The organism is Amycolatopsis sp. NPDC034160 (assembly GCF_055575355.1).
Window position 1 is genome coordinate 57,672 of sequence record NZ_JBVISU010000004.1, and the last position, 225,659, is coordinate 283,330.

Annotated in this window: 212 protein-coding genes and 6 pseudogenes (1 of these 218 only partly in view); 130 read left to right on the forward strand and 88 right to left on the reverse strand. The window is 68.7% G+C overall.

Translation table 11 applies throughout. The features are described from left to right. On the reverse strand, nt 1–1,436 hold the beginning of the coding sequence (locus ACZ54P_RS11885; protein WP_465461511.1) for an ATP-binding protein. Its footprint begins 1,687 nt before the window's first position; only the first 1,436 of its 3,123 coding nucleotides appear in the window; its start codon is at nt 1,434–1,436; its stop codon lies off the left edge, out of view. A gap of 210 nt (nt 1,437–1,646) precedes the next feature. Here ACZ54P_RS11885 and ACZ54P_RS11890 point away from each other — a divergent pair. Continuing rightward, nucleotides 1,647–2,911, forward strand: a pseudogene (locus ACZ54P_RS11890) (cytochrome P450). A gap of 4 nt (nt 2,912–2,915) precedes the next feature. Here the strand turns inward: ACZ54P_RS11890 and ACZ54P_RS11895 are convergent. From ACZ54P_RS11895 to ACZ54P_RS11915, 5 genes are all read right to left on the reverse strand, one after another. Further along, nucleotides 2,916–3,542, reverse strand: a complete 627-nt coding sequence (locus ACZ54P_RS11895; RefSeq protein ID WP_465461512.1) for an alpha-ketoglutarate-dependent dioxygenase AlkB — start codon at nt 3,540–3,542, stop codon at nt 2,916–2,918. A 273-nt stretch (nt 3,543–3,815) separates the two neighbouring features. Beyond that, nucleotides 3,816–4,580, reverse strand: a complete 765-nt coding sequence (locus ACZ54P_RS11900; RefSeq protein WP_465461513.1) for an ESX secretion-associated protein EspG — start codon at nt 4,578–4,580, stop codon at nt 3,816–3,818. After that, nucleotides 4,577–5,887, reverse strand: coding sequence for a hypothetical protein (locus ACZ54P_RS11905; protein ID WP_465461514.1), 1,311 nt, complete (start codon nt 5,885–5,887; stop codon nt 4,577–4,579). Before ACZ54P_RS11905 ends, ACZ54P_RS11900 begins: the two co-directional genes overlap by 4 nt. A 2-nt stretch (nt 5,888–5,889) precedes the next feature. After that, entirely contained in the window at nt 5,890–6,540 is a 651-nt protein-coding gene (locus ACZ54P_RS11910) for a DUF3558 domain-containing protein (RefSeq protein WP_465461515.1), read from the reverse strand. After that, the gene (locus ACZ54P_RS11915) at nt 6,537–6,983 is read right to left on the reverse strand and encodes a hypothetical protein (RefSeq protein ID WP_465461516.1); all 447 of its coding nucleotides are present in this window, start codon (nt 6,981–6,983) and stop codon (nt 6,537–6,539) included. The genes ACZ54P_RS11910 and ACZ54P_RS11915 overlap by 4 nt, the downstream gene beginning before the upstream one ends. Nucleotides 6,984–7,317: 334 nt before the next feature. Here ACZ54P_RS11915 and ACZ54P_RS11920 point away from each other — a divergent pair, with 334 nt between their 5' ends. Then, complete coding sequence (locus ACZ54P_RS11920) at nt 7,318–7,923, forward strand: hypothetical protein (protein ID WP_465461517.1); 606 nt, start codon at nt 7,318–7,320, stop codon at nt 7,921–7,923. A gap of 6 nt (nt 7,924–7,929) precedes the next feature. Here the strand turns inward: ACZ54P_RS11920 and ACZ54P_RS11925 are convergent, their stop codons facing one another. After that, entirely contained in the window at nt 7,930–8,865 is a 936-nt protein-coding gene (locus ACZ54P_RS11925) for a pseudouridine synthase (protein WP_465461518.1), read from the reverse strand. A 192-nt stretch (nt 8,866–9,057) separates the two neighbouring features. Next, nucleotides 9,058–9,456, reverse strand: coding sequence for a DUF5313 domain-containing protein (locus ACZ54P_RS11930; protein ID WP_465461519.1), 399 nt, complete (start codon nt 9,454–9,456; stop codon nt 9,058–9,060). Between the two features lie 114 nt (nt 9,457–9,570). Between ACZ54P_RS11930 and ACZ54P_RS11935 the strand changes: the two genes are divergently transcribed. Further along, complete coding sequence (locus tag ACZ54P_RS11935; protein ID WP_465461784.1) at nt 9,571–10,014, forward strand: MarR family winged helix-turn-helix transcriptional regulator; 444 nt, start codon at nt 9,571–9,573, stop codon at nt 10,012–10,014. A gap of 100 nt (nt 10,015–10,114) precedes the next feature. Further along, nucleotides 10,115–10,546 carry a DUF6292 family protein gene (locus ACZ54P_RS11940; protein WP_465461520.1) on the forward strand — a complete coding sequence of 144 codons (432 nt, stop codon included), beginning with the start codon at nt 10,115–10,117 and terminating at the stop codon, nt 10,544–10,546. Nucleotides 10,547–10,550: 4 nt separating this feature from the next. On the opposite strand, the gene ACZ54P_RS11945 is transcribed toward ACZ54P_RS11940, so the two are convergent. Further along, nucleotides 10,551–11,297, reverse strand: coding sequence for a thioesterase II family protein (locus ACZ54P_RS11945; RefSeq protein ID WP_465461521.1), 747 nt, complete (start codon nt 11,295–11,297; stop codon nt 10,551–10,553). A gap of 161 nt (nt 11,298–11,458) precedes the next feature. Between ACZ54P_RS11945 and ACZ54P_RS11950 the strand changes: the two genes are divergently transcribed. Next, a complete protein-coding gene (locus tag ACZ54P_RS11950) occupies nt 11,459–12,349 on the forward strand; it encodes a TIGR03854 family LLM class F420-dependent oxidoreductase (protein ID WP_465461522.1) in 891 nt (296 codons plus the stop codon). Here the strand turns inward: ACZ54P_RS11950 and ACZ54P_RS11955 are convergent, their stop codons facing one another. After that, nucleotides 12,350–13,870, reverse strand: coding sequence for an MDR family MFS transporter (locus tag ACZ54P_RS11955; protein WP_465461523.1), 1,521 nt, complete (start codon nt 13,868–13,870; stop codon nt 12,350–12,352). Nucleotides 13,871–13,981: 111 nt separating this feature from the next. Between ACZ54P_RS11955 and ACZ54P_RS11960 the strand changes: the two genes are divergently transcribed. The 3 genes from ACZ54P_RS11960 to ligD are packed head-to-tail and all read left to right on the forward strand — an operon-like array spanning nt 13,982 to nt 17,258. Next, nucleotides 13,982–15,133, forward strand: coding sequence for a DUF1015 family protein (locus ACZ54P_RS11960; protein WP_465461785.1), 1,152 nt, complete (start codon nt 13,982–13,984; stop codon nt 15,131–15,133). 50 nt (nt 15,134–15,183) lie between these two features. Next, complete coding sequence (locus ACZ54P_RS11965; RefSeq protein ID WP_465461524.1) at nt 15,184–16,263, forward strand: ATP-dependent DNA ligase; 1,080 nt, start codon at nt 15,184–15,186, stop codon at nt 16,261–16,263. Continuing rightward, a complete protein-coding gene (ligD, locus tag ACZ54P_RS11970; RefSeq protein WP_465461525.1) occupies nt 16,260–17,258 on the forward strand; it encodes a non-homologous end-joining DNA ligase in 999 nt (332 codons plus the stop codon). Before ACZ54P_RS11965 ends, ligD begins: the two co-directional genes overlap by 4 nt. Before the next feature lie 53 nt (nt 17,259–17,311). On the opposite strand, the gene ACZ54P_RS11975 is transcribed toward ligD, so the two are convergent. Together ACZ54P_RS11975 and ACZ54P_RS11980 are read right to left on the reverse strand one after the other, a co-directional pair. Then, complete coding sequence (locus ACZ54P_RS11975) at nt 17,312–17,578, reverse strand: hypothetical protein (protein ID WP_465461526.1); 267 nt, start codon at nt 17,576–17,578, stop codon at nt 17,312–17,314. Between the two features lie 112 nt (nt 17,579–17,690). Further along, on the reverse strand, nt 17,691–18,707 hold the full coding sequence (locus tag ACZ54P_RS11980; protein WP_465461527.1) for a CobW family GTP-binding protein: 1,017 nt from the start codon (nt 18,705–18,707) through the stop codon (nt 17,691–17,693). Between the two features lie 390 nt (nt 18,708–19,097). Between ACZ54P_RS11980 and ACZ54P_RS11985 the strand changes: the two genes are divergently transcribed. The 5 genes and pseudogenes from ACZ54P_RS11985 to ACZ54P_RS12005 all read left to right on the forward strand — a co-directional run bounded on the left by ACZ54P_RS11985 (nt 19,098) and on the right by ACZ54P_RS12005 (nt 23,179). Next, complete coding sequence (locus ACZ54P_RS11985; RefSeq protein WP_465461528.1) at nt 19,098–20,306, forward strand: nitric oxide synthase oxygenase; 1,209 nt, start codon at nt 19,098–19,100, stop codon at nt 20,304–20,306. A gap of 92 nt (nt 20,307–20,398) precedes the next feature. Beyond that, complete coding sequence (locus tag ACZ54P_RS11990) at nt 20,399–20,905, forward strand: flavodoxin domain-containing protein (protein WP_465461529.1); 507 nt, start codon at nt 20,399–20,401, stop codon at nt 20,903–20,905. 38 nt (nt 20,906–20,943) lie between these two features. Continuing rightward, nucleotides 20,944–21,212 (forward strand): annotated as a pseudogene (locus ACZ54P_RS11995) (DUF1905 domain-containing protein). After that, complete coding sequence (locus tag ACZ54P_RS12000; protein ID WP_465461530.1) at nt 21,213–21,680, forward strand: hypothetical protein; 468 nt, start codon at nt 21,213–21,215, stop codon at nt 21,678–21,680. An 89-nt stretch (nt 21,681–21,769) separates the two neighbouring features. Continuing rightward, entirely contained in the window at nt 21,770–23,179 is a 1,410-nt protein-coding gene (locus ACZ54P_RS12005) for a DHA2 family efflux MFS transporter permease subunit (protein ID WP_465461531.1), read from the forward strand. A gap of 56 nt (nt 23,180–23,235) precedes the next feature. Here ACZ54P_RS12005 and ACZ54P_RS12010 read toward each other — a convergent pair whose 3' ends face one another. Then, nucleotides 23,236–24,741, reverse strand: coding sequence for a sialidase family protein (locus tag ACZ54P_RS12010; RefSeq protein ID WP_465461532.1), 1,506 nt, complete (start codon nt 24,739–24,741; stop codon nt 23,236–23,238). Nucleotides 24,742–24,918: 177 nt separating this feature from the next. Here ACZ54P_RS12010 and ACZ54P_RS12015 point away from each other — a divergent pair, with 177 nt between their 5' ends. Beyond that, entirely contained in the window at nt 24,919–25,530 is a 612-nt protein-coding gene (locus ACZ54P_RS12015) for a hypothetical protein (protein WP_465461533.1), read from the forward strand. A gap of 11 nt (nt 25,531–25,541) precedes the next feature. Here ACZ54P_RS12015 and ACZ54P_RS12020 read toward each other — a convergent pair whose 3' ends face one another. Together ACZ54P_RS12020 and ACZ54P_RS12025 are read right to left on the reverse strand one after the other, a co-directional pair. Then, nucleotides 25,542–26,240: a Crp/Fnr family transcriptional regulator gene (locus ACZ54P_RS12020; RefSeq protein ID WP_465461534.1), complete on the reverse strand. Its 699-nt coding sequence runs from the start codon at nt 26,238–26,240 to the stop codon at nt 25,542–25,544. 50 nt (nt 26,241–26,290) lie between these two features. After that, on the reverse strand, nt 26,291–27,715 hold the full coding sequence (locus tag ACZ54P_RS12025; RefSeq protein WP_465461535.1) for an aminotransferase-like domain-containing protein: 1,425 nt from the start codon (nt 27,713–27,715) through the stop codon (nt 26,291–26,293). Here ACZ54P_RS12025 and ACZ54P_RS12030 point away from each other — a divergent pair. Together ACZ54P_RS12030 and ACZ54P_RS12035 are read left to right on the forward strand one after the other, a co-directional pair. Next, nucleotides 27,714–28,610, forward strand: coding sequence for a DMT family transporter (locus ACZ54P_RS12030; RefSeq protein ID WP_465461536.1), 897 nt, complete (start codon nt 27,714–27,716; stop codon nt 28,608–28,610). The genes ACZ54P_RS12025 and ACZ54P_RS12030 overlap by 2 nt on opposite strands. A 62-nt stretch (nt 28,611–28,672) precedes the next feature. Beyond that, nucleotides 28,673–29,848, forward strand: a complete 1,176-nt coding sequence (locus ACZ54P_RS12035; protein WP_465461537.1) for an MFS transporter — start codon at nt 28,673–28,675, stop codon at nt 29,846–29,848. On the opposite strand, the gene ACZ54P_RS12040 is transcribed toward ACZ54P_RS12035, so the two are convergent. Continuing rightward, nucleotides 29,826–30,818 (reverse strand): YeiH family protein, encoded by a 993-nt coding sequence (locus ACZ54P_RS12040; protein ID WP_465461538.1) that lies wholly within the window; start codon nt 30,816–30,818, stop codon nt 29,826–29,828. The genes ACZ54P_RS12035 and ACZ54P_RS12040 overlap by 23 nt on opposite strands. A gap of 71 nt (nt 30,819–30,889) precedes the next feature. Between ACZ54P_RS12040 and ACZ54P_RS12045 the strand changes: the two genes are divergently transcribed. From ACZ54P_RS12045 to ACZ54P_RS12055, 3 genes are all read left to right on the forward strand, one after another. Beyond that, complete coding sequence (locus tag ACZ54P_RS12045) at nt 30,890–31,798, forward strand: LysR family transcriptional regulator (protein ID WP_465461539.1); 909 nt, start codon at nt 30,890–30,892, stop codon at nt 31,796–31,798. 106 nt (nt 31,799–31,904) lie between these two features. Beyond that, nucleotides 31,905–33,674: an aa3-type cytochrome oxidase subunit I gene (gene ctaD / locus ACZ54P_RS12050; protein WP_465461540.1), complete on the forward strand. Its 1,770-nt coding sequence runs from the start codon at nt 31,905–31,907 to the stop codon at nt 33,672–33,674. Between the two features lie 10 nt (nt 33,675–33,684). Next, the gene (locus ACZ54P_RS12055) at nt 33,685–34,236 is read left to right on the forward strand and encodes a bifunctional nuclease family protein (protein WP_465461541.1); all 552 of its coding nucleotides are present in this window, start codon (nt 33,685–33,687) and stop codon (nt 34,234–34,236) included. 79 nt (nt 34,237–34,315) lie between these two features. Here the strand turns inward: ACZ54P_RS12055 and ACZ54P_RS12060 are convergent, their stop codons facing one another. From ACZ54P_RS12060 to ACZ54P_RS12075, 4 genes are all read right to left on the reverse strand, one after another. Further along, entirely contained in the window at nt 34,316–39,844 is a 5,529-nt protein-coding gene (locus ACZ54P_RS12060) for an ATP-binding protein (protein WP_465461542.1), read from the reverse strand. Between the two features lie 832 nt (nt 39,845–40,676). Then, nucleotides 40,677–41,876 carry an HNH endonuclease signature motif containing protein gene (locus tag ACZ54P_RS12065; RefSeq protein ID WP_465461786.1) on the reverse strand — a complete coding sequence of 400 codons (1,200 nt, stop codon included), beginning with the start codon at nt 41,874–41,876 and terminating at the stop codon, nt 40,677–40,679. A 354-nt stretch (nt 41,877–42,230) separates the two neighbouring features. After that, nucleotides 42,231–43,460 (reverse strand): GGDEF domain-containing protein, encoded by a 1,230-nt coding sequence (locus tag ACZ54P_RS12070; protein ID WP_465461787.1) that lies wholly within the window; start codon nt 43,458–43,460, stop codon nt 42,231–42,233. Between the two features lie 422 nt (nt 43,461–43,882). After that, nucleotides 43,883–45,133: an MFS transporter gene (locus tag ACZ54P_RS12075; RefSeq protein WP_465461543.1), complete on the reverse strand. Its 1,251-nt coding sequence runs from the start codon at nt 45,131–45,133 to the stop codon at nt 43,883–43,885. Between the two features lie 139 nt (nt 45,134–45,272). On the opposite strand from ACZ54P_RS12075, the gene ACZ54P_RS12080 reads away from it, so the two are divergent. Further along, nucleotides 45,273–45,560, forward strand: coding sequence for a hypothetical protein (locus ACZ54P_RS12080; protein WP_465461544.1), 288 nt, complete (start codon nt 45,273–45,275; stop codon nt 45,558–45,560). Nucleotides 45,561–45,572: 12 nt separating this feature from the next. On the opposite strand, the gene ACZ54P_RS12085 is transcribed toward ACZ54P_RS12080, so the two are convergent. Further along, entirely contained in the window at nt 45,573–46,511 is a 939-nt protein-coding gene (locus ACZ54P_RS12085; RefSeq protein WP_465461545.1) for a GlxA family transcriptional regulator, read from the reverse strand. 92 nt (nt 46,512–46,603) lie between these two features. On the opposite strand from ACZ54P_RS12085, the gene ACZ54P_RS12090 reads away from it, so the two are divergent. The 3 genes from ACZ54P_RS12090 to rnhA are packed head-to-tail and all read left to right on the forward strand — an operon-like array spanning nt 46,604 to nt 48,773. Then, a complete protein-coding gene (locus tag ACZ54P_RS12090; protein ID WP_465461546.1) occupies nt 46,604–47,020 on the forward strand; it encodes a DUF6010 family protein in 417 nt (138 codons plus the stop codon). A 57-nt stretch (nt 47,021–47,077) separates the two neighbouring features. After that, nucleotides 47,078–48,268, forward strand: coding sequence for a DNA polymerase IV (dinB, locus tag ACZ54P_RS12095; protein WP_465461547.1), 1,191 nt, complete (start codon nt 47,078–47,080; stop codon nt 48,266–48,268). Nucleotides 48,269–48,290: 22 nt separating this feature from the next. Then, nucleotides 48,291–48,773 (forward strand): ribonuclease HI, encoded by a 483-nt coding sequence (rnhA, locus tag ACZ54P_RS12100; protein WP_465461548.1) that lies wholly within the window; start codon nt 48,291–48,293, stop codon nt 48,771–48,773. 9 nt (nt 48,774–48,782) lie between these two features. On the opposite strand, the gene ACZ54P_RS12105 is transcribed toward rnhA, so the two are convergent. The 4 genes from ACZ54P_RS12105 to ACZ54P_RS12120 all read right to left on the reverse strand — a co-directional run bounded on the left by ACZ54P_RS12105 (nt 48,783) and on the right by ACZ54P_RS12120 (nt 52,258). Further along, a complete protein-coding gene (locus tag ACZ54P_RS12105) occupies nt 48,783–49,457 on the reverse strand; it encodes a VldE C-terminal domain-containing protein (protein ID WP_465461549.1) in 675 nt (224 codons plus the stop codon). Nucleotides 49,458–49,653: 196 nt separating this feature from the next. Next, a complete protein-coding gene (locus ACZ54P_RS12110) occupies nt 49,654–50,151 on the reverse strand; it encodes a GerMN domain-containing protein (protein ID WP_465461550.1) in 498 nt (165 codons plus the stop codon). After that, complete coding sequence (locus tag ACZ54P_RS12115; RefSeq protein ID WP_465461551.1) at nt 50,148–51,572, reverse strand: ATP-binding protein; 1,425 nt, start codon at nt 51,570–51,572, stop codon at nt 50,148–50,150. The genes ACZ54P_RS12110 and ACZ54P_RS12115 overlap by 4 nt, the downstream gene beginning before the upstream one ends. Further along, complete coding sequence (locus tag ACZ54P_RS12120) at nt 51,569–52,258, reverse strand: response regulator (protein ID WP_465461552.1); 690 nt, start codon at nt 52,256–52,258, stop codon at nt 51,569–51,571. The genes ACZ54P_RS12115 and ACZ54P_RS12120 overlap by 4 nt, the downstream gene beginning before the upstream one ends. Before the next feature lie 110 nt (nt 52,259–52,368). On the opposite strand from ACZ54P_RS12120, the gene ACZ54P_RS12125 reads away from it, so the two are divergent. Continuing rightward, a complete protein-coding gene (locus ACZ54P_RS12125; RefSeq protein ID WP_465461553.1) occupies nt 52,369–53,316 on the forward strand; it encodes a phosphatase PAP2 family protein in 948 nt (315 codons plus the stop codon). 39 nt (nt 53,317–53,355) lie between these two features. Here the strand turns inward: ACZ54P_RS12125 and ACZ54P_RS12130 are convergent, their stop codons facing one another. Then, nucleotides 53,356–54,894: a GGDEF domain-containing protein gene (locus ACZ54P_RS12130; protein WP_465461554.1), complete on the reverse strand. Its 1,539-nt coding sequence runs from the start codon at nt 54,892–54,894 to the stop codon at nt 53,356–53,358. Between the two features lie 140 nt (nt 54,895–55,034). On the opposite strand from ACZ54P_RS12130, the gene ACZ54P_RS12135 reads away from it, so the two are divergent. After that, complete coding sequence (locus tag ACZ54P_RS12135; RefSeq protein WP_465461555.1) at nt 55,035–56,258, forward strand: cytochrome P450; 1,224 nt, start codon at nt 55,035–55,037, stop codon at nt 56,256–56,258. Between the two features lie 323 nt (nt 56,259–56,581). Here ACZ54P_RS12135 and ACZ54P_RS12140 read toward each other — a convergent pair whose 3' ends face one another. Beyond that, nucleotides 56,582–58,876, reverse strand: a complete 2,295-nt coding sequence (locus ACZ54P_RS12140) for a tetratricopeptide repeat protein (RefSeq protein ID WP_465461556.1) — start codon at nt 58,874–58,876, stop codon at nt 56,582–56,584. A gap of 531 nt (nt 58,877–59,407) precedes the next feature. On the opposite strand from ACZ54P_RS12140, the gene ACZ54P_RS12145 reads away from it, so the two are divergent. Continuing rightward, entirely contained in the window at nt 59,408–60,271 is an 864-nt protein-coding gene (locus tag ACZ54P_RS12145; protein WP_465461788.1) for a DMT family transporter, read from the forward strand. Here the strand turns inward: ACZ54P_RS12145 and ACZ54P_RS12150 are convergent. After that, on the reverse strand, nt 60,196–60,675 hold the full coding sequence (locus ACZ54P_RS12150; RefSeq protein ID WP_465461557.1) for a GNAT family N-acetyltransferase: 480 nt from the start codon (nt 60,673–60,675) through the stop codon (nt 60,196–60,198). The two genes, ACZ54P_RS12145 and ACZ54P_RS12150, sit on opposite strands and share 76 nt — an antisense overlap. A 161-nt stretch (nt 60,676–60,836) precedes the next feature. On the opposite strand from ACZ54P_RS12150, the gene ACZ54P_RS12155 reads away from it, so the two are divergent. Then, nucleotides 60,837–61,037 carry a hypothetical protein gene (locus ACZ54P_RS12155; RefSeq protein WP_465461558.1) on the forward strand — a complete coding sequence of 67 codons (201 nt, stop codon included), beginning with the start codon at nt 60,837–60,839 and terminating at the stop codon, nt 61,035–61,037. Nucleotides 61,038–61,222: 185 nt separating this feature from the next. Here ACZ54P_RS12155 and ACZ54P_RS12160 read toward each other — a convergent pair whose 3' ends face one another. Further along, on the reverse strand, nt 61,223–61,582 hold the full coding sequence (locus ACZ54P_RS12160; RefSeq protein WP_465461559.1) for a VOC family protein: 360 nt from the start codon (nt 61,580–61,582) through the stop codon (nt 61,223–61,225). Nucleotides 61,583–61,673: 91 nt separating this feature from the next. Between ACZ54P_RS12160 and ACZ54P_RS12165 the strand changes: the two genes are divergently transcribed. The 4 genes from ACZ54P_RS12165 to fgd all read left to right on the forward strand — a co-directional run bounded on the left by ACZ54P_RS12165 (nt 61,674) and on the right by fgd (nt 65,052). After that, nucleotides 61,674–62,867, forward strand: a complete 1,194-nt coding sequence (locus ACZ54P_RS12165; RefSeq protein ID WP_465461560.1) for a zinc-dependent alcohol dehydrogenase — start codon at nt 61,674–61,676, stop codon at nt 62,865–62,867. Nucleotides 62,868–62,928: 61 nt separating this feature from the next. Beyond that, entirely contained in the window at nt 62,929–63,345 is a 417-nt protein-coding gene (locus tag ACZ54P_RS12170; protein WP_465461561.1) for a CBS domain-containing protein, read from the forward strand. 65 nt (nt 63,346–63,410) lie between these two features. Next, nucleotides 63,411–63,938, forward strand: coding sequence for a hypothetical protein (locus tag ACZ54P_RS12175; protein ID WP_465461562.1), 528 nt, complete (start codon nt 63,411–63,413; stop codon nt 63,936–63,938). A 109-nt stretch (nt 63,939–64,047) separates the two neighbouring features. Further along, nucleotides 64,048–65,052 carry a glucose-6-phosphate dehydrogenase (coenzyme-F420) gene (gene fgd / locus ACZ54P_RS12180; protein WP_465461563.1) on the forward strand — a complete coding sequence of 335 codons (1,005 nt, stop codon included), beginning with the start codon at nt 64,048–64,050 and terminating at the stop codon, nt 65,050–65,052. A 49-nt stretch (nt 65,053–65,101) separates the two neighbouring features. On the opposite strand, the gene ACZ54P_RS12185 is transcribed toward fgd, so the two are convergent. Next, the gene (locus ACZ54P_RS12185) at nt 65,102–65,515 is read right to left on the reverse strand and encodes an SsgA family sporulation/cell division regulator (RefSeq protein WP_465461564.1); all 414 of its coding nucleotides are present in this window, start codon (nt 65,513–65,515) and stop codon (nt 65,102–65,104) included. Between the two features lie 369 nt (nt 65,516–65,884). Between ACZ54P_RS12185 and ACZ54P_RS12190 the strand changes: the two genes are divergently transcribed. The 6 genes from ACZ54P_RS12190 (at nt 65,885) to kstD (ending at nt 71,044) form a co-directional block, all read left to right on the forward strand. After that, complete coding sequence (locus ACZ54P_RS12190; protein WP_465461565.1) at nt 65,885–66,052, forward strand: hypothetical protein; 168 nt, start codon at nt 65,885–65,887, stop codon at nt 66,050–66,052. A gap of 10 nt (nt 66,053–66,062) precedes the next feature. Next, on the forward strand, nt 66,063–66,986 hold the full coding sequence (locus ACZ54P_RS12195; RefSeq protein ID WP_465461789.1) for a tetratricopeptide repeat protein: 924 nt from the start codon (nt 66,063–66,065) through the stop codon (nt 66,984–66,986). A 59-nt stretch (nt 66,987–67,045) separates the two neighbouring features. Then, nucleotides 67,046–67,552 carry a winged helix-turn-helix transcriptional regulator gene (locus ACZ54P_RS12200; RefSeq protein ID WP_465461566.1) on the forward strand — a complete coding sequence of 169 codons (507 nt, stop codon included), beginning with the start codon at nt 67,046–67,048 and terminating at the stop codon, nt 67,550–67,552. 55 nt (nt 67,553–67,607) lie between these two features. Then, nucleotides 67,608–68,126 carry an SRPBCC family protein gene (locus tag ACZ54P_RS12205; protein ID WP_465461567.1) on the forward strand — a complete coding sequence of 173 codons (519 nt, stop codon included), beginning with the start codon at nt 67,608–67,610 and terminating at the stop codon, nt 68,124–68,126. Further along, nucleotides 68,126–69,163: an LLM class flavin-dependent oxidoreductase gene (locus ACZ54P_RS12210; RefSeq protein ID WP_465461790.1), complete on the forward strand. Its 1,038-nt coding sequence runs from the start codon at nt 68,126–68,128 to the stop codon at nt 69,161–69,163. The genes ACZ54P_RS12205 and ACZ54P_RS12210 overlap by 1 nt, the downstream gene beginning before the upstream one ends. 144 nt (nt 69,164–69,307) lie before the next feature. Then, entirely contained in the window at nt 69,308–71,044 is a 1,737-nt protein-coding gene (gene kstD / locus ACZ54P_RS12215; RefSeq protein WP_465461568.1) for a 3-oxosteroid 1-dehydrogenase, read from the forward strand. A 19-nt stretch (nt 71,045–71,063) separates the two neighbouring features. Here the strand turns inward: kstD and ACZ54P_RS12220 are convergent, their stop codons facing one another. Continuing rightward, the gene (locus ACZ54P_RS12220) at nt 71,064–72,359 is read right to left on the reverse strand and encodes a pentapeptide repeat-containing protein (RefSeq protein ID WP_465461569.1); all 1,296 of its coding nucleotides are present in this window, start codon (nt 72,357–72,359) and stop codon (nt 71,064–71,066) included. Between the two features lie 219 nt (nt 72,360–72,578). On the opposite strand from ACZ54P_RS12220, the gene ACZ54P_RS12225 reads away from it, so the two are divergent. From ACZ54P_RS12225 to ACZ54P_RS12255, 7 genes are all read left to right on the forward strand, one after another. Beyond that, the gene (locus ACZ54P_RS12225; protein ID WP_465461570.1) at nt 72,579–73,142 is read left to right on the forward strand and encodes a TetR/AcrR family transcriptional regulator; all 564 of its coding nucleotides are present in this window, start codon (nt 72,579–72,581) and stop codon (nt 73,140–73,142) included. 74 nt (nt 73,143–73,216) lie between these two features. Then, on the forward strand, nt 73,217–73,534 hold the full coding sequence (locus tag ACZ54P_RS12230; protein WP_061981128.1) for a YbaB/EbfC family nucleoid-associated protein: 318 nt from the start codon (nt 73,217–73,219) through the stop codon (nt 73,532–73,534). After that, entirely contained in the window at nt 73,531–73,830 is a 300-nt protein-coding gene (locus ACZ54P_RS12235) for a hypothetical protein (protein WP_061980837.1), read from the forward strand. Before ACZ54P_RS12230 ends, ACZ54P_RS12235 begins: the two co-directional genes overlap by 4 nt. A 13-nt stretch (nt 73,831–73,843) precedes the next feature. Then, entirely contained in the window at nt 73,844–74,197 is a 354-nt protein-coding gene (locus ACZ54P_RS12240; RefSeq protein ID WP_465461571.1) for a hypothetical protein, read from the forward strand. Nucleotides 74,198–74,236: 39 nt separating this feature from the next. Further along, entirely contained in the window at nt 74,237–74,914 is a 678-nt protein-coding gene (locus ACZ54P_RS12245) for a hypothetical protein (protein ID WP_465461572.1), read from the forward strand. Continuing rightward, nucleotides 74,911–75,090 carry a hypothetical protein gene (locus ACZ54P_RS12250; protein ID WP_465461573.1) on the forward strand — a complete coding sequence of 60 codons (180 nt, stop codon included), beginning with the start codon at nt 74,911–74,913 and terminating at the stop codon, nt 75,088–75,090. Before ACZ54P_RS12245 ends, ACZ54P_RS12250 begins: the two co-directional genes overlap by 4 nt. Nucleotides 75,091–75,158: 68 nt before the next feature. Then, nucleotides 75,159–76,142 carry a sigma-70 family RNA polymerase sigma factor gene (locus ACZ54P_RS12255; protein ID WP_465461574.1) on the forward strand — a complete coding sequence of 328 codons (984 nt, stop codon included), beginning with the start codon at nt 75,159–75,161 and terminating at the stop codon, nt 76,140–76,142. A 256-nt stretch (nt 76,143–76,398) separates the two neighbouring features. Here ACZ54P_RS12255 and ACZ54P_RS12260 read toward each other — a convergent pair whose 3' ends face one another. After that, nucleotides 76,399–77,961: an amidase gene (locus tag ACZ54P_RS12260; RefSeq protein WP_465461791.1), complete on the reverse strand. Its 1,563-nt coding sequence runs from the start codon at nt 77,959–77,961 to the stop codon at nt 76,399–76,401. Between the two features lie 499 nt (nt 77,962–78,460). Here ACZ54P_RS12260 and ACZ54P_RS12265 point away from each other — a divergent pair, with 499 nt between their 5' ends. Beyond that, nucleotides 78,461–79,861 (forward strand): serine/threonine-protein kinase, encoded by a 1,401-nt coding sequence (locus tag ACZ54P_RS12265; RefSeq protein WP_465461575.1) that lies wholly within the window; start codon nt 78,461–78,463, stop codon nt 79,859–79,861. On the opposite strand, the gene ACZ54P_RS12270 is transcribed toward ACZ54P_RS12265, so the two are convergent. Further along, nucleotides 79,842–80,699 (reverse strand): LLM class F420-dependent oxidoreductase, encoded by an 858-nt coding sequence (locus ACZ54P_RS12270; protein WP_465461576.1) that lies wholly within the window; start codon nt 80,697–80,699, stop codon nt 79,842–79,844. The two genes, ACZ54P_RS12265 and ACZ54P_RS12270, sit on opposite strands and share 20 nt — an antisense overlap. Before the next feature lie 26 nt (nt 80,700–80,725). Beyond that, the gene (locus ACZ54P_RS12275; protein WP_465461577.1) at nt 80,726–81,916 is read right to left on the reverse strand and encodes a cytochrome P450 family protein; all 1,191 of its coding nucleotides are present in this window, start codon (nt 81,914–81,916) and stop codon (nt 80,726–80,728) included. A gap of 97 nt (nt 81,917–82,013) precedes the next feature. On the opposite strand from ACZ54P_RS12275, the gene ACZ54P_RS12280 reads away from it, so the two are divergent. After that, the gene (locus ACZ54P_RS12280) at nt 82,014–83,099 is read left to right on the forward strand and encodes a TetR/AcrR family transcriptional regulator (protein WP_465461578.1); all 1,086 of its coding nucleotides are present in this window, start codon (nt 82,014–82,016) and stop codon (nt 83,097–83,099) included. Here the strand turns inward: ACZ54P_RS12280 and ACZ54P_RS12285 are convergent. Beyond that, on the reverse strand, nt 83,096–83,620 hold the full coding sequence (locus ACZ54P_RS12285) for a GNAT family N-acetyltransferase (RefSeq protein ID WP_465461579.1): 525 nt from the start codon (nt 83,618–83,620) through the stop codon (nt 83,096–83,098). The genes ACZ54P_RS12280 and ACZ54P_RS12285 overlap by 4 nt on opposite strands. Nucleotides 83,621–83,704: 84 nt before the next feature. Here ACZ54P_RS12285 and ACZ54P_RS12290 point away from each other — a divergent pair, with 84 nt between their 5' ends. The 3 genes from ACZ54P_RS12290 to ACZ54P_RS12300 all read left to right on the forward strand — a co-directional run bounded on the left by ACZ54P_RS12290 (nt 83,705) and on the right by ACZ54P_RS12300 (nt 85,866). After that, nucleotides 83,705–84,073 (forward strand): winged helix-turn-helix transcriptional regulator, encoded by a 369-nt coding sequence (locus ACZ54P_RS12290; protein ID WP_465461580.1) that lies wholly within the window; start codon nt 83,705–83,707, stop codon nt 84,071–84,073. Nucleotides 84,074–84,459: 386 nt separating this feature from the next. Further along, nucleotides 84,460–85,056 (forward strand): TetR/AcrR family transcriptional regulator, encoded by a 597-nt coding sequence (locus ACZ54P_RS12295; RefSeq protein ID WP_465461581.1) that lies wholly within the window; start codon nt 84,460–84,462, stop codon nt 85,054–85,056. Between the two features lie 48 nt (nt 85,057–85,104). Continuing rightward, nucleotides 85,105–85,866, forward strand: coding sequence for a glucose 1-dehydrogenase (locus ACZ54P_RS12300; RefSeq protein WP_465461582.1), 762 nt, complete (start codon nt 85,105–85,107; stop codon nt 85,864–85,866). 5 nt (nt 85,867–85,871) lie between these two features. Here the strand turns inward: ACZ54P_RS12300 and ACZ54P_RS12305 are convergent. The 6 genes and pseudogenes from ACZ54P_RS12305 to ACZ54P_RS12330 form a co-directional block, all read right to left on the reverse strand. Continuing rightward, a pseudogene (locus tag ACZ54P_RS12305) lies at nt 85,872–87,661 on the reverse strand (thiamine pyrophosphate-requiring protein). A gap of 29 nt (nt 87,662–87,690) precedes the next feature. Then, on the reverse strand, nt 87,691–88,194 hold the full coding sequence (locus ACZ54P_RS12310) for a hypothetical protein (RefSeq protein ID WP_465461583.1): 504 nt from the start codon (nt 88,192–88,194) through the stop codon (nt 87,691–87,693). Between the two features lie 12 nt (nt 88,195–88,206). Next, nucleotides 88,207–89,502, reverse strand: a complete 1,296-nt coding sequence (locus ACZ54P_RS12315; protein WP_465461584.1) for an NAD(P)/FAD-dependent oxidoreductase — start codon at nt 89,500–89,502, stop codon at nt 88,207–88,209. Between the two features lie 15 nt (nt 89,503–89,517). Then, nucleotides 89,518–89,784 carry a DUF4235 domain-containing protein gene (locus tag ACZ54P_RS12320; RefSeq protein ID WP_465461585.1) on the reverse strand — a complete coding sequence of 89 codons (267 nt, stop codon included), beginning with the start codon at nt 89,782–89,784 and terminating at the stop codon, nt 89,518–89,520. Further along, complete coding sequence (locus ACZ54P_RS12325; protein WP_465461586.1) at nt 89,781–90,086, reverse strand: DUF3618 domain-containing protein; 306 nt, start codon at nt 90,084–90,086, stop codon at nt 89,781–89,783. Before ACZ54P_RS12325 ends, ACZ54P_RS12320 begins: the two co-directional genes overlap by 4 nt. Next, complete coding sequence (locus ACZ54P_RS12330; protein ID WP_465461587.1) at nt 90,083–90,496, reverse strand: phage holin family protein; 414 nt, start codon at nt 90,494–90,496, stop codon at nt 90,083–90,085. The genes ACZ54P_RS12325 and ACZ54P_RS12330 overlap by 4 nt, the downstream gene beginning before the upstream one ends. 137 nt (nt 90,497–90,633) lie before the next feature. On the opposite strand from ACZ54P_RS12330, the gene ACZ54P_RS12335 reads away from it, so the two are divergent. The 3 genes and pseudogenes from ACZ54P_RS12335 (at nt 90,634) to ACZ54P_RS12345 (ending at nt 92,032) form a co-directional block, all read left to right on the forward strand. Continuing rightward, the gene (locus ACZ54P_RS12335; RefSeq protein ID WP_465461588.1) at nt 90,634–91,095 is read left to right on the forward strand and encodes an SRPBCC family protein; all 462 of its coding nucleotides are present in this window, start codon (nt 90,634–90,636) and stop codon (nt 91,093–91,095) included. 98 nt (nt 91,096–91,193) lie between these two features. Next, nucleotides 91,194–91,658: a hypothetical protein gene (locus ACZ54P_RS12340; RefSeq protein ID WP_465461589.1), complete on the forward strand. Its 465-nt coding sequence runs from the start codon at nt 91,194–91,196 to the stop codon at nt 91,656–91,658. Nucleotides 91,659–91,688: 30 nt separating this feature from the next. Then, nucleotides 91,689–92,032 (forward strand): annotated as a pseudogene (locus ACZ54P_RS12345) (DUF3140 domain-containing protein). Between the two features lie 137 nt (nt 92,033–92,169). Here ACZ54P_RS12345 and ACZ54P_RS12350 read toward each other — a convergent pair. The 3 genes from ACZ54P_RS12350 to ACZ54P_RS12360 form a co-directional block, all read right to left on the reverse strand. Beyond that, on the reverse strand, nt 92,170–92,958 hold the full coding sequence (locus ACZ54P_RS12350) for a SigB/SigF/SigG family RNA polymerase sigma factor (protein WP_465461590.1): 789 nt from the start codon (nt 92,956–92,958) through the stop codon (nt 92,170–92,172). Beyond that, on the reverse strand, nt 92,955–93,407 hold the full coding sequence (locus ACZ54P_RS12355) for an ATP-binding protein (RefSeq protein ID WP_465461591.1): 453 nt from the start codon (nt 93,405–93,407) through the stop codon (nt 92,955–92,957). The genes ACZ54P_RS12350 and ACZ54P_RS12355 overlap by 4 nt, the downstream gene beginning before the upstream one ends. Before the next feature lie 64 nt (nt 93,408–93,471). Beyond that, nucleotides 93,472–93,804, reverse strand: coding sequence for a plasmid stabilization protein (locus tag ACZ54P_RS12360; RefSeq protein ID WP_465461592.1), 333 nt, complete (start codon nt 93,802–93,804; stop codon nt 93,472–93,474). 112 nt (nt 93,805–93,916) lie between these two features. Here ACZ54P_RS12360 and ACZ54P_RS12365 point away from each other — a divergent pair, with 112 nt between their 5' ends. Then, a complete protein-coding gene (locus tag ACZ54P_RS12365) occupies nt 93,917–94,879 on the forward strand; it encodes a TIGR03557 family F420-dependent LLM class oxidoreductase (protein WP_465461593.1) in 963 nt (320 codons plus the stop codon). Between the two features lie 80 nt (nt 94,880–94,959). Beyond that, entirely contained in the window at nt 94,960–95,154 is a 195-nt protein-coding gene (locus ACZ54P_RS12370) for a hypothetical protein (RefSeq protein ID WP_465461594.1), read from the forward strand. A gap of 12 nt (nt 95,155–95,166) precedes the next feature. Here ACZ54P_RS12370 and ACZ54P_RS12375 read toward each other — a convergent pair whose 3' ends face one another. Continuing rightward, nucleotides 95,167–95,784: a UdgX family uracil-DNA binding protein gene (locus ACZ54P_RS12375; protein ID WP_465461595.1), complete on the reverse strand. Its 618-nt coding sequence runs from the start codon at nt 95,782–95,784 to the stop codon at nt 95,167–95,169. A gap of 70 nt (nt 95,785–95,854) precedes the next feature. Here ACZ54P_RS12375 and ACZ54P_RS12380 point away from each other — a divergent pair, with 70 nt between their 5' ends. Next, nucleotides 95,855–97,168 (forward strand): cytochrome P450, encoded by a 1,314-nt coding sequence (locus ACZ54P_RS12380; RefSeq protein WP_465461596.1) that lies wholly within the window; start codon nt 95,855–95,857, stop codon nt 97,166–97,168. 4 nt (nt 97,169–97,172) lie between these two features. On the opposite strand, the gene ACZ54P_RS12385 is transcribed toward ACZ54P_RS12380, so the two are convergent. Both ACZ54P_RS12385 and ACZ54P_RS12390 read right to left on the reverse strand, forming a co-directional pair. Then, nucleotides 97,173–97,385 (reverse strand): helix-turn-helix domain-containing protein, encoded by a 213-nt coding sequence (locus ACZ54P_RS12385; RefSeq protein ID WP_184903453.1) that lies wholly within the window; start codon nt 97,383–97,385, stop codon nt 97,173–97,175. After that, nucleotides 97,385–97,864 carry a DUF2975 domain-containing protein gene (locus ACZ54P_RS12390; RefSeq protein WP_465461597.1) on the reverse strand — a complete coding sequence of 160 codons (480 nt, stop codon included), beginning with the start codon at nt 97,862–97,864 and terminating at the stop codon, nt 97,385–97,387. The genes ACZ54P_RS12385 and ACZ54P_RS12390 overlap by 1 nt, the downstream gene beginning before the upstream one ends. 815 nt (nt 97,865–98,679) lie before the next feature. Here ACZ54P_RS12390 and ACZ54P_RS12395 point away from each other — a divergent pair. The 14 genes from ACZ54P_RS12395 to ACZ54P_RS12460 all read left to right on the forward strand — a co-directional run bounded on the left by ACZ54P_RS12395 (nt 98,680) and on the right by ACZ54P_RS12460 (nt 113,082). Beyond that, a complete protein-coding gene (locus tag ACZ54P_RS12395) occupies nt 98,680–99,087 on the forward strand; it encodes a VOC family protein (protein ID WP_465461598.1) in 408 nt (135 codons plus the stop codon). 144 nt (nt 99,088–99,231) lie between these two features. After that, nucleotides 99,232–99,600 (forward strand): hypothetical protein, encoded by a 369-nt coding sequence (locus ACZ54P_RS12400; protein ID WP_465461599.1) that lies wholly within the window; start codon nt 99,232–99,234, stop codon nt 99,598–99,600. A gap of 185 nt (nt 99,601–99,785) precedes the next feature. After that, nucleotides 99,786–101,042: an ATP-grasp domain-containing protein gene (locus ACZ54P_RS12405; RefSeq protein WP_465461600.1), complete on the forward strand. Its 1,257-nt coding sequence runs from the start codon at nt 99,786–99,788 to the stop codon at nt 101,040–101,042. A gap of 58 nt (nt 101,043–101,100) precedes the next feature. Further along, nucleotides 101,101–102,414 (forward strand): lysine N(6)-hydroxylase/L-ornithine N(5)-oxygenase family protein, encoded by a 1,314-nt coding sequence (locus ACZ54P_RS12410; protein WP_465461601.1) that lies wholly within the window; start codon nt 101,101–101,103, stop codon nt 102,412–102,414. Between the two features lie 23 nt (nt 102,415–102,437). Then, nucleotides 102,438–102,803, forward strand: a complete 366-nt coding sequence (locus ACZ54P_RS12415) for a cupin domain-containing protein (protein ID WP_465461602.1) — start codon at nt 102,438–102,440, stop codon at nt 102,801–102,803. Between the two features lies 1 nt (nt 102,804). Then, nucleotides 102,805–104,424, forward strand: a complete 1,620-nt coding sequence (locus tag ACZ54P_RS12420) for a class I tRNA ligase family protein (RefSeq protein ID WP_465461603.1) — start codon at nt 102,805–102,807, stop codon at nt 104,422–104,424. A gap of 6 nt (nt 104,425–104,430) precedes the next feature. Continuing rightward, a complete protein-coding gene (locus ACZ54P_RS12425; protein ID WP_465461604.1) occupies nt 104,431–105,690 on the forward strand; it encodes an MFS transporter in 1,260 nt (419 codons plus the stop codon). 30 nt (nt 105,691–105,720) lie between these two features. Beyond that, nucleotides 105,721–107,472 (forward strand): ABC transporter substrate-binding protein, encoded by a 1,752-nt coding sequence (locus ACZ54P_RS12430; RefSeq protein WP_465461605.1) that lies wholly within the window; start codon nt 105,721–105,723, stop codon nt 107,470–107,472. After that, nucleotides 107,469–108,749: an ATP-grasp domain-containing protein gene (locus ACZ54P_RS12435; RefSeq protein ID WP_465461606.1), complete on the forward strand. Its 1,281-nt coding sequence runs from the start codon at nt 107,469–107,471 to the stop codon at nt 108,747–108,749. The genes ACZ54P_RS12430 and ACZ54P_RS12435 overlap by 4 nt, the downstream gene beginning before the upstream one ends. Further along, entirely contained in the window at nt 108,746–109,210 is a 465-nt protein-coding gene (locus ACZ54P_RS12440) for a cobalamin B12-binding domain-containing protein (protein ID WP_465461607.1), read from the forward strand. The genes ACZ54P_RS12435 and ACZ54P_RS12440 overlap by 4 nt, the downstream gene beginning before the upstream one ends. Beyond that, entirely contained in the window at nt 109,207–110,514 is a 1,308-nt protein-coding gene (locus tag ACZ54P_RS12445) for a methylaspartate mutase (RefSeq protein ID WP_465461608.1), read from the forward strand. Before ACZ54P_RS12440 ends, ACZ54P_RS12445 begins: the two co-directional genes overlap by 4 nt. After that, a complete protein-coding gene (locus ACZ54P_RS12450; protein WP_465461609.1) occupies nt 110,511–111,506 on the forward strand; it encodes an asparagine synthetase A in 996 nt (331 codons plus the stop codon). Before ACZ54P_RS12445 ends, ACZ54P_RS12450 begins: the two co-directional genes overlap by 4 nt. Further along, nucleotides 111,503–112,756 (forward strand): glutamate synthase-related protein, encoded by a 1,254-nt coding sequence (locus tag ACZ54P_RS12455; RefSeq protein WP_465461610.1) that lies wholly within the window; start codon nt 111,503–111,505, stop codon nt 112,754–112,756. The genes ACZ54P_RS12450 and ACZ54P_RS12455 overlap by 4 nt, the downstream gene beginning before the upstream one ends. Beyond that, nucleotides 112,753–113,082: an avidin-fold protein gene (locus ACZ54P_RS12460; protein WP_465461611.1), complete on the forward strand. Its 330-nt coding sequence runs from the start codon at nt 112,753–112,755 to the stop codon at nt 113,080–113,082. Before ACZ54P_RS12455 ends, ACZ54P_RS12460 begins: the two co-directional genes overlap by 4 nt. Before the next feature lie 258 nt (nt 113,083–113,340). On the opposite strand, the gene ACZ54P_RS12465 is transcribed toward ACZ54P_RS12460, so the two are convergent. Next, nucleotides 113,341–113,691: an MmcQ/YjbR family DNA-binding protein gene (locus tag ACZ54P_RS12465; RefSeq protein ID WP_465461612.1), complete on the reverse strand. Its 351-nt coding sequence runs from the start codon at nt 113,689–113,691 to the stop codon at nt 113,341–113,343. Then, a complete protein-coding gene (locus ACZ54P_RS12470; protein WP_465461613.1) occupies nt 113,678–114,382 on the reverse strand; it encodes a hypothetical protein in 705 nt (234 codons plus the stop codon). Before ACZ54P_RS12470 ends, ACZ54P_RS12465 begins: the two co-directional genes overlap by 14 nt. 187 nt (nt 114,383–114,569) lie before the next feature. On the opposite strand from ACZ54P_RS12470, the gene ACZ54P_RS12475 reads away from it, so the two are divergent. The 8 genes from ACZ54P_RS12475 to ACZ54P_RS12510 all read left to right on the forward strand — a co-directional run bounded on the left by ACZ54P_RS12475 (nt 114,570) and on the right by ACZ54P_RS12510 (nt 124,909). Beyond that, a complete protein-coding gene (locus ACZ54P_RS12475) occupies nt 114,570–116,036 on the forward strand; it encodes an NB-ARC domain-containing protein (RefSeq protein ID WP_465461614.1) in 1,467 nt (488 codons plus the stop codon). A gap of 87 nt (nt 116,037–116,123) precedes the next feature. Beyond that, nucleotides 116,124–117,692, forward strand: a complete 1,569-nt coding sequence (locus ACZ54P_RS12480) for a carbamoyltransferase C-terminal domain-containing protein (RefSeq protein ID WP_465461615.1) — start codon at nt 116,124–116,126, stop codon at nt 117,690–117,692. Between the two features lie 102 nt (nt 117,693–117,794). Then, entirely contained in the window at nt 117,795–118,952 is a 1,158-nt protein-coding gene (locus ACZ54P_RS12485) for an NAD(P)/FAD-dependent oxidoreductase (RefSeq protein ID WP_465461616.1), read from the forward strand. Beyond that, nucleotides 118,949–120,202, forward strand: coding sequence for an ATP-grasp domain-containing protein (locus ACZ54P_RS12490; RefSeq protein WP_465461617.1), 1,254 nt, complete (start codon nt 118,949–118,951; stop codon nt 120,200–120,202). Before ACZ54P_RS12485 ends, ACZ54P_RS12490 begins: the two co-directional genes overlap by 4 nt. Nucleotides 120,203–120,228: 26 nt before the next feature. Further along, entirely contained in the window at nt 120,229–121,041 is an 813-nt protein-coding gene (gene ddaH / locus ACZ54P_RS12495) for a dimethylargininase (RefSeq protein WP_465461618.1), read from the forward strand. Between the two features lie 9 nt (nt 121,042–121,050). Continuing rightward, the gene (locus ACZ54P_RS12500; RefSeq protein ID WP_465461619.1) at nt 121,051–122,472 is read left to right on the forward strand and encodes a cation:proton antiporter domain-containing protein; all 1,422 of its coding nucleotides are present in this window, start codon (nt 121,051–121,053) and stop codon (nt 122,470–122,472) included. A gap of 6 nt (nt 122,473–122,478) precedes the next feature. Beyond that, a complete protein-coding gene (locus ACZ54P_RS12505) occupies nt 122,479–123,492 on the forward strand; it encodes a TauD/TfdA family dioxygenase (RefSeq protein WP_465461620.1) in 1,014 nt (337 codons plus the stop codon). A gap of 562 nt (nt 123,493–124,054) precedes the next feature. Further along, nucleotides 124,055–124,909 (forward strand): SDR family oxidoreductase, encoded by an 855-nt coding sequence (locus ACZ54P_RS12510; protein WP_465461621.1) that lies wholly within the window; start codon nt 124,055–124,057, stop codon nt 124,907–124,909. On the opposite strand, the gene ACZ54P_RS12515 is transcribed toward ACZ54P_RS12510, so the two are convergent. After that, on the reverse strand, nt 124,872–125,915 hold the full coding sequence (locus ACZ54P_RS12515; RefSeq protein WP_465461622.1) for a glycosyltransferase family 9 protein: 1,044 nt from the start codon (nt 125,913–125,915) through the stop codon (nt 124,872–124,874). The genes ACZ54P_RS12510 and ACZ54P_RS12515 overlap by 38 nt on opposite strands. Further along, a complete protein-coding gene (locus ACZ54P_RS12520) occupies nt 125,912–127,441 on the reverse strand; it encodes an HAD-IIIA family hydrolase (RefSeq protein ID WP_465461623.1) in 1,530 nt (509 codons plus the stop codon). Before ACZ54P_RS12520 ends, ACZ54P_RS12515 begins: the two co-directional genes overlap by 4 nt. Before the next feature lie 62 nt (nt 127,442–127,503). Between ACZ54P_RS12520 and ACZ54P_RS12525 the strand changes: the two genes are divergently transcribed. The 6 genes from ACZ54P_RS12525 to ACZ54P_RS12550 are packed head-to-tail and all read left to right on the forward strand — an operon-like array spanning nt 127,504 to nt 133,218. Next, nucleotides 127,504–128,868 carry an aldehyde dehydrogenase family protein gene (locus ACZ54P_RS12525; RefSeq protein WP_465461624.1) on the forward strand — a complete coding sequence of 455 codons (1,365 nt, stop codon included), beginning with the start codon at nt 127,504–127,506 and terminating at the stop codon, nt 128,866–128,868. Continuing rightward, complete coding sequence (locus ACZ54P_RS12530) at nt 128,868–129,923, forward strand: FUSC family protein (protein ID WP_465461625.1); 1,056 nt, start codon at nt 128,868–128,870, stop codon at nt 129,921–129,923. Before ACZ54P_RS12525 ends, ACZ54P_RS12530 begins: the two co-directional genes overlap by 1 nt. A gap of 28 nt (nt 129,924–129,951) precedes the next feature. Then, nucleotides 129,952–131,007, forward strand: a complete 1,056-nt coding sequence (locus tag ACZ54P_RS12535; protein ID WP_465461626.1) for an NAD-dependent epimerase/dehydratase family protein — start codon at nt 129,952–129,954, stop codon at nt 131,005–131,007. Then, complete coding sequence (locus ACZ54P_RS12540) at nt 131,004–131,813, forward strand: nucleotidyltransferase family protein (protein ID WP_465461627.1); 810 nt, start codon at nt 131,004–131,006, stop codon at nt 131,811–131,813. Before ACZ54P_RS12535 ends, ACZ54P_RS12540 begins: the two co-directional genes overlap by 4 nt. Continuing rightward, entirely contained in the window at nt 131,810–132,547 is a 738-nt protein-coding gene (locus ACZ54P_RS12545; RefSeq protein WP_465461628.1) for a metallophosphoesterase family protein, read from the forward strand. Before ACZ54P_RS12540 ends, ACZ54P_RS12545 begins: the two co-directional genes overlap by 4 nt. Further along, nucleotides 132,544–133,218 (forward strand): phosphate signaling complex PhoU family protein, encoded by a 675-nt coding sequence (locus tag ACZ54P_RS12550; protein WP_465461629.1) that lies wholly within the window; start codon nt 132,544–132,546, stop codon nt 133,216–133,218. Before ACZ54P_RS12545 ends, ACZ54P_RS12550 begins: the two co-directional genes overlap by 4 nt. A gap of 277 nt (nt 133,219–133,495) precedes the next feature. On the opposite strand, the gene ACZ54P_RS12555 is transcribed toward ACZ54P_RS12550, so the two are convergent. The 10 genes from ACZ54P_RS12555 to ACZ54P_RS12600 form a co-directional block, all read right to left on the reverse strand. Then, on the reverse strand, nt 133,496–134,170 hold the full coding sequence (locus tag ACZ54P_RS12555) for a DUF6766 family protein (RefSeq protein ID WP_465461630.1): 675 nt from the start codon (nt 134,168–134,170) through the stop codon (nt 133,496–133,498). A gap of 98 nt (nt 134,171–134,268) precedes the next feature. Continuing rightward, nucleotides 134,269–134,649: a hypothetical protein gene (locus ACZ54P_RS12560; protein WP_465461631.1), complete on the reverse strand. Its 381-nt coding sequence runs from the start codon at nt 134,647–134,649 to the stop codon at nt 134,269–134,271. Nucleotides 134,650–134,695: 46 nt separating this feature from the next. Next, a complete protein-coding gene (locus tag ACZ54P_RS12565; RefSeq protein ID WP_465461632.1) occupies nt 134,696–135,307 on the reverse strand; it encodes a flavodoxin family protein in 612 nt (203 codons plus the stop codon). Then, nucleotides 135,304–136,614 (reverse strand): UDP-glucose dehydrogenase family protein, encoded by a 1,311-nt coding sequence (locus tag ACZ54P_RS12570; protein WP_465461633.1) that lies wholly within the window; start codon nt 136,612–136,614, stop codon nt 135,304–135,306. The genes ACZ54P_RS12565 and ACZ54P_RS12570 overlap by 4 nt, the downstream gene beginning before the upstream one ends. Further along, nucleotides 136,607–137,554: a glycosyltransferase family 9 protein gene (locus ACZ54P_RS12575; RefSeq protein ID WP_465461634.1), complete on the reverse strand. Its 948-nt coding sequence runs from the start codon at nt 137,552–137,554 to the stop codon at nt 136,607–136,609. Before ACZ54P_RS12575 ends, ACZ54P_RS12570 begins: the two co-directional genes overlap by 8 nt. Next, complete coding sequence (locus tag ACZ54P_RS12580; RefSeq protein ID WP_465461635.1) at nt 137,545–138,231, reverse strand: SDR family oxidoreductase; 687 nt, start codon at nt 138,229–138,231, stop codon at nt 137,545–137,547. The genes ACZ54P_RS12575 and ACZ54P_RS12580 overlap by 10 nt, the downstream gene beginning before the upstream one ends. Next, entirely contained in the window at nt 138,231–139,589 is a 1,359-nt protein-coding gene (locus ACZ54P_RS12585; protein WP_465461636.1) for a PfkB family carbohydrate kinase, read from the reverse strand. Before ACZ54P_RS12585 ends, ACZ54P_RS12580 begins: the two co-directional genes overlap by 1 nt. Further along, nucleotides 139,586–140,149: a D-sedoheptulose-7-phosphate isomerase gene (locus tag ACZ54P_RS12590; protein WP_465461637.1), complete on the reverse strand. Its 564-nt coding sequence runs from the start codon at nt 140,147–140,149 to the stop codon at nt 139,586–139,588. The genes ACZ54P_RS12585 and ACZ54P_RS12590 overlap by 4 nt, the downstream gene beginning before the upstream one ends. Before the next feature lie 28 nt (nt 140,150–140,177). After that, entirely contained in the window at nt 140,178–141,800 is a 1,623-nt protein-coding gene (locus ACZ54P_RS12595) for a carbamoyltransferase family protein (RefSeq protein ID WP_465461638.1), read from the reverse strand. Between the two features lie 112 nt (nt 141,801–141,912). Then, the gene (locus ACZ54P_RS12600; protein ID WP_465461639.1) at nt 141,913–142,875 is read right to left on the reverse strand and encodes an NAD-dependent epimerase/dehydratase family protein; all 963 of its coding nucleotides are present in this window, start codon (nt 142,873–142,875) and stop codon (nt 141,913–141,915) included. A 72-nt stretch (nt 142,876–142,947) separates the two neighbouring features. Between ACZ54P_RS12600 and ACZ54P_RS12605 the strand changes: the two genes are divergently transcribed. From ACZ54P_RS12605 to ACZ54P_RS12615, 3 genes are read left to right on the forward strand one after another with little or no spacing between them, the layout of a single operon-like run. Further along, nucleotides 142,948–143,835, forward strand: coding sequence for a polysaccharide pyruvyl transferase family protein (locus ACZ54P_RS12605; protein ID WP_465461640.1), 888 nt, complete (start codon nt 142,948–142,950; stop codon nt 143,833–143,835). Further along, complete coding sequence (locus ACZ54P_RS12610; RefSeq protein WP_465461641.1) at nt 143,832–144,704, forward strand: glycosyltransferase family 2 protein; 873 nt, start codon at nt 143,832–143,834, stop codon at nt 144,702–144,704. The genes ACZ54P_RS12605 and ACZ54P_RS12610 overlap by 4 nt, the downstream gene beginning before the upstream one ends. After that, a complete protein-coding gene (locus tag ACZ54P_RS12615; RefSeq protein ID WP_465461642.1) occupies nt 144,688–145,599 on the forward strand; it encodes a glycosyltransferase family 2 protein in 912 nt (303 codons plus the stop codon). Before ACZ54P_RS12610 ends, ACZ54P_RS12615 begins: the two co-directional genes overlap by 17 nt. Before the next feature lie 449 nt (nt 145,600–146,048). Here ACZ54P_RS12615 and ACZ54P_RS12620 read toward each other — a convergent pair whose 3' ends face one another. The 4 genes from ACZ54P_RS12620 to ACZ54P_RS12635 form a co-directional block, all read right to left on the reverse strand. Then, complete coding sequence (locus ACZ54P_RS12620; RefSeq protein ID WP_465461643.1) at nt 146,049–147,275, reverse strand: glycosyltransferase; 1,227 nt, start codon at nt 147,273–147,275, stop codon at nt 146,049–146,051. A 28-nt stretch (nt 147,276–147,303) separates the two neighbouring features. Next, nucleotides 147,304–148,269 (reverse strand): glycosyltransferase, encoded by a 966-nt coding sequence (locus ACZ54P_RS12625; RefSeq protein ID WP_465461644.1) that lies wholly within the window; start codon nt 148,267–148,269, stop codon nt 147,304–147,306. A 28-nt stretch (nt 148,270–148,297) separates the two neighbouring features. Then, nucleotides 148,298–148,729, reverse strand: coding sequence for a DUF4383 domain-containing protein (locus ACZ54P_RS12630; RefSeq protein ID WP_465461645.1), 432 nt, complete (start codon nt 148,727–148,729; stop codon nt 148,298–148,300). Nucleotides 148,730–148,839: 110 nt separating this feature from the next. Then, a complete protein-coding gene (locus tag ACZ54P_RS12635) occupies nt 148,840–148,977 on the reverse strand; it encodes a hypothetical protein (RefSeq protein ID WP_465461646.1) in 138 nt (45 codons plus the stop codon). A gap of 156 nt (nt 148,978–149,133) precedes the next feature. On the opposite strand from ACZ54P_RS12635, the gene ACZ54P_RS12640 reads away from it, so the two are divergent. Together ACZ54P_RS12640 and ACZ54P_RS12645 are read left to right on the forward strand one after the other, a co-directional pair. Further along, on the forward strand, nt 149,134–149,823 hold the full coding sequence (locus ACZ54P_RS12640; protein ID WP_465461647.1) for a methyltransferase: 690 nt from the start codon (nt 149,134–149,136) through the stop codon (nt 149,821–149,823). After that, nucleotides 149,807–150,022 carry a CDGSH iron-sulfur domain-containing protein gene (locus ACZ54P_RS12645; protein WP_465461648.1) on the forward strand — a complete coding sequence of 72 codons (216 nt, stop codon included), beginning with the start codon at nt 149,807–149,809 and terminating at the stop codon, nt 150,020–150,022. The genes ACZ54P_RS12640 and ACZ54P_RS12645 overlap by 17 nt, the downstream gene beginning before the upstream one ends. Here the strand turns inward: ACZ54P_RS12645 and ACZ54P_RS12650 are convergent. Genes ACZ54P_RS12650 through ACZ54P_RS12660 form a run of 3 tightly spaced genes read right to left on the reverse strand, consistent with a single transcriptional unit; the run spans nt 149,990 to nt 153,633 of the window. Further along, nucleotides 149,990–151,000 carry an iron-containing redox enzyme family protein gene (locus ACZ54P_RS12650; protein ID WP_465461649.1) on the reverse strand — a complete coding sequence of 337 codons (1,011 nt, stop codon included), beginning with the start codon at nt 150,998–151,000 and terminating at the stop codon, nt 149,990–149,992. The genes ACZ54P_RS12645 and ACZ54P_RS12650 overlap by 33 nt on opposite strands. An 18-nt stretch (nt 151,001–151,018) precedes the next feature. Then, the gene (locus ACZ54P_RS12655) at nt 151,019–152,119 is read right to left on the reverse strand and encodes a carboxylate-amine ligase (protein ID WP_465461650.1); all 1,101 of its coding nucleotides are present in this window, start codon (nt 152,117–152,119) and stop codon (nt 151,019–151,021) included. Further along, entirely contained in the window at nt 152,119–153,633 is a 1,515-nt protein-coding gene (locus ACZ54P_RS12660) for an FAD-dependent oxidoreductase (protein ID WP_465461651.1), read from the reverse strand. Before ACZ54P_RS12660 ends, ACZ54P_RS12655 begins: the two co-directional genes overlap by 1 nt. A gap of 83 nt (nt 153,634–153,716) precedes the next feature. Between ACZ54P_RS12660 and ACZ54P_RS12665 the strand changes: the two genes are divergently transcribed. The 4 genes from ACZ54P_RS12665 to ACZ54P_RS12680 all read left to right on the forward strand — a co-directional run bounded on the left by ACZ54P_RS12665 (nt 153,717) and on the right by ACZ54P_RS12680 (nt 158,550). Further along, nucleotides 153,717–155,015: an ATP-grasp domain-containing protein gene (locus ACZ54P_RS12665; RefSeq protein ID WP_465461652.1), complete on the forward strand. Its 1,299-nt coding sequence runs from the start codon at nt 153,717–153,719 to the stop codon at nt 155,013–155,015. 3 nt (nt 155,016–155,018) lie between these two features. Beyond that, nucleotides 155,019–157,043 (forward strand): CocE/NonD family hydrolase, encoded by a 2,025-nt coding sequence (locus ACZ54P_RS12670; RefSeq protein ID WP_465461653.1) that lies wholly within the window; start codon nt 155,019–155,021, stop codon nt 157,041–157,043. After that, entirely contained in the window at nt 157,030–157,938 is a 909-nt protein-coding gene (locus ACZ54P_RS12675; RefSeq protein WP_465461654.1) for an alpha/beta hydrolase fold domain-containing protein, read from the forward strand. The genes ACZ54P_RS12670 and ACZ54P_RS12675 overlap by 14 nt, the downstream gene beginning before the upstream one ends. A 165-nt stretch (nt 157,939–158,103) precedes the next feature. Continuing rightward, the gene (locus ACZ54P_RS12680; protein ID WP_465461655.1) at nt 158,104–158,550 is read left to right on the forward strand and encodes a DUF6098 family protein; all 447 of its coding nucleotides are present in this window, start codon (nt 158,104–158,106) and stop codon (nt 158,548–158,550) included. Nucleotides 158,551–158,560: 10 nt separating this feature from the next. Here the strand turns inward: ACZ54P_RS12680 and ACZ54P_RS12685 are convergent, their stop codons facing one another. Then, nucleotides 158,561–159,643 carry a carboxylate-amine ligase gene (locus ACZ54P_RS12685; protein ID WP_465461656.1) on the reverse strand — a complete coding sequence of 361 codons (1,083 nt, stop codon included), beginning with the start codon at nt 159,641–159,643 and terminating at the stop codon, nt 158,561–158,563. A gap of 71 nt (nt 159,644–159,714) precedes the next feature. On the opposite strand from ACZ54P_RS12685, the gene ACZ54P_RS12690 reads away from it, so the two are divergent. Further along, nucleotides 159,715–160,074 (forward strand): hypothetical protein, encoded by a 360-nt coding sequence (locus tag ACZ54P_RS12690; protein WP_465461657.1) that lies wholly within the window; start codon nt 159,715–159,717, stop codon nt 160,072–160,074. Nucleotides 160,075–160,134: 60 nt separating this feature from the next. On the opposite strand, the gene ACZ54P_RS12695 is transcribed toward ACZ54P_RS12690, so the two are convergent. Beyond that, nucleotides 160,135–161,061, reverse strand: coding sequence for a universal stress protein (locus ACZ54P_RS12695; RefSeq protein WP_465461658.1), 927 nt, complete (start codon nt 161,059–161,061; stop codon nt 160,135–160,137). A 146-nt stretch (nt 161,062–161,207) separates the two neighbouring features. On the opposite strand from ACZ54P_RS12695, the gene ACZ54P_RS12700 reads away from it, so the two are divergent. Then, a complete protein-coding gene (locus ACZ54P_RS12700) occupies nt 161,208–161,555 on the forward strand; it encodes an STAS domain-containing protein (protein ID WP_465461659.1) in 348 nt (115 codons plus the stop codon). Nucleotides 161,556–161,963: 408 nt separating this feature from the next. Here the strand turns inward: ACZ54P_RS12700 and ACZ54P_RS12705 are convergent, their stop codons facing one another. From ACZ54P_RS12705 to ACZ54P_RS12715, 3 genes are all read right to left on the reverse strand, one after another. Next, nucleotides 161,964–162,311 (reverse strand): STAS domain-containing protein, encoded by a 348-nt coding sequence (locus ACZ54P_RS12705; RefSeq protein WP_465461660.1) that lies wholly within the window; start codon nt 162,309–162,311, stop codon nt 161,964–161,966. A 249-nt stretch (nt 162,312–162,560) separates the two neighbouring features. Then, complete coding sequence (locus ACZ54P_RS12710) at nt 162,561–164,879, reverse strand: ATP-binding protein (RefSeq protein WP_465461661.1); 2,319 nt, start codon at nt 164,877–164,879, stop codon at nt 162,561–162,563. A 67-nt stretch (nt 164,880–164,946) separates the two neighbouring features. Further along, nucleotides 164,947–165,105 carry a hypothetical protein gene (locus tag ACZ54P_RS12715; protein WP_465461662.1) on the reverse strand — a complete coding sequence of 53 codons (159 nt, stop codon included), beginning with the start codon at nt 165,103–165,105 and terminating at the stop codon, nt 164,947–164,949. 263 nt (nt 165,106–165,368) lie between these two features. Here ACZ54P_RS12715 and ACZ54P_RS12720 point away from each other — a divergent pair, with 263 nt between their 5' ends. Continuing rightward, the gene (locus ACZ54P_RS12720) at nt 165,369–166,358 is read left to right on the forward strand and encodes a hypothetical protein (RefSeq protein WP_465461663.1); all 990 of its coding nucleotides are present in this window, start codon (nt 165,369–165,371) and stop codon (nt 166,356–166,358) included. 19 nt (nt 166,359–166,377) lie between these two features. On the opposite strand, the gene ACZ54P_RS12725 is transcribed toward ACZ54P_RS12720, so the two are convergent. Both ACZ54P_RS12725 and ACZ54P_RS12730 read right to left on the reverse strand, forming a co-directional pair. After that, nucleotides 166,378–167,976 carry a protein kinase domain-containing protein gene (locus ACZ54P_RS12725; protein ID WP_465461664.1) on the reverse strand — a complete coding sequence of 533 codons (1,599 nt, stop codon included), beginning with the start codon at nt 167,974–167,976 and terminating at the stop codon, nt 166,378–166,380. Next, nucleotides 167,973–170,789: a tetratricopeptide repeat protein gene (locus ACZ54P_RS12730; protein WP_465461665.1), complete on the reverse strand. Its 2,817-nt coding sequence runs from the start codon at nt 170,787–170,789 to the stop codon at nt 167,973–167,975. Before ACZ54P_RS12730 ends, ACZ54P_RS12725 begins: the two co-directional genes overlap by 4 nt. Nucleotides 170,790–170,806: 17 nt before the next feature. On the opposite strand from ACZ54P_RS12730, the gene ACZ54P_RS12735 reads away from it, so the two are divergent. Together ACZ54P_RS12735 and shbA are read left to right on the forward strand one after the other, a co-directional pair. Then, the gene (locus ACZ54P_RS12735) at nt 170,807–171,481 is read left to right on the forward strand and encodes a hypothetical protein (RefSeq protein WP_465461666.1); all 675 of its coding nucleotides are present in this window, start codon (nt 170,807–170,809) and stop codon (nt 171,479–171,481) included. Continuing rightward, nucleotides 171,478–172,137, forward strand: a complete 660-nt coding sequence (shbA, locus tag ACZ54P_RS12740; RefSeq protein ID WP_465461792.1) for an RNA polymerase sigma factor ShbA — start codon at nt 171,478–171,480, stop codon at nt 172,135–172,137. Before ACZ54P_RS12735 ends, shbA begins: the two co-directional genes overlap by 4 nt. 22 nt (nt 172,138–172,159) lie before the next feature. On the opposite strand, the gene ACZ54P_RS12745 is transcribed toward shbA, so the two are convergent. Then, on the reverse strand, nt 172,160–173,095 hold the full coding sequence (locus tag ACZ54P_RS12745; protein ID WP_465461667.1) for an SEFIR domain-containing protein: 936 nt from the start codon (nt 173,093–173,095) through the stop codon (nt 172,160–172,162). Between the two features lie 236 nt (nt 173,096–173,331). Between ACZ54P_RS12745 and ACZ54P_RS12750 the strand changes: the two genes are divergently transcribed. The 5 genes from ACZ54P_RS12750 to ACZ54P_RS12770 are packed head-to-tail and all read left to right on the forward strand — an operon-like array spanning nt 173,332 to nt 182,776. Next, on the forward strand, nt 173,332–173,925 hold the full coding sequence (locus tag ACZ54P_RS12750) for a TIR domain-containing protein (RefSeq protein WP_465461668.1): 594 nt from the start codon (nt 173,332–173,334) through the stop codon (nt 173,923–173,925). 3 nt (nt 173,926–173,928) lie between these two features. Beyond that, nucleotides 173,929–175,560 carry a tyrosine-protein kinase family protein gene (locus ACZ54P_RS12755; RefSeq protein WP_465461669.1) on the forward strand — a complete coding sequence of 544 codons (1,632 nt, stop codon included), beginning with the start codon at nt 173,929–173,931 and terminating at the stop codon, nt 175,558–175,560. A 15-nt stretch (nt 175,561–175,575) separates the two neighbouring features. Continuing rightward, nucleotides 175,576–176,214: a hypothetical protein gene (locus ACZ54P_RS12760; protein ID WP_465461670.1), complete on the forward strand. Its 639-nt coding sequence runs from the start codon at nt 175,576–175,578 to the stop codon at nt 176,212–176,214. Then, nucleotides 176,214–179,306 carry an ATP-binding protein gene (locus ACZ54P_RS12765; RefSeq protein ID WP_465461671.1) on the forward strand — a complete coding sequence of 1,031 codons (3,093 nt, stop codon included), beginning with the start codon at nt 176,214–176,216 and terminating at the stop codon, nt 179,304–179,306. Before ACZ54P_RS12760 ends, ACZ54P_RS12765 begins: the two co-directional genes overlap by 1 nt. 56 nt (nt 179,307–179,362) lie before the next feature. Then, nucleotides 179,363–182,776: a hypothetical protein gene (locus ACZ54P_RS12770; RefSeq protein WP_465461672.1), complete on the forward strand. Its 3,414-nt coding sequence runs from the start codon at nt 179,363–179,365 to the stop codon at nt 182,774–182,776. Between the two features lie 99 nt (nt 182,777–182,875). On the opposite strand, the gene ACZ54P_RS12775 is transcribed toward ACZ54P_RS12770, so the two are convergent. Together ACZ54P_RS12775 and ACZ54P_RS12780 are read right to left on the reverse strand one after the other, a co-directional pair. After that, nucleotides 182,876–183,070 (reverse strand): ANTAR domain-containing protein, encoded by a 195-nt coding sequence (locus tag ACZ54P_RS12775; protein WP_465461673.1) that lies wholly within the window; start codon nt 183,068–183,070, stop codon nt 182,876–182,878. A 103-nt stretch (nt 183,071–183,173) separates the two neighbouring features. Then, a complete protein-coding gene (locus ACZ54P_RS12780) occupies nt 183,174–183,776 on the reverse strand; it encodes a helix-turn-helix domain-containing protein (protein ID WP_465461674.1) in 603 nt (200 codons plus the stop codon). Nucleotides 183,777–184,016: 240 nt separating this feature from the next. Here ACZ54P_RS12780 and ACZ54P_RS12785 point away from each other — a divergent pair, with 240 nt between their 5' ends. From ACZ54P_RS12785 to ACZ54P_RS12815, 7 genes and pseudogenes are all read left to right on the forward strand, one after another. Continuing rightward, on the forward strand, nt 184,017–184,448 hold the full coding sequence (locus ACZ54P_RS12785) for a VOC family protein (protein WP_465461675.1): 432 nt from the start codon (nt 184,017–184,019) through the stop codon (nt 184,446–184,448). A gap of 75 nt (nt 184,449–184,523) precedes the next feature. Continuing rightward, complete coding sequence (locus tag ACZ54P_RS12790; protein ID WP_465461676.1) at nt 184,524–185,075, forward strand: cysteine hydrolase family protein; 552 nt, start codon at nt 184,524–184,526, stop codon at nt 185,073–185,075. 505 nt (nt 185,076–185,580) lie between these two features. After that, a pseudogene (locus ACZ54P_RS12795) lies at nt 185,581–185,784 on the forward strand (metal-sensitive transcriptional regulator); the annotation flags it as partial. Nucleotides 185,785–185,831: 47 nt separating this feature from the next. Then, nucleotides 185,832–186,038 (forward strand): heavy-metal-associated domain-containing protein, encoded by a 207-nt coding sequence (locus tag ACZ54P_RS12800; RefSeq protein ID WP_465461677.1) that lies wholly within the window; start codon nt 185,832–185,834, stop codon nt 186,036–186,038. A gap of 54 nt (nt 186,039–186,092) precedes the next feature. Then, complete coding sequence (locus ACZ54P_RS12805; RefSeq protein WP_465461678.1) at nt 186,093–187,064, forward strand: hypothetical protein; 972 nt, start codon at nt 186,093–186,095, stop codon at nt 187,062–187,064. 30 nt (nt 187,065–187,094) lie between these two features. Continuing rightward, on the forward strand, nt 187,095–189,350 hold the full coding sequence (locus tag ACZ54P_RS12810; protein ID WP_465461679.1) for a heavy metal translocating P-type ATPase: 2,256 nt from the start codon (nt 187,095–187,097) through the stop codon (nt 189,348–189,350). Nucleotides 189,351–189,682: 332 nt separating this feature from the next. After that, nucleotides 189,683–191,119: an MFS transporter gene (locus tag ACZ54P_RS12815; RefSeq protein WP_465461680.1), complete on the forward strand. Its 1,437-nt coding sequence runs from the start codon at nt 189,683–189,685 to the stop codon at nt 191,117–191,119. A 93-nt stretch (nt 191,120–191,212) separates the two neighbouring features. Here ACZ54P_RS12815 and aztA read toward each other — a convergent pair whose 3' ends face one another. Beyond that, the gene (gene aztA, locus ACZ54P_RS12820) at nt 191,213–191,923 is read right to left on the reverse strand and encodes a zinc ABC transporter ATP-binding protein AztA (protein ID WP_465461681.1); all 711 of its coding nucleotides are present in this window, start codon (nt 191,921–191,923) and stop codon (nt 191,213–191,215) included. A gap of 47 nt (nt 191,924–191,970) precedes the next feature. Between aztA and aztB the strand changes: the two genes are divergently transcribed. Genes aztB through aztD form a run of 4 tightly spaced genes read left to right on the forward strand, consistent with a single transcriptional unit; the run spans nt 191,971 to nt 196,134 of the window. Beyond that, nucleotides 191,971–192,822 (forward strand): zinc ABC transporter permease AztB, encoded by an 852-nt coding sequence (gene aztB / locus ACZ54P_RS12825; protein ID WP_465461682.1) that lies wholly within the window; start codon nt 191,971–191,973, stop codon nt 192,820–192,822. Further along, nucleotides 192,819–194,030 carry a PQQ-binding-like beta-propeller repeat protein gene (locus ACZ54P_RS12830; protein WP_465461683.1) on the forward strand — a complete coding sequence of 404 codons (1,212 nt, stop codon included), beginning with the start codon at nt 192,819–192,821 and terminating at the stop codon, nt 194,028–194,030. Before aztB ends, ACZ54P_RS12830 begins: the two co-directional genes overlap by 4 nt. Then, a complete protein-coding gene (gene aztC / locus ACZ54P_RS12835) occupies nt 194,027–194,926 on the forward strand; it encodes a zinc ABC transporter substrate-binding protein AztC (protein WP_465461684.1) in 900 nt (299 codons plus the stop codon). The genes ACZ54P_RS12830 and aztC overlap by 4 nt, the downstream gene beginning before the upstream one ends. Nucleotides 194,927–194,958: 32 nt before the next feature. Next, nucleotides 194,959–196,134, forward strand: coding sequence for a zinc metallochaperone AztD (gene aztD / locus ACZ54P_RS12840; protein ID WP_465461685.1), 1,176 nt, complete (start codon nt 194,959–194,961; stop codon nt 196,132–196,134). 223 nt (nt 196,135–196,357) lie between these two features. Here aztD and ACZ54P_RS12845 read toward each other — a convergent pair whose 3' ends face one another. From ACZ54P_RS12845 to ACZ54P_RS12855, 3 genes are read right to left on the reverse strand one after another with little or no spacing between them, the layout of a single operon-like run. Next, nucleotides 196,358–197,518, reverse strand: a complete 1,161-nt coding sequence (locus ACZ54P_RS12845; protein ID WP_465461686.1) for a cytochrome P450 — start codon at nt 197,516–197,518, stop codon at nt 196,358–196,360. Continuing rightward, entirely contained in the window at nt 197,515–198,045 is a 531-nt protein-coding gene (locus tag ACZ54P_RS12850) for a MarR family winged helix-turn-helix transcriptional regulator (protein WP_465461687.1), read from the reverse strand. The genes ACZ54P_RS12845 and ACZ54P_RS12850 overlap by 4 nt, the downstream gene beginning before the upstream one ends. A 44-nt stretch (nt 198,046–198,089) precedes the next feature. Beyond that, nucleotides 198,090–199,010, reverse strand: a complete 921-nt coding sequence (locus ACZ54P_RS12855) for a phosphotransferase (RefSeq protein WP_465461793.1) — start codon at nt 199,008–199,010, stop codon at nt 198,090–198,092. 350 nt (nt 199,011–199,360) lie between these two features. Between ACZ54P_RS12855 and ACZ54P_RS12860 the strand changes: the two genes are divergently transcribed. The 5 genes from ACZ54P_RS12860 to ACZ54P_RS12880 all read left to right on the forward strand — a co-directional run bounded on the left by ACZ54P_RS12860 (nt 199,361) and on the right by ACZ54P_RS12880 (nt 205,495). Next, nucleotides 199,361–199,570 carry a non-reducing end alpha-L-arabinofuranosidase family hydrolase gene (locus tag ACZ54P_RS12860; RefSeq protein ID WP_465461688.1) on the forward strand — a complete coding sequence of 70 codons (210 nt, stop codon included), beginning with the start codon at nt 199,361–199,363 and terminating at the stop codon, nt 199,568–199,570. A gap of 93 nt (nt 199,571–199,663) precedes the next feature. After that, nucleotides 199,664–200,374 (forward strand): SGNH/GDSL hydrolase family protein, encoded by a 711-nt coding sequence (locus ACZ54P_RS12865; protein WP_465461689.1) that lies wholly within the window; start codon nt 199,664–199,666, stop codon nt 200,372–200,374. A gap of 440 nt (nt 200,375–200,814) precedes the next feature. Then, nucleotides 200,815–201,990 carry an L-rhamnose isomerase gene (gene rhaI / locus ACZ54P_RS12870; RefSeq protein ID WP_465461690.1) on the forward strand — a complete coding sequence of 392 codons (1,176 nt, stop codon included), beginning with the start codon at nt 200,815–200,817 and terminating at the stop codon, nt 201,988–201,990. After that, the gene (locus ACZ54P_RS12875) at nt 201,987–204,017 is read left to right on the forward strand and encodes a bifunctional aldolase/short-chain dehydrogenase (RefSeq protein ID WP_465461691.1); all 2,031 of its coding nucleotides are present in this window, start codon (nt 201,987–201,989) and stop codon (nt 204,015–204,017) included. Before rhaI ends, ACZ54P_RS12875 begins: the two co-directional genes overlap by 4 nt. A gap of 23 nt (nt 204,018–204,040) precedes the next feature. Continuing rightward, a complete protein-coding gene (locus ACZ54P_RS12880) occupies nt 204,041–205,495 on the forward strand; it encodes a rhamnulokinase (protein WP_465461794.1) in 1,455 nt (484 codons plus the stop codon). A gap of 40 nt (nt 205,496–205,535) precedes the next feature. On the opposite strand, the gene ACZ54P_RS12885 is transcribed toward ACZ54P_RS12880, so the two are convergent. After that, entirely contained in the window at nt 205,536–208,412 is a 2,877-nt protein-coding gene (locus tag ACZ54P_RS12885; protein ID WP_465461692.1) for a glycoside hydrolase family 9 protein, read from the reverse strand. A gap of 134 nt (nt 208,413–208,546) precedes the next feature. Between ACZ54P_RS12885 and ACZ54P_RS12890 the strand changes: the two genes are divergently transcribed. From ACZ54P_RS12890 to ACZ54P_RS12900, 3 genes and pseudogenes are all read left to right on the forward strand, one after another. Beyond that, entirely contained in the window at nt 208,547–209,266 is a 720-nt protein-coding gene (locus tag ACZ54P_RS12890) for a GntR family transcriptional regulator (RefSeq protein ID WP_465461693.1), read from the forward strand. A 113-nt stretch (nt 209,267–209,379) separates the two neighbouring features. Further along, entirely contained in the window at nt 209,380–210,276 is an 897-nt protein-coding gene (locus tag ACZ54P_RS12895) for a PfkB family carbohydrate kinase (RefSeq protein ID WP_465461694.1), read from the forward strand. A gap of 130 nt (nt 210,277–210,406) precedes the next feature. Beyond that, nucleotides 210,407–210,622 (forward strand): annotated as a pseudogene (locus ACZ54P_RS12900) (HNH endonuclease); the annotation flags it as partial. Nucleotides 210,623–210,818: 196 nt separating this feature from the next. Here ACZ54P_RS12900 and ACZ54P_RS12905 read toward each other — a convergent pair. Next, nucleotides 210,819–211,328: a MarR family winged helix-turn-helix transcriptional regulator gene (locus ACZ54P_RS12905; protein WP_465461695.1), complete on the reverse strand. Its 510-nt coding sequence runs from the start codon at nt 211,326–211,328 to the stop codon at nt 210,819–210,821. Nucleotides 211,329–211,485: 157 nt separating this feature from the next. Here ACZ54P_RS12905 and ACZ54P_RS12910 point away from each other — a divergent pair, with 157 nt between their 5' ends. Genes ACZ54P_RS12910 through ACZ54P_RS12950 form a run of 9 tightly spaced genes read left to right on the forward strand, consistent with a single transcriptional unit; the run spans nt 211,486 to nt 221,972 of the window. Next, nucleotides 211,486–212,532: a 2,5-dihydroxypyridine 5,6-dioxygenase NicX family protein gene (locus tag ACZ54P_RS12910; RefSeq protein ID WP_465461696.1), complete on the forward strand. Its 1,047-nt coding sequence runs from the start codon at nt 211,486–211,488 to the stop codon at nt 212,530–212,532. Then, entirely contained in the window at nt 212,529–213,326 is a 798-nt protein-coding gene (locus ACZ54P_RS12915; protein ID WP_465461697.1) for a maleate cis-trans isomerase family protein, read from the forward strand. Before ACZ54P_RS12910 ends, ACZ54P_RS12915 begins: the two co-directional genes overlap by 4 nt. Beyond that, nucleotides 213,304–214,575, forward strand: a complete 1,272-nt coding sequence (locus ACZ54P_RS12920; protein WP_465461698.1) for an FAD-dependent monooxygenase — start codon at nt 213,304–213,306, stop codon at nt 214,573–214,575. The genes ACZ54P_RS12915 and ACZ54P_RS12920 overlap by 23 nt, the downstream gene beginning before the upstream one ends. Before the next feature lie 32 nt (nt 214,576–214,607). After that, entirely contained in the window at nt 214,608–215,990 is a 1,383-nt protein-coding gene (locus ACZ54P_RS12925; protein ID WP_465461699.1) for an MFS transporter, read from the forward strand. Beyond that, complete coding sequence (locus tag ACZ54P_RS12930) at nt 215,987–216,883, forward strand: FAD binding domain-containing protein (RefSeq protein WP_465461700.1); 897 nt, start codon at nt 215,987–215,989, stop codon at nt 216,881–216,883. Before ACZ54P_RS12925 ends, ACZ54P_RS12930 begins: the two co-directional genes overlap by 4 nt. Beyond that, nucleotides 216,880–219,291, forward strand: a complete 2,412-nt coding sequence (locus tag ACZ54P_RS12935) for a xanthine dehydrogenase family protein molybdopterin-binding subunit (RefSeq protein ID WP_465461701.1) — start codon at nt 216,880–216,882, stop codon at nt 219,289–219,291. Before ACZ54P_RS12930 ends, ACZ54P_RS12935 begins: the two co-directional genes overlap by 4 nt. Further along, nucleotides 219,288–219,803: a (2Fe-2S)-binding protein gene (locus ACZ54P_RS12940; RefSeq protein ID WP_465461702.1), complete on the forward strand. Its 516-nt coding sequence runs from the start codon at nt 219,288–219,290 to the stop codon at nt 219,801–219,803. The genes ACZ54P_RS12935 and ACZ54P_RS12940 overlap by 4 nt, the downstream gene beginning before the upstream one ends. Continuing rightward, the gene (locus ACZ54P_RS12945; RefSeq protein ID WP_465461703.1) at nt 219,800–220,462 is read left to right on the forward strand and encodes an SRPBCC family protein; all 663 of its coding nucleotides are present in this window, start codon (nt 219,800–219,802) and stop codon (nt 220,460–220,462) included. The genes ACZ54P_RS12940 and ACZ54P_RS12945 overlap by 4 nt, the downstream gene beginning before the upstream one ends. Continuing rightward, complete coding sequence (locus tag ACZ54P_RS12950) at nt 220,449–221,972, forward strand: isochorismatase family protein (protein WP_465461704.1); 1,524 nt, start codon at nt 220,449–220,451, stop codon at nt 221,970–221,972. The genes ACZ54P_RS12945 and ACZ54P_RS12950 overlap by 14 nt, the downstream gene beginning before the upstream one ends. A gap of 171 nt (nt 221,973–222,143) precedes the next feature. Here the strand turns inward: ACZ54P_RS12950 and ACZ54P_RS12955 are convergent, their stop codons facing one another. The 4 genes from ACZ54P_RS12955 to ACZ54P_RS12970 all read right to left on the reverse strand — a co-directional run bounded on the left by ACZ54P_RS12955 (nt 222,144) and on the right by ACZ54P_RS12970 (nt 225,334). Continuing rightward, complete coding sequence (locus tag ACZ54P_RS12955; RefSeq protein ID WP_465461705.1) at nt 222,144–223,400, reverse strand: acetyl-CoA hydrolase/transferase family protein; 1,257 nt, start codon at nt 223,398–223,400, stop codon at nt 222,144–222,146. A 59-nt stretch (nt 223,401–223,459) separates the two neighbouring features. Next, nucleotides 223,460–224,389, reverse strand: coding sequence for a DUF3048 domain-containing protein (locus tag ACZ54P_RS12960; RefSeq protein ID WP_465461795.1), 930 nt, complete (start codon nt 224,387–224,389; stop codon nt 223,460–223,462). Beyond that, nucleotides 224,286–224,810, reverse strand: coding sequence for a J domain-containing protein (locus ACZ54P_RS12965; protein ID WP_465461706.1), 525 nt, complete (start codon nt 224,808–224,810; stop codon nt 224,286–224,288). The genes ACZ54P_RS12960 and ACZ54P_RS12965 overlap by 104 nt, the downstream gene beginning before the upstream one ends. Nucleotides 224,811–224,902: 92 nt before the next feature. Then, on the reverse strand, nt 224,903–225,334 hold the full coding sequence (locus ACZ54P_RS12970) for an Hsp20/alpha crystallin family protein (protein ID WP_465461707.1): 432 nt from the start codon (nt 225,332–225,334) through the stop codon (nt 224,903–224,905). Nucleotides 225,335–225,659 lie beyond the last annotated feature (325 nt).

The following is a 225,659-nucleotide window of genomic DNA, read 5'->3' on the forward strand; positions in this document are numbered from 1 at the left end:
TCGATCCGGAGGCTTTTGTGATCGGCGCGGACCAAGGTCAGCGCCAGCCGGGCGAGGAGATCGTCGTCGTCGAGTTCGTGGACGAGCGCGGAGACCTCGTCCAGGACCTGTCTGCCTTCGTCCGTCTCGTGATGGCGGGTCAGATGCGCGCCCAGTTCGAGGGCGATGACCGCCCGCCGTCGCGAGTCCTCGGCGATCTCCATCGCCCGCCGGTAGTGCGTCGTGGTCTCCTCGACCGCCATCCGGCCGGTGGCGTCGATCGCGGCGGCCAGCAACAGGTCGATGGCCTCGCCCGGATCGAGTTCGTGTCCGGCGAGCAACGCGTGGCGGGCCATGTCCGCGGCGAAAAGCCTGTCCCGTGACGGCGTCTCGCGGGCCGCCGCGACGACCGCGGCGTGCTGTTTCCGGCGGTCCTGTTCGGACAAGGCCGCGTACAGCGTCTCGCGGACGAGGTCGTGGGCGAAGGCGAACCGGCCCTGCCCGTGCACCACGACCAGTCGTGCCGCGACGGCCTGGTCGAGCAGCCGGTCCACCTGGGGTACGGGTGCCGACGCCACCCCCGCGAGCAATCTGCGGTGGAATTCCCTGCCGAGTACGGACGCGGTGGTCAGCAGCTCGAGAACCGCTTGGGGGAGCAGGGAAAGCCGTCGCTGCAGGGCATCGGCCACGCCGGGCGCGATGGTTTCGGCGGAACCGCCGCTGTGCCAGAGCCGCGCCGTCTGCTCGACGAAGAACGGGTTGCCGCCGGTGCGGCGGTGGACCTCGGCGACCAGCACGTCGTCCGGTTCCGCGCCCGCCGTCCTGGCCATCAGCGCGCCGACCTCGTCGGGTTCGAGGCCGGTGAGAGTGACCGAAGTGGCCTTCGGGAGCAAGGGCAGCATGAGCGAGCGAAGCGGGTGATCGGTCGCTTCGACCTCCACGTCCCGGTACGTGCCGATCAGCAGCAACCGTTCGAACCAGGTGTGCTGGGCGGCGAACTCGAGCAAGCGCAGCGATGCCGCGTCGGCCCAGTGCAGATCGTCGAGCACCACCACGATCGGCTGTTCCTGCGACGCCGTCACCAGCACGCTCGTCACCGCGTCGTAGAGCCGGAATCCGTCCGTCGCGCCGTCGCCGCGGGCTTCGCCGAGTAGGACGTCCAGTTCGCTGTCGGCCATCGCGGCCCACCGGCCCGGCTCGACCGCGCGCCGCAGCCCGCGGATCACCTGCGTCCACGGCCAGTAGCCGGGTGCGCTGGCGGAGTCCCAGCAGGATCCGTTGAGGACCAGCGCGCCGAGCCGTTTCGCCTCTTCGGCCGCGCCGGTGACGAGTGTGGTCTTGCCGATCCCGGCCTCGCCGGTGACCAGGACCAGCCCCCCGTGGCTTTCGGCGGCACGGGAGATCTCCGCGCGGAGTACCCCCGCGGGATGGTCTCGTCCGATGAGCGCGGCTGACATGTCCGAATCCTCCCAGTAAGGTCCGACAGTTTCACGACGCGTCCCGGATGTCAGATGCGATCCCGGCCGGCCGTGACCCAGCGTGATCGACGTCTCCCACTCGCTGGGAACCCCGTGCGGCCCGCGCGCGACCTCCTGGACGTGACAAATCGACTGGGACGGCCTGTTGTGCCAGGTCAGGCGCTACGCGGCTGGAGTAGGGTGGGAAACATGGGGAGCATTCGCTCGCGCGTGCTGGCATGGATCGGCCGCCGCTACCTCGCGCGTCAGCAGAAAAACGGCTTCGACCTGTCGATCCTGCCGGACGACGCCCTGCTGCCGCTCAAACGCGACGGCCTGGACCCGGTCGCCGAGCTGGGCCGGATCCGCGCCGAAGCGCCGATCAGCAAGCTGGATCTGCCGTTCGGCATGAACGCGTGGCTGGTCACCGGCTACGACGAAGCCAAGGCCGTGCTCGGCAAGGTGACCGAGTTCAGCAGCGACTTCACGAACCTGGTCGGCAACGCCGGCGTCACCGAGGACCAGAACCCCGGTGGGCTCGGGTTCGCCGATCCACCGGTGCACACCAGGCTGCGGCGTCTGCTGACCCCGGAGTTCACCATGCGGCGGCTGTCGCGGCTCACCCCGCGCATCGACGAGATCGTCGCCGAGCAGCTCGACGCGATGGAGAAGGCGGACGGCCCGGTCGACCTGTGGGAAGCCTTCGCGCTGCCGATCCCGTCGCTGACGATCTGTGAACTTCTCGGTGTGCCGTACGAGGATCGCGACGACTTCCAGCGGCTGAGCACCGCGCGCTTCGACCTGTTCGGCGGCGCGGGCGCCTCGCTCGGAGCGATCGGCGAGTCATTGTCCTATCTGGACGAAATCGTCAAGAAACAGCGGGAGAACCCGGGCGACGGTCTGCTCGGCATGCTCATCAAGGAGCACGGCGACGAGATCGACGATCGCGAACTGGCGGGGCTCGCCGACGGCGTGCTCACCGGTGGGCTGGAGACGACGGCGAGCATGCTCGCGCTCGGCGCCCTCGTGCTGCTGAAGGACCGGTCGCTGTTCGAGACCGTCCGCGGTGACGACGAGGCCGTCCACAAGTTCGTCGAGGAACTGCTGCGGTACCTGACCGTCGTGCAGATGGCCTTCCCGCGGTTCGCCAAGGAGGACATGGAGGTCGCCGGCGTCCGGATCGCGAAGGGCGACATCGTGCTGGTTTCGCTCAGCGTCGCGAACCGTGACGGCGTCCTCGGTGACGACATGGAGCGGTTCGACGCGACCCGCGAGCCGACGTCACATCTCGCCTTCGGCTGGGGTATCCACCGCTGCATCGGCGCCGAACTCGCCAGGATGGAGCTGCGCACCGCTACCCCGCGCTGGTGCGCCGGTTCCCGGAGATGCGGCTGGCGATCGAACCGGACGCGCTGGAGTTCCGGAAGGTCTCGATCGTCTACGGCGTCGACGCGCTGCCCGTGCTCCTGAACTGAAACCTCAGGCGACACCGCGCGGGCGGAACTGGATGCTGATCCTGGGCCCGACCGGTTTGGCGGTCTTGGGGACGGCGTGCTCCCAGGTTCGCTGACAGCTTCCGCCCATGACGATCAGGTCGCCGTGGCCGAGGGCGTGCCGAATCGTCTCACCGCCGCCACGCGGGCGGAGAGCCAGCTGGCGGGCGGCGCCGACGGAGACGATCGCGACCATGGTGTCCTCGGTGCGGGAGCGGCCGGTGTCGTCGCCGTGCCAGGCGACGCTGTCGCGTCCGTCGCGATAGAAGCACAGACCCGAGGTGACGAACGGTTCGCCGAGTTCGTCCGCGTAATGCGCCGAGAGTGCTTCCCGCGCCTCGGTGAGGATGGGGTGGGGAAGCGGCATGCCTTCGCGGTAGTAGCTGAGCAGCCGGGGCACGGTGACGACACGGTCGTACATCTGCCGTCGTTCGGCGTGCCACGGCACGTCCTCGGCGAGCCGGGTGAACAGCTCGTCCGCTCCGGTGAGCCAGCCGGGGAGAACGTCGATCCAGGCGCCCCTGGTCAGCTCGGTGCGCCGGAGCGCGCCGAGCGAGCCGAGCCCGAGGGCGGCGCACTCGTCGAACAGCGAGGCCTGAAGCGCGGGTGTCATGGCAACCGAACCTACCCCGGCCGCCGCCGTTTGTCGAACGCGTGTTCGAGTGGATGAAAGACCTGCGCCGCCAGGCGGGGCTCGCCGGTGGTCGTCGTCGTGGCGGGCGCCGCCAACGATCGGCACGGTGACGAACCGCTGGTCGCCGGGCTGACGGCCGATGGCGCGGCTGTCGGTCTTCGAACCGCCGTACCGCGCCGAAGCCGAAGAAGTCCTCAAGGGATACCGGAACTCGGCGCGTTCTCCCGGGATTCTCGCTGAGGCACGGACGACCTAGCCACCGAGGCTGTTCATGGTGTCGTTGACGGCGATGACGCAGTTCCGGCCGGTCGCCGGCAGCATGACGATGTGCTCGTCCGCGGTGGCGTAGGTCAGCACCCGCCCTTGGCCGTCGGCGAGGTCTATCGCGGTGATCGGTGTGCTGCGGAATCGTCGCCCGACGGCGCGTCTGGCGGCGTAGATCTGATGGACCGCCGCTCGTTCCCGCGCCATCACGTCGCGCAGGTGGTCCCGGTCGGTCGTGTCGATCGGTTCGGCGAGTGGACCGCCGCGGTCGTGTTCTGGATCGTCGTAGAACGCTTTCGACACCGTGACCGGACGTAAGGCCGCACCGGGCACCTCCGGCAACGTCTCCCACAGCGCGGTGGCATGCCACTTGTCGTCGACGGGTTCTAGCGCGACCACGTCGTCGTCGATGATCGTGCGGAGCGCGTCCCCGCTTCGCGTGGCTATCAAGATCGAACAGCTGTGCCCGTCCGCGAAATCGCAGAACGCGTAGTATTCGCTGTCGGCGCCGGCGAGCACGGTCAACGTGTTGCGCCACAACACATTGAGCCTGCCGTTACGAGCCAGCCCCAGCTCCGACAGAGACGCCAACGTGCGCTCCTCCAACATCCGCCTCGCGTCGTCGCTGGTCCAGTAGTGCAGGTTCGTGCCGAAGGCGGGAGGCAGCGCGCCCGCGTCGACCATGTTCCACGCGGCCAGGAACATCATCTTGGGCAGGACGACGGGGTGATCGAGAACGGCCACAGTGCTCACAGGCCGATCGTCGGCGGCGCCGGAGGCAAACCGGTCGTCGGGTCCACCTGATCCCGGTCCTCGTCGCTGAACAAGCCGCTCTCGTCCTGAAGGTATTTCCGCTTGTGCTCGGTATCCTCTTCAGGTTTTCCACGCCCGACGGGCGGGGCCATGCCCGCGAGGCCACTCGCGGGACGGCTACCCGTGCCCCGCCCAGCTCCCGCACCACCACGCCCAGGTTCCTCCGCAAGGCCGTGTGCGCCGGTTTGGCGACCGCCACCCGCCACCCCGCCAAGGTTCCCGAACCCGCCGACCGAACCCGGACCGCCCGGACCGCCGACCGGGTTCACCCCGCCCGTGACCGGGCCACTGCCGCCGCTCGACCCGGGGGCACCAGGGATGGGAGCGCCGGGCAGCGGTAGGCCGGTACGCAGCTCGAGCGGGTGGTAGCCCGCCGCCGTAGTCCGGTCGTCGCCGGGGTGACCACCGGTGGCGGCAGGCACAGGCACCGGACCGGGGCCACTCGCCGGGTCGGAGCCGGTGTGCCCACCAGGACCACCCACCGGCCCCGGAGCCGGTGGGCCGTCCACCCTCGGCGTCACCGGATGACCGCCCGAGCGCGCCTGGTGGACCTCGCCGCTGTCACCGTGCGACCCGGATCCTCCCGCCGCACCCGAAGCGACCGCGGACGACTGCCCGAACCCCGGGGATATCTCCCCGTAGTCGGTTCTCAGGCCCGCGCCTTGACCATTCAAGTGGGCCGCATACCGGTCATAGATGTCCTTGTTCGCTTCCGCTCTCCTGTTGTAGCGCTCGATCGCTTGCTCGGTGTCGGTGTCCCACGGAGCGACCACGTCCAGCAAACTCTTGTCAGGCCGGTCACCCATCGGCTCCATGGCGTCTCTGGCCTGATTGAACCCGTTCGCGGCATCGGAAACGTTGTTGCCGTTGTGGTTGAACGACTCGCCTGCCGAATCGATCGCCTTGGTGAAGATCTTGGTGCGCTCTCGCGCGCCCTCCGACGCCTTACCCGTCCAGGCGGGTTCCAGATTGTTGAGCATCGCCGACAGCTTCGCGGCGACATTGCTGTGCGCGTTCGACGCGAGATAGGCGGTGTCGCCGCCCGTGGCCCAACTCGAGCTGTTCCCGTTCATCATCTCGAAAACGACTTCGGGGATCGATACCGGCTGTGTTCCGACGTTTCCTTGAAGCACGTTACCGGTCCATCCGATCGCTTCCCGAGCGGTCTTCACCACCGCGGTGCCGATCTTCTCCGCCTCGTTCACCAGAGCCCCGGCGGTGTTCCCCAATCGCTCGAACAGCGACATCGTCACACCCCCGCCCTGGTCTTCAACGTGGTCAGGACCGCGTCCGCTGCCTGAGCCGCGACGTCGCATGGCTCGACGTCGCCGATCTTGGCCCGTCCCAACGAAACGGATACGTCGACGGCGAGATCGTCGGCGATGCCGACCGTGACAGCGCAAAAGTCAGCGGGCGGTGTGCGGCCGGCTTGACCGGCATGACCGACGGCGGGAAACCCTTGGACACCGGAGAGTGGTTTCCAGACAGCGGCGTTGGGTTTAGTGTTCCGGTAGACACCGCTCAGGCCGGAATGGGTGCTGATGTCGTAGCCGACGCCGATTTGTGAGCCCCGCGTGCTGTTCGTCCATCCGCAATCGGGTCCGACACCGGGCGTTTGGCCGCCTTTGCTGTGCACGGGCGCGCCGAGAAGGGTGTCGATCTGTTCAGCGGTGAGCGCGTCCGAGCAGGGGTCGCCGGACAGAACGGTCGCGGGCAACGGGTTGGCCACCTTCGGTGCTCCCGCATACGGCAACCCGGAGAGTGTGCCGGAAGACGGAGGGGACGCGGAAGGAATTCGGGGTGCGGGGAGGTGCTCGTTTCCCGCCGTTTTCCCGGTGCACGCGGACGCGACGAGCGCCACCGCGACGAGCGCGCCCATGGACAGCGAACGGCTGCTCATCCGGCTGCCCCTTCCTTGCTCGGCTGGGGCGATTCCCCCGGCGGGTTCCCGGCCTCGGTCACGTCGGTGGCGGCGGTCGCGTCCTGGCCGGTGATCTTCTTGAACGCTTCTTCGATCTTGCCGATCAGTTCGTTCAGATAGGCGATTTCCCCGGTGATGTGGTCGACTCCCTGATCGAACGCGCCCGACCCGTTCACCAACCGGGCGTTGTAGGCGACGCTCGCGGGATCCTTCGCGGGCGGCTCCAACCTTCTGAGATTTTCGGCGCGTCGCTGCAGATTCTGCAGGTCTTCCAAGGCCGACCTGGCTTGACCGAGCATGTCGTTCGCCGCGGCCGGAGCCAGACTGTAGCCTCCTCCGCCGTCGAGGCCCGCCGATTCGTATTCGGTGGTCGTTTCGTAGCCGCGTCCAGTCTCTTTGATCGTGAAACCGACATCTGTCAACCACGGATTCAGTTGTCTGTCTGGTTGTGTCACGGCTGCTCGTGTCCCCTCGTGCCTACCCTCGACACCGATAACGGTAGCCGATCGATCACGACGAGTGGAAATTGTCGTCTGAACCGCCGGGTAACAAGCCGCTTCCGAACAAAACAAACAGAAAAGAGATTCATTCTTCCCTTTTTGGATGTACCTTCAAGCAATTGTCAATATTCAAGGCCGGGAACCGATCAGCGGGACATCGGCGCGCCGGCTTCTTGTCCGATGACGGTTCGTGCTCGTACAGTCGCACCCGGGTCCTGGTCTGGACCACCGCCGCCCTGAACACGCAGGAGGCAGGATGCGGAGACGACTTCGGACCGCCGTGGTGGTGGCAGGGGCCGTTCTCGGCCTGGTGGTGTCGGCGATGCCGGCGAGCGCCCAGGTCGGAACCGGGCCGTGGACGGCGGAGAACCCGTCGTTCAACGTCCAGGAACGCGGATGCGGCACCGTCGACGGGCTCAGCTTCGAACTGACCTGCTCCACCGGGAGCGGTGACCAGCGGGCGGAACGACGCTACGTGACCTACACGGGCGGGACCAGGCAGTTCGAGGGCTCGTTCCGGATCGCCGGCATGGCGGGCACCCGGATCAGCCTGAAGCAGACCTTCCGCGACGCGCCGACGGCCGGTCCGTACTTCATGCTCGCGGTCGAACGCGGCGGGCGGCTCTACGCCGTCCACGGCGGGGAGACCGTGGGCAGCGGCGCCACTGTCGGGACGTCGGTTCGGGTCAACACCGTGCATCAGGTCGGCAGCACGCACAAGGTGTACATCAACGGCTCGCTGAAGCAGACCGTGAGCAGCAGTGCCGGCAGCTACTACGACAAGTTCGGGGCCTACCGGACGGCGAGCGGCGCCGGACCGGTCAAGGTGACCTGGAGCGGGATCAAGTTCTGGCGGAAGTGAGCCGGGTCACGGACCTCGGCGCCAGGCGTCGAGGTCCGTCCACGCCTTGAGCGTCAGCCCGCTTTCGAAGCGGCGGCGTTCCCTGGTGACCGGATCGGTGAATTCCAGGACCTTCGCCAGCAGCTGCAAGGGCTCGGTGAAGTCGTCGAGCGGGGTTTCGGTCAGCTCGGGGTAGAAGTCGTCGCCGAGAATCGGCAATCCGAGGCCGCTCATGTGCAACCTGAGCTGATGTGTGCGGCCGGTCGCGGGAAGCAGCCGATAACGGCCGAGGCCGTCGCGATGCTCGATCAGTTCGACGCGGGTTTCGGCGTTGGGCGGCCCGTCGAGCTCCTGTGCGGCGATGACCCCGCGTTCCTTGACGATGCGGCTGCTGATCTCACGCGGCAGCGCGATGGCGGGATCGTAGCGTGCGATGGCCTCGTATTCCTTGTGCACCAAGCGGTCCCGGAACATAGTCTGGTACGCGCCGCGGAGTTCGGGAGTGATCACGAACAGGATGAGCCCGGCGGTGACCCGGTCGAGCCGATGCGCGGGGCTGAGCATCGGAAGGTCGAATCGCCGGCGGAGGCGGACCAGCGCGGTCTGCAGGATGTGCTGCCCGCGCGGGATCGTCGCGAGGAAATGCGGTTTGTCGGCGACCAGGATGTGCTCGTCGCGATACACGACGGACACCTCGAACGGGACCTCGACCTCGTCGGGCAGGTCGCGGTGGAACCAGATGAACGAGTCCGGCACGAACGGCGCGTCGACACCCAGCGGTCCGTCGAGCCCGACGATGCGCTCCTCGCGGAGCATCTCCTCGATCCGCTCGGGTGCGACCCGGGGGAGACGCTCGACAAGATGCTCCCGCAACGTCGACCACGGCCCCTCGGCCGGCATTTTGAGCCTCGCGGGATCGAGCCCGTGGCGGGGCGGGAGCGGCGGGCGGAGCTTGCGTCTCATCACCGCGCACTCTAGCCGTGGAGTGGCCCGTGATCCCGCGTTGCTCCACGGCACAGCCGACTGCGAACGGAGCCGAAGCAAGTCGAGTAGGGCAGGCCTGATTCTGGCGCCGGCTCGGCTTCAGGGCCCACAACCAGCTCAGAGCGTGGCTGGGCCTCGTGGGCGAGTCCGCTCCCGCCGGCTTTCACCACGTCAGGATTCGGCCTGGTCGCGGTAGCGGGCCAGATAGCGCTCGGTGATCTCCGCTTCGGCGATCGCGGTGGCCTCCGCGCGGGTCCGGCGGCCGGTGCCCGGCTCGAAGCCGTTCTTGGCGAGCCGATGTTCGATGCTCTCCTCCATGTAGGCCGTCGAGTAGAAGTACGCCACCAGCGCGGCCATCAGGACGATCGCCAGCCTCAGGGCGAGCGGTCCCGGCAGGAGCAGCCACACCGCGCACAGCGGCGCGATCATCACCGTGCTGCGGGCCACGTGCCGCCAGCGCCAGCTTCCGGTGGTCGCGTCGTGGAGGATCCAGTCGTGGTAGCGCTCGGGCAGTTTGCCGCCGAGTGAGTACCACAGCCAGCGGATCGGGTCCGGGCGCTTGCGGGGCATCAGGTGGCTCCTTCCATCGACAGCTGAGACAGTACACTAATGGTTAGTACACTAATCATTAGCGTTGCCGAGGTCACGGCTAGGATCGGTGGCATGAGTTTGGAAGGGCCGGAGATGAAGTCGATCGATCTGGGCGAGGACCCGCTGGCGCTGGAGCGTCAGGTGTGTTTCGCGCTGTCGGTCGCTTCGCGCAGCGTCATCGCCATCTACCGCCCGTTGTTGGAGCCGCACGGGCTCACCCATCCGCAGTATCTGGTCATGCTGGCGCTGTGGGAGCGGGGACCGCAGGCGGTGAAGGAGCTGTGCCTCGCTTTGCGCGCCGAACCCGCGACGCTGTCGCCCCTGCTCAAGCGGCTGGAGTCGATCGGTTACGTCACGCGCAGGCGCAGCGCCGAGGACGAGCGGCTGCTGACGGTCGAGCTGACGGAATCGGGTCGCGCGTTGCGGACGGAGGCGGAGAAAATCCCGTACCGCGTCGTGGAGAAACTCGGAATGGAGGTCTCCGAGCTGGAGGCGCTCCACAAGGCACTGACCCGGGTCATCGAAGCCACGGCTTGAGCGAACCGAAACCGGGGTGTGACGAAATGAGGGTGTGAAGCCGGGTGCGGGTGGGTATTTCCCGTCTCGCCAACTGGAGATGACAGGAAGATGAGGGCCCGTGACCACCTCGACCCCCGCCCCCACGGAAGCAGGTCTGGATCTGACGGCCAGGCTGAACGCGTATCTGGAGGACGTGGCTTCAGCCTTGGGGATACGGATGGATTCGTGCATGGCCGACCTCACCGGCCCGGTCACCGCCAGCATGCGGCTGAACTGGCGTCTCCCCGGCTTCCCCGAGCGTGACGTCGACCTGCTGTGGCACGAGGAGCACGGCTGGTCGGCGGCGGTCGCGACGCGGTCAGGGGACGATCACCACGTCGTCGTCGGCTATCTCGGTGGCCGGACGGTGGCGCCGCAGCCGCGGCGGGTGGCCCGCTTCGCCGAGACGCTGCGCACCGGCGACCACCAGGATTGCTGGCCCGGCCCGCCGATGCTGCGTACCGCCGGCGGACCGACCGCGCTGGCCAAGGAGTTGTCCGCTTGGGCCTGAGGTGTCAGGGACTGACGGTCAGCGTGCTGAGGATCCTGGCGACGACAGCGTCGAGATGGTCGTCGAGATAGAAATGACCGCCCTCGAAGACCTCCAGCTCGAACGGACCGGTGGTGTGCTCCCGCCAGTTCTCCACGTCGGGCGTGGTCAGGACCGGGTCAGCGTTCCCGGTGAGCGCCACGATCGGGCAGGTCACGTCGGGCCCGGGCCGGTAGCGATAAGTCTCGATGGCCTTGTAGTCGCCGCGCAGCGCGGGCAGGACGAGGTCGCGGAGGTCCGGGTCGGCGAGGACCATCGCGTTCGTGCCACCGAGCAGGTTGACCTCGGCGATGAACGTGGCGTCGTCGGCGAGGTGGTGCATTTTCTCCTTGTACACGTCCGGACCACGGCGGGCCGAGACGAACAGCGCCGCCGGGACGACGCCGCGGGTTTCGAGCCGCCGGGCGACCTCGAAGGCGACGCTGGCGCCCATGCTGTGCCCGAAGAGGGCAAAGGGCTGCGGAATCGCCGAAACGACGTCCACCAGCCGCTCGGCGAGGACGTGCAGATCGTCGATGACCGGCTCGCCGAGACGGTCCTGCCTGCCCGGGTATTGCACGGTGTGCACCTCGACGGTGGGCGAGAGCGCCGCGGACAGCGCCCGGTACCCGCTCGCCGACCCGCCCGCGTGCGGGAACACGACGAGCCGGGTCCCGGCCGCCGGTGCCGGGTGGAAGCGTCGTGTCCAGGCGCGCAAAGCCGGTACCGCCATGAGAATCCCCCAATCCGCGCGGGAACGGCCCGCACACCAACGGAATCTACGGGGAATTCGCGCGCCGAGTCCATGGTTGTGCGGAGGGCTCGTGAGTGATTTGGGTCGTTCTAACGACCTGAATCACTCACGAGCTCGAGAACTGGCGGAAGGGAGCGAGTGTGGCGGAGGACCCGAAGATCCGGCTCGGCGTCGGGCTGGGGACCGCGACGGCACCGGAGGAATTCGGTGCCGCGGTCGACCTGCTGGAGCGGACGGGCATCGATTCCCTTTGGCTGCCCGAGGCGGTGTACTCGCCGAGGATCGACCCGGTCGTCGGACTGACGCACGCGCTCGCCCGCACCTCGAAGCTGAAGGTCGGCACCGGCGTGATGGTGCTGCCCGGCCGCGATCCGGTGCTGGTCGCCAAACAGCTCGCCTCACTCGCCGCGCTCGCGCCGAAAAGGGTGCTCCCGGTCTTCGGTCTGAAGCCCGCGCGCGACGCGGAACTGCCGCTTTTCCCGGTGCCGCAGGGCAGGCGGGCGGCGGTGTTCGACGAATCGCTGCGGCTGATCAGGGCGTTGCTGGAACACGAGGAAGTGACCTTCGAGGGCGAGTTCTTCCGCGTCGAGGGTGCCGGGCTGGGCCTGCGGCCGGTCAAGCGGCTCGACCTCTGGCTCGGCGGGAAGGCGCCGGGCGCGCTGCGGCGAGTCGGCAGGCTCGCGGACGGTTGGCTGGCCAGCTTCATCACTCCGGAGGAAGCCCGTGCCGGCCGCGAGGCGATCCAGAAGGCCGCGGCCGAAGGGGGCCGGGAGGTCGAGGCCGACCACTTCGGGATCAGCCTCGTCGTCGCCGAGGACGGGATCCCGGACGCGCTCGCGGCCTCGGTCGCGGCACGCTCCGATGCCGACCCGTCCCGGCTGATCGCGGGCAGCTGGAGCGCCGCCCGCGCTCTGGTCGCCGAGTACATCGACGCCGGGCTCAGCAAGTTCGTGCTCTATCCGGCCGGTCCGGAACCGATCGAACGGTTCATCGAGAACTTCGTCGAGCACGCTCTCCCGATGCAGAACTAGCTAGTCGAACTTCAGCTCTTCGGTCCGCCGCGGCATCAGCAGCAGCGCGCCGACGCTGAGCACGGCGACCACCAGCATCGCCAGGAAGACGTGGTGCGTGGCGTCCGCGAGGGCGTCACGCACGAACGTCGTCGTCGGTGTCGGCTCGCTCTTGCCTTCCAGTACGACACTGGTCGCGTCGACCCCGGACGGCAGGCCGACGACCCCGGCGGGCGGGTTCGCGAAGCGGTTCGCCAGGGTGGCGTTCGCGATCGCGCCGAACATCGCCACGCCGACGGCGCTGCCCAGCGAGCGGCTGAACATGTTGGTCGCGGTGACGACGCCGCGGCGCTCCCAGCCGATGGTGGACTGCACGGCGATCAGCGTCGGGCTCGACGCCAGGCCCAGCCCGAGCCCGAGGACGAACGCGGCACCGGCCGCCAGCCAGATCGACGAACCGCTCGCCAGGAACACGGTGATCGCGGCGCCGGCGATGACGATCCCGCTGCCGATCAGCGCGGTGTCACGGAAACCGATCCGCATGTAGACCCGCCCGGCGAGCGACGCCGAGATCGGCCAGCCGACGGTCAGCGCCGCCAGCGCGAATCCGGCGACGAGCGCGCCGGTGCCGAGCACGCCTTGCGCGAAGGTCGGCAGGTACGACGTGAGCCCCATCAGCAGCATGCCGACGACGACGGCGATCAGGTTCCCGCCGATCAACGTCCGTTTGGTGAAGATCCACAGCGGCAGCACCGGTTCCTCCGCCTTGCGTTCCACGAGCACGAACGACACCAGCAGCACCACGGAGGCGGCGAAGATCGCCAGGCTCGGCGCAGACGCCCAGCCCCAGGCCACCCCGCCCTCCAGCAGGCCGAGGATGAGCAGCGAGCAGCCGAGCGTGAGCAGCGTGGCGCCCAGGTAGTCGATGCGGTGCGAGCGGCGTTCGACGCGCTCGCTGAAGTTCCGGAACAGCATCCACGCCGCCAGCGCCCCGAGCGGCAGGTTGATGAAGAAGATCCAGCGCCAGTCGAGGTACTCGGCGAACACCCCGCCCAGCGTCGGCCCGACCACCGACGAGACCGCCCAGACGCTGGCGAGATAGCCCTGCACCCGTGCGCGTTCCTCGACCGTGTACATGTCACCGACCATGGTCAGCGCGATCGGCTGGATCGCGCCCGCGCCGATGCCCTGCACCGCGCGGGCGGCGATCAGCACCGGCATGCTCCACGCCGCGCCGCAGAGCACCGAACCGAACAGGAAGGCCGCGATCCCGAAGAACATCACCGGTCGCCTGCCGAACAGGTCGGCGAACTTGCCGTACAGCGGCACGGTGACCGCCTGGGTCAGCAGGTAGATCGAGAACAGCCACGGGAACTGCGAGAAGCCGCCGAGATCGGCGACCACCGAGGGCACCGCCGTCGCGATGATGGTCGAGTCCAGCGCGATCAGGCCGGAACACAGCATCACGGCGATCAGGACGGGGCCGCGTTCGGAGCGGAAACCGACCCCTTTCTTCGCGGTGACCGGGGCCGGGGTGGTCATCTGTGGCGGTCTCCTCGCGTCCATGAAAGGCGTCAACTCCTTCGCATGGGTAAGCATTCCATGGAGACACCCGGTCATGGGACTGATTTCTTCCGTGAGCTTTCCCGCAAAATGGAGCAGATGAACACCTGGATCCGCCCGATCGCCCGTGGCTGGGTTGTCCGCGACACCGTCCCCGGGCCCGACGTCGACGAGTTCGCCGACCCGGACCGGGTGGTCGCCGCGCTCGCCGGGGCTCAGGGCGACAGCCTGCTGGCGGTCCAGCATCCGGCCAGGACCCCGGCCGCGTTGGCGGGCGGCCTCTCGATCGAAGAGGCACTGCCGCAGGCCAGGGCCACTTTCGAACGCATCCGGGAGCAGCACTATCGCCCCGTGTCGGCGGTCGTCGCGCCCTATCGCATCGACGGCCCGGACGGCGTCGCGCTGGGCGTGGTGTGCCTGGTCGACCCGGCCGCGGTCCGCGACGACGGGATGACGCGGGTCCGGCACACCGAGGACGTCTACCCGGACGTCGTCGCGGAGCGGGCCGCGATGCTCGCCGGGCTCGGCGTCGCGACCAGCGCCGCGATGCTGGTCCCCGCGACGGGCGGCCGCGAGCTGACCGCGCTGATCGAACGCAGCTGCCGAGGGCACGTACCCGCCTTGTCCACAGTGGACGGCGTGGGTCGGAAGCACGAACTGTGGCTCGCCGGTCCCGGCGACGGTCAAGACGAACTGCTGGCGGCCTTGGCGGAGATGGATCTCCTGGTCGCGGACGGCAACCACCGGGTCGCGGCCGCCGCGGCGTCGGGGCGTGGCGCGCTGCTGGCGCTGGTCACCGGGGGACCGGGACTGCGGATCGGGCCCATTCACCGGGTGCTCGCCGGCACCGGTCTCGACGCGGCCACACTGGTGCGGCGGTGGACGGAGGCGGGGTTCGACGTCCACCCCGGCTCGCCGGAACCGCCGTCCGAAGCCGGTGAGGTGACCGTGCTGGCGGGGGAGTCCGCGGTGCGGGTGGTGCTCGGAAAGGCGGGCGGCGACCACGCCGTGGTCGAGCAGGAGCTGCTCCGCGGAGCCCTCGGCGTCGATCCGGAGGGGCCGGGTGTGCGGCCGTTGCTGCCGGGCGCCGCGGTGCCCGAAGACGCGGACGCGGTGCTGCTGCTGGCCCCGGTCCCGTACGCGGAGGTGCTCGCCGTGCACGCGGCCGGGCTGAGGATGCCGAGGAAGGCCACCTATTTCACGCCGAAACCACGCAGCGGACTCCTGCTGGCGGGGCTTTGACCTCGTCCGTTCCGGGAGCTTTTGTCGGTGGCCCGGCTTAGGATCGCTTCGTGGAACTGCCCGTGATGCCACCCGTGAAGCCGATGCTGGCCAAGGCCGTGCACGAACTGCCGCGCACGCCGGGCCTGCTGTACGAGCCGAAGTGGGACGGCTTCCGTTGCGTGGTCTTCCGCGACGGTGACGAGGTCGTGCTGGGCTCGCGCAACGACAGGCCACTGACGAGGTACTTCCCCGAGCTGGTCGACCTGCTCAAGGACGCGCTGCCCGAGCGCTGCGTCGTCGACGGCGAGATCGTGCTCGTCACCGAGGGCGGGCTCGATTTCGAGGCGCTGCAATTGCGGCTGCATCCGGCGGCGTCCCGGGTGCACAAACTGGCCGCGGAGACGCCGACCAGTTTCGTGGTGTTCGACCTGCTCGCCCTCGGCGACCGGGATCTCACGCCGGAGCCGTTCGGGGAGCGGCGGAAGCTGCTCGAAAGCGTCGTCGACACGAAGTTCGCCCGTGTCCATCTCACGCCGCTGTCCGAGGACCCGGATGTCGCACAGGACTGGTTCACCCGCTTCGAGGGCGCGGGCTTCGACGGCGTAATGGCCAAGCCCGCCGACGCGCCGTACGAACAGGATAAGCGGGTGATGTGGAAGGTCAAGCACCAGCGGACCGCGGACTGCGTCGTCGCCGGGTTCCGGTGGCACAAGGACGGTGTCGGTGTCGGGTCGCTGCTGCTCGGCCTCTACAACGACGAAGGCGCCCTGCAGCACGTGGGGGTGGCCAGCAGCTTCACCGCCGCGAGGCGCCGCGAACTGGTGGACGAACTCGCGCCACTGCGGGAGAACGCGCTGGAGAACCACCCCTGGCGTGAGTGGGCCGAGGCCCACGAGGAGGCGGGTGGCCGGATGCCCGGCGCGAGCAGCCGATGGGCGCCGAAGAAGGACCTGAGCTGGGAGCCGCTCCGCATCGAATGGGTCGCCGAGGTCCGCTACGAGCACGTCGAGGGAACGCGGTTCCGTCACGGTGGCAGGCTCGTGCGCTTCCGTCCCGACCGCGACCCGGCCTCCTGCACCTACGCGCAGCTGGAAGAGGTCCCACCCGCCGAGCTGGCCACGATGTTCACCGAGCTGGGGGAAACATGAAGTCGGAACCGGTCACGCTGGATCTCGACGGCGTCGAATTCACGGTGTCCAAGCCGGGCAAGGTCTACTTCCCGGAGAACGGCGAGACCAAATTGGACCTCGTCGAGTACTACCGCGCGGTTTCCGGTCCGCTGCTGGCACAACTCGGCGGACGGCCGCTGCTGCTGGAGCGCTACCCCGACGGTGCGGGCGGCAAATCCTGGTTTCAGAAGCGGGTCCCGAAGAACGCGCCCGAGTGGCTGACCACGACGGTGGTGTCCACTCCGAACGGGACCACTTCGGACGCGCTCGTGGCGAAGGACCTCGCGCATGTCATCTGGGCGGTCAACCAGGGCTGCCTCGGCTTTCACGTCTGGCCGAACCGGGCCGACGCGCCGGACGTCAGCGACCAGTTGCGGATCGACCTCGACCCGTCGCCCGGGATCGGTTTTCCCGAGTTGCGCCGCGGTGCGGTCCTGACGAAGGCGCTGCTCGGGGAACTGGGCATCACCGCGCAGCTGAAGACGTCGGGGTCACGCGGCCTGCATCTCTACGTGCCGCTGGAACCGAAATGGGAGGGCTACGAGGTCCGTGCCGCCGCCGTCGCGCTCGCCCGCGAACTGGAGCGCCGTCACCCGGAGGAGATGACGGCGCAGTGGTGGAAGGAAGAACGCGGCTCGCGGGTGTTCGTCGACTTCAATCAGAACGCGCCGCACAAGACGGTGTTCGGCGCGTGGTGTGTGCGGCCGCGGGTCGGCGGGCAGGTGTCGACGCCGATCGGCTGGGATGAACTGGAGACCGTCGAGCCGGACAAGCTCACGCTGTCCACTGTGCCCGCTCGCTTCGCCGAACGCGGAGACCCTTGGGCGGAAACGAAACCGCAGTCGATCGAGCCGCTGCTGGAGATGTCCGAGAAGGACATGGAGAACGGGCTCATGGACGCGCCATGGCCGCCCGTGTACCCGAAGATGCCTAACGAGCCGCCTCGCGTCGCGCCGAGCCGGGCGAAGAAGTAACGCGTTTAGTCCTCTAAATGCGGTAGTAGCGCGTTTAGAGGACGATACGCGTTCTAGAGCGGCAGGTTGAAGGCGAGTTGCGTGTTCGCGGCGGGCTCGGCCTTGCGTGTGGTCCGGTGGCCGGGCAGGGTCGCGGCGCACCGCGGGCATGGAACGACGTCGGTGGTGGTGAGATCGACAGGGGTCCACCGGCGAGCTTCCTTGTCCCCGCAGGCGGAACGCCGATAACGCAGGTCTTCGGAGCGGGTCATCAGATGCGCGGCGGGAGAATTCTCCGGCAGCGCGCCGACCAGATACCAGCGTCCGGCGGTGTTCGTCATGGAACTGTCCTCCCGATACAGGTGGTCCAGCTCGAGATTCCTTCCGGGAATCAGTGTCAAGGAGACACGCGGCGATTCCCGGTATTTCGGCTTTCGGCGTGTCGAGCCGGATTCAGTCCTGGACGAAGCGCAGGACGCGGAGCATTCCCCGCTCGTCGACGACGCCGGGATCGTCCGCGACGCATTCCTCGAGACGCGCGGTGACGGCCTCGGTGTCGATCCCCGAGCCGATCAGTACCAGTTCACTCCGGCGCGGCGCGCCCGACGGCCACGCCGACCGTTCCACCTGGATGAACGAGCCCACCGTGTGCAGGCCGAAGCGGGACCGCGGGCCGTTCGGGCCGAAGTCGAGGAAGCCTTTGATCCGGTAGAGCCCACCGGGACGCTGTTCGAGGAAGTCCATCAGCCGTCGCGGTTCCAGCGGTCGCTCGGCGGTGAAGGCGACGCTGTCGTAGGCGGTGTGGAAGTGGTGTTCGTGGTCGTGCTCTTCCTCGCGGAGGTCGTCGAACGACAGCTGGCCCACCCGTTCGCGCGGCCTGGCGTCGAAGAAGAGGGTGGGGTCGATCCGGCCGTGCGAGGTCGCGATGACCGGGGTGCCGGGCGCGATCTCGTCGATCGTGCCGCGCAGCTTGGCCAAGGCGTCCTCGTCGGCCCGGTCGGTCTTGTTGAGCACGATCAGGTCGGCGAATCCGAGGTGTTCGTCGAGCTCCGGGTGGCGCGCCCTGGTCTGGTCGAATTCGGCCGCGTCGACGAGTTCGACCAGACCGCCGTAGGCGATGGCGGGGTTCTCGCTGGCGATCATCAGCCGGATGAGATCACGCGGTTCGGCCAGGCCGCTGGCTTCGATCACGATGACGTCGATGCCGGCCTCGGCCTCGGAAAGTTTGGCAAGCATGGCGTCGAGCCCGCTCGCGTCGACGGCGCAGCACAGGCAGCCGTTGCCGAACGACATCATCGTGTCGACCTGGCCGGAGACGGCCATCGCGTCCACCGCGATGCTGCCGAAGTCGTTGACCACGACGCCGATCCGCGCACCCTGACGGTTGGCCAGCAGGTGATTGAGCAGGGTGGTCTTCCCGGAACCGAGGAAGCCCGCGACCAGGATGACCGGGATCCGCCTGTCGACCACGAGCTTCCTTTCCGTCGGAGGTCCCCGCACTCTAGCGACGGCGAGCAGGGGGCAATACACCGGTCCGGGGAGAAAGCAGAAGAAGGAACGAGTAAAAGCACTCGAAGGAGTGACCGGCGCTATCGGTCGAAAGATCATAAAAGAGATCTTGGGAATGCGTGATCATTTCACCGGGCGTAATTCGGTGAATCTTCCGCGAAGTCGCACACAATTCCAAATATTGTCGTCGGCAAGCTTTCTGCCTGCGTAAACAGGCTCCGACATGGAGCTTCTGCCATTTGGTGGATAGTGTCGGTGTTTCTGTGGGGTATCGTCCTTCGTCTGGTCCCGGACCCGGCCACCTCGCCGATCAGGCGTGCCCCTCCGGGCATTTCCCGAAGTGCAGGAGGAATGGTGATCGTTCCCGCCGCCGGTGCCGGCGTCGAATTCGGAGAGTGGGAAGCCGAAGTGAAGACGGCGTCCATGCGGGTGACGGACATCCCCCGTTTGCCTCCGGAGACGGACTCGCGGGGACGCAGCGTGGACGTGGCCGAGGCAGAGGACTTCCTCCGGCTCTTCCACGCCGAAGGGGGCGCCGGGGAAGCACGGCTGCGCGAGCGGCTCGACCGGGTCCGCGCCGAGATCCACGAGACCGGCGCCTATCGCCACACCACGGCCGAAGTCGAGTTCGGCGCACGGGTGGCCTGGCGGAATTCCGCGCGCTGTATCGGCAGGCTGTACTGGCAGGGGTTGAAGGTGCGAGACCGTCGTGACGTCACCGGCGCGGCCGCCATCGCCGAGGAGTGCGTCACCCATTTGCGTGAAGCGACCCGGGGCGGCCGGATCCGCTCGACCGTCACGGTGTTCGCGCCGGACGGCCCGGCCGGGCCGGGGCCGAAGATCCACAACGACCAGCTCATCCGATACGCCGGCTACCGGCTCGGCGACGGCTCGGTACTGGGCGATCCGCGCTACGCCGACTTCACCGAGTCCGTCCAGGCGCACGGTTGGCGCCCGCCCGAGCGCAAGGGCTCGTTCGACGTGCTCCCGCTGCTCATCGAGGCCGAAGCGGGGGAGCGGCGCCTGTTCCGGCTGCCGTCCGAGGCGGTGCTGGAGGTCCCGCTGTCGCATCCCGACCATCGGTGGTTCGCCGGACTCGGGCTGCGCTGGCACGCGGTACCGGCGATCAGCAACATGCGCCTGGAGATCGGCGGGATCACCTATCCCGCGGCGCCGTTCAACGGCTGGTACCTCGCCACCGAGGTCGGCGCGCGCAACCTCGCCGACACCGACCGCTACGACCTGCTGCCGGTGATCGCGGATCTGATGGGCCTGTCGACGGCGTCGGAGCGCACCCTGTGGCGCGACCGCGCGCTGGTCGAACTGACGCTGGCCGTCCAGCACTCCTTCGACGCGGCGGGGGTGACCATCGCCGACCACCACACCGAGTCGCGGCGGTTCCTCACCCATATCGCCAAGGAAGAACGCGCGGGCCGCCGCTGCCAGGCGGAGTGGAGCTGGATCGTCCCGCCGTTGTCCGGCGGGCAGACCGCGGTGTTCCACCGCTACTACGACGAACCCGACCCGGCCTTGAGACCGGCTTTCCTGCCACCGGGATGAACGACGCCCCGACGGGTGAAGAGGTGAACCGAATGCGGCGTGTCGATGAGCCGGGCGGCGGTACGGGTTGCGGCCGCGCGGACAATGGGGACATGACCGCAGTACTCGTCGCCCACGCCGGGAAGTCGGGCGGGACAAGGGAGATCGCCGAGGTGATCGCCGCCGAACTGCGGGAGGCCGGTCTGACGGCCGATCTGCTGGACGCCGCCGAGGTCGAGGACGTCGAACCGTACGGCGCGGTGATCGTCGGCAGCGCGCTGTACCACCGGCGCTGGCGGCCGGAGGCGGTGCGCCTGCTCACCGAGCACGAGGAGGCGCTCCGGACCCGTCCGGTCTGGCTGTTCCACAGCGGGCCCTGCGGGCCGCTCGCCGCGGGTAAACGGGTCAGCCTGCCCGCCGGGGTCGCCTTGCTCGCCGCGCGGATCGACGCCGAGCGCACGGCCACCTTCGGGGGCAGGCTCACCCCGGCCACCGCGCGGGGCCTGTTCTGGAAGATCATGGCCGCGGGCCCCTGGGCGGGTGACTTCCGCGACTGGCCGTCGATCCGGACCTGGGCGCGCGACGTCGGCCGCCGCGTGCGTAGCCGGGTCGCATTTTGAAAGACGGTTTTGTCGGTGCCCTGACGTAGGGTGCCGCCATGGACAAACGGTTCACCGCGACGCTGCTCAAAAGCCCGGAGAAGGGCGGCTGGACGTATGTGGTCATGCCCGGCTCCGCCGAGTTCTTCGGCACCAAGGGCTGGTCAAGGTGCGCGGGACCATCGACGGACATCCGTTCCGGAGTTCGTTCATGGCGTTGGGCGACGGCACCCACAAACTCCCGGTGAAGGCCGACGTGCGCAAGGCGATCGGCAAGGAAGAGGGCGACACCGTGGACGTCGTCCTGCTCGAACGGCTGGAGGGCTGAGTGGCGGCGGAATGGAAACCGTCCCCGGTCATCAAGATCTACGAGGCACTCGGCGCGGTGGCCGACGGGCGGGTCGAGGTCGACGGTGACGCGGCGCGCGTCGCGTCGTCGGACAAGGCGAAGACGTACGACGTGCGCCACGATCCGGTCGCGGGTTCGATCACGGCCAACGACAACGGGTCGTACTGGCAGGGGTATCTCGGCTATCCGGGCATCGCGTTCCTGATGGAGCGCGGCGTGCTCACCTACGACCGCGACCTCGCCGCCGAACTGGCGGGCGTGCCGTGGAAGGAACTCGCCACCCGGTATCGCAACGACTGGGCGAAGGTCGAGAAGCACGTCCGCGCCGACCTGTCCGAGCGTGGTGTGGACCTGGACCGGTTCGACGCCGGACTGGCGGAAATCTCCGCTCAACTGGAGAAATTGGCGCTCACCAAGCTTTCCCCGCGGCTGCGTCCGCCGAAGTGACGCGGATGTTCTTCGCTTGACCTCGAGTTAGGTCGAGATCTTAGCGTGAGCCGGGTCAAGATCCCCGGGCACGTGAGGAGAACATTCCGATGGCTGTTTCGGCACAACGGCGGGCGGAGGTGGCCCCGCCGCCGGACAAGGTTCCGGCCGAGACCTGGCGGATGGCCTGGGTGATCGTGCTCGGCGCTTTCATGACCATGCTGGACACCACGGTCCTCGCGGTGGGCGCCGAGACGCTCACCCGTGAGTTCGGCGCCGGAATCGCTTCCGTGCAATGGGTTTTCACCGCCTACCTGGTGGCGCTCGCGGTCGCGCTGCCGCTGTGCGGCTGGCTCAGCCGCCGCTTCGGCGCCGGCCGGGTCTGGCTGGTTTCGCTGGCGGCGTTCACCGTGGCTTCGGTGCTGTGCGCCCTCGCCGGGAACATCGGCTGGCTGATCGGGTTGCGTGTGCTGCAGGGCCTCGCCGCCGGATTGCTCCTGCCCGCCGGGCAGACGGTGCTCGGCCAGGCCGTCGGACCCGCCCGGCTCGGCCGGGTCATGGGGACGCTGGGCATCGTGATGAGCGTCGGCCCGACGTTCGGCCCGCTCCTCGGCGGTGTCCTGTTGCGCGTGCTGTCGTGGGAATGGTTGTTCCTGATCAACATCCCGGTCGGAGTGGTCGCGCTGGTACTCGGACTGCGCCTGGTTCCCCGTGGCGAGAAAGGCGCGGCGACGCGTCCCGACTGGCTCGGCTTCCTCCTGGTGACCGCGGCGATCCCGGCGCTGCTGTACGGGCTCACCATGTGGGGCGAGGGCGGTCAAGAATTCGGCGCGAGGATCCTGGTGCCCCTCGTCGCGGGGGCCGTGTTCCTGGCGTTGTTCATCCGGCGCTCGTGGGGCCGCGAGAACCCGGTCATGGATCTGACCCTGTTCCGGAGCCGGGTCTACACCGCGGCCGCCGCCCTCTCCTTCTTCGCCGCCCCGGCGTTGTTCGGCGCGCTTTTCCTGCTGCCGCTGTATTTCCAGGTTCTCGGCGGAAACGGGGTCGTCGAGACGGGGCTGCTGCTGATGAGTCTCGGGGTCGGTACGGCGATCGCGCTGCCGCTCGCCGGGAGGCTCGCCGACCGGTACGGTGCCGGTCTCATCGCGGCATGGGGGAGTGTCGCGACGCTCGCCACCACGGTTCCGTTCGCCATCGGCGGCTTCCCCCCGGACGGTGTCGTCGTGCAGATCCTGTTGGTGGCCAGGGGTCTCGCCGTGGCCTTCCTGCTGATGCCCGCGACGACGGCAGGCTACGCGGCCGTCACCAAGGAGCAGATGCCCGACGCCGCCGCGCAGATCAACATCGTCACCCGCGTCGGCGGGGCGGCGGGGACGGCGCTGTTCGCCGTCGTACTGGCGAACCTGCTGCCGTCGGGGACGGAGATGGCGTTCCGGGCGGCGTTCTGGTGGCTCACCGCCGCCGCCGCGATCGCGGTGGTGCTGGGAGCAAGGCTCTGGTTGGTGTCGCGTCGCGCCTGACCTCGTGAGTGGTAATGACGGTTAGAACCGTCATTACCACTCACGAGACCGCGTGCTCAGCCGCAGTGTTCCGAGGGACTGTTGTACGTGACACCGCCCGCGGAACCGCCCCACCGGACGCATTTGTCCGCGGCGGACGCACGGACCGGACCGGCGAACCACGCGAACGAGCCGGAGTCGGTGATCCGGGACGCGCCTTGGACCTCGAGGTAGGCCGACGTCGCCGTCGCGTTGCCCGCGGCCGTGCTCTTCATCGTGCTGACACAGTTCTGCCCGTTGGAAGCGTTGTAGGACAGGTAAACCGTGCCTGCCGTCCCGAGTGGAGCCGAATCGATGACGCCGTATCCGCCACCGCACACCGGGGCGCCGAGCGTGGTCTCGGTGACGGTCGAGAAGCGGATGGTCTCGTTGGCGTTGCCCGCCGGGCCCGCTTCGTACAGCACGCCGACCGAACCCGAGGACAGCTGGACCATGTCGGAGTACGCGGCGTCGCCGCTCCACACCAGCGTTCCGGCGGAGTTGCCCTGCCAGTTGGCGCCTTCGTCGAACGACGATCGCACGACGAGTTCCTTACGACGGTCGCAGACCGACGGCGCGGCGAACAAGATCCGGTTGTACTTGCCCGCCTTGTCGGTCGCGGTCATCCGCGCGGTCGAGGCCTGCACGACCGGGGTGATCAGGTCCTCCTCGAAGGTGAATTTGGTGGAAAAGCTCGCTCCGCCGTCGGAACTGATGGCGTAGGCACGGTTCCTCGCGCCACCGCTGAGGCACTTGTCGCCGTTGTTGGCCTGGTTGCGCGCCGCGGCGTAGACCCGGCCGTCGAGCAGTTCGGTGACGCTGATCTCCTGCGGGTTCAGCGCGGCCGACGTCGCCGGGGTGTCGGTGGCGCCGCGCTTCCAGGTGACGCCCTGGTCGTCGCTGTAGACGAGCGCGCCGCTGTTCTTTCCGTCGATGGTGTAGCTCATCCCGGCGACGATCCGGCCGGCGTGCGCGCCGCGGGTCAGGACGATGCCGTGCGACGGGCCGGTCGCGAGCCATCCCGGCGCGGTGCTGAATCCGAGCTGGGTGGTGAGCACCTTGGGCGCGGTCCAGGTCTGGCCGTTGTCGTCGCTGAGCGAAACTCGCGGAATCCGGTTGCAATCGGGGTTCTTGACGCATTCCATCACCGAGAGCAGCACGATCCGTCCGGTGGAAGGAATCACGATCGGCGTGGGATTTCCCTTGGTGTCACCGAAACCTTCGATGACGACCTTCGGCGCGCTCCAGGTCTTCCCGTTGTCGGAGGAGCGTTTCACTACAAGGTCGATGTCACCGCTGTCATTGCAGAAGCTGGCGCCGCCGTTGCGGCCTTCGGCGAACGCGAGCAGATCACCGTTGTTGGCCTTGACAACGGCGGGGATTCTGAAGCAGTCGTAACCTTCTGTTTTCTCTTTGTACACCACCGTGTTTCCGACGGCGGCCGTCGCGGCGGGAGCGGCGAGTGAGGTGGCTGGGATGGCGCCGACCGCCGCGATGGCGACGAGGGCCGCGAACAGGCCCTGTGCGACGCGAGTGATCTTCACGGGAGTGCTCCGTCCTGGATTCGATTCCGGGTGACGGGACAGCAGAGTCCCTCCCTGTCGTACAAGGCGCGTACAACCCGGTTTCGCGTTCTGTGTCAGGTGACGCAGAACGACGGCGCTTTTCCTGCCAGAGTTCCTTCAGCCGGCCACGGCGTGACATCGGAAGGGGAGGGCCGAATGAAGGTGATCGATCCCGAGGGGCGTCAGTGGGAGAGCATTCGCCGTTTCGCGCCGTGGCGCCGGTGGGTACAGCCGTTCGCGCTGCTCAAGGGCGGCTACCGGCACTACCGGATCACAGCGGACTGGACGCTGTATCTCAAGGACTTGCCCAACGACCGCGAGGACAGTCGCGAGGGCGCCAAGGACGGTCCCGTGGACAAGGCGGCCATCGGTCTGATGGGCGTGGTGTTCCTCCTGCAAGCGCTCGTCGAGTTCCCGTTCTATCTGCTCCTCGGGCTGGTGCTGGTGCCGGTTCGGCTGCTGGAGATGCTGGCGCAGGTCGTCGCGGGGTCCGCCGCGCGGGCTGTCCGGTGGTTCCGGAAGGCACCGGAGCGGGTCGATGTCGCCGGCTGGAACAACGATCGGACCGGTCTTGTCTCGCTGACGATCCTCAAGGTCCACAGAGACCTCGCAGACCCGTTGGTCGCCGAACTGGGCGGCCTGTGCCGTGCCCGCGTCATGTTCGACCCCGGCGATCCGGGCGTGCGCGAGGTGCTCACTCGCTTCGGTGCGAGGGTGGAGCGGCATCGGACCCTGCTCCGCCGCCGGGCTCCCCGGATCGCCGTATGACGACCGGCGGCTCAGTGGTCGTCGGGCGTGAGCTGTCTGAGGTCGTGCAGGCTCCGGACGACCAGCCGCTGGCGGCCCGTGCTGAGCAGTCCGTCGGCGCGCAGGGTCCGCAGGGTCCGCGCGACCGCTTCCCGTGACGCGGATGCGAGACCGGCCAGGTCGCGCTGGCTGATCCGCAAAGCGATCAGGGTGCCGTCGGGGACGGCGACGCCGTAGCGCTCGGCGAGGTCGACCAGGATCGCGGCGATCCGCTCGGCGGCGGTGCTGTCGCCGAATTCGGTGCGGCGCGAATTGGCGTAACGCAGGCGGGAGGTGATGATCCGGAGCAGGACCACGGAGATACCGGCGTGCCGGCGGAGCACGGAGTTGAACGACCTCGCGGACAGCCACAGCCCGGTGACCGGTTCGACGGCGACCGCCGTCGCCGACCGCAGGCTGCCGTCCATCGACGCCATCTCGCCGATGATGTCGCCGGGGTCGCGGACGGCCAGCACGGCGTCGTAACCGCCGGTGGACACCGACGTGATCTTGACCCGCCCGGTCATCAGGATCAGCACCCAGTCCGACCGGTCACCCTCGCGGATGATCACCGTGCCGGCCGGGTACCGGCGCAGCTCGGCTTCGGCGCGCAGCGCCTTGCGCTCGACGTCGTCGAGCAGCTCCCAGAGCCTGCCGGGTGAATCGTGCGGCTCCGCCGCCGGCTGTGTCATGCCTTCTCGTCGCCTCCGTGGGCGATGGTACGAGCAGACCGCGCCGGGTGTTAAGCGGGGAGCTCTTGGTATGCCTGGGAAAGGCGTCGGATACCGTCCCGAACCTGTGCGCCGGTCGCGGCGCTGACGTAGCTCAGGCGCAGATAGGGCCCCGGTGCCTCGGCCGCGAAATAGAGCCTGCCGGGCGTGACCGCTACTCCGGCGCGGAAAGCAGCGCTGGTCAACGTCACTTCGTCGGCGGATCCGGGCAGCGGTTGCCACAGGTGATAGCCACCGGTCGGGACCGGGACGGTGTGCCACGAGGGCAGGAACTCCCGCAGAGCCGAGACGGCGACGTCGCGGCGTTCGCGCAACGCGGCGGCGAGTGTCCGCAGATGGCGCGTCCAGGCGGGAGAACTCACCAGTTCCAGCGCGGTTTCCTGCAAGGGCCGGGGTACGAAGAAGCTCTCGACGGCGTGGAGTCCCCGCAGTCGTTCCAGCGCCGGGCCGCGGGCGGCCAGCGCGCTGATCCGCAGGCTCGGTGACGCCGGTTTCGTGAGCGACCGGATGTGCACCACGACACCGTCGGGGTCATCGGCCACGAGCGGTGGCGGGGGAGCCGGACTGCCGGGATGCGCCATCAGCCGCGCGAAATCGTCCTCGACGACGAAAGCACCCGCGTCACGGGCGATCCGCAGGACCTCGGCCCGGCGTTCGGCGCACAGGACCGCGCCGGTCGGGTTCTGGAAGGCGGGCTGGCAGACGAACAGCCGCGCGCCGGTGTCGCGGAAGGCGTCCGCGAGGAGTTCGGGGCGGACGCCGTCGCGGTCGATCGGCACCGGGACCGGCCGCAGCCCCGACGCCCTCGCGATGGCCAGCATCCCCGGATAGGTCGGCGATTCCACCAGCACCGGCGCGCCGGGGGCGCCGAGCGCGCGCAACGCCGTGGTCAGCGCGCTCTGCCCGCCCGCGGTGACCAGGACGTTCTCGACGTTCACCGGGCTGCCGATGTCGCGGGCGAACCAGGCCCGCAATTCGGGGAGGCCGCAGATCGGCGGCCGGGTCCAGGCGCCGGGACGACGGCCGGCCCTGGCCGACGCCGCCGCGAGTTCCCGCTCCGGTTGCAGGCTGGGATGCGTGTAGCCACCGTTGAGGTCGATGACGCCCGACGGCGGGTCGCTCAACGCGGTCAGCACCCCGGTCGCGTCGATCGCGCGGAGGCCGGACTGGGAACTGAGCGACACCTCCTGCCACGAGACGTCGCCGGTCACCACCGATTCGCGACGCGGCGGGGCGCGGAAGACACCGGCGCCGGGGCGGGTGATCACCAGACCTTCCGAGGCCAGTGCGGCGATGGCGCGCGACACCGTCACCGGGCTCACCTTCAGCTGCCGCACGAGCTCGCGGCTGGATGGGAGCTTTCCTTCGATCGGATAGCGCTCTAGCTCGGAACGCAGCTGTTTGACCAGGCTGGCGACGCTGCTACCATCGGACATGAGACTGGATGATAGCGCTATCGCGGACCGGGCAATAGCGGTCCGCTCCGGGACGGTGCTGGCGGCGCTGGGTGTCTTCGCCTTCTCCTTCACGTTCCCCGCCACCGTCTGGACGCTCAAGGGTTTCGGCCCGTGGACCGCCACCGGGGCACGATGCGTCCTCGCGGCACTGGTCGCCGCCGCCTTTCTCCGCGCGTTCCGGGTCCCGCTGCCGAAGCGCGAACAATGGCGCGGCCTCGCCGTGGTCGCCGTCGGCTGCGTCCTGGGGTTCCCGACCCTGACCACCCTCGCCCTGCAGACGTCGTCGACGGCGCATTCCGCGGTGGTGATCGGCATGCTGCCGATGGCCACCGCCGTCGTCTCGTCGAGGCTCACCGGGCACCGGCCGTCCCGCCGGTTCTGGCTCGCCGCCGCGGTGGGCGCGCTCGCGGTGGTGGTGTTCACCGTGAGCCAGAGCGGCGGCGGACTGTCCACAGCGGACCTGTTCCTGTTCGCCGCGCTCGTGCTGTGCGCGTTCGGATATGCCGAGGGCGGCAGGCTGGCCAGGGAGATGGCCGGCTGGCAGGTGATCGCCTGGGCGCTGGTCCTCGCGCTGCCGGTCACCGCCGCGCTGACGGTCTTCGGCTCGCTGACCGAACCGCTGCACCTCGGCGGCGAGGCGATCGTCGGCCTGTTGTACGTCGCGCTCATCTCGCAGTTCGGCGGCTTCTTCGTCTGGTACCGGGGAATGGCCGAGATCGGGGTCGCGCGGGCGAGCCAGTTGCAGCTGGCGCAGCCACTGCTGACGCTGGTCTGGGCGGTCCTGCTGCTCGGCGAGCACCTTCCGGCGGCCGCGCCGGTGACGGCGTTGATCGTGGTCGCCTGCATCGTGGTGACCCAGCGCTCACGCGCTTAGCTCCACAGCCACGTCGCGATTCCGCCAGACCGCGGTGTCCGCGCGGTGATGGGCTGGGGTAGATGACCGCCTCGACTCTCGACACCTCCGCCCGGACCCCGCTGAAGGGATGGCTCGCCGTCCTCGCGGTGACACTGGGGATCTTTTCCCTCGTCACCACGGAGATCCTGCCGATCGGCCTCCTGACCCCGATCGGCGAGGACTTCCGGATCACGCCGGGGACGGCGGGCCTGACCATGACCCTTCCCGGCTTTCTCGCCGCGCTCGCCGCGCCTGCCGTCACCGTCGCCGCCGGGCGGATCGACCGGCGGGCCTTGATGTGCGCCCTGATGGTGGTGCTGGCACTGGCCGATGTCGTCGCGGCGACCGCGCAGGCCTACTGGGCGGTCTTGGTCTCCCGGATCCTGGTCGGGCTGGTGATCGGCGCGTTCTGGGCGATCGGTTCCGGGCTCGCCGCGCGGCTCGTCGGTCCCGCACGGGCGGGTACGGCGACGGCGGTGATTTTCTCGGCCGTGCCACTCGGCTCGGTTCTGGGTGTGCCGGCGGGGACGTTCGTCGGTGACCTGTTCGGCTGGCGGGCGGCCTTCGCCGTGCTGGGTGTCTTCACGATCGGTGTCCTCGCCCTGCTCACCGTGTCGCTGCCTCCGCTGCCTTCGGCGGGCACCACCCGGCTCGGTGTCCTGCGTGAGCTGACGCGCGGGCGGACGACCCGGCTCGGCCTGCTCGTCACGATGCTGGTCGTGCTCGCCCACTTCGGCACCTACACCTACGTCACGCCGCTTCTGCGGGACGTGACCCGGGTGAGCCCTGAGCTGATCACCGTCTTCCTGCTTGTCTACGGCACCGCGGGGATCGTGGGCAACTTCGTCGCGGGGGCGGCGATCGCCCGCGATCTCCGGCTGACCTTCCTCGCCGCCGCGGGGGCGATCGGCGTGGCGACGTGCGCGCTGCCGTTCCTCGGTGGTTTCCCGGCAGGCGCGCTGGCGCTGCTGGTGCTCTGGGGGTTCGCCTACGGGGCGGTCCCGGTCTGCTCGGGCACGTGGTTCGCGAAGGCGGCTCCGCACGCTCCCGAGGCGGCGTCGGTGCTGTTCACCTCGTCGTTCCAGGCGACCCTTTCCGCGGGCGCGTTGCTGGGCGGATTCGTCGTCGACGCGGTGTCCGTCCCGGCGGTGATGCTCGCGGGCGGCGTCGTGGCGCTGCTCGCGGCGGTGGTCCTCAGCCGAGCACGGCGAGTGTGACCAGCGCGGTCGTCCCGACCAGCAGGGTGGAGAGCAGGCCGAGCAGCAGGGCGCGGCCGCCGGTCCGGATCAGCGTGCCGATCCGGACCGCGCACCCGAGCCCGAACAACGCCCCGGCCAGCGACAGCGTGCAGGCGACCTTGGCGACGTCGAGCGCGACGCCCGGCACGATCCCGGTGCTGCGCACGGCGGCCATCGCGAGGAAGCCGATGACGAACAGCGGGACCAGCGGCGGACGCTTGCCGCCGTCGGCGGGTCGGTGGCGTTCGTGCACGCCGACCGCGGCGACCATCGGGGCCAGCAGGACCACCCGGCTGAGTTTGATCACGATGGCGACCGCGACGGCGGCGCTGCCCGCGGGCGTGGCCGCGGCGACGACCTGCGCGACCTCGTGCACGCTGAGCCCAGCCCATTCACCGATCCGGACCGCGTCGAGGCGCAGCCAGCCGCCGAGCAGCGGGACGGCCGCGATGGCGAGCCCGCCGTAGAAGGTGACCAGTGCGACCGCGGTCGCGACGTCGGAGTCCTCCCGTTTCACGACGCCTTCCATCGCGGCGATCGCCGACGCGCCACAGATCGAGAATCCGGTGGCGACCAGCATCGCCAGCCCGCGCGGCACGCCGAGGAGCCTGCCGAGGCCGATCGTGCCGAGGAACGTGATACCCACCGTGAGCACGACGGCGAGCAGGGTGCCGGGGCCGAGCGCCAGCACCGAGGGGAGCGAGAGCTGCAGGCCCAACAGCACGACACCGGCGCGAAGCAGCTTCCTGGTGACGCCGGAGATCGCTTTCCGGGTCTCGTCCGACAGCGCGGGCAGCGAACCCGCGAGGACGCCGAGGACGACGGCGATGGTGAGCGCGCTGACGACCGGCACCGCGGTACCGACCAGGTACGCGGCGGCCACTCCGGCGCCGGTGATGGCCAACGCGGTCAAGTAGGGCTTGGTCGGTCTCGCGTGCGTGGTGCTCATGATCCGAGCATCGCCGCGACGGGTCGGCCTCGGTAGCGGGGAATACGAGGGGTAGGTCATAGACTTGGGCTATGACCACCCCCGATCTGGACTCCCTGCGCCTGCTGGTGCTCGTGGACGAGCTCGGCAGTATCGGGCAGGCCGCGGCCAGGCTTGGGATCGCCCAGCCGTCGGCGAGCAAACGACTGTCCACAGTAGAACGACGGCTCGGACTGGTGCTGGTCGACCGTACGCGACGCGGGTCCGCCCTCACCCCCGACGGCAGGGTCATCGCGGGCTGGGCCCACCGCGTGCTGGCCGAACTCGACGGGCTCCTCGACGGCGCCGAAGCGTTGCGCACCCAGCACGAGGCGCAACTGCGCGTCGCCGCGAGCATGACGTTGGCCGAACATCTGGTACCGGGCTGGATCGGCGAACTCAAACGCGGAAACCCGGGGCTGTACCTCGGGCTGGAGGTCACGAACTCCGACCAGGCCGCGGAACTGGCCAGGGAGGGCAAGGTCGACCTCGGCTTCGTCGAGTCGCCCGGCGCGCTGCCGGGTCTTTCGGCCAAGCGGGTGGCCACCGATCGGCTGGTCCTCGTCGTGGCCGGAAGCCATCCCTGGGCGCGCAGGCGCCGCCCGCTGACCGCGGCCGAACTGGCGGTCACACCGCTGGTGGTCCGCGAGCCGGGCTCGGGGACCAGGGAAACCGTGGACACCGCCTTGCGCAAGGCCGGCGTCGGCCCGGCGAAACCGTTGCTGGAGCTGGGGTCCGCCTCCGCGGTCCGCAACGCCGTGGTCGCGGGCGCCGGACCGGCGGTGATCAGCGAACTCGACGTGGCACGGGACGTCGCCGACCGCAGGCTCGTCCAGGTCGCGGTCGAGGGCGTCGATTTCGGCCGGGAACTGCGGGCGGTGTGGCCCGCCGGGCGGCGCCTCGCCGGACCGGCCGCCGCGCTGCTGGCGCTCGCGGTCCGCTCCCGGAGCTCTCGCGGCTGACGGCGAACGGACGAATCCTCCTCCAGCTCTTGAAAAGCCGGTGTGTAGGGACTCTCCTGGAGGGGTACCAGCTGCCAGAAGGTGTGTCCTCGTGCTGGGAGTGGCCATGACCGCCGTGAAGACATCGCCCCGGCCGGAGGCCGTCCGCTTCGGCGGACGCCGGCGTGCCCCCAAGGGCAGTGTGTTCCTCAACGTCATCCGCACCACCGACCACAAGACGATCGGCCTGCTCTACCTGTGCACCTCGTTCGGGTTCTTCCTCGCGGGCGGGTTCATGGCGCTGCTGATGCGCGGTGAACTGGGCAGGCCGGGCATGCAGTTCCTGTCGCAGGAGCAGTACAACCAGCTGTTCACCATGCACGGCCTCATCATGCTGCTGCTGTACGCGACGCCGAACCTTTTCGCCTTCGCCAACTACATCCTGCCGCTGCAGATCGGGTCACCGGACGTCGCTTTCCCGAGGCTGAACGCGTTCTCCTATTGGCTGTATCTCTTCGGCGGGCTGATGGCACTCAGCTCGTTCTTCACGCCGGGCGGCGCGCCCGACTTCGGGTGGACGATGTACACGCCGCTCTCCAACGCCGCGCACACGCCGGGCGTCGGCGCCGATCTGGTGATCATGGGCCTGATCGTCTCCGGGCTCGGGACGATCCTCGGCGCGGTCAACATGGTCACCACGATCCTCTGCCTGCGCGCGCCGGGGATGACCATGTGGCGGTTGCCGCTGTTCACCTGGAACATCCTGTTCACCACGATCCTGATCCTGGCGGTCTTCCCGATCCTCACCGCGGCACTGTTCGGGCTGGCAGCGGACAGACGGCTCGGCGCGCACGTCTTCGATCCGGCCAACGGCGGGGCGATCCTGTTCCAGCACCTGTTCTGGTTCTTCGGCCATCCCGAGGTCTACATCGTCGCGTTGCCGTATTTCGGCATCATCACCGAAATCGTCCCGGTGTTCAGCCGGAAACCGCTGTTCGGCTACAAACTCATGGTGTTCGCGACGATCGGGATCACCGCGTTGTCGTTCGCCGTCTGGGCACACCACATGTTCGCCACCGGCGCGGTCCTGTTGCCGTTCTTCTCGATCATGACCTTCCTCATCGCGGTACCGACCGGGATCAAGTTCTTCAACTGGATCGGCACCATGTGGAAGGGACAGCTGACCTTCGAATCGCCGATGCTGTGGTCGATCGGGTTCATGGTGACGTTCTTGCTCGGCGGGCTGACCGGGATCATCCTCGCCGCACCGCCCTTGGACTTCCACATCCACGACACCTACTTCGTGGTGGCGCATTTCCATTACGTGCTGTTCGGCACCATCGTGTTCGCCACCTTCGCCGGGATCTATTTCTGGTTCCCGAAGATGACCGGGCGGCTTCTCGACGAGCGGCTCGCGAAACTGCATTTCTGGACCACGTTCATCGGTTTCCATCTGACGTTCCTGGTCCAGCACTGGCTCGGCAACCAGGGTATGCCGCGCCGCTACGCCGACTACCTGAGCACCGACGGTTTCACCTTGCTGCACACCATTTCCACCATCGGCGCGTTCCTGCTCGGCGCGTCGGTGCTGCCGTTCCTCTGGAATGTCGTCCGCAGCTACCGGTTCGGGGAAGTCGTCGAGGTCGACGACCCGTGGGGGCACGGGAATTCCCTGGAGTGGGCGACGACCTGCCCGCCGCCCCGGCACAACTTCTTCGACCTGCCGAGGATCCGGTCCGAACGACCGGCGTTCGAACTCCACTATCCGCACATGATCCCTCGGCTGCGCGCCGAGGGGCATACGACCCCGTTCCAGCGCCGCGACCAGCCCGCACCCTCGGAAGTGGTGGCGGACAAGGCGTTGGCGGACGACGACACCGGCTCACCGAAGGAATGAGGTACCGCGCATGATCCCGATGGATGTCGAGGGGATGGCAGTCCTGGCTCCGGAAGCCGCACCGGTGATGCTGCTGCGAGAGCGGGAGGGCGAACGCCGTTGGCTGGCGATCACGATCGGTGGCCCCGAGGCGAGCGCGGTGGCGCTCGCGCAGGAGAAGATCCACTTACCGCGTCCCGGCACGATCGAACTGATCGGCCAGGTGGTGGAATCGTTCGGGCACCACGTCACCGGCGTCGAGGTCACCGCGCTCCGGGACGGGATTTTCTTCGCGGATCTCGTACTCGACTCCGATATCCGCATTTCCGCCCGGCCGAGTGACGCGGTCGCGATCGGGTTGCGCGCCGGTGTCGGGATCAAGGTGGCCGACTCCGTGCTGGACGTCGCCTCGGTGCGGGTCGAGATCGTGGGGTCCGGGCCCGACGCCGAACTGCCGACGGTGCCATCCGACCCGGTCGACCAGGAACGGGAGGTGGAGGAGTTCAGGGCGGCGTTGGACAAGATCGTGCCGGAGGACTTCGGGGACCTTCCGCCCGAGCCGCCTGCCGACCCCAAGGCTTGAGCCGCCTGCCGACCGATGAAATGAAGGGGCCTTTCATTGCAAAATTCGCAATGAAAGGCCCCTTCATTTCACTTGAGTACTACTTTTTAGCCAGGCCCCGTTCGATCGCCTCGATGATGCGCGGCCGCATCTCCGCCGCGCTGATGATCGCGTCCACCGAACCGACCTTCACCGCGCGTTCGATGCTGTGCACGCCGTCGAACTCGGCGGCGACCGCGCCCAGCTTCTCCGACCGCACCGACGACTGAACTTCGGCCAGTTCCGCGGCCAGCGCGGCACGTTCGGCGCCGGTCGCCCCGCTGAGCTTCTCCGTCAGCGACCGCACCCGCTCGTCCGCCGCGGTCCGCGCGTTGACCTCACCGGCGAACACGACCGCCGCGGCGGGCGCGCCGCCGAGCACGGAAGCGAACGAACCTTCCAGCGCCAGCACCGTCATGTTCGGGTTCAGTGCCTTCGAGAAGACCACGAAAGCGCCACCGTGGTACCGCGAGATCACGCAGAACACGATCGGGCCCTCGAAGTTGACGATCGCCCGGCCGATCTCCGCGCCGTACTCCAGCTGCAGTTTCCGCATCGACTCCGGTGAGCCGTCGAAGCCGGACAGGTTCGCCAGCACCACCAGCGGCCGGTTGCCGCTGGCCGCGTTGATCGCCCGCGCCGCCTTCTTCGACGACCGCGGGAACAGCGTGCCCGCGGTGTAGGTGTCCGGGCCGTCGGTGGGCGGGAAGCCGCGGCGCGGCACCGAACGCGACTCGATACCGAGCAGGCACACCGGCCGCCCGCCGAGGTGCACGTCCTGCACGGCCGCGGTCTCCGCGTCGGCCATGCCCGGCCAGCGTTCCAGCACCGGGTGGTCCTGGTCTGACAGCGCGCGCATCACGGTGCGGATGTCGAACGGCTTCTTGCGGTCGGGGTTGGCCTCACGCGAGAAGATCTGGCCGACCGTGGTGAAGTCGCTGTCGACGGCCGCGTGCGGGAACGACGAGATGTCCCGGTCGATCGGGTCGTTCGTGACCGCCTTGCGCGGACCGGGCTCGTCCGGTGCCACGTAGGTGTGGTCGTAGTGCGCCATCAGCACGTCGCGGGCCGCGGCGAGGTTCGGCGCCCAGTACTGCGCCTGGCCGTTCGGGCCCATGACGCGGTCGTAGCCGCCGATGCCGAAGTTGTCCTCGGCCGAGACACCGCCGGAGAAGTCGAGCGACTGCTTGCCGGTCAGCACCATCGCGGAGTCCGGCGTCATCACCAGAATCCCCTTGGTGTGCATGAGCATCGTCGCTTCGGCGTTCCAGTACGGCTGGGCGCCGACGTTGATCCCGGCCACGACGATGTTGATCTCGCCGCCGTCCTGGGTGAAGTGCACGATCCGCTTGAGCGCGGCCGCGACCCAGTCCATGTTCTCGGTACCGGACTCCATCGAGATCCGGGCACCGGCCGAGAGCGCGTACCACTCCAGCGGGACCCGCATCCGCTCGGCGAGGTCCAGCGCCGCGATCACCCGCGAGCACTCCGGCTCCGACAACGCGCCGAGCGCCTTCGTCGGGTCGCCCAGCAGCACCACCCGCTTGACGCCCTCCGGATACCGCTCGGTCGGCGTGGTGACCACACCGGCGACGATCGCCGCCTTGTTCCGCCCCAGCGGCCGTTCGACGGGGACGAGGGTGTTGCCGCTCGAGGTACTCGTTTCCGCCGAGGGCGAATCAGACTCAGTGTCCATGTCGTACTCGGTGAACGAACCGAGCATCTTGGTCAGCTCGTACGGGTACACCGTGTCCCGGCGCCGGGCGCGCAGGACGTTCTGGTGGTAGTCGTCGAGCGGCAGGATCGGCCCGGTCGTGGGCTCGGACAGCGACATCTGCACGCCACCGCTGACGTCGTAGCCGATCCGCACGGCGACCTCGTTGACCTCGCCGGTCGCGCGGTTGCGCTGCCTGCCGAGGAACTGGACCTCTTCGAGACCCGCGCCGGCCGTCGACGGCTGCACGCGCTGCGCGACCGTGTTCAGCTCCTCGCCGGTGAGCTCACTCGTCGGCCACACGTAGAGCATGATCCGGTTGGTGTCGAAGCGTTTCTTCGGCGGAAGCTTCGCCTGCACTTCCCGGATCGCGTCGAGGCAACCGGCCAGCGTGCCTTCGACCGCGGGCAGGGCCAGCAGTTTGCCGTCGTTGTCCCGCAACGGGGTCAGGTCACGGACCTGGGCCAGTGCGACCAGCCGCTGGTCCGCCGGGTTCATCGGCGCGACACACTTGAACAGGTAGACGTCCTCGTCGCCGGACGGCAAGCGCGTGAGGTCGAAGTTCGCCAGCCGCTGCAACTGCATCCGCTGGGCGATCAGCGGGTGCAGGCCGCGGATGAGCCGTTCCTCACTGAAACCGGTCGAGGACGGGCGGAAGGTGAAGTGGTGGTGCATCACCGCGCCGCTGTGCCCCGCGACCGTGGTGGTGACGCGCCGGATCCGGCTCGGCAGCGACTCGGCCGTGAGGACCTCGCGCAGCCCGGCCGCCATCGCGTCGTCGTCGGCCGACTCGTCGTCCCAGGTCAGGTAGAGGTCCGCTTCGACATCGGTGTCGGCGGGCAGGCCGGCGGCGAGATCGGCGACCGCCTTGATCGCCCCGGGCAGCCCGGCGCGGTCGACGGCGGTGGTGGCCATGTGGAACCGCTCGCCGTCGTCGGCGTAGTCACCGGTGACGAAGGTGCAGTCGCCGACGGTGACCTGCCCGACGCCGGTGAGCGCGCGGTTGCCGTAGTAGCGGCGGCTCAGCACTTCGAGCAGCGGGGTGTGGTCGGTGCCGGGGCGCCCGATCCGCTGCCCGAGCAGGCGTACCAGCGGCTGCGCGCTGGCCAGCATGCTCGCGATCCGCTCGGCGCGGTCCGGCGAGTCCGGGTGCCGGTCGAGGTGGCGCAGGTGCTTGCGGACCTCGCTGTAGACCTCGGCGCGGGTGCGGCGCAGCAGCGGCTGGGCGAACCAGCGGAACACCACGCTGCGCGCGAGGTCGCTGACCACCGGGAAGCGGACCTGCGTGGCGGCGATGAGCTGCTCCAGCGCCTTGCCCGCCGGTTCGCGCATCGCCTCGAACGGCTGCGCCTCAGTGAGCCACTGCCGCAGCAACGCGGTGACGATCGCGACGTCGGAAGCCGCCCGCTGCTGGGCGAGGAAGATGCGGAAGACCGCCTCCTCCAGCTCCGGCGTCCGCTCCAGATCCTTGACGCCGTAATGCGCCAGTACCTTCTTGAGCTTGTTCTGGAACGACTCCGACAGGCCGGCGCGTTCGACGTCGAGGCTCTGCAGGTAGGTGTGGAAGAACTCGCGGGCGCTGTGCACCCGGGTGTCGGTCTTGGTCTCCTCACCCGCCGGCTTGTTGCGGATCAGCTCGGACAGGTCGGCGAACACGGTCAGCAGTTCGACCTCGCCCTCCAGCGGGCGGTCGCCGTTGTCCTCGACTTCGGCACGGGCGGCCAGGTACGCGCTGAGCGTGCGGCGCTCGTCGTGCGGGTCGACGTCGAAGCCGAGCAGGAGGCTGCGCAGATCCTGCTGTCCCCGGGCGATCCGCTGCGGTGCCGACGCGCTGTCCGGTTCCACGGGCAGCTCGATCTCGACGCCGCCGGTGTCCTCGACGACCTCGGCGCCCTCTTCCGCCAGCGGCTCGAGCCGCAGCAGCGGCGCGCCTGTCTCGACCTGGCTGCCGACCGAGACGACGCACTCGCGCAGCTTCGCGCGGAACGGCGCGCGGAGCACCGTCTCCATCTTCATGCTTTCCAGCACCAGCACCGGTGCGCCCGCCTCGACCTCCGCGCCGACCTCGAGCGGTGTCGCGACGACGAGCGCGGGGGCGGGGGAGCGGACGACGCCACCCTCGTCGCGGCTGACGCGGTGGGTGACGCCGTCGACCTCGATCAGGTGGATCGGCCCGTGCGTGCCGGTGACCAGGCGGAATCGGGTGCCGTTGACGGTGATCTGACCGGTGTGCTCGTCGAAGCGGTCGACCTCGACGTCGGCGGCGTGGATGTCGCCGCCGGCGGCGGAGACGCCAACGCGGAATCGGCGGTGGCCGATCCTGGCGACGCTCACCCGGTACGCGGCGCCGCGCAGTTTGAGGTCGAGCGGGCGGCCGCTCTCGTGCTGGACCTGCGGACGGCCACCGTGCGCGGTGGAGAGAAGTCGTTGGCGTTCGACGGCTTCCTCGTCCTCGTAGGCCTCGATCGCGGCGGCCGCGAGCGCGATCGCCGAATGGCGGTGCGTGACCAGCTTGCCTTCGCCGCGGACCCGGTCGATCCAGCCGGTGTCGGCGCTGCCGTCGATCACCTCGGGCTGGTCGAGCAGATCGAGGACGAAGCTCTTGTTGGTCGCGCCGCCCTCGATGATGACCGTGGTCTGCGCCATCGCGCGGCGCAGACGGCCGAGCGCCTCGTCGCGGTCGCGGCCGTAGGCGATGATCTTCGCGATCATCGAGTCGAAGTCGGCCGGGATCGTGTCGCCTTCGCTGACCCCGGTGTCGACGCGGATGCCGGGGCCCGCGGGCAGGTCCAGGCGCGCGATGCGGCCGGGCGAAGGGGCGAAGTCGCGATCCGGGTCCTCGGCGTTGAGTCGCGCCTCGACGGCGTGACCGGCCTCGGCGGGCTGGAGGCCTTCGAGCTTGCCACCGGACGCGACGTGCAACTGGGCCTTGACCAGGTCCATGCCGGTGGTCAGCTCGGTGATCGGATGCTCGACCTGGAGGCGGGTGTTGACCTCGAGGAAGGCGAACAGCTTGTCGCCAGGGTGGTAGAGGAACTCGACCGTGCCGGCGCCGCGGTAACCGACGGCGAGCGCGAGCCGCTCGGCGGACCGCTTGAGCTCGTCGGCCTGCTCGGGGCTCAGCACCGGGGAGGCGGACTCCTCGATGATCTTCTGGTTGCGGCGCTGCACGGAACAGTCGCGGACGCCGAGCGCCCACGCGGTGCCCTGGCCGTCGGCGATGACCTGGACCTCGACGTGCCGGGCGCCGGTGACCAGGCGCTCCAGGAACACGACGCCACTGCCGAAGGCGCGCTCGGCCTCCAGGCTGGTGCGCTCGTAGGCGTCCTTGAGTTCGTCGGCCGAGGTGATGACGCGGATACCGCGCCCGCCACCGCCCGCGGTCGCCTTGAGCATCAGCGGGTAGCCGATCTCGTCGGCGGCCTTGATGGCGGCGTCGAGATCCGCGACGGCGCCACGGCTCCACGGGGCGACCGGAACGCCGACCTCCTCGGCGATCAGCTTCGCGCCGATCTTGTCACCGAGCTTGCGCATCGCGTCCGGGCTCGGCCCGATGAAGGTGACACCCAGCCGCTCACACAGCTCGGCGAAGGCCGGATCCTCGGCCACGAAACCCCACCCGACCCAAGCCGAGTCGGCCCCGGTCTCGGTCAGCGCCCGCTCCAGCACGGCGAAGTCCAGATAGGGACGTGCCGAGGCGGGCCCCAGGTTGTAGCTGATGTCGGCTTCCCGCACGAACGTCGCCGACCGGTCCGCATCCGTGTAGAGAGCGACGGTCTCGATCCGCTGTCCGGTCTCCGCCGAAAGCTCGCGGACGGCATGGATGAGCCGCATCGCGGCTTCTCCGCGGTTGACGATGGCGACACGACTGAACACCGACTGAGCCTCCCAAAGTACGCAGCACAACAGGCGACAGCCCGCCGGATCACGCGCGGGACAGTCACCTGTACCTGTTTACAGCCTGCCTCTTACCGGCCGGTACGAGAATGTCGTCGGTGGCGCATGCCGAGGGCCGGGTCTTGTAGGAACCCGCCAAAAAGTGTCCTGGAACACCTCGCCGAGGGGGCGAATGAGGTGATGAAGTGGACAATCTCGGGCTCGGCTCGGTGGCCGGGGTCGTGAGGTGTCACCAGGTGTTCACGCCGGTTTCATCGGGCGGGGCGGGCGTTGCCGTTTCCCGGCGACGGTTCAGAAGACACGCACGACGCCTGCGCCTGGGACGTCGTCTGGCGGACCACCGCGCCTACCTCGCCGTTTCTGGGCAACGAGGCTCAGAACGGCGGCGGTTCCTCCTCCCCCGGAGAGTGTGCGGGCGAGGCTCATGGAGCGGCGGCGGTGTGCTGGCGTAGCTGTGGCCGGTGACGGTCAGCGTGCCGTCAGGCGCGAGGCGGTAGGTCCAGCCGGGTTCGTCTTCGAGCCGTGGCGAGTGATCCGATGAACGACTTCCCGCGCATAGACCATGCCGACCGGATACGCGGTCCGTCACGAACAACTTTCGCACCGTATCGGCTGTTGCCGTCTTTCGGCGACGGGATCCCGGCGCGTTCTCGCACATCAAGAAACCCTGCCGAAGCCGTCGCCATAGATCGGCAATGGGGTACGTCAGTCACCCGAAACTGCCGCCACTATCCGGCGACAAGACTCGGCGTCGCAGAAGAGACCTACCTGCCCGCGAACCGGCACTGTCGCCGTTTCCCGGCAACGAGGCTCAGAACGGTGGCGGCTCTTCGTCTGCCGGAGGGCTTTGCGGGCGGGGATCGTGCAGCGGTGGGGGTGTGCTGTCGTAGCTGTGTCCAGTCGGGGTAGTGACCGTCAGCGTCCCGTCAGGCGCGAGGTGGTAGGTCCAGCCGGGTTCGTCTTTGAGCCGGTGATCACGACGGCAGAGGTCGACCAACTCCTCGGCGGCGGTGTGGCCGCCAAACTGCCACGGCACCACATGATCCAGATCGCAGGCCTGCGCGGGACGCCCGCACCCCGGTCTCCGGCACTCGCGATCCCGCACCCGCACAAACTCACCCAACCCCGCCGTAGGCCGATACCGATCCCGCCCCAAATCCAGGACTTGCCCCGACAACGGGTCGGTGATGATCCGCCGCAACACGGTGTCCGGCCCCGTCGCGATCCGCCTGGCCAACCCCGCCGGAATGTGGCCGTGCCCGGCCAGCTCGGCGGGATCGTTGTTGAGCCCGAGATAGGTGAACAAATCCATGTACAGGAACACCTCGGTGCGTTCACTCGGGCCGCCCTGTCCGCCCAGCAGCAGATCGAGCGCCACATCGGCGCGCAACTGATCCAACGTCCGGGTCTCCCCACCTTTCCGCAAAGCGCGGGCCTCACGGTCGATCCGGCGGTAAGCCGCGGTCACCTTCTCCACGGGCCCGTCTTCGACCTCGATCGACGCCACCCCGCTCTCACCCTGTCGCAACGTCAGACGCCGCCCACCGCGATGATGTGCGGTACGTTTGTCGGCGCCCTCACGGTCGGCGGTGATCGCCGCATGATTCGCCGCTTTTCGGATCTGCTCGGAGTTCCTGCCCGGCAACCGATCCTCCAACACGGCATCCGCGGCACGCGCGTCCTCATCGGAGAGCCGCGCGGTGGCGGCGGCGACTTTCATCGCACCGAAACCACACAACTTCCCCTGATCCATCAAACCCAGAGTGCACGGCAGGCGCGTCGTCAACGCCTCCGCGGTGGCCACCATCGTACCCGCGTGACTGTCCACAAGAGACAACTCGAACGCGACCTCCTGCATCACACTCCCCGCACCCCCACGATGCCGACTCAACTGAGCCAACGCCCGAAACCGCACCGCCTCCAACCGCGCGATCCCCGCCGACGCGACCTTCGCCACAGCGACGGAATCCTTGTCGTCCAACGAATCCACGGAAGTATTGACCAACTCCAAGAGGTGGGGATCGGTGAGTTCTTCGAGAAGCGCCGCCGACGCGGCCGTGTAGGTATCCACGCCAAGAACCGTACAACCGGCCACCGACAGTTTCCGATGCCGCGAACACCGTGAGGCGTTACCGTTTTTCGGCAACGGGGGAACGCGAGTCGGGTTCTCTTGAACGCCGAGTTGGGCTGCAGCCTCCATGAATCCATCGACGAGTTCCAGCGACGCTACGACCGGCTGCGCGCCGAACGACCCGACGACTTCACGCTTCCACCCGAAGAATATGGGCGAAACTTTTACCTATGAACGAACAGTCAAGGCTAAAGCCGCAGCGGCGTTACCGAATTCCGGCAATGTCAGCAGGCCCTACTGAACAGGCGGGGCCAGTTCCACACGATTGCGCCCGCCCTGCTTCGCCCGGTAGAGCGCGGTGTCGGTGGCGACGAGGAGGTCGTCGACGCTGGAGACGTTGGCGGCCGGGTACAGCGCGCCGCCGATCGAGACGGTCAGGTCGGTCAGCACCGTGTCGCGATCGGGCAGCGTGACCGAGACCATCGCGACCTGGTGCCGGATCCGTTCGGCTACCTGGCGCAGGGTTTCCTCGCTGTGGACGTCCGGGATGACGATCGCGAACTCCTCGCCGCCCCACCGTCCGCAGACGTCCTGTTCGCGGATCTCGGCGCGCAGGGCGTCGCCGACGGCGCGCAGGACGAGGTCGCCGTTGGGGTGGCCGTAGGTGTCGTTGATCGTCTTGAAGTTGTCGAGGTCGAGGAACAGCACGCCGAGTTTGCGGCCCGCGCGTGTCCGGCCGAGGTGTTCTTCGGCCAGTTGGCGCCAGCGGCGTTTCGTGACGAGCCCGGTGGTGGCGTCGGTGTGCGCGTCGCGCCGGTATTGGGTCAGCAGCAGTCCGCGGTGCAGCGCGACCAGTGCGATGACGACGCCGACCAGGACCAGTGGATTGGCCTGTACGAGGACGACGGCCGTCACCAGGCCGAGGCCGAGCGCGCCCGCTTCGAGGATCTGGTCACCGAAGCCGGAGAACAGTTCGCCGATCGATTTCGGCGGCGACGAGAGCGCGATCGCGATCATCACCAGCACGGTGTTGATCGCCCAGCGCAGGGCCGCGGCGACGATGATGACGGCGAGGTCGCCCAGTCCGGCGAGCAGCCCGGAGTCGGGCGAACCGGGGTAGTGGCGCATGCCGAGACTGAGGACGACGACGGCGGCCTGAGTGCCGCAGAGCACCGTCGCGGCGGAAAAGATCCACCGATGGGGTAGTACCGGCCGTTGGTGTGGCCAGATCCGCAGCCATGCGATGGTGTAGGTCACGACGACCATCGCGGCGGCGAGCACCGGCGGCAGCGCGATGACGGCGGCGACGCTCCAGACCGCCTTGGTGTCCACGTAGGCGACCGATGGGGCCCTGTCGTACTCCCGCTGGCGTTCGATCTGCCGGGTGCCCTCGATCGCGATGGCCGCGCAGAGCGTCAGGATGCCGAAGCGGGCCAGATCGGTGCCGGTGACCGGGACCAGCCGGGCCGTGGCGGCGGTCGAGAGGACTGCGATGAGATTCACGACCAGCACGTAGGAACGCACAGGTCGCGGCAGGCTCCACAGGTGCCAGGCCCTGAGCCTCCGCAGCGCGCCACCGTGTCGTCCGTCCACGCACCCTCTTCCGTCGGTGATCTACACCGTAATCGAACCGGGACTGCGACGACCCTCGTTGCCCGGACGATAAGAAGCGCGGCCGCGAATTCCCCCGGACAGCCCAACCGAAATGCGGGAGGTGCACCGATGCAGGACAACAACTGGTGAGTGATTTGCCGGGTTCATCGCTATTTCGAGGGAGGTGAACAGCATGCGGGACAACAACTGGACCACTCGGCGTGACAACAACTGGACGTGAGTGATCTGCCCCACGGGCGTGCGCTCGGATTCCCGAAGGGAGGTGAACGTAGTGCGTGACAACAACTGGACGACCCGTCGTGACAACAACTGGACGTGATGATCGGCCGCTGTCAGGAACCGTGCTCACCAACCGGTGTCGTCCCGCCGACCGGACCCACGTGATCCCCGGGGCCCCGGCGGGACGACACCGCACGCGACCAGCCGACGCCGGCGACACCGGCGACCACGACGCCCGCGACCGCCGCGACGGTGATCACGGTGGTCGGCGCGACGACCTGCGCCAGTAGCCCGGCGGCGGTGATCCCCGCCGCCTGTGCCGCCCGCAACGCGGCGATCGCGACACCGATCACCTGACCGCGATGGCCGGGCGGCGCGGCGAGGCCGTATTGCGTCTGGGTGATCATGTCGTGCGCGGAGAACGCACCCGAAATCGTCCACAGCACGACGATCGGGACCAGGCCTGACACCCAGCCGGTCGGGATCAGCACCAGGCTGCTCGCCACCGTCAGCGCGCCCAGTATCCGGACCTGCCGTTCGCGCGGGAAGCGGCTCAGCAGGATCCCGCCGAGCACCGAGCCGACCGGGTTCGCGGCCAGCAGCCAGGGCAGAGCATCCGCGCCGCCCAGTTCGGCCGCGACCGGGACGGCGAGACCCTCGGGAATGACGTAGAAACCGCAGCAACAGGCGATGAGCAGCAGCCAGCGCAGCTTGCGGTCGCGGGCGACCAGGCGGCAGCCCGCGAGCAGGGACGGGTGCTTGTGGTGGCGTGGGGTCGAGGGCGGGTACGGCCTGAGCCCGAAGCGGAGCATGAGCGCCGAGAGCGCGAACGTGCCCGCGTCGATCAGCAGCGCGCCGGGCACACCGAGGCCGGTGACGACGACGGCGCCCGCGCCGAAGCCCACCACGAGCCCGGCTTGATACGTCGACGAGATGACAGCTTGCCCGACGACCAACCGGTCCGGGTCGAGCAGGTCCGGCAGCATCGCCTGCCGTGCCGCGTAGAACGGTCCCGCCATGAGCTGCACGAGGAACAACAGGGCTGCCGCGGCGGGCAGCGGCAGCCCCGGCACCGCCATCAGCGCGATCAGGAGCGCGCGGCCGACGTCGGCGGCCACCATCACCGTGCGGCGCGAGAACCGGTCCGCGATGCCGCCCAGCGCGCCGCCGAGGAGATCGGGCACGAACGTCAGCGCGTACGCGGCCGATGCCCAGCCCGCCGACGACGTCCGATCGAACACGAGCACCGTGAGCGCGACCCTGGCCAGCTGGTCCCCGGCGACCGAGAGCAGATGCGCGAGCCAGATCCGGCGGAACTCGGCGACCGCGAAGACGCTGCGGAACGACGCCGCTCGGGCTGGCATGCGCTTCAGGCTGTCGTGAAGCGCCCGCTTCACGCAACCCTGCGAGGAAGTTCGAAAAATATCCGTGGTGATGTCGAACCGCGACGCCACCGTTCGACGTGTCAGTAGACAGGCAAGGAAGACAAGGACGGAGAATCCGATGTCGCATTCACTGGGGCCGCTGGCGCACAACCTGGCCGCTTACGCCATCTACTCGACCGCGCAGACCGAGATGCGCCACGCGTACAAGCTGATCGAGTCCGGCGACTACCTCGGCGCCGCCGCGGAGATCGATTCCGCCGCGCACGCCGCCGAAGTGCTCGCCCGCGCCACCTCCGGTCTGGACGCCGAGCGCTCCGAACGATGGATCAGAGTCGTCGTAGCCCGGAGGCGATTCGCCGAGCAAGCCCGGATGCGAGCCGGTGCCGACGCCGCTTTGGCCGCCTGAATGTGTTACGGCTTAACGGAAAGCGCGTCGATAGGTACCCGGACTGACACCTGTCGTGCGCTTGAACCGTTCACGGAACGAGGTCGGTGAGCCGAACCCGACCTCGGCGCCGATCCGCTCGACGGCGTCCTGGGTGGTCTCCAGCAGATGCTGCGCCTGCCGGACGCGCGTCCGGTGCAGCCATTGCAGCGGTGTCGTGCCGGTCTGTTCGCGGAAGTGCCGGATCAGCGTGCGGGTGCTCATCCCGGCCCGCGCGGCGATGTCGGTGAGGCTGAGGTCGCGCGCGAGATTTTCCTGCATCCAGAGCAAAGTGGGTTCCAGCGCCGAACCACGCGGCGCCGGGGGATGCCGCAACGCGATGAACTGGGCCTGGCCGCCTTCGCGTTCCAGCGCCATCACCGAAAGCCGGGCGGCGTCGGCCGCGATCGCGGAGCCGTAGTCGCGGCGGATCAGGTGCAGGCACAGATCCAGGCCCGCGGCGGCTCCGGCCGACGTCAGGATCTGCCCGTTGTCGACGTAGAGCACGGCCGGGTCGACCTCGATGGCCGGGTAGGCCTCGGCGAGTGGTTCGGCCGCGAGCCAGTGGGTGGTGGCGCGGAGGCCGTCGAGCAGACCCGCGGCGGCGAGGATGAAGGTGCCGGAACAGATCGAGGCGATCCGTGTGCCCGCCGCGGCCGCCGAGGTGAGCGCGTCGTGGACGGCCCGCGGCAACGGCCGGGCGGGTTCGGCCGTGCCGGGAACGATGATGGTGTCGGCTTCGCGCAGCGCTTCCAGTCCCCACGGCGCGCGCAAGGTGAAATGCCCGGCGTCGACGTCCGGTCCTTCGGCGCAGACGAGTACCCGGTAGCCGGCGCCGCCGTCCGGCAACCGTGTCCTGGTGAAGACCTCGATGGGGGTGGACAGGTCGAACGGGATCACCTGGTCGAGCGCGAGCACGGCGACGGTGTGCATACCCGGAACCTACCGCGCCGATGGCGGGATCCCGTTGGAAGGCGTCGTTCACGCCACTGGGCGCGGGCGAGGCCCGGTTCTAGCGTCGAGTCATGATGATCATCGCGCCGATTCTGGTCGGCCTCGTCTACGTCGTCCTGATGTCGCTCATCCACGAGCCGCACCGCCGCCGCTTCAACGCGATCATGGTGGCGGGCGCCGGCGCCGCCTATCTCAGCGGAGGCGGCCTCGGCAGCTGGGAGTTCGCGTTCGCCGCGGTGGTGACCTACGTGGCCTACCGCGGCCTCGAATCATGGACGTTCATCGGGATCGCCTGGCTCCTGCACACCGGCTGGGACGTCGTGCACCATCTGAAGGGCGCCCCGATCATCCCGTTCGCGCACGATTCCTCGTTCGGCTGCGCGATCTGCGACCCGGTGATCGCGATCTGGTGTTTCGCGGGCGGACGATCGGTGACGGACTTCGTGCGTGCCCGCCTCGGTTCGCGCCGGGAGCCTTCGCCGGTCTGACGGTCCGACCGAGCCGGGCCTTGGCCTGCCGGGCGGCTTGATGCGAACATATGTTCTATGCCGACCAAGGGGCCCATCCTGCACGCCGACCTGGATTCGTTCTACGCGTCGGTCGAACAGCGGGACGACCCGAGCCTGCGCGGGCGGCCGGTCATCGTCGGCGGAGGGGTCGTGCTGGCGGCCAGTTACGAGGCCAAGGCGTACGGCGTCCGCACGGCGATGGGCGGCGGCCAGGCGCGACGCCTGTGCCCGGACGCGGTCGTGGTCCCGCCGCGGATGCACGCGTACTCGGAGGCGAGCAAAGCGGTTTTCGAGGTCTTCGACAACACGACACCGCTGGTGGAAGGCATTTCGATCGACGAGGCCTTTCTCGACGTCGGCGGGCTGCGGAAGATCGCCGGTACACCGAGCCGGATCGCCGCGAAACTGCGCCGGGACGTGCTGGAGCAGGTCGGCCTGCCGATCACCGTAGGCGTCGCCCGGACGAAGTTCCTCGCGAAGGTCGCCAGCGGCGTGGCGAAACCGGACGGACTGCTCGTCGTACCGCACGACAAGGAACTGGAGTTCCTGCACCCGTTGCCGGTCGAACGGCTGTGGGGCGTCGGCGAGGTGACCGCGCGGAAACTACGCGAGCGCGGCGTCACGACGGTCGGGCAGATGGAAGGGTTCGGCGAGAAGGAACTCGTGCGCCTGCTCGGCCGTGGTGTCGGTGCCCACCTGCATGCCCTGTCCCACAACGACGATCCGCGGCGGGTGCGGACCGGACGCCGTCGCGGGTCCATGGGGGCGCAGCGCGCGCTCGGCAGCAGGCCACGCTCGCCCGCCGAACTGGACGCGATGCTGCTGACCCTGGCCGATCGCCTCGCGCGGCGGCTGCGCGCGGCGCACCGGGTCTGCCGGACGGTCGTGCTGCGCATGAGGTTCGGCGACTTCACCAAGGCGACGCGTTCGCACACGCTGCTGGAGGCGACCGAACAGACCGGCGCGATCGTCACCGCGGCACGCGAGCTGTTCGCCGCGGCGAGACCGTTGATCGACGAACGTGGGCTCACCCTGATTGGCCTCGCGCTCACGAATCTCTCGAAGGACGACGCGATCCAGCTGGCGTTGCCCTTCGAGGCGAAGCCGAGGGACGCGCTCGACTCGACGCTCGACACGGTCCGGGACCGCTTCGGCGCGAAGTCCATCACGCGCGCGGTGCATCTCGGGCAGGCCGAGGAGCCGTGGGTGCCGCTCCTGCCGGATTGAGCCCCGTCGCTAGGGTGTCCGGGTGGCGGAAGTCGAGATCTACACCGATGGCGCGTGCAGCGGGAACCCCGGTCCCGGCGGCTGGGGCGCGGTGCTGCGGTACGGCACCGTCGAGAAGGAGATCTACGGCGGGGATGCCGGGCCGACCACGAACAACCGGATGGAGCTGACCGCGCCCATCGAAGCGCTGGAAAGCCTGAAACGCCGGGTCACCGTGGACATCTACACCGACAGCACGTACGTCCGGAACGGCATCACCAGCTGGGTGCGGAATTGGAAGAACAACGGCTGGATGACCTCGGCCAAGACGCCGGTCAAGAACGCCGACCTGTGGCGCCGCCTCGACGAAGCCGCCGCGCGACACGACGTCGAATGGCATTGGGTCAAGGGCCACGCGGGACATCCGGAGAACGAGCGAGCGGACCGGCTCGCCGTCAAAGGTGTGGAAGAGGCCATGGGCCGACCCGTGGTCCAGCCCGGCGAACGGTCCGCTCGGCGTCGTTAAAAGGCGTCGTCAGCAGTTGACGCTGACCTTCGCGCTCTTGGCGAAGGAGACGTGGACGTGGTCCTCGTGGTTGGCGGTCGCGCCGCCGCGGTCCTCCATGGTGTCCCAGCCGCTGCCGTCGTTGTACCGCTGGCGCCAGATGACGTAGGTGACGCCGAAGTCCTTCTGGTTGGCCAGGAGGTAGTCGGCGATGGCGTTGCCGGTGGCGGTGTCCACCATGAAGTCCAGCGCCAGTCCGGACGGGTGGTCGCTGGCGTTCGCACGGCCGGCGACGCCGCCGATGTTCGTGACGCCGAACTTCGCCTTGATGTGGTTGCCGACCTGGGCCACATGCGGCTTGGTGCCGGCGAGGCTGGTCGAACACGAGGCCGTCGCGGCGGGGACGGTCTTCCTCACCGGGGCGGGAGCCTTGGTCGACGTCGTCGGCTTCGGGGGAGCCGGCGTGGTCGAGGGAGGCGGAGTCGGGCTTGAGCTGGAGGGCGGGGTAGTGCTGGTCGACGGCGGGGGAGTCGAGCTGGAGACCGGGGGAGCCTGCAGCGCGAGCGCGGCACTGGCCGCTTCGACGTCAGGGGAACCCGCGGTGGTCAGCCACATCGACGCCGGGAGCGCCGTGGCGACGGCTGCCGCGATACCCGCGGGGAGCTTCCACTGCGGAGCCTTGTTCTTGCGATGTCTGCCGGCCATTTCTCTGATCACTCACCACTTCGGGGACGGGAACTCGCGTCGGGGGCCGCGAGCTCCGGGCAACATTACGAAATGGACACGGCAAAGTCACGCGCGAGTGTGCTCGCCCACAGTTACCTTGATCGGTGAACCGAACAGGGCTCACAGCCGTACAGACACTAGAAGTGCTTTTATGTGAGCACGGTGAGTGACGAATTCAGTCCGCTTTGCAGGATTGGAAGTACACGTCCCCGTCGGGGGAGGTCACGTTCACGCCCGGGGAGCCCGGAGCCCGCGTGGTCGCCGCCGAGGCCGCGATCGTGGTGCAGACCAGCTGGTTGATGGCCTGGTTGGACAGTTTTCGCATACTGAACGGCAGCACGATGGCGGTCGGGGTACCCGAGTGCACCTCGACCCGCCCCACCTCGGGCGGGACGAACGTGGTGAGCCCCTGCGCGGCTTCCCGCTCCGTCGGTCCCTTCAGCAGCAGCGTGACCGCGCCCTCGGGGGAGATGAACCCTTCGCTGGCCCGGGTCACCGGGACGACCCGGCCGTCGGAGACGAAATACAGCGTCAGGCCGCCGAGGACGGCGGGCCCCGAGGTGGCGCGGATCGACGGACCCGGTCCGGCCGGGACGACGCCGGTCGGCTGCACACCGCAGGCCGTCACCAGTGCCGCGGCCGCGAGTGCGGGCAGCAGCCACGTCTTCCTCATCGCGTCCCTCCTTCGGCCCGGTGCGGCAGGCGCAGGACGAACCGGGCGCCGTGCCCGGTGTTGGCCGCCGTGATGTCGCCGCCGTGCAGCCGGGCGTTCTCCAGCGCGATCGCGAGCCCCAGCCCGCTGCCCTCGGAGCGGGCGCGGGCGGTGTCGGCCTTGGTGAACCGGTCGAACACGTGCGGCAGGACCTCGGGGTCGATTCCGGGGCCGTGGTCTTCGACCTCCAGCGTGACGGCCTCGTCGTCGGCGCGCAGGCGGACCTCGACCGGCGCGGCGCCGTGCCGGAGCGCGTTGCCGACGAGGTTGGCCACGATCAGGTCGAGCCGCCGCCGGTCCACCCGGGCGAGGACGCCTTCGGGCAGATCGGTGACCAGGTCTTCGCCGTCACGCCAGCCGCGGGCGTCGAGGCTGTCCCGGATCGCCGTCGCGAGATCCCATTCGTCGAGCGCGAGTTCGGCGCGGCCCGCGTCGAAGCGGGAGATCTCGACCAGGTCCTGGACGAGCCGGGTGAGCCTGCGGGTCTCGCCGGAGACCAGCCGCGCCGCGACGGCGGTGTCCGGTGGCAGTTTCTCGGCGTCCTCGTCCAGGACGTCGGTGACCGCGTTCATCGCCGCGAGCGGGGTGCGGAGTTCGTGCGACACGTCGGCCACGAACCGGCGGGCGTCGGCCTCCATGGCTCTCAGCTCGCCGACCGTGCGTTCCAGCTCCGCGGCCGTGTTGTTGAAGGTGGTGACCAGTTCGGCCAGTTCGTCGGATCCTTTGGCGGGCAGCCGGACGTCGAGCCTGCCCTCGCCGAGCTGGGCGGCGGCGGTGTTGAGCGCCCGGACCGGCCGTAGCACCTGCCGGGCGGCCAGCAAGGCGAGCGCGACGGCCAGCGGCAGCGCGAGCGCGGCCATCCGCCACGCGGACTTCGCCAGTTCCTCGATGGCCTGTTGCTGCTGGACGAGGGAGGTGAGCGAGTACACCTCGACGCCGGTGGCACCCATCGCCCCGTTCGGTTGCCGCGCCAGCACCGGCAGACCGACCAGGAGTTCGGGGACGGGTTCCGGGATGGCATCCCGGTCTCGCCGCTGGAACTGGATGCGGGTGTCGATGGCGACCGTCTTCCGCAGCTCGGCCGAGAAGGTGGACAGGTCCGGGCCGTCGACCGACCGCAGGTCCCGGTAGACCGCGACGGCGTTCAACCGCAGGCTGCCCGCGAAGTCGTTGAGCTGTTCCTGGGTCGGTGGCGTGGACAGCGGGCGGCCGTACGCGGCGACCCGGTCCTTCAGCTGGTTCATCGCCGCGTCTTGGACCGCTTCGAGGATGGCGTTGCGGGCCGAGACGTAACTGGCGCCCGCCGCGGCCGCCGCCCCGATGATCGTCATCGCCGCGAAGGCCAGGATGAGCCGGGGCCGCAGGCCGGAGAGCAGCCTCATGAACGGCCGAACCGGTACCCGAAGCCCCGGACGGTCTGGACGTGATCGGGCTTCGCGGGCACGTCTTCGATCTTCGCGCGCAGCCGCTGGACACAGGCGTCGACCAGCCGGGAGTCGCCGAGATAGTCGTGATCCCACACGGCGGAGAGGATCTGCTGGCGGCTGTAGACCTGGCCGGGCGTCCGCGACAGTTCCAGCAGCAGTTTCAGCTCGGTCGGGGTCAATGAGACCGGCACGCCGTTCTTCGTGACCACCAGTCCGGCGCGGTCGATGACGAGCCCACCGTGCCGCTCGCCGGCCGGGTCCTCGCTCGCGGGTTTCTCGCTCACCGCGCGCCGCAGTACCGCCCGGATCCGGGCGTCGAGCACGCGGGGCTCGATCGGCTTGGTCACGTAGTCGTCGGCGCCCGCCTCCAGCCCGGCCACGATGTCGAAGTCGTCGCTGCGGGCGGTGAGCATGATGATCGGCACCTCGCCCGCCGCGCGGATGCGGCGGCAGGTCTCGAAGCCGTCGATCCCGGGCAGCATCAGGTCGAGTACGACGATGTCGGGCTGGAACACCCGCAGTTTCTCCAGTCCGAGCTCACCGCTCTCGGCGGTGTGGACGGTGTGCGCCTGCCGGCGCAGCGCGAGTTCCAGACCCTCCCGGACGGACGCGTCGTCTTCGATCACAAGGACACTGGCCACGCCGCCATTATTCGGACAACGCCGCGCGGATGCGAGTCGGCTCGATCTTGTAGCAGAACCATGACATTGTCCGGACCTCACCGCGAAACGCCGTGGGGACAGTGGGCTGCATGGCCGTACTCACCCAGGAAGCGAAACCGACCCCCGCCCACCGTCCGCCGCCGGGACGGCACGCCGAGACCAGGCGCACCCTGTCCAGGGCCGCGTTCCAGCTCGTCACCGGACTGGGACTGGCCGCCGCGTTCGTCGTGACCTTCGTCCTCTTCGTGCACACGTCGGCCGGGCAGCTCGCGGAGAACGGAGTCGTCCGCAGCGCGCAGTCCGGCCGGTGGTCCACAATGGACTGGGCGGAACCGTTGCGGGACCAGGACATGGTGCTGGTGATCGGCGCCGCCGTCGTCGGGCTGGTCGTCTTGGCGCTGCTTCGCCGCAAACCCGGCCTTCTCGGCCCCGCGCTGAGCGTCCTCGTGCTCCCGCTCATCGCCGCGCAGTTGCTCAAGCTGTACGTGCTCGACCGCCCCGAATTGCCCGACGGCGGTTACGGTCCCGGGCACAACAGTTTCCCGAGCGGACACGTCAGCGCCGCCATGGCGATTCTGATGGCCCTCGCTTTCGTTCTGCCCCAACGGTTCCGTCCGGCGATCATCGGGGTGGGCGGCGTCGCCGTCGCCTGGGTCGCGTCGTCGACCGTCGCGCTGGGCTGGCACCGGCTGAGTGACACGGCGGGTGCCTGCCTGCTGGGGGCGTCCTTCGCCTGCCTCCTCGCCGCCTGGCTGACCACCCGGCGCCGCGACCTCCGCCGCACCCCCGCCGTTCTGGTGGCCTTGGCCGCGGTGCTGCCGACCGTCATCGTGCTGATCGGGTTCGCCGTACTGCACACCGCGACCGCCGGTGCCGCCCAGTTCGTCGCCGCGCTGGTGCTGGCCGCGCTGGCCGCGGTCGGGATCGTCCTGGCCGCGCTGTGGCCGCTGCGCGGATCCGCGTTCGAACGGCGGGCCGGGGTGGAGACCCGGGTGGTCGACGACCTGCTCGAGACCCGTCTCGTGACCCGCCGCTGACGCTGCCCGAACGCATTTAGTCCTCTAAATGCGTTCGGGTCACTCGCGACGCCAGTCTCCCGCCCGGCTCAGCGGCGACGTGGGCGCCCTCGGCGCGGGAGGTTCGGGCGCGACCGAAGCCGGAGGAGCCACGACGACCCGGTTCCGCCCGCCCCGCTTCGCCGCGTACATGGCCGCGTCCGCCGCGCGGAACAGCTCGCCGTAATCCGTCGAGTGCTCGGGCGAGAGCCCGACGCCGATCGACACCGTGCAGCCGTGGATCGGCCCCACGGCGCGGGGTTCGTTGGTGGCGTGTCCGCTGGCGAGTTCCGTCAGGCCGGTGATCGCGGTCTTCGCGACGGCTACCCGGATCCGCTCGGCGATCCGCATGGCCTCTTCGCGGGTGGTGTCCGGGAGGAGTACCGCGAACTCCTCGCCGCCCCAGCGCCCGACGACGTCGGAGGCTCGCGTGTTCTGCCGCAGTACCGCGCTGACACAGCCGAGCACGATGTCGCCACCGGAATGTCCGTACTTGTCGTTCCATTGCTTGAAGTGGTCGAGGTCCAGCATCAGGAAGGCCGTCGGACGCCGATCGGTCTGGTCTTCGATGAGCCGGAGAGCGGCGGGCGCGTGGAAGGAATCCTCGGTCAGCAGCCCGGTCTTCCGGTCGCGCTGGCTGCGCGCGATCGTGTCCGCCAGCGCCTGCGAGAGCCGGGTCGAGCGCAGCGCGACCCCGATCATCACCAGCGGCACCAGCGCGATGTTGACGGCGCCGAGGATGGTGGTGCACGCGGCGAGCTGCAGCGCGTAGACGAAGTCCGCGTTGTCGGCCCAGCTGCCGATCAGCTTCTGACGGCGCCAGCCACCCCAGGCCAGACCGCGCGCGATGCTGATCAGGAGCGTCTGCGAAGCGAAGTACCAGAGCGCGGCGCCCACGAGCGCGACGGCGGCGAACACGATGTCGCCGGCCTGCTGGGGGAGCGTGCCCGTTTCGAGCCACGTGTGCAGCGAGGTCAGTTCGGTGATCGCGTGCACGCCGAGGATCGACGCGGCATGCGCGGCGGTGGTGAAGAGGAACGTCGTCATCGCCTTGTGCGCGATGGAGTAGCGCTGGACGCGCACCATCAGCAGCAGTGCGAGCGAGTACGCGGGCGGCAGCAGGACGGCCGCGCTGCCCAGCCAGACCGCGGTCTGGTCGATGTGCTCGCCACGCCGGTCGTCGGCGCGCCGCTGTTCTTCGGGATGCTGGGTCTGGACGAGGTACCAGATGGCGCAGCCCGCGATCACGCCGAAGCGCACGAGGTCGGTGGTGGTGGCGGAGGCCTTGGAACCGCTGTAGAGGGCCCAGCCGGACACAGCGAGTTCGGTGCCGAGCATCCAGACGACGGCCGCGGGCGGCAGCCGCCACAGTTCCCAGCCCGCCGGATGTCGCAGGGTGTTCCAGGCACGGCTTCGCAGCCGCCAGACGCGGGCGGCGGCGAGCCCGACGGTGTCCGCGAACCCGCGCACCGAACCGGTCTGCCGGTCCGGGACCACGTCACGGTTCGCGGTCTTCAGTTCCTCCCGTAGCCCGAAGTCGCTGACGAGGGCCACCTCCATCCGTTACACACCGCACCCGCCTCGATCTTGCTGGTCACCACAAGGGGGTGACAGGGGGACCGCGTTGACGATCGCGTGAGACAAGGCAATGCCTGCGTTCGCCGTACGTGATGCCGCCACAAGCTGGCAGGGTGGCTTGTATGCCAGACGCCGCATACGACGCCGCAGCGGGCCCGGTCATGTTCGGCCCGGACTTCGACCGGGATCCCTCGCCCGCCTACGAATGGCTGCGTGCGAACGCCCCGGCGTTCCGCCTTCCGCTGCCGGGCGACACCTGGACCTGGTTGCTGACCCGGCACGCGGACGTCGTCTCCGCGATGGCCGACCCCCGGCTGTCCAAATGCCCGTCCGTGGCCGCGGAGCACTGGCGCAAGGCCAATCTCGGGCTGCCCGCCGACCACCGCCCGACGCTCATCGGGCATATGAACAACGTCGAGGGCGACGAGCACGCGAGGCTGCGGAAGGCCTGTGCCGGCGCGTTCGGGCCGCGACGGCTGCAGCACCTGCGCGACCGCACGCATCAACTGGCGAACGAACTGCTCGACCCGATTTTGGAGCGCGGCGCGGGCGACCTCGTCGAGGATTTCGCCTACCCGCTGGGCATCCGGTCGATCTGCGAGCTGATCGGCATCCCGGACGCCCTCCTGGACCAGGTCCGCCCGCCCGCGCTGGTGGTCGCCGCCGGTGACGTCACCGACATGCCGTCGATGCTGAAGGCGACCGACGAACTGGACGAACTGCTCGCCGACGTCGTCACGCGGAAACGGGCCGAGCCCGGCGCGGACCTGATCAGCGACCTGCTCGCGCAAGAGGCCGCCGGAAAGCTCACCGCGGAAGAGGTCGCCGCGACGGCGTTCCTTTCGCTGATCGCCGGGCACGAGACCACGATCAGCCTCATCGCCTCCACCGCGCTGACCCTCATCACGCATCCGGAGGAGGCGGCCCGCGCCCGCGCCGACGGCTCGCGGCTGACGCTCGTCATCGAGGAGGTCCTGCGCCGCGACACCCCGCTGCAGAACACCAGCTGGCGGTTCGTCACCGAACCGATGGAACTGGCCGGGCAGCGGATGGAGCCCGGCGACCCGATCCTGTTGTCGTTGCTGGCGGCCAATCGTGACCCCGACGTCCACCCCGAACCGCTCGCGTTCCGCCCGGGCGAGCGGCCGGTTCGGCACGTCGCGTTCGGGGTCGGCCCGCATATCTGCATCGGCGCCGCGCTCGCGCGGATGCAGGCGTCCGCGGCGCTGGAGACGTTGTTCGGCCGCGCGCCGTCGATGACGCTGACCGTGCCCGAAGACCGGCTCGTCTGGTGGCCGAGCGCGATCACCCGAGGCCTGCACAACCTGCCGGTGAAGCTTTATTGAGCCGTAAGGCGAATATGGCGTGCGCGGTGCTCGCGAGGACTTCGCCGCGGATGTCACGAGCGGTGGCGCTCGCGTTTAGTCCTCTGAATGCGCCTTGGCGCGGGGGCTTCCAGGGCTGGTGACCCGGTTGTGAGGGGCGTGAGGCAAAGGTGTCGTGGCCGGTATTTCTGCGGTACGTGTTCCCTTGACGCTGGCGGCCGCTGCTCGTGTCGCGAAAGCCACTTTGGGGACACCACATGCGCCGAAAGTGGCTTTCGCGACACAACGCCGCTGCCACCAGCATCGAAGCCTTCAGGGACACGCCACATTTGCCTTACCCAGCTCTAGGTCGTGTCCTGGACGGCGCCTTCGAGCCTGCCGCGCAGCACCCTCGCCTTCCGGTCGTCGAGATCCATGACGAGCTGGAGCGCGTCACGCCACGCCGCCATCGCCGCTTCGGTGTGGCCTTGCGCCGCCAGCGCGCAGCCGCGTTCGTCCAGCGCGTCGGCCTGCCCCCAGACGTCACCGCAGTTGCGGTAGGCGGTCAGCGCCTGCTCGCAGTACTCGAGTGCCTGCGCCAGTTCGCCGAACCGGCGGCAGGTCCTGGCCAGCGGCACCAGCGCGAAACCCATGCCGTGCTGGTCGGCGTCCTTGGCGTAGACGTCGAGGGCGCGACGGCCGTGGTCGAGGGCCAGGTCGCGTTCCCCGAGATCGCGATAGGCCCGGCCGAGGTGGACCCGGGCGGTCGCTTCGCCGAGCTGGTAACCGATCCGGGCGTTCACCGCCACACTCTGCTCGGCCAGCCGCACGGCTTCGGCGTAGTCCTCCCGTTCGTGCGCGATGTTGCCGAGCCCCACCAGCGCCCAGCCGAGGCTCGGGTTCTCGCCGATCTCATCGGAGATGTCGACGGCCTGGCTGTACAGCTCGTGCGCGCGGTCGAGGGCGCCGCGCCGCCGGTGCGCCTCGGCGAGGTTGATCGCCGACCACGCCAGCCCGCCGAGGTCGCCGCCCGCCTTCGCGGACTCGATCGCCACGTCATGGCTGGAGATCCAGGTCTGCCACGGCCTGCCGAGCAGGTGGTAGTCGAACATCTCGACCGGCAGCCGCCAGCCGATCTCGTACAGCCCGTGGTCCAGTGCCAGCCGGGCGACGCCGGTGATGCTCGGCATCTCCGACGCGCACCAGATGTAGGCCTCGTCGAACGTGGCGAACCGCACCGGCACGACGCCTTCGGGGGCGGGGCCGAGGTCGACGTGGTGGTCGCGCGCGGGCGTCAGTGTCCAGCTCGCCGCGTTGGCCGCGTGGAGATACCAGTGGGTGAGCCGGGAAACCGCCGCCTGCCGCTCGGCCCGCCATTGTTCGGCGGCGGCCTCTTCGGCGGCGTAGACGCGGAGCAGGTCATGGAACCGGTAGTACAGCGCGCCGACCTGCTGGACGAGATGCGCCTGGACGAGCTTGTCGACAAGTCGCCGCGCGTCGTGTTCGGGCAGTCCGGCCAGCGCGGCCGCCGCGCCGGCGGTGAAGCGCGGGCCGGGGTGGAGGCCGAGGAGCCGGAACATGCGGGCGGTCTCGGCGTCGAGCGCGCGGTAGGACCAGCTGAAGGCGGCCCGGACCCCGACGGCGTCGTCGTCGACCGCGAGCAGTTCCAGCCGCCGCCCCTCCGCGACGAGTTCGACGGCGAGGTCGCCGACACTCTGGTGGGGGTGGGTGGCGACCCGTTCGGCGGCGATGTTCACCGCCAGCGGCAGCGCCGCGCACAGCCGGACGAGTTCGCCGACGCCTTCGGGATCACCCGCCGCGCGTTCGTCCCCGATGAGCTCGGCCATGAGCCGCGTCGCTTCGAGCTCTTCCAGCGGCTCCAAGGAAACCTGGACCGCGCCGCTGCCGACGACCAGTCCGGAGAGCCGCCGTCTGCTGGTGATCAGCACGGTGGTGTCGGGGGTGCCGGGCAGCACCGGGCGCACCTGATGCGAGTCGAGCGCGTTGTCCAGCACCACGAGTGTGCGCTGGCCGCGCAGCAGACCACGCAGAAGCGCGAGCCGCATGTGTTCCTCGGCCGGAACGCGGTCGGGGCGGACGCCGACACAGCGGAGGAGGTCGTCGAGGATGTCGGCGGGCTGCGCGGGGGAACCCGCCGCGTAGCCGCGTAGATCCGACCAGAGGACGGCGTCGAACTCCTCCTGCCGCCGGTTCGCCCATTTCAGGACCAGCGCGGTCTTGCCGACCCCGGGCGGACCGGCCACGAAGACCACTTTGGCCGGTCCGGTGAGCACTTTTTCGTCGAGCAGGGCGAAGTGTTGCTCACGGCCGACGAAATGGCCCGGCGGGGGCGGAAGGTGAACGTACGGTTCCGCGCGGGCGGCTTCGGCGAGCACGATCAAAGCGCCGCCCGCCTCCAGCGCGCGATCGCAGGCTTCGGCGAATTCCGCGCTCGGCGGGGTGAGCCCGCGTTCCGCCCGGCTGATGAGACTTTTGTCGACGTAGGCGATTTTCTGGAGTTCGCGCAGCGCCAGTCCTTTGGCCTGCCGTCGTTGCCGCAGCGCGCGTCCGAACGCCGACGCCGCCGTCGAAACCGGCCGCGGTTCCGCCCGTGCTTTCCCGGTCTCCCCGGATCTGGCCGAACCGGAATTCTCGGTCACCAGAAGCACCTTTCTCCCTGCTCCGCGGCAGATCGTGCCACAACGGTCCGAAGGCGGGCAGGGCCATCCGCCGATTCCCCGCTGGGCGAAATGGCTCCGCGTGCGACAACCTTCCCATTACCTCGGTCACAACACGGCAACCGGGTCTGTGGAGGAGGAAAGTCTGCCCGCAAACTGAGCGAGAACGCGCCCCGTTCCCCACCGGTGCGCCAGTCGAGAGGGGAGGTGGGTCATGCGCGACCGCGAAATGTGAGCAGGCCCTGTTCCGCCTTGCGTACGACCGGGCGAGTACTGATCTCCTCGTGAGCCGGTCGTGGCCGCCTTCCCGGCGCCCACGACCGTGACCTTTCGGATCATGTAGGACCACTTAACGTCGGTGTAGATCTTTTCACTTGTCCTGATGGGTTCGCCGAGGCAGCTTGAAGAGGTATCGAGCGGCAAGGCGAAAGGACCAACGTGAGCATCGGCGCGCCGGGAACCCTGATCCGGATGGGCGTGCTCGCCCTGTTGTGGGGATCGGGCTTCCTGTAGATCAAGCTCGCGCTGACCGGGCTGCCGCCCGTTCAGCTCACCGTCATCCGCTGCGCCCTCGGCGCGGCGGTCCTTCTCGGACTGGCCCGCTGGGCCGGGCAACGCCTTCCGCGTGGCCGCCGGATCTGGGGCAGGCTTCTCGTCGCCGCCTTCTTCTGCAACGCCTTGCCGTTCGCGTTGTTCAGCATCGGTGAACTGACCGTGGATTCCGGCATCGCCGGGGTGATGAACGCGACGACTCCGTTGTGGTCACTGCTGATCGGCATCGGGATCGGCGGCGAACGCGGGATCACCGCGGTCCGGGTCGCTGGGCTGGTCCTCGGTTTCGCCGGCATCCTGCTGATCTTCGCGCCCTGGCAGAAGAGCGGCGGACTGGTCGGCTGGGGCACGCTGGCCCTGCTCGGTGCCGGAATCAGTTACGCCGTCGCTTTCGCTTACATGGGGCGGAAACTCGTCGGCGAGGGCGGACCGATCGCGATCTCCGCCGCCCAGTTGCTGACCGCCACCGGGCTGAGCGCCCTCGCGCTGCCGTTCGACGTCGCGCCGACGGGGCCGCTGAACGTGACCGCGGTGCTGGCCGTCGTCGTACTCGGGATCTTCGGCACCGGCGTCACCTTCTACCTCAACTACCGGCTCATCGCCGACGAAGGCGCGACCTCCGCGGCGACCGTCGGCTACCTGCTGCCGGTCGTCTCGGTGGCGCTGGGCGCGATCGTGCTCGGTGAGGAACTGGGCCCGCGCGTGCTCGCCGGGATGGCGATAGTGCTGGCCGGCGTCGCGCTGACGCGCTACATGAGGTCTTCGGCGAGTAAGTCCATCAGCAACCCGTCGTGCCAGCCGTCGCCTTCGGTGTCGCGTTCGTAGCGGCGCATCACCCCGACCTCGCGGAAGCCGACGGCCTTGTAGCAGCGGATCGCGGCGTCGTTGTCCACGGCGGGATCGATCACCAGCCGGTGATGTCCGAGATCGTGGACGAGGTGGCGGGCCATCGTGCGGACGGTGTCCTTGCCCAGCCCCCGGCCGTGCGCCGCCGGGTCGAGGAAGAGATCGACCGACGCGTGCCGGTACATCGGGTCCTCCTCCTCGCCGTACTGGACGAGACCTCGGACGATGCCGTCCTCCAGGACGGTGAAGCAGGCCGTCAGCGGATCGTCGAACGGCCAGGTGGGGGAATCGTCGACCGAACCCCAGCGTGCCCTGACCTCGGCTGTGCCGATGATCCGCCGCAGCTCCGGGACGTGGGCTTCGGTGACCGGGGCCAGTGTCACGATCTCCCCGCGCAACTCGGTGGTCAGTTCCCGCTCCGTCCGCTCGTTCGAGTGGCGCCAGTCTAGGGAGAAATCTGCGGGCGCGCCGCCGGAACCGCACGAAAACGGGAGGCCTTCTCAGCCTGGATGAGGTATCAACGAAGACGAAGGGGAGGTGGGTCATGGGGAACCTGCACGAGGAACCGCGCCCGGTCGCCGATCTGGTCGAGGGTGGGGAGACGGCCGTGCGCGCGGCGGTGCTGCGCAAGGCGACCGAAGCGGTGGTCGCGAACGCCCGCGACGCGACCGATTGCCGGATGCTGCTGGAAATGCTCGGATTGCGCGCCGCGCCCGAGAGCCGATCCGGCGAGGAAGCGGCCTGACCTCGTGAGTGGCGATTCGGGTTCTAACCCGAATCGCCACTCACGACCACCCCAGCCCACCCCTCACCGGAAGCCTCAAGCCAGGAAGTTCGTGAAGGCCTCCTTCCCTACCCTGAAAGTAGGGAAGGAGGCCTTCACGGACACGCCACGTTGACTTACCCCTCGATGACCGTCATTACTGGCGCTTAGCGTCGCGGCAGTACGCAGAACTCGTTGCCTTCCGGGTCGGTCATGACCACCCAGTCGTCGCCCTCGGGGTCGTCGACGATCTTGGCGCCGAGTGACACCAGCCTGGCGACCTCTTCGCGTTGCTCGAGTTCGGTGGGGGCGAGGTCGAGATGCAGCCGGTTCTTGCCGGCCTTCTCCTCGGGCACCGGCTGGAAGAGCAGGCTCGGCTCGTCCTGGCTTTTCAACTCGACGTAGGTCAGTCCGTGGCTGTCCTTCCAGCGCTTGGTTTCGGGATAGCCGAGCGCCTCCTTCCAGAACGCGGCCAGTGCTTCGGCCTCGCGGCAGTCGACGGTGACGGCGAGCATCCGGGTTCGCATGGTTCCACCGTGCCACCAGACGGCGAGGTTTGCCGGATGCGCATGCGGGCATCCGGCGGTCAGCAGGGGCCACTTCGCCGAAGGGAGCACCATGAAGGCCGTCACCTGGCACGGGAAGCGCGATGTCCGGGTGGACACCGTGCCGGATCCGAAGCTGCTCGAACCGACCGACGCCATCGTCCGCATCACCTCGACCGGGATCTGCGGGTCCGACCTGCACCTCTACGAGGTCCTCGGTGCCTTCATCGACGAAGGCGACATCCTGGGACACGAGCCGATGGGCGTGGTCGAAGAGGTCGGAGCCCAGGTGACCGGCCTCAAACCCGGCGACCGCGTCGTGGTGCCCTTCAACATCTCCTGCGGCCACTGCTTCATGTGCGACCGCGGCCTGCAGTCGCAATGCGAGACCACGCAGGTCACCGAGCGCGGCAAGGGCGCGGCGCTGCTCGGCTACACCAAGCTCTACGGCCAGGTCCCGGGCGGCCAGGCCGAATATCTGCGTGTCCCGCAGGCGCAGTACGGCCCGATCAAGGTGCCGGAGGGCCCGCCGGACGAGCGCTTCGTGTACCTGTCCGACGTCGTGCCGACGGCCTGGCAGGCGGTCGAATACGCGAACATCCCCGAGGGTGGCACGGTCGTGGTCTTCGGGCTCGGCCCGATCGGCCAGTTCTGCTGCCGGATCGCGAAGCACCGGGGCGCGGGCAAGGTCATCGGTATCGACCTCGTGCCTGAACGGCTCGCGAAGGCGGCCGCGGCCGGTGTCGTCACCTATGACACGCGCGAACACAAGTACATCGGCGACGTCATCCGCGAAGCCACTGGTGGCAGGGGAGCGGACTCGGTGATCGACGCCGTCGGCATGGAGGCGCACGGCGCCCCGGTCGGGCGGCTCGCGCAGAACCTCGTCGGGCTCCTGCCCGATCCGATCGGCGCGAAGATCACCGAGAAGGCCGCGATCGACCGGCTCAGCGTGGTGTACGCGGCCATCGACGGCGTCCGGCGCGGCGGCACGATCTCGCTGAGCGGCGTCTACGGCGGCATGGTCGACCCGCTGCCGATGATGGAACTGTTCGACAAGCAGATCACGCTGCGGATGGGCCAGGCCAACGTCCGGCGCTGGATCGACGACATCATGCCGCTCATCACCGACGACGCCGACCCGCTTGGCGTCGAGGGTTTCGCGACGCACAAGCTGCCGCTCGCGGAAGCGCCGCACGCCTACGAGATTTTCCAGAAAAAGCAGGACGGCGCGGTCAAGATCCTCTTGGAGCCTTCGGCTGCTTGAGGTGTCGGGCCGCGCACAGCGGGTATCCGACAGCCGCAGATCCTCACGAAGGGAGTCAACGATGACTACGGCACGGGACATCATGACGGCGGACGTGACCTGTGTATCCGGTTCCGAAACCATCCTCGACGCGGCCAAGAAGATGGCCTCCGAGTCGGTCGGCGCGCTACCGATCTGCGGGGAGGACGGCAAGCTCCAGGGCATGTTGAGCGACCGCGACATCGTGGTGAAGGTGCTCGCCGAAGGCAAGGACCCCCGGGCGTTGCACGCTTCGGAACTGGCGCAGGGCGAGGCGGTGACCATCGGCGCGGACGACGACGCCGAAGAGATCATGCGCACCATGGCGAACCACCGGGTCCGGCGGCTGCCGGTGATCGACGGGCACAAGCTGGTCGGGATCGTCGCGCAGGCCGACGTGGCCAGGGCACTGCCCAACCCGGACAGCGGCGAACTGGTCGAGGCGCTGTCCTACGATTGAGTGAGTAGTTATCGAAAAAGGCCCGCTCGTGCGGGCCTTTTTCGGGTTCTGGCACGCTTGGCCGCGTGGCTTTCTTCGACATCGACGGGTACGAGCCCGTATGGCTCTCCGGGCTGAGCACCATCCGGCAGGCCCACGGGGACCGGCTGCGCGGCCTGGTGGGGCGCAGACTCCGGCATGTCCACCTGACCTGGTTCGTCGAATACGACGAGTGGCTCGAGGACGCGCCGGTCGTGGTGGACTTCGGCGACGAGCGACTCGAGATCAGGCACTTCAAATTCGACGATCTTTCGCTCACCTGGAACACGATCGACCCCTACGGCAAGGCGAACTGGCTCTGGGGCGATCCGGCGGAGCCCAATCCGCTCCGGTGGCGGCACGACGTCCACCCCGAACTGTCCGCTCTGGAGGGACAGGAACTCCTGGACGTCGAACTCCTCGAGAGCGTGACCCGCGACATGGCCGGGGGCATGGTCGCGCTGGGTTTCGTCTTCCCACACGGCCGGTTCACCGTCTTCAACGCGCTGGACGAGAACGGGCTCGAATTCACCGAACCCGACTCGGACTTCCGCAGGCATTCCCTGGCCCGCTGACCTGGTGGTGTTCCCGACACTCTCCGTGCGGTCGAAGCATGGGCGGACCTGATCGACTCTGTGCCAAGGTGAGGGAGAACAACCCTTGAGCCCAGGTGGTGTACCCCGGATGGCACTGAAGATCGGTTACAAGGCGTCGGCCGAGCAGTTCGGCCCGCGCGACCTCGTCGAGTACTCCGTGCTCGCCGAGCAGGTCGGACTGGACAGCGTGATGGTCAGCGACCATTTCCAGCCCTGGCGGCATCAGGGCGGCCACGCGCCGTTCTCGTTCGCGTGGATGGCCGCGGTCGGTGAACGCACCGAACGGGTGGTCCTCGGCACCAGCGTGCTGACCGCGACGTTCCGCTACAACCCGGCCGTGGTGGCGCAGGCGTTCGGCACCCTCGGCAGCCTGTACCCGGGCCGGGTCCTGCTCGGCGTCGGCAGCGGCGAGGCGCTCAACGAGGTCGCGGTGGCCCGGATCGAGTGGCCAGCGTTCAAGGAGCGGTTCGCGCGGCTGCGCGAGGCGATCGACCTGATGCGGAAACTGTGGTCCGAGGAGCGCGTGACCTTCGAGGGCGAGTACTACCAGACCACCGACGCGACCGTGTACGACCGCCCCGAGGGCGGGGTGCCGATCTACATCGCGGCGGGTGGTCCGGTGATGGCGAAGTACGTCGGCAAGCAGGGCGACGGCTTCATCTGCACCAGCGGCAAGGGCATGGAGCTCTACACCGGGAAGCTGCTCCCGGCGGTCGCGGAAGGCGCGGAGCAGGTCGGCCGGAGCACCGGCGACATCGACAAGATGATCGAGATCAAACTGTCCTACGACCCGGATCCGGCGCAGGCGCTGGAGAACACCCGGTTCTGGGCGCCGCTTTCGCTCACCCCGGAGCAGAAGGCCGGCATCGAGGACCCGGCGGAGATGGAGAAGGCCGCCGACGCGCTGCCGATCGAGCAGGTCGCCCGCCGCTGGATCGTCACCTCCGACCCGGCCGACGCCGTCGAGCAAATCAAGCCGTACGTCGAGGCCGGGTTCGACCACCTCGTCTTCCACGGCCCCGGCCACGACCAGGAGCGGTTCCTGCGCTCGTTCTCCGAGCAGGTCGTCCCCGGGCTGCGCGAACTCGGCTGAACCGGAACGGGTGGCGGTGCCCGGCGGCGCCGCTGCCCGTCCTCCCGGCTCAGGACTCGGTGACGAGCTTGCCGATCTCCTGGTCGAAGTCGAACCATTCGGGCTCGGAACCGGCGGGCACCACGTCGTAGGTGCGGTCGAGGAATTCGGCCAGTTCTTGCGCCGGGGCTTCGAGGACCGCGCAGCCGTCGGGCGCGCTGAGCGCGAAAATCACGATCGAGGCGTCGTCGGCCGGGCTGATGATCACATCGCCTTCACCTGATGGGGTGAGGAGGCCGTCCGCGAGCAGATCGCGGCCGAACATCCAGCGGACCGTCCCGCCGCCCGAGTGGTAGGCCACCACGACGGCGTAGGGATCTTCGGGGTCGTACTCGACATCGGCCCGGACGGGGACGGGGTCCGCACCGAAAGTGCGCAGACCGAAGACGATCGTCCCCCGGATGAGGTCGTTTTCCTTGTCCAACTCTTCAGCCCCTTACGTTCGGTTGCTGTTGATCTTCAGTCATGGATAACGCAATGTGAAGCCTTTTCGTGACCCCAGTCGACAACTTTCACACGTTCGGCTGAGAGCTGTGTCTCATGTGCTCACAGACGGTCTTCGCCGGCCACGTGCGGTGAGCGAGCCGGAAATGCGATCAGCCGTGCAAAAGAAGGAGATTCCGCACGTGCATATTCCGGTGAATGAAAACAGCACCACCATTCGGCGGATGGTTTCGATATTTACAGTGGTTAACATCATCTTGCGTCGTTCGTGAAAATTCCAGGGACCGGCGTGGCTCCGTCCTGGACCTCGACGAGCTTTGATCGTTGTGGATTGGGAAGGACCTCTCAAATGGGCGTGCGAATCACCGTCGTCATTCCCGAAGAAGACCGTCGGCGGCGCGACGCCGTTTACGGCCATCGGCCGCCGGTGCCGCGGGATCACGTCCCGGACCCGGTCCGGTCCGGTCGCGATACCGCGCCGGCGGTGCCGCGCGCCCAAGGGCGGCGCCGTGATTGACCGGCTCCCGATGCGGGTCGGGCATTCCGACATCGACCGGCTCGAAGGTGTCATCGCGGCACTTCGGGCGCGCGACTACCGGGAAGGCGGCGGGGCCTGCCGGGAACTGCTGCGGGTTCTGGAACCCTACGGTGCGGCGCTGCGGCGGGGCATCATGTCCGCGGCACTGTCCCGGCGGCTGGCGGGCGTGGTGGCGGATCTGCACAACCTGGTCGGCTGGACGGAATTCGACTCCGGCAGGCCGGTCAGGGCGGAGCGGCATTTCCGCCGCGCCCTCGAACTGGCGGCGGAGGCGCGCAACGACGATCTCGTCGCCAACATCCATTACCGGCTCGGCCGGATGTATCTGCATCACCGCTCCCCGATCGAGGCGCTGGAACAATTCGAGCGAGGACAACTCGCGGCACGCCGGGCGGGAACGCCGTTGTCGCAGGCGATCCTGTCGGCGAACGAGGCGTGGGCCTACGCGCTGCTCGGCGATGTCCGTCAAGCACTGGACAAGCTTTCCCTTGCCCCGGAACAGTTCGCCAGTTGTTCGACGGAGGCCGTCCCATCGTGGTCCGCCTTCTTCACCGCCAACGACATGGCCGCGATGGTCGGCACGGTGCGCACCGAACTCGCCAGGCTCGTCGACGTCGTGCACAGCCGGGAGGCCATCCCCGCGCTCACCGAGGCCATCGAGGGCTATGGCCCGGACATGGCGCGCAGCCGGTCGCTGACGATGATCTGGCTCGCCGTCGACCACGCCCTGGAGGGCGACCTCGATCGCGCGGCGGCGGTCGGGCAGGCCGCGATGGAGATCGCGGGCGGAATCCGGTCCGCCCGTACCCGGGATCGTTTGCGGCCGCTCTCGGAATGCGTACGGAAGCGGATGACCGATATTAACGCGCGAGATCTCCTTGACCGGATCGATACATTTCGTGCCAGCGCCTGAGCGTCGGAGAATGGTGGAGGAATGACCGGATCAATTGCGGCGGGCGTAGGCTCGCCGTCATGAAACGGACTTCGTTCGCGCAGTGGCCGTGTTCGATCGCGCGCACCATGGACCTGCTTGGGGACTGGTGGACCCCGCTGGTCCTGCGGGAGACGTTCTACGGGATCCGCAGGTTCGACGAGTTTCAGCAGGAACTCGGGATCGCGCGGAACACCCTCGCCGACCGGCTGCGCCGCCTGGTCGCCGAGGGGTTGCTGGAAAAGCGCGCCTACCAGGCCGACCCGGTCCGCTACGACTACGTGCTGACCGAGAAGGGCGCCGATTTCTACGGCGTGCTCGCCGCGATGTCGCGATGGGGGGATCGCTGGCTCTCCGGTGAGGCGGGGCCGCCGGTCACCCTCCACCACGACACCTGTGGGCACGACACGCACGCGGAGGTCGTCTGCGCGCACTGCGCCGGAGCGCTCACCGCGGAGAACACCAGCGCGAAGCTCGGCCCCGGCTATCCGGCGAAGCTCGCGAACCGTCCCGACGTCGTGCGTCGCTTCACCGCTCAGCAGGTTTGACACCTAAGTCTATCTACGCAACTATCGAGGTCACGAGCACGGAGAGGTGACCACGATGGAGTGGACCGGCGCCAGATACGCGGACAAGCCGACGGTCGAGGTCGAGGTCTGGGTCGACGCCGTACCGGACCGGGTCTGGTCGATCGTCTCGGACGTGCGGCTGATGCCGGAGATGAGCCCGGAACTCCAGTCGGTCGAGTGGTGTGACGGCGTGGACGGTGCCGCCGCCGTCGGCAGGCGGTTCGTCGGGCGCAGCAGGCACGACGCGCTCGGCGAATGGGAGACGACGTCATACGTCGTCGAATGCGAGGCGCCGCGTGTGTTCACCTGGGCGGTTCAGGACCCTGCGACACCGACCGCGCTGTGGCGTTTCACTCTGGAGCCGGAGAACGGCGGGACGAAGCTCCGGCAGTGGATGCGACTCGGGCCGGGGCGTTCGGGTCTTTCGCTGGCGATCGACCAGATGCCGGACAAGGAGGAGAAGATCGTCTTCGTCCGGCTCCGCGAGTTCGAGAACGCGATGACCGGCACCCTCGCCGCGATCAAGGAACGGGCGGAGGCGGCGCACGCGTGATGCGGACGGCGACCACTGTCGAGGCCTCCCGTGGCTGGCGGGAAACGCTGGACTTCGTGCTGGAGGCGGAAAAACTGGGCCTCGACGACTGCTGGGTCGCCGAGGCATGGGGTTCGGACGCGCCGTCCGTCCTCGGCTATCTCGCCGCGCGGACCGAGCGGATCCGGCTCGGCTCGGGGATCATTCAGCTCGGCACCCGGACCCCGGTCGCGATAGCGCAGGCCGCGTTGACCCTCTCGGAGCTTTCCGGCGGCCGGTTCGCCCTCGGGCTCGGCGCTTCGGGGCCACAGGTGATCGAGGGATTGCACGGTGTTTCGTTCGCCCGGCCGCTGACCCGGATGCGGGAGACGGTCGCGGTCATCCGTCAGGCGTTCGCGGGGGAGAAGATCTCGTTCTCCGGCAAGGAATTCGAGATCCCCTTGCCGGGTGAGGCCAAGCCGATGCGGCTGTCGACGGTGCCGAATCCGGACATCCCGATCCACCTCGCCACGCTCTCGCCGAAGCTACTCGAGCTGACCGGCGAGATCGCCGACGGCTGGCTGGGCACCAGCTTCGTTCCGGAAGGGGCGCAGGCCTACTTCTCGCATCTCGACGCGGGCCTCGCGAAGGCAGGCCGGACGCGGGCGGACCTCGAAGTCTGCCAAGGCGCCGAAGTCGCCTTCGCCAGGGACGAGGACGAGTTGCGCGGAATGGTCGCGGGCCGCAAGACCGAACTCGCGTTCAGTCTCGGCGGGATGGGCTCGGCGAAGACGAACTTCTACCACAACGCCTACAGCAGGCAGGGCTGGGCAGAGGCCGCCGCGGCGGTGCGGGAGCGCTGGCAAGCGGGCGACCGGGAAGGCGCCGCCGCGCTGGTGACCGATGAGATGGTGCTCGGCACGACGCTGATCGGCACCGAACCGATGGTGGCCGAACGGCTGCGCGTGTGGCGTGCCGCCGGCGTCGACACGGTCCGGCTGTATCCGGCGGGGGAGACGGTCGCCGACCGGCTGGACACCCTCGGCCGCGCGCTGGAGCTGGTCCGCGCCCCGGGCTGAGAGAGTTCGGCCGAATGTCCGCGCCGGTTGAGGTGACCGGCCGAGCGCGGCGGGTCCCGCCTGCTCCAAGCGGGTAGAACTTGTTTCACTTTTGCCGTCGGCTGGAGAACATGACCTCGCTCGATCCCCACGCGAGGAGGAGTCATGGGTGCCGATTTCCGCCTGTCCCGGCGTCAGGTTCTACGCGGCACAGGGATCGCCCTCGCTTCGGGCTTGCCGCTCGCCGGCACGGCTTCGGCCGCCGCCGCGGTGATCGGCGAGTACGACGTCGTCGTGGTCGGCGCGGGCGCGGCGGGGATGACCGCCGCGCTGACGGCGGCCAACCGCGGGCTCAGCTGTGTCGTGCTGGAGAAGGCGGCGAAGTTCGGCGGCTCGGCGGCCCGGTCGGGGGCGGGGATCTGGATCCCGGGCAACTCGGTGCTGGCCGCGGCCGGTGTCCGCGACACCCCGGAACAGGCCGCGCGGTACTTGGCCGCCGTGGTCGGCCCGTCGATCCCCGCCTCGCGGCAACAGGCCTTCCTGTCCAACGGCCCGGCGATGCTCTCGTTCGTGATGGCCAATAGCCCGCTGCGGTTCCGGTGGATGGAGGGCTACAGCGACTACTACCCGGAATTGCCCGGCGGGATGCCGGAGGGCCGCTCGATCGAACCCGACCAGCTCGACGGGAACATCCTCGGCGCCGAACTGGCCAACCTGAACCCGCCTTATCTCGCCACGCCCGCGGGCATGGTGGTCTTCAGCGCGGACTACAAATGGCTCGCGCTGGCCGCGGTCCACCCGAAGGGCGCCGCCGTGGCCGCCGCCTGCCTCGCGCGCGGCACCGCCGCCGCGCTCGCCGGGCGGAAACCGCTCACCATGGGACAGTCGCTGGCCGCGGGACTGCGGGCCGGTCTGCAGCGGGCAGGCGTCCCGGTGTGGCTGAACACGCCGCTGACCGATCTCGTCATCGAGAACGGGAAGGTCACCGGAGTCACCGTCGCGGCGGGCGTGGTGAAGGCCCGGCGCGGCGTCATCATCGGCTCCGGCGGTTTCGAACACAACGCCGCCATGCGGGCGGAATACCAGCGCCAGCCGATCGGTACACAGTGGACGGTCGGTGCCCGGTCGAACACCGGGGACGGGATCCTGGCGGGGAAACGGGCGGGCGCGGCACTGGGCCTGATGGACGACGCCTGGTGGGGCCCGGCGATCCCGCTACCCGGCGAGCCGTACTTCTGCCTCGCCGAGCGGACGCTGCCCGGCGGGCTCATGGTGGACGGCACGGGCAAGCGGTTCGTCAACGAGGCCGCGCCCTACAGCGACGTCGTGCACACGATGTACGACCGGAACCCGGTGTCGCCCACGATCCCGGCGTGGCTGGTCGTCGACCAGCACTACCGCAACCGGTACCTCTTCCGCGACGTCGCGCCGCTGCTGCCGCTTCCCGATGAGTGGTACTCGGCCGGCGCGGTCAAGAAGGCGTGGACCGTGGAGGCGCTCGGCACCGCGATCGGTGTCCCGCCGCAGGCGTTGCGCGCGACGGTCAACCGGTTCAACGGCCAGGCACTGTCCGGTGTGGACAGTGACTTCCGGCGCGGCGCCAGCGTCTACGACCACTACTACACCGACCCCTACGTCCTGCCGAACTCGTGCCTCGCCCCGCTGTGGGAGCCGCCGTTCTACGCGTTCAAGATCGTCCCCGGTGACCTCGGCACCAAGGGTGGAATGGTGACCGACGCGCGGGCACGGGTGCTGCGTGGCGACGGCTCGGTCATTCCCGGCCTGTACGCCGCGGGGAACGCGAGCGCGGCGGTGATGGGGAACAGTTACGCGGGTGCGGGCTCGACGATCGGCCCGGCGATGACGTTCGGGTATGTCGCGGCGAACGACCTGGCCGGGTGACGCGGTCGTGAGTGGGAGGTCACTCGTCTTCGAAGGGTTTGTGTGATCGAAGCTGCCCGGGGATGAAGGGGACGCCGTCCAGGGTCGAGTCCGTGAACCTGATGTCGCCGCTGAACGTCGCGCCGTCGAAGGTGGTGTAGCTACTGAAAGTCACCTGGTTGAACCACGCGTCTCCGGCGAAGGAGGCTTCGGTGAAATAGGACCGGTGTGCGAATGTCACGCCCGGTAGGTAGGCGTCTTCGAAAAAGGTCGCTTCTTCGAAGTTCGCGTTGCTGGTGAAGGTTGCTTTGCTGAACACCACGCTCCCGGTAAAGGTCGCGCTCTTGAACCGCGCCTTCTCGAGGAACGAGGCGGCGCGGAATGTCGCGGTGCCCTTGAACGACGCCTCGTCGAACCTCACCTCTGCCTCGAACCTGGCCTGGTCGAATCGCACGTTGCCGGTGAACTGAGCCTCTGAGAACCACGTGTCGCCGGTGAACGTGGCCCCGTCGAACCTGGTCTCGCCATCGAACTGGATCCCCATCAGAAGGGTGTCTCCGCAGAACCGTGCCTTGGAGAAGCGGGCATTGTTCAGCCGGCAGTCGCGGAACATCACGTCGATCAGGAGCGCGCCACTGAGATCGAGATCGATGTCCGGCCAGAACCGGGTTCCGTCGCGGTAATGGGGATCGAGGTGATCGGTGAGGATGCGCTGCGCGGTGATCCTGACCTCACGCTCCTGGACGTCACTCTTGTATTCGTCGTGGGCTTCTTTCTTCGCGTCGAAATCGGGAGGCTTGTCGGGAAGTTCGTAGGGCATGCGCAAATAGGCGCTGATGACGTTGATTATGGTCTGGCGTTGCGACGGATTGTCCTGTGCGAGTCGATCAAGCGCATACAATCCGGCGAGCCGGACCGGCGCCTTGTCCGCTCCCAATTGTTCGACCGCCTTGAGGTACAGGTCGCTGATCCGCCGTTCCGCCGCGTCGTGACGGACGTCGTTGTTCGCTTGTTCCCGCAGCATGACGTCATGGCGTTTGTTCGCGAGGTCCTGTTCGGCGGTTTGCTGACGTCGTGCTGCCAGGAGCAGCGCTACCGCACCGCCCGCTCCGAGGACGACCGTTCCGACCGTGCGCACGCCCTCCAATCGTGCTTTGTCGATATCAGTTCCTCGGCCGTAGAGGAAGAGGAGTAGCCAGCAGGCGGCGATGGCGAAGACGAGCAAGGCTCCGGCGCTGATCGCGATGGTGCGGTTCGACAGAGTTCGGTGCGTCGGATCCGCTGCCGATCCGGGTCTGGGACGGAACTTCTCCCTGGGATGGGGACCGTCTGTCATCAAAGCATGATCGCATTCAGCGCCTTGGTTCCGAATCTGACGAACACGTGAAGGTCCCGATCCGTTATCGGACCGGGCTGACCGGGACTTTCGTGCGCCACTGTGTGGATTCCGGGACATCTGACGTCCCGAAATCCCCACAGTGGCTTTGCCCGCGCCTCGCCCGCGGACCGGCTAAGGTGGGGCGTTCGCGTGGCATCAAGGGCTGGGGGGTCCGCCATGGTCGTCAAACGTGCTTACCACCACGGGAACCTTCGTCGTGCGCTCGTGCTGGCCGCACGGGAGGCCCTCGTCGAGCGAGGTCCCGAGGGGGTGAGCTTGCGTGGCACGGTCGCGAAGGTCGGCGCGTCGACGGCGGCGCCGTACCGCCACTTCCGCGACAAGAACGCGCTGCTCGTGGCCGTCGCCCTGGAGGGACACGCCGAATTGCAGGGCTGCCTGCGGGGTTGCGGCGCCGGGACGGTGACCGCGCTCGGGCACTCCTACCTCGGCTTCGCGGTGGAGAATCCCGCGTTGTACCGGCTGATGGCCGGAGCCGGGATCGGTGACCGCGCCGCGTATCCGGAGCTCGCCGAGGCGCACCGGGTGACCTGTGCGGTGCTGGCCGAACGGGTCGGCGAGCGGAACGATCCCGGCGGCTTCGCCGTCACACTCTGGTGCCTGCTCCACGGGCTGGCCACGCTGGTGATCGACGGCCATGTCGAAGCCGGCTCCGCCGTCGCGGAGGCCGAGCGCAGCCTCGCGTTCCTGGCGGGCGCCACGGGGTACCGCGCGGCTGAGTGATCTGGACCACATTGTCTTCGACGATGTCCTGAAACACCCGTCCCGGCAAAGTCAACGATGCTTACATGCAGGGCATGAACGGATACGACTGGGAGCCGCCCACGGCTGCGGAAATGGCAGCCTGGGAGGCGAAGGCCGCGGAATTCGAACGTCTGGCCGCCGAGCACGCCGAAGAACGCTTCTCCGGTCGTTCGGACAGTGGCCTCGTCGAGGCCGAGGTCGACGGCGACGGACGGCTGACCGACCTCGACGTGAGCGCGGAAGCACTACGTCAGGCCTATCCGCAGAACATCGGCCCGGACACGATCGAGGCCATCGCCGCCGCCCGTGCCGCGGCCGCGGCAGCCGGTCGGGAGAAGGCCGCCGGACTCGTCCCGGGGGTGCGCGCGTGAGCCGCAAGAGCAGGCTGGAGAACCTGGTCAGCGAGATCGAGGAGCGCGACGCGGCGCGGTCGCGGGCGCTCGCGGACGCCCGGTCGCAGACCATCGAGGTCGACATCCCCGACGATCTCGGCGTCATCGAGGTCTCCGGCACCGGACGGCTGGAGCGGATCGAACTCGACCTCGACAACCTCCCCTACACCACCGCCCCCGCGTTGAGCGCGAGCCTGCTGGAGGCGATCGTCGCCGCCGAAGAGCACGCGCAGGAACTCAGGCAACAGGCCCTCGCCGCCTCGCGCCCCCGCTGAACGGAGAACTACCTTGGCTCAGATCGAAGGCACCGGCTACTACGTCGTGCCGGACGCCCTCCGCAAGAACACGGAGGCGTGGGAAACCGCGAGCAACGCGTGGAACGAGTTCCTCAAGCTCGGTTCCGACTACGCGGCCATGGCGCCCACCGACATGGGGCTGCTCGGGATGAAGACCGGTTTCCCGCGTGACTACAACGCCGCCCGCGAGACCATCCTGAAGACCACGCGGACCGGGATCGAGCAGATCGAGGACGTCCGCGACAACCTGGACAAGGTCGCCAAGGAGTACGAGAACCGCGACGCCGAGTACTACGAGCAGTTCGGCTACATGGGCGGCGACGACGAAGCGAACCAGCGCTTTTAGGCCTCAGTACTCCCGAGACTTTAAGGAACAGCACAGAGCATGGCGACACGCGAGAAGGCCGAATGGCCGGAGAACAGCGCGAAGAAGGTCCAGAAGACGGCCGAGGAGCACGAGCACCAGGGTGCGCTCGACACTCTGTTCATGATCCGGGACTTCCTCTTCGGCAACGCCGACCGGATGGAGGAGCTGGCCGTGTGGTGGGGCCAAGCCGGGTACATGGTCGACTCGGAGACGGCGATCGACGACTCTCGCAACAACCTCGCCGCGTACTGGCAGGGCGGCGGGTACGACTCGTACAACACCTACGCGATCAACGCGACGAAGCGCATCTCGCGCAACGAAGGCGTGTTCAACGAGATCGCGGGCACGATGGAGAGCTGCATCGACATCGTCTACGAGACCTATGCCGACGCGATCAAGTTCATCAGCGAGTGCGCCAACCAGATCGCGGACGCCACGTCGAACTTCCTCGAAGACCTCATCAACCCGTTCGGCGAGGCGGGGAACATCATCCGGGTGCTCAACGGGTTCGTCCAGGCCATCAGCGACCTGATCGAGGACTCCGTCCGCAAGATGGGCGACCTGCGCCAGATGGGGGTCTTCCTGGCCCGGCAGGCGAACGACTTCAGCGACGTCAAGCCGATGGCCGATCCAGCCGGTAACGCGAATCTTTGGGCCGTCAAGCCGGTACCGAAGGAACCCTCGGCCGCGCAGTGACCGACGATCCGGCCAAGGAAGCCGACGCCGAAAGCCTGCTCGAGAACCCGTGGGATCCGGACACGCTGGCCGCCAAACGCAAGAAGGCGGGCAAGCCCAAGGCCAGGATCAAGGGCGCGGCCAAGCCGGCCGAAGAGGACCCGGAGTTCCGCTTCAAGTTCGGCAAGGCCTGGTAGCGATTCCTTTCCGTGCCGCGGCCGGTCTACCTTCCTGACCAGGAGTGGCGACACGGGAAGGGCGGCTCGTGCGGAAGAGCGCTGTCGAGTTCGAGACGAGCACCGAGGGCTACCGGCGCGAGTTGCTCGCGCACTGCTACCGGATGCTCGGCTCGGCCTCGGACGCCGAAGACCTCGTCCAGGAGACCTACCTGCGGGCCTGGCGCTCCTACGAGGGGTTCGAGGGCCGGTCCTCGGTGCGGTCGTGGCTGTACCGGATCGCGACCAACGCCTGCCTGACCGCGCTCGAACAGCGGGGGAGACGCGCGCTGCCCTCCGGACTCGGCGGGCCGGAGGGCGATCCGGACGCGCCCGCGTTCCTGGATCTGGAAACGTCCTGGCTGCAGCCCCTGCCGGACGCGCTGGTGGTGAACGGTGCCGACGATCCGGCGGCGATCGCGGCGGCGCGGGAGGGTATCCGGCTCGCGGTGATCGCGAGCCTGCAGTACCTGCCCGCGCGGCAGCGGGCGGTGCTGATCCTGCGCGAGGTACTGGCCTTCCCCGCGGCGGAGGTCGCGGATCTGCTCGGGATGACCGTCGCCGCGGTGAAGAGCTCGCTGCAGCGAGCCCGCGCCCGAATCGAAGAGGTGGCACCCGTCGCGGACGACCTGGCCGCGCCCGAAGGGCCGAGAGTCCGCGAGCTGCTCGACCGCTACATCGAAGCCATCGAGAACGCCGACGCCGCGGCGCTGGAACGGCTCCTGCAGGAGGACGTCGTGCTCGAAGCGCCACCTTCGCGGACCTGGTTCGCCGGGCTCAAGACCTGTCTGCCCGCGCTGGCCGACCATGTGCTCGGTGAGCCGGGTGACTGGCGGATGGTGCCCGTCTCCGCGAACGGCCAGCCCGCCGCCGCCGGCTATCAGCGTGACGCCGAGGGTGTGTACCGCGCCTACGGGATCGTGGTGCTGACCGTCCGCGACGGACTGATCGGCCGGATCACCGCGTTCGGTGATCCGGGGCTGATGAAGATGTTCGGTCTCGACGACGTCGTGAGTGTTCCGGGTCGTTATTGAGGGGCAAGGCGAACGTGGGTGCTCTGGCGTTGGCTTTCGCAACACCTCGTCGAGGCTTGGCGAAGCTGGTCACCCTGGCGGTGTGAGCCGGGAATCGGGAGCCGGGCATGCCCCCAATGTGGCATTGGAGACGGTCAGTGCCCCCAATGCCACATTGGGGGCACTGACCGCCGCGCGAGCCGACATCAGACGCCGCACGCCACGTTTGCCTTACCTCTCAATAAAACGACCCGGAACACTCACGACCCACCTGAGGTCAGCCGATGGACGGGATGAACGTCGGCAACCGCCGGACCTTCGTGTCCTGCTCGAAGGCGTAGGCGATGGCCAGCAGCGACGGTTCGCTGAACCGCCCGCCCATGATCGACAACCCCAGCGGCAACGGGCCGGAGTACGCCATCGGGACGGTCATGTTGGCGTATCCCGAAACCGCGGCCGGTCCGGACGAGTCGATGAGCAGCGCGCCGTCGCCGACCCCGAGCCGCGTCTTCCACGCGGCGTTGTTGGTCGGCGCCACGATCGCGTCCAGGCCGTTGCCGCGCAGTGTCTCGTCGAGACCTCGCCGGGCGGCGCTCGTCGCGGCTTCCCGCATCGCGCGGTAGGCCGGATCGGTGAGATCACCGGTGGTCGCCTGCGACCGGTCCCACAGATTATGGGTCCAGTACGGCATTTCGACCGCCGCGTGGTCCAGGTTGTACTGGATCAGCCCGGCCAGATCGGCGGGGTGCTTGCCGCCGGTGGACGCGAGGTAGGCGTTCATGTCGTGCTTGAACTCGGTCCTGATCGCGGGGAACTCGTTGGCCGCGATGACGTCCAGATAGGGGATCGTGATCTCCACCGTGGTCGCGCCGAGCTTCCGGAGCCTGCTCAGCGCCTGCTCGAACGCCGCCTTGGTCGCGTCGTCCGGGGTGTACACCTCGCGCCAGATGCCGATCCGCTTGCCACGCAAGGCGTTGGGCGCCAAAAATTTCGTGTAGTCGTCGAGAGACTGCCTCGCGGCGTCGACGGTGATCTGGTCGCGGCGGTCGGCGCCGTTGAGGGCCGCGAGCAGGATCGCGGCGTCGACCACGTTGCGCGCCATCGGGCCCGCGGTGTCCTGCTGTTTCGACACCGGCACGATCCCGCTGCGGCTGACCAGCCCGAGGCTCGGCTTGACGCCCACGATGCCGTTGGCGCCGGACGGGCAGGTCACCGAGCCATCGGTTTCGGTCCCGACGGCGACGGTCGCCAGATGGGCCGCGACCGCGACCCCCGAACCGGCCGACGAACCGCACGGATTGCGGTCGAGGACATAGGGGTTGGCGGTCTGGCCGGCCAGCGGGCTCCAGCCGTTCGACGAACTGGTGGACCGGTAGCTCGACCACTCCGACAGGTTGGCCTTGCCGAGGATGACCGCCCCGGCCTCGCGCAGGTTCTCGACCACACCGGCGTCGCGGTAGGGGCGGGATTCCCGCAGCGCGGTCGACCCGGCCGTGGTCGGCTGCCGGTCCGCGGTGTCGATGTTGTCCTTGAGCAGCACCGGGATGCCGTCCATCGGACCTTTCGACTGGTGCCGGTGCCGTCGCAGGTCACTGGCCGCGGCGAGCCGCAGCGCGTCCGGGTTCGTGCTGAGCACCGCGTGCAGCGTCGGGTTCAGCTTGCGGATGCGATGCAGGTAGAAGGCCGTCAGCTCGACCGAGGACAGCCGTCCGGAGCGCATCGCCCGCTGCAGATCGGGGATCGTCGCCCGCTCCAGGTCGATCCCGGCCACGACCGGCCGTCCGGAAAGGGACGTGGCCTGCGCCGGGACGGCCGCGGTGGCGGACGCGACGAACACCATGACGAGAAATGCGGACACGGCCGAGCCGCGTCTTTTCAGAGAACGTCTGTTCAAGGAATTCCCTCCTTGGTCGAAAGAATGCCTGAACGGTACTTGTGGCGCTTCCCGGCAGCACCGCCGAATGGAGCAGGGGAAACGGGGATTGAATTGTCGACCGGATGTTGTCCGGTAGGCGACCGGTCACAGAAACGGGCTGGAAGCGGGGAAAACAGCCGCTTTTCGGTACTCGGTGGCGCCGTGTGCGGACGCAGCGTGAGCTGGTTCGCCGTATCGGCGCAGTTCGCCGGAAATATTCCGCCGAAATTCTGCTTCACCGCTGTTCTTCGAATTGATCGGGAATTGTTCGTCGATCATCTCGCCCGGTTCGACTGAACGGCCCGGCCCGCGACGTGACCGACACCGCGCCCGGAACGGCCGTGCCGGGTCCGCCGCTCCGGCGCGTTCCTGGCATGCTGGCAAGGTTCGCGCGAACACCAAACCTGCCAGGGGGACGTCGACAATGGAGGAGATCCGCCGCCTCGCCGACCGGTTCGATCTCATCGAGCCCGTCGGCGGCGGCTCCATGGGCACCGTGTGGCGGGCGCGCGACGACAACCTGGAGCGCACGGTCGCGGTCAAGGAACTCCTTCTACCGCACGGGCAAGGGGAACAGAAGGCCGACGAGGCCAAGAACCGCGCGCTGCGCGAGGCGCGGATCGCCGCGCGGCTGGTCCATCCGCACGCCATCACCGTCTTCGGCGTGATCGACGAGCAGGACCGTCCGTGGATCATCATGGAGTACCTGCCCTCGACCAGTCTCGCCGACAAACTGCGCGACGGGCCGATGGAGGTCGACGACGTCATCCGCCTCGCCATCCAGCTGTGCTCGGCGCTGGCGGCCGCGCATCGGGCGGGCATCGTGCACCGCGACATCAAGCCCGGCAACGTCCTGCTCGGCGAGGACGGCACCGCCAAGATCACCGACTTCGGGATCTCGCGGGCGATGGGCGACGTCCAGCTCACCGCGACGGGCGAGATCTCCGGGACACCGGCGTTCCTGGCGCCCGAGGTGGCCCGTGGCGAGGACGCCACCTCCGCATCCGACGTGTTCTCGCTCGGCGCGACGCTGTACACCGCGCTCGAAGGTGGCACGCCCTACGGCACGGCGGAGAACCCCATCGCGTTGCTGTACCGCGCGTCGAGCGGGGAGATCACCCCACCGGTCAGGTCGGGCATCCTCACCCCGCTGCTGACCAGGCTGCTCGACGTCCGGCCGGACAGCAGGCCCACGATGGCCGAGACCGAGCGGGAACTGCGGGCGCTGGCGGCGGGGGAGCCGACGACGCTGGTCGCCGAGGAGCCGCCACCACGGGCGCGCAAAGGCGTCCTGATCGGTGTGATCGCCGGGTTCCTCGTGCTCGCGGCCATCATCGCCGCCGTGGTCGTGATGCTCACCCGCGGCGACGACACCCCGTCGAACGCGGCACCGCCGGTCAGCTCCACCGCCCCGACCCCGACGTCGTCGCCGTCGGTCGAACCGCAGCCGCAACAGCCGCCGCCGTCTTCGGCTCCGTCGTCGTCAGCGCCGCCCCCGTCCACGTCGTCCTCGGCGCCACCGCCTCCCGCGCAGACGCCGGGGCAGGCGCTCGCGGCGTACTACAGCCTCATCCCCGGGAATCTCCAGGCCGGGTTCGCGACGCTGACCGACAACTTCAAGCGGGCCAAGAACCAGAGTTTCGAGCGGTACTCGAACTTCTGGAAGGACTACCGCGCGGTGACCGTGTCGAACGTGTCCGAATCCGGCACCACGGTGACGGCGACGCTGACCTACGTCAAGGCGTCCGGGGGAACGACGACGGAGCGGGCCACGTTCGTCATGGTCCAGCAGGACGGCCGCTACCTCATCGACTCCCAGCGCTGAGGCCGAGTCTTCCGGCGAGGCGCTGAAGCCAGGCTTCGACCTCGTCGGGGGAGCGGTCCGGGAGACCGAAGATCATTTCGGTGACCCCGGCCGCTTCCAGTGCCGCCACTTTCTCCGGATCCGGCCGGACGCCGAGCGCCGAGATCTCCGGTTCCCCGGCGCGGCCCGCTTCGTGCCAGATCTCGCGCAGCCGCCGGGCCTTGTCTTCGATATCCGTGTCGCCCGGCGTGGTGAGCCAGCCGTCGGCCGATTTCGCGATCCAGCGGAACGTCTTCTCCGTGCCGCCCGCGCCGACGATCACCGGGATCCGCGCCTGCGCCGGTTTCGGCCAGGCCCAGCTCGCCCCGAAGGACACGAATTCGCCGGCGTAGGAGGCTTCGTCGTCCGCCCAGAGGGCGCGCATCGCTTCGAGGTACTCGCGCAGGACCGTCCGCCGGTTGCCGGCGGGGACGCCGTGATCGGCCAGTTCGTCGACGTTCCAGCCGAAGCCGACGCCGAGGGTGACCCGCCCGGCAGAGAGGTGATCGAGGCTGGCGATCGTTTTCGCCAGTGTGATCGGATCGCTCTCGACCGGGAGGGCCACCGCCGTCGCGAGCCGGATCCGCGTGGTCACCGACGCCGCCGTGGCCAGTGCCACCCACGGATCCAGTGTGCGCAGGTAACGGTCGTCGGGCAGCGACGAGTCGCCGGTGCGCGGGTGCGGAGACTCCCGTTTGACCGGGATATGCGTGTGTTCCGGCACGTGAAAGGTGTCGAATCCCGCAGCTTCGGCCGCTTGTGCGGCGGCCGCCGGCGTGATGCCCCGATCACTGGTGAACAGTACGATCCCGTGTCTCACAGCCGGCCACGCTATTAGAACGTGTTTCAGCTCGCAACCGCCGCGCGCAGGTTGACCGGCAGCGCGTCGAGCCGCCACGTGCCCGGATCCGGGATCCGCCGCCGGCCGTCGGCGAGCGCGAGATCGGGGAAGCGGCGCAGCAGGGCGGTGAGCGCGACTTCGGTCTGCACCCTGGCCAGCGAGGCGCCGAGGCAGAAATGCGGCCCGTGGGCGAACGCCAGGTGCCACGCCGGTCCCGCCGCGCGCCGGATGTCGAAGACCTCCGGCTCGGGGAACGCCCTCGGGTCCCGGTTCACCGCCGGGATCGCCACGGTAACAGGTTCTCCTTCGGGGATCAGCACGTCACCGATCCGGACGTCTTCGGTGGTGAGCCGGGGGATCGTCAGCAACTGAGGGCTGCACCAGCGCATCAGTTCCTCGACCGCGCCGGGCATGAGGGCCGGGTCTTCGCGGAGTGCGGCCAGCTGGGCGGGATGGGCGAACAGGGCTTCGACGGAGTTGGCGATGAGGTTGCCCGGCACCTGGCCGCCCAGGACGAGCTGCCAGACGAGCGAGACCAACTCGGTTTCGCTGAGCCTGTCACCGTCGTCGGCCTGGATCTGGAGAAGCTGTGAGACGACGTCGTCGGCGGGTTCGAGTTTCCGGTGCGCGATGGCGGCGAGCGAATCCTCGACGATCCCCGGGACCGCCTTCGCCAGCCCCGCGCCGTCGCCGGCCGCGACCATGGTGCCGTACTCGCGCCAGCGCGGGCGGCCTGCTTCGGGGATGCCGACCAGTGCGCAGATCACGTCCATGGGCAGCGGCCGGGCGAAGGCGGTGACCAGGTCGATCTCGCTCTCCCCGGCGAAGCCGTCGAGGAGTTCGTTCACGAGTCGTTCCATGCCCGGCCGGAGCGCGGCGGCCTTGCGCGGGGTGAACGCGGGGGACACGAGGCGCCGGAGCCGGACGTGCTCCGGACCTTCGACCTCCTGCATGGACCGCATGTACGGGCGGCAGTGCGCGGGGATCTCCAGGCGCTGGTAGCTGGCCGGGCTCAAGGCGAAACGTGGGTCGCTCAGCATCTTTCGCGCCTCTTCGTGACGCAGGACCGCCCACATCGCCAGCCCTGGTGCGACCAGTTTGGCGACCGGGGAGCGCTCGCGGGCGGGGCTGTAGGCGGTGAAGGGATCGTGCAGGACCGCGGGGTCGGTCAAGGGGATCTCGGGAACGTCGGGCAAGGCAGCTCTCCCAGTTCGGATGTTCGAATCAGATGTTCTCATCATCTGAATGGTGAAGGTATCTTGTTCCAGGTTCGAGAGCAATGACGGGAGGCCGATGGTCCGGCTCAGCAGGGCGGAGACGCAGGAGCGCAATCGCGCGAAGGTGCTGGCCGCCGCTCGCGACGAGTTCGCGGAGCGGGGCTTCCGGGACGCCAAGATCGACGTCATCGCCGAACGGGCGGAACTGACCCGCGGCGCGGTCTACTCGAACTTCCCCGGCAAACGCGCGCTGTACTTCGCCGTGCTGGCCCAGCTGGCGGAGCAGGCCGCCGGCGCGCCGCACGCCGTGCCCGGCGAGACGCTCCAGGACGCGTTAGGCGCGCTGGCCAGGTCCAGGGTGGCCACGCTTCCCCTGGACGATGAACAGGCGGGCCTCGCGCGCGATCTGATGCCGGAAGTGCTCGCGGACGAGCGGATCCGGCGGCCGTTCGCGCAGCTGGTGAAGCTCAACGGGCTGCTGCTCGGGCTCGCGCTGGAGCGGCTCGACCCGCCGGAACGCGCGGCGGGGGCGCCGATCCCTCGTCGCGTCCGGCTCGCGGAGACCGTGCTGACCACGGTGCACGGCGCCGGTCAGCTGGCGGCCGCCGCGCCGGGGCTCGTCGAACCGTTCGACGTCGTGAGCGCCTGCGAACGACTGGCGGGGATGGCCCTCAACGACTGGTGGGCGCCACCGGTGATCGCGCCGGCCGCGCAGGCCGCCGACCGCGCTTGGGAACCGCCCGCGGCCGTGGACCTCGTGCGTGCCGAGTCGTTCGTGCCCGCTGACGGCGTCGTCGTCGTCCTCGGCACCCATCGGCTGTCCGCCGCCGAGGAGGCCGTCCGGGCCCACGGCCCCGACGTCACCGTGGTCGTGGTGACCAGTGAGCCCGACGAACTCGTCCCGCTGACCCGGCTGATCGTCGCGGAGGTGTGCGGTGGCCTGCGGCAGGCCTTCCCGGAGCGGGCCTGGCCGGGCGTACGCGTGGTGTGCGACGTGACCGGGACGCTAGCGGCGGCCGCGGGGGTGCTCGCGGTCAGCGACGAGACCGAGGCCGCGATCCGGGTCGTCCGGGGGCGGATCGTCGCCACCGCGGACGGTCGCGGCGCGGGACACGCCGTCTCCGTGACGGGCGATGTGTCCCGTGTGGACCATCGGGCCTAGACGATGTCCGTATGCCGGATCCGGTACACCTGCAGGCGGAGCCCGTAGTACTTCTCGGTTTCCCCGACCCAGACCATCCCGAGCCGTTTCGCGGTCGCGATGGCGCGCACGTTGTTCGGCCGCGCGACCGCGAAGAGTTCGTCCGTGTCCTGGGTGAACGCCCAGTCGACCAGCGCACGGGCGGCCTCGGAGGCGTATCCCTCGCCCCAGGCGTCCGGATGCAGCTGCCAGCTGATCTCCAGGTCCTCCTCGAACGGTGGCAGCAGATGGATGCCCAGGCCGCCGACGACCGCGCCGTCCTCCTTGCGCTGCACCGCCCATCTCCCGCGCGGCGGCACGAGATTGGGCTGTGCCTGTTGCCAGGCCTGCAACACCGAACGCATGGCCGCGGCGTCGGTCACCCGGTCCATCGCCGGGGTGAGCCAGCGGGTCACATCAGTGGTGCCGTAGATCGCCAGCGCGGCTTCGGCGTCGTCCTCGGACCAGTCACGGACGACAAGCCTTTCGGTGGTCAAGTCCATAACAGAACGTTACGCCGCTTTGGCGGTTGCGAAGGTGTCCGGATCATGACAACTCGGCAACCCGGATCCGCGTAACTTGGTCCCATGCGAGCCGACGCACTGACGACCCCTGAGCAGGCCTGTCCGATCGCCCCGGTGGTCGACATCGTCTTCAGCCGCTGGACCACGCCGATCCTGTGGGCGCTCAACGAGTTCGGCAGGCAGCGGTTCGTCGAACTCGAGCGGCGGATCGGAACGATCACGCCGAAGGTGCTGACACAGCGGCTGCGGCAGCTGGAACGCGACGGCCTCCTCACGCGGACCTATCACGCGGAGGTGCCACCGAGGGTCGAGTACGAGATCAGCGACCTGGGGCGGAGCCTGGCGCCGCTGTTCGCGACCCTCGCCGTCTGGTCGACGGAAAACCTGCCGAAGGTGGAGGAGGCCCGGTCGGCCTACGACTCCGCCTCGTGAGTGGTGGTGGCGGTTAGGCGGACCCGCACTTAGGTAGCTACTCGCGGCTGCGGCCTCGCTGGCGTGAAGTACGTGATGGCCCCCTTGCTTGCGCTAGGCGCAAGGATGGGGGCCTTCATGTACTGAGGAAGATGTGACTGGTGGTACTCAACGTCCCCGATCTTCCGTCGATCAAGCTAACCGAGCGGGGAGGATTCCGGACGTCCAACGGCCGGAATCCTCCCCACCCGACCGCCACCGGCAACCCGCACAAGCTTCACACCGATAGGCAAACAAATACGAGTCCCTCAAGGGGACCTTCACGGCACCGCCGCTACCCGCTCCGCCGACTCCACCGCACACCTCTTACTTGACCGACTGTTCCAGATACGGCTAGTCTTCCTCTCGTGTCCCGGGTGAAGGAATTCGACGTCGACGCGGCCTGTGACGCCGCGCTGGAACTGTTTTGGCGGCAGGGGTACGAGGCCACCTCGGTCAATGACCTCGTCGCCGCGCTGGGTATCGGCAAGGCGAGTCTCTACGCGACCTTCGGCACCAAGCACGAGCTGTACCTGACGGCGCTGAACCGCTACATCGCACGGGGTAACGAGCGGTTCGTCGAGGACTTCGCCGGACCGGGGCCCGCGCTCGCGGGGGTGCGGCGGCTCATCGGGCGTTACCTCGCCGAAATCCTCGATGAATCGGGGCGTGACGGCTGTTTCGTGGTCAACGCCGCGATGGAGATGATGCCGAAGGATCCCGAGGTCGCCCGCGCGGTCGAGCGCAGCTGGGACGCGCTCGAACTGGCTTTGCGGATGGCGCTGAGCCGGGCGAAGGCACAAGGCGAACTCGACGCCGCCGCCGATCCGGAGGCGCTCGCCCGCTTCCTGCTCGCCGTCCTGCAGGGCATGCGGGTGCTGAGCAAGGGGCCGGACCCGGCGCCACGGGCCAAGGCGACGGCGAAGCAGGCTCTCGCGGTGCTCGATGCCGCTTGCCCGAGATGATTTTTCAGCACTGAATACTAGAACGATCGGACCAGAAAGTTGGGTACTGTGGGGAAGCGTTTCAGCGGCAAGGTCGTGCTGGTCACCGGAGGAAGTTCCGGGATCGGCCGCGCCACTGCGGCGGCCTTCGCGCGCGAAGGTGCGCAGGTCGTCGTCTCCGGTCGGGACGGCGAGAAGCTACGCCAGGCGGTGAAGGAGATCGAGGCCGAGGGCGGCGCGGCCGACGCGGTAGCCGCCGATGTGGGTGTCGGCCCCGAAGTAGCGCACCTTGTCACCGAAACCGTGCGGCGCCACGGGAAGCTCGACATCGCGTTCAACAACGCCGGCGTCCTCGGCACTCCGGCGCCGACAGCCGATCTCGCCGAAGACGGGTTCGACGCCGTCATCCGGACCAATCTCACCGGCACCTGGCTGTCCATGAAGCACGAGATCGCGCAGATGCGGGCGGGCGGCGGGGGAGTGATCGTCAATATGGCGTCCAACATCGGCTCGCACAACCGCCTGCCGGGCATGGCCGCTTACGCCGCTTCGAAGGCCGCCGTGAGCGTGCTGACCCGCACCGCCGCCCGCGACCACATCGCCGAAGGGATCCGCATCAACGCCGTCAGCCCCGGCGCCACCGACACCGGAATGTCCTTCCGGCCCGGTGAGACCGAGGCCGACCGTGCCGAACGGCTCGGCGCGGTCATCCCGCTGGGCCGGATCGGCACGGTCGAAGAGATCGCCGCGGCGGTGCTCTGGCTGGCCTCCGACGAGTCCACGTACGTCGTCGGGCACGACATCGTCCTCGACGGAGGCGCCACCGCCTAGCCCCGTCAGCGGCGCGAAGGCAGCAGTTCCTGCATCTTCGTCTTGATCCCCTGCGTCACGAGGTGCCAGGCGTCGGGCTCGCCCTTGAGGACGGCTTCGGTCATCGACTTCGCTGCTCGAAGGTGGCGTGCGGTGGGATCGGCGGCACCTCGGGATCGCAGCGGACGTCGAGCACGGTCGGCACATCGGCTGACAGCGCGACGTCCCACGCTTCCCCGAGCCGGGCGGGATCGTCGACGGCGATCCCGCCGAGGCCGACTTCGACCGCGAAGTCCGAATAGGACACTTCCGGCAGGCTCTGCGAGGGTTCGAACCTGGGCGAGCCGCCCATGGCGCGCAGTTCCCAGGTGACCTGGTTCAGGTCGCCGTTGTGGAACACGCAGATGACGCACCGCTGATCCGACCACAGCTCGCGATACCGGGCGATGGTCATCAGTTCGGCCATCCCGTTCATCTGCATCGCGCCGTCGCCGACCAGCGCGATCACCGGCCGGTCCGGATGGGCGAATTTCGCGCCGATCGCGTACGGGACGCCGGCGCCCATCGTCGCGAGCGTCCCGGACAGCGTGCCCCGCATCCGGCCCCGCATCCGCAGATTCCTGGCGTACCAGTTGGTCGCCGAACCCGAATCCGCCGTGACGATGGCGTCTTCGGGGATCCGTTCGGACAGTTCGTGCACGATGCGCATCGGGTTGACCGGGTCCGCCTTCAGCATCGCCTGGCGGGTCACGGTCTCCTGCCATTCGGCGGTGTTCTTCTCGATCTTCTCCCGCCAGTCGCGTCCGGTTTTGCGTTCCAGCGACGGGATCAGCTGCTGCAAGGTGCCCTTCGCGTCGCCGAGCAGGTTCACCTCGGTCGGATAGCGCAGCCCGAGGAACCGGGGGTCGATGTCGATCTGGACGGCGCGAGCCTGGCCGAATTCCGGCAGGAACTGCGCGTACGGCATATTCGAACCGACGATCAGGAGCGTGTCGCAGTCCCGCATCATCTCGTAGGTGGGCCGCGTGCCGAGCAGGCCGATCGAGCCGGTGACGTACGGCAGGTCGTCGGGCAGCACATCCTTGCCCAGCAAGGCTTTCGCCACCCCGGCGCCGGTGAGTTCGGCGACCTCGCGCAGCTCGGTGACGGCGTTGCGCGCGCCTTGCCCGATCAGGATCGCGACCTTCTCGCCCGCGTTCAGCACTTCCGCGGCCCGGGTGATCTCTTCCGTCGGCGGGATGACGCTGGCCCGCGGATGATCCGGCGGGGAGGACGGCACGTGCTTGAACTCGTGCTGCGGCGGACGGTAGGTCTCTTCCTGCAGATCCGCCGGGATGATGAGGGCCGTGGGGGCGCGCTGGGCCATGGCCGTGCGCAGGGCGCGGTCGAGCGCGTTGGGCAGCTGCTCGGGGACGTTCACCTCGACGAGGTACTCGCTCGCGGCGTCCTTGAACAACGCCTGCAGGTCCACTTCCTGCTGGTAACTACCACCCATCGCGCTGCGCGCCGTCTGCCCGACGATCGCGACCACCGGCACGTGGTCGAGTTTGGCGTCGTACAGGCCGTTGAGCAAGTGGATCGCGCCCGGGCCGGACGTCGCCATGCAGACGCCCGGCCGTCCGCTCAGCTTCGCGTACCCGACGGCCGCGAACGCCGCCATCTCCTCATGTCGTGTCTGCACGAAGCGAGGTTTGTTGCCCGCCGCGCCGAACGCGGTCACCAGCCCGTTGATCCCGTCGCCGGGATAGGCGAAGACCTGCTCGACGTCCCATTCGCGCAGCCTGGCCAGAACATGGTCCGCAACGGTTTCGCTCATGGCCGCCGGATACCGCCGCCCTCCGGCGGCTAAACGTCGTCGAGGATCTTGGTGATCCCGGCGACGACGTCCGGATGCCCGAGCGGAAGTGGCGGCGGGACCCGGTTGAACGGTTCGCCGATGCTGTGCGGGAGCACCTCGACCGCGGTTCCGGCCGAGCGCACCCGCTCGGCCAGTTCCGAAGCGTCGTCCGGTACGGGATCGACGAGCAGCACGTGGCCGACGGCGCGCGGGTGCCGTTCGGCGATTCGCAGCGCGTCTCCGGCTGCCTCGCCGCTCGCCACGACGTCGATCGGCGGGCCGCCGGGCTCCGCGTCGCCGACCACGTCGTCGGCCTGGGTCAACGCGCCGTCCACCGGCAGACGGCACCAGATCACCTGGCGCTGGGCCGTGAGCGGACGCCAGGTCGCCGGGAGTTCACCGTTCTTGCCTTCGCCCGCGGGGTCGAGGACGACGAGTTTCGCCGCCTCGTTGCCACCATCAGTGACGACCGAGGGGCCTTCGGCGCGGACGGGATCGGGTTCGGCGGACATGGTCACCTTCCTCTAACACCTGGTACGGGGAAGTTCGGGGGAGTCGGTGTCCAGCGGCACCGAGCCCGATCGAACGAGTCCTAATTGGACGGTTTGACGTTTGCCCACCGCTTCCAGCACCCAATCGGTGGCGGTCCGCAGCCGGTTGCCCGGCATGGCGAGCAGGTGGTAGCCACGTGTGACCGCCTTGGCCGCGAGACCGGAAAGCGGGATGTGCAACGGATTCGCGGCGGCCTGATGGGCGCCGAGGTCGACGACGAAACCGAGATCGTGATGCCGGTAGGTGCCGTGTGAACCGTGTCCCATTGAGGCGGCCACGTTCCGCCCGGCGAGTTTCCCTTGACGTTCGGCGTGCTGTGCCGTCATCGGGGTGTATTCGCCTGGCCGGGTCAGATCCGGAACGGCGGCCGCGTCGCCGCAGGCGTAGACGTCCCGCCGTCCGGGGACGTTCAACTGCGCGGTGACGACCAGCCTGCCCTTGGCCGTCTTGAGACCGAGGTCCTCGATCAGCGGATCCGGGCGGACCCCGACACACCAGACGAGGGTGCGGGTCGGCACGGACTCCCCGGAGGTCAGCGTCACGCCCTTTTCGTCGGCGTTGTCGACCGAGGTCTTCATCAGCACCTCGACACCGCGCGCCCGCAGTACCTCGTCGGCGGTGGTCCCGAGCCGCCGGTCGAGTTCCGGCAGGACGCGTTCGGCCACATCCAGCAGCAGCCACCGGATCCTCTGGCCTTTGAGTTCGGGATGCCGCGCGGCGAGCGCGGCGGTGAAGGCCGGACCCTGCGCGGCGACTTCCGTCCCGGTGTACCCGGCGCCGACCACGACGAACGTGCACCGCGCGTCGCGTTCGGCCGGATCCGTCGCGGAGGCGGCGAGTTCGATCTGCCGCGTGACGTGATCACGAAGGTAGAGGGCTTCGGGAAGACCGCGGAAACCGTGGGCGTACTCGGGCACGCCGGGGATCGGCAGCAGCTTGTTGACGCTGCCCGCGGCGAGCACGAGCCTGTCGTACTCGATGTGGTGTTCCCGATCCTCGGGATCGGTGTAGCCCACGGTGCGGCCGTCGAAGTCGACCGACGTCGCTGTGCCGAGTACCAGTCGTACGCCACGCAGGGTGCCGGGGATGGACACCGAGATCCGCCGGGGTTCGAGGATTCCGGCGGCGACTTCGGGGAGCAGGGGGAGATAGAGGAAGTAGTCGGTCGGGTTCAGCACGACGATTTCCGTGTCGTCGTCGACCGACTTGAGCAGGGTCTTGGCGGCGTTGTACCCGGCGAAACCGCCGCCGATGATCACTACGCGCATCGTCACCCTTCCGGGTCAGTCCTTGGCGGGCCAGTCACCGGTCGCCTTGCGGTAGCCGACCGCGCCCGCTCGTGCCGTGGCCGCCTTCACCGCGCCGAAGATCGCGCCCTGCGCGGCGGCGGCGACGATCACCTGGGTCCAGGTGAAGTCCCGGTCCATGGCGTCCGGAGCGTCTTCGTCACCGCTGACGCGTTTCCAGACCTGTTTGAACGCGGCGCCGGCGAGGATCCCGCCAAGGGCGCTGATGACCATGTTCATCGGTTTGTAGAGAACCTTGTTCACGACGAAGACCTCTTTCGCATGATGAGCCGGATCGTCACGAGGAGCGCGAGGACTCCCGCGATGATCGGCAGAGGATTGGCGCGGGCGACTTCGGTGCCCTGCCGGAACTTTGCCGCGGCCGGTTCCGAAATCTTCTCGGCGATCTTTTCGCTGGCCTGGTCGACCTTGGCGTCCAGGTTGTCGTTCACCCGGGCCTTGACGTCGAGTTTCTTGCCAAGCGCGTCGAGGGTTTCGGTGAGTTCCTCGCGAGTCACGTCGCGATCGGCGCGGGCTTCTTCGGCGTTCTTGGGGAAATCACTCATGAGCGCACTCCCTGCTTGACGGTGTCGACATCCTTGCGGACGCCTTCGATGGCCTCTTCCGGCACCGGCGGGGTCGCACTCGCGACCTCCTTGCGGCCGACGACGGCCGCAAGCCCGCCGATCAGCAGCAGTGCGGCGCCGGTCACCACGGCCGCCAGCCACGCGGGCATGACGAGGGCGAGGGCCAAAACCACCGCCGCGATCAGGGTCGCCAGGCCGAACAGGGCGAAGACACCGGCCGCGCCGAACAGCCCGGCGCCGAGCCCGAAGCGCTTTCCTTTGCCCTGCAACTCGACCACGGCCAGCCGCATCTCGTCGCGGACGAGGTGCTTGACCTCGTCGCTCAGGTCGGAGACCAGTTCGCCGACCGACTTGTCCGCCGATGGCTTCCGGTGGGTTTCTTCGATCATGGAGCACCTCCTCGGAGTGTTCTGCCCGCCGGGTACCCGGGAGTACGGCTGGTCAATCACGGCGAGTTTCGGCCACTGGAACGCCGGGTAGCCGGGAGAGTGCCGGCTCGAACAGCACCCAACGGACAGGAGGATGCATGAGCACGATCACCGAAATGGTGGACGTCGACGTACCGGTCAAGACCGCGTACAACCAGTGGACTCAGTTCGAGTCCTTCCCGCAGTTCATGGAGGGCGTCGAGGAGATCCGCCAGATCGACGCGACTCACACCCATTGGGTCACCAAATTCGGTGGGGTGAGCCGGGAATTCGACGCGACCATCACCGAACAGCATCCCGACGAACGGATCGCGTGGACATCGGACTCCGGTCCCGACCACGCGGGCGTCGTCACGTTCCACCGCCTGGACGACAACAAGACCCGTGTCACAGCTCAGATGGACATCGATCCCGAGGGCTTCGTCGAGAACGTCGCCGACAAACTCGGTGTCCTCGACCGCCGGGTCAAGGGCGACATGAAGCGATTCAAGGAGTTCATCGAGAGCCGCGGTCGTGAGTCCGGCGCTTGGCGAGGCGACGTCGACCGCCCCGGCAGCTGACGCCTTACCCGGGACTCCCGCGAGGAAAACCGCGTTTTCCTCGCGGGAGTTCCGGGTACCCGTGTGGGTGAGGTCCTCTACGAAGGGAGCGTCCCGGCATGACTACCAACGCATACGTAGCCTTCCTCGTCATCGGGGTTGCGCTGGTCATGCTCGACGGCCTGATCATCTACCAGAGCGGTAAGCGTTACCTGCGAGGTTCCCACGGCGATCCGGCCGCCGGGGCGTCCATGACGTGGCTCGTCACCGTGTTGTTCCACCTCGCGACCCTGGGCGTGCTGGCCTTGCTGTCGACCGTCGACATCGGTGGCAGCGACCTGCCGGGCGTGGTGGGCCGACTGGGTGTTCTGTTGCTGGTCCTGGCCGTCGCCCACGCGATCACGCTGAGCGTGCTCTCGCGGATCCGCGGTGAGCAGGAGGCCGAAGCGGTGATCAACCGCCCGAGGCAGCGTGTCGAGCCCGAACAGCAGGGGACCACGGTGGCCCCGGTTCCCGGCCAGGACGGGCGCTTCCCGACGGCCAGCCCGTCGATCGAGCAGCGCGCGCCATACACGACTCCGTAAGAAAACCGAGTGCTGGCAGGAGGTTTCGCCATGCACGAGATCGAAGACCAACTGTGGGACGAGTTCCACCGCGTGGTCGACATGACCTCGCGGTGGAACTGGCCGACTGGCTGCGCACCCGGTCGGCCGAGCCCGAGGACGAAGCACTGCCGGACCAGGCGGGAACGCCGACCGGACGGCATGTGCTGAGCATTCTCGGCAAGCGCAGGACCGACCTCACCGCCGAGGACGAGGCCGAGGACGAGCGGGTGATGCGCTCGATCGTCCGGCAGGTCGAGGACGAACGTCGCGACGACCTCGAACCCGTCGCGGGTGAGGCGCACTGGCGGCACAAGCTGATGTCGCTGGGGCACGATCCGCTGAAACCCGCGTAATAGCTGCAGAAGTCCGTGAAGGCCTCCTTCCCTACTCTCACGGTAGGGAAGGAGGCCTTCACGGACTTTGGTCCTGAGTCTCGTGAGTGGTAATGACGGTTAGAACCGTCATTACCACTCACGAGACGTTGGAGCGGTCACTCCGACAGCTTTCCCCGCAGCTGGTCGAGCGTTTGCGAGAGAAGCCGCGAAACGTGCATCTGCGAGATGCCGACCTTCTCGGCGATCTGCGTCTGCGTGTAGCCGCCGAAGAACCGCATCACCAGGATCGCCCGCTCCCGCTTCGGCAGCTCCCGCAGCAGCGGTTGCAGCGCTTCGTGGGTCTCGACCAAGGCCATCTCGTGGTCCTCTTCGCCGATCGTGTCGGCGAGGGAAAGCGCTTCGGTGGCGTCGTCGTGTACCGGCTTGTCGACCGACAACGTCTGGTACGCCTGGCCGGCGAGCAGGCCTTCACGCACCTCGTTGATTTCGAGCCCCAGGTATTCGGCGAGTTCCGTCGGCGTCGGTGCACGGCCGAGGCTCTGGGACAGCGCGGCCGTCCCCTGGCTGAGCGAAACGTGGAGTTCCTTGAGCCGCCTCGGAACCCGGACCGACCAGCCCGTGTCGCGGAAGTGCCGCCGGACCTCGCCCATGACCGTGGGCACGGCGAAGGAGAGGAAGTCGTGGCCCCGGGCGGGATCGAAGCGATCGACCGCGTTGATCAACCCGATCCGCGCCACCTGCACCAGGTCTTCGCGGGGCTCTCCCCGGCCGGAGAACCTGGTGGCGATGTGCTCGGCGAGGGGCAGCAGTTCGGTGACCAGCCGGGCCCGCACCTCTTGGCGACGCGGGGAGTCCGCCGGCAGGGCGGACAACTCCTCGAAGAGCGGTTCGCAGTGGGCGTAGTCGTCTGCCTGCCGTGCGAGTGTCTTGCGCTCGCCGCTCACCCGTCGCTCGATCCCGGGGTCAGGACGAGTTCGATCGTCGTGGTTCCCCCAGTCTCGCCGGGAATCGGCTCGGCGCGCGCCGTCACCGAGCGCGTCAAGGTCGTCAGGACGTGCCAGCCGAACGTCGTTTCGCTCGGCAGAAAGGGCTTCGAAGTCCGCGTCGAGATCGAGACGGCGATGCCCTCCGGAATTTCGTGAAAGACACAGCACAGCACGGCTCCCAGTTCCGCGGGCTGCACCAGTTGTGAACAGGCTTCGTCGACGGCCATTTTCGCGTCTGAAATGGCGTCCAAGCCGAAGTCCGCGCGTGCCACCACCCCATGGGTGAGCGTGCGGACCAGAGGGATCTGTTCCGCCTCGGCGGGGAGGCGAAGCTCGACCCGGTCGACCAAGCCGTCCGACTGAGGTCGGGTTTGGGGGGTGAGGCGGCCCCGTCCGTGTGCATCCATTCTCAAACCTATCCGTCCGTGGCCGTGGGGCAACCGCGGAGGGGACCCGCCGCGGGACGCGTGATCAACGGCCGAGGGCCCGCTGAAGCTCCTTTTTGGACATCTGCGACCGGCCCTTGACGTTGCGTTTCTTCGCTTCGTTGTAGAGCTGGTCCTTGGTCGGGCCGTTCGGCCCCAGCCGATTGCCCGAGCGCTTGCCACCCCGTCGCTGCGGTGACATGTCCTCGACGGAGGAGCGGCTCGCCTCGCGCGACTCGCCAGCCTGCGCGCGGTTCTTGTTGACCGTGCGCGCGGCGATCTCCTCGGCGCGGTCGGTGCTCGCGCCCCGGTCCTCGGCCGATTCCTTGATGTGCTCGTACTGACGTTCTCGTTTGTCGCTCCAACTCTGCTGAGGCATCCGTTACTCCTCTCTTCCCCGGGCAGGTACCCCGATCGATTCGCCGGGTAAACCTCTGGTTGACCTCGGGATCGGGTGGGTACGCGGTGATCAGACGCGAAGGGAGGCTTCGATGCGCATCGGCTACACGCTCATGACCGAACAGGCCGGACCGAAGGACCTGGTGAAGTACGCCGCCGGGGCGGAGCAGGCGGGATTCGACTTCGAGGTGATGAGCGACCATTACTCGCCTTGGCTGGACGAACAGGGCCATTCGCCGTACGCGTGGAGCGTGCTGGGAGCGGTGACGCAGAGCACTGAACGGGTCGAGTTGATGACCTTCGTGACCTGCCCGACCATGCGGTACCACCCGGCGGTGGTCGCGCAGAAGGCGGCGACGATCCAGGCACTGTCGGACGGCCGGTTCACCCTCGGCCTCGGGGCGGGGGAGAACCTCAACGAGCATGTCATCGGCCAGGGCTGGCCACCGGCGAACGTCCGCCACGAGATGCTCGCCGAAGCCCTCCAGATCATCGGCGGGCTGTTCGACGGCGGTTACTTCAACTACGCGGGTGACCACTTCCGGGTGGACTCGGCGAAGCTCTGGGACCTCCCGGAACAGCGGGTCCCCATCGCCGTGGCGGTGTCCGGCTCGCAGTCGGTGACCAGGTTCGCCCCGATCGCCGACGCGATGATCGCGGTGGAGCCGGACGAATCGCTGAGCCGGGAGTGGGACGCCACCAAACTCGGCCCGCCGAGCCGGAAGATCGGCCAGATGCCGGTGTCCTGGGGCGAAGACCGTGACGCCGCCGTCCAGCGCGCGCACGAGCAGTTCCGCTGGTTCGCGGGCGGCTGGAAGGTCAATGCCGAGTTGCCGGGACCGTCGGGGTTCGCCGGGGCCACGCAGTTCGTCAAACCGGAGGACGTCGCCGCGTCCATCCCGTGCGGACCGGACGTCGAACAGATCGTGAAGCAGGCCGCCGAGTACGAGGCGGCGGGCTTCACCGACCTCGCCTTGATCCAGATCGGGGGCGATCAGCAGGATGGTTTCCTCCGGTTCGCCGAAGACAAGCTGCTTCCGGCGTTGCGTGGCTGATCACCCGAACGAGTCACCTGTGTTTCAGCCGGCGGTCGTGGGTACTCGGCCCTACGTCCGCCTCACCTGAAGGGGAACTGATGAGCAACGAACTCCGACTTCACTCGGTATCCGACCTGCTCCCGGAGGGCCAGGACTCCCCGGAGCAGCGGGCGGTACGCCGGAAGGCGGCGCTCGCCGTCGCTTCACGGGCGACGAGCGCCGAGGACTGCGCGAGGCTGCTGGACATGCTCGGCTTGCACGAAAGCAGCGGTCGCAGTTCCGAAGTGGCCTGATCCACCGCTGAGTCAACGGCCGCGCGCCGCCACGAGGTCCGCGACGAAGGCCTGATAGGCCTCGTCGCGGTCTGGTGCGCGCAGCACCGCGGACGGGTGGACCGTGGCGACCGCGGTGAGGTCGAATTCGGGTAGCTCGATCCGCTCGCCACGGCTGCGGGTGATGCGGAAATCGTCGCCCAGCAGCGCCTTCGCCGCCGTCGCGCCGAGGAAGATCAGCAGCTCCGGATGGATCGCCGTCAGTTCCGCGTGCAACCACGGGCGGCACGCGACGATCTCGGTCTTCGACGGTGTCTTGTGAATGCGCCGCTTACCGCGTTCGTCGCGCTTGAACTTGAAGTGTTTGACCGCGTTGGTCACGTAGATCTTCCGGCGGTCGAACCCCGCTTCGTCGAAGGCCCGGTCGAGCAGCCGCCCGGCCGGCCCGACGAACGGGGCGCCCGCCCGGTCTTCCTGGTCGCCGGGCTGTTCCCCGACCACCATGATCTCCGCCTTGCGGGGCCCCTCGCCGAAGACGGTCTGGGTCGCGCCGCGGTAGAGATCGCATCCGTGACAGGAGGACGCCGCCTCGCGGAGCCGGTCCAGATCAGTGGTTTCGGGCGGATCCGCCCCGGGTGCCTTGGTCGCCATTTCGAGCGATTTCCCGGCACACTCCCCGGTCAAACCGTTTCGCGCCCACCGTGACGGGTAGGCGGAAGTCATGATCATCAACACCGAACCGGCTACCGCCTCCATCCTGGACACACTCCGCGTCGCCGTTCAGGTCGTGCTGCCCACCCTCGCGGGCGGGGTGATCAAACGTCGGCCGCTCGGCCTGGCCGCGGCCCAGAAACTTCAGCTGGATCGTCCGGCGGTGCGGCTGCTCGGACAGCTCAGGTCCCGGTACGGCCCGGGCCCGCTGCGGCTGCGTGTTCCCGGGCGGTCGGTCGACCTGGCGCTTTCCGGCGAGGACGTCGCCGAGGTGCTCGCCGCCGCTCCGGTCCCGTTCAGCCCGTCGACGAAGGAGAAGCGGGCGGCGCTGGGCCACTTCCAGCCGCACGGCGTGCTGATCTCGGACGCGACCGACCGGCCCCCCCGCCGTCGGTTCAACGAGGAGGTCCTGGAACCAGGCCGTCCACTGCACGAGCTCGCCGCTCCCTTCGCGGCGGTGATCGCCAAGGAAGCGGCGTCCCTGTGGGACAAGGGAACCCTGGACTGGGACACCTTCAACATCGCCTGGTGGCGAATCGTCCGGCAAGTCACTCTCGGTGAGTCCGCCGCGGGCGACGACGAACTCACCGACATGCTCGCCCGGCTGCGTAAGGACGCGAACTGGGCCTACGCGCATCCCCGCCGCGAGGAGCTGCGCGGTCGGTTCCGCAAGCGGCTGATCGAGCACCTGGAGCGGGTCGAACCGGGCAGCCTCGCCGAAGTCATCGCTTCGGCCACCGAGGAACGGAAACCCGAGGTCGTCGCCGACCAGGTCGCCCATTGGCTCTTCGCGTTCGACGCGGCCGGGATCGTCACTTTCCGTGCGCTCGCGCTGCTCGCCACCCATCCCGCCGCCCGCGAACGGGCCGACGAGGAACTCGGCGACGCCCACCTGAGCGAGCCGAACCAGTTCGCCTACCTGCGTGCCTGCGCGCTCGAATCGGTCCGGCTGTGGCCGACCACGCCGGCGTTGCTGCGCGAGAGCACCGCCGAAACCGCGTGGGGGCCCGCGGGGACGACGGTCCTGATCTTCACCCCGTTCTTCCACCGCGATCCGGAGTCGATGCCCTACGCCGACCGGTTCGAGCCCGAAATCTGGCTGGACGGCAGCGCGGCGGTCAACCCGGCCCTGGTGCCCTTCAGCGCCGGTCCCGCCATTTGCCCCGGCCGGGATCTGGTGCTGTTCTGCGCGAGCACGATGCTCGCGCAGCTGATCCACGACCGTCGCTTCGATCTGGTCTCGGGCGCCGACCTCGGTCCGGAGCGGCCGTTGCCCGCGACGCTCGACAACTTCCACCTGAAGTTCGAGCTGGTCTCCGGCTGAGCGGTCAGGCCTCCTCGTCGACCCATTCGAGCAGATCACCGGGCTGGCACTCGAGTACCCGGCACATGGCCTCCAGGGTGCTGAACCGCACGGCCTTGGCACGGCCGTTCTTCAGCACGGCCACGTTCGCCGGGGTGAGCCCGACGAGTTCGGCGAATTCGCCGACACTCATCTTGCGTTTGGCCAGCTCGACGTCGATGCGGACGACGATCGGCATCAGATCACCTGCTCCAGATCGGACCGCAGTGTGGTGGCCTGGCGCAGCAGCGTGCGCATCACCACCATGAGAAGACCCAGTACGGCGACGCCGATCAACGCCAAGAACAACAGGAGCGGCAAGCCCGGGTCGTCGGCGTTGAAGCCCACGTAGAGGAAGACGCCCGCGAGCACGAGCCAGCCGGCGAGGATCGCCCAGACGATCGCGTCCACCCACCTCAGCGACGCTTCGGTGAAGATCCGGTCCTTCTTGACCAGGGTGAGCAGTTGCCAGGTGGCGACGACCACGACCTGGACACACAGCACCCAGAAGACGGAAACGGCTGTCGCGGGCCAGCGCAGGTAGGCCATCTCGGGGTTCTGGCGGGCCGTGTGCGCGAACTGCCCGGGCAGGGACATGGTCTGGAAGAGCACCAGGATCCCGAACAGCAGCACGAGAAACACTCTGAGGGGCGCGACCGCCCGTTGCGCTGTGAGCATGCATCGAGTGTCGCGCGGTATCTATCGAAAGTCAATCGGTAGCGATTGCTTGTCGATGAGCCGTAACTTCGAGCGCTGCTGGGGGGTCGTGAAGGCCTCCTTTCCTGCGTTCAAGGTCAGGGTCCCGGTCGGGTAGACCCCGGCGGGTGCGGGCTCACGCAGAGGGGCCTCAGTCGGCGGGCCGGCCTGTTCGCCGGGGTGAGGGGCTGGGCGAAGGCGTAACTCGCGTGCTCAGAGACGTAACTCGCGTGCCTGGACCCCGCACTCGGGTGTTACGCCTCCAAGCACGCGAGATCCGGCTCTAAGCACGCGAGTACGGCGTGACGTCACCCAAGCCACCACCTCGCCCGAATACACCACGTTTGCCTTACCCCTCTATAACCCTCATTGACACTCACGCCCCCATGGAAACGTACATAGCGACATCAACCGGGCACTCAATTTGTCCACGGTGTCCCTTGTGGACACTGAAGTCCTGCCGGTGTTCGGAATCAGGCCTTCACGGACTGGGTCCTTCGCGCGCCGCTGTTGTGACTGGTGGTGTTGCTGAGGCTCGTGATGGCGTTCCGAGACGTGTGAGGGGAACCTTGAGGGACTCTGGGTTCCTCAAGGGGCCGCTACCGGCTCACCCGCCGTAGGCACCGAAAACGCTCTTGGTCCCGAGAAAAGGTGTATTCGGGAAATCGCTCACCGCATTTCGGTGAAACGCGTTGAATTTTCGTTGCCCGGCCGGATTCACCCGGCCGTAGCTCCGTCATTGTCGCTTCCGGTGGTGTCTGCCAGGATGCTCGTGACCCGATCCGAAGGAGCGTCCAATGGCTTCCCGTCTCAACCCTTACCTCAGCTTCGCCGGTGACGCCCGGCAGGCCATGGAGTTCTACAAGTCGGTGTTCGGTGGGGAACTGACGCTGAACACGTTCGGTGAATCCGGGATGGCGGGCTCGCCCGTGGCGGACCAGATCATGCACGCCCAGCTCGAATCGCCGAGCGGGTACACGATCATGGCCTCGGACACGCCGCCGGGAATGGAGCACGATCCGGGTACCAACGTGTCGGTCAGCCTCAGCGGCGACGACGGCGCGGAATTGCGCGGCTACTGGGAGAAACTGTCCGCCGAAGGCGCGGTTTCGATCCCGTTCGAAAAGCAGATGTGGGGTGACGAATTCGGTGCCTGCACCGACAAGTTCGGTATCTCGTGGATGGTGAACGTCGTCCAGTCCTAGGGCTTTCCGGCCCGGCCCTGGTCCTGCCGAAGCTCCCGACTTCCGGGGACTTAAGGCCTTGAGCACGCAATTCTTGTCACGACCCCGGTGAAACCGCCGACCTTCTCTGGAGAGGATCCGGCGGTTCCATCGGGAGGCAAGGATATGAACAGGAAGATCGCGGCACTGCTGGTCTCGGCAGGCGCCGCCGTTTCCGCCGGGGGACTGGGCGGTTGCGGGACACCGACCGCCGGTACCCCGATCACCGTGGTGCGCGAGATCGCGCCGCCCTCGACGACCACCGCCGTGGTCGTCGCACCACCGCCACCCGCTTCGGTGGTCGTCGTGGAGCCGCCGATGACGGTCACCCGGGCGCCCGCGGTCCAGCGGCTCACTTCGTGTCAGCGGCTACTCGCCGAGGGATACTCCTTCGAGTACGCGTTCAACGCCTGGGTGGCCGCGGGCCGTCCGCTGAGCTGGGACGCCGACCGTGACGGATATCCGTGCGAGCAGTCCTACGGGAACCGCAACTAGGCGGCCGGTCCCGAACATCGAGTAAGTCGTGAGGGGTGATGACGGTTCTCACCGTCATCACCCCTCACGAGACGTGCCTCCACCGCGCATCCCGTTGATTGTTCTGCCCGAATCAAGGGTTCCGGTCAACCAATCCCCGGGATGTAGTAGCCCGCGACGAAGCGACGGGCTGGTGGGGAGAGGGAATGAGCTCAGCGGAGGGTGTTGTCCTGGTCATCGGCTGCGGGATGCGGCCGTACCGGGAGTACCTGTTGGCGTCGGCCGGTCACCGGCATCCTTTGTGGCTGTTCAACGGGGACGAACCGACCTGGCAGGACCGCTACATCACCGGCGCCACGGCGCTGGACCTGCAGGACCGCGACGCCGTGCTGGTCGCGGCCCGTGCGCTGAACGCGGCAACCCCGGTACTCGGCGTGGTGTCGTGGGACGAGGCGTTGATCGTGACCGCGGCGCACGTCGCGGACGAACTCGGCGTGCCGGGCGCGGGGATCTCCGCGATCGAGGGCTGCCGCGACAAATGGCTCAGCCGCCGGACGCTCACCGCGGCCGGGGTCGCGCAGCCGGACTTCGGTTTCGTGCACGACGAGGAGCAGGCCGTCCGCGTGGCGGAGCGGATCGGCTATCCGGTCGTCGTCAAGCCGCGCGGGGGAGGGGCCAGCATCGGCGTCAGCCTCGCGGAAGACGGCGAGGCGGTACGGAAGGCCTTCCGTACCGCGGAGGACGCGAGCTTCGGCGGCTCTCCCGCCTATCAGGGCGGGGCGCTGGTCGAGGAGTATCTGACCGGCCCGGAGATCAGCGTGGACGGCGCCGTCGTCGACGGCGAGTACACGCCGATGTTCGTGGCGCACAAGACGGTCGGCATGCATCCGTACTTCGAGGAGCTCGGCCACCTGGTCAGCTCCGCCGACGAACTGCTCGCCGATCCCGTACTCCGTTCGACGCTGGCCCGCGCGCACGGCGCGATCGATTTCCGGTACGGCATCACCCACACCGAACTCAAGCTCACCGAACGCGGGCCGGTGATCGTGGAGATCAACGGCAGGCTCGGCGGGGACCTGATCCCGTTGCTGGCCAGGTTCGCGACCGGGATCGACCCGGGCGCCGCCGCGGTCGACGTCGCGCTCGGCATGCGGCCCCATATCCCGCACGAGGCCGAGGACCGGTGGGTCGGCGTGCGGTTCGGCTACCCGAAGCAGGACTGCGTCGTCGAGTCGGTGTCGGTGCCGGAACCCTTGCTGGGTAACGGCATCCTCGCCTCCGGCGGGCTGGTCGAACCGGGCGCGCGGATGCGGCTTCCGCCGGCGGAGTTCATTTCGCGCCACGCGTACGTGATTTGTGCCGGTCGCGATCCCGACGACTGCGAGGTGGTGCTGGACAAGGCCATGGCCCAGGTCCGGCTGACCGCGTACCCCCTGCTGCCCTCGGTGGCCACCGGTGGCTGACCGCGTGACGGCACCGCAGAACACCTTCCAAGCACTCTCAACGATGGCGGAGCAAACAATGGCGAACCGTGATGTCGAGCTTCTCGCAGTCGGAGCAGGACCGTCCAACCTGGCACTCGCAGTGGCACTGGAGGAGCTCGCGCCCGGCCTCGCTCGCGATTCGGTCCTGATCGAACGCGACGAGGAGGTCTCCTGGCAGCGGGGCATGCTCCTGCCGGAGGCGCTGTCGCAGGTCTCGTTCCTCAAGGATCTGGTGACCCTGCGCAATCCGCGCAGCCGGTTCTCGTTCCTCAACTACCTGCACGACACCAACCGGCTCAACGAGTTCGTGAACATGGGCAGCTTCGTCCCGTACCGGGTCGAGCTGGCCGACTATCTCAAGTGGACGGCCGACTCGCTGTCGATGGTCGATCTGCAGCGCGGCCGGGAATGCCGCGAGATCACTCCCGTGTGGACGGACGGCACACTGACCGGCTGGGAGACCCGGATCGCCGACGGCGAGGTCATCCGCAGCCGGTATCTGGTGGTCGGCGCCGGCCGCGACGCGCGGATCCCGGACCAGCTCCGGACGGTGAACCAGGACCGCGTCATCCACAGCACCCAATACCTGCCGAGGATCGCCAAGCTGCGCAAGGATCTCCCGTACCGCGTCGCGGTGATCGGCGCCGGGCAGAGCGCGGCGGAACTGTTCGGCGCGGTGCAGAACGACCTGCCCGAATGCAAGCCGACGATGGTGATGCGGTCGATCGGCCTGAACTACTACGAGAGCAGCAAGTTCAACAACGAGCTGTTCTTTCCGTCCCATGTGGACAAGTTCTTCGACGCGCTGCCGGATGCCCGGGAGCAGATGCTCAAGGAAATGCACCACACGAACTACTCCGGGCTGGCGCCGGGCACGATGGACGCGCTCTACCGCTCGATCTACCTGGACCGTCTTTCCGGCCGTTCGCGGCTGCGGATGATCACGATGAACGACATCACCGACGCCCGTGACGAGGGCGACGAGGTCGTGCTGGAACTGACCGACCGGCGCACCGGCGAGACGCAGGAGCTGCGCACGGACCTCGTCCTGCTCGGCACCGGCTTCTCGCCCGAGATGCCGCGGATGGTGCAGGAGATCGCGAAGTCGATCGGTCTCTCGGAAATCAAGGTGACCCGCGACTACCGGCTGGAGATCGACCAGCCCGCCACCGCGGCCGTCTACCTCCAAGGGGTCAACGAGGCGACGCACGGGATCGCGGACTCGCTGCTGAGCGTGCTCGCCCCGCGCGCCAACGACATCCTGCAGGACATCCTCGCCCACCGCGGCGAGACCCCGTCGGTGCCGCCGCAGCCGACGTCGGACACCGCACCCATCGTCGCCACCCGCTGAACCACGGAAAGGGAGAAGCAGTCATGGAGATCCGTCCGCTGGAGCGGGAAAAGATGGTCTTCGAGAACGGTGCCTACGGACAGCGGCTCCTGCCGTGGGCGGCGCTGAACGCGCCGTTCGAAGGTGCCTGGGTCACGGTGCCCGCCCACGGCGGCACGGGTGCGCATTCCCACCACGAGTACGAGATCTTCATCGCCGTCAGCGGTGAGGCGGTGGTGGAGACCGGCGGAGAGCGGCGCGCGTTCAAACCCGGCGACATCGAGTTCCACACGCCCGGCACCGAGCACCGCATCCTCAACGACAGCGCGCAGGACTTCGAGATGTACGCGATCTGGTGGGACACGGACATGTCGGCGAAGTTCGCCGCCCGGCACGAAGAGACGGCGTGACATGGCCCACGACACGAGACCGGTGGTGATCATCGGCGGCCCTCCGACGTCCAACGGGGACCTGCACATCGGGCATATCGCCGGCCCGTACCTCGGCGCCGACGTGTACCGGCGGTATCTGCGCGCGGCGGGCCGCGAGGGGGTGTTCGCTTCGTGCACCGATGACAGTCAGACCTACCTCGTCACCAGCGCCGCCCGGGTCGGGGTGACCCCGCCCGAGCTGGTGGAGCAGTCGACCGAGAACATCCAGCGCACCTTCGAGGCGATGGGCGTCGAGGTCGACGGCTTCTCGCCGACCGACGACGGCTACAAGGCGCTCGTCTACGACTACGTCAACCGCTTGTACGACAACGGAAAGCTCCGTCTGCGGAAGGTGCGGCTGCCCTACAGCGAGCGCGAGGGCGAATTCCTGGTCGAGGGTTTCGTCGGCGGTGGCTGCCCCACCTGTCTCGCCGACAGCCGCGGCGGATTCTGCGAAGGCTGCGGGCATCCGATCGACTTCGACGCGCTTATCGACCCGTATTCGGTGCTCGACCCGGCCGACGAGGTGACCTACCGCGAGGCGGAGATCCTGGTCTTCCCCGTCTCGGAGTACCGCGAACAGTTGCTCGCCTACTACGAGGAACGCGGTCCCGCGTGGCGGCCGCACGTCCTCGGGCTGATGCGCGAACTGCTGGCCGGACCGTTGCCGGACTTCGCCATCACCTATCCGGTGAGCTGGGGGCTGCCCGCCCCGTTCGCGGAAACGCCGGGACAGACGCTCAACGCCTGGGTCGAGGGCATGCCCGCGTCGATGTACTGCACCGAGTACGCCTTGCGGCGCAACGGCAAGCCGGTACTGGCCGACGACGACGCGTGGCTCGCGGAGAACGACGCGCGGGTCGTGGTGTTCATGGGGTTCGATCCGCTGTTCACCTGGGGTGTCGTCCACGTCGCCGAGCTGATCGCCCACGACGGCCGCTACGTCCTGCCGGACACGTTGCTGGTCAACGAGTTCTACGAACTGGAGAACGAGAAGTTCTCCACCAGCAAGGGACATGTGGTCTGGGCCCGCGAACTGGCCGCCGAGCTGCCACGTGACCTCGCGCGGTTCTACCTCAACCTCACCGCCCCCGAGTTCGCCCGGACCAATTTCAGCCGCGCCGCGCTGGAGAAGATCGCCGGGGAACGGCTCGTCGCGCCCTGGAACGAACTAGCGGAGTCCCTGGCCAAACTCACCGCCGAGGTCGGTGGTGAGAGCAGGCTTCCGGTGTCCACCGAGGCCGCGGAACGGGCGGCGGCGATGGTGTCCCGGTTCATCCTGAACTACGAACTCGAGGACTTCAGCCTCAGCCGGGGGGCCGATCTGGTGGTGCAGCATGTCGAGCGCCTGCGGGCGGCCACGGAACGCATCCTCGCGGGGAACCTCGATCAGGAAGTACTCCGCAGCAGGCTGGGCGACCTTTTCCTGGAACTGCGCGCGCTGATCGGCTGTGCCTCACCGATCCTCATCGACCTCTCCGCGCGTGCCGCGAGCGCGGGCGGATTCGACCTCCGGATCACCGCGGACGCCTTCGACGTCACGCACACCACGGCGTTCGCCGTGCCACCACTGGAATTCCCCCCGACGAGCGAGGTCTGAGTCCCCATGTCACTCGACAGCACCCTCTCCGCCGACGCGGTCCGGCGGTCCCGGCTCGCCGAGCGCCTGCTCGTCCCGGCGGGCTTCATCACCACGGCGGGCAACGCATTCCAGATCACCGCGGCCGCGATCCTGGTCTTCCACGCCGAGCAGACCACCCTGGCGGTCGGCTGGCTGTTCATCGCGGTGTCGATCCCGCAGGTCGCGCTCGCGCTGATGTTCGGCAAACTGGTCGACAAGGTCGACCGGCGGATGCTCTGCGTGGCGGCGGATTTGGTGAGCGCGATGACCGCGTTCGCGCTGCCGGTGTGGCTGTGGATCGGCGGCCCGGCGAACCTGGGCTCCTACATAGCGAACTTCATGCTCGCCTGCACCACGGCCCTGTTCATGCCCGCCAGCAACGGCCTGATCAAGGAACGGGTCGCCGACGAACGGCTCGGGAAGTTCAACTCGCACTTCGAGATGGCGAGCAACGCCGGCATGCTGCTGGCCTCGTCGCTGGCGGGGTTCCTGGTGATCTGGTTCGGTGCCACGCCGCTGTTCATCTTCAACTCGCTGACCTTCCTCCTCTCGGCCGCCCTCGTCTACGCGATCGGCCGGAAGCCGGTCAAGGCGCCGGTCGTCGCCGAGACGGTGACCGTGGACCCGTCGGCGCCGGTCGAAGTGCCGGTGCGCCAGCCGATCAAACGGCTCGCGCTGTTGTACGCCAACGGGAACATCGGGCTGATGGTCGCCAACGTCATCCTGACGACGTTGATCCTGCAGACGTTCGACCAGGGCGCCTGGATGATCGGTGTGGTCGACGCGCTGGCCGGGGTCGGGTTCATCGTCGGCGCCGCCCTGTACGGCAAGGTCAGCAAACGGTTCAAGGGCATCCACCTCGCCGTGCTCGGCACCCTCGGCAACCTGATCTGCCTGGCGATCCAGCCGTTGCACTACATCGCCTTGATGGTGGCGATCCCGTTCGCCGGGTTCTGCTTCGCCCAGGGCCGGATCGCCGCCCGCACCCTGCTGATGCGGGCGAGCCCGGAGGACCGGGTCGGCCGGATCTTCGGTGGCACCCAGGCCGTCGGACTCGGGCTCGGCGTCGGCGCGACGGTGGGTCTCTCCACCCTGGCGGACGCGACCACCGTGCCCCACGCCTTCTGGGGGCTGGCGATCCTGCAGGGCGCGATCGTGATCGGCACCTACTTCAGTCTGGCGAAACCGCTGTCGGCGCAGGAAAACAAGAAGCCCGCCGAGGTTCTCGAGGCGACCGCCGCCTGACCGCGGCCGAATTCGGAGGAAGCGAAAACCATGACGGACAAGCCGATCAAGGGCGGCGTGGCGACCTGGGCCTGCCTTCCCGGGTTCCCGCCCGCGGTGATCTTCCCGTTCACCCCCGGAGAGCGTTTCGGCATCCGGAACCTCTACGAGTTCCAGATGCTGATGTACCGGCCCCTCTACTGGCTCGGCCGCGACGGCGAACCCGCGATCGACTACGACCTCAGCGTCGGCGAAGAGCCGGTGTGGGACGAGACCGGCCGCACCTGCACGGTCCGGATCAAACCGTGGAAATGGTCCAACGGCGAGACGGTGTGCGCGGACAACGTCATCTTCTGGATGAACATGCTGAAGACGAAGGGGCCGAAGTTCGGCGCCTACAGTGAGGGCTACTTCCCGGACAATCTGGTGTCCTTCGAGAAGGTCGCCGACGACAAGGTGAGTTTCACCTTCGACAAGACGTACTCGAAGAACTGGGTGCTGCTGAACCAGCTCACCATGATCACGCCGATGCCGAAGGCGTGGGACCGCACCGCGGCCGGCCCCGCCGACGCGACCCACGACATCGGACAGGCCGAAGCGGTGTACGAGTTCCTGATGGCGGAGAACGGCGATCCCGTCGCCGAGGACAACACCCATCGCACGCGTTGGGCGGACAGTCCGGTGTGGAGTGTCGTCAACGGGCCATGGCGGCTGAAGAGCTACACGGAAGAAGGCGTCATCACCTTCGTCCCGAATGAGCACTACAGCGGCCCCAACCCGCCACACCTGGACGAGTTGCGCCAGGTCTCGACGACGTCGGACGAGCAGCAGTACGAACTCCTGCAGTCGGGCGACGTCCAGGTCGGTTTCCTGCCGCCGGGCATGGGCGTCCAGCCGGACGGCGACCCGACGCGGGGCGGGCCGAACCCGCTCGGCGAGGGATTCCAGCTGGAACCGCAGATCCTGTTCAACATCAACTTCATGGCGGTGAACTTCGGCAACCCCACCGTCGCCGGCCGCCTGATCAGGCAGCCGTACGTACGACAGGCACTGCAGAGCTGTTTCGACCAGGAGTACGGCGCCCGCGAGGTCTACCAGGGGTACGGCTGGAGCCAGACCGGGCCGATCCCGGTCCTGCCCCAGAGCGACCTGGTCTCGCCGAAGATCACCGAACGCGGTGGGTGCTGGCCGTTCGACCTGGAACGGGCACGGACGCTGCTGGCCGAAAACGGCTGGGACACCGAGGCTTCCCCCGCGGTGTGCGTGCGGCCCGGCACCGGGCCCGGTGAGGCGGGCGAGGGCATCCCGGCCGGAACCGAGCTGAGTTTCTCGTTGCGTTACTGGGAAGGGCGGCCTTCGCTGGCCCGGCTCATGACGCAGTTCCGGGACGACGCGGCCAAGGCCGGCATCGAGATCCGCCTGGAAGAGGTGATGGGGTCGGTCCTGGTGGCGGAGGACGGACCGGGTGAGAAGCGGAGATGGGAGCTCTCCTGTTGGGGTGGCGGCTGGGTCTACAACTACCCGACCGGCGAGAACCTCTTCCAGAGCGGCGCCGCATGCAACTTCAGCAACTACCGCGACGCCAAGGCCGACGAGCTGATCGCGAAGACGGTCACCACCGACGACCTCGAAGCGCTGTACGAGTACCAGGAGTACATCGCCGACCAGGCCCCGGTGATCTTCATGCCGACGTTCCCCCGGCGCCTGTTCGAGGTCGCCGGGAACCTGCGCGGGTTCACCCCGCTCAACCCGTACGGCCTGATCAACCCCGAGAACTGGTACTACGTCGAGGAGTCCTCATGACGCGCCCGGTGGTGCTGGTCGGCTTCGTGGCCGCCGCGCTCGGTTCGTCCATAAAGGACTTCCAGCCCGACGGAACGGTCATCTTCGTCGAAGAGCCCGACGTCGTCCGCAAACGCGGCGCGCGGGAGACGGTGGCGGGTTCGGCCCTGGTGCGGGACCTGATCGAATGGGAGTTCCACCTTCCCGGCAAGGCGGACGAGTTCTACCACGTCCACGACGACCTCGATCCGGCCGCGGTGGTCCCGCTGACCGAGTACGCGACGCCGTTCGCCGCCCGGCTCGCGGAACGCTACGGCTTGCCGGGCGCGGGCTTCGGCGCGGCGCGGATCCTGCGGGACAAGGGGGTGCTGCGCCTGGTCAGCCGGGCGGCGGGGATCGCGAACCCGGCTTCGGCACGGGTCGAAAGCCCGGCCCAGGTCCGCGAGTTCATGGCGCGGCATCCGGGGAAGATCGTGTTGAAGCCCGCGAACCGGCAGGCGTCGGTGGGCACCCAGGTGATCGCCGACCCGGCTGAGGCCGAACAAGCTTGGGCCAACTGCGTGGTCCAGGACGAGGGCGTCTTCGTCCCGGACCGCGCGATGGAGCTGAAGATGCTGGCCGAGAGCTTCGTCGACGGCGACGAGTACAGCGTCGAAATGCTGCTGCGGGACGGCGAACCACTGTTCGCCAACGTCACCGGCAAACGGCTGTTCCCCGGGCCGCGTCCGGTGGAACTCGCGCATATCGTCCCCGCCGACATCACCGGCGAGCTGACCGCGCTGCTGACCGAGGAGACCCGGCGGCTCACCGAGGCGACCGGATTCGGCACCGGCATCGTCCACTGTGAATGGATCGTCTCGAACGGCGTCCCGTACCTGGTCGAATGTGCCGGCCGGTTCGCGGGTGACGGGATCATCGAGTTGATCCAGCGCGCCTACCCGGTGGAGCTGAACCGCGCCTACTTCGCGGTGATGAAGGGCGAGCCGGTCGTGGACGTCTTGCCGCGCAAGGCCGAAGGGGGTGCGGCGGTGCGGTTCGTGTCCATCGAGCCCGGCTTCATCGAGGACGTGCGCGGGGTCGAGAAGGCGTCGCAGGCCGAGGGCGTGTTCCTGTGCGACGTCGGGGTCTCGGCCGGTGACCGGTTCGACGGTCTGCGCAGTTCATGGGACCGCGTCGGCGATCTGATGGTGACCGCGGCCAGCCCGGCGGAGGCGTCGCGCCTGGCCGAAGAAGCGGTCGCGCTGATCGAGATCGACGTGCGGCCGGACGGCGAGGAGAGGGAGAGCGCCGCGCCATGAGCATCGAAACCGTCCAGCCCGCCCTCCCGGCCGCCGGTCTCGACGTGCTCGTCACCGGGCTCTCGTCCGACGCGCACACCTGGAACCTGGTGTACCTGGAGCTGCTGCTGGAGGAACTGGGCTGCCGGGTGACCAATCTCGGCGCCTGCGTCCCGGACGCGACGATCGTCCGCGAATGCGTCACCCGGCGGCCGGACCTGGTGGTGATCAGCAGCCTCAACGGACACGGCTGCCAGGACGGCGTCCGGCTGATGGACGCCTTCCGCGTGCGGCCGGAACTGGTCACGACGCCGGTCGTGATCGGCGGGAAGCTCGACGTCACCGGCGGGAGCAACGCCGCCCGGCTGCTGGAGGCCGGCTTCGACGCGGTGTTCGAGGACTCCGGCGGGCTGAGCCCGTTCCGGACGTTCCTGCGGACGCTGTCCGTGCGCACACCGGGTGTCCCGCTGGGTGCCGGATGAGCGCGCTCGCCCCGCGACGGGGACTTTCGTTCGGCGCGGTGGTCGAACGCCACCATGCCAGGGGAGACCTGGTCGTCCAGCCCCGCATGGGCTTCGCGGATCCGGAGCGGATGACCGGGGGACTGCTCGCGACCAGGGCGGCGCGGGCCGCGACCGTCGGCACCATCACGATCGACAGCTACACCAGGGTCGGCGACAGTGAGGCGGCACGCGCGGCGCTGGCCGCCGGTGCCGACCTCAACGGATACCCGCTCGCCGACCACGAGCGCGCCACCACGACCGCGCTGCTCGACGAGGTGCTGACCGAGGACTTCCCGGTGCAGATCCGGCACGGTTCGGCGGATCCCCGGCGGATCGTGCGGACGCTGCTGGACTTCGGGCTGCACGCGACCGAGGGCGGGCCGGTGTCGTATTGCCTGCCCTACAGCCGGATGCCGCTGTCGGCGGCCGTCGACAACTGGCGGCGCTGCTGCGAAACCCTGGCCGATGCCAGGAGCCCGGAACTGGAACCGCATCTGGAGACCTTCGGCGGCTGCATGATGGGGCAGCTGTGCCCGCCCGCGCTGCTGGTCGCGCTGAGTGTGCTGGAGGGGATGTTCTTCTGGCGGCACGGTGTGCGCTGTCTTTCCTTCAGCTACGCGCAGCAGACCCACGCCGGGCAGGACGAGGAGGCGATCGCCGCGCTGCACGCCCTGATCAGGGAATACGTGCCGCACGCGCGGACGCACGTGGTGGTCTACGGCTACATGGGCGTCTACCCGAGGACTCCCGGCGGCGCGCTGGCGCTGATCGCGGAGTCCGCGCGGCTGGCCGCCCGCACCGGCGCGAGCAGGCTGATCGTGAAGACCACCGCCGAAGCGCACCGGCTGCCGACCGTGGCGGAGAACGTGACCGCCCTCGAACACGCCGCCGAGGCGGCGCGGGGTGTCTCCCGGATCGGTCACCTCGGGGACACCGGGATCCACGCGCAGGCGAAGGCGTTGGTGGACAACGTTCTTTCGCTCGACCGCGACCTCGGCCGGGCGCTGGTCACCGCGTTCGCGCGGGGTCAGCTGGACGTCCCGTTCTGCCTCCACCCGGACAACGCCGGCCGCGCACGCGGACGGCTGGACGCGGGCGGGCGCCTGGACTGGCAGCGGATCGGCGCGATGCCGCTGGGCGATCTCGTCGACCTGCCGTCAGAGCGGCGAATGACCTCGACCGACCTGCTGGACGCGCTCCGGTATGTCGAGCGGTCGTTCGACGAGCGCTACGGGATGCCCGGAATCGACACCGTTCAACCAATTCAGGGGAGTAGGACATGACCGGAACACCGGAGCAGGCACTGCCGCCGGGTACCCGCGAGCATCTCACGTCGCCGGTGACGCAGGCGGCGTTGCGCATCCAGAACAGCATCACCGCGGGCACCCGCGAATACCTCGGCATGAACGGCTTCGTGGAACTGCAGCCACCGCTGATCGGGCCGGTGACCGATCCGGGTTGCCGCGGTGCCAAGCAGGTCGACGTCGACTACTACGGGCACAAGTACAAGATGATGACCAGCGTGATCCTGTACAAGCAGGCGTCGCTGCTGGCGTTCGACAAGATCTTCTACGTCGCTCCGAACGTGCGGCTGGAACCGCTGGAGACCTCGACCACCGGGCGGCATCTGGTCGAGTTCACCCAGATCGACGTCGAGGTCGCGCGGGCGAGCCGGGAGGACGTCCTCGATCTCGCGCAAGGACTGCTCCGGCACGTGGTCACCTACACACTGCGAGAGTCCAAAATGGACCTCGCCGCGCTCGGCCGGGACCAGGACGCGTTCACACCGCTGCTGGAAGAGGACTTCGAGCGGATGACGCACCGCGAGGCGGTGTCGCGGCTGCAAGGCCTGCTGCACGGGCAAAGCGCCGACGCGGAAATCGACTGGCAGGGCGAGCGGATCATCTCCGAGCGGACGAACCGGCCGTTCTTCATCGTCGACTACCCCAAGGGATCGCGCGGGTTCACCGACGGCGAGTCGAGCACCGAACCGGGTGTGCTGCGCAACTTCGACCTCATCGCCTCGGACGGGTACGGCGAACTGTGCAGTGGCGGTGAGCGCACGCACGAGTACCGGCGGCTCATCGAGCGGATGCGGGAGACGGGCGAGAACCCGGCGAAGTACGGCTGGTACCTCGACCTCGCGCGCGAAGGGCTGCCGCCGAGCGCCGGCTTCGGCATGGGACTGGAGCGGGTGACGCGGTACCTCGCCGGGCTGGACGCGGTTTGGCAGGCCAACGCGTACCCGAAACTGCCGGGGATCGCGGCGCCGTGATCACCGCACGGCAGCTTCCGGAAGACGCGATCCGCGCACGGGCGCGGGAAGGCAGCGCGGCGATCTTCCCCGACGTCGGGGGATACGGCCGCACGTTGTTCGGCGCGGACGTCGATTCGGGCACCGACGAACTCGACCGCGCGCGGATCGTGCCGCCGGTGTTCGTCCCGCGGCGCCTGGAGAAGATGTACGACCTCGCGCGCGAACCGGTCTACGGCGATGTCGGGCTGACGACGGTCCTCGGCGGGTTCACCGCGCCGTCGCCGGTGTTCCTGTGCGCGTTCGGGTCCACGCAGGTGGCGGGCAGCGGGCTCGGGATCGCCGCGAGCGAGCAGGCGGGCAGACTCGGGATGCCGATGGTGATCGGCGAGAACGTCGTACCCATGCACGGCTACGGGCGGATGGGCGAAAGCGCCGAAGACGGCCTGCTCGGCCGGATCCGCGCGTACGCCGGCGCGGTGCCGGACGGGCTGGGCGGCGTCGTGGTGCAGCAGAGCACCGAGGACGCCGACGCCGAGGTTTGGAACCTCGTCTACAGCGATCCGTCGGCGACGAAACTGCTGGAGAGCGGGCGGCTGGCGTTCGAACTGAAGGTCGGCCAGGGCGCCAAACCAGGCCTCGGCGGGATGACCGTGCTCTCGCGGACGGCCGCGGGCGAGGTCGCCGAACAGTACACAGTGGACGAAGCGTTCGGCACGGACACCGCCATGGTGCTGCGCTCGAGCAGTCCCGGCACGTTCACCGGGGAGATCCTGCGCCAGCAGATCCACCTGATGCGCAACAACTACCCACGGGCGCGTGCCTGGGTGAAACTGCATCCGGGCCGGGACGTCGGCGAGGCGGCACAGGTCGCCTGGGCAGCGGGAGCGGACGCGGTCACCGTGGACGGCGCCGAGGGCGGGACCGGCTGGGCGCCGTCGGTGTTCCTCGATCAGGTGGGCCTGCCGCTGGTGGAGTGCCTGCGCCGGGTCGGGAAGCACGACGCGTCGCTGCTGGTGTCCGGCCGGATCTGGGAAGGGGCCCGTGCGCTGAAATGCCTGGCGATGGGCGCTTCCGCGGTCGGCCTCGGCCGGGCGGCGCTGCTCGCCGTCGACGAGGACGCGACCGACGGGCTCGTGCGGCTGGTGCGGTGCCTCGAACTCGAACTGCGGCTGCTCGCCAGCGCGCTCGGGAAGTACGACCTCACCGATCTCACCTCGGACGATCTCTGGTTCCCGGGTTCTCCCGGACCGAAGGAGCAGGACACATGATCAACTACGACGGCAAGCGGTTCCGCAAGGTCAGTACCGACCCGGACGCGCCGGTGACCCTGTACCGGCAGAAGGACGACCTGGTGTGGGCCGAACTGTCCGGCGGCGGCGTGCGGCTCGGGTCGCTGACCGGGAAGTGCGGCGACGACGGGACGATCGAGCTGGCCTACACGATGGTGCTGGCCGGCGGGCAGGTGATTTCGGGGCACAGCACGAACACCCCGGAGTTCCTGCCGGACGGGCGGATCCGGCTCAACGAGGTGTGGGAGCGGTACGGCGACCACGGCTCGCGGGGGATCTCGGCGATCGAAGAGGTCGCCGAGTAGGCGGCTGCTCACGCGCTTCCGGGCCTCGGTCCCGAGAGTGTGGCGGTACATGATGGCCCCCTTCCTTGCGCCAGGCGCAAGGAAGGGGGCCATCATGTACTTCGCTGGGCGAACTTCCGGAGGCGGATTTCCCTACTGAAGACCTCGTCGCGGGCGGGTGGGGCCGGACCCGCCGAGCCGTGATTCGGCCGAAAGAGAATTCACGCGACCGAAAAGGGTAGTCGGCGGCGGCGAATGGCTCACGCCGAAAGACGTGATTCAGCGCGGGTTCTTTTCGAGGTATTCCGCCCAGACCTTCTTCGGCACGCACATTCGCCAGGAGTCGACGATCAGCTCTCGTAACTCTTGGTAATCGATCGCGGACAGCCGGACGCGAACCCACTGATAGCGCATATCGGACGCGATCGGCATCATGAACTTGTCCGGTTCGCCCGCCACGAGCGCTTCCCGCTCCTCTTTGGGATAGCCGAATCCCAGCACGGTTTCGTCAGGTGAGAGCGAAAGGAACACGATTCGCCCCACGCGGAACTTCACCCGGTCCCGGACCAGCGCTTCATAGGCGCGGGGCAGCTCCGAAGCGATCTTTCTGACGTCATCACCGGTTACCATCTTTCCACCATTCTCCGCTGTCCGTTCCCCAGTCACCCGCCGCGCCCATGGTGATGGCGACGTAAAGATATTCGTCGAGGATCTTCGCCAGTGACACCGGTCTGCCCACCAGGGCAGAAATACCGTCGCCGTTCGAGTGCGCCTCCGCGAGCACGGCGGTGGCCCACTCTCGGCCGAGTCGCAGATGCCTGCCGAACGCCGCACCGTCCCTGGTGCCGTGGAGGGTGGCCGCGATGGCGGCATCCCACGGCATGATCGTGTTGGGCCGCAACGCATACAGCGCCTTCGCGGCGGCGGTCGGGCCGAGTGTTCGCCTTGTCCGTCCCGCTGAGACGACGACCCCCGAGAGGTCCGTGTACGCCTTCGCGACCGTGTCGATTTGCGCGTCCGTCAGCTGGGCGAGATCGACCTCCGGCAGGGCGGCGCCCCAGGTTTCCCACCAGGCCTTTATCCCGTTGTCGAAGGGGGCGGGTTCGCCTTCACGCGGATACCGGATACGGCAACCCCACGAGTTCAACCAGCGAAGAAGAATTGCGCGATGTGCGGCCTGTGACAGGTCGATCGCGGAGCGCCCTCTTTGATCGGACACGGCTTCGGTGAGCCGAAGCCAAGAGGTGTCGGCATTCGCGAACCCGTTGAACACTTCGGCGGCGCGCCGTAGTTCGGAGAGTGGCGGCAGGGGGCTGGACATGGAGGCACCCTATCCGGTGCCACCAAGCAGGTGAATTTCCGCGTCCAACTATTGGACTTTGTACATTGGGTCACCTATTTGTATCTGCTGCATGGTTCATTGGTCCTTTAGGGTTGTGCCCAGGAAGGCTACAAGGATGTCGGTCACGCAGCGCGATCGCGTTACCCCATCCAGGGGAGGAGATGGCATGGGCAGACCCGAGCGACCGTTGGACGGCTCCACTGGTCCGATCGCCGCATTCGCTCATGATCTGCGGGTGTTACGGAACCGGGCGGGAAACCCGAGCTATCGGGAACTCGCGAGGACGGCGCTTTTCGCGCCTTCCGTGCTGTCCAGTGCGGCGAGCGGCCACCGGCTGCCCACTCTCGCCGTGACACTGGCGTTCGTCTCCGCGTGCGGGGGTGATCGCGCGGCGTGGGAACGGCGTTGGCGGAGCGTCGCCGGACAAACGGGAGGCGGCGTCGAAGCACGCGAGGAGCGCGCGCCCGCGCCGCCACCGGCCGAGATCCCGGCGGAGGGCGCGCACGCGCTGGCATCCGGCGTCATCCACTTGGCCCGTCCGGCCCAGTTGCCCATGGGATCGAGGACTTTCGTCGGCAGGGAACGGGATTTGACCGAGGCCACGCGGATGATCGGGGCGACCGGTCCGGGCAAGGCGCCGCTGGTCGTCAGTGGTCCGATCGGGGTCGGCAAAACAGTCTTCGCCCTGCGGCTGGCCGAAGAGGTCGCCGCCGACTTCCCGGACGGGCAGCTTTACGCCGATCTGAGCAACAGCGGAATCGGTGGCCGGTCGCCCAACGGGATCGTGCGCGGCTTCCTCCGCGCGCTCGGGGTGCCCGCTCATCTCGTGCCCGACGACCCGATGCAGCGGATCGGCCTGTACCGGTCCTTGCTCGCCGAACGCAGGTTGTTCGTGTTGCTCGCGGGCGTCAGCGACGAAGGTCAGGTGCGGCCGTTGCTGGGCCAGGCCACGGCCAGTCAGGTCGTGGTGACCAGCCGCACCCGGCTGCTGGGGCTGGAGGACACGAACCGGATCGAGCTGGATACGTTCACCCGCAAGGAATCCCTGGCGTTGATCGGGCGGATCGCCGGGGCGCACCGGGTCCACGCCGAGCGCGACGCGACCGACGCGATCGCCGACCTGTGCGGCGATCTGCCGTTGGCGATCAACATCGTCGGCCGCAAGATCGCCGCGCGTCCGGAATGGGCGATCGCGTACACGGCGGGCAGACTCGCTGATCGCGAACGGCTCATGGACAGTCTCTGTGTCGGGGACGTCAACGTCCGGGACCGGTTCACCTCGGCGTACGAACATCTTTCGCCCGCCGGGCGGGAGGCCATCCATCACTTCGGGCAGAGCGGGGCGGGCTGGGCGACGTCGATCGGGGTCGCCGCGGCGATGGGTATCATGATCGAGACAGCGGACGAACTCCTCGAATCCGTGGTGGACGCCGGACTTCTCCAGCGCGCCCCCGTCGCCGGCCGCTACGCGGTCTCCCGGTTGGTCAGCGCGTTCGCCGCCGAGCGGCAACGGGAGCCGAACCCGCTCGCCGCCGCGGTCCCGATGGTGGGCCGCCGGGCACGGAAGAACGCCTTCGAGTCGCTGCGGCACGAAGCCGTGCGCACCCTGCCAGGCAGCTCGTCGGAAGGTTGATTGTTCTCCCCGCGCGGAGCTTCCGGTCAACGGGCGGCGCGGCTTGAATGAGTCGACGAATGAAGGCGAGCGAAATTCGGTGACACAATGCTGATTCTGTCCATGAAAGAGGGTCACGATGGCGGGATCGTGGCGATCGAGGACGGCAAGCTGCTGTTCGCGCTGGAGTCGGAAAAGGACAACTACCCGCGCTACGACCGGATCACCGGCGAGCTGATGGCGCGAGCGGCGGGGATGCTCGACAGGCAACCCGATGTGGTGGCGCTCGGCGGCTGGGTCAAGGGAGAGTTCTCGGTGGAACCCCCGTCCCGCACCGGATACTTCGGTGTCGGCGAGGGCGCGATCTCCGACGAGGCGGGCAAGTTCTTCGGCAAGGACGTGCGCTACTTCTCCTCGACCCACGAGCGCTCGCATATCTACACCTCGCTGGGGATGGCACCCGCCGCGCCGGGCCAGGCGTACTACTCCCTGGTGTGGGAAGGGAACATCGGGGACTTCTACCGGATCGACGAGCGCGGTGAGGCCACTCATCTGCGGCACGTGCTGACCGACCCGGGCGCCAAATACGCCTATCTCTTCGCGCTGGCGGATCCGGGTTTCCCACTCGGCAAGGGAAAGTTCCGGTTCAACGACGCCGGCAAGCAGATGGCGCTGACCGGGTTCGCCGAACCCGGCCCGCTCACCCCCGACGAGCAGAAGACCATCGACTTCATCCTCGACCGCGACGGCATCATCCTCGGTCTGTCCAAAGAGGAAATGTCCTGGTCCCATCTGTACAACGCCGGCGTCTGGTCGCAGGAGTACCGCAACGCGGCGGCCAAGCACTCGCAGGCGATCTTCAACCGGTTCCACGACTACGCCGAGAAGAACCTGACCGAAGGTCTGCCGCTGCTGATTTCCGGCGGCTGCGGGCTCAACTGCGACTGGAACCGGTTGTGGCGGGAGAGCGGCCTGTTCTCCTCGGTGTTCGTGCCGCCTTGCCCGAACGACAGCGGTTCCGCGCTGGGCACGGCCATCGACGCGCAGTGGTTCTACACCGGCCAGGCGACCATCGAATGGGACGTCTACGCGGGGGAGAACTTCGTCGAGGACGTCGTACCGGATCCGGCCAAGTACGAGACGCGGCCGCTCGTGGCGAGCGAGGTCGCGAAGTACCTCAAGGACGGCAATATCATCGGCTGGGCGCGCGGCCGGTACGAGATGGGCCCGCGAGCGCTGGGCAACCGGTCCATTCTGGCCGCGCCGTTCACCGTGGACACCACCGTGCGGCTCAACAAGATCAAGCGCCGCGAGGATTACCGCCCGATCGCGCCGATCGCGCTGGAATCGGACGCGCCGAAGTGGTTCGTCGGTTCGGTGGAGGATCCGTACATGCTGTACTTCAACCACGTCACCTCCGACGAGTTGAAGGCCATCACGCACGTCGACGGTACCGCGCGCACCCAGACGGTGACACGGGAACGCAACGCCGGCATCACGGACCTGCTCGAAGCGTTCCGCGAGCAGACCGGGTTCAGCGTGCTGTGCAACACCTCGCTGAACAACAACGGGCGCGGTTTCCTCAACCGCACCAGTGATCTCATCGAGTACGGGGAGACGTACGGCCTCGACGGCTACGTCATCAACGACACGTTCGTGACCCCGCGCGCTTCCTGATTTCTTGCCCGACGGGGGCAAGAACCCGGATGCCGCCCTCCCAGTGGTGGCGTCCGGGTACCCCGTCGTCTCCATTCGCACTCATGCCTGGAGGGGAAGGCCATGCGAGTCGTGCTCGCGGGTGGTGGCGTCATCGCGCTGCTGACCGCCGTCGAGTGCGTGTCGGCCGGGCACGAGGTGATCGTCGCCGATCAGGCCGACATCCCGTTCTCCGGCGCCACTTCGTTCGATCGCCACCGCGTGCTGCGCGCGCTGCATCCCGGCGACCCGGTCACCACGGCGGCCGCGGTCAGCGCACATCACGCGTGGATCGAACTCGAACGCCTGCTGACCACGGCGTTCTACGAACAGGTCGGCGCGCTCACCGCACTCCCGGCGGACCAGGCGACGGCCGCGCGGAACGTGCTGACCGCGGCGGGCTCCCGGGCTGAGGTGTTCGGCGCGGACGAGCTCGCCGCCCGGTTCCCGCATGCGGGGTTCGTCCCCGGAACCGGCGCGGTCTTCGAAGCCCACGCCGGGGTCCTGCTCGCCGACCGGGTACTGGCGGCCTGCGCCGGCTGGCTGCGCTGGCACGCGCACGCGGAACTCCATCCGCACCGCAAGGTCGTCGGTGTCGACGCCGACCGGGCCGAGGTACGGCTGGCCGACGGCGAGATCCTCCGCGGTGACGCGGTCCTGCTCGCGGCGGGCCCGTGGTCGCGTGACCTGCTGGCCCCCGAGCTGTCCCGGGAACTCGTGCTGCACCGGCAGACGATGCTCTACTGCGATGTGCCGCCCGCCGACGCCGCCGCGTGGGCGGCGACCCCGGCGATCACCTCGCTCGGCACCCCCGACGGCGCGTGGCTGGTTCCGCCGGTCGCCGGGACACCGTTGAAGCTCAGCGCCGCCAGTGCCTGCCGGATCGTCGACGAGGTCGGCGGCGGTGCCGCGCCGTCGTGGTGGCGAGAGCACCTGATCGACACGTTCGCCGCGCTGATCCCGGGTTTTCGCCGGAACTGGCTGATCGACACCCGGGACTGCCACTACCTTGCCCGGCGTTCCACCCTCGGCCCGATGCTCGCCGTCCTCGGCGACCGGGTCCTGTCCTACGCGGCGTGCGGCGGCTCGTCCTTCAAGTTCGCCCCGCTGATCGCCCGGTCCCTCGCCGCGCGCCTGACCGGCGCGAATCCGGCTCCGACCGGACTCGAACCGCTCGACCGGCCGCTCGTACGTGCGTCCGGCGTCCACCCAACCCGCCCTGCCCTCCGAGGTGTGTCGTGAAACTGCTCGCGCTGGAAGCCAGCCAGAACTCCTACTACTACCTGCCCCGGTACCAGCAGATCGAGGACTTCGGCGGGGTGCTGTACGTGCTCAACGGGATCGGCACGGAAGACCTCTGGCCGGGGGAGCGCTACCGGATCGCAGGCAGCAACCACATCGACGACCTGATCCGGCACGCGAAGGCATGGCACGCCGAGGAATCCTTCGACGGTGTGCTCACCTTCTCCGAGTCCGGCGTGGTTCTGGTCGCCGCCGTCGCCGAAGCGCTCGGGCTGCCCGGGATCGGCGTCGACGCGGCGCGGACGAGCCGGAACAAGCTGATCATGCGGCAGGCACACGAGAAGGGTGGCGCCGCGCATCCGGACTTCCGGTTCGTCGAGGACGTCGACGCGGCCCTGCGGGCGGCCGAGGACTTCGGCTACCCGGTGATCCTCAAGCCGACGCTCGGCGCGGCCAGCAACTTCGTCTTCCGCGTCGACGACGAGGAGAAGATGCGGGAACGCTACGAACAGGCGCGGGCCGGGATCGACAACATGAGCTGGTACAACATGGAGGCCGCAGGGCTGGACCTCGGCCCGCACGGCCTGCTCGTCGAGTCCTTCTTGGACGGTCACGAACATCTCATCGAAGCCCTCGCGTGGGACGACGAGGTCTACCTCGGCTCCATTGTGGACAGAGTCACGTCGGAGGGTGAGACGTTCGACGACGACGTGCACCATGCTCCGACGTCGCTCACCCCCGAACAGGTGGCGGAGGTGCAGGCCGTGGTGACCGCCGGGGTGCGGGCGCAGGGGCTCACGCGCGGTGCGTTGCACGCCGAGGTCCGGTTCCACCAGGGTGAACCGTACCTGCTGGAGATCGCCGTCCGTCCCGGCGGCGGGGGACTCGACCACATGGCACGGCTTTCGGCGGGCTATGACCCCATCAAGGGACTCATGGACGTCTCCAGAGGCGTGCGGCCGGACGTCCGCCACTACCGCCCGACCGGCGTGCACACCGCCGCGATGTGCCTGATCTGCCCTGGCGGCGTGATCTCCTCGATCGAGGTCCCGCCGGCGGTGAGCGAGTCGGAAGCCCTTTACTACCTCAAGATTTTCGCGAAGCCGGGTGACCTGATCAAGCGACCGCCGCTCGGCAACAACATCTTCGGCGGTATCGGCGCGCTCGGCTCTTCCTTCGACGAAGCCATGCGCAACGCGAACGACCTGGCCGGGAAGATCGAGGTCAAGCTGAGCGAAACCCAGAAGTAGCACCGAAATTCCGCGTGGAGGAAAGCGTGTCACGTACAGCCACCCCAAGGCACTACCTGATGGTCAGACCGACGTACTTCGACGTCGAGTACTCGATCAATCCGTGGATGGACCCGAAGAAGCCCACGTACACCGAACTGGCCATCGCTCAATGGGAGTGGCTGCACGATCTGTACGTCGATCTGGGACACCGCGTCGACCTGCTCGACCCGCTGCCGGGGCTGCCCGACATGGTGTTCGCGGCCAACGGGGCGACCGTGGTCGACGGGCAGGTGCTCGTCGCGCGATTCCAGCACACACAGCGCTGTGGCGAGTCCGCGGCGTACCTGGACTGGTTCCGTGCCAACGGATACCGCTACGTGCGGCAAGCACAGTGGGTCAACGAGGGGGAGGGCGACTACCTCGTCACCGGGCAGAAGATCCTCGCCGGGACCGGGTTCCGCACGAATCCGGAGGCGCACAACGAATCCCGAGAGTTCTTCGGCCGCCCGGTGATCGGGCTGACGTTGATCGACCCGCGGTATTACCACCTCGACACCGCGCTCGCCGTCCTCGACGACGAGACGGTCATGTACTACCCGGAGGCGTTCTCCGAGGACAGCCTCATGGTGCTGAAGGAGCTGTACCCCGACGCGATCCTGGCCTCCGAACGCGACGCCGCCGTGTTCGGCCTCAACGCCGTGTCCGACGGCAAGCACGTCGTGCTCCCGCAGGCGGCCACCGGGCTCACCGCGCAGCTGCGCGAACACGGTTTCGAGCCGATCGGCGCGGAACTGTCCGAATTGCTCAAGGCGGGCGGCAGCGTCAAATGCTGCACGCTGGAACTGCGTGCGGGATAAGGAGAACAGATGGAGTCCGCGCAGCCGGAAGCCCGCCGGAGGGTCACCGTCCGGAGAGTACTGACAGGCGCTGTGCTGGTCGCGGTCCCGCTCGTGGTCGTGCTCGTGGTGCTCGGGCTCGGCTCGGCTTACGACCAGGGTCATGTCGCGGCGGCCACGGCCGCACCGGGCGGGACGGATCCGTATCCGCGCCTGCTCGTCGCGCTTCCGGTGATTCTGGCGGCGTGTCATCTGGCCGGGCTGGCCGCGCGACGACTCGGCCAGCCCGCCGTCATCGGCGAGATCATCGCCGGTGTCCTGCTGGGGCCGTCCCTGCTCGGGTTGCTTTGGCCCGCCGGATTCGCCTGGCTGTTCCCCGGCAACGTGGTCGCGATCATCAACATCCTCGCCCAGCTGGGGCTGATCTTCTTCATGTACCTGGTCGGCTCGGAGATCGACCTCGACGCGGTGCGGCGGCGGGGGTTCACCGCGGTGACGGTGAGCCAGGTGAGCATCGCGCTGCCGATGGTGTCGGGCATCGTGCTGGCCCTGGGGCTGTATCCGGTCTTCGGTGGTGACGTCGGCTTCCTGAGCTTCGGCTTGTTCATCGCGGTGTCGATGAGCGTGACCGCGTTCCCCGTGCTGGCGAGGATCCTGACCGATCGCGGGATCGCGAAGACCACACTGGGCGCGCTCGCGCTGACCTGCGCGGCGGTCGACGACGTCGCGGCCTGGTGCCTGCTGGCCGTCGTGATCGCGATCAGCCAGGGCGGATCGGGCACCGAGGTCTTCCTCACCATCGCGCTGACCCTGGTCTTCGTCCTGGTGATGGTCTACGTGGTCCGCCCGGTGCTCGCGAAAGGGCTGCCTCGAGTCCCCGAAACGGTGGTGCTGGCGATCCTGCTCGCGGGGATCATGCTGTCGGCGCTGGCGACCGAGGAGATCGGCATCCACCCGATCTTCGGCGCGTTCCTGTTCGGCGTGGTCGCGCCTCGCCGGGATCCGGTGGTGAGCCGCGCGGCCGGCAAATTGGGCAGCGTCACGGTGACCCTGTTGTTACCGCTCTTCTTCGCCTACACCGGTTTGCGCACGCAGTTCGGCTTGCTCGGCGAGGCGAGCCTGTGGGCGTGGTGCGCGCTGATCACGGCGGTGGCGGTGTTCGGCAAATGGGTCGGCAGCACCACCGCCGCGCGGCTGACCGGCGTCGGCTGGCGCGATTCGCTGTCGCTCGGGGCGTTGATGAACTGCCGGGGGCTGACCGAGCTGGTAGTGCTCAACGTCGGTCTCCAGTTGAAGGTGATCAGCCCGACGGTGTTCGCGATGCTCGTGATCATGACGCTGGTCTCGACCGTCGCGACCGCTCCCGCGCTCGCCCTGATCGCCAGGTTCGGGAAGAAGTCCGAAAAGGACGAAGAGAAGTCCGCCGGTCCAGCGGCGGCGGAAAGTAGATAGGACGCCATGACCAGCAAGCAGGAAACCCTAGTCAGCACCTTCGCGGAGATCGTGCTCGCCGACGAGGTCCGCGAGACCATCGGAAGCGAGCTGCGGGCCTTCCCGAATCCCGTCGACGACATCGACCGTTCGCTGGCGATGCTGCGGGTGGCCTTCTCGCGGCTGCCCATCGACCAGCTGCAGACGATTCTGGACTTCGGCAGGCACGTCGACACCCCCGGCGTCGCGCTCGTGCGCAACCTGCCGGTGGATCCGGAACTGCCGGAGACGCCGGTCGACGGGGAACCCAGCGAGGACAAGAAGACGTTCGTCGCCGAGACCGTCCTTTTGGGACTGAGTCAGCTGCTCGGCGAGCCCGTCGGGTTCACCACCGAGAAGAGCGGGCGGCTCGTGCACGACGTCGTCCCGGTCCCGGCGGGGGCGCGCAGCCAGACCAATCAGAGTTCGCACGTGTTCCTGAACTTCCACAACGACATCGTCCACGACGACCTCGGCCGGTATGACGTGTCCAATCCGGACTTCCTGGTTCTGAACTGCGTGCGCCAGGACGAGAACAAGGAGGCCGTCACCTACTACGCCGACGGCCGGGACATCTCCGCCGCCCTCGACCCCCAGGTGCTCGACGTCCTGCGCCGCCCTCTGTTCCGGCTCAACGCTCCCGGCAGTTACGTGCGCGATGTGGCCAAGGGTCTCGACGTGCTGTCCGACCTCGTGCCGATCATCTCCGGGCCGTCGGATTCGCCGGAGGTGTCGGTCTCGGCCAACGGCGTGGTGGGGGAGACCGTCGAGGCGGAGCAGGCGCTGGAGGAACTGCAGCGGGTCTGCCGCGAAGTCGCGCACCAGGTCAAACTGGAGCCCGGGACGGCGCTGCTGATCAACAACCGGAAGGGTCTGCACGCGCGGTCGCAGTTCTTCGCGCGGCACAACGGGCGGGACCGGTGGCTGCAGCGCACCTACCTCCGGCGCAGCCTGTGGACGATCCGGTACCGGGGCACGGCCGAGGACCGGCGGGTGCACTGACGGCCCGGCGAGTGCCCCGCCTCGTGAGTGGTGATGACGGTTCTCTTGAGGGGTAAGGCAAAGGTGTCGTGTTCGGGAGGCGGGCCTGTGAGACGTTGGACGTCAGGCTTCGGCACTGGGCGGTGGTGTCCCGAAGGTGTCGCGAAAGCCACTTTCAGGACATCACATGTCCTGAAAGTGGCTTTCGCGACACGGGCAGCGGGCGCCGCCTTCGCGAGAACGCGCACCGCATAGGTGGCATGTCCTGGGATCAGGCTTGGTGTTGCGGAAGCGGTTTTCCCGACACCTCCTTGAGGGCTTGGGGAGGCTGGTCATCCCTGGTGGTGTGAGCAGGCAATCGGGAGGCGGGCATGTCCCCAATGTGGCAGTGGAGACGGTCAGCGTCCCCAGTGCCACATTGGCGGCATCCGGCCGCGGCGTGAACAGGCCCGCTCGCAACACGGCGCCTTCGCCTTACCCCTCGATAGCCGTCATTACCACTCACGAGAGGCGCCCATGTTAAGAACCACAGCGACACGGGTAACCGCTCCGGGAAGATCCACAACCGACCGGAGGAGCCCCGATGGCCGACAAGTTACGACCGCCGCAGCAGCAGGATCCACCGGGCGTGACGTCGAAGATGGACCCGCGGCCCCGTGACTCGATGGAGGATTACGAGGGCCGTGGCCTGCTGAACGGCAAGCGCGCGCTCATCACCGGCGGTGACTCGGGAATCGGCCGGGCGGTCGCGATCGCCTTCGCGAAGGAGGGCGCCGACGTCGTGATCGCCTACCTCAACGAGCACGAGGACGCGAAGTACACCGAGGAGCGGGTGCGGGCCGAGGGCCGCGAATGCCTTCTTCTTCCGGGTGACCTGGCCGAGGCGGCGCAGTGCCGCGAGATCGTCGACCGGACCGTGAACGAACTCGGTGGACTCGACATCCTGGTCAACAACATCGCCACCCAGTGGCCGGTCGACTCCCCGGAAGAACTCACCGACGAACAGTGGACCCACACGTTCGACGTGAACATCCACAGCTACTTCCGGGTGACGAACGCCGCGCTGCCGCATCTGGCCAAGGGCTCGGTGATCATCAACACCGGTTCGGTGAACGGCTTGCGAGGCAACAAATCCCTCATCGACTACTCCGCGACCAAGGGTGCCGTGCACGCCTGGACCTACGCGATGGCACAGGCCTTGGCCGACCGCGGCGTCCGGATCAACTGTGTCGCGCCGGGCCCGGTGTGGACGCCGCTGATCCCGTCGACGTTCCCGCCGGAGAAGGTCGAGAAGTTCGGCCTCCAGGTTCCGTTCGAGCGGGCGGCCCATCCCGACGATCTCGCGCCCTCGTACGTCTTCCTGGCGTCCAACCGGCTCTCGTCGTACTACAGCGGTGAGGTCATCGCGGCACTCGGAGGCGAGACGACGCCCGGCTGAGCCCTGCCACGGCCTCGACGACGTCTTCGGCCGGGACACCGTCCAGACAGGGATGGCCGGGCACCGGGCAGATCCGGGCCCGGCTGTCCCGGCACGCGGCGTGCTGGTCGCCCAGCAACGCGGTCGGTACGCCGTACGGTGCCCAGCGCGCCGCGGGGACGACCGGGGCGAACAGTGAGACCACCGGCGTCCCGACGGCGGCCGCGAGGTGGGCGGTTCCGGTGTTGGGCGCGACGACCACGTCCGCGCCGGCGAGCACGGCCCCCAGCTCGGGCAGCGAGGTGCGCCCACCGAGGTCGAGGGCGTCCCCGGCGACTTCCCGGGTCAGGCCGCGTTCCGACGGCGAACCGGTGACGACGACGCGGCGCCCGGCGGCCTGGAGTGCCCGGACGATCGCGGCGGAACGGGCGGCGGAGGGCTGGCGGGCCGGAACCGACGCGGCGGGATGCACCACGACATAGCCCTCATGGAGCGATTCGGCTCCGAGCAAGTGGTCCACCGGCGGCAACGGTTCACGGATCGCGAGACCGCCGTCGTCCCCTGACGGCAGGGAAAACCCCGCCTGCTGGGCGAGGGAAAGCATCCGGACCGGTTCCGGTGGATCACCGGACACGCGATGCCGCAGGTCCAGCAGCGAACCCGGATAGTCCTCGCTGATCGCGCCGATCCAGGGCACACCCGCCATGCGCAGCACCAGCGCCAGCGGCAGCGGGGACTGGTGGAACGACGTGAGTACCAGTGCCGCGTCGAGGGACAGCCCTCGTAGCCGCTGGACGAGTCCGTCGATGTCTTCGCTGGTCACCGGTGGGGGTTCGGGGTCGATCCAGGGCGCGCACCAGGTGAGGACCTCGTCGACACCGGGCAGCAGGTCACCCGCCGCACGCCCCCGGGGCCCGGTCAGCAGCACGACGCGCTCGGCCCCGGCCGCCACCGCGCGGACGCAAGGACCGGCGAGCAGGACGTCGCCGAGGTTGTCCATCCTCGCGACCAGCACCGTTCCCCTCATCGGCCACCCGCGACGGCCAGATGGACGGCTTCGGCGAGATCACGGGCGACGGTCGCGCGGCGGCGGGCCCGGACGACCTCCTCGGGCCGGGTACGCGCGGTCGGGATCAGGATCCCGCGGGCTCCGGCGGCGAGCGCCGCGTCGACGTCGGCGCCGGTGTCGCCGATGACCACACACCGGCGGACGTCCACACCGAGCGCTTCGGCGGCCTGGCGCACCATGCCGGGCGCGGGTTTCCGGCAGGGACAGCCGTCGCCGTCGTCGTGCACGCAGACCTGCCAGGTGTCGAACGGCCCGAGAGCCTCCTCGACGCGCGCGTTCACCGCAGCCAGCCGTTCCGGCGTGATCAGGCCTTTCGCCACGCCGGACTGGTTGCTGACCACGCCGACGCGGATACCCGCGCTCCGCACGCTGCGCACGAGCTCCTTGGCACCGGGCACGGGGCGGACGCCGTCGGGATCGTCGAGGTAGGGCACGTCGAAGATCAGGGTGTCGTCCCGGTCGAACAGCACCGCTTGCGGCCGCCGGGCCAGCCGATGGCGCAGTTCGCCGCGAAGCCGGTGATAGCAGGCCGCGGGCGGGATGAGCACGCTGGTCACGAGCATGCGCGAGACCTCGCCGGGCGTGAGCGGCCCCGGTGTGATCCGGCGGGCGGCGAACTCGGCGGTCAGCCCCGCCCACACCCCGGCGGCAGCGGCAGCGGCCTTACGGCGCCCCATCGCGAACAGCGCGGCGGCGCTCACCGCGCTCGCCGTGGCCAGCGCGTGCCGCTCGAGCCGGCCGCGGCCCGCCGCGGTCTGCTGACGCCAGAGGACGCCGTGTTTGTGGCGCATGAGCGCGTCGTCGGCGTTGCCGCGCTGGGCACGGAGACTGGCCAGCGGGCCCGAATGCTTGGGCGGATGGGTGGTGACCCGTTCGCCCTTCGCGATGAGATAGCCCGCCTTGGCGACGTTCAACCCCAGGTCCGAATCTTCGCGGTAGGCACGGGGAAAGCGTTCGTCGAAGCCGCCGACCTCGGTCAGCACCGACCGGCGGTAGGCCATGTCTGCGGTGATCCACCTGGCCGTCTCCAGACCGGCCGTCCCGCGTTCGTCGTCGGTCGGACGGCGGTCCGGGGGCAGCGGCACGACGAGCCGGGCTTGGGACGCCGCGGTGTCCGGTCCGAGCGGAAGAAGGTCTTCGGCGAGTTTCCGCGGCCAGTCCGAGCCGACCAGCACGTCGTCGTCGAGGAAGGCGATCCACTCCGTCGCCGCCCGCCGCCACCCGGCGTTGCGAGCGGCGGCGGGACCGCGGCCGCCGGTGCGGATCACTTCGACCTCCGGCGTGCATGGCGGCAGCTTCAGCTCGGCACCACCGGGCCGGTCGTCGGCCACGATGATCCGCGCGGGTCGCGGTTCCCCGGCGGCTTCGATGCCGGTCAGAAGCGTATGGAGATTCTCCCGGCCGGTGGTCGGGATGACGATCGTGTAATCCAGGTGGGTCACTCTCTTCCGATACCCGGGAACACCGAACGCAAACGCCGCCATGGACGAGGTGTCGGAACGCTCGTCCGGGGTAACCGGTCGCAAAGCCTTCGAAGGAGGTGCGAATGCCGGCAACGGACCGGACGGCCGTGCTCGAAATCCGCAACCCGGCCGACGACAGCCTCGTCGGGAGCGTCCAGTGTGCGACCCCCGACGCTGTTCAGACCGTGCTCACCACGGCTCGGCGCGAGGCGCCCGCGTGGGCGGCGACCCCCGCCGCGGAACGCGGGGCCGCGGTGAAGGACGCGGCCCGCATGCTGCGTGACCGGGCGGGCGAACTCGCCGTCCTCATCGAGAGTGAGACCGGAAAACCCCGGACCGAGGCCGAGGAAGGCGTACTCGCCGGAGCCGGGACGCTGGAGCAGTACGCCGAACTGGGCCCGGTGCACCGGGGCAAATCCCTGCTCGGTGACCCGCGGGCGACCGACCTGATGGTGCCGGAACCGCGGGGCGTGGTGGCGGCGCTGACCCCGTGGAACGATCCCGTCGCGGTGGCCTGCGGCCTGCTCGGCGCCGCGCTGGTCACCGGGAACACGGTGGTGCACAAGCCGAGCGAGCGCTGCCCGTACACCGGTGCCTGGCTCGGTGGCCTGCTGTCCCAGGCTCTGCCGCAAGGAGTACTCCAGACGCTGCAGGGCGACGGGAGCGTCGGCGCCGATCTAGCCGCCCACCCGGACGTGGACGTCGTCGCGCACGTCGGAAGCACGGCGGCGGGCCGTTCGATCGCCGAAAGCACGGCGAGGACCGGGGCCAAGGCGCTACTGGAGAACGGCGGCAACGACCCCCTCATCGTCGACGCCGACGTGGACCCGCGCTGGGCGGCCGGACAAGCCGCGACAGGGGCCTTCGCCAACTCCGGACAGATCTGCGTTTCCGTCGAACGGATCTATGTCCATCAAGACATCGCCGACGCCTTCCTCAGCGCACTGGTGGCCGAGGCCGGCACGCGCGAGCTGGCCCCGCTCGTCGACCGGCGGCACCGCGATCGCGTACACGGCCAGGTGTCGGAGGCGCTCGCGCAGGGCGCCGAGCCGCTGATCGGCGGCAACCTGCCGAACGGTCCCGGCGCCTTCTACCCGGCGACCGTGCTCACCGGCTGCACGCCGGGGATGCGGGTCTTCACCGAAGAGACCTTCGGCCCGGTCGCGCCCGTCCGCGTGATGGCCGACTTCGACCAGGCGCTCAGCCAGGCGGCGAGCGACGAGTACGGTCTCGCCGCCACGGTGCTCACCTCGTCGATGACGCACGCGCAGCGGGCCTGGCGTGAACTCCCGGTCGGCACGGTGAAGATCAACAACGTCTTCGGCGGCGCACCCGGCGGGGCCGCGCATCCGCGGCGGGCCAGCGGGAGCGGGTACGGCTACGGACCCGAACTGCTCGACGAGATGACGCAGACGAAGGTGGTCCACCTCGGGCCCCCTGGCGTGTGATGGCCGTCGGAAACCGGTGGACGGCACCGTTCACCTGGCTCGGCCGGGTGATTCGCGTACCGGGGGAGGAACGGCGCAGCCTCGTCCAGATCACGAAGGCCACGGCGGCGGCCGTGATCGCGTGGCTCCTCGCGACGGCGGTTCTCAAGCTGCCGCAACCGTTTCTGGCGCCGTACGCGGCCGTGTTCATGGTGCAGGCCACCGTCTACCGGTCCATCCGCGGCTGGGCGCAGCAGGTGGGCGCGGTCAGTGTCGGAGTGCTGCTGGCGGCCGCCGCGGGCCAGTTGATCCCCTCGATGACGGTGGCGCTCGGCCTGGTCGTCTTCGCGGGGCTGCTGATCGGCTCGTGGCGGGCGTTCGGCGACTCGGGGGTCTGGGTCGGGGTCACCGGCATGCTGCTGGTCTCCTACGGCAGCGCCACCCAGCCCGTCCTGCTCGCCGACCGGCTGCTGGAAACCGCGCTGGGCGCGGCGATCGGCGCGGTGCTGAACGCGGTCATCCTGCCACCACTGCACGGGGAACGGCTCCGGGCGGCGACGTCCCGGCTCGCTTCGGCGATCGGGGACGTCCTCGAGGAGACCGCGGAACTCGTCCGCGGCGGAGAGGATCCCGAAGCGGCCGACCGCCTGCAGGAACGCATGCGTGACGTCCGCAGTCTGGTCGCGGAGGCGGATGAGGCGATCGACTGGACCCAGGAGAGCCGGTACCTGAACCTCCGGCGACGGCGTGAGGCGCGGGAAGAGCCGCTGGCGAATCTCGTCTCGCTGTGGCCACCGCTCGCCCAGCTGATCGACGCGGTGAGCGAAGCCACCCAGAGCGAGCAACCGTTCCAGCCTCCCGGGGAGTACGCGCGTGGCGTGATCGGCGAGCTGCTCGAAACGCTCGCGGAGGTGGCCCGTTCGAGAGACTTGGACAAGCTGGGCCGATGCCGCGTCCTGGTCGAGGAGCTCGACCGCCTGCTCGTCATGCCCACGGACGAGGTCACGACGTCGGTCGGGCTCGGCGCGATGGCACTACCCGCGCGCCGCCTGGTCCAGCGGCTGGAGGCGGATTAGGGCGCGTCCACGATGGGTAACCGTACCCATGACCGGAAGCGGAAAGCGGATCGTGGTCACCGGTGCCACGGGGAACGTCGGCACGGCCGTCGTGCGTGCGCTCGGCTCGGATCCCGAAGTCGGGTCGATCGTGGGCGTGGCCAGGCGCCCCAGCCGATGGGAGAGCCCGAAAACCGAGTTCGTCACCGCCGACGTCGCCCGCGACGACCTTCGTGCCGTCTTCGACGGCGCCGACGTGGTGATCCACCTCGCCTGGCTGTTCCAGCCCACCCACCGGCCCGAGATCACCTGGCGCGCCAACGTGCTCGGCTCGATCCGGGTCTTCGAGACCGCACAGGCCATGCGCGTCCCGGCGCTGATATACGCCTCGTCGATCGGGGCGTACTCGCCACGCGACGACGACCACCCGGTGACCGAGGACTGGCCGACGCACGGCTCACCGAAGGCCGCCTACACCCGCGAAAAAGCTTATGTGGAAAGGGTTCTCGAAGCGTTCGACCGGAGCCATCCGCGCATGCGGGTGGTGCGGGTGCGTCCGGGGTTTCTGTTCCAGAAGGCCGCGGCTCAGGAACAGCGCCGCCTCTTCGGCGGGCCGTTCGTGCCGGAGAAGCTCGTGCGCCCCTCCTTGATACCGCTGCTGCCGGACATCCCGCAGCTGCGGATCCAGACCGCGCACACCGACGACGTGGCCGACGCCTACCGCCGCTGCGCGCTGCAGGAGGTCAAGGGCGCGTTCAACATCGCCGCCGACCCGGTGCTGGACACCCGCGCCCTGGCCCGGATCTTCGATGCCAAGCCGGTGAAGGTCCCGGCGGTCTTCGTCCGCCGCGCGCTCGCCGCGGCCTGGGCCCTGCACCTGATCCCGGCCACCCCGGGCCTGTTCGACGCGGTCCTGCACCTGCCGGTGATGGACTGCACGCGGGCCAAGGAGGAATTGGGCTGGACGCCGCGCTACTCCTCGGAAGAAGCGATCGAAGCCTTCCTCAAGGGACTGCGGGAAGGGAAAGGGTTGCCGACCGAGCCGCTGAAACCGGACGTCGGCCGAGCCCACGAACTGGCGACCGGAGTGGGGGAGCGACCGTGAACGAGAAGGAACTGTTGCACACCTTGACCAAGGTGGTGACCACTTTGGACGCGACTTCGGTGCGGTTCGCCGTCGCGGGCGGTCTCGCCGTCTACGCGCGAGGCGGTCCTCCGTCCGACCACGATGTCGACCTCTTCCTCAAGCACGAGGACATCGAGGAAGCGGCGAAAGCACTGGAGGCCGCGGGGATGAGACGCGTGCACCCGCCGGAGGACTGGCTCACGAAGGTCTACGACGGAGACTGCCTGGTCGACCTGATCTTCCGGCCCAACCACCGTCCGGTGACCGACGAGATGCTCGACCGCGCTTCGCTGATGCGGATCGGGGCGACCGCCGCGCCCGTGCTCAACGGCACGGATCTGCTCGTCGACAAGGTCCTCGTTCTCAGCCCGCACCGGTGCGATTTCGGGCCCCTGCTGCGGATCGCGCGCGACCTCCGCGAGCAGGTCGACTGGCACCGGGTGGCCGAGGAGACCTCCGAGTCTCCTTACGCGTGGTCGTTCCTGACCCTGCTCGCGGCACTGTCCATCATCGACGGAAAGGAGCTCCCGATGCCATCGGAGGCACCCCAGTACCTGGTAGCGAGGCTGACCAAGGCGCTGGCCGAGGATCCGAGGACGGCCGAACTCGGTGTACACGTCACGGTGCGCGGCGACCAGGTCCGGCTCAGCGGCGAGGTCGCCTGCGAGAACCGCAAGGCCGATGTCGAGGCCGTCATCTGCGAACACATCGCCGCCGAACTCGTGCACAACGACGTCCGGCTGGCCGACGTGCGCGAACCCGCGCGCGCCGAGGAGATCCGGTGATCCGGGTCGCCGCGGTCGGGGACGTCCACCTCGGTGAGGACAACCGAGGCCTGCTGCGGCCGGCACTGGACAACATCGCCGAACACGCCGACGTGCTGCTGCTCGCCGGCGACCTCACCCGGCACGGCACCCTCGACGAGGCCAGGGTGGTCGCCGACGAATTCGCCGGGCTCGACGTCCCGGTGGTGTCGGTACTCGGCAACCACGACTACCACTCGGACCAGGCCGAAGCGGTCAGCGGATTGCTGGAGGAAAGCGGGATCACCGTCCTGGAAGGCAACGCCACCACGGTGAAACTCGACGGCGGGACACTCGGCGTCGCCGGGGTGAAAGGATTCGGCGGCGGCTTCGCGGGCAAATGCGCGAGCCGGTTCGGCGAACGGGAGATGAAGGATTTCGTCGAGCACACCATCGCGGCGGCCAACCGGCTTCGCGGTGCGCTCGAAGGGCTCCGGCAGGAGGAGCCGGACGTGATCGTCGCGCTGACGCACTACGCGCCGATCCCCGGTACGCTGCACGGCGAACCCCCGGAGATCCACCCGTTCCTCGGTTCGTACCTGTTGTGCGAACCGATCGACGAGGTCGGGGCCGCCCTGGCGCTGCACGGACACGCGCATTACGGCAGCGAACAGGGCGTCAGCCCGGGCGGGGTGCCGGTGCGCAATGTCGCCCAGCCGGTGATCCGGTCGGCCTACGCGACGTACGTTCTTGAGCCAGCGAAGGCATTGGCATGAGGGAACGATTCCATGGTCAGCTGAGCGTCCTCGGTGAGCGCTTGTCGGATATGTGCGGCATGGCGTGTGAGGAGCTTCGCCTGGCCAACCGCGTCTTTCTCGACCAAGACGTCGAGGCCGCCGCCGAACTCGCGACGGTCGAAGCGCGGTTGAACGCGGCGCGCACCGAGTGCGAGGAGACCGCGCAGAAGCTGCTCGCCCTGCAGGCACCGGTCGCGCGGGACCTGCGGACCGTGCTCGCCGCGGTGTACTGCGCCGACCGGCTGGAGCGGATGGGCGACCTCGCCCAGCACATCGCCGAGCAGGCCCTGCGGTCGCCGGAGTTCGCCGTCCCCGACGCGCTCACCGGGCGGTTCGGCGAGATGGGGGCGCTGGCCTGTTCGATGGCGGAAGACCTCGGCGCGGCGATCGACGGGTCCACCGCCGAGGTGTTCCAGTCGCTGGCGCGGTCCGATCAGCGCGTCGACGCCCTCTACGAGGAGCTGATGGAGCTGGTGACCGGCCCCGGCTGGACCGAGGGCGTCGCGCCCGCGATTTCGGTTACGTTGCTGGCGCGGTTCTACGAGCGGTTCGCCGACCAGGTCGTCTCGGTGGCGCGGCGAGTGGATTTCGCGCTGACGGGGGAGTTGCCCGCTTCTTCGGTACGGGACGCTGTCGTCGAGTCTGCGTGAGCACTACCGGCGGCTCTTGACTGTCCATAAGGGACCCTTTCGACACGAGCGTGCCCGATTTGGGTCGTTCTCTAGAGGGTTAAGGCAAACGTGGTGTGTTCGGTCGGGATGGTGGTTTGGGTGACGTGGCGCCGTACTCGCGTGCTTGGAGCCGTATCTCGCGTGCTTGGAGGCGTATCACCCGAGTGCGGGGTTCAGGCACGCGAGTTACGTCTCTGAGCACGCGAGTTACGCCTTCGCTCTGCCCCTCACTTCCGCACCCGATTCGCGCGGGAACTCACCCCGATTCGTTGGTGGCGTGATGGGGTGCGCCGACCGGTTTCGATTCCGGGGAACCGCGCTGGCGCAGATATACGCTGAATACCGCCATCGAACCGATGGCGAGGAATTCCGATTGCCAGTTCTGCAGGGACCGGTTCCAGAAGTCGGGCGAGACCAGGTACTCGAACCAGCTCAAGGGATTGCCGAAGTCGGCGATCTGCTCGGCGTTGTAGGCGCTCACCCCGGCCACCGACTGGGCCAGCCACGACAGCAGGAACAGGCCCAGCATCATCAGGCCGAGCGACACCGAGAAGATCCCGGTGCGCCAGCCGCCCGCCCGCACCCAGGGCGGGGACTGGTTGGTGGCATGTGCGCCGACCTGCTGGTCTTCGTCGCTTTCCAAGCCGACCCGGCCGGCGGGTTTGGATTCGGGTGAACCGCGTTGCAAGAGCCACACGGTGGCGAAAACGTAGAGGAAGAATTGCAGGTATTCGGATTGCCAGTTTTCGGCGACGTCGACGGCGAAGACGGCGGAAGTCAGGTAGTCGAGCAGGCCGACGGGTTCGGCGGCGTGCCGAAGCTGTCCGTCGTTGAAGTCGGCGAGGCCGGCGAACGCCTGCCCCGCGAGGCTGGCGAGGAACAGTAGCCCGAAGCCCAGTGAGAGCCCGTTGTCACGAAGAAAGCGTCGCATCGTCGGTCTCCCTCACCGGTGCAGCAATCCGAGAAGGATGCAGTAACCGAGGCCTGCCACGACGAGGGTCAGGTAAACGGTGAAGACCCCTCGTGCTCTCATGGTCCACCTACTGCGCAGTCGTAGACCTGCTCGTTGCGGGGACGGCAACCCGCCCCGGTGATCAGCCAGCCGACGGAGAATTCGTGCAGGAAGAGGGTGTCGCTACTGGTCTTGACCTGGGCTTCTTCGCTCCAGACCGACACCGTTTCGGGAGTGCCGCCCGGCAGTGCCACCTCGGCGAGACCGTGTTCGCAGCCCTCCGGGCCCCAGGATTCGCGCACCCGGGGCGCGAGCAAAGCGCACGCCGAGCGCTGATCACCCGACGCGAGTGCGCCGAGGAACCGCCCGGTGGCTTCCTTCACCGGCTCCTGCCCGCTCGCTCCGGTACATCCGGCCACCAGCAGACCTACGCCGAACGCCAGCACTTTGACGATCACGGGCTACAGGTACCCCGCCGGGCACTCGACTACACACCGCGTTTCGTCATGACGCCGGGTATTGGCTCGTCCGCAGCAGGTTCGCCAGGTGGACGGCGTTGCGGGCCAGGGTCGCGTTGGTCGATTCGACCGCTTCCGGTGTCTCGTCGAGGTCGTTGTAGTCGCCCGGCTTCATGGCTTCACCGTTCCAGTACGTCCCACCCTGCGCGGGCACGGTGAAGCCGATGTCGTTGAGCGCCTGGAACAGATCCGCGGTGATCTTGTGCGCACCGTCCTCGTTGCCGACGACCGCGGTGACGGCGACCTTGCCGAACATCGACGGCCTGCCCTCGTCGTCGGTTTCGGACAGTTCGGCGTCGAGCCGTTCCAGTACCCGTTGGGCCACACTGGACATGTGCCCGACCCAGGTCGGCGTCGAGATCAGGAGGATGTCGGCGGCGGCGATCTTGCGGCGGATTTCGGGCCAGGCGTCGCCTTCGCCCATGTCGGCCTCGACGCCGGGTTTGACGTCGTGGTCGACGACGCGCACCAGTTCGCCGGTCACCCCGCGTTCGGCCAGTTTGTCCAGCACCTGCTGGGCGATCAGCCCGCTGCTCGTCGGGGACGGCGACGGTTTGAGCGTGCACACCAGTGCGAGGGCCTTCAACGGCTGGGTCATCGTGTCCTCCTGTTCGGATCGGTGCCGAGCCCCGTATGGGTGAACCCGGCGCGGGCGACGGCCGCCGGGTCCAGGAGATTCCTGGCGTCGACCACGACGGCGCGCTCGGCCGCCGCGGCGAGCCGGTCCCAGTCGAGATCCCGGAACTCGGGCCATTCGGTGAGCACCACCAGCGCGGCGGCGTCCTTCGCCACCAGATACGGGTCGTCGACGACCTGGACGATGTCGGGCTCGACCGCTTCGACGCCGGGGTCGTAGGCGGTCAGGATCGCGCCGCCGCGGGCGAGTTCCCGGGCGATCGCCAGCGCGGGGGAGTCCCGCAGATCCCCGGTGCCCGCTTTGAACGCCAGCCCCAGCAGTCCGATGCGGACGCCCGCGAGCGAGCCGTCCGGAGCGCCGGTGACGGCCAGCCGGATCTTTCGCGTCACGGCGGCCTGCTGGCGTGCGTTGGCCTTCATGGCGTCACGCAGGATGCCGAAGTCGACGCCGGCGTGCTCGGCGGTCCGCAGCAGCGCGGCGGTGTCCTTGGGCAGGCACGAACCGCCCCAGCCGGGGCCGGGGGAGAGGAACGCGGGGCCGATCCGGGGATCGAGCCCCATGAGCCGCCCGACGTCGCGGATGTCGGCACCGTAGTGCTCGCAGAGTTCGGCGAGGATGTTCACGTAGGACACCTTCATCGCCAGGAACGCGTTGCTGGCGTACTTCGTCAGCTCGGCACTCGCCGGGTCGGTGAACCAGACCGGAGCGCTGCTCTCGCCGTACAACGCGGCCACTCGCTCGGCGGCGGGCCGGTTTTCCTCCGTCGAACCCAGCACGATCCGGTCGGGGTTCAGGAAGTCCTCGACGGCGTGGCCTTCACGGAGGAATTCCGGGTTGCTCACCACCGGCAGGTCAGCCCTGCCCAGCAGCTCCGGCAGCCGCGCGCCGGTGCCCACCGGGACGGTGGACTTCGTGACGACGACGCATCCCGATTCGAGCAGGTCGGGCAGGGTGGCGACGACCTCTTCGAAGATGCGGACGTCGGCGTTCCCGTCGTCGCCCTTCGGAGTGGGCAGGCACAGCAGGATCACGTCCACATCGGACAGTGCCTCCGGTGCCGTGGAGAACCGCAGCCGTCGGCAGTTCAGGCCGTCGCGGACCAGCTCTTCGAGGCCCGGCTCGGCGATGGTGACCTCACCGCGGTCGAGTGCGTCTACTTTGGACTGATCGTTGTCGACGCAGATGACCTGGTGGCCCAAGTGTGCGAAGCACGCGGCGCTCGTCAGGCCGACGTATCCGGCGCCGATCACGCCTACCCGCTCACCCATGAGACGCCCTTTCCCCGAGCAATCCTTCGGCCGCGGTGACGACGCGGTCTTCCCGCAACAACAGCAGACCCGGATCCGGCCGGTCGGCGTGCGGATCGCCGACGTCGCCCACCCAGAGCACCACGTGCTGCCGCGCGCCGGGCGGCGGGCCCCAGCGGCACGGCGGGGTCGGCCCGAACAGCAGCACCGAAGGCGTTCCATACGCCGTGGCGAGATGCCCGACGCCGGTGTCGCCACAGATGATCAGCTTCGCCTCCGCGACGGTGGCGGCGAGTTCGGCGAGGCCGGTGTTCCCGGCGAGAACGGCGTCTTCCGGCAGCCCGGCCGCTTCGGCGACCTCCCTGGCGAGCGGTACTTCGGCGGCACTGCCGGTGACGACCACCCGGTGCCGTCCGGCGAGTTCCCGCGCCACGTGCGCGAAACGCTCCGGCGGCCAGCGGCGGGCCGCGAAGGCGGCACCGGGATGGATCACTACGGCACCGGGTGCCGGACTCGGCCCGGGCGGCGGCGGGAGCTCGAGCGCGTCGCGCTCCGCCGGGATACGGGCCGCTTCCAGCAGACGGCACCAGCGATCGACCTCGTGCACGTCCTCGGGCCAGTCCGGGCCGTCGACACCGGGAAAGTCCGGATGCCGGTGGGTGATCAGCTCGACCGGATCCTGCGCGAGCAGGTCGTGGATGCTCTCCGGGCCGCGGCCGTGCAGGTTGACCGCGAGCCGGGGTGGTTCGCCGGGCCACGACAGGTCGCCGAGACCCCCCGTCGGCAGCAGTTCGTCCACCGCGTCGATGAGCTCGACGATGTCGCGGAGGCCTTCCGGGGCGGCGAGGACCAGCCGTTCGCCGTCGAACGCGCGGCGCAGGGCGCGCAACGCGGGGACACCGGTGAGCAGATCCCCCAGGCCGAGCGCGCGCAGCACGAGAATGCCGCCACTCACGGCCACGACCCTTCCTCCGACGCGCAGACCACGAGTTCGCGGACCTCACAGCCGGGTGGCTGCGACAGCGCGAACACCACGCTCGCGGCGACGTGTTCGGGCTGGTTGAGCTTCGCGTCCGGCGGCGGCTTGTACTGCTCGGCCCGGTCGTCGAAGAACGCCGTGTGCATTCCGCCGGGGACGAGCAAGGTCACCCCGACGCGGCCGGCGAGCTCCATGGCGAGCGCCCTCGTGAAGCCGACGACCCCGAATTTCGAGGCGCAGTAGGCACTCGCGTCGCCCGCGACCCGGACCCCGAGCGTGGAGGCGCAGGTGACGACCGTGCCGTGGCTTTCGCGCAGATAGGGCAGTGCCGCACGGACGACCGCGGCCGTGCCGAGCAGGTTGACCCGGATCACGCGTTCCCAGTCCTCTGTGGACACGTCGTCGAGCGCCCCGCAGGCATCGGTACCCGCCGCGGTGAACACCCCGTCGAGGCCGCCCGCACGTTCGGCGAGGGTCCGCACGGCGTTCTCGGCCGCGGTGGAATCGGCCAGATCGGCCTGGACGAAGTCGACGTCGGCGGCGGGTTCGGCGCGGTCGATGACGAGCGGGGTGCCGCCGGCCTCGCGGACGGCTTCGATGGTCGCGGCACCGAGGCCGGAAGCGCCGCCGGTGATCAGGATGTTGCCGAGAGCACGCATCATGCTCCTTCCGCCGCGGCCACCAGCCTGGAGGTGGAGTAGCCGCGGATGGTCGGGATCAGGACGATCTCGCCGCCGTGCCGGCGGACCACGGCGCTCTCGGGGAGTTCCGTGTCCGCGTAGTCGCCGCCCTTGACCCAGACGTCCGGGCGCAGGCGGTCCAGCAGTGCGGCGGGATCGGGTTCGTCGAACACCGCGACGGCGTCGACGGAACTGAGTTCGGTGAGCAGCCGAGCGCGGTCGCGGGCGGCCACGATCGGCCGTCCCGGTCCTTTCAGGCGGCGTACCGATTCATCGGAGTTGAGGCACACGATCAGCGCGTCGCCGAGTGCGCGCGCCTGGCGCAGGAGACTGGCGTGCCCGGGATGCAGCAGATCGAAACAGCCGCCGGTGGCGACCAGCCTGCCGCCCCGCGCGCGGACCCGAGCGGCGACATCGAAGGCCGAAGCGCCATTGTTCTGGGTTTCCTGCTCGGCTCGGGTGTCCATAGTGGACAAAGTCGCGGCACCGCCGGTGGCGACGAACCGCGCGGCGGTTTCGACCCCCGAGGCCACCGCGTCGTCGATGGCCGCCCCGTCGAGCAGCGCGGCGGCCACCGCGGAGGCGAAGCGGTCACCCGCGCCGCAGGTGTCCTTGGCGGTGATACCGGTGGGCGGCCGGAACGACGCGCACCGCTCTCCGTCGTTCAGGACGGCCCCGTGCTGGCCTGTGGTGACGCTGACCGCTTCGACGGGCCACAGTTCGCGCAACCGTTCGGCCAGGTCTTCCGGGCCGGACCGGGTTTCGGTGAAGTGCTCGGCCTCGGCCAGATTCGGCGTGGCCAGCCGCACTCCGGGTACCGGTTCGGCGCCACGCGGATGCGGATCCCAGACGATCGGGATCTCGCCTGCCAGTTCCGCGAGCAGCTTCCGGACGCCGGGATGGGCGGTGACTCCCCGGCCGTAGTCGGCGACGAGGATCGTCCCCGCCGAACGCAGCGCGTCCCGCACCTCGCGGGACAAGGGCGTCATGTCCGCCGTGCCGTCGCCGCTGTCGAGGCGGACCAGGGACTGCCCGGCGGCCCGCACCCTCGTCTTGGTGACGGTGGTGCCCTGCAAGGGCATCGGGACAAGCGCGACCTCGCGCTCCAGCAACCCGGTCAGCGCGCGCCCTTCCTGGTCACCGCCGAGTGGCGCGACCAGGACGACGTGGGCGGTGGACCGCGCCGCGAGCAGCGCGGCGAGGCCGGCGCCGCCCGGCCGCCGCCAATGCCGGTCGAGATCGACCACGGGGACGGGCGCGTCCGGGCAGAGCCGCTCGGAAGTGCCGTCGATGTCGACGTCCAGCAGGGCGTCGCCCAGCACGACCAGCGGCCTCACGTCGGCACCCCGAGCGCGTCGTCCAGCGCGGTGCACAAGGCGTGGACCAGTGCCAGATGGACTTCCTGCACGGTGGCCGTGGACGCGGCCTCCACCGGGATCGCCTCGTGGCACAGCGAGGCGAGCGGATTGGGGGAGGGGCCGGTCAGCGCCCACGTCGTGATGCCGAGTTCGTGGGCGGCCTTCGCCGCCGCGACGACGTTCTGGCTGGTACCACTGGTGGACAGGCAGACGAGGATGTCACCGGGACGGCCGTGTGCCCGGACCTGGCGGGCGAACAGTTCGTGTTCGCCGTAGTCGTTGACGATGGCCGTACCGGCGGAGGTGTCCGCGTGCAGGGCGATCGCCGAGAACGGCTGCCGGTCGTTGCGGAACCGGCCCACCAGCTCACCGGTGAGATGCTGCGCTTCGGCGGCGCTTCCGCCGTTGCCGCAGGCGAGCAGTCGGCCGCCGGAGGACAGGACGGTGGCCAGATGGTCACCCCAGTCACGGAGTTTGGGCGCCCAGGAAACGGATTTCCCGGCCGCGTCCCTCAACGCGGCGAAGTGTTCTTCGATCACGAGACACCTCCAAAGTCGTTCAAGGAGTTCACGGGCGGCGGACCACGAAGGGGCCGATGGCGAGCAGGTCGATGGGCGCGGAGCCGAAACACTCGAGCGCGTCCCGCGGAGAGTCGACCATCGGCCGTCCCGCGGTGTTGAGACTGGTGTTGACGACCGCGGGCACCCCGGTGCGCCGTTCGAACGCCGCCAGCATCCTGGCCACCAGCGGTTCCTGCGCGGGATCGACGGTCTGCACGCGGGCGGTGCCGTCGACATGGGTGACCGCCGGGATCCGGTCCCTCCATTGTGGAGCGACGTCGTGCACGAAAAGCATGTAGGGGCTGGGAAGCGGGCCACGGGAGAAGACGTCACCGGCGCGTTCGGCGAGCACCATCGGCGCCACCGGCCGGAACTGTTCGCGGCCCTTGACGTCGTTGAGCCGTTCGAGATTCGCTTTGTGCCCAGGGTGCGCCAGCAGCGAACGGTGGCCGAGCGCGCGCGGGCCGAACTCGGCCCGGCCTTGGAACCAGGCCACGATCCGGTCGTCCGCGAGCGCCTCCGCCACCGTCTCGGCGACGTCGTCCGGGCGCTCGTAGCGCACGTTCGCGGTCTTGAGCACGCTTTCCAGTTGGTCGTCCGTCCAGCCACGGCCCAGATCCGCACCGGACATCGGCTCGCCGCGCTCACCGAAGTCGGCCGCGAGCTGCAAGGCCGCGCCGAGCGCGGTGCCCGCGTCACCGGCGGCGGGCTGCACCCAGATCCGGTCGAAGGGGCCCTCCGCGTGGAGCCGGGTGTTCGCGACACAGTTGAGCGCGATCCCGCCCGCGAGAGCCAGATCGGTCTGTCCGGTGCGCTCGTGGAGCCCCCTGGTCAGGTCGAGGAGGACGTCCTCCAGACAGCGCTGGACGCTCGCGGTCAGATCCGCGTGCACCCGCTGTGGTTCCTGGCCGGGCTCGACGGCGGGCGCGAACGACGTCCAGTCGATCGGGTCGGTCCGGAAACCCATCCCGTTGGTGTGGACGTGTTCGCGGATCTGGTCGAGGAATCGCGGTGTCCCGTACGAGGCCAGCGCCATCACCTTGTACTCGTCACTGGAGCGGGCGAATCCGAGGTGCTCGGTGAGATCCTCGTACATCAGGCCGAGTGAATGGGGGAGTCGCTGCTGCGCGAGTTCCTCGAACTTGCCGTCGCGGTACTCACCGGCGAGATAGGACGTGCTCTCGCCGCGGCCGTCGGCGACCAGGACCGCGCAGTCGTCGAACGGCGCGGCCAGCGCGGCCGACGCGGCGTGCGCGACATGGTGCCGGACGAACCGGACGATCGCCGGGTCCAGGCCGGGCAGTGCCGCCTTGAGGAAGGCGGGCGCCCGGCGGGCGTAGTCGGTCCGCAGGCCTTCGTTCTTCCCGTCGTGGCCGTCGAGACCGGGATCGACCAAGGCCGGGTCGTAGGAATAGCCGACCGCGTCGAGATCCTGCGGGGAGATGCCCGCTTCGGCGAGACACCACGCGGCCGCTTCGGCCGGTTGTTCCCAGGCGGAGAACGGGACGGGTCGTTTGCCGTGTTTGCGACGGCTGAACCGTTCCTCCTCCGCCGCGGCCACGATCTCCCCGTCGACGACCAGCGCGGCGGCCGGATCATGGAAGACGGCGTTGACACCGAGAATGCGCACCGGGCCACCTCTCTGTTCCGGGATGCGGGCCGTGACCCGCCCTTGCTCCTCTAGCGCTACCCGGTGCAATCGTGGATAAACGACGCGGCGCAAAAGCCCAGGACGTCGCTACTCAGCGAAGCGGTTCGAGGGGGTTGTTCCGGGCGTACCAGTCGACGGTGCGCGGGAGTCCCTCCGCCATGTCGACCTCCGGCTCCCAGCCGAGTTCGCGGCGCGCGAGTGAGATGTCGGGGCAGCGGCGCGTCGGATCGTCGACCGCGGCCTCGATGTACTCGATCGCGGACGAGCTGCCGGTGACCGACAAGACCTCCTTGGCGATCCGCAGCACGGTGAGTTCGTGCGGATTCCCCAGATTCACCGGACCCGGCAGATCGGAAACCGCCAGCGCGAGCAGGCCGCGGACGGTGTCGTCCACGTAGCAGATCGACCGGGTCTGTTGTCCCGTCCCGGCCACGGTGAGCGGCGCGCCGCTGAGTGCCTGGCAGATGAACGTCGGGATCATCCGGCCGTCGTCGGGGCGCATCCTCGGCCCGTAGGTGTTGAAGATCCGGGCGATGGCGGTGTTCACCCCACGCTCCCGGCGCATGGCCGACGTGAGCGCTTCGGCGTACCGCTTGGCCTCGTCGTAGACACTGCGCGGGCCGATCGGGTTCACATGACCCCAGTAGTCCTCTCGCTGCGGATGTTCCCGCGGATCGCCGTAGACCTCGCTGGTGGACGCGAGGACGAAGCGGGCGCCGTCGCGTTCGGCGATGTCCAACGCGTGCTCGGTGCCGTACGACCCCGCGCGCAGCGTTTCCAGCGGAAGCCGGAAGTAGTCGCGCGGCGAGGCGGCGGAGGCCAGGTGAAACACGACGTCGAAGTGGCCTGGCTCGTCCAGCGGCGCGGTGACGTCCCGGGGCGCCAACCGGAAGCCGGGAAGGTCGAGAAGATGTTCGACGTTGCCGGCATCGGCGGTGGCGAAGTTGTCGACCGCGACGACTTCGGTGCCCGCCGCCAGCAGCCGCTCGCACAGGTGCGACCCGACGAAGCCGGCACCCCCGGTCACCAAGGCACGTTCGAACGCTGCGGTCATGGCGACGGGCTACCCGGGTGGACCCCGGAAAAAACCCCGTGTGAACCGGGCGGGGCGGGGTAAGCGTCGAATATGCGCACATTGGTGATCGGCTGGGCGAGTTTCCGGCATGGGGAGGCCACCGCGGGCGATGTCCTCAGCATGCGCCGAATCGACGAGGCACTGTCGACTGTCGGCGTTCCGCATGATGTGGCGTGGAGTCCCGTCTACCGCCCACGAGAATTGAGCTACGAGGAAGTGGACCCGGCGCGCTACACCCATGTCGTGTTCGTCTGCGGGCCCGCGCACGGGTGGCAGGTGCGCGAGGTGCACCGGCGCTTCGCGCACTGCTGGCGGATCGCCGTCGGGGTCTCGGTGATCGATCCCGAGGACGACACGGTCACCGGCTTCGATCAGGTGCTGCCCCGTGATCGCGGCGGGATCGCCGTACCGGATCTCTCCCTCGAGGCCGCGACCGACGAGGTGCTCGTGGCCGGCATCATCCTCGCCCCGGAACAACGGGAATACGGTGACGCCGCACGGCACAACGAAGTCCACGCCGCGGTGACCGAGTGGGTGGCCGGGGTCGACTGCGGCAGGCTGCCCCTCGACACACGGCTGGCGTCGTCGGATTGGGAACGGTGCGAGACACCGGATCAGTTCACCTCGATCCTTTCGCATCTGGACCTCGTGGTCACGACCAGACTGCACGGCCTGGTGCTGGGACTCCGGGCAGGCGTACCGGTACTGGCCGTCGACCCGGTCGCCGGTGGCGGAAAAGTGACCGCCCAGGCCAACGCGCTCGGGTGGCCGGCACTCGTCCCCGCCGAGGAGGCGACGCAGCCGGAGGTCCTCAATTCATGGTGGCGGTGGTGTTCCTCCGTCCAGGGCCGGGCGGTGGCCGCCCTCCGCGCGTTGCCCACGGACAACAGACTCGTCAAGGACATGGCCAAGGCGCTCAAGACGGGGCCGATGCGATGACCGGTGCCCGGACCACGGTGGTGATCGCCACCCGGAACCGCGCCACGGAACTGACCAGGACCTTGACCGAGCTGACGGCCTTGCGGCCACGACCTCCGGTGATCGTGCTGGACAACGCGTCCAGCGACGACACCGCCGATCGTGCCGCGGAGTTCCCCGGCGTCCGGCTGGTCCGGCTGCCGCGCAACCTCGGTGCGGCGGCCCGGAATCTCGGCGTCGCGCTGGCGCGGACACCGTATGTCGCCTTCAGTGACGACGACTCCTGGTGGGCCGAGGACGCCCTCGCCGAAGCCGAGCGGATCCTCGACACCCACTCCGACGTCGGACTGGTCGCGGCGAAAACCCTTGTCGGCGAGGAAGAACGTGAGGATCCGGTCGTCTCGCTCATGGCGGAGAGTCCGTTGGGCACGCCCGACGGATCACCGGGGCCTTCGGTGCTCGGTTTCCTCGCGTGCTCGGCCGTCGTCCGCCGGAAGGCGTACCTGCAGGCGGCGGGATTCCACCCGTTGCTGCATTTCGGCGCCGAGGAACGGTTGCTGTCCTACGATCTCGCCGCCCACGGCTGGCGGCTGTGCTACGTGGACCGGGTGCGGGCACACCACCACCCGTCGACGGTGCGGCCGTCACGCGGCTGGCGTGAGCGTGCCGAACTGCGGAACCGGTTGCTGATCACGGTCATGCGCCGACCGGTACGCCAGTGCCTCACCGACGGGCTTCGCGTGCTCACCAGGATCCCGCGTGAGCCACAAGTGGTGGGTGCGCTTGCCGGACTGCTCCGACGTCTGCCGTCGGCGCTCGCCGAACGCCGTCCGCTCCCCGACGGCGTGGAGCGCCAGATCCGTGTTCTCGAACATGCCCAGGGAGGCTGAAGTGCAGGACCGGATCACGGTCGTCATGATCACCCACAACCGGTGTGAGCAGCTGCTGGAAACACTCGAGCAGATGACGGCGCTGCCCGACGCCGCGCCGATCGTCCTGGTGGACAACGCCTCCACCGACGGATCCGCGGACGCCGTCGAGCGGCGGTATCCGGACGTCCGGGTGCTCCGGTCGCCCCGGAACCTGGGCGCGGTCGCCAGAAACGTCGCCGTCCGCGCCGTGAAAACGCCGTATGTCGCCTTCTGCGACGACGACACCCGATGGCAGCCGGGCGCCCTGACACGCGCCGCCGATCAACTCGACCGTTATCCCGGTCTCGGCGTGGTGACCGGCCGGTGCCTGGTGGAACCCGACCTGACAGAGGACCCCATCACCCCGGAACTGAGGCATTCGCCCGTCCCCGGACCGGACTGGCTACCCGGCCCCGCGTTGCTGGGCGTGATGGCGGGCCTGTCGGCCGTCCGCGTCCGCGCGTTCACCGACGTCGGCGGATTCTCCGAACGCATGTGGCTCGGCGGGGAAGAGGAACTGTTCGCCCTCGACCTGGCCGCGCGAGGCTGGTGGATGTGCTGGGACGAGGACATGGTGATCCACCACGCGCCCTCGACCCTCCGGGATCCGCGCCGCCGACGGCAACTCGGGATTCGGAACACCCTATGGACGCTGTGGCTACGACGACCGGTCTCCAGCGTCCTGCGCCGCATGGTCACCGTGCTGCGCTCGGCGCCGTTCGACCGGGCGACCGTGACGGCGGTGGCCGAGGCGGTGCGAGGGATTCCCTGGGTGCTGCGGAATCGTGAGGTGGTGCCGGTGGAGGTGGAGCGGGGGCTGGTGCTGCTGGAGGACGCCCAGCGGAATTCGGTGGCGCGGCGGTATGTCGGGTGAGGCGCGGCCTTTGGTCGTCGCGCGGTCGCGAGTGACGCCAGCGCGAGCCCGATTTCCGGGCGCCGTCCGACCTCAAGTGTCCACAAAGGACACATTCTGACGCCTGCGTGGGGTCGTGAGGGTATAGAGGGTCAAGGCAAACGTGGCGTGTTCGGGCGGGATGGTGGCTTGGGTGACGTGGCGCCGTACTCGCGTGCTTGGAGCCGTATCTCGCGTGCTTGGAGGCGTATCTCGCGTGCTTGGAGGCGTATCTCGCGTGCTGGGAGGCGTATCACTCGAGTGCGGGGTTCAGGCACGCGAGTTACGTCTCTGAGCACGCGCGTTACGCCTTCGCCCAGCCCCCCTCACCCCGGGGAACAGGCCCGCGTCGGTACCGGTGGTCGTGAGTGGCGATTCGGGTTCTAACCCGAATCGCCACTCACGACCGCATTCAGCTGACTAAACGCGCCTCAAGAACCCACACCTGCCTCCGCTTCCGAAGCGGCTTCGGTCTCGTTCGTCAGGATCCGCTCGTAAGCCCGCGCGGTATCCGCCGCCACCCGGTCCCACGAGTACCGCGCGCGCACCCGGTCGCAGCCCGCCACGCCGTACGTTTCGCGCAGGGACGAGTCCGGGACCAGCCGTCGCAGCGCGGTCACGAGCGCCTTGGGGTCGCGCGGCGGGACGTGCAGGCCGGTGACGCCGTGGATCACCGTGTCGATCAGGCCGCCGACGGCGCTGGCCACCACCGGGACACCGCATGCCATCGCTTCCAGCGGCACGATGCCGAAGGGTTCGTACCAAGGGGTGCAGACGACGGCGTCGGCGGACCGCAGGAGTGCGGGCATGTCCTTCCGTGCAACCTGCCCCGGCATGTGGACCCGGCCGCTCACCCCGGCCCTTTCGGCGATATCGCGCAGGCGTCGTGCTTCGGGGTCTTTGGTGAGGTCGCCTGATCCCGGGCCGCCGGCGATGACCAGTTCGGTGTCGGGCAATCCGGCCAGCGCGGCGATGGCGATGTCGAAACCCTTGCGTGGCACCAGCCTGCCCACACTCACGATCCGATGTGGGGCCGTGCGGGGAGCGACCTCGCCGTCCGAAGTGAACGTCGTGAGGTCGACGCCGCAAGGCACGACCGAGACACGCGAGCGCGTCAAACCCATGCGCACGAGTTCGAACACCTCGTCCGAACAGGTCGCGATCACCCGGTGGACCTGTTTGGCGATCATCCGCTCGAGCCGGACGCGGTCCGCCGGACTGGTGTCGTTCTTGCCCTGGTAGCGCTGTTTCACCGCGCCGAGGGCGTGGAAGGTCTGCGTCACCGGGATTTCCAGGGCCTTGGCCGCGAGCACCGAGGCGAGGCCGGACATCCAGAAGTGCGCGTGGACCACCTCGGGACGCTCCTTGGCCCATTTGGAGCGGAGCACCCGGCCGAATTCGCCCATATGCGGCAGGAGGTCGTCCTTCGGCAGCTTCTTCGGCGGCCCGGCGGACACGTGGACGACCCGGTAGCCGTCCGGAGCCTCCACCATCGCGGGGGAGCGGCGGTTCTCGCGGCGCGTGTAGACGGTGACGTCGTGCCCTTGACGGCTCAGCGCGGCCGACAGCTCGGCGACGTGGACGTTCTGGCCACCGGCGTCGGCACCGCCCAGCGCGGCGAGCGGGCTGGCGTGCTCGGAAACCATCGCGATCTTCATCAGTCTCCTTCCGTCCGCTCCCGGCGGATCAAGCGGTCACCTCGGCGAGCAGGGCGTCCCAGCGCTTGAGGAAAGCGGCGAGGCCGTAATGCGCCAGCGCGTGTTCTCGCGCCGCCTTCCCTGCCAGTACGGCGAAATCAGGTTCGTGGACAAGCTCCCGGTAGGCCTTCGCCAGCTTCTTGACGTCGGTCGAAATCGCCCCCGCGTCGGGTGGCACGGCCAGCGTCGCTTCGGTGGTGGCCAGCGCGACGACCGGCATCCCCAGGTGCATCGCCTCGAGCAGCGAAAGACCGAGTGACGTCCAGCGGGCGGTGTGCAGATAGACCCGGCGTTTGGCGGCCTCGGTGTGCAATTCCCGGCTCGGGAGGTCACCACCCGGTCGCACTCCCGGGTGCTTGCCCTCGAGTTCCCCGCTGCCGATGCCGAATACGTCCACGGGGGCGATCTCCGCGAACGTGGGGAGCAGGTCGGTGCCGGTGATCCGGCCCCGCCGGACGGGTTCGTTGATCATCGCGGCACCGTGCGGGAGTTCGCCGGTGTACCGCTCGCCGGGATCGGGAATCCCGTGCGGCACAACGACCGTGGGCGCGATGCCCGAGTCCCACATGAGCTCGTTGAAGTGCGTCACGTGGACGAGCGGGATATCGTCGCGGTCGGCGAGGGGATGGCGGGTGGACACCGCGTGCGGCCGGGGGGTGTTGTGCTCGACGTAGATCGCGGGTATGTCCTTGCCGGGGCGACGGCGCAGCCACCGGGCCGCCAAAGTGAGCTCGTCGGGACGTTGCAGGATGACGACGTCGACGTCGAGGTCCCTCAGCCGATCGACGGGAACCTCCTCCGCGGCGGGCCAGTCGCGTCCGCTCAGGCCTCGCCCCCAGGGCCCGCCTTCGTCGAGGGTAGGGAGGTAGTAGCGGTGCCCACCCCGTACGAAGGCCTCGGACCACGAACCGTGAACGTGCCACAGCAAGACCCTGAGCGGCGCCATCTTCGTCATGTACGACTGATTACCCTCTGGAACCGAATTAAACGTCGGTCGACGTCCGAGCCTGATCTCGTCGCGCCCGCCGCATGACGAGGAGGGAGACCGCCAGCGCGGTCAGCGAGGTGAGCGCGTGCAGAATATTGTCCGCCCAGCCGAAATTGACTGCGTCACCCGCCGAATTCGTCGCCGCGGAAAGCACTCCGAACGCGGTCAAACCGGCGAACGCGACGAAAACGATCCAGCAGTAGGCGAGGATGGCGGATGGTTTCAGTACCGCCGCCACCCCGAGCACACCCACGATCGTGCGGATGACGTTGAGCATCCCCGTCGCGCTGAAGATCCAGAGAGTGTTCTGCCCGGCCTCGTTGGCTTCAGGCAGGAAGAAAAAACCGAGCACGCCCAGTACCAAATGGACCAGTGCGATGACCAGCACCACCGGCCGCAGGGGCGAGATGGTCGAACGTTCGTTCATCGGAAAGGCCCTCCGTTCACCAAAGACCGCTACGGATACCCCGTGAGGGCGCCATGAAAACGCCACGGATACCCCCGATCGAGGGTGTCCGTGGCGATCCCGGTTGGAGCTCAGCCGGACTGCGGATCCGTGTCGTCGTGCGGATCGCCGGAGGACGTGCCTTGCTCGCCCCGCACCTCTTGGCGTTCCTCTTCGCGGTCCTTCTTCTTGCTCTCGGCCGTGGCGGCCTTGTCCTGGTCGTCACCCATATGGGCACCTCGAATCCTCGACGGTTCACCGATGGGCTACCCGCCCCCGGACCCGGTCAATCCCGTTCGGCGGCGCCATTTTCGAGACCACTGTGGACGTTTGGCTCCGGACGGCCGGGGTAGCCGGAAGCACCGAATCGGCAAATCGGAGGGGCCATGACCGCGATCACCAGTTCCGCGAGACCACTCGCCCCGGCGCGGCCTTGGCTGCTCCGGCCGCCCGGGGTGTACCGACCACAGGACGACACCTGGTTTCTCGCGACGGCCTTGCGAGCGTCGGGAGTGACGGCGGGAGCGAAGGTGCTTGATCTCTGTACGGGGACCGGCGCGCTCGCGTTGACGGCGGCGGCGAGCGGTGCCGGTTCGGTGACCGCCGTGGACATCTCCCGCCGGGCCTTGGCCGCGGTGTGGGCGAACGCGCGCCTGCGGCGGCTGCCGGTCCGGCCGGTACGCGGCAGCCTGGCAGAGGCGGCCCATGGGGGACCGTACGACGTCGTATTGGCCAACCCGCCGTATGTTCCGTGCCCGGTTCCGGCGACCGGCGCGGCACGTGCCTGGGACGCCGGGCCGGACGGGCGGGTCGTGCTGAGCCCGGTCTGCTCGGAAGCGCCGTCCCTGGTCGCTCCGGGTGGCTATCTCCTGCTCGTCCAGTCCACCGTGGCGGGTGTCGACAAGTCCCTGGAAGAGTTGCGGACCGCCGGGATGACGGCCGCCGTGGTGGCGAGCCGGTTCATCCCGTTCGGACCGGTGATGCGGAAGCGGGCGGAGTTCCTCGAAGCCGCTGGTCTGATCACCGCGGGCCAGCGGCTCGAAGAACTGGTGGTGATCCGTGCCGACCGGCCGTAGGACGCGCGTACGGATCGAACCCGGCGGCCCCATGCTGGTGGAGGGACCGGTCGAGATCGTCACCCCGGAGGGTGAAACGGTGACCTCTGACCGGTTCCTGGTCGCCCTCTGCGCCTGCCGTCGCAGCAAGCGTTATCCGTTGTGCGACACCAGCCACCGCCGCAGGTCACGGCAAGGGGTGCAGCGGCCGGAGGAGTGAGGACTCCCCGGCCGACCAGGCCTTCATGAGGTGGTCGGCGAGCCGGGACTCCAGCAGGTCGGTCGCCTGGATACCCAGTGCGACGTCCGCCGCGAGTTCCGGCTCCCGAGCCAGCAGATCGCCGATGACGTCGTGCCGCAGTACCTGTTCGTGCACGGCGTCCGCCTCGATGTGCTCGGTGTAGAAGTACCGGCACTCCGCCGCGCCACCGAGCCGTCGCAGCGCCTCGTCCATCCGCCGTGCGGCCGGGGCCGTGGTGATCTCGGCGCTCGCGAAATGCCCGACGAGGGCGCCGCGGAGGCTCCGGTGCAGACCGAACAGCGACATCATGTTCACCGTCGCCAGCGTGCAGCCGGGGACGTGATCCAGGTAGGCGAGATAGTCCGGCGACAGGCCGGCCGCGGTCAGCAGATCCGCGAACAGCCGGGAATGCGCCTGATCGGCCCGGCCGCCGCCGAACTCGTCGAACTCGACCGCGACCAGTGCGGCCTTTGCCTTTCCGCGCAGACGCGGGATCACCCACGCGTGCGGATCGGCCTCCTTCAGATGGTAGATCGACCGGTGCGCGAAGTACTCCTCGATGTGCCACCAGGCGCCGTCGTCGCGCAGGAAGTGGGAGACCCCGGTCCCGTCGACCGGTTCGACCAGGAGTTCGTCGAGCAGGCCGTCGACGTCGTCCCCGCCGGGCACGGCGGCCCGGATGCCGGCGAGGAAGACGCGTTCCAGCGCGCCGCGGAAGCGGAGCAGCCCCGTGTCCCATTCCCAGCCCGGATCCACCTCGGCGAAACCCTGATAGTGGAGTTCGTAACAGACGTGCAACGCCAGTTGCAGGTCTTCGCCGAAGGGGTCGGCGTTCCACACCTCGTCGAGGTCGAAATCGTTGGTGCGCCCGCCCGCCAAGGTGTCGATCACGGCGGCGGACAGCGGGCCGCGGATCTCCGGCAGCCGCGCGGCCACCTGTGTTTCCGTCGTCGTCATGAGCGGGGGATACCCGATCTACCCGTGCGGAACCGTTTCCTCGGTCAACATTCGCAGCACCGCGATCTCCCCGTCGGCGGCGGCCCGGCGTTGCCGTTCGGCGCCGGTTCCCCCGTTCTCGAGCTGGTTGAGAAGGCTGTTCACGAGCGCCAGATCACCGGTCTCCGCCAGCGCCGACCGCGTGTGCTCCCGCAGCGAGGCGAGCCTGCCGGTGGCCGGGACCGGTTTCCCGGCGATCGGATCGATGGCCGGTCCGGACAGCCCGTACCGCGCGGCCGACCAGACGGCGGCCGCCGCGATCTGCGGGTCGAGGGCTTCGGCTTCGACGCCCTTGTCCAGCGCGTCGAGCGCGGTGCGCACCAGCGCGCGCGTCAGCAGTGCCTGCAACACGGCCTCGTCCACGGTGGAGGCGGTATCGGCCGCGCGGACCTCGACCGTCGGCCAGCTCGGTGACGGCCTCGCCAGCCAGAAGGTCTGTTTGGCGTCGACGAGCACGCCGCAATCCACCAGCCGGTCGACCTGGATCTCGTAGTCCTCGATGTCCGCGAAGTGCGGTGCGATCCCGGAGCCGGGGAACCGGCTTTGCTCCACCATCCGCCAGCTGTCGTAACCGCTGTCCCGGCCGCCGTCGAACGGCGAGTTTCCGGACAGGGCGAGCAGCGTGGGCAGCCATTCGGCCAGATGGTTCGTCACGGCGACCGCCGTGTCGCGGTCGGGCACGCCGATGTGGACGTGACAACCACAGGCTTCGTAGGACCGCACCACGCCCGCGTACAGGTCGTCCACCTTGCCGAACCGGTCGTCGCCGGGCTGGTGATCGCGCTCGGGCGGACCGCGCAGGGGAGTGCCCGAGGCGATGATGGCGCAGTCTTCGGCGGCGGCCGCTTCGGCGAGTGACCGGCGCCCCGCCACCAGATGGTGGTACAGCTCCTCCGAGGTCTCGCAGATGCCGGTGGCTGCCTCGATCTGCGTCGGCCGCAATTCCCGGTGTACCGCGGCGCCGTCGGGGAGCGGGCAGCAGGCCTGCTGCCGGGCGAGCACGGCTTCCGCGCGCGGGCAGCTCACCCCGGTTCTGGGGTCGACCAGCAGGAACTCCTCTTCGACACCGATGCCGGTCATCACCGCTCCCGCTTCTTCGGCAGGGCGTGCACGGCGGGCCCCTGCATCACCGAGCCGTCCAAGGCGAAGCGCGAGCCGTGGCACGGGCAGTCCCAGGTCTTCTCGGCGTTGTTGAACGCGACCAGGCAGCCGAGGTGGGTGCAATGCGCGCCGACGGCGTGCAGTTCGCCTTCGGGATCGCGGTAGGCGGCGACGAGTTCGCCCCCGTCCCGGGTGACCTTGGCCTCGCCGGGAGCGAGTTCGTCCAGGGCCGCGGGTTTGCGCAGCGCGCTGACATGGTCGCCCACCAGGAACTTCGCCACCGTCGCGTTGTTCTCCACGGTCGTGATCGCGGAGCGGAGGTCGAAGCGGTTCGGGTCGTAAAGGCTCGCCGAGGGGTTCTCCCGGCCGGTCAGCAGATCCGCCAGCAGCAGTCCCGCCGCGGTGCCGCCGGTCATCCCCCACTGGCCGAAGCCGGTGGCGACCCAGAGGTGACGGCTCGCCGGGTGGTAGCGGCCGACGTACGGCACTGAGTCCACAGTGGACAGGTCGTGAGCGGACCAGCGGTGGGTCACCCGGCGCACGCCGGCGTGCTCGCCGGCCCAGCTCGCCAGTCGTTCGTAGCGGCTCTCCACGTCGACGGAGTCGCCGACGCGGTAATGCTCGCCGCCCGCGACCGCGTATGGGACACCGTCGTTGAGATAGCCGCGAACGGAGTGGTGCGTGTCGGCGTCGAGATACATCCCGTCCACTCGCCGGTTGCCCTCGACCGGGCCCGCGACGACCAGATCACGCACCGGGTCGAGTCGTGCGAAGAACAGGCCGCGATCCAGCATTGGATAGTGGGTCGCCACCACGACTTCACCCGCCCGCACCTCTCCCGCGGTGGTCCGCACCCGGGTACCGCCGAGTTCGTCGACGCCTTCCGCGCGGACGCCCTCCACGATCGTGCCGCCCGCGCGTTCGATCTCCTCCGCGAGGCCGAGCAGCCACCGGCGCGGGTGGAAATGGGCCTGCCCGGCGAACTTCACCGCACCGAGCGAGGGCACGTCGAGGTCGATGTCGGTGACGTACGAGGCGGGCAGACCGGCTTCGGCGGCGGCTTCGGCTTCCCGTTCGAGGTCTTCCACCGTCCCCGGCCGGGTCGTGTAGACGAAACTGTCCGCGCGGGTGAATCCGCAGTCGATGCCGAGTTCGGCCGAAGCGGCGGCGATCCAGTCCAAAGCCGCGGCTTGCGTGTACGCGTAGGTCGCGGCGGCGTCGGCGCCCTTGGTCTTGGTCAAGGTGGCGTACTTCAGCCCGTGCTGGGTGCTGATCTTCGCCGTGGTGTGGCCCGAAACACCCGCCGCGAGACGGGCCGCCTCCAGAACGAGCACCGAGCGTCCCGCCCTGGCCAGCCGGTAGGCGGTGGTCAGCCCCGCGATGCCACCGCCGAGGACGGCGACATCGACCTCCCTCGGCAGCGGAGTGCCGGTCCGATCAGGAGCGGGAGCGGTGTCGAGCCACAGTGAACGCGTTCCGGGCAACTCCGTCATGGCGCCCGTATTCCCGCACGCCAACGCGGGCAAACCAGCGACGGCGGGGTTTTCCGGCTCGGGGAGCGGGGTAGCCGTCGGTCATGAACACAGGTCCTAGGTCCCCCGAGGAAAAGAACATCTTCGTGATCGGTCTCGACGAGAGCAACGAAGAGGTGCTGAACCGGATTCCGGGCGCGGACCGGTACCGCTTCCATCAGTTGCTGTCGGTCGAGGAACTCCAGTACGGGGAGATCCCGATCATCGATCTCATGGAGAAGGCGCAGAAGCAGCTCGACGCCTTCGACGGCGAGATCGACGCCATCGTCAGCTACTGGGACTTCCCGTCCTCGACGATGGTGGCGATGCTGTGCGAGAAGTACGGCCTGCCGGGTGTCCCGCTCGAGGCGGTGCTCAAAACCGAGCACAAGTACTGGAGCCGGCTCGAACAGTCGAAGGTGATCGACGAATTGCCCTCGTTCGGTATCGTCGATTTGGACAGCGAGAAGCCTGAGCCACCCGATGGTGTCGATTACCCCATGTGGCTCAAGCCGGTGAAGTCGTTCTCGTCCGAACTGGCCTTCCACGTCGCGAACGACGAGGAGTTCACCAAGGCCGTCGCCGAGATCCGCGACGGGGTCGACCGGGTCGGCAAACCCTTCGACTACATCCTCGGCAAGGTCGATCTTCCCGCCGCGGTGGCCGAGGCCGGCGGTGCGGCCTGCCTGGCGGAAGGCGCGCTCACCGGAGTCCAGGCCGCGACCGAAGGCTACGTCCGCGATGGACAGGTCACCGTGTACGGCGTGCTCGATTCCATCAACTACCCCGACACGCCTTGCTTCATGAGACATCAGTACCCGTCGCAGCTGCCGGACGACTCCGTCCGGCGGATGAAGGAGATCTCGGTACTGGTGATGGAGCAGATCGGCTTCGACAACGCCACGTTCAGCATCGAGTTCTTCTGCCATCCCGAATCCGGGCAGGCCTGCCTGCTGGAGATCAACCCGAGGCATTCCCAGTCCCACGCCGAGCTCTTCGAATACGTCGACGGCTTGGCGAACCACCAGATCATGGTGAAACTCGGGCTCGGCGAGGATCCCGGCGAGCGGCGGCATCGGGGCGACTACCAGATCGCGGGCAAGTGGTACTACCGCCGCTTCGAGGACGGGATGGTGACCCGTGTCCCCACTCGTGCCGAGATCGCCGACCTGGAGGCCGAGATCCCCGGCGTGAAGATCGAGATCGTGCCGGAGAAGGGCATGCGGCTCTCGGAACTGCCCGCGCAGGACAGCTACAGCTACGAACTCGCCCATCTCTTCGTCGCGGCGCAGACCGAACGGGAGATGGAGCACAAGTACCGCCGGTGCACCGAAGCGCTGCGGTTCGAATTCGAGGAGGGATAGCCCATGCGGACGGTGGCTTCGCTGCCGTACGAGATCACCGAGGACGACCACGTCTGGATCCCGATGTCCGACGGGATCAGGCTGTCGGCCAGGATCTGGCGTCCGGTCGCCTCGGACACCGAACCGGTGCCCGCGATCCTGGAGTACATCCCGTACCGCCATCGTGATCTGACGTCGGTGCGGGACTCGGTGCATCATCCGTATCTGGCGGGCCACGGGTACGCCTGTGTCCGCGTGGACATCCGGGGGTCCGGGGAGTCGGAGGGCGTACTCGCCGACGAGTACCTCGAACGGGAGCAACTCGACGCGGAAGAGGTCCTCGAATGGATCGCGGCGCAGCCGTGGTGCACCGGCCGGACCGGGATGATGGGCATCTCCTGGGGCGGGTTCGCCGCGTTGCAGACCGCCGCGCGCAAGCCGGCCGGCCTAGCCGCGATCGCGATCTCGTCCTTCACCGACGACCGGTACGCCGACGACATGCACTACATGGGTGGCTGCCTGCTGTCGGACAACGTCGCCGAGGCGTCCACGATGTTCGCCTACAGCACGCTGCCGCCCGACCCGGCGCTGGCGGGGGAGCGGTGGCGTGACCTGTGGTTCGAACGGCTGGAGAACTGCAGCCTCTGGATCGGTGAATGGCTGAGCCACCAGCGCCGTGACGGCTATTGGCGGCACGCTTCGGTTTGCGAGAACTACAGCGACATCCAGGTGCCCGTGCTCGCCTCCAGCGGCTGGGCCGACGGCTATTCGAACGCGGTGTCCCGGCTGCTGGCCAACCTCGATGTCCCCCGCCGGGGCCTGATCGGCCCGTGGTCGCACAAGTACCCGCATCTGGGACAGCCGGGCCCGGCCATCGGATACTTGCAGGAACTGGTCCGCTGGTGGGATCACTGGCTGAAGGACATCGAGAACGGCGTCATGGACGGACCGATGCTCCAGACCTGGATGCAGGACAGCGTGCCGCCGTCGACGTCGTACGAGGACCGGCCCGGCCGCTGGGTCGGCGAGCCGTCCTGGCCTTCGCCGCACGTCCACCCGTCGGAACACCGGCTCACCCGGCACCGGATCGCCCGGCCGGGCGAAGAGGTCCCGGAAGAGCGGCTGTCCGTGGAGTCGCCGCTGTCGGTCGGCCAGTTCGCGGGGAAGTGGGCTTCCTACAGCGCACCGCCAGACCTGCCGTACGACCAACGTGAAGAGGACGGCGGCTCCCTCGTCTTCGACACCGACGAACTCACCGAACCGTGCGAGATCCTCGGTTCACCGGTGGTGGAGCTGGAAGTCTCCGCGGACAAGCCGGTGGCGATGGTCGCCGCCCGCCTGTCCGACGTCGCGCCGGACGGCCGGGCGACGCGGGTGACCTACGGGCTGCTGAACCTGACCCATCGCGACGGGCACGACGATCCGGAACCGGTGGAGCCGGGGGAGCGGTACCGGGTGCGGATCGAACTCAACGCCGTGGCGCAGGCCTTTCCCGCCGGGCACCGGATCCGGCTTTCGCTCTCGTCGTCGTACTGGCCGCTGGCCTGGCCGCCGCCGGAACCGGCGATGGTGACCGTCCACACCGGACAGAGCACGCTCACCCTCCCGGTCCGCCCGATGGCCGAAGCGGACGAGGTGCCTGCCCGGCCGTTCGGCGAACCCGAAGGCGCGGAACCTTTGCCCGCCACGCAAATCGAACCCGGTGAGCAACGCTGGACCGTCTCTCGTGACCTGATCGACTACCGGTCCGCGCTCGATATCGTGAAGAACGAGGGCAGGGTCCGCTTCGACGACATCGATCTCGAAGTCACCAGGAACGTGCTGGAGCGCTACTCGTGGGTGGCGGACGACTTCTGTTCCCCGGTGGCGGAAACCTCGTGGTCGATCACTTTCGCCCGCGGTGACTGGGAAGCCAGGTCCGAGACCCGGACCCGGGTTTCCTGCACACCCACCGAGTTCGTCATCGACGCCCAGCTCGACGGATACGAGGGGGAACGAAGGTCTTTCTCCCGTAACTGGCATCGGACGGTTCCCCGTGACCACGTCTGAGACAAGCGTGCGGGCGAAGGCGCTTTACGCCTGGTTGCGGATCACCAAACGGAAGAATCTCTACGCCGACATCGACCGTTTCCGGCGAAGTATCGAACGCAGCCAGCGTGAGGGGCACACCGAACCGAACCGGTCGATCCGCCGCCGGTTCGACGTTCGGGAGTCCGAAGTGGATGGACGGCCCTGCTACACCATCCGGCCGCACGGCGTCGGGATCGGCAAGCAGGTGCTGTACTTCCATGGCGGCGCCTACGTGCACCAGATCCAGCACGATCACTGGAAGTTCTTCGGTCGGCTCATCTCCCGCACCGGGTGTTCGGTGACTGTCCCGATCTATCCGCTGGCGCCCGCGCATCAGTGCCCGGAGACCGTCGAGTTCGTCAAGCGCGCCTACGACAAGTTCGCCGCCGGGCTTCAGCCGGAGGAGCAGATCGTGATGGGGGATTCCGCCGGTGCGGGGATCGCGCTCGAACTCGTCAAGTCGTTGCGGGACGACGGACGTCCGGTGCCGAAGGAGACCGTGCTGCTGTCACCGTGGCTGGATCTCACGATGAGCCATCCGGCCCAGCCGGCACTGGACCGGCGGGATCCGTATCTCGCGCTCCCCGGGCTGAACGAGGCGGCACGGCTCTACAGTGGACCGCTGCCGCGGACGGATCCCCGGCTCAGCCCGATTTCCGGGGATCTCACCGGGCTCGGGAACCTGACCACCTACATCGGGACCAGGGACGTGTTGCTCACCGACGCGCGACGGTTGCGGACGCTCTGCACCGAACAGGGCGTGCGGCTGGGCTACCACGAATTCGAAGGCATGATCCATGCTTGGATGATCTCGTCGATCCCAGAGGCGACACGAGCCGTGGAAGAGATCGCGCACCTTGTGGAGCGTCGCTGAATTCCGTGTAGCGGCGGTCTGAACGGGTAACCGGAGAAAAGCGGCCGGTGCAGCGAGGTTGTGCGTCCTCCGGCCGCGAGGTGTACCGGCGTGGGCAGCCCCGGCGGAGCAGGGACGCCGGCGCGCCGGTCACCGTGACCATTGTGGACACTGTGGAGCGGCTCGATGCAGCAAGTGAATTCATTGGGGGACCTCGCGGACCTGGTGCGGGAGCGGAAAGAACTGTACGTGCGTTGGGCGCCATCGCCCGAGCACCGGCCGGGTACCAGTCGTGACGAGCTCACCGGGGTGGAACTGCCCGGCCTGTCGGTGAACCCCCTCGCCCCCGAACCGTGGTGGCGCGACCAGCCGCTGGACTTGTGGCTGGCCAGGAGGCTCTACGACTACTGCCACCTCCGGCACGAACGGCGCCGGGACACGAAACCCTGGGTGCTATCGGGAAGAATCGTCGGCTCCGGACCGGACAACGAGCCGTTGCTCACCGATCCGGAGCCGGTCGCCCGCATCTCCACCGACGTCTTGGACGAAGCGCGCGATCTGTTGCAGCAGCACGCGAAGGAGGACGCTCAGTGGGGTCCCCTGCGCCGCCCGCCGGAGCTGGACCGAGCCTGAGAGTGGGGTTTCACCCCGTCCGCACGGCCAGCAGCTCGACGACGTCCTCGGCCCGTTTACGTTCCGCGAACCGGGCACGCTGCCGGTCCGCGCCGCTGCCGTCCTCGACGAGCCGGGCACAACCTTCCCGGACGAAGTCGTAGTCACCGCTCTCTTTGAGCGCACCCGCGGTGAAGGCGACGACGTCGTCGAGCACCTCGGTGGCGGGCGCGAGGTCACCAGTGCGGGGATGGGGACAGCGGCCGGACAACCCTTCCCTCGAAGCACGCCAAAGATGCGCTCGCAACACTTCGTTGGGCAGTTCGGCCGGCCGTTCGTCCGAGTCGAGGATCGTGGCGACCATGCCGCGGATCAGCACTCCCAGCAGAGTCGCTTCCTCGGGGGTGGCGGCGACGTCGGAGAACCGGAACTCCAGTGTCGGCTGGTTCTCGGAAAGCCTGACATCCCAGTAGATCATCGCGCGATCGAGGATCGCGCCCGCGCGCAACCAGGCGTCCACGATGCTTTCGTAGTGGTCCAGCGAAGTGAAGGCGGGCGGTGGTCCGGCCGAGGGCCACCGGCTCCACTGCTGGTAACGCCAGCTGCTGTAGCTGGTGTCGTAGCCATCGCAGATGGCGGAGTTCGCGGTCACCGTCAGCAGGGCGGGCAGCCAGGGCCGGACCCGCGCGATCACCTGGATACCGGTCTCGCGGTCGGGGATGGCGATGTGGACGTGGCAGCCGCAGGTGTGCGAGGTGCGGGCGGTGGCCCCGAAATGTTCGGCCATCCGCTCGTAGCGGGGATTCGGCGTGATCGCGGGGAGTTCGCTTTCCGCCAGCGGGGCGCTGCCACAGGGCAACAGACGGCAGTCACGCCGGGCGGCGGCACTCGCCAGGTCCGCGCGAAGGTTCCGAAGCTGCCGCAGAGCATCGTCGTGCGTGGTGCAGATGTCCGTGGCCGATTCGGCCTGTGAGCGGGTGAGTTCGTGCTGAAGCTCGCCCTCGTCTTCGTCCGCGGCGTCGACGACCGTGTCGCCCGCCGGGGCCAGGTGGCCGTCGCGGCCCACCACGAAGAACTCTTCCTCGATACCGAACGTGAGTACGTCGTCTTTCACCTGCGGCAAATACCCGGGGCACGCGCTGGGCAAACGTGTTTTCCGCAAGGCGGAAGGGGGTACTCGGCGGCATGGAACCCATGTCGGCGGAGCCGCCGTATCTGCTGGCCGCGCAGGCCGGAACCGTCGTACGCCGGCTGTACCGGCGGGTGCGGGAGGGCGAGGTGGACACACCGGCCGACCTCGTCCGCACCATCGGCGCGCTGCGGCGGTTGGCCGACGACCTCGCTCATCTCCTGCCTGGTCTGCAGGATCAGCTGGAGGACCAGCTGCTGTCCGGCCGAGTCGGCTCGGCCGACGCCGCAGGGGAGGCGTGGGAGAAGGTGGCGGGCGTCGGCTTCGCGCTCGCCCAAGCCCGCGCCGGAGGCCTTCTGATGGCGGAAGAACTGGGCGCTTCGCAACGGATGCTCGGTGAACTCACCGCTCGGTGAGCCGGTCGTAGGTCCCTACGCCCGCGCGTGAAGGAGCCTTCACGCGTCGCCGTTACGACACTAGGCGCGGACCACCGCGACGGGGCAGCGCGCGTGGTGGAGGGCGTCGTCGCTGACCGAGCCGAGCAGCAGCCGCCGCAACGGGCCGTGCTCGCTCCGGCCGAGCACCAGCAGGGCCGCGTCCGAGGATTGGCCGGTCAGTGCCTGCCCGGCGGGGCCGATACCGTGCACGACCTCTACGGCCACCTCCGGGAACCGCTCCCGCAAAGGTTTCAGCTGGCGGTCGACCAGCTCGTCGGAGATCTCCTGGGGCACCGCGGGCGCCGGATCGAGGACCGGGCCACCGAGCAGCGGTTCACTGGCCGGTCCCCAGACCGGAATCCGTGCGACGTGGACCGCGTGCACCGCCAAGCCGTGGCGCGCCGCGAAGTCGAACGCGAAGCCGGCCGCGGCGGAACTCTGCTCGGAGCCGTCGGTGCCGAGCACCACCGGCCCGCCGGGGGCGGACTCTTCACCGCGGACGACGATGACCGGCCGTCCGGCGGTCCTGGTGACTTCAACTTCGGTGGAGCCCAGTACCGCGCGGGTGAAGACGCCGGTGTGGGATTCGCCGAGCACGATCATCGCGGCGTCCGTCTCGTCGGCGATCGAGGTCAGCACCGCCTCCGGCGTCCCGCCGCGGACGACCGTCCGGACGTCGAGGCCGGGATCGGTGCGGTGGATCGCTTCGGCCATCGAGCCGAGCTGCCGTCGCGCCGGTTCCACCGAGGCCGCCTCGTCGGCGGCCCCCGGAACGGCTTCCGCGAGCGGGGTGGCCACCAGATCGGCGCCGGGCGGAGGCAGGCGGTCATGCGCGCAATAGCCGAGCACCAGGCCGCATCCGCGGGCCTTCGCTTCGGTGAGCGCCCAGCGTACGGCCCGCCGGGCCTCGGTCGAACCGTCGAACCCGACCACCAGCGGGCCCGCATCGGTCTGCGCGGTCGACATCGCCATCACCTCCCGATCCGTACCGGGGTACCCGTTCCGGGTGGTTTTCAAGCAGGGGTGCGCTGTGCTGTTTCACCGCGCGCCGGACCTGGGTATTTGCAGAGATGACTTCCCTGTCCACGACACATCAGAAGCTCGCGCTTCTGGTGCCTGAGGAGCTTCACACGCTCGAAGGCGCGGAACAACGGCTGCGGCTGCGCGTGAGCAGGCCCACCCGGGGGACCGCCGTGGTCAAGGCCAGCGGCGAAGTCGACCTCGACACCGCGCCCCGGCTTTGGGAGCTGCTCAGCGAACGGCTGCACGGCAACGGCACGAAACTGATCGCCGACCTGTCCGAGATCGTCTTCTTCGGCGCCGCGGGAATGCGGGTACTGCACCGGGCGCGGTTGCTCGCCGACGAGACCGGAACCCGCTTCTTCGTCTTCCCGGGCGAATGCCGCTCGGTGCGTCGTTTGCTCGATCTCTGCGAAGAAGCCGACATCCGGACCCTCTAGGCGTTCAGCCCCGACCGCGGGCGTGACCACCTCGGGGTAGCGCGGCGTGAGCGCGTTGACGGCCAGGACGTCGCCGACCTCTTCCGGGCGCAGGTCCGGGGTGAGCAACTCCCAGACCACCTGGATGCCGACGTGGTACGCGGTGAGCACGAGGTCAATCGGGATGCCCTCTTCCGCGCGGCGGACTCGCGGAGGAAGTCGAGCTCTTCCCGCGTGGGGGTCGCCCCAGTACGCAGGGTGCCGATGAACGAACGCATGTTCTTTCGATCACCTGGGTGATGTCGCCGCCGAGTTCGTCGGCGGGCAACAGGTCAGCCATCCATCATGTCAGCCGGTAAGCATGCCGTGTGTGTCCCCGAGGCCGTACTCGGCTACCGCCGGCGAGCAGGCACTCGGGGAATCCGGGCGTCAGCGAGTGAGCGCGTCCCGGGCCGATTCAAGGGTCGGATGCACGTTGAAGACGGCATCGAGGCCGAGGAGGGACATGGGGCGGAGCAAGGCCCGCTCCTGGGTGACCAGGATGAACGGGACGCCCGCCTCCTCGGCCTTCGCCCGGATCTGGACGAAGGCGGTGAAACCGGACGAGTCGCAGAAGGTGACCTTGGACAGGTCCGCGATCAGCGCAGCGGGGCTGAACCGGAGTTCTTCCTCCAAGCTCTGCCGCAGACCGTCGGAAACGGCGAGATCGATTTCACCGGAAACGGTGACCACCGTATCAGTGTCGGACGCGGTGACCGAGACGTCGAGAGGGGACACGAATCTCCGGGTTGAACGAGGCCGTTCGGCGGCGGGTGCGCGATAGTCGGTCAAAAGTGACTCCTTGCCGGTACGGGGCCCGGCTGCTGCCCGGCACGGGCAATACCGGACCCGAAAGAAAAGGTCCGGCGGCTGGTGTCTGAACCGCGACAAGGCAACCGTATCAGCCCCTCTGCCCGCACCGCTGGATGAGCGGGTTTCGGGCCGGTCACCCGCCACCGGACAGTGGGTGTCTCCGGCCTAGCGCCGTTACGCCATCCGCGCTCGTGCTTCGCCGACCATGACCTGATCGAGGTCGGGGTGGATTTCGTCGGCTCTGTCCCACAGCTCGGCCGCCAGCGCGGCGGAGCCTTCGGCCGCTGCCACATTGCCGAGACCCGTGTACGCGCGAGCGGTCTCGTAAGAGCTGCCGCAGCCTTCGGCGCGGTCCGCGGCGGCGCGATAGGCAGCGGCCGCGAGGTCGTGGCGCTCCGCGTGGTACCAGGCCCAGCCCGCGCAGTTGAGGGCCATCGCGGCATCGAGGTCCAGCCCGAGTTCGTCGAAGACGGACAGCGTTTCGGTGGCGAGCGCGGCGGCGTCGGCGGCCCGGCCGAGCGCGGTCAGCACGAGCGCGATCCCGCGGGCGGTGATCGCGGCGTTACGGCGATTGCCCTTACGCAGGTAGAACGCGTGTGCCTGCCGCAGATCCCGGAGCGCGTCGTGGTGCTTGCCCCGGTAGTGGTCGGCCCAGCCGCTGTGCGCCAGCACCGTGCTCTCCCCGTGGCTGTCGCCGATACGCCGGAAGAGCGCGAGCGCTTCGCTGTAGCAAGCCGACGCCTCGTCGAGGTCGCCGCGGTCGACGAACGCGACCCCCAGGTTGGCCGTGGTGGCGGCGAGTGCCCAGGTGTCCCCGATCGCCTCCGCGGCCGTCTGCGCCCAGCGATGGGTTTGCAGCCAAGGGTCCCAGAGCTTGGCCACGAAGAAGAAGTCACGCAGGAAGAAGGCGAGCTGCCAGCACCTCTCGTGCTCTCCGCGTTCGCCCGCCGCCCGGCACAGGGCGACCAGTCCCGGCCATTCGGCGCGGAACCAGGACATCGCCATCTCGGTGTCGTCCAGCCTGGCAGGCTCCGGGACTTCCGGATCGAAGGCCAGCTCCGGAACGAAGCGGTATGGGGTGAGCATCTTATCGGCCTGGGCGGCACTTCTCACCGCGAAATCGGCGAGCATGCTGAACGCTTTCATCCCGTCCTCCGTGTCTGTGAGTACGAATTCAGCCGCGAATGCATGCAGCAGGTCATGGAATCCGTAGCGATCAGGTCCTGGTTGGGTGAGCAGATGCGCTTCGTGGAGACGGTCCAGCAAGCGATCGGTCTCCCGGAGCGAAAGCGCGCTCAGCGCACTCGCGGTATGGATGTCGAAGTCGGTTCCGGGGTGGACGGTGAGTAGGCCGAAGAGCCGTGATTCGGCGGCACTCAGCTGCCGTACGGACAGCTGGAACGCGGCGGCGAGCGTCCGTTCGCCGTCGTCCAGCTCGCCGAGACGAGCGGTTTCGTCGTCAAGGCGACGGTCGAGTTCCGCGATGTCCCACGCCGGATGCGCGCGGAACCTCGCCGCGGCGATCCGGATCGCGAGCGGGAGCCGGGCACACCGTTGGACCACCCGGGTGACAACGGCCCCGGCGGGAACACCGGTGACAGTGATGAAGAGGTCCACCGCCGCGGCCGTCGAGAGCATGTCCAAGGTGACGTGCTCGGCGTCGTCGAGCGCGCTCAACCTGGACCTGCTGGTGATCAGTACGCGGCACTTCGGCTCGGCGGGAAGCAGCGGACGTACTTGCGCCGCGTTGACCGCGTTGTCGAGCACCAGGAGGAGACTGCGGCCACGGAGCCGGGATCGGTACAGCGCGGCGCGATCGTCGGGATCGACCGGGATACGGTCCGCCGGAACGCCGAACACGCGCAACAATCTGTCGTGCACCGCGCTGGGGTCACCGACTTCGTGGCCGCGCAGGTCGATGAACAGGCAGCCGTCGGCGAAGCCGGTTTCCAGCCGTCGCGCGCACCGCACGGCGAGTTCCGTCTTGCCGACACCGCCCATACCGGATACCACGCAGATACCCCCGTCGGTTTCGAGCGCCGCGCGAATCGCCCGGAGTTCCGCGGTCCGGCCCGTGAAGGCGGACGTCGTCGCCGGCAATCCGGACGGCCGGACGTCGGGTCGTGTCCTGCGCCGCACGGGCTCTCCCGGCAGCAGGGGGGTCAGTGCCCCTGCCACGCCGAGTTCGGCTTCGCACAAGGCGGCGAGTGCCGGATTCGGGGTGGAGAGGCCGGTTTCGACTTTGCTGAGATAGCCCTTGCTGTAGTGGGTGCGAGCGGCGAGTTCGGTCAGTGAAAAACCCGCCGCTTTACGGCGGCGTCTGAGCTCGGCCCCGAACGTGGCCCTTTCGTTCATCAGCACCCACCCTCGTCGGAGGATCAGTATGGCCGCGTGGACGGTGCCCTGGAACCGGCCGTCGCCGACCGGGACGCCGGCCGGGTCCGGGGACCCGGCCGGCGGCTGCGCGCACAGCCCGTGGTCGTGGATGATCATCGTCGTCCTCAGCCGAAAACGAGGCCGAGCAGGGCGAGGATCAGGTCGATGGCGTGGGTCTGCATGGTCAGTCCACCTCCTTTCCGTGTGTGGCGACCGCGGGTTCGACCGGGTTCGCCGGCGCGGTTCCCTGTGCGCTGCCGAGCCCCACTCCGATAAGGAGCGCGACCAACCCCAGCCAGAAAGCCAGTCGTACGAGCAGCGAAAACGAGCACTCGACCTTCATTCCGACTCCTTCGTGGGCGTGTCAGGGCAGCACTCGACAACACGGGAAAACCGCTGGTTCGGGTGTTATTCGCCGCGAAATCGAGCGGCTCACCAAGAATGCGATGCCCACCTGGGTGCGACAAGGAGTTTCCTGTTTCCCGTATGGGCGGGAAAAGGAAACCCGAAAATAACGATCGGCGATATACCGCCGTGACCGGCTGGACACAGGCGTCCGTGCTGACGACTATTGACCACCGTGCTTGAACCACTAGGGGAGGACTGGTGAACATCAGCGCTGCGGACCTGGCAGGCGAATTCAAGCTGCTCCGGCGGGGCAGGGGAATTGCGGCACCTCAGCTCGCCGAACGTGCCGGGCCCGCGCTGCGCGCGGTCTGCGGTATGGCCGAAGACGACGAAAACGCGGAGATCAGGAGGAGGATGACCGAATGCCTGTCCGAGTGGACGCTTTCCCTGCCGGACGATCTGCGCACCGCCGTGCTGGCCGCGTTCGGGCTGCACCCGGAGGCTGCGAACCCGTTCTACCAGGACCGGGTGCGCTGGCTGGCCCGGTATCTCCAGCGTGATGACCGGACCGCGCGCCGTCGTATCGACGAAGGCCTGGAACGGCTCGCCGAGGCCGCCGCCGCGTCCACAAGCGAATCGGGCGGGGCGGCGTCGGCTCAGCCGAGCAGGCGTTGGCACACCGAGGAGTTGCGCGTGACCCTGGCGCTCGATCAACCGGTGCCGGAGGCCTTCGAATTCCGCCGGATCGTCGCGGACGCCGACGACATCGCCGAGCTGGACCTCGCGCTGACCCTGACCAACTCGGTCTATCGGGGCGAAGCCATCGGCGCCGACGATCTTCGGGTCGACGTCTTCCACGGTGGGCGCCTTGCCGGGCGGGTGATGGAGTCCACCGATCGCGTCGGGCTGTCGTTACAATTACCCACACCGCTTCAGCGGCACGGTAAGCATGAAATCGCGTTGCGATTCAGAGCGAACATCACGGATCCGCATTTCGTCTGCGTTCCCCGGCATCCGGTTGACCTGTTCGACCTGCACGTTCGGTTCGCCCTGCCGATCCCGGGCGAAGTCGTGCAACTGGAGCGGGTCTTCCAGGAAGACGCGAGCGACGACGCGACGCGGGGGATCCCTTTGACGCCGGACGGCTCCGGGGAAATCCACGTCCAGTTCCGGCGACTCGCGCCGGGGTTCGCTTATGGGGTGCGGTGGAAATTCGCGGGCCCTGGCCTGCCCGGCTCGGTGAACTGACGGCCGGGCAGGAGACGGCCTAGCTCGTTGTCGTGGGCGGCGGGATCTCCTCGGGCAGTCCGAGCACCTTGGCCTCGCCGAGGTCGAGATGATTTCTCGAAGCCCCGCACTCCCCGGCTTTCACGGGTTGCCAGCCGATCTTGAGCCGGAGCACACCGGTGAGGTCGAGATCGACCGGCGCCATCTTGTTCAGCTCGAGTGTGGTCGAGAGCAGTTTGCGGTTGTCGCCGAAGATCTCCAGCTGCACCTTGAGCGTCGAGTCCTCCGAGTTGTCGTCGAGACCCGCCGAGGCGACGAGCCGCCGGAAACCCTTGGAAAGGTTGTATTCGGCGAACTCGGCTTCGCTGCACTCGTAGACGCGGCTGGCCAGGGTGTGCAGGTAGGTCTTGCCGGCTATCGCGCCGGTCTGCTGGCCGGAGTCGAACGAACCCCGTACCGGGGTCATTTCAGTGAGGTAGCGCTCGGCCGGCAGCGAAGGCGTACTCGACGGAGCGGACGCCGGCGTGGTCCCGGCCGCCTGACCGGTACCGGTCGTCGCCGGGGCCGCCGTGGCCGTGACCTGCACCGTCGTCGTGGGCACCGGAGCGGCCGCCCGCGGGTCGGTGGAAGGAGAGTTGCCGGTCAGCGCGACGGTGGTGACCGCTCCGGCGGCGACCACGGTGGCGGCGAGAGCGATCGGCACCCATTTCTTCTTTCGCCGGGGCGGGGGACTGTACAACTGCTCGCCGTACATCTGGTCTCCGATCATGAACGAGGATGGGACGGTGTCCTGCCGGTCTTTCGCCGATTCGGGACGCGGCGGCCGGTCGAGCCGCTGCCCGACCGGCTCGCCGAGGAGGTCGGGCGCCATCGCGCGGAGCACGGCGGCCGTCCGGTCAGCGGACGGCCGGAACGACGGATCGAAGGCCAGGAGCAGCCGGATCAGGTCCCACAGGGGGTCGGGAAGCTGTCCCGGCCGACCCGGTCCTTCGTCGACGGCCCGGACGAAACCGGCCATGAACGGCGTGACTCCGCAATACAGTTCGTAGAGGAGCGCGCCGAGCGAATAGATGTCGGCGGCCGGGCCGCCTTCGCCCGCTTCGGGGGCCGCGTACGTCGAAGCGGTCAGCAAGGAGGTCTGCCCCGAGACGCGGGGCGCCATCAGCGACGTCGCCGTGTCCGACAGCCGGGGTAGCCGCACCGGGCCGCGGTCGTCCATGAGGACGTTCGCGGGCTTGACGGCCCCGTGGACGATCCCGAGCGAGTGCACCTCATGCAGGGCGGACGCGATCCCCGCGCCGATCCTGGCGATCTCCGCGGGGAGCAGGGTGCCCGCGGAGCCGAGCCACTGTCGCAGCGATCCACCCGGCACGCGGTCCTGGACCAGCGCGATGGCCTCGTCCTCGACGAGAACGTCGTGCAGGACCACGAGGTTGTCGTGTCGCAGACCGACGAGCTGGGACTGGGCACGGAGGAAACCTTCGACGAGCGAAGGGTCGTGCGTACGTCCGAACGGCAGCAGCTTGATCGCGTAGTCCTCGCCGTCCGGCCCAGTGGCGGCGAAGACCTCTCCCGTCGAGCCCCGGCCCAGCGATTCGCCGAGCCGGTAGCGGCCGGCCAGTTCACCCTCCATGGTCATTCGCCTTTCTTCTTACTCGTGCCGAACAGCCGTTCGGCCGTGAACAGTGCGGACACGAGCGGCCGGGGGAGCCGGATCACCCGTTTCGCCGCGATCGCCTTGGTCGACAGTTCGGTCGCGATGCCGAGCGCGGCGACGATGTCGTCCGCGGCACCGTCGACCAGCTCGGTGGCGCGCCGGTACTGGTCGCGTCCGCTGAAGGCGAGCGCGATGCCGAGATCGAGCCTGCTTTCCAGGGTTTCCGGATGCGTCAAGCCCAGCAGCCGGATCTGTGGTTGGAGGATGTCGTCGAGAAGATCGGCCTGGCGGCCGAACTCGCGCAACTGCCCGTGCGCCAACGCCATGCCGTGCCTGATCCGGTACCGCAGCTGGTGCTCGCCACCGAGGACCCGGATCACGGTCTGCTCCGTCGCGCTCAGCACGCGCAAGGCCTGTTTCGGCCGGCCCAGTGCCAGAAGCGCGCGATCGGCCATGACCGCGACAGTCAACGTCAGCGGATTCTCGGCACCGTAGCGTTTTCCGTACACGTTTTCGAGTTCTCGCAGTTCCGTGGCGGATCGTTCCCAGTCGGCGCGGTCCGGGCGAAGATCACGCAGGTCGAGGGTGACCGTGGCCTCCGCCTGCAGCAATTCCGCTTCGGTACACCGGAAATGCCGTTTCCTGCCGGTGGCGTGAAAGATCGCGACCACCTCCGCCGAGACTTGGCGGGCCCGCCTCGGATGGCCGTCGAGCAGCAGGACACGGGCGTATTCGAGCAGGGCCGACGGCAGGACGTCGTCGCGCAGCGGCCCGGGTGGTGCGTCGTGGAGCTCCGGCAAGATCGCGTCGAGCGCGGTGATGGACTCGCGGGGGCGGCCACGCAGGCGGAACGCCTGTGCGCTCGCCACGACCGCGGGGAACCGGTCCTCGCCACGGGCCGGGAGCCGGCTGCTGTACTCGTGCCAGAACGTCCGGTCACCGGCGTCGTAGTCACCTTGGCAGTCGAGCGCCTGCGCGGCGATCAACCTGGCCGTGTACCGCTCGTCCTCGGTGCCCGCCAGCAGCAACGCGTGGCGGGCATGCCTGACGGCCTCCGGGTAGAGCCCGCAAGCGGTCTCGACGCGGGCCGCGCCGGCGAAGTCCGTGCTCGTCGCCCCGCCGGTGGTCAGGATCATGGCGTGGATCTCGCCGGCGGCGAGCGGATCCCCCTGCTTTTCGTGAGCGACCGCGATCGGGCGCAGCAGCCGGATCCGGTGTGCCGGGGAGGTGCGTTCGGCGAGGACGCGCGCATGTTGGAGCAGGAAGTCCCGGTACTCGGCGTGGTCGTCGGAAAGAAGCCGTAACAAAGTTTTCGCCGCAGACTCCGGCAGATCGCCCGGTTCGAGTCCGGCCTTGGCCACCTCGGCGACGAGCGGTTGCAGTTGCAGCCCGCCGTCCACCCGGGAGGCGACACAATGCGCCGCCAGCTCGTCGACGGCTCCCGCGAACTCACGTTCGTCGGCGAACCCGAGGACGTCATGGGCGAATCCGGCCGGAAAGGGAACCGGTGCCAACAGGCTGCCCAGCCGGACGACGCCGCGGGCGAGCGGACCGAAACCGTCGAGAAGATCCCGGATCGCCCGCGGGGGGGTGTCCGGGCGGGTGGCGAGGGAGACGTCGTCAAGCGGCCCCGGCCGGTGCCGGACGGCCAAAGCGTTGGCGCGCACCGTGATCGGATGCCCGCCGCAGCGCTCGACGAGACGCAGCACCGCTTCCCGTTCGGCATTATCGGCAGGTGCGCGATACTCGTTGAACAGCCGGAGCCCCTCGGCCGGGGACAGCCCGGTCAGGTCCACCGCCGCGACGTCCCACGGGGAATGGGCCACACGGCTGGTGATCACCGTGGACACTTCGGCCGCGGGAAGCAGCAATCGGTCGAGCACGTTCGGTGGGAGTCCGGCCGGAACATCGTCGATGAGGACGAGGACTCGTTTCCCCTCGGCACCGAGCCGCTCGGCGACCTGGTCGCGTAGCCGGTCGAGGTCCATGCCGGACACGTCGACACCGAGCCGTTCCCCGGCCACGCGGGCAAGCGCGAGGTGAAACTGGGAAAGTACCTCTTCCGGAGCGTGATGCCCGAATGGGCCGAACCGGATCACCCCGCCGTCGAAAGCGTCGTGGAAGAGATAGGCGTACTGCTCGGCCAACGCGGTCTTGCCGACACCCGGCAGACCGCGCAGCATCAGGATCGGCCGGGAATACGGTGTCATGCCCGGGTATTCGGCGGCGTGCAGACCACTGTGGACAGCCCAGAGTTCCCGGTATCTGCCGATCACCCGCGTCGGCGGCCGCCGTCCGGGCGCACGGTTCCAGGCACCGAGTGGATGCCCGGCCTCGGCCACCTTGCGCCGGACGCGCTCGACCAGTCCGGGCATGGTCTCCGGCGTGACCGGGCCGGTGAAGAACTTCGCGTCGGCGAGTTCCACGGGTGCGATGTGCCCGCTGTCGGGCTCAGGATTGATGGCGAGTACCCGATTCGCCGGAGCGCCGTGGCGCCTCGCGGCGAGAAAAGCGGCGGTCAGCTCCCATTGGCAGGCGTACCGGGTCGGAAGGACAGAGGAGTAGTACACGAGCAGGACGCGTGAGCCGGCGATCGCGTCGGCGAGTTCGCGAGTGATCGGGGCGAACTCGTCGATGACGGTGTCCCGGAAGACCCGGAGCCCCGCCTCACGAAGCGCCGCCTCGATCTCGACCACCCGCGCCGCGCCTTCAGGATCGGCTCTGGTGAAACACAGGAAGACATCGAAGCGATCCGAGCTGCGGGCATCGGACAGGCCAGGGTCGGGATCCGTCATCTGTGTTCTCTCTCCCAGTGGTCGTGTCGGTCGCCTGCGCAAAGATCGGCGATGGACGTGATTTCGCTACCGGCGACAGCGCGGATACGAAAACTGTCCTTGTTTTGACAGGTTTGTTCGGCGGAATCCGGCAAGAAACGGTGACGGTGGGTGTTTCGGCAACGGACAAAATGGGGACAAGAACGCGCAGATCGCGACATCGCGACCCGACTGGTCGATTATCGAGGCATTCGAACCGTGAACGCCCGGGAGAGAGCATGGGAATCGCCACCGACACCGCGAGCGAGGGGAACAGCGCGGCCAGCGCCCTGATCGTCGTCGTGATCATCCTTCTGTATCTGGGCTACACCGCCTTCAAGAGACACGGGTTCCGGCCGAGGCGCGTGGAAACGGCGCTGAGCGGGCAGCAGCTGCGTCACGTCTTCAAGAAGAAGGTCGCGAGAAACGGCTGGTCCATCGCGGACGACGGTAATCCGATGATCGCCCAGTCCGCGGTGATCGACGGGAACCGGCAACAGATCTCCCTCAAGATCTCCGAAGGGAACGGGCGCACGGTCGGCGAAGTGGCGGTGCTCCTCCATGAGAAGAAATCCTTCAGTGGCACGAAAAAGGCGTACACCCTTCGCTGGCGGATGAACGCCTTCATCGGGCAGGTCCGCCGACTCGATTCCAGTGCGAAAGTGATGGGCTGAATCCGATGACCACCCTCGACACGCGCCCGATCGGCGACGAGCTCAGGGGCTACCGCACTTTGGAGACCGCGCCGCGCACGTCGGGCCGGATGACCAAAGAGGTGCTCGACCCGCTCGTCGCCGCGGCGAAGACCGGCGATCCGGACGCGGTGCACACGTTGCTGGCCGTCGTGAAGCCGGCACTGGTGCGCTATTGCCGCGCCCGGATGGGCGGACGCGATCTTTCCTACCTGTCGGCCGACGATGTCGCGCAGGAGGTGTGCCTCGCGGTCTTCAAAATGCTGCCGTCGTACGAGGATCGGGGTGGCTCGTTCATCTACCTCGTCCGGGCGATCGCGGCCAACAAGGTCGCCGACGCCTTCCGCACGGTATCCCGTGACCGGTCCGACCCCGTTCCGGAACTGCCGGAAGCCGGACCGGTCCGCAACGAGCCGGAGAGTCACCTGCTCGACGTGGACCTCGGTGCCCGGCTCGGCAAGCTCGTCGCCACGCTCCCGAGGTTGCAGCGGGAGGTCCTCACGCTCCGGATCGTCGTCGGGATGACCGCCACCGAGACCGCGGCGGCGCTCGGGCTCACGCCGGGCAACGTCCGGGTCAAGCAGCACCGGGCGTTGGTGAAGCTCCGCGAACTGGTTCAGCGGGAAGACGACTTCTGAGGCGGCATTTTTCCGCCGTGAGCTACCCCACGGTGGGATCGCCCCAGGCCAGCTCCGGCAGCCACTTGTGTTCCGTGGTGCCCGGCCGGTGGAACTCCAGCCGCAGCGTCAGCACGCCGGTGACGTCGAGCTCGATCTTGGCCGGTTTCCCCAGTGCCACCTTGATTTCGGGTGAAGGTCTTCCGTCGAGGAGGACGCGGAAGTGACCTACCTGGAAGGGTTCGGCGGCATCGTCGAGAACACCGGCCACCGCGGTGAACCTCCGGTAGGCCATTCCGAGGTCCACTTCGACGAAAGCGAGTCGCTCGGCCGCCCGCAAGACGATGCTGTCCCCGTAGTGCACGTCGCTGATCCGCGCGCTCTCGGTCCGGAGGTGCGGGCTGCAGTCCCGCCATTCCAGTCCGGTCGCCAGCGAGGACGGGCGAGGCCCGGCGCCGGTCGCCGCACCTCCGCGCCACTGCCCGCGCTCGGGCCGCTGATGCCGGGCCCTTCCGGTGATCGCGGCCAGGAGATCCTCGACGCCGTCCTCGGTGAACGCCTCGATCTGATACCTCGTGGTGGAGTACGGGTTGAGGAAGTTCGGGATGTCCTCGATCGACTGCTGAGGGAACACGACCGGAAGCACCCGCTTGATCTCGCGGCCGAGGTCCTGGGTCAGCCGGTCGCGCAGCCGCGCCGCTTCGAACTGGGAGCCCCGTCCCACCTGGGGCGCCGCGGTTCCCTCGGCGCGGCGTTTGTATTCCGGGGATGCGATGACGATGACGAAATTCGCCGTGTCGAGGTGCTTCAACGCCCATAAAGACCAGTCACGACGCTCGCCGTCGTCCCATTGGTCGAGGTGTACCTCCAGGCCGATCCGGCCATGCAGGAAATCCGCGAACCGGCGGACCCGCTCCTTGTGTTCCGGTGAATCGTGTGCGTAAGTGACGAACACGTGCGGCGTCTCGTTGTCGGCCATCGACGCTCCTGTCCTGCGAAGGGATTCCGGGTGGTCGCATTCTTGACGATCGCGCGGGCCGGTGCACTCTTTTTCCCGCGCTTGTCATATTTCTGTCTTCCCCGGGGCCGTCAATGTCCATGACAGTCTCGCGCGCGTGGTCGTGTCCAGTTTTTGTCGTCTTTTTGTACCTTTTTCGAGAGTGTCCTGGCCCCCTACGATCAGTGCTGTCCAGCAGGTCGGGGTGTGAAGGAGCAATGGCGCTCGTGTACGAGTACCACGTGTTCATCAGCTATCGCCGTGGCGGAGGTGATGCCCCGGACTGGGTGCGGAATCACTTCCACCCACGGTTGCAGAGACTTCTGGACGACAATGTCGACTATGACGTCAAAATATTTCTCGACGACAGTGTTCCGGTCGGCGGGAATTGGCCGCAGGAGGTTCGGGACGCGTTGCAGCGCACTCGGATACTGATCCCGGTCTGTTCTCCCAAGTATTTCCGTGACGAGTGGTGTCTCGCCGAATGGCACACCATGGCGAAACGAGAGGAGCTTGTCGCGAGGAGCGGCCCGGCGAAGGCGGGCAGGCTGATCTACCCGGTGATCTTCAGCGACTCCGAAAACTTTCCGGAATATGCTCACGAGCGCCGGATGCGTAGCTTTCGGAGCTGGAATCAGCCGCATCCGCAATACCAGAACACCGACGAGTACCTCGACTTCAACCGTGAGATGGAGCGGATGGTCCAGGAACTGGTGGCGATCATCGAGCAGGCGCCTCCGTGGTGTCCGGAATGGCCGGTCGAGACCCCGCCGCCCGACCAGCCCAAACCGCCGAAGCTGCCGAGGTTCTGACCGATGCCGGGAACCGTGGTCACCTTCTACTCCTACAAGGGCGGCGTCGGGCGGAGCTTCACGCTGGCCAACATCGCCGTGCTCCTGGCGCGGTGGGGACATCGGGTGCTGTGCCTGGACTGGGACCTCGAAGCACCCGGCCTCGACGCCTATTTCCGGCCGATGATGAGCGCGGCCCCGTCGGGCGGCGTAGTGGATCTGATCGACGACTTCCTCGCTTGCCGGCTTCGCCCCGGCGCGCACACGACCAGGCTGACCGGCGTCGGGAAGCTCGACGTCATCACCGCGGGCCGCGCCGACGCGGCGTACGCCGGGCGGGTGCAGGGTCTTGACTGGGAATCGCTCTATGAGCAGGGTTTCGGCGACTACCTCGAACGGTGCCGTGAACAGTGGACGGCCGACTACGACTACATCCTGATCGACAGCCGGACCGGGATTTCCGACATCGGCGGTATCTGCACCGCCCATCTTCCGGACCGGCTCATCGTCCTCTTCACGGCGAACGTGCAGAGTATGAAGGGCGCCGTCGACATCGCCGAACGCGCCAACGTCGCTCGCGACCGCATGCCCTACGACCGGCCGCAGCTGACCGTCTTGCCGGTGCTGTCCCGATTCGACGCCCGGGAGGAGTACGCCCGCTCGGAGGAGTGGCGGCGTATCTGCCTCGACGAGACGAAGGATCTGTACCGGAACTGGCTCGACCGCGAGGTCTCGCCCGATCTGATGTCGCGGCACCTCACGCTGCCTTACATCTCTTTCTGGACCTTCGGCGAGCAGCTCCCGGTGCTCAAGGAGGTGAACCCGACCGCGGACCAGATCAGTTTCGCGCTGGAAACGGTGGCCGCGGTCGTCGCGCACGACTTCGACCGGACGGATCTGCTGGCGGAGAACAGGGACGCGTACGTCGGAGCGGTCCGCGCGGAGAAACGGACGTTCGAACACGACGTCCGGGTCAGTACGCCACGCCCCACCCGGCACCTCGCCGACCAGTTGATGACGCATCTGGAGGAGCTCGGCGTCCGGCCCGTGTTGTCCTTGTCCGGGGAGCGATCGTTGCTCGAGCGGACCGAGGACGACGCGAGACACCTGTGCCTGGTCATCGACCGGGAGGTGAGCCGCTGGCAGTCCGCCGAGGTCGAACTGTTCCTGCACCGGACCCTCGGCCAGGACCGCCGGGTCATCCCGGTGCTCACGGCCGACACCGATCCGAACACGCTGCCGGGCTATGTCGGGAACCTGAGATTCCTGCAGCTCACCCCAACCCGGGAAGCGATGCAGATAGCCAGAGGCCTGGTGGACCAGCTCAACGGAACCACGGGACTCGTCGAATCGCGGGAGCACGACATCGCGGGCGCGCTCCGGAAGGCCGCGCAGGCGAAGCTGCGCCCGCTGATGTGGGACCTGGTGGGTGAGATCGTCACCGAGCTGCAGATCGTGATCGGCGCGGGCGCGAGCGGACGCGCCCAAGAACTCGCCGAGGATCTCCTGTTGGCAATACGGGTCCGGTCGACGGACGCCGAGTCGAACCATCGCGTGGGCGCGCCACCCGGCACCCGCGCGGTCATCGAGTGGGCGATCCGGATCGCGGAGGCCAGGGCGACGCGTCACGGATTCAGCGGATTTCTCGATCACTAGACGGAAGGATCACGGATGACGGATCGATTGGGACAGAAGCAGACCGCGGCGATGCTCGCGTTGATGGTCATCGCGCGCGAAGTGTCGAACCCGGAACTGCGCGAGATCGTGGGCTTCCCGCTCGACGGCCAGGACCGCGCCAAGCTCAACAAGCTGGAACTGGTCGACAGCGAGCGCAGCAGTGTGCTCCGCGGCCGTCCCTTCGTTCACGAACTGACCGAGCGCGGCTGGGCCTGGTGTGAGGAAGAACTGAGCGCAGGAGAGGCGCCCTTGCCCAGAAGCAGCCTGGGCAGCGCGCTGTATGTCTTGCTCAGTGGCCTCGACAGACACCTTCGGCGGGAAAAGCTCAGCCTTGCCGACGTCTTCATGCCCGACGTCGAACTGACCGCCGAGGAGATCGAGAGCCGGATTCGGATCGCTTATCGCAAACTGGCCCGTTCGCCACGCGATTGGGTCGGGCTGGTCGAGCTGCGGCCGATGCTCGGTGACGCGTCCACTGTGGACGTCGACGCGGTGTTGAAGGAGCTCAGCCGTTCTGGCCAGGTGCATCTGGTGCCCGAATCGAATCGCAAGGCGCTCACCGCCGCGGACCACGTCGCGGCCATCCGTATCGGTGGTGAGGACAACCATCTGCTCTCGATCGAGGCGTCGTGATGGATGAGCTCGCGGCGCTCGCGGCCTTGCGCTTCGACTGGGCCGACACACCCGACCACGTCTGGCGTGATTCGCCCTATCACGTCGACGGTCTGCACGCGGCTGTCCTGGCAGAGGTGAGCGCGGGGATCCGGGAGGCCGTCTCCAGCGACGGCCCGAGCCCGATCGGGCTGGTCCTGCAGGGAAACAAGGGAGTGGGCAAGACGCATCTGCTCGGCCTCGTCCGTAAGCAGGCCCATCAGGCGCGCGGTTACTTCTTCCTCAATGATCTCACCGCGGGCGACGCGTTCTGGGAGAACACGGCGGAAGCGTTACGCCGGGGTCTTTCCCGGCTGGACGAGACCGGAGTGCCTCAACTCACCGGTTTTCTGCGCCGGGTCTGCCTCCGAGCCAGCCTCGACACCGAGGTCACCAACAAGATCCTCACCGGACGAGGCCTTTCTAGAAGTGACGTCGACACCTTCGTGGACGGTCTGCGGACCCTCGACCGGCAGGTGGCGAGGGAATGCGCCGACACGGCTCGGGCACTCGTGCTCTACGCGAGCGAGGATTCGAACAAGAACTACGTCGGCGACGACTTCTTGGGCGGGTTCACCGAATCGAAGTCGGGGGACCGCCGCAAATGGGGTATCCGCTCGGACCCCAAAACCGCCTTGTTCCAGGTGAAGAACATCACGAAGTTGCTCGCGCTCACCGGTCCGATCGTGATGGCCGTCGATCAGCTCGACACTTTGGTCGCCAGATCCGCGGTGACGTTCCGGGAAATCAAGTCCAGCAAGGAAGAGGACCTGCTGGTCGCCCAGATCGCGGACGGTCTGATGGGTTTGCGGGAAGTGACGAGAAGGACCATGACGGTCCTCGCCTGTCTGCCCGGCACCTGGGAGCTGATCAAGGACAAGGCCACCGACACCGTGCCGGACCGCTTCCGGGAAGCGCTCATCCTCGGCCGGGTCACCGATGCCGCCGTCGGCAGGGCGCTGGTCGAGAAGCGCCTCGGCGTGGCTTATTCCGCGATGAAGTTCGCCCCGCCGCATCCCACCTGGCCGGTGTCGCCGTCGGCCTTCGAAGGCGACTGGGAGGAACTTACCCCGCGAGAGGTGCTGAAGCGGCTCGGCGCGCACATCGACACCTGCGTGCGTACGGGCGTCGTCACCGAACTGACCACGTTCGACGACCAGGCGGTGCGTCCCACGGCGCCGCCTCGTCCGGTGGTGGCCGCCGACAGGTTCGCCGAACTCGACAAGCGTTTCGAGGAGCTGCGGTCGGCGGCCGATCCGTCGGCGCTGCTCGATCAGAGCACCGAGGACAAGGTGATGCCCGGCCTCCTTTCCGCCGCCCTTCGGGGGTGGATCACCGAGGTCGGCAACGACAACATGGAGTGGGTCTACGGCGCGCGAAGTGATCGGAACGAACTGCACGCCTGGCTTACCCGGACCCTCGACGAGACCTCCGATCTCGAGGAGCACTGGGCGTTCCGGGCCATCTCCGTGCTGCATCCCATCGCCGTGCTGCACCGGTTCCGCAAGGCGCGGTCCGCGGCGGGGGTGCGCAAAGGCGCGGAGAACCGGCACCTGGTCCTGATCCGCAATTCACCCTGGTCGAGGGGAGTCAAGACCCAACAGGAGATCAAGGCCTTCGAGAAGGCGGGCGGGAAGCGGAGCAAACTGTCCGATTCGGACATCCGCACGTTCTGGGCGCTCGACAAGATGTTCGCCGAGGGAAGCCGGGAACTCCACGAGTGGCTCGTCGACCGGCGCCCCGCCGGCCGGTCGGAACTGTTGTCCGTCGTCCTTCCCGAGCCACCGCCGCAGTCCCTTCGCGACGACGGGCCAGGCGCGACTCATGCACCACCCGCCGACGGGGAGATCACCATCGGCGCGGTGGTCGGCAGCGGGAAACCGGTCAGGATCGAACTGACGGCGCTGCGCAAACACGCCGCGATCTTCGCGGGGTCGGGTTCCGGCAAGACGGTTCTGCTGAGGCGGATCGTGGAGGAGTGCGCGCTGCAAGGGGTCTCGTCGATCGTGCTGGATCCGAACAACGACCTCGCGCGGCTCGGTGACGCCTGGCCGGAGGACCCGTCGGCGTGGGGACCGGACGATGCCGAGCTCGCCAAGCGGTATCTGGCCGAGACCGACGTCGTCGTGTGGACCCCTGGGCGGGCCACCGGCAGGCCGCTCGCCTTCCAGCCGCTGCCCGATTTCGCGGGTGTTCTCGACGACGAGGACGAGTTCAACGCGGCCGTCGAGGTCGCGGTGGCCACGCTCGCTCCGCAGGTGCGGCTGACCGGCAGCACGGCGAAGACCACCGTCGGCCTCGCGGTGCTGCGGCAGGCGGTCGTGCACCACGCCCGTACCGGGTCGCGGAGCCTGCCTGAACTCATCGAGGTGCTCGAAGACCTGCCTGACGGTGTGAGCACGTTGAACGACGGGAAGAAGGTCGCGGCCGAGCTGGCCGAGTGGCTGAAAGCGGCCATGGTGAACGATCCGCTTCTGGCATGCGGCGGCGAGCCGATCGACCCGGGTCTCCTGCTCGCTCCGGGGGAAGGCAAGCGAGCGAGGGTTTCGGTCGTCAGTTTCGTCGGGTTGCCGTCGGAGCAGCAGCGGCAGAACTTCGTCAACCAGCTTCAGATGGAGCTTTTCGCCTGGGCCAAGAGAAATCCCGCGGGCGACCGGCCGCTCGGCGCGTTGTTCGTGATGGACGAGGCGCAGCTGCTCGCGGCGTCGGGCACGCTCACGGCCAGTACCCGCAGCACCATCGTGCTCGCCTCACAGGCCCGGAAGTACGGCCTGGGACTGCTGTTCGCGACGCAGGCGCCGAAAGGCCTGCACAACCAGGTCGTCGGCAACGCGATGACGCAGTTCTTCGGCAGACTCAACAGCCCTGCCCAGATCGCCGCGGCCAACGAGCTCGCCAGGGCCAAGGGCAGCCCGGTCGACGACATCTCGAGGCTGGAACGCGCCCAGTTCTATGTGGCGGGGGAGGCGTTCGGTTTCCAGCAGGTGACCACCCCCTTGTGCCTCACCCACCATCCGGCCAGCCCGCTCCGCATCGAAGAGGTGCTCGCCCGCGCTCGCGCCGACGCCGAATGACACCACGATCCATACGCCTCGACAACAACTGTGCTCGCTGGAAAGGATTTCGCACCATGGCAGGAATCTTCATCACCGTCCGGCACGGTGACGGTCAAGACCGCACGTGGGGTCTCGACCGGAGTTTGAGTCATATCTTCGGAAAGGACCGGGTTCTCCGGTCGGGCGATGCCGCGTCCGTTCTTGTGGTGCCCCTTGGCGTCGAGGGGCTCGACGACCTCGACGACGAGGTCCGGCAGGAGATCGCCGACGCGCTGAGGCTCGGGAAGAAGGTCGTCCCGCTGCTCATCGGCGACGCCGTCATGCCCGCGGAAAGCGAGCTGCCTGCCGCGTTCGCCGGGTTTGCGCGGCTGCGGCACCGGCGGCTCGGTCACCGCACGATGGAGCAGGACATCGCGAGCTTGATCACCGAACTGATCCGGATCGACCCGGAGTTGGGGATCGGGGTGGTCAACGGCCTCGAAGAACTGCCGGAGTGGCTCGATTCCTGGCGGGACGAGACGCGTCCCCTGCTGCCGGTCCACCTCCCGGTGCTCGGCCGGGACCGGGAGGTGGACCGGTTGTGCGCGTGGCTGGACGCCGCGCCGTCCGTCCTTCCCGTGTACGCCGGGAGCCGTACCGAAGCCGCCGCGTTCGTGGCGACCGCGTTGGCGGCGCACCGGCCCGAGGTGCGCGCGGTGCGGGTGTCGAGCCAGGAAGGCTGGCGTCATTGCCGGAAACTGGCCACTCCGTTCGTCGCGGTGGTGGACGGCCCCTCGATCGAGGTGGGCGACGCCGGTGAAGGCCATGTCGTCGTGGTGCGGAGCACGCCGGACCGGAGCGGTGCGGATGTCTTGGTGCTGCCGTCGATCCCTCGCGACAAAGCCACCGAGGCCTTCGCTGCGGCGGGTGTTCCGCCCGCCGACGCGAACACCTACGCGGACCTGGCCCTCCGGAGCGTCGGCAGCCTGCGCCGACGGCTCGGCGTCACCGGTGCTCTCCCGAAGTGGGTGAACCCTCTGGAGCGCGATCTCGCCGCGCCGCTCCTGCTGATCGGCCGGTGGTCGGCGGGCTCGCGGCACGATCTGGACGAGATCGCCGCGATCGCCGGACGGGAGATCGACGAGCTGGAGCGCTTCTTCGCCAGGGCCGAAGCAGGCGACGACCCCTTGCTCGCTCGGTCCGGTGACCGGCTGCGGCTGGCGGATCCTTACGATGCCTGGATTCTCCTTCGCGGTCGGCTCAGCGCGCAGGACCTGCAGCGCTGGCACGAGGAGGCCGTCAAGGTGCTCGCGGAGCGGGAACCCGGTCGGACCTGGTCGGCGGAGTTGAGGCACGGGCTGGCCCGGAGCGCGGCACTGCTGGCGGCCGAGGGGGAGGCCACGCTGTCCGACGGCGTCCCGTGCGCCGAACATGCCGCACGTCTCGTCCGGGAACTGCTCGGCCGGGCCAACGACGACGCGGACGGTCTGCTCTGGCACTCGCTCGCCGATGTGCTCCCCTTGCTCGCCGAAGCGGCTCCGCATGAGTTCCTCGGCGCCGTCGATCGCGCACTGACCAGCGATTCCTCTCCGCTGAACGGCTCGTCCGACGGTCTCACGGCGGCGTTGGAAACGGTCTGCTGGTCCGAGGACGCCTTGCCGATGGTCGTCTCGCTGCTGGCCGAGCTGGCGCGGCCGGGCAGAGGTACGGGCGACCAGCCGCTCGAATCGCTGATCACTCTCGTGCAGCCGTGGTATCCGTACCTCGACCTGCCCGGCGGACAGCGGACGGATCTCGTCAAGGCGATCGGCCGCCGGACCCCGGAAACCGGCTGGCGGCTGGTCCTCGCGTTGCTAGGCGGTCCGCGAGGGCATCTTCTAGCGAGTCCCCGACGGCCCGCGGTCCGTCTCGAATGGACTGCGCCGGTACCGCCGGCCTCCGTCCCTGACGTGTCCGCGTTCCAGGATGAGCTGGTCACTTGGGCGTTGGGCGCGCTGGCGGAAAAGCCTGGGCGGTGGTGCGAGTTCTTCGAGCATCGGCCCGAGATGAGCATCGCGCGGTGGGACCGCGTCGTGGAAGACCTCACGAGGCTGGATGTCGACCGGCTCTCGGCGGACGAACGCCTCCGCCTGTGGAACCTCCTCACCGGATTGACCGCCGAGCACCGGCACTACGCCGGTTCCGAGTGGGCGCTCTCGGAAGATTTGGTGCAGTGGCTGGAATCCTGCGCCGAAATGATCGAGCCCACAGTGAACCCGCGGCGGCATGTCCTGCTGTTCGGCGCTCATCCGTACCTGGAGGGTGGCGACTCCCTCGATCAGGAAGCACGCGAAGCCGAGATCGGCCGTCTACGCCACGACGCCGTCGGCGGTGTTCTGCGCGAACACGGTGTCGCGGGGTTGAGTGCCCTCGCCGCGGAGAGCGCCCAGCCCCGGCTGGTCGGAGCCATCGCGGCCGAGGTGGCCGGGGACGACATCCAGGAAGACGCACTCGCGGTACTGGGCCGCGAGGAATGGGCAGCCGGCTGGACGGGCGAACTGGCACGGTCGCGAGGTGAAGAGTGGTGGGAGGAAGTCGAGACCCAGCTCAAAGGACAGGACAGGCTGGTCGATTACCTCCTGGCACTGCCCGCAGAACACGCGCTGGCGCTCCTCGACTCCGCCGATGACGCGATTCACGAGAAATACTGGGCTCGCGTCGGCCCCTGGCCGCTCCCGGAAGGCCAGGAGTCGTCCTTCGTCACGCACCTCGCGCGGCGTCGGCCATGGGCCGCGGTCGAGGCCCTCACGCTGGGCATACGGGCGGCCGAACCGCTGTCCCCGTCGGCGTCCCTGGTCGAAGACGTGCTGCTCCAGGCGTCAGCCGACGGCATCGAGCCACCCGACCGCAAGGCCGTCACGCGGGTGGGGCCGCTGCTGGACCACCTGGTGGAGGCCGGTGGTTCGGACGTCGCGGTCGCGCGGTTGGAGCTGCGGTATCACGCGGCACTCAAGCACCACCGGAAACCCCGGAGCCTCCAGCGGATTCTCACCGATAACCCCGTCGCGTTCGTCGATCTCTACACCCGGATTCATCCCGTCGACGACGATTCCCCGTGCGTCGAGCTGGTTAACGCGTGGTTCGCGATCTTCGCGACGCGCACCATACCGGGCGGTACCGATTCCGGTCTCGACGGTGCCGCGCTCAAGGCCTGGGTTTCCCGAGCCCGCGCGGAGTTCGCCGAGCGTGGCCGGGCCGAGTCCGGTGACCGGGCGATCGGCACCGTGCTGGCGAGCGGTTTCGCCCGCCCGGACGGAGGCTGGCCGCCGGAGCCCGTCCGTGACGTCCTGGACGTCGCCGACGGCGGGCATCTCCGGGAAGGCTTCGCCATCGGCATGACCGTCCAGGACGGTGACTCGCCGGACCTCGTCCTGCGCCATCGCGGCTGGGCCCGGCGGATCAATGTCGGCTGGCCGCGGGTCGCCGCGCTCCTGCGCGAGCATGCCGACGGTCTGGCACGGCGCGGATAGCGGTCGAGCAGCCGTGTGGAGGAGCCGAACAGCTCCTCCGCACGGAGCGCCTCATAGGCTGAACGCCCTGGTCCGCCGAGTGTCCGTGAACACTTTGGCTCAGCTCAGCCGTTGGGCAGCCTCGGAGATCTCGATCCCGTCCTGTTCGGCGCACAACGCCAGCAGTGCCGCGGCGGCGCGGCTGTCGACCTCGTGACGTTCCATGAGCGCGCCCTTGGCCCGCTCGATCGTCGCCATCTCACGCCACAGAGAGGCACGCCAGCGCGCGTCGCCGATGTTCTCGTTGGTCGTCACCGACCGAGGATCGCGCACTCTCACCCGCCCGGAAACCCGCACGCGGCATACCGACCAGGACGGGTGACGGTTCCGCCCCGATCGGCCCAATCCGGTGACGGATTCACTGCGAAGCCGGATCGTCGGGGCGATAGCGTGCCTTGATGTGGACCCGCTCGCCCTGTGGTCCGAGGATGCTGAGGAATTCCACCAAGTGCTCGTCGGCGTTGCCGAACCAGTGGGGGAGATGGGTGTCGAATTCGGCGACTTCGCCCTCGGTGAGGATGAAGTCCTTGTCGCCGAGCACGATGCGCAGACGCCCGCGCAGGACGTACAGCCAGTGGTAGCCCTCGTGCGAGCGAGGGTCGGGTTCGCGACCGTCGGTCAGGCCGACGGGCAGGATCTGTTTGAACGCCTGCAGTCCGCCGGGGTTGCGCGTCAACGGCACGACGGTCATGCCGTTCCGGGTGAACGGCTGCAGATGAACGCGGGGGTCGAAGGCGGCCGGAGCACCGATGAGCTCATCGACCGGTACCTGGAAGGCGCGCGCCAGAGGGAGCAGAAGCTCCAGACCCGGTTTGCGTTGGCCGGACTCCAGCCGGGACAGTGTGCTGATCGGGATGCCGGTGGTCTCCGAGAGCGCGGTCAAGGTGATGTCGCGGCGGCGGCGCAACACGCGTAACCGGGGCCCGACCGCGGCCAGCACCGCATCGACGTCATCGCTCATACCGGCACCATGCCCGCGTTTTGCGCTTTTCGCAAAGGCCTTTGGTCGATTGCCTAAAGGGGTGGCGGCCGGACCATCCCCTTGAAGTCGACGATCTTGCCGTCGGCGTCGATGGTCAGGAGATCGCAGCCTCCGAGCGTAGAGGACGGGCCGCGCCGGTCAAGTGATCTGCGAGCGTCGGTGATCTGCGGTTCACTGCGGGTACCGCATGAGGGGGCGAATGAACCGGAGGTGATCGGCGTGGTCGAGCCGCAGAGGGGCCCGGTGTTGCGTCAGGTGGTGCTGGACTGCACCGACGCCCGTGCTCTTGCCGAGTTCTACCGGCGCCTGCTGGTGTGGGCCTACCGTCCCGGTGACGAACCACCCGGGCCCGGAGCCGAAGACGAGCGCGGCGGAGACTGGCTGGTACTGAGGGATCCGGCAGGTGGCGTACAACTCGCCTTCCAGCAGGTCGATCGGCTGCCCAAAGCGAGCTGGCCAGACCCCGATCCGGTGCCCCAGCAGGCGCACCTCGACCTGACCGTGGACTCGGTGGAGGAACTCGACAAACAGCATGACCGCGTCCTCGAACTGGGTGGGCGGCTCTTGCTCGACCGCAGCGACGACCCGGAGGAACCGCTGCGGGTGTACGCGGATCCGGCCGGGCACCCGTTCTGCGTCTTCGTCGCTTGAGGTAGCGGCTCCCCGGTGGCCGTCGCGGCTGATAGCTTCCGCTGAGCACCCTTGTCTGCCGGAAGGAAGCCCGTCATGACCACCGCGCTGATCATCGGTGACCTCCAGCAAGGCATCACGGGCGACTATCCGTTCGCCAGGCAGGTTCTGGCACCGGTTACCGAACTTCTCCCGCGTGCTCGCGCGGCCGGTGCTCGCGTCGTGTTCGTGCACTTCGCGATGCGGGGGAACGGTGCCGATCTGCCGCCGGGCGACACGATGGTCAGGACGTTCTTCGAGGCCGGGGACACCTTCCATGAGGGTTCCGCCGGAACCGAGATCGCGTTGCCGGTCGCCGACGAGGACGTCGTCGTGCTGAAACGCCGTGCCAGTGCTTTCGCCGGTACGGACCTCGACTTGGTGCTCCGGGCGGGCGGCGTCGACACCGTTGCGATCGCCGGGGTCGCGACCAGCGCGATGGTGGCCGCGACCTGCTATGACGCGGCGGACCGTGGCTACCACGTGACCGTGCTTCGCGATGGTTGCGCCGACGGCGATCCGGCGATGCACGACTTCTTCATGGACGCCGTCTTCCCCAGCCGGGGGTTCGAGGTCGCCTCCTGCGCCGAGTGGCCGAGCCGCATTTAGTCCTCTGAATGCGGGGTAAGTCGAAGTCGTCGCGGACGGCACCCCGCGGTGCGCGTTTCCTCGAAGCCGACGCCCGTTGCTCATGTCGTGAAAGCCTGATGCCCTGAAGGACCCCTTTGAGACCTTGAATGTCTCAAAGGGGTCCTTCAGGGCACGCCGCTTTTGCCTTACCTCTCAATAGGTTCCTTTCGACTGTCCACAAAGGTCCTTCTTGGGGTTATTGAGAAGAAGGCCGAACGTGTCGTGCTTGTGGGCGGCCTGTTCGTCGGCGTAACTCGCGTGCTCAGACACGGGACTCGCGTGCCAGGCTTCCGCACTCGCGTGTCCCGCCTCCAAGCACGCGAGACTCGTCTCTGAGCACGCGAGTGCGGCGCCACGTCACCCAGCCCATTGTCTGCTGGTTCAGGGGTGCACCTCGCGCCGTGGCATACGTCACGGGGGTATCTCCATTGCCTTACCCCCATGGGGTATATAGAGTCGATGTCAGGAGGTCGGAGATGCACGGATAAGCGCAAGACAAGAGGAATACCTGACCAGGCTGCGGCGGATCGAAGGGCAGATCCGGGGCCTGCAGCGGATGGTCGACGAGGGCGAGTACTGCATCGACATCCTTAAGCAGGTCTCCGCCGCCACCAAGGCGTTGCAGTCGGTTTCGCTGGGGCTGATGGACGAATACCTCAAGCACTGCGTATCCGACGCCATCTGCCAGCCTCGTCCGTTCCTGAAGCACCCCGAGAAAGCCGGAGGAGAACCACGATGAGCGAGACCACCTACACCGTCACCGGCATGACCTGCGGCCACTGCGTCAGCTCGGTCACCGAAGAGGTCGGGAAGATCGACGGCGTCACGGACGTTCGTGTCGACCTGCCGACCGGCGCGGTGACCGTCGTCAGCTCCCAGGAACCCGAGGTCGCCGACGTGCGCGCGGCCGTCGAAGAAGCCGGATACGAGCTGACCGCCTGATTCGCGGGACGGCTCCATGACCGCGGGCACACGGCCCGTACTAAGGACTTCACGATGAACACAGCAGCGAAGCTCTCCGCCTACGGTGCGGCGCTCGCCCTGGTCGCCGGTGGCGCCTGGGCCGCCGGTAGCGCTGTCGGTCCCTTCGCCGGCGCCGCCGGCCTGCCCGGTGGCGAGGACGCCGGACACGGGGACGCTCACAGCGGCACTGTCGCGGAGGCAGCGCGGACCGACGAGCCCGGCGGGCTCGCGTCGTCCAGGGGCGGCTACACCCTCACGCCCACCACCACGACGCTCACGCCGGGGACGACCCAGCCCTTCTCCTTCCGAATTCTCGGCCCCGACGGGGCGCCGATCACGGCCTACGACGTCGAACACGAGAAGCGGATGCACCTCATCGTCGTCCGCCGCGACACCGCCGGCTTCCAGCACGTGCATCCCGAACTGGGGGCGGACGGCACGTGGACGGTGCCGCTCGCGTTGCCGGAAGCGGGTTCCTACCGCGTCTTCGCCGACTTCAAACCGTCGGGCGGCACAGCCACCACGCTGGGTGCCGACGTCGCCGCGGCCGGGGATTTCCAACCGGCGGAATACCAGCCGTCGCGTGTCGCGAACGTCGACGGCTACCAGGTCCGCCTCGACGGTGACCTGACGCCGGGCCGGTCGTCGAAGGTGACCTTGACGGTGACCAAGGACGGCCGCGCCGTGACCGACTTGCAGCCCTACCTCGGAGCCTACGGGCATTTGGTGGCCCTGCGCGGCGGCGATCTCGCCTACCTGCACGTTCACCCCGACGGTGCGCCCGGTGACGGCCGCACCGCACCCGGACCCGGCATCACCTTCTTCGCCGAAGTCCCGTCAGACGGCATCTACCGGCTGTTCCTGGACTTCCAGCACCAGGGGAAGGTTCGCACCGCGGAGTTCACCGTCGCCACCACAGGTACCCCCGCCGCTTCTTCGGCACCCGGCCGGACCCAGCCTCCGGCGGAAGACCCGGGGCATGGCGGGCACGGCGGACACGGCTGAGGCGCGAGAGTCGGAAAAGGAGGGAGCACGATGACAGCCGATGTCGACCAGGCGCGGACGACCGAAGTCGAACTCGCGATCACCGGGATGACCTGCGCGTCCTGCGCGATGCGCATCGAGAAGAAGCTGAACAAACTCGACGGGGTGACCGCGACCGTCAACTACGCCACCGAGAAGGCCAAGGTCACCTATCCGGCCGGTATCGAACCCCAGCGGCTGATCGAGCAGGTGGAGGCGGCAGGCTACTCGGCAGCCGTACCAGCGCCGGCGAAGAGCGCCGGCCCCGGCGAGCCTCGTGAGGAGGCCGATCCGATCGCGCCGTTGCGGCAGCGGCTGATCGGATCGGCGGTGCTGTCGGTGCCGGTGATCCTGCTGGCGATGGTGCCCGCGTTGCAGTTCACCTACTGGCAGTGGATTTCGCTGACGCTCGCGGCGCCGGTGCTGGTGTGGGCGGCGTGGCCGTTCCACAAGGCGGCGTTGGCGAATCTGCGCCACGGCGCGGCCACCATGGACACCCTGATCTCGATGGGCACGCTGGCGGCGTTCCTGTGGTCGTTGTACGCCCTGCTGTTCGGCACCGCCGGGACGCCGGGGATGACGCATCCCTTCGAACTGACCGTGCAGCGGATGGCCGGTGACGGCAACATCTACCTCGAGGTCGCCGCCGGTGTCACGACGTTCATCCTCGCCGGACGCTATTTCGAGGCCCGCTCCAAGCGGCGGGCGGGCGCGGCGTTGCGGGCCTTGCTGGAGCTGGGCGCGAAGGACGTCGCGGTCCTCCGGAACGGCAAGGAGGAGCGTATCCCGGTCGATCGGCTGGTCGCGGGGGACGAGTTCGTGGTCCGGCCGGGCGAGAAGATCGCCACCGACGGCGTCATCACCGAAGGCGGTTCCGCCGTCGACGCGAGCATGCTGACCGGGGAGAGCGTGCCGGTCGAGGTCGGCCCCGGGGACGCGGTGGTCGGTGCGACGGTCAACGCGGGCGGGCGGCTCGTCGTCCGTGCGACGCGGGTCGGCGCGGACACGCAGCTGGCGCAGATGGCGAAGCTGGTGGAGGACGCCCAGACCGGAAAGGCGCAGGTCCAGCGGTTGGCGGACCGGGTGTCGGCGGTGTTCGTGCCGGTCGTGATCGCGCTTTCGGTCGGCACGCTGATGTTCTGGCTCGGGGCGGGCGGCTCGGTCGCGGCGGCGTTCACCGCGGCGGTCGCCGTCCTGATCATCGCCTGCCCGTGCGCGCTGGGCCTGGCGACGCCGACGGCGTTGCTCGTCGGCACCGGCCGCGGCGCGCAGCTCGGAATCCTGATCAAGGGGCCGGAGGTGCTGGAATCGACGCGGGCCGTGGACACGGTCGTCCTCGACAAGACTGGCACCGTGACCACGGGGCAGATGTCGCTGGTGGCCGTGCACGTCGCCGACGGTGTCGACACCGAGGAGACCCTGCGACTGGCCGGCGCGCTGGAAGACGCGTCCGAGCATCCGATCGCGCGGGCCATCGCCCGCTCGGCACGCGAGCGGGTGGGTGAGCTGCCGGCCGTCGAGGGCTTCACCAACGTCGAAGGCCTTGGTGTGCAAGGGATCGTCGACGGCAAGGCGGTACTGGCCGGGCGCGGCGCCCTGCTGGAAGAGTGGGCGCATCGCCTGCCGGAGGAGCTCGCCGAGGCGAAGGCGGACGAGGAGAAAGAGGGTCGCACCGCGGTCGTCGTCGGCTGGGACGGGAAGGCCCGCGCCGTCCTCGTCGTCGCCGACACGGTCAAGCCGACCTCCGCCGAGGCCATCACGCGGCTGCGGGCGCTCGGGCTGACCCCGATCCTGCTCACCGGCGACAACGAGGCCGTGGCCCGCGCGGTGGCGGCGGAGGTGGGGATCACCGAGGTGATCGCGGAGGTCCTGCCCAAGGACAAGGTCGACGTGGTCAGGCGGCTGCAGGGGGAAGGCAAGGTGGTCGCGATGGTCGGTGACGGCGTCAACGACGCGGCCGCGCTGGCACAGGCCGACCTCGGCCTGGCGATGGGTACCGGTACGGATGTCGCCATCGAGGCGTCGGATCTCACCCTCGTCCGCGGGGATCTGCGGGCGGCGGTGGACGCGATCCGGCTCTCCCGGCGGACGCTGCGCACCATCAAGGGCAACCTGTTCTGGGCCTTCGCCTACAACGTCGCGGCGCTGCCACTGGCCGCGGCGGGGCTGCTCAACCCGATGATCGCCGGTGCCGCGATGGCCTTCAGCTCGGTCTTCGTGGTTACGAACAGCCTGCGCCTCAAGGGATTCCGCGGTACGGCGAGCTGACCGTCGAAAGCGCTCGCGCGACACCTGGCCGGTGACGCGCGAGCGCTTTCGTGCGTGGATCGAGCTGGTCAGTGGTGGTAGGCGTGCACGACCGCGTGTGCTGTCGAGCCCGGCCTCCATCGCGCCCGGGACGACGACCATCACAGCGTTGTCGACGATCTCCATGTTCTACGGCTCAGGTGTTGCGCCACAAGGATTTTGCCAAAGAAGAACCATGTGACCATGGCGACCCAATTACCCCCCAGGGGTACTTGCGTTCCGAACTGGATCGAGCCTATGTTCAGGTTCATCAGATACCCCGTAGGGGTATGAATCCAGGAAGGATGGTAACCATGGCCGAGACAACCCCGGACCCACGACGGTGGTGGGCGCTGGGTCTCATCGCATTGGCCCAGTTCATGATCATCATGGACACCTCGATCATCGGCGTCGCGCTACCCGTGATGCAGCAAGACCTCGGCTTCTCCCCGGGAGCCCTCTCGTGGGTGTTCAACGCCTACGTCATCGCGCTGGCAGGGTTGCTGCTGCTCGGCGGCCGCCTCTCGGACCTGTTCGGAGCGCGGAAGATGTTCACCGCCGGCTGGGTCGTCACCCTCGGTGGTTCCGTCGTCGCCGCGGTCGCGAGCACCGCGTGGGTCGAACTTCTCGGCCGGGTGCTGCAAGGCGCGGGCGCGGCACTGATCGCGCCGTCCGCGCTGACCCTGCTGATGATGCTGTTCGCCGCACGCCCTCGTGAGCTGACCAAGGCACTCGCGCTCTACGGCGCGGCCGCCCCCGCCGGTGGGACCGCCGGGGTCTTCCTCGGCGGCGTGATCACCGAGTGGCTGTCCTGGCCGTGGATCTTCTGGCTCTACGTCCCGATTTCGCTGATCGCCATCCTGGCGACCGGAAAGCTGATGCCTTCCGCGCTCGCCCGGCGTGGTTCGGTCGACCTCGCCGGCGCCGTCGTGGCGACCGTGGGCCTGGCCTTGACCGTGTTCGGCGTCGTCCGCGCACCGGAGGCCGGCTGGGCTTCGGCGGGTACGTGGGGCGCGTTGGCCGGTGGTCTCGCGCTGCTCGCGGTGTTCGTGGTGATCCAGCGGGCGCGCGCGGTACCGTTGGTGCGGCTGGGAATCTTCCGGACACCGAACCTCGGCGGCGCGAACCTCGCGCAGTTCCTGCTCGGCGCGGCGTGGATCCCGATGTGGTACTTCCTCAACCTGTATCTCCAGCAGGTCCTGGGGTACGGGGCGTTCGCCAGTGGGGCCGCGCTCCTGCCGATGACCGTGCTGATCGTCGTGCTGATGGTCGCCGTCGCACCGCGGTTGATCGGCCGGTTCGGGACGAAGAAGATGATCATCGGCGGATTGTGGGCGCTCGCGGCGGGACTGGTGTGGCTGTCGTTCGTCAGCCCGACCGGCAACTTCGTCGTCGACGTGCTGCCCGCTTCGCTGGTCGCCGCACTCGGACAGGCGCTCGCGTTCATCCCCTCGCTCGGCATCGCCATCTCCAGCGCGAAACCGGAGGAGGGCGGGCTCGCGTCGGGGATCGTGAACACCTCGTACCAGATCGGTTCGGCACTCGGCCTCGCCGCGATGACCGCAGTCGGCGTGTCCTTCGGCGCGGGGCGGATCGGTGACCCCGTGGCGTTGACCAGCGGGTACTCGGCGGCGTTCCTCGGTGCCGCCGGAATCGCGATCGCCGGTGGTTTCCTGGCCATGGCCACCTTGCGCGAGCCGGCGCCCGTGCCCGGCGAAGTCGCCGGAGGTGACCCGGCGGTGCTGCGATGACCGGCTGTACCAGTGGTCCGTGAAGGCCTCCTTCGCTACCCTCACCGTAGGGAAGGAGGCCTTCACGGACTTATGTCCACCGGAGGCCGGATCTCAGTCGGTCAACGGGATGCCCCAGGCCTCCGCCACCTGACCGGAAGTCAGTACCGAACTCGGCGGACCCGCGGCGACTAGGTGACCGTCCCGCAGCAGCAAACAGTGATCCGCCCGGCGTGCGACCGCGAGATCGTGGGTGACGCGCAGGATCGTCGTCCCCTCGGCGAGGGCGGCTCGCAGTGCCTCGTCGATCAGGGTCCGGGCGTGCAGATCCAGGCCGGACGACGGTTCGTCGAGCAGCAGCAGTCCGGCTTGCTGTGCCAGCCCTTGCGCCACCAGCGCCCGCTGACGTTGGCCACCGGACAGCGTGCCGAGCATCCGGTGCGCGATCGAGGTGATGTCGAGCCGTGCCATGCATTCCTCGACGATGTCACGGTCCATGGTGGACAGTCGTCGCCACGGACCGCGGTGCGCCCAGCGGCCCATGGTGACGGTGGCGCGCACGGTGATCGGGAGCGATGAGGACACCTCGCTCTGCTGGGTCACGTAGGCGACGCGGCGGGGATCCCGGCGGGTGCAGGAACCGGCGGTCGGTGACAGCACCCCGGCGACGAGGTTGAGCAGCGACGACTTGCCTGCCCCGTTCGCACCGACGACCGCGGTGAGACGCCCGTGCGGCACTTCGGCGGTGACGCCGCACAGCACTTCCCGGTGGCCGTAGTGCGCGTGTACGCCGTCGAGCGTGAGGGCCGTTGTGTCCGAGTTCATCCCACCTCATTCAGATAATGACAATCATTGCCATTATAGTGGTTCGCGTGGAGTGGTTACTGGTCCCCTTCGAGGTGTCCTTCGTGCAGCGAGCGCTGGTGGCGGGCGTGCTCGTATCGGTGGTGTGCGCGGTCGTGGGCACCTGGGTGGTGTTGCGGGGGATGGCCTTCATCGGCGACGCCATGTCGCACGGCATGTTGCCCGGCGTGGCGATCGCGTCCCTGACCGGCGTGAACCTGCTGATCGGCGCTGCGGTCAGTGCCGGGGTGATGGCGCTCGGCGTCACGGCACTCGGTCGCTCGCGGCGGCTGTCGGAGGACACCACCATCGGGCTTCTCTTCGTCGGCATGCTCGCGAGCGGCGTGATCATCGTCTCGCATTCACGGTCGTTCGCCGTCGATCTCACCGGATTCCTCTTCGGTGACGTGCTCGCTGTCGGCTCCGCCGATCTGGTGGGCCTGGGGATCACGCTGGTCGTCGTGGCGGTGGTGGCGTTGCTGGGACACCGGTCCTTCACCGCGCTCACCTTCGACGTCCGCAAGGCCCACACCCTCGGCCTGCGTCCGCGCCTGGCCAACGCCGTGCTGCTGGCACTGGTCACGCTGACGATCGTCGCTTCGTTCCGCGTGGTGGGGACACTGCTGGTGTTCGGCCTGCTCATCGCCCCCGCGGCGGCGGCGCTCTTCTGGTCGCGGCGGATCACCACGATCATGCTCGTCGCGGCGCTGCTGGGGGTCGCGGCCACCGTCGGCGGTCTGCTCGTGTCCTGGCACTGGGGTACCGCGGCCGGCGCGACCATCGCCGCCGGCGCGGTCCTGTTGTTCTTCCTCTCCGCGGCCTTTTCCTTCGTGCGACAGCACTTCCGTTCCCTGACACTGGAGATCGAGCGTTCACGATGAGACTCAAGAAAAGCCGGGCGGCGGTCGTTCTCGTGGTTACGACGGTGATTCTGGCGGCCTGTGGCGGGGAGCCGTCGCAAGACACCGCCGCGGAGGTCCCGCACGGCTATGTCGAAGGCGCCGAGGAAGCCGCCGAGGCGCAGTCGCGGCTGATCGTCGCGGATCCCGCTTCGGGCGCCGTGCGCGTGGTGGACCTGATCACCGAGGAGGTGCACGAAGCCGGCCGCGTCGAAGGGGTGCGCGGCCTGATCGGCGACGGGCGTTTCGGCTATCTGACCGGCGGTGACGCTTCGGTCCGCGTGATCGACAGCGGGGCTTGGATGGTCGACCACGGCGACCACGTGCACTACTACCGCGCGAAACCCCGGGAAGTCGGCCTGGCGCCGGGAAAACAACCACTGGCCGCGTACAGCGATCCAGTGGTCTCCGTAGTGTCCTTTTCGGACGGTTCGGCGACTGTCCTCGACCGGGCCGCGCTCGACAAGGGTTCCGTGGCCGAACTGGCCAGGATCGTGCGCGAGCCACACGCCGGCATCGCGGTGCCCTACGGCAAGCACGTCCTGGCTTCGGTGGCGGATCCCGGTAAGCCGTACGCGCACCGGGTGTGGGTCCATGACCGGCAAGGGAAAGCGGTGGCGGAGCTCGATCCGCCGTGTCCGGAACTCCAGGGGCAGGCGGTGACCCGGCGAGGTGTCGTCTTCGGCTGCGCGGACGGTGCGCTGCTGGTCACGGAGAAGGACGGCGCCTTCACCGGCGAGAAGATCCCGTACCCGGCGGAAGCCGCCACGCCTGAGCGAGCCACCGCTTTCTTCCATCGGCCGGGCGGTACCACGCTCGTGGCCAAATCCGGGGACGGCGCCGTGTGGTCGCTGGACGTCGGTCGCCGGGCCTGGCGATACCTCGAGACCGGGCCGGTCGCCGCGGTGAACGCGGTGGGGGAGGGCGGCCCCCTTCTGGTGCTGGCCCGGGATGGAAGCCTGCGCGCCTACGACGGAGCCACGGGGAAGGAGCAGACCCGGACCCCGTTGCTGTCACCCGAAGCGGCCGCGGCCACGGCGCCCTCCATTCAGGTCGACACGACGCGCGCCTACGTCAACAACCCGCTTTCCGGAGAGGTGTACGAGATCGACTACAACGACAACCTGCGTCGCGCCCGGACGCTGAAGGTCGACGGCAAGGCCGGTCACATCGTGGAGACCGGCCGATGAGCCGGCGGATGCTCGCCGTGGTCGCCGCGGTGCTACTGGCGGTCGCCGGGTGTTCCGCGAGCGGCGAGGGCCGGAACTCCGTCGTCGTCACCACGAACATCCTCGGCGACCTCACCCGCAACATCGTGGGGGATCAGGCCGAGGTGACCGTGCTGATGAAACCGAACGCCGACCCGCACTCGTTCGGCATCTCCGCGCAACAAGCCGCGCAGGTCGAACGCGCCGGGCTGATCGTCTACAATGGACTCGGCCTCGAAGAAGGCATGCTGCGCACGGTGCGCACCGCCGAGGAAAACGGCGTGGCGGCCCTTCCCGTGGGAGAGCGGACGAACCCGATCGACTACGCGGGCGGTACCAAGGATCCGCATTTCTGGACCGACCCGGGCCGGGTGCGCGACGCGGTGAAGGTGATCGCCGACGAGATCGTCGCCCGTGTCGCCGGTGTGGACGAAAAAGTGATCCGGGCCAATGCCGACCGCTACCGCGGCGAGATCGAGGCGCTCGACGCCACGATGACCCAGAAGTTCGGGAGCATTCCGGCCGAGCGCCGGAAACTGGTCACCAACCACCATGTCTTCGGTTACCTCGCCCAGCGTTACGGGTTCGAGGTGGTCGGCGCCGTGATCCCCGGCGGAACGACACTCGCCTCTCCCAGCTCTTCGGACCTGAAGGCACTGGCCGACACCGTGCGTTCGACGGGGGTGCCGGTCATCTTCGCGGATTCCTCCCAGCCCGACCGGCTCGCCCGGGTGCTGGCCGAGCAGGCAGGCCTGCAGGTGGCGGTGCGCTCGCTGTTCTCCGAATCGCTCAGCGAACCGGGGCAGGGCGCGGCCACCTACCTGGACATGATGCGCGCCAACACCGAGTCGATCACCACCGGCCTGACCCGCTCCTGAAAAGACCTGGCACAGAAGAAAGGTGCAGTTGAATGGCACGCCCCACCCGATATGCCGCACTGATGACGACGGCGGTGAGCACGCTCGCGCTCGCCGCCTGCGCGGCCGAAGAACCGGCACCGCAGGCTCAAGGCGCCACCCCGCCGTCGGCGGCCGTCGTGACCGACCCGGTCGCCGTCACCTATGACGGGGGAATCCTGCTGCTCGACGGAAAGACCTTGAAGGTGGACAAGGATCTTCCGCTCGACGGCTTCAACCGGCTCAACCCGGCCGGGAACGACCGGCATCTGCTGGTCTCGACTTCCAGCGGCTTCCGCGTGCTCGACGCCGTCGGCGCCGTGCTGACCGACACCGAGGTCAAGGCGGCCAAACCGGGGCATGTCGTCCGCCACGCCGGCAAGACGGTGCTGTTCGCGGACGGGACCGGTGAGGTGACGGTGTTCGATCCGAAGACGCTCGGCGCCGCGGCCCCGCCCGCGCCGAAACACAAGACACCGGAGGCACATCACGGCGTCGCCGTCGAACTCGCCGGTGGCGAATTGGTCACCACCATCGGCAACGAGGACGCCCGGCCCGGCATCATGGTGCTGGACAAGGACAAGAAAGAGATCGCGCGCAACGAACAATGCCCCGGCGTACACGGCGAAGCCACCGCGCGGGGCGAAGCCGTCGTGATCGGCTGCGAGACCGGCGTCCTCATCTATCGTGACGGCGCCATCACCAAGGTTCCCAGCCCGGACCCCTACGGCCGCATCGGCAATCAGGCCGGTTCGGACCTCTCGCCGATCACCTTGGGCGACTACAAGGTCGACAAGGCGGCGGAACTCGAGCGCCCGACCCGGGTGTCGCTGATCGACACCGAGAAGGCCACGCTCAAGCACGTCGAACTCGGGACCAGCTACACCTTCCGGTCGCTGGCGCGCGGCCCGCAGGGGGAGGCACTGGTACTGGGCACCGACGGGCAGATCCACGTGATCGACCCGGTGACCGGTGCGGTGACCAAGAAGATCGCGGTGCTCGGCTCCTGGCAGGAGCCGCTCGAATGGCAGCGGCCGCGACCGGCGATCTTCGTCCGTGGCGGAACCGCGTATGTCACCGATCCGGGCAAGAAGGAGATCCACGCGGTCGATCTCGCCTCCGGCACGAAGACCACGACCGGCGCGCTGCCCGGAACGCCGAACGAGGTCAGCGGGGTGCTCGCCCACTAAAGCGGTCGTGAGTGTTTCGGATCGTTAGAGCCAAGGGGGTCTTAGGTACCTACGTGGTTCCGGCTGCGGTTGATGCCAGGCCCGGTCCGTGATGGCCTCCTTCCCTACTCTCAAGGTAGGGAAGGAGGCCATCACGTACTTCACGCGAACAAGGCTGCGGGCCACGAGTAGGTACCCAAGGGAGGGATCGTCAGAACGACCCGAAACACTCACGACCTCTCGGTCACCACGCGATCGGGACGGCGACGGGCCCCTGCAGGGTCAGGAACATCCGCCGCCAGGTGAGTTCGTCGAACGGTACGGCCAGCCGCAGGCGCGGCGCGACGGCCAGCAGCGCGGTGAGGCCGGTCCGGAGTTCCAGCCGGGCCAGGGCCGCGCCCAGGCAGTGGTGGGGCCCGTGCCCGAAGGTGAGATGCCCCTGAGCCCGAGCGAGATCGACCGATTCCGACTCGGGAAACCGCCGGGGGTCGTGGTTGCCCGCGCGTAGCGGCGCGAGGACGAAGTCACCGGCGCGGATGGGGATCCCCCCGATCTCGGCGTCCTCGGCGGCCACCCGTCCCTGGTCCGTGGCCGAACCTTGGTCCTGGCGCAGGAGCTCCTCGACGAGCGCGGGCATCGAGTCGGGATCCCGGGGCAGCTCCGGTGCGACTGCCAGCCGCAGTACGGCCTGTGCCAGCGTGTTCGCGGGCGGGACGTATCCGGCGATCATGGTCGCGAAGGCGAGGTGGGTGACCTCTTCCGGGCGCAAGGCGTCACCGGAGTCGTCCCGCGCCTCGATGAGTCCGGTCAGCAGGTCGTCCCCGGGCGCGTTCCGCTTCGCCTGGACCAGCTCCGCGAGGTAGCCACCCAGGTTTTGGGCCGCTTCGGCCATTTCCGCGTAGTCCGGCGCGGTGAACACCGCGACGATTCCGTCGGTCCAGGTCCGCAGATCGTCGCGAGCCGACGGCGGGACGCCGAGGAGTTCGTTGAGCACCGAGAGAGCGAACGGGATAGCGAATCCGTCGAGGGCGTCGGCCGGCGGCCCTTGCGCGATCAGTTTCGCGGCGAGGTCCGCCGCGACGGCTTCGACCCGCGGCCGCAGCGACTCGATCCGGCGAGGGGTGAGGGCTTTGGCCGCGATACGGCGCAACCGTGTGTGTTCGGGCCCCGACATGGTGAAGAGCATTTCGCCGCCACTGTCCACGGGAGTTCCGGGCACCCATGGCCGGAACCGCGGATCGGCCAGCAACGTCCGGATGTCGGCGTGGCGAGTGACGAGCCAGGCGTCCTCGCCGGACGCCAGCCGGACACGGCCGACGGGTTCCTCGTCCTGCCGCCGGGTGAATTCCGCCGGACACCGCATCGGCTCCACCTGCGGGAACGGGTAATCGATCGCCCCAGTCATGATTTTCCCCTTCTCTTCGGTCTTTCGGCCGCCTTTTCGGTCAGCGAGTTCAGCGGCATCAGATCGAGATCCCCCGTCACGCCCAGCGCGCGAGCGGTCAGTACCCGGTACAACTCCTCCGCCGCGAGCGTGAGCCGCGCAGCCCGGTCCGCGACCGCGGCCGTGTCCGGATCGAGCTCGGCAAGCGCCTCCGCGATGATCTGCTCGGCAGCACGCTGCTGCCGGTGGGCCACCGCCTCGATCAGCGCCCCGACCGGCGTGATCAAGGTGCGGCGCCGGTCCGCCGGATCCGGGCGCGTCACCACGGCACCTTCGTCCCGCATCTTCGCGACGGCGGCGGAGACATGGCTCTGCGCGAAACCGGTGCGCGCGGCCAGTTCGCCGATCGACATGCCCGGAGCTTCGACGAGCACCGAGATGAGCAGGTCGTAGATCTCCGGGGTCTCCGGATCCGTGTCGTCGCGCATACCCCGCGAGGCCAGCTCCATCAAGTGCTTGCCGAGTAGGTACAGCTCGCTGGCCTTCATATCGGAAACGATACATCTATAACGATGCAAATTGCCAGGGGCGGCTAGGCGTTCGCTCGGCGGAGGCGTTCGGCCACCTGTGCGCGGACGACGTCATGGGGTCGCGGGGGATCAAGGCACAGTGCTTCCCATCGGACGTCGTGGGCAGCCGGCCACAGGCTGGCCGCCCATGCGATCTCCTGCTCCTCCGCGGTGAACCTCCGCCCTCGAAGGTCCTGATAGGTCACCAAGAAGGCTTCGGAACTTTCGATCGGCGGCAGGGTGGCGGGCCCGGTCTTGGGAAAGACCGCGCTCGCCGCTCCGGCCAGCGCTGCCTCCGGTTGCCACGCCAGGCTGTCCCAATCGTGCACGGCCCACACGCGGTCTTCGTGCCAGTGGAGATTCTGCGCTTCGAAGTCGGCGTGCCCCAGCACGCGCGGCAGTTCGGCGGCCAGCAGTCGCCCGCGGGCCCGTTCGGCCGTGTCGACGATGTATGCGGGTACTGCGCTCTGGTCCTGTGCGTCCAGGAATCCGATCGACGGCCACAACCCGGAACCCTCGTGGTCCCAGCGGACCCAGCGTGGGTTCGGCACCGGCGGCGGGACGGTCACGTCGGCCAGGTCGGCCATCAGCCGGGCGAACACCGCCGCGTAACGCACGGCGATCTCCGGCGAATCGCCACGGAGCAGCTCGCCGCCCGGCCGGTATTCCTCGGCGTGCACGGCCAGGGTGCCGACGCCGACCACGGGCGTGAGCGGCCGGGCACACGGAAATCCCCGCTCCGCCAACACCGCCTGCGCGGCGACACACGACGTGGTCCGCCCGTCGTCCTCTCGCGCTTTCACCACGACATCGGTTCCGTCGGCCAGCCGTAGCCCGAACACCGCCGAGATCGACCGCGCCTCGAACAGCACGCGGACCGGCTCATTCCCGAGTTGGTCGGTGCACCAGGCGGGGAGCCAGTCCGGCAAGTCCTCGAAGTTCATCGCGACGACTGTGCCACGCACGTCGAACGCGAGGGAAGCGGCCTGCGCATGGGAACGCTCCCAGGTCAGCGGGTATGTCAACGATGTCGGCGACATCTGTCCAGAGTGGACGATCAAGGTCACCGCGGGTGACGTCTCCGTCGTCGACCGTTGTCAGGGTGCGGGATGTCGTATTAAGCTGACGCTTCCACCGTATGTTATCGCTAACAGTGGCAAAGTTTCGGCCGCTGCCGGTTCACTGTGTCCTGCCCGCAGGGAGGTGTAGCGAGAACCCGAATCCGGCACCTCGTGGCCGCCATCTCGATGCTGCGACGAACTTCCCGCACGGTCTCACCAACACCGTGATCTCCATGCAGGATTCGACCAAGAACAACCTGTTCGAGGCGAGCAATATCCACAAGATCGCCGGGCAGAACCAGTATTCGCTGCTGGTGGAGGCGATCGGAGCGGACGGCCGCCGGCGAAAGCACCCCTTTCGCCGGGGCGTTCAATGCGGCTTTCCCCGGCGGGCAATGGACGAAGGACGTCAGGCGCGGCGAAATGCTGCGCTTCGGCAATGACCAGACACGCGGCGGGCGGCGACTACGACAGCCTGCCCTGACGGCTCGGCCTGCTCACCCAAAAGAATTCCACCTGCTGATCAGGAGTCGACGATGGGACTACGGACAAGGATGCTGGCCGTCGCGGCGGCGGTGACGGTAGCGGTCGCCGGTCTGGCCGGTGTCGGCCACGCGGAATCGAACGGAGGCGTGCGGATCATGCCCCTCGGTGATTCGATCACCCACGGGACCGGGGTCCCCGGCGGGTACCGGATCGGGCTGTGGCAGCGGCTGGCGGCGGGCCGGTACACCAACGACTTCGTCGGCTCGCAGTTCAACGGGCCGGGGAATCTCTGGGACCACGACCACGAAGGGCATCCCGGCTGGCGCATCGACCAGATCGACGCGGCTGTCACCGGCTGGGTGCGGACCCACAAGCCGCGTTCGGTGCTGCTGCACATCGGCACCAACGACGTGCTGCAGAACCACGACGTCGCGGGCACGCCGCGCAGGCTGTCCACCTTGATCGACCACGTCACGTCGACGGCGCCCACCGCCGACGTGTTCGTCGCGCAGCTCATCCCGCTGGGGTGGGGGAGCGGCGACGCCACCGTGCGGGCGTTCAACAACGCGCTACCCGGGATCGTGCGCGACAAGGTGAACGCCGGCAAACGCGTGCACCTGGTGAACATGCACAGCGCGCTGACCGCGGCCGACCTCCCCGACGGCGTCCATCCGAACGCGACGGGGTACGACAAGATGGCCGCGGTTTGGTACAACGCCCTGCGCTCGGTCCCGGGAAGTATCGGAAATCCCCGTTCCTAGGTGAGTGTTTCCGCAAAGGTCGCGGAGGGGTAGGGCAAAAGTGGCGTGTCGCGAACGCCACTTCGGGGACATGTGGTGTCCCCAAAGTGGCTTTCGCGACATGAGCGGCAGCGACCTCGCCACACCCCGGTCAGGATCACCTCGCGACCCCGTACACAATCAGGTGTAGAGGCATCAATCGGACATCCAGTCGTGTAAATATGTCCTTTGTGGACACTGAAGCCCGGGTGGGCTCCTCCGGATTTGTTCGTCACAGGGACTATCGTGCGAGACTGTGTGGATTTTGGGTCATCTAACGGAAATAGAGACCCTCAAAAGGGCAGGCTCGGCGAGTACACCCATCGGCGCGAGCGGGAAATCGTGCTTGGCCCGGCCGAGCACGTTCGACGCGGCCAACATCGACAAGTTCGACTTCTGACCACCGCCGGACCAGGAAAGACGTGATCGACTTGCCGGACATCACCGCCGTGAAATCCGCGCTGCGGACGCAGCGGATCGAGACGCCGTCGTGGGCGTACGCCAACTCCGGCACGCGGTTCAAGGTGTTCCCCCAGGCAGGCGTGCCGCGCACGCCGGAAGAAAAGATCGCGGACGCGGCGACCGTGCACCGGTTCACCGGCGTCGCGCCGAGTGTCGCCCTGCACATCCCGTGGGACCGGGTCGACGACTTCGGCGCGCTCACCCGGTTCGCGAAGGATCTGGGCATCGGGATCGGTGCCATCAACACGAACGTCTTCCAGGACGAGGACTACAAACTCGGCTCGGTGACCAATCCGGACGCCGGCGTGCGCCGCAAGGCGACCGACCATCTGCTGACGGCGGTGTCCATTATGGACGCTACCGGATCGCGCGACCTGAAACTGTGGTTCTCCGACGGCCTCAACTATCCCGGCCAGGACGATCTGCGTGACCGGCAGGACCGGATGGCGGCGGCACTGCGGGAGACCTACGACCGGCTCGGCGACGACCAGCGGCTGCTGCTGGAGTACAAGCTGTTCGAGCCCGCCTTCTACGCCACCGACATTCCGGACTGGGGCACATCCTACGCGCATTGCCTGGAACTCGGGGAGAAGGCGACGGTGTGCATCGACACCGGACATCACGCGCCCGGAACGAACATCGAGTTCATCGTCGCCTTCCTTCTGCGCGCCGGAAAACTCGGCGCGTTCGACTTCAATTCCCGGTTCTACGCCGACGACGACCTGATGGCGGGTGCGGCGGATCCGTTCCAGCTGTTCCGGATCATGTCCGAGATCGTCCGCGGCGACGCGCTGGACCCGGCCTACGGCATCAACTTCATGCTCGATCAGTGCCACAACATCGAGGCGAAGATCCCGGCGATCATCCGCTCGGTGATGAACGTCCAGGAAGCCACGGCGAAGGCGCTGCTGGTCGACCGGGACGCCCTGCGCGCGGCGCAGCGTGACGGCAAGGTATTGGAGGCCAACGCGATCGTGATGGACGCCTTCAACACCGACGTCCGGCCGCTGCTGGCCGAACTGCGCACCGAAGCCGGGTTGGATCCGGATCCGATCGCGGCCTATCACCGTAGTGGCTATCAGGAGAAGATCGTGGCCGAGCGGGCCGATGGCCGGCAGGCGGGGTGGGGAGCATGAGCGTGCCGTCCGAACTCGTCGCCCGCAGCAACGCGCTGGGCGCCGATCCGCGCAACACGAACTTCGCCGGTGGTAACACTTCGGCGAAGGGGGAAGTGCTCGACCCGGTCACCGCGCAGCCGACGGAACTGTTGTGGGTCAAGGGTTCCGGTGGTGATCTCGGAACGCTGACCGAAGCCGGGCTGGCCGTGCTGCGGCTGGACCGGCTGCGCGCGCTCGTCGACGTCTATCCGGGCGCCGAGCGCGAGGACGAGATGGTCGCCGCGTTCGACTACTGCCTGCACGGCAAGGGCGGGGCGGCGCCGTCGATCGACACGGCCATGCACGGACTGGTCGACGCCGCGCATGTCGACCATCTGCATCCCGACTCCGGTATCGCGCTGGCCACCGCGGCCGACGGGGCCGCGCTGACGAAGGAATGCTTCGGCGACCGGGTCGCGTGGGTGGCCTGGCGGCGGCCGGGATTCCAGCTGGGCCTGGACATCGCCGCGGTGAAGGCCGCGAACCCGCAGGCGATCGGCGTGATCCTCGGCGGGCACGGCATCACCGCGTGGGGCTCGACTTCCGAAGAGTGCCGGCGAAACTCCCTGGAGATCATCCGCACGGCCGAGAAGTTCCTCGCCGACCGGGGGATCGCGGAGCCGTTCGGGGCGATCGTGCCGGGATTCGAGCCACTCCCGGAGGCCGAGCGCCATGCCCGTGCGGCGGCGCTCGCCCCGGTGATCCGGGGGCTCGCCTCGACCGACCTGCGACAGGTGGGGCACTACACCGACAGCGACGCGGTGCTCGACTTTCTGGCGCGGGAGAAGCTCGCGCCGCTCGCGGCGCTGGGCACGTCCTGCCCGGATCACTTCCTGCGTACCAAGGTCCGCCCGCTGGTGCTCGACCTGCCGTCGAACGCGCCGATCGACGCCGTCCTCACCCGGCTGAAGGAACTCCACGAGGCCTACCGTGCGGACTACCGCGCCTACTACGAGCGGCACGCGACCCCGGACAGCCCGCCCCTGCGCGGTGCCGACCCGGCGATCGTGCTCGTACCCGGCGTCGGCATGTTCTCCTTCGGCAAGGACAAGCAGACCGCGCGGGTGGCGGGAGAGTTCTACGTCAACGCGATCACCGTGATGCGGGGCGCCGAGGCGGTGTCGTCCTACGCGCCGATCCCGGAGCGCGAGAAGTTCCGGATCGAGTACTGGGTGCTGGAAGAGGCGAAGCTGCGGCGGATGCCGAAGCCGAAACCGCTCGCCGGCCGGATCGCGCTGGTGACCGGGGCCGGTTCGGGGATCGGCAAGGCCATCGCCGAGCGGCTCGCGGCCGAGGGCGCGTGTGTCGCGATCGCCGATCTCGACGCGGAGGCGGCGGCAGCGGTCGCCGGGGGTATCGGCGGCGCCGACCAGGCCATCGCGGTGACCGCGGACGTCACCGACGCCGCCGCCGTCCAGTCCGCCGTGGACGCCGCCGTACTCGCGTTCGGTGGGGTGGATCTCGTCGTCAACAACGCGGGCCTGTCGATCTCCAAGCCGCTGCTGGAGACCACCGAGCGGGACTGGGACCTGCAGCACGACGTGATGGCGAAAGGGTCCTTCCTGGTGTCGCAGGCCGCCGCGAAGGCGATGGTGGCGCAGGGGATGGGCGGCGACATCGTCTACATCTCGTCGAAGAATTCGGTGTTCGCCGGTCCCAACAACGTCGCCTATGGTGCGGCGAAGGCGGATCAGGCGCACCAGGTGCGGCTTCTCGCGGCGGAGCTGGGCGGGCACGGCATCCGCGTCAACGGCGTCAATCCGGACGGAGTGGTCCGTGGTTCGGGCATCTTCGCCGGCGGCTGGGGCGCGCAACGGGCCGCGGTGTACGGCGTGCCGGAAGAGGAACTTGGCGCATTCTACGCCCAGCGCACGATCCTCAAACGCGAGGTGCTGCCCGAACACGTGGCCGCGGCGGTGTTCGCGTTGACCGGCGGCGACCTGACCCACACCACCGGGCTGCACGTGCCGGTGGACGCGGGTGTGGCGGCGGCGTTCCTTCGCTGAGACGGGAGAAGACGGTGTCGGTGCTGCGGGTGGCGGCTGTCGATCTCGGCGCGTCCAGCGGACGGGTGATGGCGGGGTCGGTCGGCCGGGGTCACCTCGGGCTCCAGGAGGCGCACCGGTTCCCGAACGGCCCCGTCCGGGCGGGCACGACGCTGTACTGGGACGTGCTGGACATCCACCGGGAGATGCTGCGCGGGATCCAGGCGGTGCACGCCGGGGGCGGGCTGTCCGGGATCGGCATCGATTCGTGGGCCGTGGATTACGGGCTGCTCGACGCTTCGGGCGCGCTGCTGGGCAATCCGGTGCACTACCGGGATTCCCGTACCGACGGTGTGCTGGAACAGGTGGGGAAGACGATCCCGGCGCGGGAACTCTACGACGTCACCGGGTTGCAGCAGCTGCCGTTCAACACGCTCTACCAGTTGGTGTCCGAAGTGGACAGACTGGCGTCGGCGGAGACGATGCTGCTGATCCCCGATCTGCTCGGCTACTGGCTGACAGGGGAAATCGGCGCGGAACGGACCAACGCGTCGACGACCCAGCTCTACGACGTCCGCGCACGGTCCTGGGCGGTGGACCTCGCCGCACGAGCCGGAATCCCGCCGCGGCTCCTGCCATCGCTGCGGGACCCGGGGGAGCGGATCGGCACGCTGCTGCCGGAACCGGCCGCCGCCCTCGCGCTACCGTCGACGCCGGTGATCGCGGTCGGCTCACACGACACGGCGTCGGCCGTGGTCGCCGTGCCCGCCGGACCCGGCGCGAGCTTCGCCTACATCTCGTCGGGCACCTGGTCACTCGTCGGCCTCGAACTCGACGCGCCCGAACTCGGTGACGGCGCGCTCGCCGCCAACTTCACCAACGAAACCGGTGTCGACGGCAAGTTCCGCTTCCTGCGCAACGTGATGGGCCTGTGGGTGCTGACCGAATCCCTCCGGACCTGGGCGGCACGCGGCGACAGTGTCGACCTCGGCACCGTACTCGCGGAAGCGGCCGACGCACCACCGCTGGCCGCCGTGGTGGACGTCGACGCGCCCGCGTTCCTGCCGCCGGGGGACATGCCGTCCCGCATCGCGCGGGCGTGCCGGGAGACCGGCCAGCGTCCGCCGTCCACGCGCGGCGAGGTCGTCCGGTGCATTGTGGACAGTCTCGCGCTGTCCTATCGCCGCACGGTCCGCCAAGCCTCGGCCTTGACGGGCCGGACCGTCGACGTCGTCCATGTCGTCGGTGGCGGAGCGCGCAACGAACTCCTGTGCCGGCTGACCGCGGACGCGTGCGGCGTGCCGGTGCTGGCCGGTCCGGTGGAGGCGACCGCACTGGGTAACGTGCTCGTGCAGGCCCGGACCCTGGGCGCCGCCCTGCCGGATCTGGCCGCGATGCGCGCGCTGGTGCGGGAAACGCGTCCGCCGCGGCGGTATGCGCCGTCGGGACGGGACCTCGGATGGGAGGCCGCCGAAGCCCGGCTGCCGAGCGGGTCGTGAGTGATTTGGGCCGTTGGAACGACCCAAATCACTCACGAGTTCAGCCCCGCGAACAGGCTTGCCCGTTGATCGTGAAGCCGGTCGGTTCCGGGTGCGGCGGGGACGACGAGGCGTTGAACCCGATCTGCACCGAACCGCCCGCCGGTACCCGGCCGTTCCACGACGTGGGGGTCGCGGTCACCACGGCGCCGTTCTGCGTCCAGACGGCCGACCATCCTTGGGTGATCCGCTGGTCGCCCGGCCACGTGAACCCGAGTGCCCACGAGCTCCACTCCGCGCCGCTCGTGTTGGTGATGGTGACGTTCCCGGACAGCCCGGTGTTCCACCCACTCGCCTGATAGGTGATCCGGCAGGACGGCTGCCCGTCCGGTTTGGTGGTCACCGCGACCGCGCCGGACAGCGCCGACTTGAGTCCGGCGCCGTTGCGGGCCTGCACGGCGAGCCGGTACGCGGCGTTCGGCCGCAGCCCGGTCAGCGTCGCGGACGTTCCGGTGACGGTGGTGACCACGCGCGGGGTGTCACCCTCGATCGAGACGACGTCGTAGTCCTTGACGCCGCTTTCCGGGTCGCTCGAAGGAGTCCAGGCCAGCTTGACTCCCGTCGCGGTCACCTCCGAGGCGACCGGGGTGCCCGGTGTGGCCGGGGGAGTGGTGTCGCTCGAGCCCGATTTCTCCGCCGCCCAGCTGGCGATCCATGCCAGCGCCGAGTTCCAGTTGACCGTGACCTCGTTGAGCGAGTAGGCCTCGATGTGGTCCACAAAGCACTTCTGCGGTTTGCAACCGGCGAGCCGGCGCTCGGCGACAGTGTCCTGCAGCCAGCTGTTCGGACCGCCGGAGAGTACCCCGGGCGGCGCGGTGGGCAGCGTCGGGTCGAGTTGGTTCGCCCAGTGCCGGTGGTGGACGTTGCGCACCGGCTGCTCACCGTATCCGCTGACGTAGGAGTAGCTCACCGGGTTGCGGCCCAACAGGTAATGCAGTGTCTCGAACACGCCTTCGCGGTACTTGGCCGCACCCGTGAAGTCATAGGCGAGCGCGAGCACCGAGGCGTTGTTGGCGATCAGGCCGTTCGAGCCCCACACGTAACTGCCGTCGGGTTCCCGGTACGGCGCGGGATAGCCGAGCGACGCCATCTGGTTCAGGTGTTTGTCGGCGGTGGCCACGAACGCCGCCTTGATCGCCGCGACGTCCGCCGGCGGCAGACCGGTGGGCACCAGCGCGAGGGTGATGTCACCCAGCGGTCCGGTGGAACCCCAGTCGTAGCCCCGGTCGGTGACCGACTGTCCCTTGTAGAGGGTCGAGCCGGTGACGTCCGCGCGATAGGCCGCCTCACCGGTGGTGGCGTACATTTCCGCGGCAGCCCAGTAGAACTCGTCGGTCAGTGTGCTGTCGGAGTACGAGCCGCCGCCGGTGCCGTCGTTCGGGTCGGCGATCTTGTTCGGTGTCGCTTTCGCGGCGGCGTACGCCCTCGTGGCCGCGGTGAGGGCCTTGGCCGAGAACGCCGGGTCGATCGTCTTCCAGACGCGGGCGGCCTGCGCCGCGACCGCCGCCATGTTCAGCGTCGCGGCGGTGCTGGTCGGCGACAGCCTTCGCGCCTGGCTGTCCTGGTGCGGCAGCGTGGGAAGGCCGGTCCAGTTGGCGTCGTGGATCTTGTGGTGCACCATGCCGTCGGGCGCCTGCATCCTCAGCAGGAACTCCACTTCCCAGCGGGCCTCGTCGAGGATGTCGGGTACGCCGTTGGCCTTTTCCGGGATGGCGAGCTTGCCGTCGCCGAGTGCGGCGGCGTCGCCGATCAGCTTCGCGCGCTCGTAGGTGTTGAGGACCTGCCACGCCGAGATACCGCCGTTGACGACGTATTTACCGTGATCGCCCGCGTCGTACCAGCCGCCGCGCACGTCCAGCGTGTAACCGCAGTTCAGGTCGGATCGGCAGGGCACGTTGGTGTCGCCCTTGTTGGGCGCGACGTCGAGGTGACCGGCCGGCCGCGCGTACGCGGCACCGACGTACTGGGCTTCGATTTCGATTCCGCTGCGCTGGTGGTAGAAGAACGCTAGCGAGTCGTAGCGCAGCTTCTTGAGTGGATCGACGGAGATGTCGAACGGGAAGCTGGTCTCCGAGCCGACGGTCAGCGTGTACCCCGTGCCCGCGGTGTCGTAGGCCGAGAAGTCGATCAGGTGCACCGGATCACCGGACAGGGTGTCGACACCCTTCGGGGTGGTCCGGCCGGTGGCGACGGTCGTGCCGCCGGAGTTCTTGAGCGCCCAGGTTTGCGCGGTGGCCGCGTCGGACACGAGGGTGGCGTGCTTCGGCAGTCCGGGTGCGTACGCGACCTGGTCGACCTGGACTTTCTTCGTCGGCGCGGGCGGGCCGCCGGGTGGGATCACGCCGCCGACCAGGGAGACGTTGTCGACGCAGATGGTGTTGTCCGCCGGGTTGCCACCGAGCTGGAAGGTGAGCTGGCCGTTGCCCGAGTCCGGGAAGTCCAGTTCCGAGGTGAACGTGAAGGTGTACGTCTGTTTGCTCGTGCCCAGCCGGACCTCGTGCCGGGCGATGCCGCGGTACGGGCTGACACCTTCGCCCGCGTTGGCCGCGATGGACTGAGGCGTGGTGGCGTAGGCGTCGAAGGACATCGTGTACTGCTGCCCGGCCTCGAAGGGCACGCCGTTCTGGCCGATCAAGGCGTCCCACGGGTTCGTCGTGCCGCCGGTGACCGACGCGCACAGCTCTTGGTCGACGACGCGGTTGGTGACCCCGGCGCTCGCCCACCACGGATCGGCGGTGCCGGAAGTGAAGGCGCCGTTGAGGACCCGTTGATAGTCGGCGGCGTGTGCGGGGCCGGTGGTGAGGGTGGCGGCGAGGGTGACTAGGGCCAGGGCGGCGGTGGCATGGCGGGATCGGCGGGGAAGGGAAAGCGGTCTCATCGGACTGGGTCTCCTCCGTCTGCTTTGACGGTTGACAACTGCCTGGGAGCGCTCCCAGATCACAGTAGGGGGCCGGTGTCGCGTTAGCAAGAGCGGTCTGGACATCGCCAGTCTGGGGGCGTACAGGTATGTACATGGCTGGACAGGTGGGGGGCGGGGTCGGCTTCGGGAAGCGGAACCGGCTGGTCGATGAGCTCGCCGGGCAGATCACGTCCGGCCGCTTCGCCCACGGAGACCGATTGCCGGGGGAGAACGAACTCGCCCGCCGGTACTCGGTCAGCCGCGGCACTGTTCGCGGCGCGCTGGCCGATCTGCAGCACCGCGGCTTGATCACCACCCAGACCGGGGTGGGCTCCTTCGTCACCTTCGACGACGCCGAACTCGACCAGTCCACCGGCTGGGCCAAGGCGTTCGAGCGTGGCGGTGTGGCGATCGAAACCGAACTGCTCGGTATCGAGCGAGTGTCCGACGCCGAGCTGACCCGGCGGTACGGCCTCGCGCGGGTGACCCAGGTCCGGCGCCTGCGCCGTGATCCGCGTACCGGACCCGTTTCCCTTGAGACCGCTTACGTGCCCTTGCCCGACCTGCCCGGTCAGGGCCTGCTCGAAGGCTCCTTGACCAAAACGCTGCGCGCGGCCGGACTGCGGGCGGCGGGCGGCGAGCAGTGGATCTCCACCGAAAAGCTGGACACCGCCTCGGCCGCGCTGCTGGAGCGCGAACCGGGTGAGCTGTTCCTGCGCGCCACTCGGTCCACTGTGGACGGCAGTGGCGGACTGGTCGAGCATGTGGTGAGCCTGCTGGACCCGGCCCGCTTCCGGTTCCACCTGACCTTCCCCGGATCGGCCGTCCGATGAGCGATCGACACGACCGGGCGCTGGAAGAAGGGCCTGGGCCGGGTGATCACGTTCGTCACCGCGGCCGGGAGCTACGCGCTGCTGGGCGGCGCACGCGAGACGAAGGCGGCGCGATGAGCGGACGGTTGATCCACACCGGACAGGTCATACTGGACCTGGTCATGCGGGTGCCGAAGCTGCCCGTATCCGGCGGTGACGTCATGGCGTCCACAATGGACTTCCTGCCGGGCGGTGGGTTCAACGTGATGGCCGCGGCCGCGAGGGCGGGCGCCGACGTCCTCTACGCGGGGATGCACGGCACCGGGAACTTCGCCGACCTCGCCAGGGCGGCGATGGCGGCCGAGGGGATCGTCCTCGCGCACGGGCCCTCGGGCGACGGCGACACCGGCATCTCCGTCGCTTTGGTGGAGGACAACGGCGAACGCACCTTCATCACCGGTACCGGCGCCGAAGGTCGCATGCCGCGCGGCCTGCTCGACGCGATCGCCCCGACCGGCCACGACGTCGTCTACCTCACCGGATACAGCCTGCTGCACGAGACGAACGCGGAAGCGCTGACGCACTGGTTGCCGTGTGCCGGTGACGCGACCGTCCTGTTCGATCCTGGCCCGCTCGCCGGGGACATCCCGGCTCCGGTGCTCTCGGCTGTACTGTCGCATGTGGACATTGTGAGCTGCAATGCCCGGGAGGCGAAGATCCTCGATCTGGGAAGCGATCGCGTGGAGACGGTCATCGTCCGCGAGGGACCCGCCGGATGCCGGGTGGTCGCCGGGGAGCGGGTCGTCACCGTGCCGGGTTTCGCGGTGGAGGCGGTGGACACCAATGGCGCGGGGGACGCGCATTGCGGCGTGCTCGCCGCCGAACTGATCGCCGGGACCGAACTGGTCGAAGCCGCTCGCCGGGCGAACGCCGCGGCCGCGATCGCCGTCAGCAGGCGGGGGCCTGCCACGTCGCCGGGTCGAATGGAACTCGACGCCTTTCTCCGACGTTTCGAGGGTTCTCGCGGTTAGTCGACTAAATGCGGTGTCGTTGATCCCGCGGTCGGTGCCCGCGTCCGCAAGGAGACAGGACGACTGAGCTGGATGCCCTGGCGGTGTTCACGGCGATTCCTTCCTGACCGCTTCTCGTCTCGGGTCTTCGGTCAACGTCACCATCGGTCTTGAGGAGTTGAGGTCCGGGATCGGGACCGCGTGCCTGGACTTCGTCGGGGAAATGACCGCCCGCGAAGCCCGGCTCGCTGCCTGCGGCTGTCTCATGTTGCCGGTGGTGATGAGTGCCGCCGGGGAGCCCCTCGACATGGGGCGGCTGCGGCGGTTCGTGACTCCCGGGCAACGGCGGGCGTTGAACATCCGGGACCCGCTACGAAAACCCAGGCGCAACATCCTCCACCGCGCCGCTTGACAGGCTTCCTTCTCTCGGGCAGTCAAGAGGATGTCGATCCTGACGTGGATGAGTGGGGAGGATTCCGGACGTTGAACGTCCGGAATCCTCCCCACCCGGGACCAGTTTCAATCTATATAGGACTTACTTGTAAAGAGCACGAACCCCGGGCTCAGCGCAGCTTGTCGACCGAGGCGATCCGCTCCCAATGTGCGCCGAGCGTGTTGAGCAGCGCCGCCGTGTCGATGCCCCCGGCGGCGTCGTCGCCTTCGAGGAGTGCCTTGTCGAGTTTGCGGGCGCGCCGGTTCACCTGGGTCAGCACCGCTTTGCCTTCGTCGGTGAGGGACAGCAGTTTGCGTCGCGCGTCGTGCGGCGATTCCACGCGCCGGATGAGGCCTCGTCGTTCGAGTCTGCGGCACAGGTCGGCCATCGTCGAGGTGTCGAGCGCGACGGCTCCGGCCAGTGAACTCTGGTCGCTGCCGGGATAGGCGCGGACCGCCGACAGGACGGCGAACTGCGGACCGGTCAGTACCGGGTCGACGTGGCGGTTCCAGGCGGCGAGGTAGGCCTGGTACAGGCGGCGGGCGCCGTAGCCGGGGGCGGCCAGCAGGTCGGACGGCGGCGCGGGGGCGACGGCTGGTCCGTCGTCCCCGCGCCGGCTCGTGCGGGCAGGCTCACCCATCGTCGTTCTCCCTCGTCGGCTCGGCCCGCTGTCCGGGCCCGCTGTGATCCTACGTGTCCGGACGGTCGCGCAGGGCGGCCGCGTCCCGACGAGAACCCGCGCAGACTATTGCGTATCCGGATAATACGTGTTCGGATGATTGTGGAGGTGGTCAACGATGGACCAGAACCTGTTCAACGACATCTGCCTGCGCCAGCTGACGTTCTCGGGGGTGCGCGAGGGTGAGACCGTGGCGGTGCTGACCCGGGGCAACGAGCGCGCGGAGTACGCCGACGCGTTCCTGTGGGCCGCCCAGCAGCTCGGGGCGGCGACGTTCCACCTGCGCCTGCCGTCACCCGCCAGTGCCGCCGGGGCGTGGGCGGTCGGCGACTCGGGGCTCGGGAACGTCCCCCTCGCGGTCGAGGCGCTCAAGAGCGTGGACATGGTGGTCGACTGCACGTTCCTGTTGTTCAGCAAGGAGCAGTTCGCCATCCAGGACGCGGGCACCCGGATCCTGACCGCCGTCGAACCGCCCGAGCTGCTGGCCCGGCTCATGCCCACGAAGGAACTGCGTGAGCGGGTGGAGATCGGGGCCGAGCTGCTCGCCAAGGCGGGCACGATGCGGATCACCAGCCCGGCGGGCACCGACGTCACCTATCGGCTCGGCGTGTACCCGACGCTGTCCGAGTACGGCTACACCGACACCCCCGGCCGCTGGGACCATTGGCCGGCGGCGTTCGTGTTCACCGGTGGCGCCGACGACGGTGTCGACGGGAAGATCGTGCTCTCGCCAGGGGATGTGCTGCTGCCCTTCAACACTTACGTGCAGACTCCGGTGGAAATCACCATCGAAGCGGGGTTCATCCGGGACATCCGCGGTGGTGCCGGCTCGTCCGGACTGGACGCCGACCTTTTGCGGTCCTACATCGAGAGCTTCGACGACCCGCGCGGCTACGGGATGAGCCATGTCGGCTGGGGGCTCGACGAGCGTGCGCACTGGCACGGCCTGACCCAGTTCCCCGGCGGGATGGGCATGGAACTGCGGAGTTTCTACGGCAACGTGATGTTCTCCATCGGCCCGAACAACGAGCTGGGCGGCCCCAACGACACGCCCTGCCACTTCGACATCCCGATGCGCGGCAACTCCCTTTACCTGGACGACGAACTGATCGTCGACAACGGTGAGCTGACCGTGCCCGAGATGCGTCCGGCCGGCCGGCGATGAGCGACCACCACATCGGGATGATCGTGCCCAGTTCGAATCTCACGATGGAGACCGAGCTGCCGCGGATGCTGCGAGCCAGGGAGGAGGCCGTGCCGGGGGACCGGTTCGTCTTCCATGCGGCGCGGGCGCGGATGCGGCACGTCGAACCCGAACAGTTGCGGGCGATGAACGCGCAGGCGGGCCGGGCGGCCGCGGAACTGGCCGACGCCCGGCCGGATGTGGTCGCCACGGCGTGCCTGGTGGCGATCATGGCTCAGGGGCCTGGTTATCACTGCACCGCCGAGGCCGACATCACGAGCGTGCTGCGCGCCGAGGGCAGCGACGCTCCCGTCGTCTCCAGCGCCGGTGCTTTGCTGTCCGGGATCCGCGCGCTCGGCGCTCGCAAGGTCGCCATCATCACCCCCTATCTCAAGCCGCTGACCCAGGCCGTGGCGGCCTACATCGAGGACGCGGGTATCGAGGTTGCCGACGCGCTTTCCCTCGAGGTGCCGGACAATCTCGCCGTCGCCCGGCTGGATCCGGCCGATCTGCGCGAGCATTACCGCAGGCTCGATCTGTCCGATGTGGACGCCCTGGTGCTCTCGGCCTGTGTCCAGATGCCCTCGTTGCCCGCGATCCAGCCGGTCGAAGACGAGGCCGGCATCCCCGTACTGACCGCGGCGACCGCGACGACGTTCCGGATCCTGTCCGAACTCGGTGTCGACCCCTGGGTGCCGGGTGCCGGGCGGTTGCTCAGTGGCGCCGAAGACCTGACGAAGACGGGAGGCGGGCATGGCCGCGAGTCAGTCGTTTGAAGTCGTTGTCGTCGGTGGCGGTCTCGGCGGGCTCTGCGCGGCGCTGTCGTTCCGGCAGCGAGGACTGCGGGTCACCGTGGTCGAGGCGGCCCCGGAACTCGGCGAGATCGGCGCGGGTATCCAGACCGCGCCGAACGCCAGCCGGATCCTCATCGGGCTGGGCCTGCGCGGCAGGCTCGAGCGGGTGCGGACCGAGCCGCAGGACCAGGTCCGCCGTCGCTGGGCCGACGGGAGCATCATCGCCCAGCTGTCCCTCGGCCGCCGGGTGATCGACCAGTACGGCGCGCCCTACTGGCATTACCACCGGGCCGACCTGCACGGGGTCCTGCTGGACGCCTGCCTGGACCCGGACGGCGTCGGTCCGGTGGTGCGGGTGGCGACCGGCGCGCGGGTGGTCGAGCTGGACCGCGCCGAGCCGGAGCGGCCCGCCGTGCTCACCGCCGACGGCCGCCGGTTCGCGGGTGACGTGGTGGTCGGCGCGGACGGGATCCGTTCGGCGGTACGTGATCTCGCCGGATTCGACGACACGCTGGCGTTCTCCGGGGAGATGGCCTACCGGGCGTTGATCTCCGGGGACCTGATCGCGCAGGACCCGGCGACGCGTTTCCTGGCCGACCGCTATCACTCCACGATCTGGTACGGCCCGGACAAACACCTCGTGCACTACATGATCCGCGGCGGGGAGTACCTCAACGTGGTCGCGATCGTGCCGTGCACCGAGACGATCGCCAGGGACTGGAGCGGGCCCGCCACCGCCGCCGAACTCGCCGCGGAGTACCGGGACTGGGACGATCGCGTTCCGACCATGCTGGCCAAGGCGAAGGACGAGGACGTCTCGGTGTGGGCGATGTACCGCCGTCGCCGCGACCCGGTCTGGGTCGACGGCCGGATCGCCCTGCTCGGCGACGCGTGCCACGCGATGTTGCCCTACCAGGCCCAAGGCGCCTCCCAGGCGATGGAAGACGCCGCGGTGCTCGCCGAGGAACTCGGGCGCGTCACTCGCGACGGGATCGACGGCGCCCTCGTCCGCTACGTGGACCGGCGCGCCAAGCACGCGGGCATGGTCCAGGACGCGTCGCTGCGGAACATGAGCTTCTACCATCTGCCGGACGGTCCCGAGCAGCGCGAACGCGACGAGAAGCTGCGCCGGTTCGACGGCGAATCCGATGTGTCCTACGACTGGCTGTGGAACGGCAGCCCGCTCACCGACCCCGACACCGAGTCCATCCATTACCAGTTCGCCCGCTGAGGCGCGGACTGGACGGCGCGACGGAGCGATGCATGCGCACTGGAGATCAAATCGTCCAGGATCTGCCCTGGCGTTGGAGCGTGCAGGGAAAGATCTTCCTCATCGGCGGACTGGGCTACATGTTCGACGCCTGGGACGTCGCGTTGAACGGGTTCCTCACTCCGCTGGTGGGGGCGGAGTTCGCGCTGTCCTCGGGGCAGAAGGGCTTGGTGGCGACGGCGAACCTGATCGGCATGGCCGTGGGCGCCGTCATCTGGGGCACGGTGGCCGACCGCATCGGCCGGAAGAAGGCGTTCAGCGTCACGCTGCTGCTGTTCGCGTTGTTCTCCGTCCTCGGCGCGCTCTCGCCGAATGTGGAGACGTTCCTGCTCCTGCGCTTCCTCGCGGGAATCGGGCTCGGGGGATGCATTCCCGTCGACTACGCCATCGTCAGCGAGTTCTCTCCGCGCCGCCATCGCGGACGGGTGCTTTCGGCGATGGACGGCTGGTGGCCCGTCGGGACCACACTGGCCGCCGTGACCGCGACCCTGCTGGTCCCGATTTCCGGGAACTGGCGATGGATGCTGGTCCTGATGATCCTGCCCGCCCTGCTGCTGTTCTGGGTCCGGCGCGGTGTCCCGGAGTCGCCGCTGTACCTGGTCCGCAAGGGACGTGAAGCGGAAGCGCGCGCCGTCATCGACGATCTCGTCCGCCGCACCGGGGCGGCACCCGAGCCGTACTCGGTTCCGCCCGCGGTCGCCGAGGACACCCGCGGTGGCGCGATCGCGGCGGCGTTCGACCAGCTGCGCCGGGTGTGGGCGTTCAGCCCCCGGATCACGGCGGTCGCGTGGTCGCTGTTCATCAGCGTCATGCTGGTCTACTACGCCGCGCTCAGCTGGATGCCGTCGATCCTGCGGGCACAGGGCTTCGGGCAGATCGCCGCCTTCGCCTCGACCGCGCTGATGAACGCGACCGGCATCGTCGGGGTCGCGGTGGCCGTGCTCCTGGTCGACCGGATCGGCCGCAAGCGGGTCATCGTGATCGCCGGACCGCTCGCGGCGCTGTCGCTCGTCGTGTTCTCCCTGCTGCTGGGCTCACCCGTCGGAGCGGTCGTGGCGATCGGCGCGTTCGGCATGTTCGCGCTCGTGGTCATCCCGGTGATGTACGCCTACGTCTCCGAGCTCTACCCGACCGAGCTGCGCGCGTCCGGCTTCGGCTGGGCGTCGTCGTCGAGCCGGGCCGTCACGGGCTTCGCGCCGCTGCTGTTCGGCAGCGTCCTGTGGCCGGTGCTCGGGCTACCCCTCACCTTCACCGTGCTCGGGGTCCTCGTGGTCGCCGCGGTCGTGTTCATGATGGTGGGCGCGCCGGAGACCCGTGGCCGCGAACTCGACCGGATCGTCGTCCCCGCCGAGACGGCGGCCAGGACGATCGCGTGAAGCCCGCCGCGTTCCGCTACCACCGGGCACACGACGTCTCCGACGCGATCGGTCTGCTCGAAGAGCTCGCCGCGGCGGGCGAGGAGCCGAAGGTGATCGCCGGCGGGCAGAGCCTGATGCCGATGATGAACTTCCGGCTCGCCCGGCCGACCGCTCTGGTGGACCTGGGACCGCTCCGCCGGAATCCGGCGCTGAACTCCTTGCGGCACACGGATTCGGGGCTCACGATCGGCGCGCTGGTCACCCACCGGACGGTGGAGACCTCCACGTCCGAACTGGGACCGGACTTCGCTGTGCTCTCCCGCGCCATGCGGTGGGTGGGGCACCTGCCGATCCGCTCCCGCGGCACGGTGGCGGGCAGCATCGTGCACGGCGACGCCACCGCCGAATGGTGCCTGCTCGCGTTGCTGCTCGACGCCGTGATCGTCGCCGAAGGTCCTGGCGGACGCCGGGAAATCCCGGCGGAGGAGATGTTCCTCGGCTTCTACACCACGGCGATCGGACCGGACGAGGTCGTGACGGCCGTGCGCTTCACCCGTCCATCACCCCGGGCCGCGCTGACCGAGTTCGCCCGGCGCCACGGCGACTTCGCGATCGTCGACGCCGCCGTCAGCCTGGACGTCGCGTCCGGCGGCGCTCAGAAGCCGCTGACCGGGGGCAGGGTGGTGCTCGGCGGGGTGGCGCCGTCACCGGTCCGGGTGCCCGAGGCCGAGGCGCTGCTCACCGGAGGTGTTCCCGGGCTGGAGCTGTTCGCCGCGTGCGGGGAGGCCGCGGCGGCGGCCATCGACCCGCCCGATGACGCCGCCGCGAGCGGTGTCTACCGGCGACGGCTGACCCGGACGCTCGTCACCAAGGCCTTGGCACAGGCGTGGGAGGAAGGAGAGACACGATGACTCCACGGTTCGACGGGCGGAACGGCCGCTGGGTCGGGGCTTCGGTGCCCCGGCGCGAAGATCCGCGTCTGCTCCGCGGCCGAGGGCGGTTCGTCGACGACATCCGGCTGACCGGGATGCTGCACGCGGCCTTCGTCCGGTCGACGGTCGCGCACGGCAGGCTCACCGGAATCGATCTGTCGGCCACCTTGGCGGTCGAAGGGGTCGTCGCCGCCTACACGGCGGCTGACCTGGATCTCGGCGACATCGTCGCCCTGCTCGACCGTCCGCCAGAGGAGTTCTCGCCGACGGCGATGCCGATCCTCGCCAGGCAGAAGGTGCGGTTCGCCGGCGAACCGGTCGCGCTGGTCGTCGCCCGCGACCCGTACAGCGCGGAGGACGGCGTCGAGGCCGCCATCGTCACCTACGAACCGCTCGGGGCGATCGTCTCGGAGGAGACGGCGTTCGCCGACGGGGCACCGCTCGTGCACGAGGAGGCGCCGGGCAATGTGCTGCTCGACGTCTCGATGTTCGACACGCCCGGTGTCGACGCGGCGTTCGAGGCGGCCCGCGCGGACGGTGGCTGCGTCGTCGAAGTCGTCACCAAGAGCGGACGGCAGAACGCGCTCCCGCTCGAAACGCGCGGAGTGGTCGCGTCCTGGGACGAGCACGACGACCAGTTGCTGGTCCAGATGTGCACGCAGGTACCGCATCAAGTCCGCACCGCCATGGCCCGTTCCCTGCGCGTTCCCGAACGGACCGTGCGGGTCACCGTCCCGGACATGGGCGGCGGGTTCGGCCAGAAATGCGTGGTCGGCCGCGAGGAGATCGCGGTCGCGGCGGTGGTGCGGCGGCTGAACCGCCCGGTGAAGTGGATCGAAGACCGCCGGGAGGCGCTCACCGCCGGGTTCCTGGCGCGGGAGCAGCGCTACCGCACCCGGGCGGCGTTCGATTCCGGCGGCCGGATCACCGCGCTGGACGTCGACGTCGTCTGCGACATGGGCGCCTACTCCTGCTACCCGTTCACGGCGGGGATCGAGCCGCTGATGGCGTCGGCCGAGATGCCGAGCGTGTACCAGGTGCCCGAGTACCGCGTCCGCGGTCGCGCCATCGCCAGCAACAAGGCCCCGACCGCGCCCTACCGCGGGGTGAGCCGTCCGCAGTACGTGATGGCCATCGAACGGGTCATGGAACGCGCCGCCAGGGAACTCGGCCTCGATCCGGTCGAGATCCGGCGCCGCAACGTGATCACCCAATTCCCGTACACCGGCGTCAACGCCGTCACCTACGACCCCGGCACGTACCGGGAGTCGCTCGACCTGGCCGAGGCCACGTTGCGCGACGAAGGCTGGTACGAGATCCGGGACCAAGCCGCCGCCGAAGGCAGGCATGTCGGCATCGGCTACTGCTGTTTCTCGGAGCGGACCGGATACGGGTCCGGTGCCTTCGCCAAACGGAAGATGGCCGTGGTGCCCGGCTTCGACATCTCCGAGATCCGGATGGACACCACCGGAGCCGTCGTGGTCACCAGCGGCACGATGAACCACGGACAGTCGCATGAGACGACGCTGGCGCAGATCGTGGCCGACCGGCTGGGGCTGCACATCGACAAGATCAAGCTGCGCCAAGGTGACACGGAGCGCATCGCGTACGGCTGGGGAACCTTCGCTTCGCGATCGGTGACGATCGGTGGTTCCGCGGTGTCCCTCGCCGCAGGCAAGCTCGGTGAACTGCTGTGCCGGATCGCCGCGCATCTGCTCGAGACGAGTCCGGACAACGTCCGTCTCGACGGCGACGGTGGCGTGGTCCAGATCGACGACCCGGCCCGTCGCGCGTCGTTCGAGGAGATCGCCGACGTGGCCTACCTGCGCAGCCATCTGCTGCCCAAGGACGTCGAACCGACGCTTTCGGCCACGGCGAGTTTCGACGTGCCCGGCGACGGCACCTTTTCCAACGCCACGCACGCCGTGGTCGTCGAGGCCGATCCGGGTACCGGTGGGATCAAGATCCTGCGCTACGCGTGTGTGGAGGACTGCGGGGTGGTGATTCATCCGCAGGTGGTCGACGGGCAGTGCCGCGGCGGGATCGCGCAGGGCATCGCCGGCGCGTTGTTCGAGGAGATCACCTATGCCGGGAACGGCGAACCGTCGGCCGCCAGCTTCATCGACTACCTCGTGCCGACCGCCACGGAGATCCCCGACATCACCGTCTCCCACCTCGAAACCCCTTGCGCGTTCACCGAAAACGGCGCGAAGGGCGCGGGGGAGGGCGGCACCATCGGCGCACCGGCCGCCGTGCTGAACGCGATCAACGACGCGCTGCGGCACACGGGAGTCGAACTCGACACGACGCCGGTCCATCCGCAGACCGTGCTCGCCGCGCTGGACGCGGTGAGCACGGGGCGCGAGGAAGCGAGCACCCTGTCATGAGCGATCGGCATTTGATCGTCCTGAACGTCAACGGCGACGAGCACGAAGCCCTCGTCGAACCGCGCAAGACCCTGCTCGACGTCCTGCGGCACGACCTCGGACTCACCGGCACCCACACCGGATGCGAGCACGGCGTGTGCGGCGCCTGCACGGTCCTCGTCGATGGTGAACCGGTCCGCGCCTGCCTGATGTTCGCCGTCCAGGCGGAAACGGCCGAAATCCGCACGGTCGAGTCGCTGGGGCATGACGGCGAACTTTCCGATCTACAGCAGGCCTTCAGCGACCACCACGGCCTGCAGTGCGGCTTCTGCACACCCGGATTCCTGATGCTGGCGCAGGGTTTCCTAGCCCAGCGACCGGACGCCGATCGCGAGGAGATCCGCGAGGCCATCTCGGCGAACCTGTGCCGCTGCACCGGTTACCAGACCATCGTGGACGCCGTCGAGGCGACCGCGGCCCGCCGATGCGGTGCAGGCAGCTGTCCCGTCCCGGAAAAGGAGACGACACCGTGATACTGGAAAACGAGCTGTCCGTCCCGGCCGACCCCGGCGCGGTCTTCGCCCTGATCAACGACGTCGAACGGGTGGCCGCCTGCCTGCCGGGCGCGACCCTCGACGGACAGCGTGACGACGCCTACCTCGGCCGGGTGAAGGTGAAGGTCGGCCCGATCACCGCCGCCTACTCCGGCACCGTGCGGTTCACCGAAGTCGTGACCGGCGAACGCCGGCTGCGGTTACTGGCCAGGGGAGCCGACACGCACGGCAACGGCGACGCCGAAGCCGACGTGACGCTTACCGTGCGCGAAGCCCCCGGCGGCGCCACGATCGCGCTCCACACCGACCTGTCGATCCGCGGCAAGCTCGCCCAGTTCGGCAAGGGCGCGATCGGCGCGGTCTCCACCCGGTTGCTCGACCAGTTCGCCCGCAACCTCGCCGACCGGCTGCAGGCACCGTCGGGGGAGCCGGTCCCGGCTGCCCGCCCCGTCCCCGTCAGGTCGGATCCGACGGGCGGCGAGGCTCTCGACGGGCTCGCGATGCTGCTTCCCCCGGGCGTCAAGCGCTACGCCCCGATCGCGGCCGCCGCGGCGCTCGGGCTGTGCCAAGGCTGGCTGCTGGGCCGGATCCGCACCCAGGACAAACTGATCAAGGAGTTGCAGCGTGCCCGTCGATGAGCAGCGCGCCCCCGGTCTGCACGGCGCCGGGACCGACAGCGTCTACGACCGGGCAGGCTTCGGTGCCACTGTGCCCCGTGGATCCCGTCCGGCACTGGTGGTCGTCGACCTGACCCGGGGGTTCACCGAAGCCGGTTTTCCGTCCGGCGCGGACCTCACCGCCGAGGTGACCGCCGCGGCCGCCCTCGTCGCCGAGGCCCGGCGGCACGGTGTCCCGGTGATCTACACGGCGATCAGCTATACGCCGGCCGAGTCGGCTGGCGACGCCGTCGCCTGGCTCCGGAAAGCACCGGGAATGCGTGCCCTGCGGGAAGGAAGCGACGCCGTCGCACTCGATCCCCGGCTCGAACGCCGTGACGGCGACCATCTCATCCTGAAGAAGGGCGCGTCGGCGTTCCACGGAACCGCGTTGGCCGCCCTCCTCACCGGTCTCGGCGCGGACACCGTTCTCGTCTGTGGCGCAACGACTTCGGGCTGCGTGCGGGCGACCGCCGTCGACGCCGTCCAGTCCGGTTTCGTCACGCTCGTCGTCCGAGAAGCCTGTGGTGACCGTGCGCGGGGTCCGCACGATGCCGCGCTGTTCGACCTGCAGGCCAAGTACGCCGACGTCGTCGCCATCGAGGACGCCCTCGCCTACCTGAGCAGTCCCGTCGAATCACCGGCCGCCCGCACGCTCGGGCAGCCCGCGCTGGCCGATCTCGGTACCGTCCCCGCGACCAGCCGCTGGGCGCGCTCGGACGAGATCCGGTTGCATGTGCTGGACTACGGGCCCGCCGACGGGGTCCCGCTGCTCGTGCTGCCCGGGATCACCAGCCCCGCCGTCACGATGGACTTCGTCGCGCGGGAACTCACCGACCTCGTGCGCCCGGTCGTGCTGGACATCCGCGGCCGCGGGCTGTCCGACGACGCGCCGGGCTACGACTTGGCGAGCTACGCCGAGGACGTCGAAGCCGTCGTCACCGGACTCGGCCTGCATCGCCCGATCCTGCTCGGCCACTCCATGGGCGCGCGGATCGCCGCCAGGGTCGCGGCGACCGGCCGCTGTCCGCTGCGTGGCACGGTTCTCGTCGACCCGCCGCTGAGCGGCCCTGGCCGGGGCCCGTATCCGACCACCCTCGAAGCGTTCCTCGGGCAGCTCGACCAGGCCCGCCGGGGCACCGACGCCGACGAGGTGGCGCGCTCCTGGCCACGCTGGCCCCGTCGGGAACAGGAGTTGCGCGCCCGCTGGCTGTCTTCGTGCTCCCGCACCGCGATCACCGCCACCCACGCCGGTTTCGAAGCCGAGGATTTCTTCGCCGACTGGCCCCGGGTGCCCGCTCCGTCGGTCTTCGTCCACGGCGGCGACAGCCCGGTCGTCACCGCCTCCGGCGCGGCCGAAGCGGCCGAGGCCAACCCCCTCGCCGAGTTCGTCGAGGTGCCGAAAGCCGGGCACATGGTCTTCTGGGACCAACCCCAGGCAGCCTTGGGCGCTCTCCGTGACGTGCTGCGGCAAGCGAGTCGTGAGTGGTAATGACGGTTCTAACCGTCATTACCACTCACGAGACCACCCACGCCCAGCCGGGCTGGCCGAGGGGGCGATCCGCGGATCGGCGAACGCGATCTGGTGTGCCGGTGTTCGTCCGCAACCGCGTGGGCCGGCCGACGCTGAGTGTGGGCCTCAGCGTGCTGGTGAACGACGGTCTCACCGATCACTACTTGGTTTCGGCTGGTGTTGAGGGAAACCGAGGCGGCGGCCAGCCTCCCGGAGTTCGTCGCGCGCCCGGGGATGGGCGACGTGCTCGATGATCTGCTCGGCCTGTGCACCGGCGTCGTGGCCCCAGATGGTGGCGGTGCCCTGCTCGCTGACGAAGTAGCTGTGCTGGAACGAGGTGACCGGGCCCGCCAATCGAGGGACCACGGTGGACACATCGGCCTTGGGGTGCCAGGACGGGAGGGCGATGATGGCCCGGCCGCCGGGGGAGTGCAGTGCCCCGACCACGAAGTCGGTCTGCCCGCCGAACCCGGAATAGATGACGTCGTGCACGCGGCTGGCGTTCGCTTGCGCGTACAGGTCGATCTGCAGGGCGCTGTTGATCGAGACCAGCCGGGGCTGCCGGGCGATCAGTCCGGGGTCGTTGGTCTTCTCGGTGCGCAGGAGCCGGACGCGGGGATTGCGGTCCACCCAGTCGTAGAGTTCCGCGCCGCCGAACACGAACGACGCGGTCACCGGCGCGTCCGGGTCGAGTGCGCCCGCCCGTTCCAGCCCCAGCACGCCGTCGCTGAACATCTCCGACCACACGGCGAGACCCCGGCGCGTCGTCAGCGCCGCGAGCACAGCGTCCGGGACAGCGCCGATGCCGAGCTGCAGGGTCGCGTCGGCCGGGACGAGTTCGGCGACGCGGTCACCGATCGCGTGCGAGACGTCGCTGATCGGGCGCGGCACGGGCGAGGGCAGGGCCTCGTCGACCTCGATCGCGTAGTCCACCTCGTCACAGGCGAGCACGCCGTCGCCGTAGGTGTAGGGCATCCGCGGGTTGAGCTGGGCGATCACGAGACCGCCGCGGGCACGCACCGCCTCGATCGCTGCGGGCAGGATGTTCACTTCCGTGCCCAGGGACACGCATCCGTCCACCGGCGTGGAGGTGTGGATCACCACGATGTCGGGTGGCAAGGCCTGCTGGAGCAGACGGGGCACCAGTGACAGGCGGGAGGGGAAGTACCGCAGCATCGGCTTCCCGCGCATCCCGGGCCCGACGAAAGGCGTTTCCAGCGTCACCCCGGCACGGTCGGGGAGACCGGCCTGGGCGTTGAGCGCGAACAGCCGGTACTCGGCCACGGCCTCGTCCAGTAGCTCCAGGGCGCGATACGGGGTGGCGAAATTGCCGCTGACCACGACCCTCGGACAGGTGACGGCGGCGGACAGGACGGCGGACAGCCGCGACTCGGACAAGATGCGCATGGACCCTGGATACCGGACCGGGCCGACCGGCCCATCGCCCGGGTCTCGCTTGCCGGGACTCACACCGGGACGAGCAGTATCCACAAAGGACCATCGGCGAGCGGAAGCGGCTGCCCGGCCGCCGTGCGGAACCGGGTCGGCGACTGCTGATCGGGCCGCTCCCAGGTCGCGGGGTACCGCTGCCCTTCCCGCCACACCGTGGCCTCGCCGGTCCCGGTCGTTTGCGCGACCGGTGAATTCGGCACGGTTCCGCTCTCACCGCGTTCACCGATCCGGACCGGCACCCGCTGTTCCACGACGGTCGCGGCCTCGACCCGCCCGGTGCCGCCGGAGGTCAGCGGTTTGCCGTCGAGGACGATCAACCACCGATTTCGTTCGGGAGACCAGGTGAAGTCGAACGCCGCGGCGGGAAACCGGATCGACGCCGTCGAGGTGGCCACTCCCGGACCTGGTGCCGGGCCGGATTCCGGCAGCGATCCTGCGGTCACGGGCTCGCTACCGGGCAGTTTTTCCGGGTGGAGGAACAGATTGTGCGGGTTGGGGCGGGTTTCGTCGCGGGAGTAGGCGTTCGGGACTTCCGACGGCGAGGCGTTCACCAGCAACGACGTATGCAAGGCGGGCAGCAGCTCCGGGGCCGCTCCGGAATAGGCCAGGGTGGTCTTGCCGTACTGCGTCAGCAGTCCGAGGTCGGTCGCCCGTGCACTCCGGACCGGCCCGATGACCGACGGCGGCCGGTGCCAGTACAGCGCGAGCAGCCGCGTCAGGCCACCCTCGACCGGTTCGACGTAGACCAGGTCCGCTTCGGCCAACCCGGTCTGCGGGCGGGCCGCGAGCACGTTGTCGATTTTGACCGCGAGCACCGAGCGGTGCTCCGGCGCGGCGGATTCACTCGCTCCGGGGGCAGCGCCGGTACTGGTGTCCTTCGCGGTTCCCCTGATGACCAGTACCACCGCGACGGCGACCACCAGTACACCGATCACCGAGGCCACCCACCAAGAGCGTTTCATCGGTGCACCCTTCCGGCCATGGCCGCGGGGAGCGGCTCCCGGCGAAAGTGTCCCTCGCCCATCCTGGGGAGGCCAGCCGAAGATCGGCCAGGCGGACCGGGCTGACGCGGATGTCGGGTTGCCGGCGTGGGCGGCCGGTCCGCACTCGCACGGGAACCGACGTGGACCCGGCTTCCCGCGGTGGCGCCGGTGGTGAATGCTCCCGGTCGTAGGCGGCGCGGCGGCGAGGGTCGCGCGGCAGGCGGTAAGCGGCCAGGACTTCGGCCAGGCGTGCCGGATCGGCGGGTTCGAGCCGGGTGTCGGGATGAAGCGCGCGTACCAGCGCCCGGAACGCCGCGGTGAGCTGGCCGTCCTCGGCCGTGCGGGTGACGCCGAGGATTCGATAGGGATCGTGGCGGGGCATGGCTCAGCTCCCCTCCCCTCCCCGTCCAGGTCGTTCCACGGCTTGTCCAGGCCCCGGAGAACGGGGGTCTCCGGGGCCTTACGGGCGAGTGATCAGGCGTTGATCCGCTTGGTGTCGTTGTCCGCGCTGATGGCGATCTTGCGCGGCTTGGCACGCTCGGCGACCGGGATCCGCAACGAGAGCACACCGGCCTCGTAGCTGGCCTGGATGTTGTCCGCGTCCAGGGTCTCGCCCAGGAACAACTGGCGGCTGAACGCCCCGCGGGGCCGCTCGGCGACCTGGTACTCGGCGGAGTCGTCGCCGGGGCCGGGCCGTTCGGCCTTCACGGTCAGCACGTTCCGCGAGACGTCCAGGTCGATCGAGTCCGGGCGCACACCGGGCAGGTCGAAGGCGACCACGTACTCGTCACCGGTGCGGTAGGCGTCCATCGGCATCGCCGCCGGACGGGTCAGTGTCCCGTTGGCGCCGAAGAACTGCTGGGTCAGCCGGTCGAGCTCGCGGAACGGGTCGGTACGCATCAACATGTCACAGTCTCCTTCCACACCGATCGTTTCGGGATCGGCGGCCGGATCCGCCGACAGTCCGGTGCCCGCCGCAGCGGTGCTGTGGCGGGCGGATCGGACTCAACTTTTCGAGGCAGGGTAAGTACAATGGCTTGTAACGGCTGGCCGTGTGACACCGCTGCCGCGTGGCGGAGGAGACCGCTCCCTGGCTCCTGTCCGGCGGGCCTTCCTCGCGAGATCACCGCGTCCGATCCACGAGGGGAGGATGGGCCTCCGGTCCGTTTCGCCGGGACGGTCACGGAAATTCGGTACATGACGCGGTGGACGACGTACGGGAACCGCGGCC

Coding starts and splice junctions, on each gene's coding strand:
- ACZ54P_RS11895 (WP_465461512.1), bottom strand. CDS start 3,542: ATGACACCCGCGCTTCAGGCCTCGCTGTTCGACGAGTGCGCCGCCCTC.
- ACZ54P_RS11905 (WP_465461514.1), bottom strand. CDS start 5,887: ATGTCGCTGTTCGAGCGATTGGGGAACACCGCCGGGGCTCTGGTGAAC.
- ACZ54P_RS11910 (WP_465461515.1), bottom strand. CDS start 6,540: ATGAGCAGCCGTTCGCTGTCCATGGGCGCGCTCGTCGCGGTGGCGCTC.
- ACZ54P_RS11920 (WP_465461517.1), top strand. CDS start 7,318: ATGCGGAGACGACTTCGGACCGCCGTGGTGGTGGCAGGGGCCGTTCTC.
- ACZ54P_RS11925 (WP_465461518.1), bottom strand. CDS start 8,865: ATGAGACGCAAGCTCCGCCCGCCGCTCCCGCCCCGCCACGGGCTCGAT.
- ACZ54P_RS11930 (WP_465461519.1), bottom strand. CDS start 9,456: ATGCCCCGCAAGCGCCCGGACCCGATCCGCTGGCTGTGGTACTCACTC.
- ACZ54P_RS11935 (WP_465461784.1), top strand. CDS start 9,571: ATGAAGTCGATCGATCTGGGCGAGGACCCGCTGGCGCTGGAGCGTCAG.
- ACZ54P_RS11945 (WP_465461521.1), bottom strand. CDS start 11,297: ATGGCGGTACCGGCTTTGCGCGCCTGGACACGACGCTTCCACCCGGCA.
- ACZ54P_RS11955 (WP_465461523.1), bottom strand. CDS start 13,870: ATGACCACCCCGGCCCCGGTCACCGCGAAGAAAGGGGTCGGTTTCCGC.
- ACZ54P_RS11960 (WP_465461785.1), top strand. CDS start 13,982: ATGGAGCAGATGAACACCTGGATCCGCCCGATCGCCCGTGGCTGGGTT.
- ligD (WP_465461525.1), top strand. CDS start 16,260: ATGAAGTCGGAACCGGTCACGCTGGATCTCGACGGCGTCGAATTCACG.
- ACZ54P_RS11975 (WP_465461526.1), bottom strand. CDS start 17,578: ATGACGAACACCGCCGGACGCTGGTATCTGGTCGGCGCGCTGCCGGAG.
- ACZ54P_RS11985 (WP_465461528.1), top strand. CDS start 19,098: ATGGTGATCGTTCCCGCCGCCGGTGCCGGCGTCGAATTCGGAGAGTGG.
- ACZ54P_RS11990 (WP_465461529.1), top strand. CDS start 20,399: ATGACCGCAGTACTCGTCGCCCACGCCGGGAAGTCGGGCGGGACAAGG.
- ACZ54P_RS12005 (WP_465461531.1), top strand. CDS start 21,770: ATGGCTGTTTCGGCACAACGGCGGGCGGAGGTGGCCCCGCCGCCGGAC.
- ACZ54P_RS12015 (WP_465461533.1), top strand. CDS start 24,919: ATGAAGGTGATCGATCCCGAGGGGCGTCAGTGGGAGAGCATTCGCCGT.
- ACZ54P_RS12020 (WP_465461534.1), bottom strand. CDS start 26,240: ATGACACAGCCGGCGGCGGAGCCGCACGATTCACCCGGCAGGCTCTGG.
- ACZ54P_RS12030 (WP_465461536.1), top strand. CDS start 27,714: ATGAGACTGGATGATAGCGCTATCGCGGACCGGGCAATAGCGGTCCGC.
- ACZ54P_RS12025 (WP_465461535.1), bottom strand. CDS start 27,715: ATGTCCGATGGTAGCAGCGTCGCCAGCCTGGTCAAACAGCTGCGTTCC.
- ACZ54P_RS12035 (WP_465461537.1), top strand. CDS start 28,673: ATGACCGCCTCGACTCTCGACACCTCCGCCCGGACCCCGCTGAAGGGA.
- ACZ54P_RS12040 (WP_465461538.1), bottom strand. CDS start 30,818: ATGAGCACCACGCACGCGAGACCGACCAAGCCCTACTTGACCGCGTTG.
- ACZ54P_RS12045 (WP_465461539.1), top strand. CDS start 30,890: ATGACCACCCCCGATCTGGACTCCCTGCGCCTGCTGGTGCTCGTGGAC.
- ctaD (WP_465461540.1), top strand. CDS start 31,905: ATGACCGCCGTGAAGACATCGCCCCGGCCGGAGGCCGTCCGCTTCGGC.
- ACZ54P_RS12055 (WP_465461541.1), top strand. CDS start 33,685: ATGATCCCGATGGATGTCGAGGGGATGGCAGTCCTGGCTCCGGAAGCC.
- ACZ54P_RS12075 (WP_465461543.1), bottom strand. CDS start 45,133: ATGCCAGCCCGAGCGGCGTCGTTCCGCAGCGTCTTCGCGGTCGCCGAG.
- ACZ54P_RS12080 (WP_465461544.1), top strand. CDS start 45,273: ATGTCGCATTCACTGGGGCCGCTGGCGCACAACCTGGCCGCTTACGCC.
- ACZ54P_RS12085 (WP_465461545.1), bottom strand. CDS start 46,511: ATGCACACCGTCGCCGTGCTCGCGCTCGACCAGGTGATCCCGTTCGAC.
- ACZ54P_RS12090 (WP_465461546.1), top strand. CDS start 46,604: ATGATGATCATCGCGCCGATTCTGGTCGGCCTCGTCTACGTCGTCCTG.
- dinB (WP_465461547.1), top strand. CDS start 47,078: ATGCCGACCAAGGGGCCCATCCTGCACGCCGACCTGGATTCGTTCTAC.
- ACZ54P_RS12105 (WP_465461549.1), bottom strand. CDS start 49,457: ATGGCCGGCAGACATCGCAAGAACAAGGCTCCGCAGTGGAAGCTCCCC.
- ACZ54P_RS12110 (WP_465461550.1), bottom strand. CDS start 50,151: ATGAGGAAGACGTGGCTGCTGCCCGCACTCGCGGCCGCGGCACTGGTG.
- ACZ54P_RS12115 (WP_465461551.1), bottom strand. CDS start 51,572: ATGAGGCTGCTCTCCGGCCTGCGGCCCCGGCTCATCCTGGCCTTCGCG.
- ACZ54P_RS12125 (WP_465461553.1), top strand. CDS start 52,369: ATGGCCGTACTCACCCAGGAAGCGAAACCGACCCCCGCCCACCGTCCG.
- ACZ54P_RS12130 (WP_465461554.1), bottom strand. CDS start 54,894: ATGGAGGTGGCCCTCGTCAGCGACTTCGGGCTACGGGAGGAACTGAAG.
- ACZ54P_RS12135 (WP_465461555.1), top strand. CDS start 55,035: ATGCCAGACGCCGCATACGACGCCGCAGCGGGCCCGGTCATGTTCGGC.
- ACZ54P_RS12155 (WP_465461558.1), top strand. CDS start 60,837: ATGGGGAACCTGCACGAGGAACCGCGCCCGGTCGCCGATCTGGTCGAG.
- ACZ54P_RS12160 (WP_465461559.1), bottom strand. CDS start 61,582: ATGCGAACCCGGATGCTCGCCGTCACCGTCGACTGCCGCGAGGCCGAA.
- ACZ54P_RS12165 (WP_465461560.1), top strand. CDS start 61,674: ATGAAGGCCGTCACCTGGCACGGGAAGCGCGATGTCCGGGTGGACACC.
- ACZ54P_RS12170 (WP_465461561.1), top strand. CDS start 62,929: ATGACTACGGCACGGGACATCATGACGGCGGACGTGACCTGTGTATCC.
- fgd (WP_465461563.1), top strand. CDS start 64,048: ATGGCACTGAAGATCGGTTACAAGGCGTCGGCCGAGCAGTTCGGCCCG.
- ACZ54P_RS12190 (WP_465461565.1), top strand. CDS start 65,885: ATGGGCGTGCGAATCACCGTCGTCATTCCCGAAGAAGACCGTCGGCGG.
- ACZ54P_RS12195 (WP_465461789.1), top strand. CDS start 66,063: ATGCGGGTCGGGCATTCCGACATCGACCGGCTCGAAGGTGTCATCGCG.
- ACZ54P_RS12200 (WP_465461566.1), top strand. CDS start 67,046: ATGAAACGGACTTCGTTCGCGCAGTGGCCGTGTTCGATCGCGCGCACC.
- ACZ54P_RS12205 (WP_465461567.1), top strand. CDS start 67,608: ATGGAGTGGACCGGCGCCAGATACGCGGACAAGCCGACGGTCGAGGTC.
- ACZ54P_RS12210 (WP_465461790.1), top strand. CDS start 68,126: ATGCGGACGGCGACCACTGTCGAGGCCTCCCGTGGCTGGCGGGAAACG.
- kstD (WP_465461568.1), top strand. CDS start 69,308: ATGGGTGCCGATTTCCGCCTGTCCCGGCGTCAGGTTCTACGCGGCACA.
- ACZ54P_RS12220 (WP_465461569.1), bottom strand. CDS start 72,359: ATGACAGACGGTCCCCATCCCAGGGAGAAGTTCCGTCCCAGACCCGGA.
- ACZ54P_RS12225 (WP_465461570.1), top strand. CDS start 72,579: ATGGTCGTCAAACGTGCTTACCACCACGGGAACCTTCGTCGTGCGCTC.
- ACZ54P_RS12230 (WP_061981128.1), top strand. CDS start 73,217: ATGAACGGATACGACTGGGAGCCGCCCACGGCTGCGGAAATGGCAGCC.
- ACZ54P_RS12245 (WP_465461572.1), top strand. CDS start 74,237: ATGGCGACACGCGAGAAGGCCGAATGGCCGGAGAACAGCGCGAAGAAG.
- ACZ54P_RS12260 (WP_465461791.1), bottom strand. CDS start 77,961: ATGGTGTTCGTCGCGTCCGCCACCGCGGCCGTCCCGGCGCAGGCCACG.
- ACZ54P_RS12265 (WP_465461575.1), top strand. CDS start 78,461: ATGGAGGAGATCCGCCGCCTCGCCGACCGGTTCGATCTCATCGAGCCC.
- ACZ54P_RS12280 (WP_465461578.1), top strand. CDS start 82,014: ATGGTCCGGCTCAGCAGGGCGGAGACGCAGGAGCGCAATCGCGCGAAG.
- ACZ54P_RS12285 (WP_465461579.1), bottom strand. CDS start 83,620: ATGGACTTGACCACCGAAAGGCTTGTCGTCCGTGACTGGTCCGAGGAC.
- ACZ54P_RS12290 (WP_465461580.1), top strand. CDS start 83,705: ATGCGAGCCGACGCACTGACGACCCCTGAGCAGGCCTGTCCGATCGCC.
- ACZ54P_RS12310 (WP_465461583.1), bottom strand. CDS start 88,194: ATGTCCGCCGAACCCGATCCCGTCCGCGCCGAAGGCCCCTCGGTCGTC.
- ACZ54P_RS12315 (WP_465461584.1), bottom strand. CDS start 89,502: ATGCGCGTAGTGATCATCGGCGGCGGTTTCGCCGGGTACAACGCCGCC.
- ACZ54P_RS12325 (WP_465461586.1), bottom strand. CDS start 90,086: ATGAGTGATTTCCCCAAGAACGCCGAAGAAGCCCGCGCCGATCGCGAC.
- ACZ54P_RS12330 (WP_465461587.1), bottom strand. CDS start 90,496: ATGATCGAAGAAACCCACCGGAAGCCATCGGCGGACAAGTCGGTCGGC.
- ACZ54P_RS12335 (WP_465461588.1), top strand. CDS start 90,634: ATGAGCACGATCACCGAAATGGTGGACGTCGACGTACCGGTCAAGACC.
- ACZ54P_RS12340 (WP_465461589.1), top strand. CDS start 91,194: ATGACTACCAACGCATACGTAGCCTTCCTCGTCATCGGGGTTGCGCTG.
- ACZ54P_RS12355 (WP_465461591.1), bottom strand. CDS start 93,407: ATGGATGCACACGGACGGGGCCGCCTCACCCCCCAAACCCGACCTCAG.
- ACZ54P_RS12360 (WP_465461592.1), bottom strand. CDS start 93,804: ATGCCTCAGCAGAGTTGGAGCGACAAACGAGAACGTCAGTACGAGCAC.
- ACZ54P_RS12365 (WP_465461593.1), top strand. CDS start 93,917: ATGCGCATCGGCTACACGCTCATGACCGAACAGGCCGGACCGAAGGAC.
- ACZ54P_RS12370 (WP_465461594.1), top strand. CDS start 94,960: ATGAGCAACGAACTCCGACTTCACTCGGTATCCGACCTGCTCCCGGAG.
- ACZ54P_RS12375 (WP_465461595.1), bottom strand. CDS start 95,784: ATGGCGACCAAGGCACCCGGGGCGGATCCGCCCGAAACCACTGATCTG.
- ACZ54P_RS12380 (WP_465461596.1), top strand. CDS start 95,855: ATGATCATCAACACCGAACCGGCTACCGCCTCCATCCTGGACACACTC.
- ACZ54P_RS12385 (WP_184903453.1), bottom strand. CDS start 97,385: ATGCCGATCGTCGTCCGCATCGACGTCGAGCTGGCCAAACGCAAGATG.
- ACZ54P_RS12390 (WP_465461597.1), bottom strand. CDS start 97,864: ATGCTCACAGCGCAACGGGCGGTCGCGCCCCTCAGAGTGTTTCTCGTG.
- ACZ54P_RS12395 (WP_465461598.1), top strand. CDS start 98,680: ATGGCTTCCCGTCTCAACCCTTACCTCAGCTTCGCCGGTGACGCCCGG.
- ACZ54P_RS12400 (WP_465461599.1), top strand. CDS start 99,232: ATGAACAGGAAGATCGCGGCACTGCTGGTCTCGGCAGGCGCCGCCGTT.
- ACZ54P_RS12405 (WP_465461600.1), top strand. CDS start 99,786: ATGAGCTCAGCGGAGGGTGTTGTCCTGGTCATCGGCTGCGGGATGCGG.
- ACZ54P_RS12410 (WP_465461601.1), top strand. CDS start 101,101: ATGGCGAACCGTGATGTCGAGCTTCTCGCAGTCGGAGCAGGACCGTCC.
- ACZ54P_RS12415 (WP_465461602.1), top strand. CDS start 102,438: ATGGAGATCCGTCCGCTGGAGCGGGAAAAGATGGTCTTCGAGAACGGT.
- ACZ54P_RS12420 (WP_465461603.1), top strand. CDS start 102,805: ATGGCCCACGACACGAGACCGGTGGTGATCATCGGCGGCCCTCCGACG.
- ACZ54P_RS12425 (WP_465461604.1), top strand. CDS start 104,431: ATGTCACTCGACAGCACCCTCTCCGCCGACGCGGTCCGGCGGTCCCGG.
- ACZ54P_RS12430 (WP_465461605.1), top strand. CDS start 105,721: ATGACGGACAAGCCGATCAAGGGCGGCGTGGCGACCTGGGCCTGCCTT.
- ACZ54P_RS12435 (WP_465461606.1), top strand. CDS start 107,469: ATGACGCGCCCGGTGGTGCTGGTCGGCTTCGTGGCCGCCGCGCTCGGT.
- ACZ54P_RS12440 (WP_465461607.1), top strand. CDS start 108,746: ATGAGCATCGAAACCGTCCAGCCCGCCCTCCCGGCCGCCGGTCTCGAC.
- ACZ54P_RS12445 (WP_465461608.1), top strand. CDS start 109,207: ATGAGCGCGCTCGCCCCGCGACGGGGACTTTCGTTCGGCGCGGTGGTC.
- ACZ54P_RS12450 (WP_465461609.1), top strand. CDS start 110,511: ATGACCGGAACACCGGAGCAGGCACTGCCGCCGGGTACCCGCGAGCAT.
- ACZ54P_RS12460 (WP_465461611.1), top strand. CDS start 112,753: ATGATCAACTACGACGGCAAGCGGTTCCGCAAGGTCAGTACCGACCCG.
- ACZ54P_RS12465 (WP_465461612.1), bottom strand. CDS start 113,691: ATGGTAACCGGTGATGACGTCAGAAAGATCGCTTCGGAGCTGCCCCGC.
- ACZ54P_RS12470 (WP_465461613.1), bottom strand. CDS start 114,382: ATGTCCAGCCCCCTGCCGCCACTCTCCGAACTACGGCGCGCCGCCGAA.
- ACZ54P_RS12475 (WP_465461614.1), top strand. CDS start 114,570: ATGGGCAGACCCGAGCGACCGTTGGACGGCTCCACTGGTCCGATCGCC.
- ACZ54P_RS12480 (WP_465461615.1), top strand. CDS start 116,124: ATGCTGATTCTGTCCATGAAAGAGGGTCACGATGGCGGGATCGTGGCG.
- ACZ54P_RS12485 (WP_465461616.1), top strand. CDS start 117,795: ATGCGAGTCGTGCTCGCGGGTGGTGGCGTCATCGCGCTGCTGACCGCC.
- ACZ54P_RS12500 (WP_465461619.1), top strand. CDS start 121,051: ATGGAGTCCGCGCAGCCGGAAGCCCGCCGGAGGGTCACCGTCCGGAGA.
- ACZ54P_RS12505 (WP_465461620.1), top strand. CDS start 122,479: ATGACCAGCAAGCAGGAAACCCTAGTCAGCACCTTCGCGGAGATCGTG.
- ACZ54P_RS12510 (WP_465461621.1), top strand. CDS start 124,055: ATGGCCGACAAGTTACGACCGCCGCAGCAGCAGGATCCACCGGGCGTG.
- ACZ54P_RS12515 (WP_465461622.1), bottom strand. CDS start 125,915: ATGAGGGGAACGGTGCTGGTCGCGAGGATGGACAACCTCGGCGACGTC.
- ACZ54P_RS12520 (WP_465461623.1), bottom strand. CDS start 127,441: ATGGCGGCGTTTGCGTTCGGTGTTCCCGGGTATCGGAAGAGAGTGACC.
- ACZ54P_RS12525 (WP_465461624.1), top strand. CDS start 127,504: ATGCCGGCAACGGACCGGACGGCCGTGCTCGAAATCCGCAACCCGGCC.
- ACZ54P_RS12530 (WP_465461625.1), top strand. CDS start 128,868: ATGGCCGTCGGAAACCGGTGGACGGCACCGTTCACCTGGCTCGGCCGG.
- ACZ54P_RS12535 (WP_465461626.1), top strand. CDS start 129,952: ATGACCGGAAGCGGAAAGCGGATCGTGGTCACCGGTGCCACGGGGAAC.
- ACZ54P_RS12550 (WP_465461629.1), top strand. CDS start 132,544: ATGAGGGAACGATTCCATGGTCAGCTGAGCGTCCTCGGTGAGCGCTTG.
- ACZ54P_RS12555 (WP_465461630.1), bottom strand. CDS start 134,170: ATGCGACGCTTTCTTCGTGACAACGGGCTCTCACTGGGCTTCGGGCTA.
- ACZ54P_RS12565 (WP_465461632.1), bottom strand. CDS start 135,307: ATGACCCAGCCGTTGAAGGCCCTCGCACTGGTGTGCACGCTCAAACCG.
- ACZ54P_RS12570 (WP_465461633.1), bottom strand. CDS start 136,614: ATGGGTGAGCGGGTAGGCGTGATCGGCGCCGGATACGTCGGCCTGACG.
- ACZ54P_RS12580 (WP_465461635.1), bottom strand. CDS start 138,231: ATGCGTGCTCTCGGCAACATCCTGATCACCGGCGGCGCTTCCGGCCTC.
- ACZ54P_RS12600 (WP_465461639.1), bottom strand. CDS start 142,875: ATGACCGCAGCGTTCGAACGTGCCTTGGTGACCGGGGGTGCCGGCTTC.
- ACZ54P_RS12605 (WP_465461640.1), top strand. CDS start 142,948: ATGCGCACATTGGTGATCGGCTGGGCGAGTTTCCGGCATGGGGAGGCC.
- ACZ54P_RS12610 (WP_465461641.1), top strand. CDS start 143,832: ATGACCGGTGCCCGGACCACGGTGGTGATCGCCACCCGGAACCGCGCC.
- ACZ54P_RS12615 (WP_465461642.1), top strand. CDS start 144,688: ATGCCCAGGGAGGCTGAAGTGCAGGACCGGATCACGGTCGTCATGATC.
- ACZ54P_RS12620 (WP_465461643.1), bottom strand. CDS start 147,275: ATGAAGATCGCGATGGTTTCCGAGCACGCCAGCCCGCTCGCCGCGCTG.
- ACZ54P_RS12625 (WP_465461644.1), bottom strand. CDS start 148,269: ATGACGAAGATGGCGCCGCTCAGGGTCTTGCTGTGGCACGTTCACGGT.
- ACZ54P_RS12630 (WP_465461645.1), bottom strand. CDS start 148,729: ATGAACGAACGTTCGACCATCTCGCCCCTGCGGCCGGTGGTGCTGGTC.
- ACZ54P_RS12635 (WP_465461646.1), bottom strand. CDS start 148,977: ATGGGTGACGACCAGGACAAGGCCGCCACGGCCGAGAGCAAGAAGAAG.
- ACZ54P_RS12640 (WP_465461647.1), top strand. CDS start 149,134: ATGACCGCGATCACCAGTTCCGCGAGACCACTCGCCCCGGCGCGGCCT.
- ACZ54P_RS12650 (WP_465461649.1), bottom strand. CDS start 151,000: ATGACGACGACGGAAACACAGGTGGCCGCGCGGCTGCCGGAGATCCGC.
- ACZ54P_RS12655 (WP_465461650.1), bottom strand. CDS start 152,119: ATGACCGGCATCGGTGTCGAAGAGGAGTTCCTGCTGGTCGACCCCAGA.
- ACZ54P_RS12660 (WP_465461651.1), bottom strand. CDS start 153,633: ATGACGGAGTTGCCCGGAACGCGTTCACTGTGGCTCGACACCGCTCCC.
- ACZ54P_RS12665 (WP_465461652.1), top strand. CDS start 153,717: ATGAACACAGGTCCTAGGTCCCCCGAGGAAAAGAACATCTTCGTGATC.
- ACZ54P_RS12670 (WP_465461653.1), top strand. CDS start 155,019: ATGCGGACGGTGGCTTCGCTGCCGTACGAGATCACCGAGGACGACCAC.
- ACZ54P_RS12680 (WP_465461655.1), top strand. CDS start 158,104: ATGCAGCAAGTGAATTCATTGGGGGACCTCGCGGACCTGGTGCGGGAG.
- ACZ54P_RS12690 (WP_465461657.1), top strand. CDS start 159,715: ATGGAACCCATGTCGGCGGAGCCGCCGTATCTGCTGGCCGCGCAGGCC.
- ACZ54P_RS12695 (WP_465461658.1), bottom strand. CDS start 161,061: ATGTCGACCGCGCAGACCGATGCGGGCCCGCTGGTGGTCGGGTTCGAC.
- ACZ54P_RS12710 (WP_465461661.1), bottom strand. CDS start 164,879: ATGATCATCCACGACCACGGGCTGTGCGCGCAGCCGCCGGCCGGGTCC.
- ACZ54P_RS12715 (WP_465461662.1), bottom strand. CDS start 165,105: ATGAAGGTCGAGTGCTCGTTTTCGCTGCTCGTACGACTGGCTTTCTGG.
- ACZ54P_RS12725 (WP_465461664.1), bottom strand. CDS start 167,976: ATGACCATGGAGGGTGAACTGGCCGGCCGCTACCGGCTCGGCGAATCG.
- ACZ54P_RS12730 (WP_465461665.1), bottom strand. CDS start 170,789: ATGACGGATCCCGACCCTGGCCTGTCCGATGCCCGCAGCTCGGATCGC.
- ACZ54P_RS12745 (WP_465461667.1), bottom strand. CDS start 173,095: ATGGCCGACAACGAGACGCCGCACGTGTTCGTCACTTACGCACACGAT.
- ACZ54P_RS12750 (WP_465461668.1), top strand. CDS start 173,332: ATGGCGCTCGTGTACGAGTACCACGTGTTCATCAGCTATCGCCGTGGC.
- ACZ54P_RS12755 (WP_465461669.1), top strand. CDS start 173,929: ATGCCGGGAACCGTGGTCACCTTCTACTCCTACAAGGGCGGCGTCGGG.
- ACZ54P_RS12760 (WP_465461670.1), top strand. CDS start 175,576: ATGACGGATCGATTGGGACAGAAGCAGACCGCGGCGATGCTCGCGTTG.
- ACZ54P_RS12765 (WP_465461671.1), top strand. CDS start 176,214: ATGGATGAGCTCGCGGCGCTCGCGGCCTTGCGCTTCGACTGGGCCGAC.
- ACZ54P_RS12770 (WP_465461672.1), top strand. CDS start 179,363: ATGGCAGGAATCTTCATCACCGTCCGGCACGGTGACGGTCAAGACCGC.
- ACZ54P_RS12780 (WP_465461674.1), bottom strand. CDS start 183,776: ATGAGCGATGACGTCGATGCGGTGCTGGCCGCGGTCGGGCCCCGGTTA.
- ACZ54P_RS12790 (WP_465461676.1), top strand. CDS start 184,524: ATGACCACCGCGCTGATCATCGGTGACCTCCAGCAAGGCATCACGGGC.
- ACZ54P_RS12800 (WP_465461677.1), top strand. CDS start 185,832: ATGAGCGAGACCACCTACACCGTCACCGGCATGACCTGCGGCCACTGC.
- ACZ54P_RS12805 (WP_465461678.1), top strand. CDS start 186,093: ATGAACACAGCAGCGAAGCTCTCCGCCTACGGTGCGGCGCTCGCCCTG.
- ACZ54P_RS12810 (WP_465461679.1), top strand. CDS start 187,095: ATGACAGCCGATGTCGACCAGGCGCGGACGACCGAAGTCGAACTCGCG.
- ACZ54P_RS12815 (WP_465461680.1), top strand. CDS start 189,683: ATGGCCGAGACAACCCCGGACCCACGACGGTGGTGGGCGCTGGGTCTC.
- aztA (WP_465461681.1), bottom strand. CDS start 191,923: ATGAACTCGGACACAACGGCCCTCACGCTCGACGGCGTACACGCGCAC.
- ACZ54P_RS12830 (WP_465461683.1), top strand. CDS start 192,819: ATGAGACTCAAGAAAAGCCGGGCGGCGGTCGTTCTCGTGGTTACGACG.
- aztC (WP_465461684.1), top strand. CDS start 194,027: ATGAGCCGGCGGATGCTCGCCGTGGTCGCCGCGGTGCTACTGGCGGTC.
- aztD (WP_465461685.1), top strand. CDS start 194,959: ATGGCACGCCCCACCCGATATGCCGCACTGATGACGACGGCGGTGAGC.
- ACZ54P_RS12845 (WP_465461686.1), bottom strand. CDS start 197,518: ATGACTGGGGCGATCGATTACCCGTTCCCGCAGGTGGAGCCGATGCGG.
- ACZ54P_RS12850 (WP_465461687.1), bottom strand. CDS start 198,045: ATGAAGGCCAGCGAGCTGTACCTACTCGGCAAGCACTTGATGGAGCTG.
- ACZ54P_RS12855 (WP_465461793.1), bottom strand. CDS start 199,010: ATGAACTTCGAGGACTTGCCGGACTGGCTCCCCGCCTGGTGCACCGAC.
- ACZ54P_RS12860 (WP_465461688.1), top strand. CDS start 199,361: ATGCAGGATTCGACCAAGAACAACCTGTTCGAGGCGAGCAATATCCAC.
- ACZ54P_RS12865 (WP_465461689.1), top strand. CDS start 199,664: ATGGGACTACGGACAAGGATGCTGGCCGTCGCGGCGGCGGTGACGGTA.
- ACZ54P_RS12875 (WP_465461691.1), top strand. CDS start 201,987: ATGAGCGTGCCGTCCGAACTCGTCGCCCGCAGCAACGCGCTGGGCGCC.
- ACZ54P_RS12885 (WP_465461692.1), bottom strand. CDS start 208,412: ATGAGACCGCTTTCCCTTCCCCGCCGATCCCGCCATGCCACCGCCGCC.
- ACZ54P_RS12890 (WP_465461693.1), top strand. CDS start 208,547: ATGGCTGGACAGGTGGGGGGCGGGGTCGGCTTCGGGAAGCGGAACCGG.
- ACZ54P_RS12895 (WP_465461694.1), top strand. CDS start 209,380: ATGAGCGGACGGTTGATCCACACCGGACAGGTCATACTGGACCTGGTC.
- ACZ54P_RS12905 (WP_465461695.1), bottom strand. CDS start 211,328: ATGGGTGAGCCTGCCCGCACGAGCCGGCGCGGGGACGACGGACCAGCC.
- ACZ54P_RS12910 (WP_465461696.1), top strand. CDS start 211,486: ATGGACCAGAACCTGTTCAACGACATCTGCCTGCGCCAGCTGACGTTC.
- ACZ54P_RS12915 (WP_465461697.1), top strand. CDS start 212,529: ATGAGCGACCACCACATCGGGATGATCGTGCCCAGTTCGAATCTCACG.
- ACZ54P_RS12920 (WP_465461698.1), top strand. CDS start 213,304: ATGGCCGCGAGTCAGTCGTTTGAAGTCGTTGTCGTCGGTGGCGGTCTC.
- ACZ54P_RS12925 (WP_465461699.1), top strand. CDS start 214,608: ATGCGCACTGGAGATCAAATCGTCCAGGATCTGCCCTGGCGTTGGAGC.
- ACZ54P_RS12935 (WP_465461701.1), top strand. CDS start 216,880: ATGACTCCACGGTTCGACGGGCGGAACGGCCGCTGGGTCGGGGCTTCG.
- ACZ54P_RS12940 (WP_465461702.1), top strand. CDS start 219,288: ATGAGCGATCGGCATTTGATCGTCCTGAACGTCAACGGCGACGAGCAC.
- ACZ54P_RS12955 (WP_465461705.1), bottom strand. CDS start 223,400: ATGCGCATCTTGTCCGAGTCGCGGCTGTCCGCCGTCCTGTCCGCCGCC.
- ACZ54P_RS12965 (WP_465461706.1), bottom strand. CDS start 224,810: ATGCCCCGCCACGATCCCTATCGAATCCTCGGCGTCACCCGCACGGCC.
- ACZ54P_RS12970 (WP_465461707.1), bottom strand. CDS start 225,334: ATGTTGATGCGTACCGACCCGTTCCGCGAGCTCGACCGGCTGACCCAG.